Annotated in this window: 197 protein-coding genes, 13 pseudogenes and 1 riboswitch (1 of these 211 cut by a window edge); of the genes and pseudogenes, 118 read left to right on the top strand and 92 right to left on the bottom strand. The window is 69.6% G+C overall.

All coding sequences use genetic code 11. The features are described from left to right. A protein-coding gene (locus G3I56_RS12740) for an adenosine deaminase (protein ID WP_164409036.1) crosses the window boundary here: on the top strand, positions 1-587 show its 3' portion. Its footprint begins 484 nt before the window's first position; only the last 587 of its 1,071 coding nucleotides appear in the window; its start codon lies beyond the left edge, outside the window; its stop codon occupies positions 585-587. On the opposite strand, the gene G3I56_RS12735 is transcribed toward G3I56_RS12740, so the two are convergent. Beyond that, positions 569-1,084, bottom strand: a complete 516-nt coding sequence (locus G3I56_RS12735; protein WP_164409035.1) for a DinB family protein — start codon at positions 1,082-1,084, stop codon at positions 569-571. The two genes, G3I56_RS12740 and G3I56_RS12735, sit on opposite strands and share 19 nt — an antisense overlap. Positions 1,085-1,138: 54 nt before the next feature. Continuing rightward, positions 1,139-2,026: a LysR family transcriptional regulator gene (locus G3I56_RS12730; RefSeq protein WP_164409034.1), complete on the bottom strand. Its 888-nt coding sequence runs from the start codon at positions 2,024-2,026 to the stop codon at positions 1,139-1,141. 119 nt (positions 2,027-2,145) lie between these two features. On the opposite strand from G3I56_RS12730, the gene mgrA reads away from it, so the two are divergent. Continuing rightward, a complete protein-coding gene (gene mgrA, locus G3I56_RS12725; protein ID WP_164409033.1) occupies positions 2,146-3,138 on the top strand; it encodes an L-glyceraldehyde 3-phosphate reductase in 993 nt (330 codons plus the stop codon). Between the two features lie 26 nt (positions 3,139-3,164). Here mgrA and G3I56_RS12720 read toward each other — a convergent pair whose 3' ends face one another. Beyond that, positions 3,165-3,461 (bottom strand): DUF1905 domain-containing protein, encoded by a 297-nt coding sequence (locus G3I56_RS12720; protein WP_164409032.1) that lies wholly within the window; start codon positions 3,459-3,461, stop codon positions 3,165-3,167. Positions 3,462-3,792: 331 nt separating this feature from the next. Between G3I56_RS12720 and G3I56_RS12715 the strand changes: the two genes are divergently transcribed. From G3I56_RS12715 to G3I56_RS12700, 4 genes are all read left to right on the top strand, one after another. Next, positions 3,793-4,203, top strand: coding sequence for a hypothetical protein (locus G3I56_RS12715; protein ID WP_164409031.1), 411 nt, complete (start codon positions 3,793-3,795; stop codon positions 4,201-4,203). Between the two features lie 68 nt (positions 4,204-4,271). Beyond that, positions 4,272-6,614, top strand: a complete 2,343-nt coding sequence (locus G3I56_RS12710) for an FHA domain-containing protein (protein ID WP_164409030.1) — start codon at positions 4,272-4,274, stop codon at positions 6,612-6,614. Positions 6,615-6,628: 14 nt separating this feature from the next. After that, positions 6,629-7,246, top strand: coding sequence for a hypothetical protein (locus G3I56_RS12705; RefSeq protein ID WP_164409029.1), 618 nt, complete (start codon positions 6,629-6,631; stop codon positions 7,244-7,246). Further along, a complete protein-coding gene (locus G3I56_RS12700) occupies positions 7,246-8,262 on the top strand; it encodes a serine/threonine-protein kinase (protein ID WP_164409028.1) in 1,017 nt (338 codons plus the stop codon). The genes G3I56_RS12705 and G3I56_RS12700 overlap by 1 nt, the downstream gene beginning before the upstream one ends. Before the next feature lie 27 nt (positions 8,263-8,289). On the opposite strand, the gene G3I56_RS12695 is transcribed toward G3I56_RS12700, so the two are convergent. Then, positions 8,290-8,703, bottom strand: a complete 414-nt coding sequence (locus G3I56_RS12695; RefSeq protein WP_164409027.1) for a nuclear transport factor 2 family protein — start codon at positions 8,701-8,703, stop codon at positions 8,290-8,292. Positions 8,704-8,736: 33 nt separating this feature from the next. Beyond that, positions 8,737-9,996 carry a streptophobe family protein gene (locus G3I56_RS12690; RefSeq protein ID WP_164409166.1) on the bottom strand — a complete coding sequence of 420 codons (1,260 nt, stop codon included), beginning with the start codon at positions 9,994-9,996 and terminating at the stop codon, positions 8,737-8,739. A gap of 191 nt (positions 9,997-10,187) precedes the next feature. Between G3I56_RS12690 and G3I56_RS12685 the strand changes: the two genes are divergently transcribed. Next, positions 10,188-11,495, top strand: coding sequence for a DUF6777 domain-containing protein (locus G3I56_RS12685; protein ID WP_343239930.1), 1,308 nt, complete (start codon positions 10,188-10,190; stop codon positions 11,493-11,495). A 106-nt stretch (positions 11,496-11,601) separates the two neighbouring features. After that, a complete protein-coding gene (locus tag G3I56_RS12680; RefSeq protein ID WP_164409026.1) occupies positions 11,602-12,063 on the top strand; it encodes an ATP-binding protein in 462 nt (153 codons plus the stop codon). Positions 12,064-12,150: 87 nt separating this feature from the next. Here G3I56_RS12680 and G3I56_RS12675 read toward each other — a convergent pair whose 3' ends face one another. Both G3I56_RS12675 and G3I56_RS12670 read right to left on the bottom strand, forming a co-directional pair. After that, positions 12,151-13,035: an RNA polymerase sigma factor SigF gene (locus G3I56_RS12675; RefSeq protein WP_164409025.1), complete on the bottom strand. Its 885-nt coding sequence runs from the start codon at positions 13,033-13,035 to the stop codon at positions 12,151-12,153. Between the two features lie 292 nt (positions 13,036-13,327). Further along, positions 13,328-14,104, bottom strand: coding sequence for a class I SAM-dependent methyltransferase (locus G3I56_RS12670; protein WP_164409024.1), 777 nt, complete (start codon positions 14,102-14,104; stop codon positions 13,328-13,330). Positions 14,105-14,209: 105 nt separating this feature from the next. Between G3I56_RS12670 and G3I56_RS12665 the strand changes: the two genes are divergently transcribed. Continuing rightward, positions 14,210-14,617, top strand: a complete 408-nt coding sequence (locus G3I56_RS12665) for a helix-turn-helix transcriptional regulator (RefSeq protein WP_164409023.1) — start codon at positions 14,210-14,212, stop codon at positions 14,615-14,617. Positions 14,618-14,636: 19 nt separating this feature from the next. On the opposite strand, the gene G3I56_RS12660 is transcribed toward G3I56_RS12665, so the two are convergent. From G3I56_RS12660 to G3I56_RS12650, 3 genes are all read right to left on the bottom strand, one after another. Continuing rightward, positions 14,637-15,239, bottom strand: coding sequence for an ATP-dependent Clp protease proteolytic subunit (locus tag G3I56_RS12660; RefSeq protein ID WP_164409022.1), 603 nt, complete (start codon positions 15,237-15,239; stop codon positions 14,637-14,639). Position 15,240: 1 nt separating this feature from the next. Then, positions 15,241-15,897 (bottom strand): ATP-dependent Clp protease proteolytic subunit, encoded by a 657-nt coding sequence (locus G3I56_RS12655; RefSeq protein ID WP_164409021.1) that lies wholly within the window; start codon positions 15,895-15,897, stop codon positions 15,241-15,243. 190 nt (positions 15,898-16,087) lie between these two features. Next, complete coding sequence (locus G3I56_RS12650) at positions 16,088-18,787, bottom strand: cellulosome protein (RefSeq protein ID WP_164409020.1); 2,700 nt, start codon at positions 18,785-18,787, stop codon at positions 16,088-16,090. A gap of 215 nt (positions 18,788-19,002) precedes the next feature. On the opposite strand from G3I56_RS12650, the gene G3I56_RS12645 reads away from it, so the two are divergent. The 9 genes from G3I56_RS12645 to G3I56_RS12605 all read left to right on the top strand — a co-directional run bounded on the left by G3I56_RS12645 (position 19,003) and on the right by G3I56_RS12605 (position 30,601). Beyond that, entirely contained in the window at positions 19,003-20,022 is a 1,020-nt protein-coding gene (locus G3I56_RS12645; RefSeq protein WP_164409019.1) for a LacI family DNA-binding transcriptional regulator, read from the top strand. A gap of 131 nt (positions 20,023-20,153) precedes the next feature. Continuing rightward, a complete protein-coding gene (locus G3I56_RS12640; RefSeq protein WP_164409018.1) occupies positions 20,154-20,903 on the top strand; it encodes a hypothetical protein in 750 nt (249 codons plus the stop codon). A gap of 185 nt (positions 20,904-21,088) precedes the next feature. Then, the gene (locus G3I56_RS12635) at positions 21,089-21,496 is read left to right on the top strand and encodes a YciI family protein (RefSeq protein WP_164409017.1); all 408 of its coding nucleotides are present in this window, start codon (positions 21,089-21,091) and stop codon (positions 21,494-21,496) included. A gap of 8 nt (positions 21,497-21,504) precedes the next feature. Continuing rightward, positions 21,505-22,650 carry a DUF6596 domain-containing protein gene (locus G3I56_RS12630; RefSeq protein ID WP_164409164.1) on the top strand — a complete coding sequence of 382 codons (1,146 nt, stop codon included), beginning with the start codon at positions 21,505-21,507 and terminating at the stop codon, positions 22,648-22,650. Between the two features lie 223 nt (positions 22,651-22,873). After that, positions 22,874-24,532: a catalase gene (locus tag G3I56_RS12625; RefSeq protein WP_164409016.1), complete on the top strand. Its 1,659-nt coding sequence runs from the start codon at positions 22,874-22,876 to the stop codon at positions 24,530-24,532. Between the two features lie 167 nt (positions 24,533-24,699). Continuing rightward, a complete protein-coding gene (locus G3I56_RS12620; RefSeq protein WP_164409015.1) occupies positions 24,700-25,155 on the top strand; it encodes a DUF4383 domain-containing protein in 456 nt (151 codons plus the stop codon). Positions 25,156-25,382: 227 nt separating this feature from the next. After that, positions 25,383-26,570, top strand: coding sequence for a glutamate--cysteine ligase (locus G3I56_RS12615; RefSeq protein WP_164409163.1), 1,188 nt, complete (start codon positions 25,383-25,385; stop codon positions 26,568-26,570). A 72-nt stretch (positions 26,571-26,642) separates the two neighbouring features. Then, positions 26,643-28,427 carry an N-acetylglutaminylglutamine amidotransferase gene (locus tag G3I56_RS12610; protein WP_164409014.1) on the top strand — a complete coding sequence of 595 codons (1,785 nt, stop codon included), beginning with the start codon at positions 26,643-26,645 and terminating at the stop codon, positions 28,425-28,427. Then, positions 28,400-30,601: an alpha/beta fold hydrolase gene (locus G3I56_RS12605; protein WP_164409013.1), complete on the top strand. Its 2,202-nt coding sequence runs from the start codon at positions 28,400-28,402 to the stop codon at positions 30,599-30,601. Before G3I56_RS12610 ends, G3I56_RS12605 begins: the two co-directional genes overlap by 28 nt. Before the next feature lie 56 nt (positions 30,602-30,657). Here the strand turns inward: G3I56_RS12605 and G3I56_RS43760 are convergent. From G3I56_RS43760 to G3I56_RS12585, 4 genes and pseudogenes are all read right to left on the bottom strand, one after another. Further along, positions 30,658-31,020, bottom strand: a pseudogene (locus G3I56_RS43760) (Tat pathway signal sequence domain protein); the annotation flags it as partial. 58 nt (positions 31,021-31,078) lie between these two features. Then, positions 31,079-31,255 carry a hypothetical protein gene (locus G3I56_RS12595; RefSeq protein WP_164409012.1) on the bottom strand — a complete coding sequence of 59 codons (177 nt, stop codon included), beginning with the start codon at positions 31,253-31,255 and terminating at the stop codon, positions 31,079-31,081. Positions 31,256-31,336: 81 nt separating this feature from the next. After that, a complete protein-coding gene (locus G3I56_RS12590; RefSeq protein ID WP_164409011.1) occupies positions 31,337-32,068 on the bottom strand; it encodes a DUF6250 domain-containing protein in 732 nt (243 codons plus the stop codon). A 386-nt stretch (positions 32,069-32,454) separates the two neighbouring features. After that, complete coding sequence (locus G3I56_RS12585) at positions 32,455-32,988, bottom strand: TerD family protein (protein ID WP_164409009.1); 534 nt, start codon at positions 32,986-32,988, stop codon at positions 32,455-32,457. 188 nt (positions 32,989-33,176) lie between these two features. On the opposite strand from G3I56_RS12585, the gene G3I56_RS12580 reads away from it, so the two are divergent. Continuing rightward, positions 33,177-33,350, top strand: coding sequence for a hypothetical protein (locus G3I56_RS12580; RefSeq protein WP_164409007.1), 174 nt, complete (start codon positions 33,177-33,179; stop codon positions 33,348-33,350). Between the two features lie 165 nt (positions 33,351-33,515). Here the strand turns inward: G3I56_RS12580 and G3I56_RS12575 are convergent. After that, a pseudogene (locus tag G3I56_RS12575) lies at positions 33,516-33,689 on the bottom strand (sodium-independent anion transporter); the annotation flags it as partial. A 135-nt stretch (positions 33,690-33,824) separates the two neighbouring features. On the opposite strand from G3I56_RS12575, the gene G3I56_RS12570 reads away from it, so the two are divergent. The 4 genes from G3I56_RS12570 to G3I56_RS12555 all read left to right on the top strand — a co-directional run bounded on the left by G3I56_RS12570 (position 33,825) and on the right by G3I56_RS12555 (position 37,469). Beyond that, a complete protein-coding gene (locus G3I56_RS12570; protein ID WP_164409006.1) occupies positions 33,825-34,229 on the top strand; it encodes a MerR family transcriptional regulator in 405 nt (134 codons plus the stop codon). A 222-nt stretch (positions 34,230-34,451) separates the two neighbouring features. Next, entirely contained in the window at positions 34,452-35,657 is a 1,206-nt protein-coding gene (locus G3I56_RS12565) for a beta-propeller fold lactonase family protein (RefSeq protein ID WP_164409005.1), read from the top strand. Between the two features lie 338 nt (positions 35,658-35,995). After that, the gene (locus tag G3I56_RS12560) at positions 35,996-36,427 is read left to right on the top strand and encodes an NfeD family protein (RefSeq protein WP_164409004.1); all 432 of its coding nucleotides are present in this window, start codon (positions 35,996-35,998) and stop codon (positions 36,425-36,427) included. A 4-nt stretch (positions 36,428-36,431) separates the two neighbouring features. Beyond that, positions 36,432-37,469: an SPFH domain-containing protein gene (locus G3I56_RS12555; protein ID WP_164409003.1), complete on the top strand. Its 1,038-nt coding sequence runs from the start codon at positions 36,432-36,434 to the stop codon at positions 37,467-37,469. A gap of 692 nt (positions 37,470-38,161) precedes the next feature. On the opposite strand, the gene G3I56_RS12550 is transcribed toward G3I56_RS12555, so the two are convergent. The 8 genes from G3I56_RS12550 to G3I56_RS45015 all read right to left on the bottom strand — a co-directional run bounded on the left by G3I56_RS12550 (position 38,162) and on the right by G3I56_RS45015 (position 46,103). Continuing rightward, complete coding sequence (locus G3I56_RS12550; RefSeq protein ID WP_164409002.1) at positions 38,162-38,575, bottom strand: hypothetical protein; 414 nt, start codon at positions 38,573-38,575, stop codon at positions 38,162-38,164. Next, positions 38,572-39,612, bottom strand: coding sequence for an LLM class flavin-dependent oxidoreductase (locus tag G3I56_RS12545; RefSeq protein WP_164409001.1), 1,041 nt, complete (start codon positions 39,610-39,612; stop codon positions 38,572-38,574). The genes G3I56_RS12550 and G3I56_RS12545 overlap by 4 nt, the downstream gene beginning before the upstream one ends. A 75-nt stretch (positions 39,613-39,687) precedes the next feature. Further along, the gene (locus G3I56_RS12540; RefSeq protein WP_164409000.1) at positions 39,688-40,512 is read right to left on the bottom strand and encodes a DUF1684 domain-containing protein; all 825 of its coding nucleotides are present in this window, start codon (positions 40,510-40,512) and stop codon (positions 39,688-39,690) included. After that, complete coding sequence (locus G3I56_RS12535; RefSeq protein WP_239134843.1) at positions 40,509-42,260, bottom strand: ABC transporter ATP-binding protein; 1,752 nt, start codon at positions 42,258-42,260, stop codon at positions 40,509-40,511. The genes G3I56_RS12540 and G3I56_RS12535 overlap by 4 nt, the downstream gene beginning before the upstream one ends. Then, complete coding sequence (locus tag G3I56_RS12530; protein ID WP_164408997.1) at positions 42,257-43,183, bottom strand: ABC transporter permease; 927 nt, start codon at positions 43,181-43,183, stop codon at positions 42,257-42,259. Before G3I56_RS12530 ends, G3I56_RS12535 begins: the two co-directional genes overlap by 4 nt. Continuing rightward, on the bottom strand, positions 43,180-44,139 hold the full coding sequence (locus G3I56_RS12525; RefSeq protein ID WP_164408996.1) for an ABC transporter permease: 960 nt from the start codon (positions 44,137-44,139) through the stop codon (positions 43,180-43,182). Before G3I56_RS12525 ends, G3I56_RS12530 begins: the two co-directional genes overlap by 4 nt. Before the next feature lie 3 nt (positions 44,140-44,142). Beyond that, positions 44,143-45,768: an ABC transporter substrate-binding protein gene (locus G3I56_RS12520; RefSeq protein WP_164408995.1), complete on the bottom strand. Its 1,626-nt coding sequence runs from the start codon at positions 45,766-45,768 to the stop codon at positions 44,143-44,145. 212 nt (positions 45,769-45,980) lie between these two features. After that, positions 45,981-46,103, bottom strand: a complete 123-nt coding sequence (locus G3I56_RS45015; protein WP_343239929.1) for a putative leader peptide — start codon at positions 46,101-46,103, stop codon at positions 45,981-45,983. 28 nt (positions 46,104-46,131) lie between these two features. After that, a riboswitch (SAM riboswitch) is annotated at positions 46,132-46,241 on the bottom strand. Positions 46,242-46,607: 366 nt separating this feature from the next. Here G3I56_RS45015 and G3I56_RS44690 point away from each other — a divergent pair. The 7 genes and pseudogenes from G3I56_RS44690 (at position 46,608) to G3I56_RS12490 (ending at position 52,378) form a co-directional block, all read left to right on the top strand. Beyond that, positions 46,608-46,742, top strand: coding sequence for a hypothetical protein (locus G3I56_RS44690; RefSeq protein WP_275406694.1), 135 nt, complete (start codon positions 46,608-46,610; stop codon positions 46,740-46,742). A 303-nt stretch (positions 46,743-47,045) separates the two neighbouring features. Beyond that, on the top strand, positions 47,046-47,963 hold the full coding sequence (locus G3I56_RS12515; protein ID WP_239134865.1) for an amino acid ABC transporter permease: 918 nt from the start codon (positions 47,046-47,048) through the stop codon (positions 47,961-47,963). After that, complete coding sequence (locus G3I56_RS12510) at positions 47,960-48,745, top strand: amino acid ABC transporter ATP-binding protein (RefSeq protein ID WP_164408993.1); 786 nt, start codon at positions 47,960-47,962, stop codon at positions 48,743-48,745. Before G3I56_RS12515 ends, G3I56_RS12510 begins: the two co-directional genes overlap by 4 nt. 94 nt (positions 48,746-48,839) lie before the next feature. After that, positions 48,840-49,865, top strand: a complete 1,026-nt coding sequence (locus tag G3I56_RS12505) for a transporter substrate-binding domain-containing protein (protein ID WP_164408992.1) — start codon at positions 48,840-48,842, stop codon at positions 49,863-49,865. Positions 49,866-49,987: 122 nt separating this feature from the next. After that, the gene (locus G3I56_RS12500; protein WP_164408991.1) at positions 49,988-50,752 is read left to right on the top strand and encodes a GNAT family N-acetyltransferase; all 765 of its coding nucleotides are present in this window, start codon (positions 49,988-49,990) and stop codon (positions 50,750-50,752) included. A 72-nt stretch (positions 50,753-50,824) separates the two neighbouring features. Then, positions 50,825-51,236: pseudogene (locus G3I56_RS12495) on the top strand (LLM class flavin-dependent oxidoreductase); the annotation flags it as partial. Positions 51,237-51,250: 14 nt separating this feature from the next. Beyond that, positions 51,251-52,378 (top strand): LLM class flavin-dependent oxidoreductase, encoded by a 1,128-nt coding sequence (locus G3I56_RS12490; RefSeq protein ID WP_164408990.1) that lies wholly within the window; start codon positions 51,251-51,253, stop codon positions 52,376-52,378. Between the two features lie 16 nt (positions 52,379-52,394). On the opposite strand, the pseudogene G3I56_RS43755 reads toward G3I56_RS12490, so the two are convergent. Then, positions 52,395-52,535: pseudogene (locus tag G3I56_RS43755) on the bottom strand (homoserine O-acetyltransferase); the annotation flags it as partial. Here G3I56_RS43755 and G3I56_RS12480 point away from each other — a divergent pair. Next, a pseudogene (locus G3I56_RS12480) lies at positions 52,484-52,993 on the top strand (hypothetical protein); the annotation flags it as partial. The pseudogenes G3I56_RS43755 and G3I56_RS12480 sit on opposite strands and share 52 nt — an antisense overlap. A gap of 168 nt (positions 52,994-53,161) precedes the next feature. Here the strand turns inward: G3I56_RS12480 and G3I56_RS12475 are convergent. Beyond that, positions 53,162-54,508: a jacalin-like lectin gene (locus G3I56_RS12475; RefSeq protein ID WP_164408989.1), complete on the bottom strand. Its 1,347-nt coding sequence runs from the start codon at positions 54,506-54,508 to the stop codon at positions 53,162-53,164. Positions 54,509-55,053: 545 nt separating this feature from the next. Here G3I56_RS12475 and G3I56_RS12470 point away from each other — a divergent pair. Beyond that, positions 55,054-55,492, top strand: a pseudogene (locus tag G3I56_RS12470) (substrate-binding domain-containing protein). A 57-nt stretch (positions 55,493-55,549) separates the two neighbouring features. On the opposite strand, the gene G3I56_RS12465 reads toward G3I56_RS12470, so the two are convergent. Next, on the bottom strand, positions 55,550-57,316 hold the full coding sequence (locus G3I56_RS12465; RefSeq protein ID WP_164408988.1) for a cellulase family glycosylhydrolase: 1,767 nt from the start codon (positions 57,314-57,316) through the stop codon (positions 55,550-55,552). Between the two features lie 148 nt (positions 57,317-57,464). Between G3I56_RS12465 and G3I56_RS12460 the strand changes: the two genes are divergently transcribed. Further along, on the top strand, positions 57,465-58,670 hold the full coding sequence (locus G3I56_RS12460) for an RNA-guided endonuclease TnpB family protein (protein ID WP_164408987.1): 1,206 nt from the start codon (positions 57,465-57,467) through the stop codon (positions 58,668-58,670). 125 nt (positions 58,671-58,795) lie between these two features. Here the strand turns inward: G3I56_RS12460 and G3I56_RS12455 are convergent, their stop codons facing one another. After that, positions 58,796-60,304 (bottom strand): glycoside hydrolase family 43 protein, encoded by a 1,509-nt coding sequence (locus tag G3I56_RS12455; RefSeq protein WP_164408986.1) that lies wholly within the window; start codon positions 60,302-60,304, stop codon positions 58,796-58,798. Between the two features lie 906 nt (positions 60,305-61,210). Between G3I56_RS12455 and G3I56_RS12450 the strand changes: the two are divergent. After that, positions 61,211-61,612: pseudogene (locus G3I56_RS12450) on the top strand (RNA-guided endonuclease TnpB family protein); the annotation flags it as partial. Between the two features lie 431 nt (positions 61,613-62,043). Continuing rightward, a complete protein-coding gene (locus G3I56_RS12445; RefSeq protein WP_164408985.1) occupies positions 62,044-64,737 on the top strand; it encodes an RICIN domain-containing protein in 2,694 nt (897 codons plus the stop codon). Between the two features lie 116 nt (positions 64,738-64,853). Here G3I56_RS12445 and G3I56_RS12440 read toward each other — a convergent pair whose 3' ends face one another. Beyond that, complete coding sequence (locus G3I56_RS12440) at positions 64,854-68,060, bottom strand: family 78 glycoside hydrolase catalytic domain (RefSeq protein WP_164408984.1); 3,207 nt, start codon at positions 68,058-68,060, stop codon at positions 64,854-64,856. Between the two features lie 142 nt (positions 68,061-68,202). Between G3I56_RS12440 and G3I56_RS12435 the strand changes: the two genes are divergently transcribed. The 4 genes from G3I56_RS12435 (at position 68,203) to G3I56_RS12420 (ending at position 71,971) form a co-directional block, all read left to right on the top strand. Next, complete coding sequence (locus G3I56_RS12435; RefSeq protein WP_164408983.1) at positions 68,203-68,514, top strand: DUF6228 family protein; 312 nt, start codon at positions 68,203-68,205, stop codon at positions 68,512-68,514. After that, a complete protein-coding gene (locus G3I56_RS12430; RefSeq protein WP_343239928.1) occupies positions 68,511-68,987 on the top strand; it encodes a hypothetical protein in 477 nt (158 codons plus the stop codon). Before G3I56_RS12435 ends, G3I56_RS12430 begins: the two co-directional genes overlap by 4 nt. Positions 68,988-69,146: 159 nt before the next feature. Next, complete coding sequence (locus G3I56_RS12425) at positions 69,147-71,324, top strand: TerD family protein (RefSeq protein WP_164408982.1); 2,178 nt, start codon at positions 69,147-69,149, stop codon at positions 71,322-71,324. Between the two features lie 470 nt (positions 71,325-71,794). Next, positions 71,795-71,971 (top strand): hypothetical protein, encoded by a 177-nt coding sequence (locus G3I56_RS12420; RefSeq protein ID WP_164408981.1) that lies wholly within the window; start codon positions 71,795-71,797, stop codon positions 71,969-71,971. Between the two features lie 44 nt (positions 71,972-72,015). Here G3I56_RS12420 and G3I56_RS12415 read toward each other — a convergent pair whose 3' ends face one another. Then, positions 72,016-72,669: a hypothetical protein gene (locus tag G3I56_RS12415; RefSeq protein ID WP_164408980.1), complete on the bottom strand. Its 654-nt coding sequence runs from the start codon at positions 72,667-72,669 to the stop codon at positions 72,016-72,018. An 852-nt stretch (positions 72,670-73,521) separates the two neighbouring features. On the opposite strand from G3I56_RS12415, the gene G3I56_RS12405 reads away from it, so the two are divergent. After that, positions 73,522-73,734 carry a hypothetical protein gene (locus G3I56_RS12405; RefSeq protein ID WP_164408978.1) on the top strand — a complete coding sequence of 71 codons (213 nt, stop codon included), beginning with the start codon at positions 73,522-73,524 and terminating at the stop codon, positions 73,732-73,734. A 171-nt stretch (positions 73,735-73,905) separates the two neighbouring features. On the opposite strand, the gene G3I56_RS12400 is transcribed toward G3I56_RS12405, so the two are convergent. Continuing rightward, entirely contained in the window at positions 73,906-75,624 is a 1,719-nt protein-coding gene (locus G3I56_RS12400) for a SpoIIE family protein phosphatase (protein ID WP_164408977.1), read from the bottom strand. A 292-nt stretch (positions 75,625-75,916) separates the two neighbouring features. Continuing rightward, positions 75,917-76,249 carry a hypothetical protein gene (locus tag G3I56_RS12395; RefSeq protein WP_164408976.1) on the bottom strand — a complete coding sequence of 111 codons (333 nt, stop codon included), beginning with the start codon at positions 76,247-76,249 and terminating at the stop codon, positions 75,917-75,919. Between the two features lie 108 nt (positions 76,250-76,357). Between G3I56_RS12395 and G3I56_RS12390 the strand changes: the two genes are divergently transcribed. The 3 genes from G3I56_RS12390 (at position 76,358) to G3I56_RS12380 (ending at position 79,530) form a co-directional block, all read left to right on the top strand. After that, positions 76,358-77,338 (top strand): pyridoxal-phosphate dependent enzyme, encoded by a 981-nt coding sequence (locus G3I56_RS12390; protein WP_164408975.1) that lies wholly within the window; start codon positions 76,358-76,360, stop codon positions 77,336-77,338. A 378-nt stretch (positions 77,339-77,716) separates the two neighbouring features. Next, on the top strand, positions 77,717-78,868 hold the full coding sequence (locus G3I56_RS12385) for a sensor histidine kinase (protein WP_164408974.1): 1,152 nt from the start codon (positions 77,717-77,719) through the stop codon (positions 78,866-78,868). Beyond that, positions 78,865-79,530 (top strand): response regulator transcription factor, encoded by a 666-nt coding sequence (locus tag G3I56_RS12380; RefSeq protein WP_164408973.1) that lies wholly within the window; start codon positions 78,865-78,867, stop codon positions 79,528-79,530. Before G3I56_RS12385 ends, G3I56_RS12380 begins: the two co-directional genes overlap by 4 nt. Before the next feature lie 298 nt (positions 79,531-79,828). Here G3I56_RS12380 and G3I56_RS12375 read toward each other — a convergent pair whose 3' ends face one another. Together G3I56_RS12375 and G3I56_RS12370 are read right to left on the bottom strand one after the other, a co-directional pair. Next, positions 79,829-79,990, bottom strand: a complete 162-nt coding sequence (locus tag G3I56_RS12375) for a DUF805 domain-containing protein (protein ID WP_164408972.1) — start codon at positions 79,988-79,990, stop codon at positions 79,829-79,831. Between the two features lie 96 nt (positions 79,991-80,086). Then, positions 80,087-80,419, bottom strand: coding sequence for a hypothetical protein (locus G3I56_RS12370; protein WP_203689734.1), 333 nt, complete (start codon positions 80,417-80,419; stop codon positions 80,087-80,089). A 348-nt stretch (positions 80,420-80,767) separates the two neighbouring features. Here G3I56_RS12370 and G3I56_RS12365 point away from each other — a divergent pair, with 348 nt between their 5' ends. From G3I56_RS12365 to G3I56_RS12325, 9 genes and pseudogenes are all read left to right on the top strand, one after another. Then, positions 80,768-81,094: a gas vesicle protein gene (locus G3I56_RS12365; RefSeq protein WP_164408971.1), complete on the top strand. Its 327-nt coding sequence runs from the start codon at positions 80,768-80,770 to the stop codon at positions 81,092-81,094. A gap of 214 nt (positions 81,095-81,308) precedes the next feature. Next, positions 81,309-81,530, top strand: a pseudogene (gene gvpJ, locus G3I56_RS12360) (gas vesicle protein GvpJ); the annotation flags it as partial. 687 nt (positions 81,531-82,217) lie between these two features. Then, positions 82,218-82,931: a GvpL/GvpF family gas vesicle protein gene (locus G3I56_RS12355; RefSeq protein WP_164408970.1), complete on the top strand. Its 714-nt coding sequence runs from the start codon at positions 82,218-82,220 to the stop codon at positions 82,929-82,931. Between the two features lie 70 nt (positions 82,932-83,001). Further along, complete coding sequence (locus G3I56_RS12350; protein ID WP_164408969.1) at positions 83,002-83,289, top strand: gas vesicle protein GvpG; 288 nt, start codon at positions 83,002-83,004, stop codon at positions 83,287-83,289. Further along, positions 83,286-83,651 (top strand): gas vesicle protein, encoded by a 366-nt coding sequence (locus tag G3I56_RS12345; RefSeq protein ID WP_343239927.1) that lies wholly within the window; start codon positions 83,286-83,288, stop codon positions 83,649-83,651. The genes G3I56_RS12350 and G3I56_RS12345 overlap by 4 nt, the downstream gene beginning before the upstream one ends. Next, the gene (locus tag G3I56_RS12340; protein WP_164408968.1) at positions 83,641-84,486 is read left to right on the top strand and encodes a GvpL/GvpF family gas vesicle protein; all 846 of its coding nucleotides are present in this window, start codon (positions 83,641-83,643) and stop codon (positions 84,484-84,486) included. The genes G3I56_RS12345 and G3I56_RS12340 overlap by 11 nt, the downstream gene beginning before the upstream one ends. Further along, positions 84,483-84,668, top strand: coding sequence for a gas vesicle protein (locus tag G3I56_RS43745; protein ID WP_164408967.1), 186 nt, complete (start codon positions 84,483-84,485; stop codon positions 84,666-84,668). The genes G3I56_RS12340 and G3I56_RS43745 overlap by 4 nt, the downstream gene beginning before the upstream one ends. Beyond that, positions 84,665-85,006, top strand: coding sequence for a gas vesicle protein K (locus G3I56_RS43740; RefSeq protein WP_164408966.1), 342 nt, complete (start codon positions 84,665-84,667; stop codon positions 85,004-85,006). Before G3I56_RS43745 ends, G3I56_RS43740 begins: the two co-directional genes overlap by 4 nt. 42 nt (positions 85,007-85,048) lie before the next feature. Continuing rightward, on the top strand, positions 85,049-85,258 hold the full coding sequence (locus G3I56_RS12325; RefSeq protein WP_239134842.1) for a hypothetical protein: 210 nt from the start codon (positions 85,049-85,051) through the stop codon (positions 85,256-85,258). 134 nt (positions 85,259-85,392) lie between these two features. Here G3I56_RS12325 and G3I56_RS12320 read toward each other — a convergent pair whose 3' ends face one another. Next, positions 85,393-86,229, bottom strand: a complete 837-nt coding sequence (locus tag G3I56_RS12320) for a hypothetical protein (protein WP_164408965.1) — start codon at positions 86,227-86,229, stop codon at positions 85,393-85,395. Between the two features lie 166 nt (positions 86,230-86,395). Here G3I56_RS12320 and G3I56_RS12315 point away from each other — a divergent pair, with 166 nt between their 5' ends. From G3I56_RS12315 to G3I56_RS12305, 3 genes are all read left to right on the top strand, one after another. Next, positions 86,396-86,638: a DUF6411 family protein gene (locus G3I56_RS12315; RefSeq protein WP_164408964.1), complete on the top strand. Its 243-nt coding sequence runs from the start codon at positions 86,396-86,398 to the stop codon at positions 86,636-86,638. A gap of 136 nt (positions 86,639-86,774) precedes the next feature. Continuing rightward, positions 86,775-87,731, top strand: a complete 957-nt coding sequence (ppk2, locus tag G3I56_RS12310; protein WP_164408963.1) for a polyphosphate kinase 2 — start codon at positions 86,775-86,777, stop codon at positions 87,729-87,731. A 360-nt stretch (positions 87,732-88,091) separates the two neighbouring features. After that, positions 88,092-89,726, top strand: a complete 1,635-nt coding sequence (locus G3I56_RS12305) for an alpha/beta hydrolase (protein ID WP_164408962.1) — start codon at positions 88,092-88,094, stop codon at positions 89,724-89,726. 89 nt (positions 89,727-89,815) lie between these two features. Here the strand turns inward: G3I56_RS12305 and G3I56_RS12300 are convergent, their stop codons facing one another. Both G3I56_RS12300 and G3I56_RS12295 read right to left on the bottom strand, forming a co-directional pair. Next, on the bottom strand, positions 89,816-90,187 hold the full coding sequence (locus G3I56_RS12300; protein WP_164408961.1) for a metalloregulator ArsR/SmtB family transcription factor: 372 nt from the start codon (positions 90,185-90,187) through the stop codon (positions 89,816-89,818). A gap of 199 nt (positions 90,188-90,386) precedes the next feature. Then, complete coding sequence (locus G3I56_RS12295; protein WP_164409160.1) at positions 90,387-90,761, bottom strand: hypothetical protein; 375 nt, start codon at positions 90,759-90,761, stop codon at positions 90,387-90,389. A gap of 482 nt (positions 90,762-91,243) precedes the next feature. On the opposite strand from G3I56_RS12295, the gene G3I56_RS43175 reads away from it, so the two are divergent. From G3I56_RS43175 to G3I56_RS12280, 4 genes are all read left to right on the top strand, one after another. Next, positions 91,244-91,414 (top strand): hypothetical protein, encoded by a 171-nt coding sequence (locus G3I56_RS43175; protein WP_203689731.1) that lies wholly within the window; start codon positions 91,244-91,246, stop codon positions 91,412-91,414. Between the two features lie 451 nt (positions 91,415-91,865). Further along, positions 91,866-92,150: a polyprenyl synthetase gene (locus tag G3I56_RS12290; RefSeq protein ID WP_164408960.1), complete on the top strand. Its 285-nt coding sequence runs from the start codon at positions 91,866-91,868 to the stop codon at positions 92,148-92,150. Further along, the gene (locus tag G3I56_RS12285) at positions 92,143-93,195 is read left to right on the top strand and encodes a polyprenyl synthetase family protein (RefSeq protein ID WP_343239926.1); all 1,053 of its coding nucleotides are present in this window, start codon (positions 92,143-92,145) and stop codon (positions 93,193-93,195) included. Before G3I56_RS12290 ends, G3I56_RS12285 begins: the two co-directional genes overlap by 8 nt. A gap of 26 nt (positions 93,196-93,221) precedes the next feature. Beyond that, a complete protein-coding gene (locus G3I56_RS12280; RefSeq protein WP_164408958.1) occupies positions 93,222-94,385 on the top strand; it encodes an oxygenase MpaB family protein in 1,164 nt (387 codons plus the stop codon). A gap of 173 nt (positions 94,386-94,558) precedes the next feature. On the opposite strand, the gene G3I56_RS12275 is transcribed toward G3I56_RS12280, so the two are convergent. Then, positions 94,559-95,248 (bottom strand): condensation domain-containing protein, encoded by a 690-nt coding sequence (locus G3I56_RS12275; RefSeq protein WP_164408957.1) that lies wholly within the window; start codon positions 95,246-95,248, stop codon positions 94,559-94,561. Positions 95,249-95,713: 465 nt separating this feature from the next. Between G3I56_RS12275 and G3I56_RS12270 the strand changes: the two genes are divergently transcribed. Together G3I56_RS12270 and G3I56_RS12265 are read left to right on the top strand one after the other, a co-directional pair. Beyond that, positions 95,714-96,892 (top strand): PP2C family protein-serine/threonine phosphatase, encoded by a 1,179-nt coding sequence (locus G3I56_RS12270; RefSeq protein WP_164408956.1) that lies wholly within the window; start codon positions 95,714-95,716, stop codon positions 96,890-96,892. A 442-nt stretch (positions 96,893-97,334) separates the two neighbouring features. Then, entirely contained in the window at positions 97,335-98,147 is an 813-nt protein-coding gene (locus G3I56_RS12265; RefSeq protein ID WP_164408955.1) for an acyl carrier protein, read from the top strand. Positions 98,148-98,612: 465 nt separating this feature from the next. Here G3I56_RS12265 and G3I56_RS12260 read toward each other — a convergent pair whose 3' ends face one another. Further along, the gene (locus tag G3I56_RS12260; protein ID WP_164408954.1) at positions 98,613-99,044 is read right to left on the bottom strand and encodes an ankyrin repeat domain-containing protein; all 432 of its coding nucleotides are present in this window, start codon (positions 99,042-99,044) and stop codon (positions 98,613-98,615) included. Positions 99,045-99,418: 374 nt separating this feature from the next. Here G3I56_RS12260 and G3I56_RS12255 point away from each other — a divergent pair, with 374 nt between their 5' ends. After that, positions 99,419-100,318: a helix-turn-helix transcriptional regulator gene (locus tag G3I56_RS12255; protein ID WP_164408953.1), complete on the top strand. Its 900-nt coding sequence runs from the start codon at positions 99,419-99,421 to the stop codon at positions 100,316-100,318. A 129-nt stretch (positions 100,319-100,447) separates the two neighbouring features. Next, entirely contained in the window at positions 100,448-101,419 is a 972-nt protein-coding gene (locus G3I56_RS12250; protein WP_164408952.1) for a hypothetical protein, read from the top strand. A gap of 82 nt (positions 101,420-101,501) precedes the next feature. On the opposite strand, the gene G3I56_RS12245 is transcribed toward G3I56_RS12250, so the two are convergent. The 6 genes from G3I56_RS12245 to G3I56_RS43735 all read right to left on the bottom strand — a co-directional run bounded on the left by G3I56_RS12245 (position 101,502) and on the right by G3I56_RS43735 (position 106,718). Next, on the bottom strand, positions 101,502-103,145 hold the full coding sequence (locus G3I56_RS12245; RefSeq protein ID WP_164409159.1) for a phospholipid carrier-dependent glycosyltransferase: 1,644 nt from the start codon (positions 103,143-103,145) through the stop codon (positions 101,502-101,504). A 140-nt stretch (positions 103,146-103,285) separates the two neighbouring features. Then, entirely contained in the window at positions 103,286-103,726 is a 441-nt protein-coding gene (locus tag G3I56_RS12240) for a hypothetical protein (protein ID WP_164408951.1), read from the bottom strand. A gap of 11 nt (positions 103,727-103,737) precedes the next feature. Next, positions 103,738-104,244 (bottom strand): SigE family RNA polymerase sigma factor, encoded by a 507-nt coding sequence (locus G3I56_RS12235; protein ID WP_164409158.1) that lies wholly within the window; start codon positions 104,242-104,244, stop codon positions 103,738-103,740. A gap of 260 nt (positions 104,245-104,504) precedes the next feature. Next, positions 104,505-105,002 carry a hypothetical protein gene (locus G3I56_RS12230; protein WP_164408950.1) on the bottom strand — a complete coding sequence of 166 codons (498 nt, stop codon included), beginning with the start codon at positions 105,000-105,002 and terminating at the stop codon, positions 104,505-104,507. A gap of 143 nt (positions 105,003-105,145) precedes the next feature. Then, a complete protein-coding gene (locus tag G3I56_RS12225) occupies positions 105,146-106,183 on the bottom strand; it encodes a helix-turn-helix domain-containing protein (RefSeq protein ID WP_239134841.1) in 1,038 nt (345 codons plus the stop codon). Positions 106,184-106,346: 163 nt separating this feature from the next. Next, positions 106,347-106,718 (bottom strand): STAS domain-containing protein, encoded by a 372-nt coding sequence (locus G3I56_RS43735; protein ID WP_343239925.1) that lies wholly within the window; start codon positions 106,716-106,718, stop codon positions 106,347-106,349. A gap of 223 nt (positions 106,719-106,941) precedes the next feature. Between G3I56_RS43735 and G3I56_RS12215 the strand changes: the two genes are divergently transcribed. Both G3I56_RS12215 and G3I56_RS12210 read left to right on the top strand, forming a co-directional pair. Then, positions 106,942-107,361, top strand: coding sequence for an ATP-binding protein (locus tag G3I56_RS12215; RefSeq protein WP_203689728.1), 420 nt, complete (start codon positions 106,942-106,944; stop codon positions 107,359-107,361). 112 nt (positions 107,362-107,473) lie between these two features. Then, positions 107,474-107,767 (top strand): hypothetical protein, encoded by a 294-nt coding sequence (locus G3I56_RS12210; RefSeq protein WP_164408947.1) that lies wholly within the window; start codon positions 107,474-107,476, stop codon positions 107,765-107,767. A 228-nt stretch (positions 107,768-107,995) separates the two neighbouring features. Here G3I56_RS12210 and G3I56_RS12205 read toward each other — a convergent pair whose 3' ends face one another. The 3 genes from G3I56_RS12205 to G3I56_RS12195 form a co-directional block, all read right to left on the bottom strand. Further along, positions 107,996-109,285 (bottom strand): alginate lyase family protein, encoded by a 1,290-nt coding sequence (locus G3I56_RS12205; protein WP_164408946.1) that lies wholly within the window; start codon positions 109,283-109,285, stop codon positions 107,996-107,998. 48 nt (positions 109,286-109,333) lie between these two features. Further along, on the bottom strand, positions 109,334-111,004 hold the full coding sequence (locus G3I56_RS12200) for a glycosyl hydrolase family 28-related protein (protein WP_164408945.1): 1,671 nt from the start codon (positions 111,002-111,004) through the stop codon (positions 109,334-109,336). Between the two features lie 201 nt (positions 111,005-111,205). Further along, a complete protein-coding gene (locus tag G3I56_RS12195; RefSeq protein ID WP_164408944.1) occupies positions 111,206-112,255 on the bottom strand; it encodes a LacI family DNA-binding transcriptional regulator in 1,050 nt (349 codons plus the stop codon). A gap of 96 nt (positions 112,256-112,351) precedes the next feature. Here G3I56_RS12195 and G3I56_RS12190 point away from each other — a divergent pair, with 96 nt between their 5' ends. From G3I56_RS12190 to G3I56_RS12165, 6 genes are all read left to right on the top strand, one after another. Next, entirely contained in the window at positions 112,352-113,647 is a 1,296-nt protein-coding gene (locus G3I56_RS12190) for an extracellular solute-binding protein (protein WP_164408943.1), read from the top strand. Continuing rightward, on the top strand, positions 113,644-114,588 hold the full coding sequence (locus G3I56_RS12185) for a sugar ABC transporter permease (protein WP_164408942.1): 945 nt from the start codon (positions 113,644-113,646) through the stop codon (positions 114,586-114,588). Before G3I56_RS12190 ends, G3I56_RS12185 begins: the two co-directional genes overlap by 4 nt. Before the next feature lie 8 nt (positions 114,589-114,596). Continuing rightward, a complete protein-coding gene (locus G3I56_RS12180) occupies positions 114,597-115,463 on the top strand; it encodes a carbohydrate ABC transporter permease (protein WP_164408941.1) in 867 nt (288 codons plus the stop codon). Next, the gene (locus G3I56_RS12175) at positions 115,463-117,253 is read left to right on the top strand and encodes a DUF2264 domain-containing protein (RefSeq protein ID WP_239134840.1); all 1,791 of its coding nucleotides are present in this window, start codon (positions 115,463-115,465) and stop codon (positions 117,251-117,253) included. Before G3I56_RS12180 ends, G3I56_RS12175 begins: the two co-directional genes overlap by 1 nt. After that, positions 117,250-119,907 carry a discoidin domain-containing protein gene (locus tag G3I56_RS12170; protein WP_164408940.1) on the top strand — a complete coding sequence of 886 codons (2,658 nt, stop codon included), beginning with the start codon at positions 117,250-117,252 and terminating at the stop codon, positions 119,905-119,907. The genes G3I56_RS12175 and G3I56_RS12170 overlap by 4 nt, the downstream gene beginning before the upstream one ends. Positions 119,908-120,247: 340 nt before the next feature. After that, the gene (locus tag G3I56_RS12165; RefSeq protein WP_164408939.1) at positions 120,248-121,183 is read left to right on the top strand and encodes a nitrilase-related carbon-nitrogen hydrolase; all 936 of its coding nucleotides are present in this window, start codon (positions 120,248-120,250) and stop codon (positions 121,181-121,183) included. A 100-nt stretch (positions 121,184-121,283) separates the two neighbouring features. Here the strand turns inward: G3I56_RS12165 and G3I56_RS12160 are convergent, their stop codons facing one another. The 4 genes and pseudogenes from G3I56_RS12160 to G3I56_RS12145 all read right to left on the bottom strand — a co-directional run. After that, entirely contained in the window at positions 121,284-122,063 is a 780-nt protein-coding gene (locus tag G3I56_RS12160) for a DUF1963 domain-containing protein (protein WP_203689726.1), read from the bottom strand. Between the two features lie 252 nt (positions 122,064-122,315). Then, positions 122,316-122,795, bottom strand: coding sequence for a hypothetical protein (locus G3I56_RS12155; protein ID WP_239134839.1), 480 nt, complete (start codon positions 122,793-122,795; stop codon positions 122,316-122,318). A 213-nt stretch (positions 122,796-123,008) separates the two neighbouring features. Further along, positions 123,009-123,611 carry a DUF4328 domain-containing protein gene (locus tag G3I56_RS12150; protein ID WP_164408937.1) on the bottom strand — a complete coding sequence of 201 codons (603 nt, stop codon included), beginning with the start codon at positions 123,609-123,611 and terminating at the stop codon, positions 123,009-123,011. A gap of 207 nt (positions 123,612-123,818) precedes the next feature. Next, positions 123,819-124,025, bottom strand: a pseudogene (locus G3I56_RS12145) (RNA polymerase subunit sigma-24); the annotation flags it as partial. A gap of 479 nt (positions 124,026-124,504) precedes the next feature. Between G3I56_RS12145 and G3I56_RS12140 the strand changes: the two are divergent. The 5 genes and pseudogenes from G3I56_RS12140 to G3I56_RS12120 form a co-directional block, all read left to right on the top strand. After that, the gene (locus G3I56_RS12140; RefSeq protein ID WP_164408936.1) at positions 124,505-128,767 is read left to right on the top strand and encodes a HAMP domain-containing protein; all 4,263 of its coding nucleotides are present in this window, start codon (positions 124,505-124,507) and stop codon (positions 128,765-128,767) included. 76 nt (positions 128,768-128,843) lie between these two features. Then, positions 128,844-131,378 (top strand): SpoIIE family protein phosphatase, encoded by a 2,535-nt coding sequence (locus G3I56_RS12135; RefSeq protein WP_164408935.1) that lies wholly within the window; start codon positions 128,844-128,846, stop codon positions 131,376-131,378. Positions 131,379-131,500: 122 nt separating this feature from the next. Continuing rightward, positions 131,501-131,917, top strand: coding sequence for an ATP-binding protein (locus tag G3I56_RS12130; RefSeq protein ID WP_343239924.1), 417 nt, complete (start codon positions 131,501-131,503; stop codon positions 131,915-131,917). Positions 131,918-131,993: 76 nt separating this feature from the next. Continuing rightward, positions 131,994-132,514: pseudogene (locus G3I56_RS45010) on the top strand (DUF4158 domain-containing protein); the annotation flags it as partial. After that, positions 132,512-132,811: pseudogene (locus G3I56_RS12120) on the top strand (MerR family DNA-binding protein); the annotation flags it as partial. The pseudogenes G3I56_RS45010 and G3I56_RS12120, both read left to right, overlap by 3 nt. Positions 132,812-133,016: 205 nt before the next feature. On the opposite strand, the gene G3I56_RS12115 reads toward G3I56_RS12120, so the two are convergent. Continuing rightward, positions 133,017-133,922, bottom strand: a complete 906-nt coding sequence (locus G3I56_RS12115) for an NADP-dependent oxidoreductase (RefSeq protein ID WP_164408934.1) — start codon at positions 133,920-133,922, stop codon at positions 133,017-133,019. Between the two features lie 279 nt (positions 133,923-134,201). On the opposite strand from G3I56_RS12115, the gene G3I56_RS12110 reads away from it, so the two are divergent. The 3 genes from G3I56_RS12110 (at position 134,202) to G3I56_RS12100 (ending at position 136,670) form a co-directional block, all read left to right on the top strand. Beyond that, positions 134,202-134,576, top strand: coding sequence for a helix-turn-helix domain-containing protein (locus G3I56_RS12110; RefSeq protein ID WP_164408933.1), 375 nt, complete (start codon positions 134,202-134,204; stop codon positions 134,574-134,576). A gap of 237 nt (positions 134,577-134,813) precedes the next feature. Then, entirely contained in the window at positions 134,814-135,131 is a 318-nt protein-coding gene (locus tag G3I56_RS12105; protein ID WP_239134838.1) for a resolvase, read from the top strand. Positions 135,132-135,518: 387 nt separating this feature from the next. Then, positions 135,519-136,670, top strand: coding sequence for an acyl-CoA dehydrogenase family protein (locus tag G3I56_RS12100; protein ID WP_164408932.1), 1,152 nt, complete (start codon positions 135,519-135,521; stop codon positions 136,668-136,670). Positions 136,671-136,697: 27 nt separating this feature from the next. Here G3I56_RS12100 and G3I56_RS12095 read toward each other — a convergent pair whose 3' ends face one another. From G3I56_RS12095 to G3I56_RS12070, 6 genes are all read right to left on the bottom strand, one after another. Beyond that, entirely contained in the window at positions 136,698-137,252 is a 555-nt protein-coding gene (locus G3I56_RS12095; protein WP_239134837.1) for a PaaI family thioesterase, read from the bottom strand. Between the two features lie 21 nt (positions 137,253-137,273). Further along, on the bottom strand, positions 137,274-138,248 hold the full coding sequence (locus G3I56_RS12090) for an LLM class flavin-dependent oxidoreductase (protein WP_164408931.1): 975 nt from the start codon (positions 138,246-138,248) through the stop codon (positions 137,274-137,276). Then, positions 138,245-140,707 carry a GNAT family N-acetyltransferase gene (locus G3I56_RS12085; protein ID WP_164408930.1) on the bottom strand — a complete coding sequence of 821 codons (2,463 nt, stop codon included), beginning with the start codon at positions 140,705-140,707 and terminating at the stop codon, positions 138,245-138,247. The genes G3I56_RS12090 and G3I56_RS12085 overlap by 4 nt, the downstream gene beginning before the upstream one ends. Positions 140,708-140,733: 26 nt before the next feature. Further along, positions 140,734-141,813: an amidohydrolase family protein gene (locus G3I56_RS12080; protein ID WP_164408929.1), complete on the bottom strand. Its 1,080-nt coding sequence runs from the start codon at positions 141,811-141,813 to the stop codon at positions 140,734-140,736. An 84-nt stretch (positions 141,814-141,897) separates the two neighbouring features. Continuing rightward, positions 141,898-142,860 carry an electron transfer flavoprotein subunit alpha/FixB family protein gene (locus G3I56_RS12075; RefSeq protein WP_164408928.1) on the bottom strand — a complete coding sequence of 321 codons (963 nt, stop codon included), beginning with the start codon at positions 142,858-142,860 and terminating at the stop codon, positions 141,898-141,900. A gap of 76 nt (positions 142,861-142,936) precedes the next feature. Continuing rightward, on the bottom strand, positions 142,937-143,722 hold the full coding sequence (locus G3I56_RS12070) for an electron transfer flavoprotein subunit beta/FixA family protein (protein ID WP_164408927.1): 786 nt from the start codon (positions 143,720-143,722) through the stop codon (positions 142,937-142,939). Between the two features lie 154 nt (positions 143,723-143,876). Between G3I56_RS12070 and G3I56_RS12065 the strand changes: the two genes are divergently transcribed. The 7 genes from G3I56_RS12065 to G3I56_RS12035 are packed head-to-tail and all read left to right on the top strand — an operon-like array spanning position 143,877 to position 150,820. After that, positions 143,877-145,202 carry a phenylacetate--CoA ligase family protein gene (locus G3I56_RS12065; protein WP_164408926.1) on the top strand — a complete coding sequence of 442 codons (1,326 nt, stop codon included), beginning with the start codon at positions 143,877-143,879 and terminating at the stop codon, positions 145,200-145,202. Next, positions 145,202-145,912 carry a hypothetical protein gene (locus tag G3I56_RS12060; RefSeq protein ID WP_164408925.1) on the top strand — a complete coding sequence of 237 codons (711 nt, stop codon included), beginning with the start codon at positions 145,202-145,204 and terminating at the stop codon, positions 145,910-145,912. The genes G3I56_RS12065 and G3I56_RS12060 overlap by 1 nt, the downstream gene beginning before the upstream one ends. A 34-nt stretch (positions 145,913-145,946) precedes the next feature. Further along, positions 145,947-146,858 carry an SDR family oxidoreductase gene (locus tag G3I56_RS12055; RefSeq protein ID WP_164408924.1) on the top strand — a complete coding sequence of 304 codons (912 nt, stop codon included), beginning with the start codon at positions 145,947-145,949 and terminating at the stop codon, positions 146,856-146,858. Position 146,859: 1 nt separating this feature from the next. Beyond that, a complete protein-coding gene (locus G3I56_RS12050; protein WP_164408923.1) occupies positions 146,860-147,330 on the top strand; it encodes an OB-fold domain-containing protein in 471 nt (156 codons plus the stop codon). Continuing rightward, the gene (locus G3I56_RS12045) at positions 147,327-148,475 is read left to right on the top strand and encodes a thiolase family protein (protein ID WP_164408922.1); all 1,149 of its coding nucleotides are present in this window, start codon (positions 147,327-147,329) and stop codon (positions 148,473-148,475) included. The genes G3I56_RS12050 and G3I56_RS12045 overlap by 4 nt, the downstream gene beginning before the upstream one ends. Positions 148,476-148,487: 12 nt before the next feature. Next, entirely contained in the window at positions 148,488-149,708 is a 1,221-nt protein-coding gene (locus tag G3I56_RS12040) for an acyl-CoA dehydrogenase family protein (protein ID WP_164408921.1), read from the top strand. Then, a complete protein-coding gene (locus G3I56_RS12035) occupies positions 149,705-150,820 on the top strand; it encodes an acyl-CoA dehydrogenase family protein (RefSeq protein WP_164408920.1) in 1,116 nt (371 codons plus the stop codon). Before G3I56_RS12040 ends, G3I56_RS12035 begins: the two co-directional genes overlap by 4 nt. A gap of 66 nt (positions 150,821-150,886) precedes the next feature. Here the strand turns inward: G3I56_RS12035 and G3I56_RS12030 are convergent, their stop codons facing one another. Genes G3I56_RS12030 through G3I56_RS12005 form a run of 6 tightly spaced genes read right to left on the bottom strand, consistent with a single transcriptional unit; the run spans position 150,887 to position 156,243 of the window. Next, positions 150,887-152,044 carry an acyl-CoA dehydrogenase family protein gene (locus G3I56_RS12030; protein ID WP_164408919.1) on the bottom strand — a complete coding sequence of 386 codons (1,158 nt, stop codon included), beginning with the start codon at positions 152,042-152,044 and terminating at the stop codon, positions 150,887-150,889. Between the two features lie 31 nt (positions 152,045-152,075). Further along, complete coding sequence (locus tag G3I56_RS12025; RefSeq protein WP_164408918.1) at positions 152,076-152,588, bottom strand: DoxX family protein; 513 nt, start codon at positions 152,586-152,588, stop codon at positions 152,076-152,078. Next, entirely contained in the window at positions 152,585-153,496 is a 912-nt protein-coding gene (locus G3I56_RS12020) for an SDR family NAD(P)-dependent oxidoreductase (RefSeq protein WP_164408917.1), read from the bottom strand. Before G3I56_RS12020 ends, G3I56_RS12025 begins: the two co-directional genes overlap by 4 nt. Positions 153,497-153,509: 13 nt before the next feature. Then, positions 153,510-154,676: a CoA transferase gene (locus tag G3I56_RS12015; protein WP_164408916.1), complete on the bottom strand. Its 1,167-nt coding sequence runs from the start codon at positions 154,674-154,676 to the stop codon at positions 153,510-153,512. A gap of 30 nt (positions 154,677-154,706) precedes the next feature. Further along, a complete protein-coding gene (locus G3I56_RS12010; RefSeq protein ID WP_164408915.1) occupies positions 154,707-155,486 on the bottom strand; it encodes an enoyl-CoA hydratase/isomerase family protein in 780 nt (259 codons plus the stop codon). 1 nt (position 155,487) lies between these two features. Continuing rightward, positions 155,488-156,243 (bottom strand): glucose 1-dehydrogenase, encoded by a 756-nt coding sequence (locus G3I56_RS12005; RefSeq protein ID WP_164408914.1) that lies wholly within the window; start codon positions 156,241-156,243, stop codon positions 155,488-155,490. A 93-nt stretch (positions 156,244-156,336) separates the two neighbouring features. Here G3I56_RS12005 and G3I56_RS12000 point away from each other — a divergent pair, with 93 nt between their 5' ends. The 6 genes from G3I56_RS12000 to G3I56_RS11975 all read left to right on the top strand — a co-directional run bounded on the left by G3I56_RS12000 (position 156,337) and on the right by G3I56_RS11975 (position 163,038). Continuing rightward, positions 156,337-157,479: an acyl-CoA dehydrogenase family protein gene (locus G3I56_RS12000; RefSeq protein ID WP_164408913.1), complete on the top strand. Its 1,143-nt coding sequence runs from the start codon at positions 156,337-156,339 to the stop codon at positions 157,477-157,479. 79 nt (positions 157,480-157,558) lie between these two features. Further along, positions 157,559-159,049, top strand: coding sequence for an aldehyde dehydrogenase family protein (locus G3I56_RS11995; protein ID WP_164408912.1), 1,491 nt, complete (start codon positions 157,559-157,561; stop codon positions 159,047-159,049). 87 nt (positions 159,050-159,136) lie between these two features. Continuing rightward, complete coding sequence (locus G3I56_RS11990) at positions 159,137-160,720, top strand: AMP-binding protein (RefSeq protein ID WP_164408911.1); 1,584 nt, start codon at positions 159,137-159,139, stop codon at positions 160,718-160,720. Positions 160,721-160,724: 4 nt separating this feature from the next. Then, on the top strand, positions 160,725-161,876 hold the full coding sequence (locus G3I56_RS11985) for a thiolase family protein (RefSeq protein WP_164408910.1): 1,152 nt from the start codon (positions 160,725-160,727) through the stop codon (positions 161,874-161,876). Continuing rightward, entirely contained in the window at positions 161,873-162,274 is a 402-nt protein-coding gene (locus tag G3I56_RS11980) for an OB-fold domain-containing protein (protein ID WP_164408909.1), read from the top strand. The genes G3I56_RS11985 and G3I56_RS11980 overlap by 4 nt, the downstream gene beginning before the upstream one ends. A gap of 5 nt (positions 162,275-162,279) precedes the next feature. Beyond that, positions 162,280-163,038, top strand: a complete 759-nt coding sequence (locus G3I56_RS11975; RefSeq protein ID WP_164408908.1) for an FCD domain-containing protein — start codon at positions 162,280-162,282, stop codon at positions 163,036-163,038. Between the two features lie 27 nt (positions 163,039-163,065). Here the strand turns inward: G3I56_RS11975 and pepN are convergent, their stop codons facing one another. From pepN to G3I56_RS11955, 4 genes are all read right to left on the bottom strand, one after another. Beyond that, on the bottom strand, positions 163,066-165,504 hold the full coding sequence (pepN, locus tag G3I56_RS11970) for an aminopeptidase N (protein WP_164408907.1): 2,439 nt from the start codon (positions 165,502-165,504) through the stop codon (positions 163,066-163,068). Positions 165,505-165,641: 137 nt separating this feature from the next. Continuing rightward, positions 165,642-166,664: a TIGR03617 family F420-dependent LLM class oxidoreductase gene (locus G3I56_RS11965; protein ID WP_164408906.1), complete on the bottom strand. Its 1,023-nt coding sequence runs from the start codon at positions 166,662-166,664 to the stop codon at positions 165,642-165,644. A gap of 19 nt (positions 166,665-166,683) precedes the next feature. Beyond that, a complete protein-coding gene (locus G3I56_RS11960; protein WP_164408905.1) occupies positions 166,684-167,808 on the bottom strand; it encodes an acyl-CoA dehydrogenase family protein in 1,125 nt (374 codons plus the stop codon). 3 nt (positions 167,809-167,811) lie between these two features. Continuing rightward, positions 167,812-168,597, bottom strand: a complete 786-nt coding sequence (locus tag G3I56_RS11955; protein ID WP_239134836.1) for an enoyl-CoA hydratase/isomerase family protein — start codon at positions 168,595-168,597, stop codon at positions 167,812-167,814. 123 nt (positions 168,598-168,720) lie between these two features. Here G3I56_RS11955 and G3I56_RS11950 point away from each other — a divergent pair, with 123 nt between their 5' ends. Both G3I56_RS11950 and G3I56_RS11945 read left to right on the top strand, forming a co-directional pair. Beyond that, positions 168,721-169,587 (top strand): crotonase/enoyl-CoA hydratase family protein, encoded by an 867-nt coding sequence (locus G3I56_RS11950; protein WP_164408903.1) that lies wholly within the window; start codon positions 168,721-168,723, stop codon positions 169,585-169,587. A gap of 108 nt (positions 169,588-169,695) precedes the next feature. Beyond that, on the top strand, positions 169,696-171,111 hold the full coding sequence (locus G3I56_RS11945; protein WP_164408902.1) for a family 1 glycosylhydrolase: 1,416 nt from the start codon (positions 169,696-169,698) through the stop codon (positions 171,109-171,111). Here the strand turns inward: G3I56_RS11945 and G3I56_RS11940 are convergent. Together G3I56_RS11940 and G3I56_RS11935 are read right to left on the bottom strand one after the other, a co-directional pair. Then, a complete protein-coding gene (locus tag G3I56_RS11940) occupies positions 171,090-171,590 on the bottom strand; it encodes a MaoC/PaaZ C-terminal domain-containing protein (protein ID WP_164408901.1) in 501 nt (166 codons plus the stop codon). The genes G3I56_RS11945 and G3I56_RS11940 overlap by 22 nt on opposite strands. Positions 171,591-171,663: 73 nt before the next feature. After that, the gene (locus tag G3I56_RS11935; protein WP_164408900.1) at positions 171,664-172,485 is read right to left on the bottom strand and encodes an enoyl-CoA hydratase/isomerase family protein; all 822 of its coding nucleotides are present in this window, start codon (positions 172,483-172,485) and stop codon (positions 171,664-171,666) included. 139 nt (positions 172,486-172,624) lie between these two features. Between G3I56_RS11935 and G3I56_RS11930 the strand changes: the two genes are divergently transcribed. From G3I56_RS11930 to G3I56_RS11915, 4 genes and pseudogenes are all read left to right on the top strand, one after another. Then, positions 172,625-173,746: an acyl-CoA dehydrogenase family protein gene (locus G3I56_RS11930; RefSeq protein WP_164408899.1), complete on the top strand. Its 1,122-nt coding sequence runs from the start codon at positions 172,625-172,627 to the stop codon at positions 173,744-173,746. Positions 173,747-173,783: 37 nt separating this feature from the next. Further along, positions 173,784-174,962 (top strand): acyl-CoA dehydrogenase family protein, encoded by a 1,179-nt coding sequence (locus G3I56_RS11925; protein ID WP_164408898.1) that lies wholly within the window; start codon positions 173,784-173,786, stop codon positions 174,960-174,962. Continuing rightward, entirely contained in the window at positions 174,959-175,474 is a 516-nt protein-coding gene (locus tag G3I56_RS11920; protein WP_164408897.1) for a nuclear transport factor 2 family protein, read from the top strand. Before G3I56_RS11925 ends, G3I56_RS11920 begins: the two co-directional genes overlap by 4 nt. Further along, positions 175,474-176,142: pseudogene (locus G3I56_RS11915) on the top strand (SDR family oxidoreductase); the annotation flags it as partial. The gene G3I56_RS11920 and the pseudogene G3I56_RS11915, both read left to right, overlap by 1 nt. A 66-nt stretch (positions 176,143-176,208) precedes the next feature. Here the strand turns inward: G3I56_RS11915 and G3I56_RS11910 are convergent. Beyond that, positions 176,209-177,426, bottom strand: a complete 1,218-nt coding sequence (locus G3I56_RS11910) for a CoA transferase (protein WP_164408896.1) — start codon at positions 177,424-177,426, stop codon at positions 176,209-176,211. Positions 177,427-177,573: 147 nt separating this feature from the next. Here G3I56_RS11910 and G3I56_RS11905 point away from each other — a divergent pair, with 147 nt between their 5' ends. From G3I56_RS11905 to G3I56_RS11880, 6 genes are read left to right on the top strand one after another with little or no spacing between them, the layout of a single operon-like run. Then, on the top strand, positions 177,574-178,065 hold the full coding sequence (locus G3I56_RS11905; RefSeq protein ID WP_164408895.1) for a PaaI family thioesterase: 492 nt from the start codon (positions 177,574-177,576) through the stop codon (positions 178,063-178,065). A 4-nt stretch (positions 178,066-178,069) separates the two neighbouring features. Further along, positions 178,070-178,960 (top strand): enoyl-CoA hydratase-related protein, encoded by an 891-nt coding sequence (locus tag G3I56_RS11900; RefSeq protein WP_203689724.1) that lies wholly within the window; start codon positions 178,070-178,072, stop codon positions 178,958-178,960. A gap of 21 nt (positions 178,961-178,981) precedes the next feature. Then, a complete protein-coding gene (locus G3I56_RS11895) occupies positions 178,982-179,437 on the top strand; it encodes a MaoC family dehydratase N-terminal domain-containing protein (protein ID WP_164408894.1) in 456 nt (151 codons plus the stop codon). After that, entirely contained in the window at positions 179,434-179,856 is a 423-nt protein-coding gene (locus tag G3I56_RS11890; protein WP_164408893.1) for a MaoC/PaaZ C-terminal domain-containing protein, read from the top strand. The genes G3I56_RS11895 and G3I56_RS11890 overlap by 4 nt, the downstream gene beginning before the upstream one ends. A gap of 4 nt (positions 179,857-179,860) precedes the next feature. Further along, entirely contained in the window at positions 179,861-181,324 is a 1,464-nt protein-coding gene (locus G3I56_RS11885) for a class I adenylate-forming enzyme family protein (protein WP_164408892.1), read from the top strand. Then, complete coding sequence (locus tag G3I56_RS11880) at positions 181,317-182,423, top strand: serine hydrolase domain-containing protein (protein WP_164408891.1); 1,107 nt, start codon at positions 181,317-181,319, stop codon at positions 182,421-182,423. Before G3I56_RS11885 ends, G3I56_RS11880 begins: the two co-directional genes overlap by 8 nt. Before the next feature lie 30 nt (positions 182,424-182,453). Here the strand turns inward: G3I56_RS11880 and G3I56_RS11875 are convergent, their stop codons facing one another. Beyond that, entirely contained in the window at positions 182,454-183,635 is a 1,182-nt protein-coding gene (locus tag G3I56_RS11875) for an amidohydrolase family protein (RefSeq protein ID WP_164408890.1), read from the bottom strand. A gap of 104 nt (positions 183,636-183,739) precedes the next feature. Next, on the bottom strand, positions 183,740-184,543 hold the full coding sequence (locus tag G3I56_RS11870) for an FCD domain-containing protein (RefSeq protein WP_164408889.1): 804 nt from the start codon (positions 184,541-184,543) through the stop codon (positions 183,740-183,742). A 189-nt stretch (positions 184,544-184,732) separates the two neighbouring features. Here G3I56_RS11870 and G3I56_RS11865 point away from each other — a divergent pair, with 189 nt between their 5' ends. Together G3I56_RS11865 and G3I56_RS11860 are read left to right on the top strand one after the other, a co-directional pair. After that, the gene (locus G3I56_RS11865) at positions 184,733-185,560 is read left to right on the top strand and encodes an enoyl-CoA hydratase-related protein (protein ID WP_164408888.1); all 828 of its coding nucleotides are present in this window, start codon (positions 184,733-184,735) and stop codon (positions 185,558-185,560) included. After that, positions 185,557-186,138 (top strand): DUF2889 domain-containing protein, encoded by a 582-nt coding sequence (locus tag G3I56_RS11860; RefSeq protein WP_164408887.1) that lies wholly within the window; start codon positions 185,557-185,559, stop codon positions 186,136-186,138. The genes G3I56_RS11865 and G3I56_RS11860 overlap by 4 nt, the downstream gene beginning before the upstream one ends. A gap of 328 nt (positions 186,139-186,466) precedes the next feature. On the opposite strand, the gene G3I56_RS11855 is transcribed toward G3I56_RS11860, so the two are convergent. Then, positions 186,467-187,219: a DeoR/GlpR family DNA-binding transcription regulator gene (locus tag G3I56_RS11855; protein ID WP_164408886.1), complete on the bottom strand. Its 753-nt coding sequence runs from the start codon at positions 187,217-187,219 to the stop codon at positions 186,467-186,469. Positions 187,220-187,579: 360 nt separating this feature from the next. Between G3I56_RS11855 and G3I56_RS11850 the strand changes: the two genes are divergently transcribed. Genes G3I56_RS11850 through G3I56_RS11840 form a run of 3 tightly spaced genes read left to right on the top strand, consistent with a single transcriptional unit; the run spans position 187,580 to position 190,747 of the window. After that, positions 187,580-188,857 (top strand): extracellular solute-binding protein, encoded by a 1,278-nt coding sequence (locus G3I56_RS11850; protein ID WP_164408885.1) that lies wholly within the window; start codon positions 187,580-187,582, stop codon positions 188,855-188,857. 1 nt (position 188,858) lies between these two features. Further along, a complete protein-coding gene (locus tag G3I56_RS11845; RefSeq protein WP_203689723.1) occupies positions 188,859-189,917 on the top strand; it encodes a sugar ABC transporter permease in 1,059 nt (352 codons plus the stop codon). 5 nt (positions 189,918-189,922) lie between these two features. Further along, positions 189,923-190,747, top strand: coding sequence for a carbohydrate ABC transporter permease (locus tag G3I56_RS11840; protein ID WP_164409149.1), 825 nt, complete (start codon positions 189,923-189,925; stop codon positions 190,745-190,747). 37 nt (positions 190,748-190,784) lie between these two features. Here G3I56_RS11840 and G3I56_RS45005 read toward each other — a convergent pair whose 3' ends face one another. Then, on the bottom strand, positions 190,785-192,002 hold the full coding sequence (locus G3I56_RS45005) for an acyl-CoA dehydrogenase family protein (protein ID WP_164408884.1): 1,218 nt from the start codon (positions 192,000-192,002) through the stop codon (positions 190,785-190,787). Between the two features lie 113 nt (positions 192,003-192,115). Here G3I56_RS45005 and fabG point away from each other — a divergent pair, with 113 nt between their 5' ends. The 5 genes from fabG to G3I56_RS11810 are packed head-to-tail and all read left to right on the top strand — an operon-like array spanning position 192,116 to position 197,628. Next, positions 192,116-192,862, top strand: coding sequence for a 3-oxoacyl-ACP reductase FabG (gene fabG / locus G3I56_RS11830; protein ID WP_164408883.1), 747 nt, complete (start codon positions 192,116-192,118; stop codon positions 192,860-192,862). Positions 192,863-192,884: 22 nt separating this feature from the next. Continuing rightward, on the top strand, positions 192,885-194,135 hold the full coding sequence (locus G3I56_RS11825; protein ID WP_203689722.1) for an acetyl-CoA C-acetyltransferase: 1,251 nt from the start codon (positions 192,885-192,887) through the stop codon (positions 194,133-194,135). Between the two features lies 1 nt (position 194,136). Beyond that, the gene (locus tag G3I56_RS11820; protein WP_164408882.1) at positions 194,137-195,612 is read left to right on the top strand and encodes an OB-fold domain-containing protein; all 1,476 of its coding nucleotides are present in this window, start codon (positions 194,137-194,139) and stop codon (positions 195,610-195,612) included. Beyond that, the gene (locus G3I56_RS11815; protein ID WP_164408881.1) at positions 195,609-196,817 is read left to right on the top strand and encodes an acetyl-CoA acetyltransferase; all 1,209 of its coding nucleotides are present in this window, start codon (positions 195,609-195,611) and stop codon (positions 196,815-196,817) included. The genes G3I56_RS11820 and G3I56_RS11815 overlap by 4 nt, the downstream gene beginning before the upstream one ends. Positions 196,818-196,833: 16 nt before the next feature. Beyond that, a complete protein-coding gene (locus G3I56_RS11810; protein ID WP_164408880.1) occupies positions 196,834-197,628 on the top strand; it encodes a glucose 1-dehydrogenase in 795 nt (264 codons plus the stop codon). Between the two features lie 51 nt (positions 197,629-197,679). Here G3I56_RS11810 and G3I56_RS11805 read toward each other — a convergent pair whose 3' ends face one another. Next, entirely contained in the window at positions 197,680-200,379 is a 2,700-nt protein-coding gene (locus G3I56_RS11805) for a branched-chain amino acid ABC transporter permease/ATP-binding protein (protein ID WP_164408879.1), read from the bottom strand. Positions 200,380-200,530: 151 nt separating this feature from the next. Between G3I56_RS11805 and G3I56_RS11800 the strand changes: the two genes are divergently transcribed. Then, positions 200,531-201,772: an ABC transporter substrate-binding protein gene (locus tag G3I56_RS11800; RefSeq protein WP_164408878.1), complete on the top strand. Its 1,242-nt coding sequence runs from the start codon at positions 200,531-200,533 to the stop codon at positions 201,770-201,772. Between the two features lie 47 nt (positions 201,773-201,819). Beyond that, the gene (locus tag G3I56_RS11795; RefSeq protein ID WP_343239923.1) at positions 201,820-202,581 is read left to right on the top strand and encodes an ABC transporter ATP-binding protein; all 762 of its coding nucleotides are present in this window, start codon (positions 201,820-201,822) and stop codon (positions 202,579-202,581) included. 88 nt (positions 202,582-202,669) lie between these two features. Here the strand turns inward: G3I56_RS11795 and G3I56_RS11790 are convergent, their stop codons facing one another. The 12 genes from G3I56_RS11790 to G3I56_RS11740 form a co-directional block, all read right to left on the bottom strand. Further along, positions 202,670-204,190 (bottom strand): MFS transporter, encoded by a 1,521-nt coding sequence (locus G3I56_RS11790; RefSeq protein ID WP_343239922.1) that lies wholly within the window; start codon positions 204,188-204,190, stop codon positions 202,670-202,672. Between the two features lie 126 nt (positions 204,191-204,316). Further along, a complete protein-coding gene (locus tag G3I56_RS11785; RefSeq protein ID WP_164408877.1) occupies positions 204,317-207,436 on the bottom strand; it encodes an alpha-N-acetylglucosaminidase TIM-barrel domain-containing protein in 3,120 nt (1,039 codons plus the stop codon). 20 nt (positions 207,437-207,456) lie between these two features. After that, a complete protein-coding gene (locus G3I56_RS11780; RefSeq protein WP_164408876.1) occupies positions 207,457-208,398 on the bottom strand; it encodes a beta-glucosidase in 942 nt (313 codons plus the stop codon). After that, positions 208,395-209,327, bottom strand: coding sequence for a hypothetical protein (locus G3I56_RS11775; protein WP_239134835.1), 933 nt, complete (start codon positions 209,325-209,327; stop codon positions 208,395-208,397). The genes G3I56_RS11780 and G3I56_RS11775 overlap by 4 nt, the downstream gene beginning before the upstream one ends. Before the next feature lie 14 nt (positions 209,328-209,341). Beyond that, complete coding sequence (locus tag G3I56_RS11770) at positions 209,342-210,772, bottom strand: alpha-L-fucosidase (RefSeq protein ID WP_164408875.1); 1,431 nt, start codon at positions 210,770-210,772, stop codon at positions 209,342-209,344. A 43-nt stretch (positions 210,773-210,815) separates the two neighbouring features. Next, positions 210,816-211,115, bottom strand: coding sequence for a DUF1349 domain-containing protein (locus tag G3I56_RS43730; RefSeq protein ID WP_239134834.1), 300 nt, complete (start codon positions 211,113-211,115; stop codon positions 210,816-210,818). Positions 211,116-211,150: 35 nt separating this feature from the next. Beyond that, on the bottom strand, positions 211,151-212,905 hold the full coding sequence (locus G3I56_RS43725; RefSeq protein ID WP_343239921.1) for a GDSL-type esterase/lipase family protein: 1,755 nt from the start codon (positions 212,903-212,905) through the stop codon (positions 211,151-211,153). 41 nt (positions 212,906-212,946) lie between these two features. Next, positions 212,947-216,600 (bottom strand): beta-galactosidase, encoded by a 3,654-nt coding sequence (locus G3I56_RS11760; protein WP_239134833.1) that lies wholly within the window; start codon positions 216,598-216,600, stop codon positions 212,947-212,949. Continuing rightward, positions 216,597-218,465 (bottom strand): DUF4091 domain-containing protein, encoded by a 1,869-nt coding sequence (locus tag G3I56_RS11755; protein WP_164408874.1) that lies wholly within the window; start codon positions 218,463-218,465, stop codon positions 216,597-216,599. Before G3I56_RS11755 ends, G3I56_RS11760 begins: the two co-directional genes overlap by 4 nt. Before the next feature lie 42 nt (positions 218,466-218,507). Continuing rightward, on the bottom strand, positions 218,508-221,483 hold the full coding sequence (locus G3I56_RS11750) for a TIM-barrel domain-containing protein (RefSeq protein WP_164409144.1): 2,976 nt from the start codon (positions 221,481-221,483) through the stop codon (positions 218,508-218,510). A gap of 1,120 nt (positions 221,484-222,603) precedes the next feature. Further along, positions 222,604-223,392 (bottom strand): DeoR/GlpR family DNA-binding transcription regulator, encoded by a 789-nt coding sequence (locus G3I56_RS11745; RefSeq protein WP_164408873.1) that lies wholly within the window; start codon positions 223,390-223,392, stop codon positions 222,604-222,606. Between the two features lie 109 nt (positions 223,393-223,501). Further along, the gene (locus G3I56_RS11740) at positions 223,502-223,651 is read right to left on the bottom strand and encodes a hypothetical protein (RefSeq protein ID WP_164408872.1); all 150 of its coding nucleotides are present in this window, start codon (positions 223,649-223,651) and stop codon (positions 223,502-223,504) included. 346 nt (positions 223,652-223,997) lie between these two features. Between G3I56_RS11740 and G3I56_RS11735 the strand changes: the two genes are divergently transcribed. Next, the gene (locus G3I56_RS11735) at positions 223,998-224,282 is read left to right on the top strand and encodes a hypothetical protein (RefSeq protein WP_164408871.1); all 285 of its coding nucleotides are present in this window, start codon (positions 223,998-224,000) and stop codon (positions 224,280-224,282) included. 306 nt (positions 224,283-224,588) lie between these two features. Here the strand turns inward: G3I56_RS11735 and G3I56_RS11730 are convergent, their stop codons facing one another. The 3 genes from G3I56_RS11730 to G3I56_RS11720 form a co-directional block, all read right to left on the bottom strand. After that, a complete protein-coding gene (locus tag G3I56_RS11730; protein ID WP_164408870.1) occupies positions 224,589-225,272 on the bottom strand; it encodes a response regulator transcription factor in 684 nt (227 codons plus the stop codon). Positions 225,273-225,324: 52 nt separating this feature from the next. Next, on the bottom strand, positions 225,325-226,527 hold the full coding sequence (locus tag G3I56_RS11725; protein ID WP_164408869.1) for a sensor histidine kinase: 1,203 nt from the start codon (positions 226,525-226,527) through the stop codon (positions 225,325-225,327). 292 nt (positions 226,528-226,819) lie between these two features. Then, positions 226,820-228,022: a sensor histidine kinase gene (locus G3I56_RS11720; RefSeq protein WP_203689721.1), complete on the bottom strand. Its 1,203-nt coding sequence runs from the start codon at positions 228,020-228,022 to the stop codon at positions 226,820-226,822. 583 nt (positions 228,023-228,605) lie between these two features. Between G3I56_RS11720 and G3I56_RS11715 the strand changes: the two genes are divergently transcribed. Further along, positions 228,606-229,439: a DUF1206 domain-containing protein gene (locus G3I56_RS11715; protein ID WP_164408867.1), complete on the top strand. Its 834-nt coding sequence runs from the start codon at positions 228,606-228,608 to the stop codon at positions 229,437-229,439. Between the two features lie 787 nt (positions 229,440-230,226). On the opposite strand, the pseudogene G3I56_RS11710 reads toward G3I56_RS11715, so the two are convergent. Beyond that, a pseudogene (locus tag G3I56_RS11710) lies at positions 230,227-230,580 on the bottom strand (ATP-binding protein); the annotation flags it as partial. Positions 230,581-230,686: the final 106 nt, after the last annotated feature.

Raw genomic sequence — 230,686 nt, 5'->3', positions numbered from 1 at the left:
CCGCCGATCTGGCTGTCGCCTTCCGGGACGCGGGTGTCGTCGGCTTCGACATCGCGGGCGCCGAGGACGGCTTCCCGCCCGCCGACCACCTCGCCGCCTTCGAGCACCTGCGCAGGGCGAGCGTGCCGTTCACCATCCACGCCGGTGAGGCGCACGGTCTGCCCAGCATCCACCAGGCGCTCCAGGTCTGCGGCGCCCAGCGCATCGGCCACGGCGTCCGCATCACCGACGACATCGTGGACGGCAAGGTCGGCCGTCTCGCGGGCTGGGTGCGCGACCGCCGGATCGCCCTGGAGATGTGCCCGACCTCCAACCTCCAGACGGGTGCGGCCAAGTCGATCGCCGAGCACCCCATCACCGCCCTGCGCGACCTGGGCTTCCGGGTCACCCTCAACACCGACAACCGGCTGGTCTCCGGCACGACGATGACCCGCGAGATGTCCCTGCTGGTCGAGGAGGCCGGCTGGACGGTCGAGGACCTGCGCACGGTCACCGTGAACGCGGTCAAGAGCGCGTTCATCCCGTTCGACGAGCGCAAGGCACTCATCGAGGACGTGGTCCTGCCGGGCTACGCCTCGGCGCTCTGAAGCAGTCCCCGAAGATAGGCGGCCTGGCCTACGTGCTGAAGATCGTCGGCCAGGACACTGACCAGCCGTACGCCGAGAGTGACCGGCGGGTCCCAGCGCTCGTCGACGACGCGCTCGAAGTCGCCCGCGGTCAGGCCCCGCAGGAACTTGAGGCTCTGCGCGTGCACCGCGTCGTAGTAGCCGAGCAGCAGGTCGCCCGACTCCACCCGCACCCGGGCGACCTGCCGCGCGCTGTGGCCGTAACCGATGTCGTTGGGCTCCAGTCCCAGCCCGAACCGTTTCTCCCAGCCCTCGCTCAGCCAGACCTGGTCGAAGCCGGCCGCCCCGGCGACATGGTCGTCCTGGACCCGGGTGAGATGCCAGACCAGCCAGGCGATGGAGTTGGCGTCGGGTGCGGGCCGGGTATTGAGGTCGTCCGGTGACAGACCGTCCAGGGCGTTGTGGACCTCTTCCTGGATCCGGCCGTACGCGTCGATGAGAACGTCCTTGGCATCCATGCCATCCACCATAGGCACCGCGTTGCTCATGGCATCAGGAACAGGACACGGGCATCAACCCTGCCGCTCTGGCCGCTCCAGCAGCTCCATCAGGGCCCGGGCCGCCGGACTCGTTGCCTGCGGCGGCGGCAGCATCGCGACCGTCTCGTACACCGTCTCGCCGGTGCCCTTCACGGGCAGCGCGGTGAGCGCGGCGCGCTTGTGCGCGAAGTGCCGGGGCACCACCGCGACGCCGAGCCCCTCCCCGACCAGGTCCAGGAGACTGTGCACGTCGTTGACCTCCAGCGCCACGGTCCGCCGTACGCACGCGGCGGCGAACACCCCGTCCGTGATCCGGCGCGGCCCCCAGTCCGGATGGAAGTCGACGAACGCCTCACCGCCCAGCTCCTCCGGCGTCACCGCGCCCGCGAGGGCGAGCGGATGGCTCGGATGGCACAGCACGGTCATGGGCTCACTGCTGAGGGGTACGGAGCGCAGCTGGTCGGAGTCCCCACGGGTGCGGATGGCGAAGGCCAGGTCGAGCCGCCCGGCGGCGACCTCGTCCGCGATCGCCTCGGAACCCGCCTGACGCAGCCGGATCTCCACATCGGGATGCAGCCGCCGGAACGCGGCGAGCAGCCCGGCGACATCGACCCCTCCGATGCACTGCTCCGCGCCCAGCGAGAGCGTCCCGCGCAGCACGCCCTGTACGGCGGCCACGGCGTCGTGCGCCGCCCGCACCCCTGCCAGGATGCGCTCGGCCTCGCCCAGCAGCGCCCGCCCCGCCTCGGTGAGCGTCACCCGGCGGGTGGTACGCACGAACAGCGGAGTCTGCAGCTCCCGCTCCAGCGCGCGGATCGAGGCCGACAGGCCCGACTGGGACACCATCAGCCGTTCGGCGGCCCGGGTGAAGTGCTGGTCCTCCGCGACCGCGACGAAGTGCTGGAGGTGGCGTAGTTCCATGATTGAGAAGCCTATCCGCTGAATTCCATCGGATTCTCCTGTTGGACCACTGCCCGCCTCCGGGGGAAGAGTAGGACCAGACTGATCACATCCGCCGTGCCAACCCTTCTGGAGTCGCGTTGTACACCGCACACACCGACCGTTACGCGGACATGCCCTACCGGCGCACCGGACGCAGCGGCCTGAAGCTCCCCGCGCTGTCGCTCGGCCTGTGGCACAACTTCGGCCCCGACCGTCCGGTCGACACCCAGCGGGCCATCCTGCGCCGCGCCTTCGACCTCGGTGTCACCCACTTCGACCTGGCCAACAACTACGGCCCGCCGCCCGGGGCCGCCGAGTCCGCGCTGGGTGAAGCCCTCAAGGCCGACTTCGCCCCGTACCGCGACGAACTGGTGATCTCCACCAAGGCGGGCTACCTCATGTGGCCGGGCCCGTACGGCGAATGGGGCTCGCGCAAGTACCTGCTCTCCTCCCTCGACCAGAGCCTGACCCGGATGGGCCTGGACCACGTCGACATCTTCTACTCGCACCGCCCGGACCCGGAGACTCCGCTGGAGGAGACGATGGGCGCCCTTCACACGGCGGTGCAGCAGGGCAAGGCCCTCTACGTCGGCATCTCCAACTACTCCGCCGAGCAGACCCGGGAGGCCGCCCGCATCCTGGCCGAGCTGGGCACCCCGCTCCTGATCCACCAGCCCCGCTACTCGATGCTCGACCGCCGTCCGGAGGACGAGGGTCTGCTGGACGCGCTGGACGAGCTCCAGGTCGGCTCGATCGTCTTCTCCCCGCTGGAGCAGGGCCTGCTCACCGGCCGCTACCTCGACGGCATCCCGGCGGACTCGCGAGCGGCGAGCGACAGCCCCTTCCTCAACTCCGACCGCATCACCGATGACCTCGTGCAGCAGCTGCGCGCCCTCGACGACATCGCCAAGTCCCGCGGCCAGAGCCTGGCCCAGCTGGCCCTGGCCTGGGTCCTGCGCGGCGGCCGGGTGACCTCCGCCCTGGTCGGTGCGAGCAGCCCGCGGCAGCTGGAGGACAGTGTCGCGGCCATCAACAACCTGGAGTTCTCCGACGAGGAACTGGCACGGATCGACGCGGTCATCAAGGCCTGATCTCTTTCCGATCTTTCCTCGTCCCGTTATGAACGGAGCCGCTCCGTCAGCCGTACTGTCACGGTGTCACCTTCATTCTTTCCGATGGCTTTCCGGATCTCGGCCTTCACGGGAAGTTTGTGGGTGCCGTCGCCCAGCGCCATGAACGAGCTGCGGAAAGGGTGCCCGTCCATCGTCCCGCCGACCTTGACCAGGCCGCGGGTACCGAAGAACGTGGCGGATTCCGGCCAGACCAGGTAGGTCCAGCCCCCGGGTTCCGGGCTTTTGCGCAGTACGGCTGTGAATTCGGCGTCGATCATGTCGACTTTTTCGCTGGTGGCCATGGGGCCCTCCATTTCCAGTGGTCTTCGCTAAAGAGACCACTGGGAAGCGGAAAACTCATCGCGAATCCCGCGATCATCGCGAATATCCGGGGATCTGCCGACGGGAAGAGAGGTCGTCCCGTCGGATTCCGGTCCATACCTGCCAGGAATATGCCAGGAGAATGCCTGGAAACTGGCTGGAAAGGCATGGTGACAGAGTGTCAATAGTGAAGATACTCAAGTGGTAGAACACTGCACCACTGAGTGACCATCGAGTGACCAGCACCAACGCGTACAGCGAGCGAGTCGCAGGGAAAGTGAGGCACGGCCGGCAGGTGATCGGGGGAAGATCGTGCACGACGAGTTCCTTTGCCATGTCACGGCGTACGGAGTCTGTGCGGGCCGGCGTATCGGCGTACCGCTGGGTACCTACCGCGCACCCACCCTGGCGCTGGCCCTGTGGTGGTTGCGGGACCGCGCGAACTGGATCGCCGAACGGCTCGATCCGCAGCCCGACGAACCGTACTTCCCCCCGAACTCGCTCATCCCGGTGCCCGCCACCGTGCCCGATGTGCCCGGCCTGCTGCGCACCTGGTCCATGGACCCGTATCAACAGGAGCTGGTCGCCAACGAGTTGGCGGCCGGAAGGCTTGTCCGGATCGCCACGTACGACGAGACCGCCGAGTACGAACTGCTCGCCGAGTCCGTGGACGCGCTGCGGATGCAGCGGACCAACCCGGCACTGGTCGTACCGGTCGCCTGACCGCCGAGACCTCCGGCGTCACGCGGCTGGCCGGGCGTACATGCGGACGAATCGCTAGAATTCTGGGCATGGTAGACCGCTCGGTCGTGCCGACCGCGCCCGAACTCGTCCTGGAGACGGAGACGGGTTCCACGGTGATGAGTCCGGGCCACGACTATCACGTCGGACGCGACCCGCTCAGCGAGATCGTCATCGACGACGCCCGGGTCTCGTGGCATCACGCGGTGCTGCGGCCCGAGGCCGACCACTGGACGGTCGAGGACGAGAACAGCACCAACGGCACATATGCCGATGGCTTGCGCATCCACGAACGGGACATCGGACCTGGCAGCGTCCTCTGCTTCGGCAGCCCCGCCGACGGGCCGCGAGCCGTTCTCGTCAGCCCGCCCCCGCCGGTCCGGGAACGCCCCTCGGCGGTCTCCATGCCTGCCCTGACCGGCACCTTCCGGCAGCCCACCACCGTTCGGCCACTGTCCGCCCGTACCGTCCGCATCGGCCGCGGCGCCGACAACGACCTGGTCGTCGACGACCTCGTCGTCTCCCGACGGCACGCCGAACTGCGCGCCCACCCGGACGGGACGTACGAGATCGTCGACCTCGGCAGCCACAACGGCACGTTCCTCAACGGCGCGCCCGTCGCCCGGGCGATCGTCACTCCCGGTGACATCGTCGGCGTCGGCCACTCCGCCTTCTGCCTGGTCGGCGACCAGCTTCAGGAGTACGTCGACACCGGCGAGGTGTCCCTCGACGTCCAGGACCTCACCGTCGCCGTCGACCACGGCCGCAAGACGCTCCTGGAGGGCGTGTCCTTCCCGGTGGGGGAGAAGTGCCTGCTCGCGGTCGTCGGACCCAGCGGCGCGGGCAAGTCCACCCTCCTCAACGCCCTGACCGGCCTGCGCCCCGCCGACCACGGCACGGTGCTGTACGACGGCCGCGACCTCTACCGCGACTACGCCGAACTGCGCCAGCGCATCGGCCTGGTCCCGCAGGACGACATCCTGCACGCCCAGCTGACCGTGCGCGGAGCCCTCACCTACGCCGCCGAACTGCGCTTCCCGCAGGACACCGCGAAAGCGGAACGACGGGCCCGCGTCGACGAGGTGGTGCGCGAACTCGGCCTGGAACAGCGCCTCCACCAGCCCGTCCACAGCCTCTCCGGCGGACAGCGCAAGCGGGTCAGCGTGGCCCTGGAACTGCTCACCAAGCCGTCGCTGCTCTTCCTCGACGAACCGACCTCGGGCCTCGATCCGGGGATGGACCGCTCCGTGATGCACATGCTGCGCGGCCTCGCCGACGACGGCCGGACCGTCATCGTCGTCACCCACAGCGTGCTCAGCCTCGACGTCTGCGACCGGCTGCTCGTACTCGCGCCGGGCGGCAAGGTCGCCTACTACGGGCCGCCCGAGGACACCCTCGCCTTCTTCGGGTACGAGCAGTGGCCCGAGGCGTTCGAGGCCTTCGAACGCGACCAGGAACGGGACTGGGCCGGGGAGTACCGCGCCTCACCGTTCCACGGGCAGTACATCGTCAACTCGTCCGCCCAGCCCCGGCTGCCGAGGTCGGGCCCGGTCGATGCTGCCCCGCCCCCGCCCAAGCCGCAGAACTGGGGCGCCCAGCTGAGCACCCTGGTCCGTCGCTACACGGCCGCGTTGAGCGCCGACCGCACCTTCCTCGCCATCATGATCGCGCTGCCGTTCGTGATGGGCGCGATGGCCCGGGCGCTGGCCGGCAGCAGGCTCACCCAGGAGACGGCGATGAACGCGCTGCTCATCCTGTGCGTCGGCGGCGTCCTGACCGGTGCGGCCAACGCCGTGCGCGAACTGGTGAAGGAACGCGTGATCTACCAGCGTGAACGGGCCGTCGGGCTGTCCAGATCGGCATATCTGATGTCGAAGGTCGTGGTCCTCGGCGCGATCACCGTCGCCCAGGCCGTCGTGCTGACCCTCGTCGCCCTGCTCGGCGTCGACCTCAACACACCTGGCGGAAAAGGCGTGTTGATGCCACCCCTCGTGGAGATCACGGTCGCCGTCGCGCTGCTCTCCTTCACGGCGATGATGCTCGGCCTGCTGGTCTCGGCGCTCGTCCGAAAGGAGGAGGTGACGATGCCGCTGCTCGTGCTGCTGGCCATCGTCCAAGTGGTGTTCTGCGGGGCCCTGCTGAAACTCGACGGTGTCCCCGGCATCGAGCAGCTCTCCTGGCTGATCCCTTCGCGGTGGGCGCTCGGCGCGATGGCGGGCACGATCGGACTGTCGCGGATCGTCCCCGGCGAACTGACCGCCGACCCGCTGTTCGAACACTCGGCCGGGGTCTGGCTGCTCAACGCGGGCATGCTGGTCGTGCTGTCGGTGGTCTTCGGGTACGTGGTCCTCCGGCTGCTGCGGCGGCACGAACCCGCTGTCATGCGGAAGTAGCGGGGGTGGGTGAGATGACGTCCCCCGAATACCGGAGCTCCGGATACCAGATCTCCGGATTCCGTCCCACGCACGTCGTCCCGCAGGACGGCCTGGCCGCCTGGGAGGCGCCCGACCCGTCCCGGCCCACCGTGCCCCTCGACGCGCTGCTGCCGGTCGAACTGGTCGAACGGCGCGGCGACTGGGGGCATGTCCGGTGCGCGAACGGCTGGTCCGCCTGGGTCGACGGACGGCTCCTGGTCGCCGTACCGCAGGACCCGCCCGCCGCCGGCGCCCCGCTCGCCCGCACCGCCGACCCACGCCCCCTGCTGGCCCGCGCCGAACAGGCGCTGGCCCGCTACCGCGGCGCCGTGGAGGAGCTGACCGGGGGCGCGCTCGACCGGGAGTCGTTCCGGGGCCGTACGCACGGACAGCGGATCGGGATCGTCGTCGACGGCGAGTCCGTGTGGCTCTACGACGCCGAGCACGAGCGCTGGGTGTACACCGACGGAACCCGGCTGAGCACGTACGCCGCAGACCGGGAACCCGCCGCCCCCGCGCGGGAGCCGACCCAGGTGGTGCCGGACCTGGGTCACGCGCCCACCCAGGTCGTCAGAGACGTCGGCGGTGGCATGGGTAGCGGTGGCGGCTGATGGGGCGTGACCCGGACCACGACACGCGGTCGCACGCGGGACGGCCCTCCGACCTGCTCGGGAGGCAGATCGCCGGCTACCGCGTCGAGGAGGAGATCGGCCGAGGCGGCATGGCAGTCGTCTACCGGGCCAGGGACCTGCGGCTCGACCGGACCGTCGCCCTGAAGCTTCTCGCCCCGGAACTCGCCCGCAACGACACCTTCCGTAGGCGCTTCACCCATGAGTCACGGGTGGCCGCCGCGATCGACCATCCGCACATCGTCCCGGTCTTCGAGGCCGACGAGACGGACGGCATCCTCTACATCGCCATGAGGTACGTCGAAGGCAGTGACCTGCGTCATCTCCTCGACCGAAAGGGCCCGTTGCCGCTCCCCGCCGCCCTCCGCATCGCCGCCCAGGTCGCCTCGGCGCTCGACGCCGCCCACGAGCACGGCCTGGTCCACCGGGACGTCAAACCCGGCAACATCCTGGTCGCCCGGGGTACCGACACCGACCATCCCGAGCACGTCTACCTCACCGACTTCGGTCTGACGAAGAAGTCGCTGTCGCTCACCGGCTTCACGACCGTCGGCCAGTTCGTCGGCACCCTCGACTACGTGTCGCCCGAGCAGATCTCGGGGCGCCCGGTCGACGGCCGCTGCGACGTCTACGGCTTCGCGTGCGTCGTCCACGAGATCCTGGCGGGCCACCCGCCCTTCCAACGCGACGACGACATGGCCCTGTTGTGGGCCCACCAGTACGACCAGCCGCCGCCGCTGACCGAGCAGTGCCCCGAACTCCCGGCCGCCGTCGACCCTGTGTTCGCGAAGGCGCTCGCCAAGAGCCCCGACGACCGCTACGACTCCTGCCTCGACTTCGTCGCCGCCCTCCGCACGGCCTCGACAGGACCCGTGCACGCGGATCACGCGCCCACACAGGTGGTCCGACTGCCCGAGACCGCCGAGGAGCGACCACCTGGGCCGCCGGCCTGGGCACGCCCGGTGTTCACCCGGCAGGGCCACCGGCGGTCGGGGTAACCGGACTTCGGGCGGATGCGGCAGGCCTCAACCCTGTCCCAGCCCGCCCAGCGGCACGCGCCGCGCGGACACCTTCCGGTAGGAGATCCGCCAGCCCCCGTCGACCCGCACCACGGTGTCGTCGTACGTCACCGAGCCGCAGGTGCCGTCCGCCATGACGCCCAGCCCTTTGGAACGGGCGCGGACCCGGCCGCCGTGCTCCTCCGTGACGACCACGTTCGTGACGTGGTGGGAAACAGGATTCGCCGGGCCGCGGGCCAGCGCCGCGTCCGTGAGTGCGGCGAGGCCGGTGACAACGTCCTGACCGAAGGCGGAGAGGTCGTACACCACGTCCGGGGTGAACACCTCCGCCGTGCGGTCGAGGTGTCCTTCGTCGACGAGGTGACCGTGCAGCGCGATCAACTCCGTGACGGCCAGCCGGTCTTCGACAGTCAACGCCATGGAGCCACACTCCCACGGCCGCCGGAACCCCTGCTAACGGTTTTCGACCTCGCCCCGCCGGTGCACGCGCCGGGCCAGCAGCGCGCCCAGAAACCCGGTGACCAGCCCCCACAGCAGCGCGAGGCCGAGCACGCCCCACAGCTGCGGGCGTAGGAGCAGGCTGCCGGAGAGGTTGCCGCCGAGGTCGCCGATGCCGAGCACGGAGAGGCCGTAGTGGGCGGAGATCCGGCCGAGCAGGCAGATCATCAGGACTGTCAGCGCGAGCGCGACCGCCATGTGCACGGCGTGCTGCCAGGCCCGCATCCGGGCCGGTGAACGCGCCGCCATCAGGAACGCGGCGGCCAGCAGCAGCACCGCGTCGACGGCCACCAGCCACCACACCCTCCCGTCGAAGCCGGAGAGGGTGTCCAGGTTGAGCGTGGCGGTGTCCGGGGTGCGCAGCACCTCGTCGAGGACGTGCGGCATCGGCAGCCCGAAGGGGCCGTCTACGCGCCCTTCCCAGGTTGCGCCCAAGCCGGTGGTGAGGGCGAGCCAGACCAGGTTCGGCATGCCCAGCAGGACCAGCGCGAGTGACTGCGCGGGCTGTCCGCGCGTCACCGCCACCACGAGCCCGATCACGGTCCCCAGGGCCACGAAGGCGAGCAGCAGCACGACCATGGCGTACGCGGCCGGACGTACCGACTCCTGGAAGCGCAGCAGACGCGCCGGCAGCGGGGCCCCGCGCGAGACCAGCAGGGCCAGCGTCAGTACGCCCGCCAGCCACAGCAGGCCGGCGAGGAGCGTCTGCGGTACGTCGGTCGTGAAGCCGATCCTTGGTGAGGCGCCGAATACGTCACCGATGTCGGCGAGCGTTCCGTCGCCCAGCGAGACCGCGAAGGTCTGGCGGGCCGCGAACGTCAGACCGCCCAGGCCCAGCACCCACAGGACGGCGATGCGCGCGGCCCAGCCGGCCAGCTCGGGAGCCCCGGCGACGGCCCGGTGCCGCAGCGGGCGCAGGAAACCCGCACCGGTCACCAGCGCCCCGACCAGCGTCACCGACAGCGGCATCACGGTCAGGCCGCCCGCTGTCTCGGCGAGGTCTCCGGCGTCGCCCGTGAGTTCGACGGTGCCGCCGACAGCAGTCACGACGGTGGCCGCGACGACCCGGGGGAACGCGCCGTCCGGCAGATCACCCGCACCCGCCGCCCACAGCCCCAGCCCGGCGGTCAGCACCATGGCACCCAGTCCGGTCAGTACCGCGGCCAGGGCCTGTACCCAGCCGTGCCGGGAGACGGTCCGCTCCTCGGCGAGCATCGGCACTGGAGCGGGGGTTCGCGTGCTCACCCTGCCACGCTAAGCAGCTCTCGGGCGGTGCGCCTGTCGGGAGGAACGAAGGCGTCCGCTTGCGGGCGACCCGGGACCAGGGCGCACAATGGGAACGTTGTGGAAGAAAGCGGCACAAATCAGTGCGAGTGCCGCAGGAGCCCACGTCGGAAGAAGAGCCCGTGAGCGTCGAACAGCCGTCCTCCGGCCGCCCCACAGGACCGCCCTCCGGCCCCTTGTCGGGCCCCTCCCAGCCACCCGCGGGACCACCGTCCCAGCCGCCCGCCGACGGCGGAGGCGGGGACGGCGGGGGAGGCGGCGGTGGTGGAGGCGTCGGGGCCGGGCCCGGAACCGGGCCGGAACCTGGGCGCGACCGGCCCTGGTGGAGGTCGGTGCCCCGCATCGCGGTGCTGGTCACCTCGGTCGTGGCCGCCGTGGCCCTGATCGTCGTCCTCACCCGATCCGAGAGCACCACGGACCAGGCGAGCGGCGAGGTCTTCCTCCAGGCCGCGGACAAGTCGGGCCCCGACCCCTTCACCGAGTCCACGGCCAAGGACAGCTCCGCCCCGCCGGTCACGACTCCCACCGCCACGCTCTCGGCGACAGCCACCTCGAACGCCGTACGGGGCGTGGACGGCGGCTCGCCCGGTCTGTACGGCGGCACCCGCAAGGTCGCCAGCTGTGACGTGGAGAAGCAGATCCGGGTCCTTGGGACGGCCCCCGCGAAGAACGGGGCGTTCGCCTCGGTCCTCGGCCTCCAGCCCGCCGGGGTCCCCGCCTACCTGCGCTCACTCACTCCCGTACAACTGCGCATGGACACCCGCGTCACCAACCACGGCTACCGCGACGCCGCCGCCACCAGCTACCAGGCCGTCCTCCAGACCGGCACGGCCGTCCTCGTCGACGACCGCGGCCGGCCGCGCGTGCGCTGCGCCTGCGGCAACCCGCTCACCGACCCGGTACGACAGCAGAGCGCCCCGCGCCCGAAGGGCGACGCGTGGCCCACGTACCGCTCTTCGAACGTGGTCGTCGTGGCGCCCGCCACCACCGTCATCAACATCTTCGTCGTCTACGACCCCGAGCGCGGCGACTGGTTCCACCGTCACCAGGGTGACACGGGCAGGCACGACCAGAAGACCGATCCGCCGGTCGACCGGCCGTCCCCGTCGGTGAGTTCGTCGGCGCCCTCGGCAGCGTCCTCGGAGCCGACATCCGCGTCGCCCGGCCTGCTGCCGCCGCCTCAGTCACCGCTGCCCTGCGTGTTCTCACCCGGCACCTCGACCGGGCCACCGGCCTCGCCCGTGTCACCGGCCACGCCTGGCACCTCCAGTCCGTCGGCCACGCCCTGCCCGCCGACATCGAGCGCGCCCCCCTCCTCGCCCCCGGCCGTCCAGCCACCGTCCTCGGCACCCGCGTCACCTCAGTCGCCGCCCGACGACAGCCTCTCCGAGGCGACGCCCCAGCCGGCGTTCAGCTCGCCGTCCTCCTGAGGTCCGGGGGAGGCGCGGGGGGCAGGGGACTGCGGAGCGCGGCTCGGGGTACGAGCAGTGGTGCGACCGGGTCCGGCCGGACCCCGGCGCACCCGGAGAGCACCACATGATCGAACATCTGGGCGGAGCAGTGATGCCGACTGGTTTCGGTGTCCCCGCCGAACCGTTGCGCCGCGCGACGCACTTCACCGGCGAGCCGGGCTGCATCGCGGAGGCACGAGCCTTCGCCGAGAACTTCATCGAGCAACTGCGAAAGGACCTGTGCGCTCCGACGGACCAGCGTGTCGACGGTGAACTGGTTCTGGTGGTGAGCGAGTTGGTGACCAACGCGGACCGGCACAGTCACGGCCCGTACGTCCTCGATCTGGAGGGCTCGGACACCTCGGTGACGGTGTCCGTGTACGACAGCAGTGCCGCGCTGCCCCTGCGCTACCCCCGGGACCCGGAACGGATCGGGCGGCACGGACTGGAGATCGTTCACGCACTCGCGTCGGAGGTGACCGCCCGCCGGGTGCCGGTCGGCAAGTACGTCCGGGCCGTGCTGCCGCTCAACCGGACCGGCCGGTGACCGGAGAGGCCAGTGACCGGACCGACCGGTGGGCCGAGACCAGACCTACTGGTCTCGGCCCACCGGTCGGTCCGGTCAACCGGCGGGTCAGGCGTAGTCCAGCTCGCCGAGCATGCCCTCGCGCAGCTGCGTGATGATGCGCTTGATCAGGCGCGAGACATGCATCTGCGAGCAGCCGAGCAGCTCACCGATCTCCGCCTGGGTCGATTCCTCGACGAAGCGCAGATGGATGATCTCCCGGTCCCGGTCGCTGAGTTCGGCGAGCAGCGGCGCGAGCGACTGGAAGTCCTCGACCAGCCGCATCCCGTGCTCCTCGACCCCGATGAAGTCGGCCAGCACAGCCTCGCCGTCGTCGGCCCCGTCACCGGTCAACGCGGCGTCGAGGGAGGCGGAGTTGTAACCGTTGGAGGCGATCTGGCCCTCGACCACCTGTTGCTCGGACAGGTTCATCAGCGTGGCGAGTTCGGCGACCGTCGGATCGCGGTCCAGCCTGCTCGACAGTTCCTCGCGGGCCTTGGCCAGCTCGACGCGCAGCTCCTGGAGGCGGCGCGGGACGTGCACGGCCCATGTCGTGTCGCGGAAGAACCGCTTGATCTCCCCGACGATGTACGGTACCGCGAACGACGTGAACTCCACCTCGCGGGACAGCTCGAACCGGTCGATGGCCTTGATCAGGCCGATCATCCCGACCTGGACGATGTCCTCCATGTCGTCGCCGCGACCCCGGAAACGCCCCGCGGCGAATCGCACGAGCGACATGTTCATCTCAATGAGGGTGTTGCGCGCGTACTGGTGCTCGTGCGTGCCCTCTTCGAGTTCGTTCATACGCCTGAAGAACTGGCGGGACAGCTCCCGCGCGTCACGAGGGGCCACCTTTCGCGGTTCCAGGATTCCGGGCAGGGCGTCACCCGTCCTGGCTCCGGCGGTGTCCACTGCGACCTCTGCCTTCGACCGGATCATGGCGGTGTCCATTACCTGTTACCTCTCCCACGAAAAAATTGAGCTGCGAGCTACGAGCTACGGACGATGGAACGGTTCCTGACTGCGTGTACCCGGTCCGGCTCGGGCCATGCAACAAATATTGCTCTCTGCAAGAGATCGGTGGACGCGAGGTGCGGAAAGCCCGCCGACCGCAGGGGCTGACCTGGCGGTAAGGATCGAGGGGCCGGTCGCGGTGCTGACGTAGATACCATGGGACAACTGCTGTCTACTCTGCTCCGATGATCAGCGTAGTGATGTCGGCGGGGAGAGCTTTGTGACCGGCTCAGGGGACCCGAGTGGCCATGATCAGCTCATACAGGTAGCGCTTGGTGATCCGGCCGTCGTACCGCGTCTCGATCAGGTCCCGGATGCCGGTGAGCAGGCCGTGGCGCGAGGGTGCGTCCAGCGCGCGGTGGTTGGAGTAGGTGAGCAGGACGTCGATGTACTCGTCGACGGAGTACGCGATGTCCTGGGCATGGCGCCGGACCGTGACCCCGTCGAAGTGCTCGGACCGGTCCAACTCCCCGGTGTCCGTCGACGTGTCGGCCTCGTCGACGTGCCGCAGTCTGGGCGGCGTGGCCGGGTCCCACTGCTCGTAGCACCGTTGTACGCGTTCGAAGAAGTCGACGGTACCGCCCTTGACATGGTGCGTGGTGACGAGCGCGAGCAGCCCGCCCGGCCGGAGTGCCTGAGCGATCCTGGGCAGCCGTACCGCCGGGTCGAGCCAGTGGAACGCGGTCGCGCAGGCGGCCAGATCGAACGGTTCGGGCGGCAGCGGCCAGTGCTCGAAGTCGGCGACCGTCACCTCCGCCGACGGAAACGCCCGCAGGTTGTGCCGGGTCACGGCCGCGAGGGACGGGCCCAGCTCGACGGCCGTGAGCCGGCATCCCGTTGCGGCCAGCGGGACGCTGAGCTGGCCCGTACCCGGGGCGATCTCCAGGACGCGGCTGCCCGGGCCGAGGCCGGCCGCGCGGGCCAGGTCGTCCACCAGGGCCCGGGGATAGCGGGGGCGGGCCCGGTCGTACAGTTCCGCCGCCTCGTCGAATGTGTCACGCAGCATGTTCGCCCCTCGAACTGTTCACTCTGTTCTGCCTGCTGTGGTGATTCCACCCAGGGCAGAATGCCGACCCCTTCCCTCCGAAGCGACGGCTTTTAGGCTGAGGGGGTGAGCAATCAAGCGCCCAACGAGGCCCGCGTGATCCCGCTGCGTCCCAGGACCGCGCCCGCACCGGCTCCCGCCGTCCCGGTGACCCCGGAGCGGCCCGCGCCCAGGGAACCGCTCTTCCGCGACCTGGTCGGCGACGTCCTGCGCCGCGAACGGCTCGCCCAGGAACGCACCCTCAAGGATGTGGCGGACTCGGCCAGGATCTCCATGCCGTACCTGTCCGAGCTGGAGCGGGGCCGCAAGGAAGCCTCCTCGGAGGTCCTCGCGGCAGCCGCCGGGGCACTCGGCCTGGGCCTGGGAGACCTGCTGTCCCTGGCTCAGAGCGAGCTGACGCGGCACGCCCGAAGCCGTACCCGCGCGCGTACGACGACCTCCGCGCCGTACAACGGGCTCTGCCTGGTCGCCTAGCAGGCCGGATCCGGGCCTGTCACACGCCGGTGAGGCGTCGGCTCACCACCTCGTCGGCCAGGCCGTACGCCACCGCCTCCGCGGCGGTGAACACCTTGTCGCGGTCCATGTCCGCGCGCAGTGTCGTCACGTCGTGGTGCGTGTGGCGGGAGAGCACCTCCTCGACCTGCGCGCGGATGCGGACCATCTCCCTGGCCTGGACGGCCAGGTCCGAGACCATGCCCCGGTGACCGCTGCTCGCCGGCTGGCCCAGCAGCACCCGCGCGTGTTCGAGGACGAACCGGCGCCCGGGATCACCCCCGGCCAGCAGCACCGCCGCCGTCGAGGCCGCCTGGCCGACGCAGAACGTCGAGATCGGCGCCTGTACGTAGGTCATGGTGTCGTAGATCGCCATGAGCGAAGTGAACGAGCCGCCGGGCGAGTTGATGTAGATCGCGATCTCCTGCTCCGGTGACGACGACTCCAGATGCAGGAGTTGCGCGATCACGACGTTGGCCACCCCGTCGTCGATCTCGGTGCCGAGGAAGATGATCCGCTCGGACAGCAGCCGGCTGAACACGTCGTACGACCGCTCGCCCTGCGGGGTGCGCTCGACGACGTTCGGAATCGTGTAAGTCCCCATGTCAGAGCCCCATCCGTCGTCGTGAGGCGGCGGGGCGTACGTCGGCCAGCGAGCCGACGACCTGGTCAACCATGCCGTACTCCTTGGCCTGTTCAGCCGTGAACCAGCGGTCGCGGTCGCCGTCCCGCGAGATGGTTTCCTCGCTCTGACCGGTGTGCTGGGCGGTGATCCGCTCGACGGTCCGCTTCGTGAACTCCAGGTTCTCCGCCTGGATCTCGATGTCGGAGGTGGTGCCGCCGATGCCGGCCGAGGGCTGGTGCATCATGATCCGCGCGTTCGGCAGCGCGTACCGCTTGCCCGGCGTGCCCACGCTGAGCAGGAACTGGCCCATGCTGGCCGCGAATCCCATGGTGAGCGTGGACACGTCGTTCGGGATCAGCTGCATGGTGTCGTAGATGGCGAGGCCCGCCGTCACCGAGCCGCCGGGGCTGTTGATGTACAGGCTGATGTCGGTGCGCGGGTCCTCCGCGGACAGCAGGAGCAGCTGGGCGCAGATCCGGTTCGCCGACACCTCGTCGACCTGCGTACCGAGGAACACGATGCGCTGGCCGAGCAGTTGGGCGGCGAGATGGTCGTCGAACCGGGAGGGCGGGGTCTCGCCCTCCTCGGCTCGGGGCAGCAGCGCCGGCCAGGGACCGGCGGAGGTGAGCAGGGACATCGGGGCTCCTCGTCGAGTCGTCGAGTCGTCGAGTCGTTGAGTCGTGGGTGGTGGGTCGTGGATCTCGTGCGGCGGATGGCTCCGCGCTTCCCACTCTCGGTCCGACTCGACGCGGGCGGCCGGTTTCTCGGCCCGCAGCAGATTCGCTGACGGCAGAGGGCCCGGGCCGAGGAAGGCCCGGGCCGGGCTGTCATGCCGGCCGCATCTCCGCGAGGGGAGTGACGGCAACGCGGTCGATGACCGGTGCGTACGGGGATCGCTGGTCGTACTGGTTGTAGGTGTCGCCGTTGAAGTCGGGCAGTTCCTCGGCGGTGAAGGTGAGCCGGTTGGTGCCCTTCTTCAGGGTGAGGGGGACGGTCAGTTCCCAGAAGTTGTTGAAGTGGAAGGTCGTCGGGAACAGCACCCGGCGGGCCGGTCCGCCATTGACGGAAAGGTCGGCGTGCCGGGCGATCGGGTCGGGGTTGTAGTGCGTGGCGGGCGGCTGTTCGGCGTTGGAGTAGCGGATGGTCACGGCGTGCCTACCTGCTCTGTCGGCGACGACGTCGACGGTGAGGGCGTTGGCCCGGCCGTCGCCGATGTCGGTGACCGCCCTGCCGCCCGAGGCGAAGGTGTAGGCGTCGGTCACCTTGGCGGCGCCGGTCAGCCGGCCGTCCTCCGCCTGGTAGACCTTGGTCGTCAGGGTGCCGCTGGACCGGGTGACCCGCAGCCGGTCGAGGAGCAGCGTTCGTGAGACACCGGTGACGGTGATCTTGTTGATGCCGCCGGACAGGAACACCCGCACCCGGTCGCTGCCCTTCCTGTCACCCCCGGCCTTGGGTACGTCGAGTTTCTCGCCGTTGAGGGAGAGACTGGCCCGGCCGCCGCCCAAGTGGTCGACGTACACGGTTGATTCGCCGTCGGCGGGGGAGTGGACCCAGAAGGTCGCGGAGTCACCCTTGGCCAGCGGCACCGCGCCGGGACCCGAGGCGCCGGGGCGGGTGTAGACGGGCCGCGTCCCGGCGAGGGTGGCGTACTCGGCCTCGTAGACCGCCGGTGCCGTCACGTGCGCGTCCCTCAGTGACAGGTCGACCTTGTCGATGATGGCGTCGCCCTTGGTGACACCCAGGTCGGGGTCCTTGGCGGCCAGTGTGATGCGGTGCTTTCCGGCGGTGAGCTTCACCGTGGTGTCGGTGTGGCCCCAGACCACCCACTTGTAACCGAGCGGCAGGCTGAGTTCCTGCGGATCGGCGCCGTCGACACGCAGAAAGACGTTGGTGGGGCCCTGCTCCTTCACCAGGTCGTACAGGTTGTAGGAGTTGGCGAACACGCTCAGGTCGTACGTGCCGTCCTGCGGGACGTCCACGTCGAAGCCGAGGACCCCGTCCGAACCGGTGCGCAGGCCGCCGACGTTGTAGGTCCCCGAGGTGGCGAACCCGCCGACGTTGGAGGGCGTGCCCTCGGGGCCGTTCTTCGAGTAACCGCCGCCCGTGTAGGTGGCGTTCTCCGCCTCGTACGTCCTGCGCCAGCTCACCGAGGGCTCGGCCGGCAACGCGCCGTGGCCGCCGGGGGAGAGGATGATCTGGTAGGCGGACATCTCGTTCATGCCCGTCATGGGCAGGGTGACGGCGCCGTCCGCACCGACCGCCAGCTCCCGGTCGGCCAGTCGCAGAGGCTGGGCCGAGTCGCCGACCTGCCCGGTCCAGGGGATCTCCTGCACGGTGGCGTGCACGGCCTTGCCGAACAGCGCGGGGTCGATGTTCCGGAAGACGACGTCCGCGTCACCGCCCTTGCCGCCGAAGATCGCCCGGGACTGCTTCTTGTCCTCGTCGAGGGTGGCGACGCCCTGGAGGGTGTACTGCTGGTTGGGACGCGGGGCGGTCACCTCGACCGTGTGACCGGACATCTGCCCGTAGGCGTTGAACAGCCACCACTGGCCGTTGCCCTTGTTGGCCTCCACCGCCGAGTCGTTGAGGTTGCCGTCGATGTTCCAGTACGCGAGGTCCGCGTCGATCTTCGACTCCTCGATCGCGGAGACCCACTGCACGACCTGACCGGGCACGGAGAGGTGGTAGTTGTGGCCGTACTCGTTCACGTTGACCGGCAGCGGGCCGACCCCGACGTCCTTCTCCATCTGCCGGTACTTCGCCACGTTGGTGCGGACCGCGGCGGGCGACGACAGCTCGTGCCAGGTCATCACGTCCGGCACGACGTCATTGGCCTTGGCGTACTGCAGGAAACCCCTGACCTGGTCGTAGAGGACGCTGGTGTTGGGGCCCGCGATACGGGCGTCCGGGTCGAGGCCCTTGATGAGGTGGTAGACCTCCTTCCAGGCCGAGAAGTAGTACTGCGGGTCGTTCAGCCAGGAGACCTTGTTGTAGCTCCACTCGCCGGTGCCGAACATGTTCCCTTCGGGCTCGTTGAAGGGGACGTAGACGACATGGTCCTTGTACGTGTTGTCCAGGGTCAGGACCTGCTGGACCTGCTTCCTGATCTTCTCCTTGAAGTCGGCGAGCCGCGCCGGACCGTCCGAACCCGGCCACTGGTAGGGGAAACCGCGGTAGATGTCGGTCATGTAGACGTAGACGTCCTTGCCGCCCGAGTCCACGAACGGCGGCAGCATCTCCAGGGCGTCCGCGCCCGGGTGCTGGGGCCCGTCCTGCGCCTTCGTCGACACCGTACGGACGTGCATGCCCTCCAGGATGTTGCGGCTGGGCACGCCGTCGCCGTAGACGCCGTAGAGCGAGCCGGAGGCGCCGCCGTGGAAGGCGCCGGTGTCGGTGCCGAGATCGATGGTGAGCTGTTCGGGTTCCGCCGCGCGGGCCGTGCCGCCGGTGGCGGGTACGGCGAGCAGGGCGGCGAGGGCGGTGACGGCGGTGGCGCCGGCTGTGGTTCTGCTGCGGGTGCGTCGCACTGAGGCTCCGTGAGGTGATCCGTCAGGGAAGTGTCGAACCGGTTCGAAGAATGCGTGCCGGAAGCTAGCACCGCCCCAAAGCGGTGAGCAATAGGGTGAGCAATACCCTCAACGCGGATAGGGCGACATGGGTGCGTAGTCTGTGCCGGCCATTGACATCGGCCGGCTCCGCTCCTAACTTGCCTGCACGCGAACCGGTTCGACGAAGGAGTGGCGTGAACATCGGTGAGATCGCGAAGCGGGCCGGTGTCTCGCGGAGCACCGTGTCCTACGCGCTGAGCGGCAAACGCTCCGTGTCGGAGGAGACCAGGCGCAGGATCCAGCAGGTGATCGACGAGCTGGGCTACCGGCCCAACGCGAGTGCGCGCGCCCTGGCCAACGGCCGGACCAGCACCATCGGTCTGGTCTTCCCGCCGGCCGGGAACCACTACACCGGCATGCAGCTCGACTTCATCGGCAGCGTGGTGGAGGCCGCGGCGACGTACGACTACGACGTGCTGCTCTCCCCGAGCGGTGTGGACAGCGACCGCTCGTTCCAGCGGCTGCTGGGCGAGCGGCGGGTCGACGGCGCGATCCTCATGGAGATCAGGCTCCAGGACGACCGGGTCGACCACCTGGGCGAGGAGAACTTCCCCGCCGTCTGCATCGGCCGCACGGCACGCTCGGACCGGGACTGGTGGGTCGGTCTCGACCACACCGCACTGGCTGCGGCCTGCGTCAACCATCTCGCCGACCTGGGACACCGCCGGATCGCCTTCGTCAACCGGCCCGAGCACCTGCTGCGGGCAGGCTACGAGTCGGCGCACCGTGGCCTCGACGGGTTCACCAAGGCCGCCGCCGAGCGCGGGCTCACCGTACGGACGTACTGCTGCGGCGACGACGCTCCCGCCGGGCAGGAGTGCCTGGAGCGAATTCTCCGCGAGGACCCGGACACCACGGCGCTGGTCACCCTGAACGAGGCCGCGCTCGGCGGCCTCTATCGCGGCCTGGCCGTGGCGGGACGCCATGTGCCGCGCGACTTCTCCGTCACCGGGGTCGTGGCGGGCCGCTGGGCGGAGACCGTGACCCCGCAGCTGACCGCGGCGGACGTACCGGCCGAGCAGTTGGGCCGGCTCGCCGTCGAACTGCTCGTCGAGCGGCTCGACCACCCTGACGCGGTGCCACGCCACCACCTCTTCGCACCGCCCATCTCCCTGCGTGCCAGCACCGGGCCGGCGCCCACGGCCAACGGCTGACAGCTCGTCCCTCCACGCCTTGAGGGCACTCGTGCTTTGAGTCCTCCGGCGGTGAAGAGACGCGGTGACGAGGTCAGACGGTGATGGATGTGAGGGCCGCCCACAGGGAGGGCCGCCCACAGGAGGGGCGAGTGCTCGATTCGGCCGTCGGCCTGCCAGCGGTCGAGGCGCTCGCGCTGCCGGCGCCCGAGCCGGGCCACTGGGTCGGGATGTTCATGGGCGGTGTCGACGGCGACGACCGCTTCCGTCAGCGGGCGTACGGACTCGGGCAGGCCGGCCAGTTGGTGGAAGGCGAAGCTGGTCGGCAGCACCCAGCGGGTGGCGGTGACGAGCTCGGCGCTGTTGTGGATCATCGCTGTCGTGAGGCCGAACGACTCGGCGAAGCGGAGATCGCCGCCGCTCTCGCATCCGATGAGGGCAGCACGCGGCGGCGCGGGCCAGGGCCGGGCCCCCGGCTCGCCGTCCACACGCAGGGGATGCGTGCCCAGCAGGAGGTCCTTGGCCGACAACGGGTGATGGCCGCGCACCGGTTCGGCCAGGCCGGCGGTTCCCTGACCGCAGCACAGGTGGAGCGCCCCGTCCTCGCTCTGACCGCCCTCGACCGGCGCGCCGCTCACATGCCCGACGTACGGGAGTCTGCGGGCCCCCTTGCGGAGCACCGCGCTCAGCCAGTCCCGGTCCAGGTCGGTGCGGCGCAACGCCTCCGCGGGGGTGGCGACGGACGGCACGACGGCGCCCGCGTCGAGGCGCCGCTGCACGAAGGACAGCAGCTCCGGGTCCGATCCGGGCGGTCCCAGGACGGAGCCGAGCGGAGAGTCGGCCCGGAAACCGGGGATCCGGGGATCGAGCGCGTACCCGCCCCGGCGACCAGGTACTGCTGATCGCCGACCCCGCCCGCCCCGGTGCGTACCTCTACGCCGGGGACGGCGTCAACCCGTGACCTCGACATCGTCGTACGGAGAAAAACAAGAAGAATCCGAGCGGCGATGTCGAGAACCCGTGCCTGGCTCCGTCCCCGTGGTGAAGGCGACCACAATGGGTCGTTCCAGCACCGAGGAGAACCACGATGGCCAAGTACCTGCTGCTCAAGCACTACCGCGGTGCCCCGGCTCCGGTCAACTGCGTCCCCATGGACCAGTGGACGCCGCAGGAGATCTCGGACCACATGCAGTACATGACCGACTTCGCCGCCCGGCTCGAGAAGACCGGCGAGTTCGTCGACGCCCAGGGGCTCGCCCCCGAGGGAACCTTCGTCCAGTACGACGGTGAGGGCCGCCCGCCGATCACCGACGGCCCGTTCGCCGAGACCAAGGATCTCATCGCGGGCTGGATGGTGATCGACGTCGACAGCTACGAGCGCGCCGTCGAGCTGGCCGGAGAGCTGTCGGCCGCCCCCGGGGCGGGTGGGAAGCCGATCCACGAGTGGCTGGAGCTGCGCCCGATCATGGCCGCGCCGCCCACCATCACGGAGTGACCCCTGAGATGAACGAGGCACTGCTCCGGAGCCTCACGCCGAGCGTGCTCGCCGTCCTCGTCCGCCGCGGAGCCGACTTCGCGGCGGCGGAGGACGCAGTCCAGGACGCGCTGGTCGAGGCGGTCCGCGTCTGGCCGGCCGACCCGCCGCGGGACGCCAAGGGCTGGCTGGTCACCGTGGCGTGGCGCCGGTTTCTCGATGCCACCCGCGCCGACACCGCCCGCCGCCGGCGTGAGGACCGCCTCGACGAGGAACCGGCGCCCGGAACCACGCCCGCGACGGACGACACCCTCCAGCTCTACTTCCTGTGCGCCCACCCGTCACTGACACCCTCGTCCGCGGTCGCGCTCACGCTGCGTGCCGTCGGCGGGCTGACCACCCGCCAGATCGCCCAGGCCTACCTGGTGCCCGAGGCGACCATGGCCCAGCGCATCAGCCGGGCCAAGCGCACCGTCTCCGGCATACGGTTCGACCAGCCCGGCGACGTCGCCACCGTCCTGCGCGTCCTCTACCTGGTCTTCAACGAGGGCTACTCCGGCGACGTCGACCTCGCCGCCGAGGCCATCCGGCTCACCCGGCAGCTCGCCGCTCAGGTCGACCACCCCGAGGTGGCGGGGCTCCTCGCCCTCATGCTGCTCCATCACGCCCGGCGTGCGGCCCGTACCGCGCCCGACGGGAGCCTGGTGCCGCTCGCCGAGCAGGACCGCGGCCGATGGGACACCGCGTCGATCGCCGAGGGCGTCAAGATCCTGCAGGCGGCCCTCGCCCGCGACCGGCTGGGCGAGTTCCAGGCCCAGGCCGCCATCGCCGCCCTCCACGCCGATGCCCTCACCGCCGAGGAGACCGACTGGGTACAGATCGTCGAGTGGTACGACGAACTCGCACGTCTGACCGACAGTCCCGTCGTCCGCCTCAACCGCGCGGTGGCCGTCGGCGAGGCCGACGGACCGCGCGCCGGCCTGGCGGCACTCGCGGCGCTCGACAACTCTCTGCCCCGCCACACCGCGGTGGCGGCGTACCTCCACGAGCGCGACGGCGACCTGCCGACAGCGGCACGGCTCTACGCCGAAGCGGCCCGGAAGGCACCCAACCTCGCCGAACGCGACCACCTGACCCGCCAGGTCGCCCGGCTCAACGCCTGCCGGAGCCGCTGAAGGGGCATCGCCCCGCTGATGCTCGTTCCTGTCGGATCCCGTAACTGTTCGCAGGGCACTGACACCTGCATCAGTTCATTACTTCGAGTCACATCGGTGGCCGTCACCGCTGGACGTTCCGCATGAGATCACCGATCGAGGTGACTCCGCGGTGCTCTCGGGTACCCGTCAGCCCCACCCCCTACCGGCGAACGTGGGGACGAGCCAGAAGGAGCCCATGATCATGACGGACGTGTCCAGCACCGGCCCAGCTCACGGTGACGACCGGAAGGCGCTCACCAATCGGCAGGGCCACCCGGTCCACGACAACCAGAACCAGCGCACGGTCGGCGCCCGGGGCCCCGCCACCCTGGAGAACTACCAGTTCCTGGAGAAGATCAGCCACTTCGACCGGGAGCGCATCCCGGAGCGTGTCGTGCACGCGCGCGGCGTCCTGGCGTACGGCTATTTCGAGGCCTACGGCAGCTGGGGCGACGAGCCGATCAACCGGTACACGCGCGCCAAGCTCTTCCAGGAGCCGGGCAGGCGCACCGATCTGGCCGTCCGCTTCTCCACCGTGATCGGGGGCCGGGACTCCTCCGAGGCCGCACGTGACCCCCGGGGTTTCGCGGTGAAGTTCTACACGGAGGACGGCAACTGGGACCTGGTCGGCAACAACCTGGGCGTCTTCTTCATCCGTGACGCGATCAAGTTCCCGGACGTCATCCACGCCCTCAAGCCCGACCCGGTGACCTTCGAGCAACAGCCGCGGCGCATCTTCGACTTCATGTCGCAGACGCCCGAGGCGATGCACATGCTGGTCAACCTGTTCAGCCCGCGCGGTATCCCGGCGGACTACCGCCACATGCAGGGCTTCGGCGTCAACACCTACAAGTGGGTCAACGACGAGGGCCGCACCGTGCTGGTGAAGTACCACTGGCTGCCCAAGCAGGGCGTGCGCAGCATGACCGAGGAGGACGCCGCGAACGTCCAGGCCGAGACGCTCGGCCATGCGACCAAGGACCTCTACGAGGCGGTGGCCCGCGGCGACTTCCCGGAGTGGGAACTCGCCGTACAGATGATGGACGATGACGATCACCCGGAGCTGGACTTCGACCCGCTCGACGACACCAAGACATGGCCGGAGCAGGAGTTCCCGCCCCGGCCGGTCGGCCGGATGGTGCTCGACCGCATGCCTGAGAACTTCTTCGCGGAGAACGAGCAGATCTCCTTCGGAACCGGTGTGCTCGTCGACGGCCTGGACTTCTCCGACGACAAGATGCTGGTCGGCCGCACCTTCTCCTACAGCGACACCCAGCGCTACCGGGTAGGACCCAACTACCTCCAACTGCCCGTCAACCAGGCCAAGAACGCCGAGGTGCACACCAACCAGCGCGACGGTCAGATGGCCTACCACCAGGACGGCGGAGGCGAGAACCCGAGTGTCAACTACGAGCCGTCGATCACCGGCGGGCTGCGCGAGGCACAGCACCCCACGCACGACGAACAGGGCCCCGAGATCCACGGCAGGCTGACACGCAAGCGCATCCCCCGCACCAACGACTACCTGCAGGCCGGTCAGCGGTATCTGCTGATGGAGGAGTGGGAGCGCGACGACCTGGTCAGGAATCTCACCGCAGCACTCACGCAGTGCGACCGGTCGGTACAGGAACGCATGGTGTGGCACTTCCTGCTCGCCGAGAACGACCTCGGCCGCCGGATCGGCGAGGGTCTGGGCATCAGCGGGAAAGACGTGGCGGACCTGGAGCCACTGGCGGGCCAGGACCTGACCGACGAGGACCGCAGGCGGCTCGCCACCCTGGGCGAGAATCCGCCGCGTGACGTCGAGGGCCTCACCATGACGCACTGCGTACCCGACGAACGGCACGTCGTGACCCGGTAGGTCCCGGGGGAGTCGGTCGCGCTCGCAGCGATGGAGCAGACGGTGTCGGACAACTTCTGGACACCTGCCCGGAGTTGTCCGACACCGCCGGGGTTGCGTGCTGGTCCCGGGGTACCCGGCACGCAACGGCGCCCACCGGGGCACCCCGAGAGAAGGTCCGGGCTCATATGACCACGCACGCGCGTACTTCGAGCACTTCCCGATCTCCCGTACAACAGGCCTCACTGCTGGTGGGCGTGGTGTTCCTGCTGGTGGGGATCCTCGGATTCGTCCCAGGGATCACCACGGACTACGACACGATGAAGTTCGCCTCGCACGAATCCGGCGCCCAACTGCTCGGGATCTTCCAGGTCTCCGTCCTGCACAACCTCGTCCACCTGGCCTTCGGCGTGGCGGGGGTGGCCATGGCACGCACCGCTTCCGGGGCGTGCACGTACCTGCTGGCCGGCGGTGCCCTCTATCTGCTGCTCTGGCTGTACGGCCTGTTCGTCGGCCACGACAGCGCGGCCAACTTCGTGCCGCTGAACACGGCCGACAACAGGCTCCACTTCGTCCTCGCCCTCGGCATGATCGCCCTGGGCGCGCTGTTCACCCGCGCCCGCTCCACAGCCGGTGAAAGCTGACCGCCATGGATTCCAGGATGACAGGTCCCCGCTGGGTGCGGTGATCAACAATGGGCTGGGCCGAGCTCCTGCTCGCCCCGTCCGCCTCGCCCGATCTGTACGAGATGCGGTCGTGCGCTCATCTGCGAGGATGGCAGGCCGAAGGTCCAAATTTGAGCTTATCCGTCGGCGTCCGGGGAACCCGGTGCTTGTCACAGCCGTCGCGTCCTCAAGGAGTGACCGTGAGTATGCGCATCGGAGTGGAAGAAGAGTTCCACGTTCTGGAGGTGGAGAGCGGCCTGCTCGTGCCACGTGCCGATCAGGTCCTGCGACGGCTTCCCCAGCAGACCTTCACCAGTGAGCTGCACCGCTCCATCGTGGAGTCGAACAGCGGAGTGCACGCGTCGCTGCACGACCTGTACACCGACCTCGCCAGGACGCGACGGCGGCTCGACGAGGCCGCCACCTCGCTGGGCCTCGCCGCGGTGGCCGCGGGCACCGCGCCCCTCGCCCCACCCTCCACCGGGCGGCCCACCGCGGACGCCCGCTATCACCACATGGTCGAGGAATACCGTCAGGTCGCCGACGAGCAGCTCATCTGCGGCGCCCAGGTCCACGTGGACATCCCCGACCGCGACACGGCGGTACGGGTGATGTGCGAGGTCTCGCCCTGGCTGCCCGTGCTCCTGGCGCTGTCCGCCAGCTCACCGTTCTGGCAGGGCTCCGACACCGGCTACGCCAGCTGGCGCACGATGCTCTGGCAGCGCTGGCCCACCGCCGGCCCGATCGGCTGCTTCCCGAGCGCGGCCGAGTACGACGCCTCGGTACGTGACCTGGTCCGGGCCGGGATCATCACCGACGCCGGGATGATCTATTACGACATACGCCCCTCCGACCATCTGTCGACCCTGGAACTGCGGATCTGCGACGCCTGCCCTCGTACGGAGACTGTCGTCCTCATCGCCGGACTGTTCCGCGCACTGGTGACCGAGGCCCTCGAACGGCTGGGGCAGGACGACGCGCCGCCCTGTCAGGGCCGACACGAGTGGCTGCGCGGCGCCGCCTGGCGGGCCGCCCGATCCGGTCTCGAGGGCACCCTCGTGGACCCCGGGACGCTCAAGGAAGCGCCCGCGCCGCAGGTCGTGCGCAAACTGCTCGCCCGACTGCGCCCCGCGCTCGAGTCCCACGGCGACTGGAGCAGCGTCAGGGTGCTGGCGGACGAGGCCCTCGCCGAGGGCAGCGCGGCCGAGCGCATCCGCCGTACGGCGAGGGAAGAGGATCTGCTGGCCTGCGTCGACCTGTTGATCGCCGAGACGCGCGGCGAACGCAGAAACCACAGATCGACCTCGCTCGGCCCCGTCGGCCTGCCGTACTCCGGCGCGGACGCGGCAGGCCCGCCGTTCGGCTCCGGCGCGCAGGAGGCCATCGGCCGCTGACGTGGCGGAGAACGTCATGAAGCCGGCCGGCCTGGCCCGGGGGTGTATCCGCCGTCGTGAAGGAGGTAGGCCATGTGCGGCCTGACTGGGGAGATCCGCTTCGACGGCCGGCGACCCGACCTCGCCGCCGTCGAGCGTATGAGCGACCGGCTTGCCGCCCGTGGCCCCGACGGCCAGGGAACGTGGACGCGGGGCGCGGTCGCGCTGGGGCATCGCCGCCTGAAGATCATCGACCTGTCGGAACTCGGAGCACAGCCGATGACCGATGCCCGGGGCGGGATCACCGGTGTCTTCAACGGCTGCGTCTACAACTACCAGGAGCTGCGCGAGGAGCTCCAGGCCCTGGGCCACCGCTTCGAGTCGACGTCGGACACCGAGGTGGTGCTGAAGGGCTACCAGCAGTGGGGAACCGCCTGCGTCGAGCGCTTCTACGGCATGTTCGCCTTCGCTCTCGTCGAACACCGCACCGGCCGGGTGGTGCTGGGCCGCGACCGGCTCGGGATCAAGCCGCTGTACCTGGCGCGGACGCCGGGCCGGCTGCGGTTCGCCTCCACGCTGCCGGCCCTGCTCGCCGCCGGGGACGTCGACACCTCCCTCGATCCGGTGGCTCTCCACCAGTACCTGAGCTGGCACGCCACGGTGCCGGCGCCGCGCACCGTTCTCAACGGCGTCCGCAAGCTCCCGCCGGCCACCGTGCGTGTCGTCGAACCGGACGGCACCCAGCGCGACCACTGCTACTGGCAGCCGTCCTACACCCGGCGTCCCGAGTACGCCGGCATGGCCCCGGCTGAATGGCGCGACGCGGTGCTGGAGGCGCTGCGTACCGGCGTACGCCGTCGGATGGTGTCCGACGTGCCGGTGGGTGTCCTGCTCTCCGGCGGACTGGACTCCAGCCTGGTCGTCGCGTTGCTGGCCGACGAGGGCCAGCGCGACCTGCGGACGTTCAGCGTCGGGTTCGAGGCGGAAGGGGGAGAGGCGGGGGACGAGTTCGCGTACTCGGACCGGGTCGCCCGGGAGTTCCGCACCGACCACCACCGGCTGATGATCCCCTCCGGCCGGGTGTCGGCGGCCCTGGACGGAGCCGTCGCGGCGATGAGCGAGCCGATGACCAGCCACGACGCGGTCGCCTTCTACCTCCTGTCCGAGCAGGTGGCGAAGGAGGTGAAGGTCGTACAGAGCGGCCAGGGCGCGGACGAGGTGTTCGCCGGCTACCACTGGTACCCGGAGCTGGCGGAGGTCACCCGTGAGGAGGAGCCGGACCGGTACGCCGAGACGTACTTCGACCGCCCGCACGCCGACCTCAGCCGCATCCTCCAGCCCCAGATGCTCCCCGACGACGACGTCGCAGGCCGCTTCGTCAGGGACCACATGGCCGTGCCCGGGGCGGAGACGGCCCTGGACGCGGCCCTCCGGCTGGACACCCACGTCATGCTCGTCGACGACCCCGTCAAGCGCGTCGACAACATGACCATGGCCTGGGGCCTGGAGGCACGGGTGCCGTTCCTCGACCACGAACTGGTGGAACTGGCCGCGGCCTGCCCGCCGGAGCTCAAACTGGCCGACGGCGGCAAGGGCGTACTGAAGGAGGCCGGCCGGAAGCTCCTGCCCCGGGAGATCGTCGACCGCCCCAAGGGCTACTTCCCCGTCCCGGCCATCAAGCACATGGCGGGCCCCGTCCTGGACCGGGTGCGTGAGGCACTCGACGCACCCGAGGCGAAGAAGCGCGGCGTGTTCCAGGAGTCGTACGTGGCGGAACTCCTGGCGGCGCCCGACGAGCACCGGACCAAGCGCGGGGCCAACGCCCTGTGGCAGGTGGCGCTGCTGGAGACATGGCTGCAGACGCACGGAATCAAGTGACCCACGAGGCGGGCACTCCGGCGCCGGAGGCAGCGGCGACCGCCCGGCCGTCGGCCGCGGCCCACCCCGGGGCGCCCGGCCTCGCGGCACTGGCTCCCCTGCTGTCGGACGCCCGGCCGGCGGGCGTGCAGGAGCCCGACTGCGCCGCCGCTCCCGTCCCGGTGCCGTTGCCCGGGGCGGGGGGCCCGCGGGACGCCGTGACGCGGCTGCACGCGCACGGCTGTTGGTATCCCTCCGCCTCCGCCGACGGCACCGAGGCGGCCTTCATCTGTGACCGGGGCGGTGTCCCGCAGTTGTGGGCCGGGCCGGTGGACGGTTCCGAGGTGCGGCTGCTCGACTCCTCCCCGGACCCCGTCAAGGAGGTGTCCTGGTCACCGGACGGCCGCTGGATCGCGTACACCACCGCGCCCGGCGGCGGCGAGCACACACGGGTGCTGTGCGTACGGCCCGACGGCACCGGACGCCGCATCCTGGCCGGAGCCGACCCGGGAAGCTCCGCCTACCTGGGGTGCTGGACGCACGACGGGTCGGCCGTCGCCGTCACCGCGACCGCCCACGCGCACCTGGATCCCGTCGGTGCCCCGCTCCCGACCGACTGGGCCGACCGGGACGGCCGCGCGACGCTGCTGGGCGGGGCCCGGTACGACTCCGGGCAGCGGACGGCACCGGCGCCGGTCGACCTCAGGGCACCGGAGGCGCCGGCTGTCCGGCCCGGCGGCGGGCTGTCGGCGTATCTGATCGACCCCGACGGTCTGGCGTCACCGGTGCTTCTCGCCACGGAGACGCATGCCGCCACCCTGCGCGTGTGCGACCTCAGCCGCGACGGAACGCTCGCGTTGCTGCGCCGGGGGCCGCGTGGGCGGCGCGAGGCGGTCGTACAGCGCACGGTCGACTCGGTGACGACGTGCACGATGCCGGTCGCCGACGGGGATCCGTGGATCGGCCGGTTCTCCCCGGACGGGCTGACGCTCTGGCTGCGCAGCGACGCCGACCGGGAGTACGCGGCGCTGTTCGCGGTCACTCTCGACGCCGACGGCGGGCCACGCGAGAGGACGGTCGTGCTCCAGCGCGACGACCAGGAACTGGAACTGCTGGCGATGGCCCACGACGGTCGCACGGCCGCGCTGGTGTGGAACGCGCAGGGCGCCGGGGAGCTCGAACTCGTCGAGACCTCCCCGGCGCACCACGCCCCGGACAGCGCGGGACCGCCGAGGCCCGTCTCCCTGCCGCACGAGGTCGTCACACGGGTGGTGGCCGCCGGCCCGGGCCGCATGCTGCTCGCGCTGTCCGGCTCGCAACGCCGCCCGGGGGTGTGGTGGGCCCACGAGGGAGTCTCCCTGCTGCGCACCCCATGGTCATCCCGCGACCAGGACGCGGTACTGCCGGGCCGCCCACCCGTGCGCCCCGTGCCCCTGCGCCTCGCGGCACGGGACGGGCTGCCCCTGAGCGGCTGGTACTACAGGGCGCCGGGACGAGCCCCTGGAGATCCGGCCCCCTGCGTGATCCATCTGCACGGCGGCCCCGAGGAACAGGAACGCCCCGTCTTCAACCCGCTCTACCACGAGCTGCTCGGACGAGGCCTGGACGTCTTCGCCCCCGACGTCCGCGGCTCCTCGGGACACGGCAGGTCCTTCGTCGACGCCGACCTGGGCACCGGCCGCTTCGCCGCGATGGACGACGTCGCGGACTGCATCGCCCACGCGGTGACGGCGGGCCCCGCCGACCCGACCCGGCTGGCGGTCATGGGGCGCTCGTACGGCGGCTATCTGACGTTCGCCTCCCTCGTGCGGCATCCGGAACTCTTCCGCACCGGGGTCGCCGTCTGCGGTATGTCCGACCTCCTGACCTTCTTCGCCGGTACGGAGCCATGGATCGCGGAGTCTGCCATGTACAAGTACGGCCATCCGGAGCACGATCGCGCGCTGCTGCACGCCCTCTCTCCGATGAGCCGCGTCGACGCGCTGCGGGTTCCGCTGCTCGCCGTCCACGGTGAGCACGACACCAACGTGCCGCCGGGGGAGTCCGAACAGTTCGTACGGGCCGCCCGGGAACGCGGCATCCCCGCCGAACTCCTCACCCTGCGGGACGAGGGCCACGACTTCCTGCGCGTGGACAGCCGGCGGCTTTTTCGCAGGGCCGCCGCCGACTGGCTGGAACGGCACCTCAGGGGCTGACCCTGCGCGTCGAGCGCGGTGGCACCGGTCGTACCGCCCCTTGCACCAGCCCTGGTTCAGTTCGGCGTGTCACCGACCAGGGCGAGGTTCTCGATGGCCGCGAGACCGTACAGCGCGGTGGAGTTGGTGCTGATCCAGGGAGCGTCGGTGCCGGCGTTGAGCACGGTGGGGCCGTCGATCCTCGTGGTCGCCCATGAGGTGCTCGCGTCCGGATAGCCGTCGCCCACGCTGAACTTGTTTCAGGCCCGGGTGGCCGGCGCGGCCTCGCCCGTCCGGCTCGCCGCGTACGCGTCCAGCCGGGAGTGACCCTGGACCAGGCTCACCTTGAAACTCGCGCCGTAGCGTGCCTTCTGTTCGGCGGAGGTGGCGTTGAAGTAGCGGCAGTAGTCCAGCCAGGCGGCCCGGAAGCCCGGGATGTCGCTCTCGTCCGGTGCGAAGTCAGCCGGGCGGTGGCGCCGACCGCGCGGGTGGTCCATCTCAGGGTGCCGTCGGCCAGTGGGCGCTGGGCCAGGACTGGACGGGGACCGCCGTCGCGTCGGCGGCGGTGAGGGCGAAGGCCCGGTCGGCGTGGAGCGTGCCCTGGTGCCAGGCCACGCCGAATGTGGTGCCGGGGGCCTCGGCGGGGTTGCCGCCCTCCGACCAGGTGAGCTTCACCGGGTCGGCGACGAGTGCACAGGAGAGCGGGGGCGCCGCGACGGCTGCCGCTGCCGCCTTGAGGGCGTGCTGCGTGAAAGCTCAGCCACGCTGACCGCCTTCGATGCGCCACACGCGGAAGTCGGTGATGTGGAAGTGACTCCAGGTGGTGCGGAAGGCGAACCAGCCGCTGGTGTACGGGTCCTCGTCGGTGTAGTCGAAGACCAGCTCGCCGTTGTCCCAGTACTGGATGTGCTTGCCATCGGAGACCAGCCGGACGCGGTTGGGCTCGTTCGCGGTGAGCAGCGGCGAGGTGTAGTCGTAGATCAGCGGCCGGGAGCCCGCCACGCCGACGTAACGGCGAAGCCGGGTGGTGGTGTTGGAGTTCGCGCCAAGGCCCGCGTAGTACGTGGTGAGCTGGTCGTAGTCGGCAAGGGCGCCGCTGCGGGCTGTGCTGAACAGGTTCTCCGGGGATTTCGGATCCCGGGCGTTCCAGAAGGAGTTGAGGTCACTGACCCGGTCGTTGGCGCCGCCCGCCGAGACCGGGGTCGCCGTGAAGTCGATCTCGTAGCGGCCCGCGAACGGCCGCTTGAACCACACCGAGGCCCCGGCGGGCACGTCGACGTCCAGCACGCCGTGCTTCGCTGTGACGCTGCCGCCCTTCTCCAGCTCGGCCGCCCACTGGCCGGTGCCGTGCCGGAAGTCGTCGCGGGCCAGTAACTGGCGGTGGTGGTGCGGGCCTTGACCACTCGGTGCGGCGTGGGCACCGGTGGACAGGGCGGTGGTGAACGCGGCTGCGAGACTCACCACGACGGTGGCCCAGGTGTGGCGCATCAGAAGCTCCCTTTCTGTGGACGGCCAGAAGCGTATGGAATCCAGCCCTTCCAATCAGCAAATGCCACAGAAGCGAAAAGAAGCCTTCACAATCATCGTGCGGCGTCACTCGGGCGGGCAGGCCTTTGAGTACCCGTCGTCGTACGCGAACGCCGGGACCTCGCCCAAGCCCGCGATCAACCTCCGTAACGCCGTATATGCAACGGAGCGCGAACTCTTCGAAATCGCGCTGCAGCGGCCCCGACTTGGTCTCCCGCCTTCGATGCGTACGGCGTCGACGGGCGGATGCAGGACCTTCTGAGCGTCCTGGCCCGTGAGAACGACCAGAAGGGCTCATCGCAGTGGGTCGCCGTGCAGAAGGAAGTGTGATTGTTGCAGCAGCACGGTCAAGGTTGTGGGACGCTGCCCATCTCCGCGCTGAAGAGGGCGGGGTCGCTGTCGAATCCCCGGACCATCTCGCGAAATGCCCAACCTTCGGAGGCATTCCGGGTGAACTCCGCGAACGTCGCGGCAGTTGATCCGGAGAGCTGTGCGAAGTCGTCCTTCAGTAGTTGCCTGTACCCCTCGACGACCAGTACTCCGGCGTTCGACAGGTCGCCGAATGTCTTGGGGCCGCTGTTCTGATGGATCGCCACGCCTACGACCACTCGTGCGAAGGAGGAAGCGAGGCGATCGAGCTCCAGGGTCATCGCTTCGACGTAGCCGAGGCCTTGACCGGTCTGGCTGTGCCGGCTCATGTTGATGGTGCCGTCCGGTGAGCGGCTGTCGAAGTGGACGATGTACACAGGCCGCCCGTAGGGGGCGTCCGCCGAGTAGGTGGCGGCGATGATGTCGAGATGGTGGGGTGGCTGGTTCCAGGGGCTCGGGTCCCACTTGAGCCGTACCTCTGCCTTCCCCACACCCTGGCTGTCACTGTTCACTGGGTAAATGCCTCTCCCCTCCGAGCTGCTGCGGGATGATCCCCCACTTGGTCAAGTATGGCTCTGGGGAATCCTGTTGAAGCCTTGTGCGGCTGACTCCTTCGGCGGACGGGTGCGTTTCTCTCCGAACAGCGCACTCGTCACTGCGGCGGTTGCCAGGACTCCTCACCCGGGCAACCGTCCCGGTGATGCCGGTCGGTGCCGTCCGCGCGACCGTTCGCGGGCTGCTGACGGGCCAGGTGCTGAGGATGGCCACGGACGGGGCGGCCATGCGCTGGGGCCTGTGCCTGTCCGCCAGCCTCGGCGGCGGTGTCCCGGCCGTTCTGACCTGGGGCCCGGTGGCGGGAGTCACGCTGCCGTGACGCTGCGGGTGGCCGTGATACGCACGGAGAGCGCCGATGCCACGGCTTCCGCCCAGGACCCTGCCCGGCTGTAGCAGTGCTGCCTGGTCCTTGACCGACCGGGCACCGCTTCTGCGTCCTTGGCCCTCCGGGCGGCAGGCGGGCGCACGACGGCGTCGGACGTGGTCAGTGGCTGCCGGTGAGTTCGCCGCTGAGCGTCTTGTGGATCCGGGCGCTGGGTTCGTTCAGGCCGATGATCTCGACGGTCCTGCCGCGCTGGGCGTACTTGGTCTCGATGGCGTCCAGGGCGGCGACGGAAGAGGCGTCCCAGATGTGGGCGGCGGAGTCGCTGATGACCACGAAGCTGGTCGACGAGATCACCGACACCCAATGACTGGCGCGTTCCTGATGGTGCTGCACGGGACGGCGTCCCGCACCACGGGAACGGGCACGGCAGGCAGCCGGCCCGAGTGAGAGACGAGGAAGGCACCCCGCGTGAGCAGCGAGCACATGCAGATCGGCGAGGTCGCCACCCGAACCGAGCTGTCACTGCGCACCATCCGGCACTACGAGGACACCGGCCTCGTCATCCCCTCCGCCCGCTCCCAGGGCGGCTTCCGCCTCTACACCGAGGCCGACGTCGCCCGCCTGATGGTCATCCGCCGTATGAAGCCGCTCGGTTTCACCCTCGACGAGATGCGCGCCCTGCTCGACACCACCGACCGCCTCGACTCCGGCGAGGAACTACCGCCCGTAGACCGTGAGCAACTGCTGGAGCGCATACGCGGGTTCGAGCAGGCCGCCCAGCAGCGGGTCGCCGATCTGCGTACGCAGCTGGCCCGGGCGGAGGAGTTCGCGACCACGCTCGCGGAACGCCTGACGAGGACTCCCGCGTCCTGAGCAGTCCCGGATCCCTGTTCCTCTCGGGTCCTCAGGCTGTGGGACGCAGCCTCGTCGCCGGGAGAACCGACAGTGGCAGCCTGTGGACGGTGTGCCGGGCGGGCAGACCTTACGAGAGCCTGACGTGGTGGTGAAACCCCTCGTGGCCCGCTCGTCCCGCAGGTAACTCTGGTGCTGCGCGCCGCCGTTCCGTGGTGGCGGCGAAGGTCCTAGGAGCAATGCATGAGCAGGCACACCAGGCGCAGGTCATCGCTACAGGTGCGGCTGACCGTCGCCGGAGCAGGGATCCTCGCCGCGGTGGCGGCCGTCACCACGGTGAACTTCGCCTCCGCCGGGGAACCGCAGCGGTCCGGGCGCACGGCCAAGGCCGGCCACGCGGTCTTCGTACAGGGCAACGAACTCGCAGGTAACACCATCCACGCCTTCGAGCGCGGTGACGACGGCGCGCTGAGTCCTGCGGGCAGCTACGCGACCGGCGGCAAAGGAGGGGACCAGGTCGACGCGCCCACCGACTCGCTCGCGTCCCAGGGCTCCCTCGTCTACGACGACAGGTCGGGCTCACTGCTTGCGGTCAATGCGGGCAGCGGCACCGTGACCTCGTTCCGGGTCCAGGGGCAGAAGCTGACGAGCCGCCAAGTCATCTCCTCCGGCGGGGACTTTCCCGCATCGATCGCCGTCTCCGGCACGCTGGCGTACGTCATGAACGCGGGCGGGGAAGGCAGCGTCCAGGGATTCCGGATCACCGCGAAGGGCCTGGTGGCGTTGAGCGGTTCCCATCGCTCGCTCGGACTGGACAACGAGAAGGTGCCGCTGTTCAGCAGCTCGCCCGGGCAGGTCGCGTTCACGCCGGACGGGCGTGCGCTGGTCGTCACCACCAAGTCGGCGAACACCGTCGAGGTCTTCCCGATGCGGCGCGACGGACGCCCCGCCCATCGGCCGGTGGTCAACGACTCGGCGGGCGGAGTACCGTTCGCGATCACCTTCGACAAGGGCGGCCGGATGCTGGTGGCCGAGGCCGAGAAATCGACGGTGAGCACGTACAAGGTGCACGCCGACGGAACCCTCAAGGTCGTCCAACGGCCCCTGGCCAACGGCCAGAACACGCTGTGCTGGCTGGAGCGGGCCGGCGACTTCTTCTACGGCGGCAACACCGGCAACTCCACCGTCACCGGCTACCGCACCGACCGGCACGGAAGGCTCGCGCTCAGCAACGACGTCGGTATCGCCACCCCGCCCTCGGCCATGTCGCAAGGCGTGATCGACCTGGCGGTGACCAGGGACGAGAAGTTCCTGTACGTGCAGAACGCCGTCTCCGGTACGGTCGACGGCTTCCGCGTCGGCAGGAACGGCTCGCTCACCAAGGTCACCACCGTCACAGGACTGCCCTCCTTCGCCGAGTCCGGCATGGAGGGCATCGTCGCGGTGTAAGGAAGCGGCCACCGCGGCCCGACGCCCCGGACATCCTTGTCCGGGGCGTCACGCGTGTGAGCGGTCGTGCTGACGGTGTCCGGCGGCGTGGAGTCGGACGAAGGAGGCGGACCCAGACGGCCCCAGCTCTTCGCGCTGCGGAATTCGCGCGGACCTTCTCCCTGCGGGTAAAATTGCCGTAAAGGCATGAAGTGGCTCGCTCGGGGCGCATATTGCACAAGTGCATCACCGGTTGTCGGCAGATTTCCTTTCCCCAGGGGTATCGCGGCTGTCTCGTATCGAGGTGCAATGGTAGGAGTCAGGCCCTTCGCGCCCGCACCGGTCAGAAGAGGCACGCAATGGATCCATGGCTGATCTGGTTGATCGTCGCAGCCGTGTTGGCTGTGGCGGAGATCTTCACCCTTACTGCCGCGCTCGGACTGCTGAGTGCGGCCGCGTTGGTCGCGGCGGGGTCCGCAGCGGCCGGGCTGCCGCTGCCCTTGCAGTTCTTTGTGTTCACGATCGTTTCCACAGTCACCGTGCTGTTCGTGCGCCCCGTTGCGCTGCGCCACGTGCTCCGGCCCCAGGTGGAGCGATTCGGTGTGGACGCGCTGGTCGGCAAGGCTGCCTACGTCGTATCGGAGGTGACGGGCCTGGGCGGCAGGGTCCGTATCGACGGTGAGGAGTGGACGGCCCGCGCCTACGACGAGACGCTGGTGATTCCACCAGGAAAGACCGTCGACGTCATGGAGATCAGCGGCGCCACCGCGATCGTCTACCCCCGGGACTGAAGCCATGGAAACCTCAGCGTTCCTCATCACCGGCCTCGTCGTCGCGCTGATCGCGGTTTTCACCGTGGTGCGGGCGGTCCGTATCGTGCCCCAGGCCCGCGCTCGCAATGTCGAGCGGCTCGGCCGCTACTACCGGACTCTGGATCCCGGCCTCAGCCTCGTCATCCCTTTCATCGACCGGGTTCATCCGGTGATCGATCTGCGGGAACAGGTCGTTTCCTTCAAACCGCAACCGGTCATCACCGAGGACAACCTGGTCGTTGAGATCGACACCGTGCTCTATTTCCAGGTGACCGACCCGCGAGCGGCTTTCTACGAGATCGCGAATTTCCTTCAGGCGGTCGAACAACTCACCGTGACCACCTTGCGCAACGTCGTGGGATCCATGGATCTGGAAAAGACCCTCACCTCACGGGACACCATCAACAGCCAGCTCCGTGGCGTGCTGGACGAGGCCACCGGGAAGTGGGGGCTGAGGGTCAACCGGGTGGAGATCAAGGCCATCGACCCGCCGCAGTCCATCAAGGACGCGATGCAGAAGCAGATGCGAGCCGAGCGGGACAAGCGGGCCGCGATTCTCGGGGCCGAGGGGCAGCGCCAGTCCCAGATCCTCACCGCCGAAGGCGACAAACAGGCCGCCGTCCTGCGCGCGGAGGGTAACCGTACCGCTGCGATCCTCCAGGCCGAGGGCCAGTCCCGGGCCATCGACGAGGTGTTCCAGGCCGTACATCGCAACGACCCCGACCCCAAGCTGCTCGCCTACCAGTACCTTCAGACGCTGCCCCAGCTCGCGCAGGGCTCGGGCAACAACTTCTGGGTGATCCCCAGCGAGATCACCTCCGCACTCCAGGGCATGTCCCGCGCCTTCACCGAGGTGCTGCCCCAGTCGCCGGCCACCCGCGAGAAACCTTCGGACGACATGGTCACCCAGGCCGCCAACGACAAGGCCCAGGCCGCCGAAGCCGCTGCCGAGGCCCTCGCCGAAGCAGCAAAGGCCGAGCGCGTCACCCCCGATACCCTCCCGTCCCACCCGCCTCGCTGACGGCGGTCGGTCGGGGCTGGAGTCGCGCTGATTGCCCGAGCCCGGCCGACGGAGGCGAGTTCCGCATGCGTGCGGCTACGAGTTTCGTCTACATGCATCGCAGCGTCTGCCATGGCTCCGGCCTACCTGGCCAGGTGTCGGATTCGGTCGGCGAGCGGCGCTTCGAGGCCTGCGGTCCCCAAGGGGGAACCGTGCTCGCCGTCGCGGGCCCGGGAGCGGGGTGAGCCGCCCCTGACACGCGTCCGGCATCGGCATCGGAATCGGCACGACGGGGTGGTCAGGGCAGGTCGAAGCGGTGGCGGGGAGCGGACCAGTCCGCTGCCGCCGTCACCGCCCGTTCGACGTCCTCGTCGAGGAGCAGCCGCGTAGAGGTCGGTGCGGCTCGGTACGACGGCGACGGCCATGCCCTGCACGTCGTTCCCGCCCTCTTGCAGCCGGGCGAACCGCCAGGCCCGCGCCGGTATGTCCTCCGGCGCGCTGTGCGGGTAACGCCGCCGGGTGAGCCGCGCGGTGGGCTCGCCCCGCTCACTGACCGGTACGGCCCGTGTACTCGTCCAGCGTGACAGCGGAAGCGACAGCGTGGGCTCCTGCACGATGAAATCGGCCGTCGTCAGGCCCCGTACGGGCTCCCCGCCGTGCGTCGCCACCGGGAGGTCGAGCAGCAGACGGCCGTCGCCGGGCAGCAGGTCGCCCTACCACGCGCCGAAGACGACCGTGTGTCCGCGCCGCATCAGATAGCCGTCGCCGGCGTCGGCGAGTGTGCGCGGGCGATTGGTGTGCGGGGTGTCGCAGAAGTACTGCACAGCCCGCTTGTTGCCCCGGTTGCCCCAGTCGAAGAACAGGCGACGCCGCCCGCCGCCGACCGGCCGGAGGATTTCGACGTCCCCGCTGAACCGCACCCTGCCCGTGCTGTCGCGCGGTGCGAGTGCGAGGTCGGTGATCGAGTCGTGGGCGGGTGCGTCCGGATCGACCGAGTAGTGGGCCGTGGCGGTGATCACTTCGTATGCCCCGCTCCCGGCGAAGCGATGACCGTCGGCGAACGGCTCACGGGAGTGGATCTCCAGCCGCACCGGTGACTCCTGCGGCTCGTGCGGAGCGTGGCTCATCGGCCCGCTCCGTGCAGCGGTGCAGAGTCGGGCCGCCAGCCCAACTCGGGGGCGATCAGGTGCCGTACGTCGTGCAGGATCTGTTCGTAGTCGGACCGGTGAAACTCGTAGGGCAGCTCAAGGCGCAGCTCCGGGACGGCCGCGACCACGGGATCCGCGGCCAGTTGCTCCAGGATCTGGTCCGCCGTCCCGACCACGTCCGGGGCGAACAGGATCCGCTTCGGGCCCTGTGGCGCCAGGGTTCGCGCGTGCCGACTCGCCGCGTACTCCCGGTAGCGGGCGCGGGTGGACGCGTCCGCGCTGTCGAAGGGCACGATCACCCGACCCAGCGCCACCCGTGTCGGAGGCTCCCCGGAGAGGGCGCGCCGGTACTCGGAGAGCAGGGCGAACTGGGCCGTGGTGAAGTCGTCGGTGCCTTGGCCGGTGACGATGTTGCCGCTGAGCAGGTTCAGGCCGTGCTCACCGGCCCACCGGACCGAACGCAGACTGCCGCCGCCGTACCAGACCCGGTCCACCAGGCCGGGGTTGTGCGGCTGCAGGCGTGGCCGCTGGGTGTTGCCGGGTGACTGGATCACCGTGTCCGGGCCGCCGAGGTAGTCGCCGCGCAGATGGTCGATCAGGCGGGCGATCCTGCCGTACGACAGGTCGAAGCCGCGCCAGTCCCCGTCGTACACCAGGTCGCCGAGGAGTTCGGCGTGCGGCATGCCGGTGCTGAGCCCGACCTGGAGCCGGCCTCGGGACAGGACATCGGCCAGCGCAAGGTCCTCGGCGAGCCGGAACGGGCTCTCGTACCCGATCGGGATGACGGCGGTCCCCAGCTCGACCCGCTCGGTGCGCTGACCGGCCGCGGCGAGGAAGACCGCGGCCGAGCCGACACCGTGTTCGAGATGGCGTTGCCGGATCCACGCGCCGTCGAAGCCGAGCCGTTCGCCGTACTCGAACAGCTGTAGCGTCTCCTCCAGTCCCGTGTACGGGTCGTCGTCGGCGAAGTTGCCCGGGGTGAGAAAGGCCAGCGAACTGATCGCGGGGGTGCTCATACGGCGTTCTTCCGTCCTGGTCCGGTCCTGGTCGGGTCGGGGTCGTCTGGGGGTCGTCCTGGTGGCGCCGGGTGTTCAGGACCCGCCGCGCTCGCGCGGGAGCTTCTCTCCGGCCTCGATCGCCACGGGCAGCCGGTTCTCGGCCGGCGGCAGCGGGCAGGTGGCCAGGTCGGTGTAGGCGCAGGGCAGGTTGGTCGCCCGGTTGAAGTCCAGGACGACCGTGCCGTCGGCGGCGGGCGCACCGAGGGAGAGAGCCCGGTTGGCCGCGTAGGTGGTGACCCCGGAGGTTGCGTCGGTGAACAGCACCAGCAGACTGCCTGGGCCGTGCCCGGGGAACGCCGTCAGGGCCAGCGGACGTCCGTCCAGCTCGAACTCGACCCGGCCCGGTGCGTCGTACACGTGCTCGAGGCCCTCGACCGCAGCGCCCACGGTCGTCGGTCGCGGCTCGTCGAAGGCCGTGTAACGGCCGGTCACCGACCAGCGGGGCTGCGGGGCGTAGGCGGGCGTGCCGGTGAACGCGGTGCGCAGCGGATTGTCCGGGTGCCGGGGACGGACGATGTCGTGTCCGCCGCGCTTGGCCACCTCAATCACGGCGTCACCCCAGACCGCGTTGACCCCGCCGCGCTCCGGGATCACCCCGAAGCGGTGCTCGCCGTGCACGGGAGTGCCGTCGACGACCAGTTCCTCACCGTCGCCGAGGACCACGACGACCCCGTCGGCGCCGGTCGACCAGGCGCCCGGAGCGTCCGGGAAGCGCTGCGGCTCGTCGGCGAGCCAGTGCAGGCCGGTGACGGCGAGGAACCCGTGCGGGTCGGCGAGCCGTGTCTCCTGCCCGGTGTGCCACTCCTGCCAGTCGTGGGTGAAGGCGGACAGGTCTGCGGTGGTGTCCTGAACGGTCATGCGTTTTCCTTCTCTGCCTCTTCGAGTGTTTCTTCCAGCGGTTCGGCCTCGGCCGTGGTGTGACGGCCGCCGGGAATCGCCGCGAGCAACTCGCGGGTGTAGTCGTGGCGCGGGCGGGTGAAGAGCTCCTCGGCGGTCCCCGTCTCGACGACCCGGCCTGAGCGCATCACGGCGACGTGGTGCGCGATCTGGCGTACGACGGCCAGGTCGTGCGAGATGAACAGGTACGCCACTCCGGTGTCGGCCTGCAGTTCGGCGAGCAGTTCGAGTACCTGGGACTGGACGGACACGTCGAGCGCGGACACCGGTTCGTCGCACACCACCAGGTCGGGGGAGAGCGCCAGGGCGCGGGCGATCGCGACGCGCTGCCGTTGGCCGCCGGACAGCTCCGCCGGGCGGCGCTCCAGCGTCGACTTGGGCAGCGCGACCCGTTCGAGCAGTTCACCCGCCCGGGCGAGCCGCGAGACACGGTCACCGACCTTGAACGCGCGCAGCGGCTCGGTGATCACCTCGCCGATGGCGAACCGGGGATCCAGTGAGGCGTACGGGTTCTGGTAGACGAGCTGGGCCCGGCGGCGCAACTGCCGTGCCTGCGCCCCGCCTGCGGTCGTGATGTCGGCGCCGTCGAAGACGATGCGGCCGGAGGTCGCGTCGGTCAGCCGGAGCACCAGACGGGCGGTGGTCGACTTCCCGGAACCGGACTCGCCGACCAGGGCCAGCGTGCGGCCCCGGTGGAGGGTGAAGCTGACGTCGTCGACGGCGCGCAGCGTGCGGGCCGAGCCCGCGGTGCGGGGGAGCCGGAACTCCTTGACCGCGTTGCGCACCTCGACCAGCGGCGCGGCTTCGGCAACGGAGGTGGCCGCGAGCGGGAGCGGGACCCGGGGGCGTGCGGTGGCCAGGCTCGGGGCGCTCGCCAGCAGCCGTCGGGTGTACTCGTGCTGCGGATCGCCGAGGATGGCACGGGTCGGACCGGCCTCGACGACCCGTCCCTCGGACATGACGACGATCCGCTGCGCCCGGTCGGCGGCGACGCCGAGATCGTGCGTCACCAGCAGCACCGCCGTGCCCAACTCCTCGGCGAGGTGCTGGAGATGGTCGAGGATGACCCGCTGCACGGTGACGTCCAGCGCGCTCGTCGGCTCGTCCGCGATGATCAGCTTGGGCCTGCCCGCGATGGCGACGGCGATCAGGGCGCGTTGCTGCATCCCCCCGGACAGTTCGTGCGGGTACTGCCGGGCACGGGTGGCGGCGTCGGGCAGCCCGGCCCGGTCCAGGATCGCGATCGCGTCCGCCGGGGCGGAGCGGCGGGTCGCCAGCCCGTGGATGCGCAGCACCTCGGCGACCTGTTCGCCGATGCGTTTGACCGGGTTGAGCGACACCGTGGGGTCCTGGGGCACCAGGCCGATCTGCGCACCGCGTACGGTTCGCAGCTCCTGCTCCGACAGCGCGGCGAGGTCGTGCCGCCCGAAGCGGACCGTCCCGGCGTCGATTCCGCCGTTCGCCGCCAGGAGCCGGACGATCGCGTGCGCGGTCGTGCTCTTGCCGGATCCGGACTCGCCGACCACCGCGGTCACCTGGCCCGGCCACACGTCGAGGTCGACGCCCCGAACGGCCGGTACGGTGCCGCCGCGGGTGCGGTACGACACCGTCAGGCCCCGTACCTCCAGCAGGGGTTCCGGTGTGTTCGTCACGTTGCCACCCGTTCCGGGGTCGTTGGGCGTGAGGTCGGTCGCCGTGGGGCCGGTCATCGCTGTCGGGACCATTCGCCGTCCAGCGCTCGCGCGATGCGGTTGGTGGCCAGCACGGTCGCGGCGATCGCCAGACCGGGCAGTGCGGTGAGCCACCAGGCGTTGCCCAGATAGTTGCGCCCGTCGGCGATCAGCGTGCCCCACTCCGGCGCCGGCGGCGGTGCCCCGTAGCCGAGGAAACTCAGCGACGACACGGCCAGGACGGAGGTGCCGAAGTCGAGGGTGGCCAGGACCATCACCGGGCCCGCAGCGTTGGGCAGTACATGCCGGCCGAGGACCGAGTACCAGCGGGACCCGCACGAGCGGGATGCCTCGACGAAGACCGCCTGCCGCACCCGCAGCACCTCCGCGCGCGTCACCCGGGCGAAGGCGGCGACGCTGGCGGCCCCGACCGCGACCGCGACCTTCACAGTCCCGTAGCCCAGGGCGGTGACCAGCGCCAGGGACAGGAACAGCGCCGGGATCGACAGCAGTACGTCGACGAAGCGCATCAGCACGTCGTCGACCCAGCGGCCGACGAACCCGGCGACCAGCCCGATGAGACCGCCGACCACGAAGGCGACCGCCACCGCTATCAGAGTGGCCTTCAACGACAACTGGGCACCGTGCACCACCCGCGAGAACAGATCGCGTCCCAGTTCGTCGGTGCCGAACCAGTGTGTGCCGCTGGGGCTGCTGAAGTTCTGCGACGGCACCCCGCGCAACGGGTCCTGCGAGGTGAACAGACCCGGCCAGAAAGCGGCCAGCACCACGAGGACCACCACGAGAACCGACACCAGCAGGCCGGGCCGGCGCACGAGGAACCGCAGGACGCGCCGCGGTTCGAGACCTCGCCCGGTCTTCGGGCCGATGCCGGGTTCGACCGGACGCGGCAGGCCGAGCGCGGCGCCGGTGGCGACATCGTCGACGAGGGGCTGGGTCATGCGAATCTCCCCTTGCTGCCGGAGGCCACGACGATCCGCGGGTCGAGGAGCGGATAGACGAGGTCGACGATCAGATTGGCCAGTACGAAGATGAGCGCCCCGAACACCACGACCCCCTGGACCAGCGGGAGGTCCTGGGCCGTGACCGCGGCGGCCGTCACCCGGCCCAGGCCGTCGCGGGAGAACACGGTCTCGACGACCACCGAACCGGCGATCAGCTGCCCGGCCAGCAGTCCTACGACCGTCAGCGCCGGCAGTGACGCGTTGCGCAGCGCGTGCCGCAGATGAATACGCCAGGGTCCGGCGCCCTTGGCCCGCGCGGTCTCCACATAGGCCTGATCGAGGGCTGTGAGCAGGCTCTTGGCCAGTACCTGTGCGACCAGCGCGCCGGTCGGGATCGCCAGCGTCAGTGCCGGCAGGACCAGGCCCCGCAACCCGTCGTTGCCGAACGCAGGGAACCAGCGCAGCCGGAAGGAGAACAGCTCGACGAGCAGCAGCCCCACCCAGAAGGTCGGCACCGACACACCCAACGGCGGCAACGACAGCAGCAGTTGCCGCAGCCACCGCCGCGAGGTGTAGGTCGCCAGCACCGCGAGACCGCCGCCGAGGAGCACCGCGAGCAACAGCGCCGTACCGGTCAGGGCCAGGGTCTGCGGCAGCGCGTCGCCCAGGGCCGAGGTCACCGGACGGCCGGTGGAGACCGAGTCGCCGAAGTCCCCGCGCACAGCCTTGCCGAGATAGTCGGCGTACTGCACCAGCACCGGCTTGTCGAAGCCGTACTCGTGCCGGAGCCTGGCGAGCTGCGCGGGATCGACCTGCCCGGAGTCCGCCCCGGCGCCGGCCATCGCCGACACCGGGTCACCGGGCAGGAGGTCCAGCACCAGGAACGAGACCGTGTAGGCCGCCCACAGCACCCCGAGCGCCTGCGCGACGCGCTTGATCACATACCGGCGCATGCGCTAGCCGATCCAGGTGTCGTGCAGCTGGATCCGGCTGGAGGCCTCGAAGTCGAGGTCGTGCACCTTCTTCGCCACCCCGAGTTGGGTCTGCAGCTCCACCACGGGCACCACATAGGCGTTCCGCACGATCAACTGCTGTGCCTGGGCGACCAGTTGCTCACGCTTGGCCGCGTCGACGGTCGCCGCCTGCTGGGTCAGCAGGGAGTCGAGCGGGCTCGTCGGCAGGTGGTAGAAGTTGGCCAGCTTCGTGGAGAACTGGCTGCGCAGGATGTCCGGGTCGGCGCGGGTGATGTTGCCCCACACGGCGTCGAAGTCACCGGCCTGCAGCGTGGTGGCGAACTGGGTGATCTGCCGTTCCTTGAGCACGATCTCAATGCCGACGTCCTTCAGTTGCTGCTGAACCAGCTCCAGCGCGGGCTGGTTCGTGGCCGCGTTGGCGAACCATGTGACGTCGAGGCTCAGCCTGGTGCCGTTCTTCGTCCGGATGCCGTCACTGCCCGCCTTCCAACCGGCCGCATCCAGCAGGGACTTCGCCCTCGCCGCGTCAAAGGAGAGATCCGAACCGAGGCTCGTGTAGTCCGGGGTGGTGTGCGCGAGGATGCTGGTGGCCGGCTGGGTGCCGGTCGGGAACACGGCGTCGACGATCTGCTGCCGGTCGATGGCGAACAGGATCGCCTGACGCACCTTCACGTCCTTCAGTACGGGACGGGAGTTGTTCAGTCCCAGGTTGAACACGTTGCCCGGGTTGGCTCGCCGCAGCAGGTTCACCTGGCCGCCCTTGAGCGCCGCTTCGTTGGCCTTGGCGACGCTGCTGATCGCGTCGACCTGCCCGGACTGCAGACTGCCGGTGCGCACCCCGGCCTCGGGTACGACCTTGAACACCACCTTGTCGAGGTAGGCCTCGCCTTCCTTGCTCCACAGCGAGGAACCCCAGGCGTACTTGGTGCGCTTGGCCAGGGTGATCGACTGGTTCTGCACATACTGCTTCAGCGTGAACGGGCCGCTGCCGACGATTCCCTCGCTGCACTTCTGCTGCGGGGACTTCTTCGCGCTCGCCGAGGACTCGATGCCCAGCGAGAACGTCGAAGTCGCCTGCAGGAACTGCGCGTTGGGCTGCGCGAACTTCACCCGCACGGTGAGCGGGTCGACCACGGTCGTGCTCTCCAAGCCGCTCAGGTATCCCTGGGCGAGGGTGCCCAGGGCGCCGAGCTTCGGTACCGCGTCGAAGTTGTCCTTGACCGCCTGCGCCGTCAGCGGTGTCCCATCGCTGAAGGTGACGCCCGATCTCAGGTGGAAGGTGAAGGTCGTCGCGTCCGAGCTGACGTCCCAGCTCTTGGCCAGCCACGGCACGATCTTGCCGGTCTTCGAATCCTGGTCGGTCAGGGAGTCGACGATCTGGCGCAGCGAGTAGATGGTCTCGTTGCTGGCGACCTGCTGGGGATCGACGCAGCCGGAGTCGGAACCCACCGCGAAGGTCAGTGTGCCGCCGGACGTCGCCCGGCCGCTGTCGTTGCTCGAACTGCTGCCGCTGCCGGACGAGCACGCGGTCAGCAGCACGCTGGTGCTGAGGAGTGCGGTCAACGCGGCCCATCGGGGGCCGGGGCGGGAATCCGGATGCGCAGTCACGGAAAGGTTTCTCCTACTCGAAAGCCGGCACGCACGGGTGCGTGCGGACCAATGGAGATGCGTGGACGGAGCCGCGCCCAGGAAACGGCGACACCGCGAGAAGAGGCCAAGGGACCAAGAGGCCATGAAGGGAAAGGGGGGAAGGAGGTCCGCTGCGGGTTCGAACCCGGAGGTGCCGACGGTGAATGCCGACAGTCAGCTGTGGGACGTGGTCAGCCGCGACACAGACAACTGGAGATGCGCTGCAGGTCGATGTGACGTCGCCGGGAGAACCGGGAAAGAGCCGCCACGGCAGCGCTGGAGGGGCTGGAGACGCTGCTGTGCCGCACGCTCATTCCTCCATGTCCGGGCCCCCGCGACGGGGCCACGCGCTTGCCGGGTCGGCGACCCGGCCGGGCTTTCACCTGGAGCACCCCACCGCGTCGGAGGGTTGCCGGTCAGCTAGCCAGGGCTTGATGCTGACACTCGATGCCAGTTGAAAGTTACCGATCGCCGCCGCAATTCGTCAATGTCATGAGGTGGCCGGACCGCGCGCGGCGGCGAATCCCATGTGCTGAGATGCGGCTCCGTGCCGTACTCGGTCGAGTTCCGGTGCCTGCCCGCCGTCGGCACGGCGCTCACGACCTGGGCCGTCAGGACATCACCCTGTACGACGGGTCGCCGGAGGAGTGGTTCCAGGATCCCTCCCGGCCGCTCGCGCAGACCCCATGACGTGGTCAGGGCTGCCGAATTGGCCGTCTCACCTGATGGTCACTCGCATTGACATCCCTTGTCGGGACATGCCTAACTTGCGGCGCAGACCAAGATGCCTCAGGGCCGGAGAAGTGATGGTGACAGCGATGTACGCAGCTGACGGGACGACCGCACTGCGGCGCCTCGGCCGCGTCCTGCTGTGCACGGACCGCTCCGTCGACCTGCTGCGCGTCAACAGCGCGCTCTGTACGGCCACTTGCCGCACCCTCTGTCGAGGCTGACGGCTTTCTGAGGCTCTGTTTCTGAATCTCCGAGTCTCGGACTTTCTCTGACGACCACCGTGTTCGCGGTGTGCCCTCTCCCTGCCCAGCTCCCGTTCCGCGTGTACCCCGTGCGTCGTCTCGTGCCGAGCCGCTCCCGGGCGGCGCGGTGCTGCCGCCCTCCGCGGTCCTGGGTGTCCGAAACCGCTGGAGCCCTCCATGAGCGAAACTCCCGGCGTCGCTGTGTCCTCCGGATCAGCGCCGCCCACCGAGGCGATACCTCGCCCAGACACCCCAGACACCCATGAGGTCCCCTCCGCACCGATGCCCCTGGCCGCGCAGCGAGTCCTCCCGATCCGGCGTCCCGGCCGATGGATCCTCACAGCCGCCGTCCTCGTGCTGGTCGCCCAGATCGCCCACGGGCTGGCGACCAACCCCTTCTACCAGTGGGACCGGTTCCAGTACTGGTTCCTGCGCCCGACGATCCTCGACGGTCTGCTCATCACCCTCGAAGTGACGCTCTACAGCGCGGTGTTGGGCCTGCTCGGCGGCATCTTCCTCGCTCTGGCACGGCTTTCCAGGAGCCCCGTACTGCGCGCCGTGAGCTGGATCTACGTCTGGCTGTTCCGCTCGGTTCCGCTCATCGTCGTCCTGCTCTTCCTCTACAACTTCAGCGCGCTGTACCAGACGCTGAGCCTGGGCGTCCCCTTCGGCCCGGCGTTCTTCACCTTCGACGAGTCGCGGCTCGCCACCGACATGGTCGTCGCCGTCGTCGGCCTCAGCCTCAACGAGGCCGCCTACGCGGCGGAGGTCGTCCGCGGCGGCATCCTCTCCGTCGACCAGGGCCAGCACGAGGCCGCCTCCGCCCTCGGCCTGCCGAAGCGCTACCAGTTCGCGAAGATCGTCTTCCCGCAGGCGCTGCGCTCCATCACCCCGAACTACGTCAACCAGCTGATCGGCCTGATCAAGGGCACCTCGCTGGTCTTCTACGTGTCCCTGCTCGACCTCTTCGGCAGCGTGCAGAGCATGGGCAGCACCTACCCAGGCGACATCGTGCCGCTGTTGCTGGTCGCCACCGTCTGGTACCTGATCCTCACCAGCGTCGTGTCCGTCATCCAGTTCTACGTCGAGCGGTACTACGCCCGGGGCGCCACCCGCACCCTGCCGCCGACGCCGTTGCAGACGCTGCGGACCGGGGTCACCGACCTCCGGGCCCGCATCCGCAAGGAGGCCGCCGTATGACCGCCGGGACGCTCGACGACACGGCAGCCACCGTCGAGGTGCACGACGTGCACAAGTGGTACGGCACCCACCGGGTGCTGAACGGCGTGGACCTGACCGTGCGGCCCGGCGAGGTCACCGTGATCCTCGGCCCGTCCGGCTCGGGCAAGTCCACCCTGCTCAGGGTGATCAACCACCTGGAGAAGCCCGAGATCGGCCATGTCAGCGTCAACGGCGAGCTGATCGGCGTACGCAGGCATGGTGACCGCCTGAAGGAGCTCAGCGAGCGGGTGATCCTCACCCAGCGCAGCCGTATCGGCTTCGTCTTCCAGAACTTCAATCTCTTCCCGCACCTGACCGTGCTGGACAACGTGGCCGCGGCTCCGGTGGCGACCGGGAAGCTCGGCAAGGCGCAGGCCGTCGCGCTCGCCCGTGAACTCCTGGACCGCGTCGGCCTGGCCGACAAGGTGGCCGCCTACCCACGGCAGTTGTCGGGCGGCCAGCAGCAGCGCGTGGCCATCGCCCGCGCCCTCGCCCTGCGCCCCGGAGTCATCCTCTTCGACGAGCCGACCTCCGCCCTCGACCCCGAACTGGTCGGCGAGGTACAGGCCGTCATCAAGGATCTGGCCGGGAGCGGCACCACCCTTGTCATCGTCACCCACGAGATCGGCTTCGCCCGTGAGATCGCCGACCGGGTGGTCTTCATGGACGGCGGCGTGATCGTCGAACAGGGCTCGCCCGCCGAGGTGTTGGACCACCCGAAACAGGAGCGGACCAGGGACTTCCTGAGCAAGGTCCTCTGATCCGCAGGGCGTTCCTCCCCGAGCTCGCGGTCAACCCGGACCGCCCCCCCCACACACACTCACCGCACAACCGACAAGGAAATCAAGGACAACCATGCGCACCCTCAGCCTCCGCAGCAGATTCCACCGTGGCGTCATCGCGTCCGCAGTCGTCGCCTCTCTCGCTGCGGGACTCGCCGCGTGCGGCGGCGACAGCGACGCCGCTACCAAGACCGACAGCGCGCCTGCCGGGACGGTCACCGTCGGGGCCCTCTCCAACGGCGCTGCCAAGGAGACCCAGTTGAAGGTCACCGAGGTGAAGTCGATCAGTGCCGAGCTGCCGAAGGCGGTCGCCGAGAGCGGCAAGCTGGTCATCGGTGTCGGCGCGCTGCCTGCCGGGTTCCCGCCGCTGGCGTACGTGGGCGACGACCAGAAGACCCTCACCGGTGCCGAGCCCGACCTCGGCCGGCTGGTCGCCGCGGTGCTCGGCCTGAAGCCGGAGGTGAAGAACTCGACCTGGGACAACCTGTTCGTCGGGATCGACAGCGGCAAGGTCGATGTGGCGTTCTCCAACGTCACCGACACCGAGGAGCGCAAGAAGAAGTACGAGTTCGCCTCCTACCGGCAGGACAACCTCGCCTTCGAGGTGCTGAACAAGAGCACCTGGAACTTCGACGGCAACTACGAGAACCTCGCCGGCCAGACCGTCTCGGTGGGCGCCGGCACCAACCAGGAGAAGATCCTGCTGGAGTGGAAGGGGAAGCTGGAGAAGGAGGGCAAGAAGCTCACCGTCAAGTACTTCCAGGACAACAACAGCCTCTACCTGGCGTTGTCCAGCGGGAAGATCGACGCCTACTTCGGTCCCAACCCCGGTATCGCCTACCACGTCACCCAGGTCGCCAAGACGCCCAACCCGACCCGCAACGCGGGCAAGTTCTCCGGGGCGGGAGCGACTCTCCAGGGTCTCATCGCGGCCACCGCTAAGAAGGACAGCGGGCTGGCCAAGCCGGTCGCGGACGCGATCAACCAGCTGATCAAGGACGGCCAGTACGCCAAGTGGCTTGCCGCCTGGAACCTCTCCAACGAGGCCGTCACCACCTCCCAGGTCAACCCGCCCGGGCTGCCGCTCGACAACTCCTGACCTGTCCTTCCGCCACCCGTCACAGGGACTCCGCCGTGCCACGGCGGAGTCCCGGCCGCGCCCGACCGCGTTCAAGACGCGCACTCCAGACACGCGTTCCAGATACGGAGACTCGCACCGACATGTCCACCAGCGTCCACCACGCCACGTCCCCGAGCCCGACGGAACCGCACATCCTGGACAACGCAGCCTGGGCCGCGCTGTCGGGCCCGCACGCCCATCTCGCCGAGCGCAACGGCCGGGCCGCCCGCTACCCGACCGACGTATCCCCGTTCGCCGCGCTGGAGGACCCCGCCGACCCCCACGCCTGGGAAGACCTGGCCGCACTGGTGGGACCCGGCAACGTCACCCCGGTCACCGCGGTCCAGACAGTCCCCGACGGCTGGGAGATCGAGCAGTTCGGTGAGGGCGTCCAGCTCGTCGACACCGCCCTGTACGCCGAACCCGCACCCGAGGCCGTACGGCTCGGGCCCGCCGACGTAACCGAGATGCTCGACCTTGTCGCCCTCACCAAGCCCGGCCCCTTCCTGCCCCGGACCGTCGAACTCGGCACCTACCTCGGAATCCGGGAGCACGGACGGCTGATCGCCCTGTCCGGCGAACGCCTGCACCCACCGGGCTGGACCGAGATCAGCGCCGTCTGCACCCATCCCGACCACCGCGGCCGGGGCCTGGCCACCCGACTGGTCCGCGCGGTCGCGGCAGGTATCAGGGAACGCGGCGAAACCCCTTTCCTCCACGCGGCGGCCGACAACACCAACGCGATCCGGCTCTACGAGTCGATCGGGTTCACCCTGCGCCGCCGTACGCGGTTCGCGCTGGTGCGCACGCCGGGTGGCGACGAGCAGGAAGAGCGGGAAGCCGGACAGCCGGAAGAAAGGGCTTAGCCGTGCGGTTGTGCCTGCTGACCCGTGATTGGCAGTGCTGCGGGGCCCGCGAGCGCCAGGCCGACAAGAAACGGCGCGGGGACGGCGGGCCTGTACACGGCCCGCACCTCCCAGGAAGCGATCGACGCCTACCGGCCCGTGTTCGAGGGGAACCTGGAATTCCAGAAACGGCTGGGCCTGGAGCCGGTGTTCGCGACCCTGGAAGACTTCGTGGAACGCAGCTCTGCCCTGATCGGCAGCCCCCCAGCAGATCATCGAGAAGGTGCACCGCTACCACGAACAGTTCGGGCACACCGTGCTGCATCTGCACGCGGACGCAGGAGGACTGACGGACCGTCAGCATCGGGGCTCCCTCGAACTCTTTCAGTCGGACATCGCGCCGGTGCTGCGCGGCGAGATCCCCGACCCGCCGTTTACATGGGGCCCGGTCCTCGCAGAGCCTGAGACCAGCCCCGTTCCCGCCGACCACCGAGCCGACCACTGAGGAGTCCTCCATCCATGTCCGACATCCCCCTCGGCGTCCTCGACCTGGTCCCGATCTCGTCCGGCTCCACCGCCACCGAGGCGCTGCGCAACTCCATCGACCTGGCCCGCCAGGCCGAGAGTTTCGGGTACGCCCGTTACTGGTACGCCGAGCACCACCTCAACCCGGGTGTCGCCGGCACCTCGCCCGCAGTCGTCCTCGCCCTGACCGCGTCCGCGACCTCGACCATCCGGCTCGGCTCCGGTGCCGTACAACTCGGGCACCGCACCGCCCTGTCCACGGTCGAGGAGTTCGGCCTGATCGACGCGCTGCACCCCGGACGCCTCGACCTGGGCCTCGGCCGCTCCGGCGGACGCCCGCCCGGCGGACCCGCCACCCCAGTACCGAACGCGACCCAGGTGGTTGATGGTCACACCCCCAACGGCCTGCGCATCCCGCCCCGGTTCTCCTTCGAGCATCTGCTCGGCTCACCGCGCGTCGCCCTCCAGCGCAAGCTGCTCCTGCTGCCGAGCGCCGAGTCGCAGGACTACGGTGAGCAGATCGACGACGTCCTCGCGCTGCTGGCGGGCACGTATCGCTCGGCGGACGGCGTCGAGGCCCATGTCGTGCCTGGCGAGGGTGCCGACGTCGAGATCTGGATCCTGGGCAGCAGCGGCGGCGAGAGCGCCAAGGTCGCGGGCCGCAACGGTCTGCGGTTCGCGGCGAACTACCACGTCAGTCCGGCTTCGGTGCTGGAGGCCGCGGAGGGATACCGCGCCGCGTTCCAGTCCTCCGATGTCCTGGACAAGCCGTACGTCAGCGTTTCCGCGGACGTCGTGGTCGCCGAGGACGACGAGACCGCCCGCGAACTCGCCACCGGCTACGGCCTCTGGGTGCGCAGCATCCGTAGCGCCGAGGGCGCGATCCAGTTCCCCACGCCCGATGAGGCGCGCGCCCACGTATGGTCCGACGCGGACCGGGCCCTGGTCCACGACCGCATCGACACCCAGTTCGTCGGCTCCCCGGGCCGGGTCGCCGACAGGCTGGAACAACTCCAGGAGGCCACCGGCGCCGACGAGTTGCTGATCACCACGATCACCCACGGCCACGCGGACCGGGTGCGGTCCTACGAGTTGCTGGCCGAGGAGTGGCGCAAGAGGTGAGGCCCCGGTGGCGTCACGGGGTGGGGTGACCGGGTTCGGCCGGTCCGGAGACATGGCTGTCCCCGGTGAGCGCGTGGAGCACCAGTACGGCATTGGAGCGGTCCGGTGCCGGCCGCCCCCGGGTCTCGAACGCCAGCCGCGCTCCAAGCAGTTCACCAAGTGGTCCCTGTCCGCGTGCTGGCAACTGGGCGCGAGCCCCACGTACGCGGTGCTGTCCACTCTGCTGGGCCAGTTGCGGGCCGAGCACGGCTGGCCGGAGCAGGCTGTGTCGGCGGGGATCCCCAACTCCTGCAGGCTTCCGTGCTGTTGCGGATCGACCGGCTGCCCCACCCTGACAGCGGTGGCGATCCGCACGCGGGCGCCGAGGTCTACGCCCGATTCCGTGCCGAACCGGAACGCTCCTACGCCACCACCCGCCGCGCCGCCGACTACACTCACCACCTCGGCTGCACCGTCAAGCCCCTCACCCTCACCCGCGCCTGCACGGCCGCCACCGGAGAACCCGTCAAGCACGTCATCGACGGCCGTGTCGCCCCGGAGGCCCGACAGCTGCTCGCCCGCAGCGATGAACCGGTCGCGACCATCGCCCGCCGCCTCGGCTTTCTCGAAGCCACCGACTTCGGCAAGTTCTTCACCCGCCACACCGGGGTCACCCCGGGCGCCTTCGTCAGGCGCATCAGAGCCAGCAGTGAAGGGGGCGTCATCCGGTGGGCCCGTAAGCGTGGTTGCGAAAGCGGCGACGGCCCTGAGGCCGCCGCCGCGTGTTCGGTGCGGTGGAGCAGGTCAGCGCTTCGTGTAGATGAAACCGAGCTTGTCGATCTCGTCACCGGAGCGTCCATGGAACCCGGCGAGCTGCCACCCCGACGGCGCGGTGCGTGTCACGCAGTCGGACGTGGTGCTGCCGCCGGCCAGGGTGCGGCCGAGGTTCGTGGCGAACTTGGCATAGAAGATCCGGGTGTGGCCGTCCTTCTCCGCCTGGCACAGTTGGGCGGAGGTGACGTATTCGCCGCTGCCCAGCGTCAGGGACGACGCCGTGCCACCGGTGCCGCCGTGGGTCAGGGTCTTGCCGTTGTCGAGGGTCAGGGCGACGCTGTCGACGCGAGAGCCGCTGCGCAGTGTGAGGCTGACAGGGCGGGCGCCCGCCGGTACGGCGTCCATGTCGTTGTAGTACTCGCCGTGCGGGCCGCCGTACTGGTCGCTGAGCTGGAAGGCGGCATTGCGCGACCAGGAGAAACCGACCGCGACCGGGTCGTGGTCGGAGAGCATCAGGCCGCCATCCGTGAGGAACTTGGCGTGCTCGTTGTTGTAGGACGTGGCGTTGAGCGAGACGAGTCTGCTGCCCCGGTACAGGACCTTGTCGACGATCTCGCAGGTGTTGGGGACGGTGGTCCCGGTCTGGTCGCAGACCAGGGCGTCGGCGCCCTTGGCGGGCGGGGTGCCGCCGCGGATCAGCTGGACCCAGGCGTCGGTCAGCCCGTTGGCGGCGCCGAACTCGGCGATGGTGTCCGCGGAGCGCGTGTAGCGGGTGTTGGTGTCACCCATGACGACGACCGCGTTGCCGACGGAGTGGGTCTTGATGAACGCGGTCAGCTGGTTGAGGTTGTCGGCGCGTGAGGCCAGGTCGCCGTCGTTGGTGCCGGCGTTGGTGTGCAGGTTGTAGAAGTCGACGTAGACGCCCTCGGCGAGGCGCTCACGCATGAAGGTGAAGCCCTTGGGCGTCAGGCAGTCGCCGGAGTCCCACTGACAGGAGTTCCAGTGCACCCGCTCGAAGTCGTCCCCGTCGTAGGGGAGTTTGGACAGGGTGTTGAGGCCGCTGCCGAAGGCGGCACCGCCGCTGGTGGGCGTGCGGTAGGCGTGCGCCGTGTCCGCGGCGTAGAGGTTGGCGTGGTAGTTGAAGTCCTCCTCGACGTGCACGATGTCGTACGGCGCGATGCGCTGGCCGATGGCCGTGGTGCTGGTGTCGCGCGGTGTGGACGCGCTGGAGAGTATCGAGGGCAGGCCCGCGACGTTGTAGGTGAGGGTGCTGAAGGACCCGGAGGCCGGGTCCGCTGCCGCTGCTGGGGACGCGGTCGCGGCGAACCCGCCGCAGGTGACGGCCGCGGCCGTGAGGCAGGTGAGAAGACGGCGCATGAAGCGGAACTCCTGTGAAGTGGGGAGTGGCAGCCGGAACCTACCGCCGGTAACGCGCTTCTGTCGCCCGGTCGGGCGGGGGAGATCGAAACTTGACCGAGTGGTCTGGGCCAGGAGCCTCCGGGGTGGTGCCAACGGAGGGGTTTGACCCCCTCGGAAGACGTTCGGACGGTCGGACGGTCGCAGGATCGGTGACCACTTGCTCAAGGTTCCTGGCGAAGTTCACGAGCGTGGGTGAAGGGTCGTCGAGGGCGGCCTCGTCGGCATGTTCACCCGGTGGAGCCTGGCACCGGTCCGTCCGTTCGGCCGGACCCGATGATGCTCGTACGGATCTTCAGTCCGGGGAACATGTGACTCCTTACGGCGCGAAAGTGTCGTTGTTGACCGAGGTGGTGAATGTGTCTCTCAGGAAAACGAGCAGACTCTTTATTGCCTGCTCAGAACGTGTTTGTGGGGTGTCGATCGGCTCTTCTCCGGGCGTGCGAAAGCCAGTTGTATGCTTTCGTGACTCCTGGGGGTGTCGAAGCCTGCGGTCTCGATAGCGGGTGGTCACCATCGCGTACATCGCCGAGTCCGCCGGCGTCTCGGTGCCCACCGTGTCGAAGGTGCTCAACAGCCGGTCCGGAGTGTCGGACGAGACGCGGGCCCGCATCGAGGAGCTGATCCACCGGTACGGCTACCGCAAGCCGCCGAAGAACCGCAGCAAACTCGTGGAGCTCGTCTTCCGCGAGATGGAGAGCATGTGGGCCGTGGAGATCATCCGCGGCGTCGAAGGACCTGAGCGTGGTGGGCTTCGACGACGTACCGGCCGTCGCCTGGGTGGACCCGCCCCTGACCACCGTCCACCAGCCCCTGGCGGAGATGGCGGTGGCCGCCACCGAACTGGCACTGGCACTGGGGCGCGGCGAGGACGTGCCCCAGGTGGGCGTGGAGATCGCCACCACCCTCACCATCCGCGAGAGCACGGCCCCACCGAAGAGCTGACTGGAGCGGGGGAGAACCCCGGGCCCCGGGTGGGCACCCGGGGCGAGGGGCTGTCCGTCAGCCGACGATGCCGGTCACCGAACCTCCGGACTTCGTCACGCGGTACGTCACGGTGGCACCGCTCCAGAAATGGAAGACGAGCATCGCCTGCACGTTGTCCCGCAGTGAGTTGACGAACTTCGAGGTGAGCAGGAGAGCGTTGCCCGGGTAGTCGGGGGAGAAGGCCTCGTTGAACTCCTGGTACGGAGTCCAGTTCGTCGGGCCGGCATTGCTGCCGTCGGCGTACGTGGCCTCCATGGTCGCCAGCAGGTCACCGCGGAACTGGGTGGGGATGGTGACACCGTTGGTGTTGCCGGTCGCATTGGAGAGGGCCGGCCTGTCGTACGTGGTCACGTGGATCTTCCAGGGCAGGCCCCGGTTGAACCGGGCCTCGACGGTCGCGTTGACCCCGTAGGCGCGGTTGCCGGCCAGCCGGGTGAGTGCGGTGGCCGTGAGCGTGAGCTGGTTGCCGGAGACGGTGTAGTCCCGGCCCTGGGTGAGCATGGTGTTGCCCCGCCAAAGCCCCTGGAAGCCACCGCCGTTCGGGTTCAGGGTGAGCGTCCCGGCGGTGATCGGGCTCGACTTCGCCAGGAAGATCCGGTCCGAGGAGGCCGTTCCCGAGCGGGTGGTCCAACTCGACTTGATCTGGTTGATGATGGCGGGGTCGCGCCACTGGAACGTGGTGCGGTTCAGGAAGTTGAAGGCGTCCCACAGCGCCGTGGTCACTCCGGCCGTGCGGGCTTCGTAGCCGAACTGCTCGAAGTACTTCAGCGCCTCGCCGAGTTCGACACGGGCAGGGTGGTTGTAGTCGGGGTAGTTCAGCAAGCCGTACTCACCCAGGTAGACGGGGATGCCCTTGGAGGTGAGGGTGTTGCGGATCCGGGTGAAGGTGTCGGTCATGTCCTTCTGCGCGGTGGCGTCGAACTTCGTGCCGCCGGCGACGTTCACGCTGAACGGGTACCAGCCGTAGAAGTGCACGGTGGCCACGAGGTTCGGGTCGTTCAGCGACTTCATCCCGCTGACCAGAGCGTCCAGGAATTCCTGGCCGGCATTGGTGTGCAGGGTGGGCAGCATGAGCAGCCGGGTCGAGTTGTTGCCGCCGGACTGGCGCACGACGGTGTGGAAGGCGCTGTTCAGTTCGCTGTTGTACTGGATTCCCTGGGCGTCGGTGGTGTTGTTGAACTGCGGCTCGTTGTTGCTCTCGAAGAGCAACGCCTGCGGGGAGTCACGGAACTTGGCCGCGATCTGGGTCCAGGTGGCCTTGAAGCGGGCCAGGACGTTGTCGTGGTCGGTGGGCATGGTGGCGAGCCATTGCCATGAATCGTGATGGACGTTGAGAACGACGTGGAGGCCGTCGGCCAGCGCCCAGTCGACCACCTGCTTGACGCGGTTCATCCATGTCGCGTCGATCGTGTAGGGAGCGGTGGAGGACTGGTGGCCGCTCCAGGTGACGGGGATCCGGACACTCCGGAAGCCCTGGGCCTTGATGGTGTCGAACAGGGCCTTGGTGGTCAGGGGGTTGCCCCACGAGGTCTCGTCGGGGATGGCGTCGAGGGTGTTGCCCAGGTTCCAGCTGGGCTGCATCGCGGCCACCGTGTCCATCGGGGCGGCGGCGAGCTTGACCAGCGGGAGCCCTGCGCGGGACGCGTCGTTGTGGCTCGGTACGGCGAACGCGGTGGTGCTGGTCAGCCCGATCGCGGCGACCAGTGCCAGGAGGAGGCCGAACAGACGGCCGGGGCCGCGACCGCGGCGCGGGCACCGGGTGGGGTGTTGCGTTCCCTTCATCAGATCTCCTTCGTGGATACCCCCGGCTTCAGCCGGGGGAGGAAACGAAGCTCCTGCGGAGCAGGGCAGCGGGCTGGGTTTCGCCGCCAGGGCGGATCGCAGTGCTCCGGCCCGCAGGTTTGGTCTTAAGTCGTGGCCGCGCTAGTTTGTGAGCGTGACCACGAGCCATGTGAAGCGGGCGTTCAAGTACCGCTTCTGTCCGACCGATGCGCAGGCAGCCGAGCTGTCGCGCACGTTCGGCTGCGTGCGGAAGGTCTACAACCTGGCGCTCGCCGCCCGTAGTGAGGCGTGGGCGCAGCGTCAGGAGCGGGTCAACTACAACGCCACGTCGGCGATGCTGACCGGGTGGAAGAAGACCGAGGAGCTGGCCTACCTCTGCGAGGTGTCGTCGGTTCCGTTGCAGCAGGCGCTCCGGCACTTGCAGGGGGCGTTCACCAACTTTTTCGGCAGGCGGGCCAGGTACCCGACGTTCAAGAGCCGGAAGAAGTCGCGGAAGTCCGCCGAGTACACCACCAGCGGCTTCCGTTTCCGTGACGGCAGGCTGACTCTCGCGAAGATGGCCGATCCGCTGGACATCGTGTGGTCCCGGCCCCTCCCCGAGGGCGTAGCACCGTCCACCGTGACCGTGTCCCAGGACGCGGCCGGACGCTGGTTCGTCTCGATGCTGTGCGACGACAGGCCGGCCATGCCCGGGCCGGTCAGCACGGGCGTTGGTATCGACGCCGGGATCACCAGCCTGGTGACACTCTCCACCGGGGAGAAGGTCACCAACCCGAAGTTCGAGCGCAAGGACCGTGCCCGGCTCGCCAAGGCTCAGCGTGACCTTGCCCGCAAGGCCAAGGGTGACGGGAGCAACCGGGCCAAGGCCCGGCGCAAGGCCGCCAAGGTCCATGCCCGGATCTCCGACCGGCGCCGGGACTTCCTGCACAAGCTGACCACCCGACTCGTTCGTGAGAACCAAACGATCGTGATCGAGGACCTGACCGTACGCAACATGGTCAAGAACCACTCGCTCGCCCGAGCCGTCTCGGACGCGAGCTGGACCGAGATGCGGTCCATGCTGGAGTACAAGGCAGGCTGGTACGGGCGTGAGGTGATCGCCGTGGACCGGTGGTTCCCCTCGTCCAAGCTGTGCTCCCACTGCGGCACCTTGCAGGGCAGGATGCCGTTGAACGTCCGTACCTGGAGGTGCGACAACTGCGGGACGACCCACGACCGGGACGTCAACGCGGCGAAGAACATTCTGGCCGAGGGGCTCTCGGTGTCTGTCTGTGGAGCTGGTGTAAGACCTCAACGGAGTTCTCCGGGCGGGCGGTCTGCGACGAAGCAGAAAACCCCACGGCGCGAGCCGTAGGAATCCCCCTCCGAAAGGAGGGGGAGGATGTCAACTTTGATCCTTCTCTGTTGACCGAGCGGGGTCCGCTCGTGGGTGTGGGGGGATGGCGCGGTACGTGGCCGATGGGGGCACGCGGCGTCGGCTCAGGGGGTGAGCGCCTCGTACTCGAACCAGTCGAAGTGGACCGTCCCGGACGCGGCGTACATGCCGATGACCCGGCCGGTGAAGCCGCCGGCCACCTCGGTCGACAGATAGCGGCCGTCGAGGGCGCCGAGTTCGCTGAACGTGCCGTCCGGTTCCTCGATGCCGAGCGTGAGGTTGTCGGGCCCGGTGCGTGCGTCCCGGGGAGGAGTGGTGGTCACGCGGACGCCGAGGACCACGGGCCCGGCGGGTACGGACCGGGATCCCATGACGGTGCGCAGTGGTCCGATACGGCTGAGGACTCGCACCTCTCCTTCGGATGCCTCGATCTCGTAGTGGTGCTCCTCGTCCAGACGTACGGCGAGACCGCCGCGGCCTTCCGCCGGGTCGACCCGGGTGCGCACCTCGCACGTCAGGTGCTGCTGGCGGCGGCCGACGAACACGACGTCCAACTCGTCGAGGGAGCCGCCCCGGGCGCGCAGCGTCAGCCAGCCGGACCGTTCCTTGGTGGTGCAGTGTTCCGCCGGACGGTCGCGTACGGAGATCCACTGAGGCCGCAGTTCGCTGAGGTCGAAGTCGTCCCGAGCCGCCTCGGCGGGGCCGGGGACGAGCGGCCAGGAGGGCGCGGGCAGTTCGGGTGTCACCTCGCCGACGACGGGCCACCCGTCCACCCACTCGACCGGCGCCAGGAAGGTCTCCCGGCCCAGCACGTGCCAGCCCGGGCTTCCACCGCCCGGCCGGACGCCCAGGAACACCATCCACCATGAGCCGTCGGGCCGCTGGACCAGGTCCGCGTGGCCGGTGTTCTGGATGGGGTGGTCGGTGCCGCGGTGGGTGAGAATCGGATTGTCAGGGCACGGCTCGAACGGTCCCGTGGGCTTACGTCCACGGGCGATCGAGACGCCGTGGCAGCGCTCGGTGCCACCTTCGGCGATGAGCAGGTACCAGTAGTCGCCGATCCGGTACAGGTGCGGTGCTTCCGGAGCCTTGGCGCCGGGGGCACCGGACCACAGCTGGTGCGGCGGTCCGAACGTCTCCCCGGTGTACGGGTCGATGCGGACCTGCGAGACCCCGGCGATCGTGCACCAGCACGTGCCGTCCTCGTCCCAGGCGAGGTCCGGATCGATGCCGGGGACCTCGGGCAGGTGGACCGGGTCGGACCAGGGCCCGGCGGGGTCGGTGGCGTTGAACAGCATGTTGCCGCCGCCCTCGGTCACATTGGTGACGATCAGCCAGAAGCGGCCGTCGTGGTGGCGCAGGGTGGGGGCGTAGATGCCGCCGGACGACGGTGTGCCTGTCAGGCGGAGCTGGCTCGGCCGGTCGAGGGCGTTGCCGATCTGCGTCCAGTGCAGCAGGTCGCGGCTGTGGAAGACGGGGATGCCGGGAAAGTACTCGAAGCTGGAGCAGACGATGTAGTAGTCGTCGCCCACCCGGCAGATGCTGGGGTCGGGGTGGAAGCCGGGGATGACGGGGTTGGGGAAGGTGGCGTCCGCCTGCTGCGTGTCTGACACTCGGTCAAGTCCTCTCGTGGGTGCGGTAGTCGCGCTCTGGTCCGGTGGTGAGTGGGCTCTCAGGACGCCTCGGGCACCGTGCGGTGGGGCAGAACACCTCGGCCTGTGCGGCCAAGCCGCCGAGCCGAGGAGGTGGGGAGGCGTGGCAGGGGGAGGACCGCGGTGGCCTCGGTGCCGGGGCGGCGCCAGACCGTGAGGTGCGTGGTGTCCGGCGCGCGCGGGGCCAGGGCGAGCCAGGGGGTCGCCCCGGGCCGGCAGAGGTGGCCTCCCCGTCGTTGCGCAGGAGCACCTCGGCGCGGAGCACGGGTACTCCGTCCGGCGAGCGGGGGGTCGCCTCCGCGGCGAGCCCGGTCCCGGGGTCGTGGAGTTCGACGCCGAGGAGGTGCCCGTCGGCGTCGCGGGTCACTCGGTGTCTGCGATCCCGCAGCCGTCCGCCGAGGGACGTGTCGATGAGGCGTCCGCCCGGCCAGGCGCGGCTGTGGCCTGCTGCCGTCACCTTCACCAGGGGCAGCGAAGGACACGAACGCCGCTCGGGGGATTCCGGTCGCTGTGCGCGTGGATCGCGTCACGTTGCTCGCGGTAGGCGGCGATCACCACGTCGGCAGAGTACGGGGGTCGTCGCGGCGACCCCTGCCAAGGCGGCGGCTCCGCCGACGAAGCTTCTGCGGTTGTACTCATTGGTCATGGCGGCTGCCCTTTTCCTTCCGAGTGTCGAAGCGCTTCACCTGGCGGCGAACGTTAGTGACATGTTTCTCGCGTAACAAGAGGGGTGAAAGCCAAGAAACTTTCTTCTCTTCGTGACATTGACAGCCTGCTGGGCCGGTGGCAGCGTCGAAGCGCTTCAACAATCCGCACCCAGCCTGTTCAGGGGTCTGCCTCGCGGGTTCTCCGTCCCTGTCCGCCGCCGAAGCGATCGGTGTGGAGGACCTGGCGGTCAACGGACTTGCGCGCACCAGGCTCGCCAAGAGCGTGCACGACGCGGGCTGGGCGCAGTTCGTGGCCGTGCTGGAGTACAAGGCGGCCAGGTACGGGCGCACCCTGGTGAAGATCGGCAGGTTCGAGCCGACCTCCCAGACCTGTTCGGCGTGCGGCGTCAAGGACGGCCCCGTACCCCTGAACATCGGGGAGTGGATCTGCGCCGCCTGCGGCACGGTCCACGACCGTGACCGCAATGCCGCGAAGAACGTGAAAACGGCCGCCGGAGTGGCGGTGACAGCCTGTGGAGCGCAGGTCGGACCAGGACTCGTCCCGGCGCAGCGCGACGAAGCAGGAAGCCACGGATTCCCGACCGGACCCCGCGCCGCGTAGCGGCACAGCAACGGACGAGAAGGCCAGAATCCCCGGGCTTCAGCCCGAGGAGCAAGTCAAACGTGGACAACGGTGACCGTCGCCGGACGCGACCGCGCCCGGAGACGGCATCCACGACCTACAGCTGACTCTGCACGGCGACTTCCGCCTCTCTTCCTCCTCCTCGTGCAGTCCGCACGAGGAGCAAAATGAGTACTACTTATATTCTCCTGCGGCGCCTCGGGCTATCGGCTGTCACTTGCGTAGAGAGTGTTTGCGGCCAGGGCTAAATCAATCAGGAATTATCATAAAAGGTGCATATGCTCGTCGTTCTGTGCGTCACGCATGTTACGTCAGTGAAAAAGATTCATGCCCATCGTCTTGACGTACCCGGTGTTCTGGGCCGATAAATGCAACTCATAACCCATTGAGGCTGCAGGAGGACACCGCGGATGAGACCCCTACGCATCGGTGCGGGGCTGAGCAAGGCGCTTGCGGCGGCGGTTGTCGTCTGTGCGACAGTGCTGCCCGCCCAGACCGCGCACGCGGCCACGACGAACTTCTACGTCGACCCCGTCAACGGCAGTGACGGCAACTCGGGCACCAGCACGGCCGGCGCCTTCAAGACCATCCAGGCCGCCCAGTCCGCAGTCCGGGGCGCCAACACGAACATGTCCGACGACATCGTCGTGAACCTGCGCGGCGGCACCTACGCCCTCACCAGCCCGATCACGTTCGGCACGGCCGACTCGGGGACGAACGGCCACACGGTGATCTACCAGGCGTACAACGGTGAGACTCCCGTGATCAGCGGCGGCAAGGCGATCAGCGGCTGGACCGCCGCCGCCAACGGGGAGTACAAGGCGTCCGTCGGCAGCCTCGACTTCCGGCAGTTGTACGTCAACGGCACTCGCGCCACCCGGGCGCGCTACCCCGACATCGGCTCGGACTTCCAGCTGCAGGGCAGCGACAAGACCAACAAGCTGCTCAAGGTCCGCAGCTCGCAGATCTCCAACTGGAACAACTTCAGCCGCACCGAGATGTTGCTGGAGACACAGTGGGGCGAGAGCTACCTGCGGCTCAAGTCGTTCACCTCCAGCGGCGGCGTGGCCAACGTGTCGATCCAGGACCACGAGGCGGGCATACTCTTCCCGCGCCCCTACCCCGTGCTGTCCAACGGCTCCGCCCTGCACTTCGAGAACGCCCACGAGTTTCTCAACGAACCGGGCGAGTTCTACGTCGACAAGGACGCGCAGACCGCCTACTACAAGCCGCGCCCCGGCGAGAACATGTCCACGGCCGCCGTCCAGGCACCCACGGTGGAGACACTCTTCGACGTCAAGGGCGGCAGCCTCGACGCCCCGGCTCACGACCTGCGCTTCTCCGGCCTCACCTTCGCACAGACGACCTGGACGGAGGCGTCCACGAACGGCCTCCTCAACGCTCAGGGCGGGCTCTACAACCTCTCGGCCGACCCTTCCAACAACCAGTACGTCGACCGCCCCCCGGCCGGGGTCCAGGTCGCGGACGCGGACCGGGTGTCCTTCACGGGCAACACGTTCAGGCAGATGGGGGCCAGCGCCCTCGATCTGGACCACGGCGTCCACAACAGTACGGCGACCGGCAACCTCGTCCACGATGTCGCGGGCAACGGGATCATGGTGGGGAAGTTCTCGGACCCGACCGTGGAGTACCACACCGTCTACAACCCTCCGTCCTCCCCGGCCGGGGAGGACCCCCGTGAGGTCGTCAAGAACGTCACGGTCAACAACAACCTGATCACCCGCGTCGGTCAGGACTATCTGGGGACCGTCGGCATCAACGCCGGCTTCGTCAACAGCACCACGATCAACCACAACGACATCACCGACGCCCCCTGGGCCGGTATCTCCCTCGGCTGGGGCTGGCAGTCGGCGGCCAACGCGCTGGGCGCCAACACGGTCCGGTACAACCGCTTGGGCAACGTACTGAACCGGCTCTGCGACACCGCCGGCATCTACCACCTGTCGAACGACCCCGGCACAGTGATCAGCAACAACTACATACACGACGTGGTGCGTACGCCGACCGCGTGCGGGTCCGCGGTGTCCGGTCTCTACATGGACGAGGGGTCAAACAACATGACCCTCTCGAACAACGTGCTGTCGCGCACCGACGGTTTCATCAACCAGAACCGCAACGGCTCCAACATGACCCTTTCCGGCAACGCGACGTCCGGCACTGCGGTGATCAAGGCCTCGGGACTGGAACCCGCGTACCAGGGACTGGCCGCCAAGCTCAACCTCGCGTACAACAGGCCGGCATCCGCCTCCTCGGTCTACGGCTCCGGCTGGGAGGCGTCCCGTGCCGACGACAACGACCCGGCTACCGGATGGTCTCCCACCGGGAGCGACTCCTCCGCGTGGTGGCAGGTCGACCTGGGGCAGGCCTACCAGCTCGGGCAGTTCTCCCTGACGACTCGCCAGGACATCGATCAGCCCGAGACGCGCGGTCAGTTCGAGATCAGGGGCTCCAACGACCCCTCGTTCGCCTCCTACACCGTGCTGGGACGCCAGGGTGCCGCCACCCTGCCGACGGCCTCGACGTTCACGGGTGACATCGACGCCCGCCAGCAGTTCCGCTACGTGCGGGTCGCGAAAACGGACGGCGCGTACTTCTTCATCGCCGACTTCGGTGTACAGCAGACCGGCGGCGCCGTGGAGGACGCGGCCGGGGCGCCGAACGTCAACCCGTCGACCTACTACACGATCAAGAACGTCAACAGCGGGCAACTGGCCGACGTGAACCAGAACTCCACTGCGGACGGTGCGAGTGTGATCCAGTGGCCGAGCACCGGCGGCACCAACCAGCAGTGGAACATCGTGCCGGTGAGCGGACAGCTGTACAAGATCGTCAACAGGAACAGCGGCAAGGTCCTGGACATGGAGAACGCGAGCCACTACCGAGGGACGGCGCTGAAGCAGTACACCTACGGCGGCGGCAGCAACCAGTTGTGGTACTTCGAGCAGGTCAGCGGCGGGTACGTCATCCGCAACTTCGAGTCCAGGCAGGCGCTGGAGGTCGGCAACGACTCGACGGCCAACGGCGCGGCCATCGACCAGTGGATGGCGCTGAACCAGCCCAACCAGACGTGGACGATCCAGTGACGGAGTGACTCCGACTGTGGGGCACTGCGGGGCCGGGAAGCAATCGCTTCCCGGCCCCGCAGTGCCCTGCCGGGAGGAACTCCCGGAACCTCGGGCCGGAACACGGAGCCCCGCCGTCAGGACGTCCCGCGCTCGACCTTCGTCGTGCCGGAGCCGACGGGCCCGATCCGCAGCACCGTACCGGTGAGGTCGGTGATGAACCTGACAGGTACGCGTCCCTGTCCGCCGGGCGCCGTCGCCGTCACCCGGTACTTCGACGGGTGGGCGTCGCCGATCTCCACCTCCAGCACCGCGGTGGAGTTGGGCGGCACCGTCACCCGGGTCGTGTGGGCGTCGGCCGACCGGTGCACGGCGACCTTGACGGGGCCGCGCACGGACGGCACCGTGCCCGTCACCTCGGTCAGGGCGCCGGTCCTGGGACGGATCAGGAACTCCGCCGCTCCGGGGGCGGAGACGCGGACTCCGAGCACGTGCCGGGGGATCACGTTGGCCGGAGCCGAGGCCCAGGCGTGCGAGAACGTCGTGTTGGACTTCAGCGCGGGATCCCAGGCCTCGGTGACGATGGTGGCCTTCAACTCGTCGAGCATGTGCAGCCACGAGTTGGTCGCCGTGGAGGTGAGCAGCGCGAGTGCGGCGTCGGCGCGGCCGAGTCGGAAGAGGGCGTCGAGGAGGAACTGAGCCCCGTACACGCTCACCCGCATCCCGCCTGCCGCGAGTGTGTCCCCGAGCCGGGTGCGCGCCTCGGCGTCGAGGGAGTCCGCGACGCCGAACGCGACCGGGAAGGCGGTGGCGTGCTGGGCGCTGTGCGTGGTGCCCTCGCCGTCGAGGAACCGGCCGCCCGCGCTGTCGAGCAGGGTGGCGCGCATGGCGGTGGCGAGGGTGTCGGCGCGTACGCGCAGGGCTGTCGCGTCGTCGTCCTTGCCGAGCGCCGCGGCACAGTTGGCCAGGGCGTCGAAGGCCGCGTACTGGAAGGCGTTGACGACGGTGTTGACGTTCGTGAAGACGTAGCCGTCGCGGCTGGCGGTCGGCCAGTCGACGAGGTCCCCCAGGTCCTGGCTGCTGCTGCCGGGCGCCTTGCGGACCAGGCCCTGGGAGTCCAGATAGGCGGTGAGGTTCTTCGCGGCGAGCAGGTCGTAGTCCTTGGCGAGCTGCCGGTCGTCGCCGGTGGCCAGGTAGTCCTCCCAGGCGGACAGTGCGCACATCAGCCTGTACTCGGTGGGCCAGGTGCCCTTGCGGACCAGGTAGTCGTTGGACCAGCGGGCCAGGGCGAAGGAGCGCTGGACGCCGTACTCGGAGAGCTGGTTGATCAGCGCGTCGCCCTCGTAGGGGCCGCGTTCCCGGGTCGGGGTGTCGGTGTAGAGATCGCCCCGGGTGGCCTCGATCGAGTACCGGCACAACTCCCAGACCCGGTCGAGGTCCGGGTCGGAGCTGCTGAAGGAGGAGTCGCTGTCGTCCCAGTCGAGGCGCCAGGCACGCCCGGTGACGACGGCACCTGACAGGTCGAGCGTCGTGCGCAGTTCGGCCCAGCGGAAACCGCGGTAACCCCAGTGCTCGAAGGACTGGCCGCCGTCGCGCAGGGTCCACACCTCGCGGTAGGTGTTGGTGGCGCGCAGCTGATATTTGACGGTGCCGTCGGAGTTGAGTTCCTCGCCGAGTCTGACCTCGACGGTGTCGCCCGCGCTACCGGTGACCCCCAGGGCCAGCCCGCCGACGATCTCCCGGCCGAGGTCCACCAGCCAGCGGCCGTCGGCGACCTTGGTGACGGAGGCAGGGATGACATCGTGCAGCCGCGGCGGCTCGATCGGCGCCGGGACGAGACCGCTGATCGCGGTGCGGACGACGGGAGTGTCCCAGTCGCCGTCGTCGAAGCCGGGTGCGGTCCAGCCGACGGGTTCCCGCCGCAGGTCCCAGTACTCCTGGGGGACGGTGTAGTAGCTGCTGCCCGCACTGCCCTTCGCAGGCAGCAACCCGGCCTGGCGGCGCGCCTTCCAGTGGTCACCCGAGGCGACGGTGGACCGGCTGCCGTCGGTGTACGTGACCTCCAGCTGGGCCAGGAACTTCTGCTGCGAGGTGGTCCAGCACAGCGCGGCGAGCGCGTTCGGCCCGCCGTCGCCCCGCAGGGTCGAGGTGATGTCGAAGGCCTGGTACGCGGTCCCGGTGCCGGAACGCACCGAGGCGTGTCCGACCACGGTGCCGTTGCTCCACACCTTGGCAACGTACTGCCGGGCGGGGTCCGGGGAGGTGGCCGCGACGTAGAGGACGGCGGCGGCCAACTCCTTGCCCGCTGTGGTGGCGTACTCGTGGCGCAGCAGCGCCCAGGTGTCGTCGGCCCCGTAGGAGGACAGCGAGGCGGCGCCGGTGGGGAAGGTCAGCGTGCCGCCGGAGACCGTGCCGACGGAGAAGGCGCCCTTGTCGGAGGCGAAGTCGTCGTCGAGGAGGACGGTTGCGTCGGCGGCGGTGAACGTGATCCGGTCGTAGACCTGTGACTCGGTCAGGCCGTTGCGCAGGCCGATGTTGCCGGAGGCGTAGCGGGCGTCGGTGGTGATGTCGACGACGGTGCCGTTCACGGTCGTGGTGAAGGTGGAGCCCGCCATGGTGACAGCGAGGTCGACCCAGTCCCCGACGGTGACGGCGAACGGCAGCCGGACCTCGCCGAGAACGGTGTACGTGCCGTTCACGCAGACGTGCTTGCGCAGGACTCCGGGGCTGCCGGCGCGCAGCTGCCACATGTAGTTGTTGGAGGTGTTCGCGGCACGGAACCACACCCCGGCGGCCACGGCGGTGATCCTCAGCCGGGCGGCGAAGGCGCCGTCGCTCATGACCGGCCCGGCCGGCGCCCAGATCGGCTCGGCCTCCCACTGCCCATCCACCGAGGTGGCGAGCAGGGCGGGCTCCGACCACGCGGAGCGCCTGTCGCCCCAGCTGGCGACCCGCCACCAGTAAGCGGTACGGGGCTGCAGTGGCGGCCCGCCGTACGGTACGGCGGTCGAGTCGGCGGACTTGCGCCTGCCCGAGTCCCAGACGAGCCGCTCATCGCCGAAACCGTCCGGAGCGGCGGCCAGTTGCAGCTGGTAGGCGCGCTGGAGGGTGCCGGCGCAGAAGTCGGGCACCTGCCAGCTGAACCGGGGGTTCTGCCCGGCGCTCGTGGCGAGTGCCTGGGGGAGCAGATCGGTCAGCGTCCCGGTCGGCACGGGTGGCCTGCCGGAAGTCTTGGCGGCGCCCGGCCCGTCGGCCGCGAGTGCCGGAGGCCCGGTCAGCACTACCGAGGCGGCCGTGGTGCCACCGAGTTGGAGAAGTCTTCGACGCGACAGGTCCCAGGACATTGGTGCACCCTCGGCTGGTGAAAGGTTTCAATGTGATTGCCCGGAGGTTAAGGTTCCGCCTTCGGCCAGTCAATGCCTTCAACGGCTGTGGTTTCGCTGTGAATTGAAACGATTTAAAGCGGTGTTGGCTAGAGTTCCACTCATGACCTCCCTGTCCGACGAGACCGATCGCAAGCCCCGCGTGTCGATCCGCTGCCGGCGCGACACGTCTGTCGGCGTGCAGTTCAGCGACCGGTTCGGCGGCGAACGGAACCGGCGGACCGCCGACCGGGACCTGACGGTGTCAGCCGCTCTCCGGCCGGGCGGCCACGTCGGGCCGACCTGGACCTCGCGGCCCTGGCCGCATGCCGTCGGCGCCTGGTGTGCCTCGGCGACCGCCAGGCCGGCGGCAGGTGAGCAGATGACTTCCCTGGCGGCCGACGGCCGGTACCCCAGGGCCGGGGAGCAGGGGTGACTGTCGGCATGCGCATCACCTGGACACCGGTGGCACATGGGTGGGCCGACTGCGTCGTCGAGGATGACCGGGCGAAGGTCGAACTGACCGCGTCCTACATCAGTGCCGCGCCCGAGGAGTTCCTGACGGCGGTGGCCCGGCTCGTCGCGGGCGAGACGGAGACCCGCGCCCAGTTCGAAGCCGAACCGACCGCCTACCGGTGGATCTTCCACCGTGACGGCGAGGACATCTGGATCCGCGTACTGGAACTGCCCGACGGCAGGGGACACGACACCGCCGGAACCGGGATCTGGTCGAGTCGGCTCGACATCGGCGTGCTCGCGCGCACCGTGATCCGCTGCTTCGACGAGGTCGCGTGGGCGCACGGCGAAAGCGGCTACCGCGGCAAGTGGGGTGCGGACTTCCCCCGGACGGAACTCGAAGCCCTCAGACGTCTCTGGCGCACTCACCGGCATACCCAGGACACGTGGTGAGGGCAGTGCAGTGCCCGCTGATGGGGCGGCAGTGGCGTCTTTGGCCAGGCTCAAGGACGGATGTGCTGAACGGCGTAGCGTGAGCCGACGCGCCCAGCCGGGGGTGGCGGGCAGAAAACTCCTGTGCGCCGGTTCGCACACCTCTGCGATCATCCCCGAATGGCGCACAGTCTCGAATCGCTGGTCATCCGGCACACCCATCGCCTCTCCGCTCCCAAGGGCTCCGCCGGCGAAGGAGCCACCGCCGCGCGGCAGTTCGACGCTGCGCTGACATCCGTGGGCTTCAAGCTCTCGGCGGAGCTGCTCGAGCGGCTGTCAGGGCTGTCCGAGGCCGCGGTCGTGCACACCGCCAAGCGGACGCTGCGCACCGTGAGCGAGATGGTGGGCGACCACGTCCGGCACAACTCGTACTTCATCGACTTCCCGGCGAACGTGCCGGCCACCGAAGAGTTCTGGACGCGGTGCGTGGCGAAGGCGCTCGGCGACGACAAGTCGCGTGAGAACGTGCTGACCCAGCTTGCCCACGGGGTGCTGGACCTGCTCAGCCTCCCGACGTACGGCCGCTACCAGCACACCTACGAGGAGATGCTCGCGGCGCAGGACGAGCTGATCGCCTCGGCGGGCGACCGGGTGACCGTCCTGCACCTCGGGCGGGACCTGGAGGGCGAACTCACGGACCTGTACCTGGCGTTGGCGGGCAGCAGGACACCGCTGGGCGAGGACCACCTGCGCGACCTCAGGACCCTCGCCGAGCAGTGCGCGCTCGGTCCCCAGCCGGAGTCGATCCCCGTCCGGGAGAATCGGGCGGTCGTCAACGAGGCCCGTCTCGCCGTCGGAGCCGACCTTCTGCTGGACACCGTCACGGATGTGCTGCGGCTTGCCTGCGCGCTGTCGGGCGGTGACGTGACGCTGCAGGAGCCGACCCGGTTCCGGGCACTCTCGAGGCCTGCCCGCCGTGCGCTGCTCGCGGGCCTCGACGCGGTGGTCGCGGCGAACCCCGCGAAGCTGGCCGATGTGCACGCGCACCGTGAACCCTTCAAGCGGCTCGGTGAGCGTCTCCACCCGCACGAGTACCCGCGCTGGCCGCACGCCGCGGACGTGTTCGCCGTGGCGCGGGGAGAGAAGGAGGCGCGGTCCTTCGACAGCCGTGTCGAGAAGCTGCTCGACGAGTTCGACGTACTCGGTGCGGTGCGGCTGCTGAAGGCCGCTCCCGGCAAGCTGTTCCGCGCCCTGGACCTCCTGCTGCGTATCGCCGCCGACCAGGAGGAGCGGGACGCGGTGGTGGCCGCCGCGGTGCAGGTCGCTCCCGAGGTCTCCGGCCGGGTCGTCCTCTCGGTCCGTGAGCACTTCCACAACCGGGGCCGGGAGACCGACCAGCCCCGCATCTTCGTCAACCGCCGAGGTCGCGCCTGGGTCTCAGCCGACCACCGGCCGCCCCTGCCGGCCCCGGACCGCGACCGTCTGATCGCCGCCCTCGACACCGAGACGCGCCGTCGGCTCCCTACGGCGGGCCGACTGTTGATCGACCCCGACGTCCTTGACGTGGCGCTCCCGCTCAGCGGCAGGGCGACCGCGTCCGGGCTCGGCGTACTGCCGCGAGGTTCGGTCTCGTCGGTCGACGGCGAACGACTGCGCTTCTTCGTGTACTGGAAGGAGACCGCGGCGCGGACCGACTACGACCTCTCGGCGCTGCTCCTCCACGCCGACTACAGCACCGACTCCTGGCTCTCCTACACGTCGCTCACGGCTGTCGGTGGCCGGCACTCGGGCGATGTCACCGAGGCACCCGACGGGGCCTCGGAGTTCATCGACCTGTCCCTGGACCGAGTGCGCAGCACGTTCATCGTTCCGCAGGTCAACATCTACGCGGGGGAAGGCTTCGAGGAGGTAGAGGAGTCCTTCCTCGGTTTCATGCTGCGCGACGGTGAGCAGAAGGGCCGGCCGTTCGAGCCACGCACGGTGCGGATGAAGTCGGAGCTGCGCGGCACGGGGCGAGTCGCGCTGCCGCTGGCCTTCCGGCGCGAGGACGACGGCCGGTGGCGTGCGAAGTGGCTGCACCTGTATCTGAAGGGCATCTCGTCGGCCAACCGGGTCGAGGAGAACCAGGTGTCGGTGGCCAAGCTGGTGCGCGCCGTGGTCGAGCGCGAGCAGTTGACGGTGGGGTACCTGATCGACCTGATCTCCAGCGGCACCACGGCGGTGGACGTGGACCTGTGGGACGGCGCGCAGGTCCCGGACGAGCCTGTGACGTACATCGGTCTCGAACGTCCCGAGGGGCTGCACCCGGACTCCCGGATCATCACCCTTGAAAATCTGCGCGACTTGATCCCGGCCTGAGTGCTAGCGTTGCACTTGGCGAGGCCATGAAAGGGCTTCCTTCTCATTCACTCTCAATGAACCCAAGTCCTTTCGCTTTCCTCGCCCTTGAACTTGCCTGGGAGGCGCCCACGTGGCGCCTCCCAGGTTTTGTGTGTCCCCTCGTCCTCCCCGCGTGTCAGGCCCTCGGGTGCGTTCTGCGTGACCGAACAGCAAGACGGTGCTGGTGTCCCGGTGGGTGGTGGCCGCCTGAGCAGGAAGACGCCGCCTTCAGGGCTTCGCAGCTCAGCACATCCCCTGAAAGGAACTACACCTGCCGGAGGTCCCGTCCGCGTCCGAGCGCCAGGACCAACACGAGTGGCGCCCCCTGGGCCGGCCCTCGGGGGTGGTCCTCCCATGCCTCGCCGCAGCTGTAGGCCGTCATGCCGAGCAGGTCGAGGGCCCCGTTGGCCAACTCGTTCGCAGTAGGCGGTCACCTCGTACGACCGGGCATGGTCGAGCCGGACGAGGTTCAGGCCGCGATCCCGCGCGAGATCGCCGAAGCCGTCACCTACTTCATCTCTACCCAGGTGCGAGCCTGGGTTGGTCAGCGCCAGGCAGTCCGCGCCGCCAGTCAACGACGGACGGCACCGCTGCACAACAACTCACCGCGCTGGATACGCCGTTGACCGGCTGCGGATTCACGGCGCGCCCATGGATGGTGCCTTGGTGATCAGCTCACCTCGGCCTGGTCGTCGGCGGCCGGGGCTGCTGCCGCCGGGGCCTGGGCGTCGGTGGTGGTGTAGTAGACGGAGCTGCCCTGCTTGGTGCGCTGGGCATGGCTCTTGGCGACGAGCCCTTCGACCGTGGTGCGTACGACGGTGGTTTTGATGTTGCGGTCGGGGTGCGCCTGGCCGAGTGCGGTGGCGATTTCGGCTGCGGAGCGGGGTTCGCTCTGATCGGTCAGGTGTCGGCGGATCAGTTCGACGAGAGTGGGCTGGGTCGTCTTCGCGGCCGTCGCCTTTGCTGCGGCCTCGGGCTTCTTGGCAGCGGGCTTCTTGACTGCCTCGGTGTCTTGTGCAGTGGCGGTCTTCTTCGCCCGCACCCGCTTGCCGGCACCGGACTGCGGGGTGGCCTTCTGCCGAGGCACTGAGGGTGTTGCGTCCGCTTCGGGGGCGGGCTGAGTCGCGGTGTCGGTGACGCCGAGTGCGTTTCGCATGTTCGTCAGCACGGTGTGGTCGTGTTGCAGAGCGCGCAGTTGTTCCTGCAGTGCGTCGATCTCCGCGCCGATGCGGTCCTGCTCCTTGGCGTTGCGCTCAAGGTCGTTGCCCACCTGCGCCATGTATTGCGATGTCAGTTCGGTGGTGGGTGTCTTGCTGTCAGGCATGATGCTGACCTTTCCTCGGGGCTACTCGGGGCTGGTCCGCGAGCTGTGAAGCAACTCGCGGAGCGGGCACCTGGGCTGGGCTGTGGTTCCGCAGGGCTTGATCGAGTCCTGTGCGGGTCGCACCTGGTGCAGGCTGTCCCCGGTGTAGAGATAGTACGGGCGGGCGGAGCCGCTTGTTCGGCGGAGTTCTGGTCGGGTCCGGGGATCGTGGAGCCGGCGGCCTGCCAGGAGGCCAGGGTCATGCCGGTGGGAGAGCGCGCCGCGTGCCGACGCAGACGGTGGGTGACCGCGTCGCGGCTGGTGACCTGACCAAGACAAGTGAGCCCCTGAACCGGCCTGTTCACGGACCAGCGCCGTCTTGCCCGCGACTACGACTGGTCAGCACACTCACTGGCGAAGCCGTCCCGAACCGGCGCGGAACCCAACCATGAACCTGACCCGGGACCCAGCACGGGTCAAGGACCGATCGCCGCGATGTCGACCGACCCACCGGATCCTCAACCCTGGCCCTCCGGGAACAGCTTGCTGGGCATGCGACCGAACGTGAGCCAGTCGTCGGCGGTGCCAGTCATCTCCCTGTTGCCCAAAGGGAAGGTGGGCAGGGTGCTCCACTGACCATTGGGACCGTCCGCCGGCCAGACTGTTCGTTGGACCGGTGCGGTTGTAGTTGGTGAACCGGTGTCGCTGGGCGGCCGGGACCTCGAATCCGGTGTCCACCATGCCGAGCGGTTCGAACAACCGCTCCGCCATGAATTCGGGCAAGTTCGGCCATCCACAGGTCCGGCTCCGGGCAGCTCCGCGGCTCGCGGCCGTCCTTCTGCACCGGGAACAACCAGCTGCACCGTCGGCAGCGTGCCGCGGGACGTGAAGCCTTACCCCGCACGGGATGCGAGCAGGATCAAGACGGTGATCGACCGGTTCGCCGGGACCACGTCGCCGACCGCGCCCGGGGGTGAGCGGACCGCGCTCGGCCCCGCCGGCTCCAACAACCACTGGTCGATCAGGTCGTTGAGGACGATCGAAGCGATCCTGAAGATCGAACCCCTGGCCGTCGGGGCGCCGTAGACCTCTGCGCAACCGACGGTCGCGACCTCGACGCGGTCTCCGCGAACCACCAGGCCCACGTCAACAAGCAACCGGCAGACCACCCGCGCGGCCAAAACTCATCGGATCGGTGACAGAAGGAGTCGGCTGGGCGAAGCCGCTGACGTGGCCGCCAAGGGTGCACGGGAGGCGTCACGTCCGGGTGGGTACCCGCAAGGCGAGGAGGGCGACGTCGTCGTCGTTGGCAAGGGGGCGGACCCGTTGCAGCAACTGATCGGTGAAGGACGCCAGTGGACGGTGGGCGAGGGCGGCGGCGTGCTGGCGCAGCCGGTGCAGGCCCTCGTCGAGGGTGTGGCCGGGCTCTTCGATCAGGCCGTCGGTGTACAGCAGGAGGGTGGAGCCGGGCGGCAGCAGGACGCTGGCGTCGGTGCGGGGCTTGTTGGATCCGGTGCCCAGCAGAATGCCGTGTCCGTTGGTGAGATAGTCGGCCAGGCCGTCGTGGCTGATCAACAGCGGCGGCGGGTGGCCGGCGTTGGTCCAGGACAGCTTCCATTGGCCGTCGTGGGTCTCTTCGAGCCGGGCGAGGATCATGGTGGCCATGGCGACGTCGGTGATGTGCAGGACCGCCTCGTCGAGGCGTTCGACGATCTGGCTGGGGGGCTGTCGCAAGGCCCAGGCGTAGGCGCGGAGCATGTTGCGCACCTGCGCCATGCCGGCCGCGGCCTCCAGGTCGTGGCCGACGACGTCGCCGATGGCCAGCGCGGTGGCGCCGTCGGCCAGGGAGAAGGCGTCGTACCAGTCGCCCCCGACCTGTGACGCGTCGGGCGCGGGCAGGTAGCGGACCGTCATCTGCAACCCGGGCACGTGTGGCATCTGGGGCAGCAGGTGGTTCTGCATGGTCTCGGCGACCTTGCGCTGGCGCTGGTAGAGGCGCGCGTTGTCCAGGGCGAGGCCGGCGCGGCGGGCGATGTCCTCGATCAGGGGGAGATCGGGCGTGCCGAAGTCTCCCGGCTGCTTGGCGCGGCCCAGGGTCAGTGCTCCGAGGACCGCACGGGTGCTGCGGATGGGGGCGATGGCCGCTGAGTGAATGCCCGTGGCGTCGAACAGGCGGCGCTGTTCGACCGCGATGCCGGAATCCGGTGGCCCCTGGTAGGTCTGCGGGCCGGCCAGAGTCGAAGCGACCCCGCGCAGGGCCCGGGACAAGGGCATCGGGGACTCCTCGGGGATCGGTGGCATCGGTCCCTGCAGCTCCTCGTGGTGCACCAGGTCCTCACCGTCCATCTCGGCGACGACAGTACGCCACACCTCGTCGCGCTCCGTGATCAGGTCGATGATGGCCCAGTCCGCCAGTCGGGGCACCACCAGGGCCACCAGCCGCCGCAGTGCCTCTTCGGCATCGAGAGTGGAGGTCAGTTGTGTGGTGGTCGCGGCCAGCAGGGTGAGGCGTTCGAGTTCTGGCAGGAGTGTGGTCGCCGGCTGCGGGGCAGAGTCGGGTCCCCGCAGATGCCGGGGTTGGAAGAGGACGAGCGTGCTGGGTTCATGGTCAGCGAGGTCGAAGGGAGTTATCAGCCACGAGATGGGCAGCAGGGAGCCGTCCCCGCGTACGAAGTAGTCTTCGTCGGCCTGAGCGGTGCGTCCCGCGTGGAAAGCCTGCCGCATACGGCATTGGGTCCGGGGCAACGGGTGGCCGTGGGCGTCCCGGTGCAGTAGGTCGTGCGCGTCATGGCCGAGAAGATCTCCGGCCGGCCGGTCCAGAAACCGCTCGGTGCGGGTGTTGACGGCCAGGATGCGGCCTTGCTCGTCGACGAGGTAGGCCCCGGTCTTGATGGCTTCCAGTGTCTCGGTGAGTCCGGCTGCACGCGTCGCCAGGGTTCGTTTCCCGTGGTTCTCCGTATGCTCTGGGCCTTCCATGCGCTGATCTCCCTAGTTGACTTGCGGCACGCTCGCTTGACGGTCTCTGCCTTTCCGACTGCCCCGGTGTCGGCGAATTCAGCCTCGATCCGGCTTGCGGATGGCTGACCTGCGCCCACGGCCGGAGCTCGGCGGCCAGCCTGCCTGCACCGCGGGACCTCGCGGCCACCACCCAGGTCGTCCTGCCATTCACCACTTCAATCGGGAGTCGCCTGCTGCCGTTCCTGCCCGACACAGCCGGTCTGCGAGTGCAGGCACTGCACCCCGATGACGCGGCCATGCGAACCAGCGGTCAGTCACCGATGAACCACAGGTAGCTGCCCGGCGTCGCCACACACGCTTCAAGAAGCTCGGCAAGGTCAAGCAGGGCCGCCTTCTCCTCCTTGCCGGTGCACCGCTGTTGCAGAGCGTCGACTTCCTGACGGGCGACCTGGGCTTCCTGCTCGTTGAACAGAGTGTCGCCGTAGGGGTCCACCCAGCCCAGCTTGCCCGAATTGTGCCGGTCGAGTGTCCTCAGCGCCTTCGCCAACGCTTCACCGTGCTCGTAGGAGTGTCGCAGCAAGGTCTCCCGGGACCTCGCCCTGCGCGTGGGCCGCTCCGCGTGCAGCTCCAGTTCAATCCCCATGACCCCTCTTTCGGCCTCGGACACCGAAGTTTCGCAGAGCGCGAACGTACACCTGTCCGCAGTCGGTGCGGAGGGGGAACAACGCCGGTGCGGCTACGCTGCGGTGTCATGCAGGAGACGCGCCTCGACACTGCTCGGATCCGGGCGGCACGCCGGGTGGTCGATCCGGTCTTTCTCGACACTCCGCTGTACCGCTGCGAGGCGTTGGAGCCCGACCTCGGGTGCACGGTGAGCATCAAGCTCGAAACGGCGAACCCGGTCCGCAGCTTCAAGGCCCGAGGCACCGAGGTGGTCGCGAGTCGGCTCGCCGACAACGGCGCACGAGCAGCGGTGTGCGCCAGCGCGGGCAATCTTGGCCAGGCCCTCGCCTGGTCCGGTCGCGGCCGAGGGCTCGACGTGACCGTCGTGGCATCCCGCTTCGCGACTGTGGCCAAGCTCGATCGTATCCGCGCGTTGGACGCCAGGTTGGAACTGGTGGACGGTGACCATGAGTTGGCGCGCGAGCGGGCGTCGACCATCGCGCGGCACGAAGGCATTCGGCTGGTCGAGGACAGCCTGGACATCGAGACCTGCGAGGGCGCGGCGACCATCGGCCTGGAACTGGTGGACGCAGTACCGTCGTTCGACGCTGTCCTCATCGCTCTCGGCGGCGGGGCGCTGGCCACTGGTGTGGGCCATGTGCTGAAGGCCTTGGCGCCGGAAGTCGAGGTGATCTGCGTCCAGCCGCTGGGCGCACCGGCGATGACACACTCGTGGCGCCGCCGATGTGTCGTCACCACCGACTCGACCGACACCATCGCTGACGGCGTGGCCGGCAGGCGTCCGATCCCGGCCGTCCTGGACGACCTGCTCCTGGTCGCCGACGATGCCGTCCTGGTCCAGGAGTCGTCGATCATGGCCGGCATGCGAATGCTCCTCGACCACGCCGGCCTTGTCGTCGAACCGTCGGCCGCGCTCGGCATCGCGGCCATCCGCGAAGACCGTGACCGCTTCGCTGGCCGACATGTAGTGACCATCGTGTGCGGCAGCAACGTCGACGTGGACGCCTATCACCGCTGGGTCGGCGCGACACCCGGCCACAGGCCCTGACGATAGCCCGGCGGTCCCGTTTGTCCGTCCGCAGGCAGCTCATGTGCCGTGCGTGGCGAAATCGCCGCAATGACGGCCGCGAGAAGCGCGTTCACAAGGGATCGAATCGGGCCACGTTCCAAGACAGTTCTCGACACAGGACCTCCTTCTCTCAAGACATCGCAGGGGTCCGGGAGACCTCGACAGTGGCCGACGGCCGATGGCTGACGGCCGACGGACTTCGTGATCCCAGAACGTACGGTTCGCGGTGAACGAACTGCGTCCCATGCCAGGTTGAACTCCATGCAGACCGGTGCGGTACCCGCGAGGATCCTGCAACTTCTGTAGTAGCGCGGAAGTTTGACGTCCCGTCGGTTCGATCGGCCTTACGCTGCTGCGATGCGGATCCGCCCTCTTGCCGTCGACGCGCTGATCGTGGCGGCGCTGACCGGTGTGGCCCTGCTTCTGGGGCCGGAGGCCTCGCGTCAGGGGCAGAATCCGCTCGACGCGACCGCCTACGCGCTGGTGGTCCTGGTTCACCTGCCGCTTGTGCTCCGCGGCCGGGCCCCTGTCGTGGTCTGGTGCCTGGTGCACGCACTGTGGCTGCTGTACATCACGGCCGGTTACTGGCCTGTGGTATGCAGCTTCGGCCCCATGCTGGCCGTCTACACCGTCGCCTCCCAGCGAGCGGCACGCGTCTCCGTCCCCTGCGCCGCGCTGATGGGCGCGGTCTGGATCTACGCGGGCGCGGTCAACCACACCGACTCCTGGGCGTCCGTCGCCGCACAGGCGGTGGTCTACCCAGCGATGCTGTGGCGGTTCGGCGTCGTCGCCCGCCGCTCGACCGAGCTGGCCCGGGAGCTGCGCCAGGAACAGGCAGACCGGGCCCGGCGCGAGGTGGCCGAGGAACGGGGTCGGATCGCCCGTGAACTGCACGACGTGGTCGCCCACCACATGTCCGTGATCTCCGTACAGGCCGGTCTCGCCCGGTTCGTCTTCGACACCGACCGCCACACCACGCGTACCGCGCTCGACACCATCGAGGCCACCGGCAAGGAGGCCCTCGACGAGCTGCGCCGCATGCTCCTGCTGCTGCGCGCCGCCGATGACGGTGCCCCCGCCGGCCCGATGCCGGGCCTGGCCCGCCTCGGCGAGATGACCGAGCGCGTACGCACCGCCGGGGTCCCGGTCACCCTCACCGTCGAGGGCATCGAGCGCCCGCTGGCCCCCGGCGTGGACCTGTGCGCGTACCGGGTGGCGCAGGAGGCACTCACCAACGTCCTCAAGCACGCGCCCGGCGCGAGCGCTCGGGTACGGCTCAGGTACGAACCGCACCAGGTGACTGTTTCGGTCACCGACGACGGCAAGGGGGTGATTCCAGCCAGAGTACGAACCGGCGGCGGACACGGCTTGCCCGGCATGCGCGAGCGGGCCAAGCTCTACGGCGGGCAGATCGACACCGGCCCGCAGGACCAGGGGGGCTTTGCCGTGCGGCTCATCCTGCCGACCTCCGCACGGGCCGCACAACAGGGGGACGACACCACCACATGACCACCGTGCTCGTCGTGGACGACCAGTTCCTCATCCGGGCCGGCCTGGTGGGGCTGCTGCGCGCGGCGCCCGGCATCGAGGTCGTCGGCGAGGCGAGCGACGGCGCGGAAAGCGTGAAGCTGGCCGCAGAGACCACCCCCGAGGTGATCCTGATGGACGTCCGCATGCCCGGCATGAACGGCATCGAGGCCACCGAACGCATCCTCGCCGGGGCCGGCGACCCCCCGCCCCGGATACTGATACTGACCACCTTCGACCTCGACGAGTACGTGTACGGCGCACTGCGCGCCGGAGCCAGCGGATTCCTCCTGAAGGACTCCGGCCCCGAACGGCTGCTCGCCGCCGTGACCGCCGTCGCAGGCGGAGACGCGCTCTTCGCCCCCAGCGTCACCCGCCGTCTGGTGGAGGCCTACGCCCGCCAGACCGCCTGCGAACAGCCCCCCGACCTGGACACGTTGACCGCCCGCGAACGGGAGGTCCTGAAACTGATCGCAGGCGGCCTGTCCAACCTGGAGATCGCTGACCGCCTCTACATCAGTGAGGCGACCGTCAAGACCCACCTCAACCGCACGATGACCAAACTCGACCTGGACAGCCGGGCGCAGGCCGTGGTGATCGCGTACGAATCAGGACTGGTGACCCCGGGCGGACAGATGCGCTAAGGTTGATCTTGCGCTGGTCGCCGCAACTCCGGGTGGCTGGTTGTGCGTCGGTGGTCCAAGGAAAGACGCCCCGCTTCCTGCGGGGAGATGCAGGTGCAAGGCCTGCCCGGCGCTCGATCAAAAGGCCCGTCCGTACACCGGACGGGCCTTTGTTCTTCCCTGGGCGCCACAACAGGACATGCCGGCCGCGGAGTTCGCTCCGCTGCCGACCGTGGGAGCCGCCCTGCCGCGCACCGTCGGGCGGCTGCTGATCTCCCGTACGACGGGCGGCCCGGCGGCGGTTGTACCTGTGGCCGACTCAGCCGACGGGGTGGCCGACGGGCTTGGGGGATGGGCCGTACCGGTTGGCGCCTGAGGTGCCGTCCACCGTCATGCCCACGAGAAAGATGATGGGGCCGACGACCGGGAACAGAGCGGTGAGGCACGTGCGTACCGCGTCGGCGAACGGTATGTCGGTCACTGGGGGATCCTTCCGCCCGGGACTCTGATAGGGCAATCCGTTTCTCCCGCGGCCGGCGCGGCACCAAAAATGGAAAGGCCGCTCCGATTCTTTGGGTCAGGGCTCGGTTCGGCACACCGGCCGGTACGGAGCGTCCGGTACGTACGTGCGCCACACGGCTCGGCTCGGTCCGGCCCCGCCTGCACGGGCGCACACCCGGGCCAGGGCATGGCTGGGCGCTGTGTCGTACCGCTGGAGGGGCACATGGGCACTGCCCGCGTACAGGGTGGTGCCGCCGGCGCCGAACGCGAGTGTGCGTATGGTCTCGCCGGGAGTGGTGAGTGGTCCGCCGAGCGGCTCCTCAAGAGAGAGTCGGCCGAGCAGCCGGCGGAGAAGAAGAGAAGTCACCGGCGCTGGCCGGCGCCGCTGCTGAGCCTGGGCCTGGCTCAAGCTCCTGGCTCCTCTCCTCCTGCTGGCCTCCCCGGGCACCGCCTCCGCGCAGCCGTGGTGCTTCCGCGTCCGGACCAAGGGTTTGCTGGCGCGTGGACGTGGCCGGATTGTCCTTCGGTGGGCCCCTGTGGGTGCAGTTGGTGCGAGTGGCGGGTGGGGTCGCGAAAATTCGTGTGCTTAATGTGGCGGACTTGTGGGTACCGCGTGGACATGACGTGTTGAGATCATGTGTACAACGCTTGGTGAGTCGGAGCATGTCGGACGTGGCGCTCGGGGGACGCGCGAAAGGCCTGCTGACCCGTTGTCACCGGGTGCACGTACTTTCCAGTTGGACGGACCGGACGAACTATGAGCACGAGCGACTTACCCGACCCGGCGTCACACTCGGCGCCCACGCCCCCCGCCGCCGGGACCCCGGTGGTCGGTGCCGTGGGCGCGATGCGCAACGCGCGCGCCCAACTCGCCGAACTCCTGGGCCGTACACCGGAGTCGGTATCGGCCATCAGCCGTGACGGGACGGGCTGGCAGGTCGACGTCGAGGTTGTGGAGCTGGAGCGCATCCCCGATTCCACCAGCGTCCTCGCTGTCTACCGAGTGAGACTGGACGCCGACGGTCTTCTTCTGGGCTACGCCCGCAGCCGCCGCTACACCCGAGGCCAGGTCGACCGGCAGTGACGGCGTGTGAGACGGCTCGCGCAGTGACCGACATACCGGTCCGTCGTCTCCTTTCGCGTGACGGGGACCCCTGGGCACGACTGCCTGGACCGCTGCCGCAGTGTCCAGGTCTGCCGCGCCCATTCCTCCGACCCGGTTGCGCCGGTCCGGGAGCTCACCGCCGGCGCCCGCCCCGTACACCCTCGCCCCCACCTCATGAGAGGGAACCTCACCGATGACCGTGCTGACCCAGACCGCCGCTCCCCGCGCCCAGAAGACCGACGGAGGCCTCTACGACATCCTTGACCTGATCCTTGACCGCGGCCTCGTGATCGATGTCTTCATCCGGGTGTCGGTGATCGGCATCGAGGTCCTGCGTATCGACATCCGCATTGTCATCGCCAGCGTCGACACCTACCTGCGCTTCGCGGCGGCGACCAACCGCCTCGACCTGGAGAACCGCGGTACTCCCGTGGTGGCGGCGCCCGCGGTGTTCGCGCCGGGCCTGCCCACTGCCGTGGCATCCGGAGGTCAGGTGGTCGGTACGCCGAGCTTCGCGGCAGCTCCTGCTCCCGGCGGTGTCGTCACGCAGGGGCAGCCGGTCACCGCCTGGCCGTCCGGCACCGGTGCGGCGGTCCCGGTCGTCGGGAACCTGGGACAGACGGTAGGACAGACGGTGGGGCAGGCACTCGGTACGGTCGGACAGACGGTCGGTGGCGTCGTGGGCGCCCTCACTCCGACGGTCGGGGGGCTGGTCGGCGGTGTGGCGCCGACGGTCGGGGGGCTGGTCGGCGGTGTGGCGCCGACGGTCGGGGGGCTGGTCGGCGGTGTGGCGCCGACGGTCGGGGGGCTGGTCGGCACGGTGGGGCAGACGGCCGGCACGGTGGTGGGGGCCGTCGCCCCGGCAGCGGCGACCGGGATGAGCACTGTGGTCCCGGCGGCCGGACTCGCGGTCCCCGTGGCGAATCCCGTGGTGTACGGCGCCGCCGAGATCGGTGCCGTGGAGCAGACGACGGCGCCCGCCGCGCAGGAAGGTGTCGACGCCTCGGGTACGACCGCGGCCGGACCCGAGCAGGCTCCCACCACCGCACGCGGCAGGACCCGGGGCGGCGGCAAGGGACAACAGGGCGGGGAGGTCTGACGAATGCCGCTCTACCTGTATGCGGTCACGGACGCGGACCATCCGCTGCCCGTCGACGGTGCCACCGGAATCGGGGCCTCGCCCGCACCCCTGAGGGCGGTGCGCGCCGCCCGGGTGGCCGCCGTCGTCAGCGAGGCACCGGCACAACTACGCGCCAAACGACGAGATCTGATCGCCCATCAGAACGTGCTGTTGATGCTCGGGGCCGCAGGCGCCGTGCTACCCCTGCGCTTCGGCACACTCGCCCCCGACGACGGCGCGGTGCGCCGCGCGCTGGCGGACCAGGAGTCGTTGTTCACCGAGCGGCTCCGAGAGGTCGGGGATCGCGTCGAATTCAATGTCAAGGCCCTGCAGGACGAGGACACCGCCCTGCGCGATGTCCTGCGGGACAGTGCGGAAGCCCGACGCCTGAGCGCCCTCACGCGGGACGGCGCAGGCTCGCACGACGACCAGGTGGCCCTCGGTACGGTCGTCGCAGCCGGGGTCGAGGCACTGCAGGCGCAGCACGCCCTGGACATCACCCGCCGACTGGAGCCGCTGGCTCACCGCACCGCCGCCGGTGATCCGACGGGTGAGGTGTTCCTGAACCTGAGCCTGCTGATCGAACGCGGACGGGCCGACGCGTTCGCCGCGTCCGTGGGCCAGATCGCCGAGAGCCTCGGGCACGGGCTGGAACTCCGGGTGACCGGACCTCTTCCGCCCTACAGCTTTGTCTGACCGTGTAACCGCGTAGCCGCACCTCTCCCCACCACCACCGACACCTCCCGACCGGAAGGAGACCGCCGTAATGGGTCTGCTGAGTGGCCTGCTCGGACTGCCACTGGCTCCGCTGCGCGGGGTCGGCTGGGTGCTGGAACAGGTGGTGCAGGAAGCGGAGCGGCAGTACGCCGACCCGGCCCCCATCCACCGTGAGCTGGCCGAACTGGAGACTGATCTGCTGGCCGGCCGTATCACCGAGGAGGAGTTCAGCCTTCGGGAGGACGAACTCCTGGATCGTCTGGAACAGATCACGACCGGCAGCGGCGAGGATTCGGCCGGCTCCGACGGTCCGGCACTACAGGAAGGTCCTCAGTGACCGACGCTCTCACGCGGCGGTCAGGCGCCTTGTCGCCCCAACCGGGCGGCGCAGGCAATCTGGCCGACATTCTGGAACGCGTCCTCGACAAAGGGGTCGTGATCGCAGGGGACATCAAGATCAACCTGCTCGACATCGAACTCCTCACCATCAAACTGCGGTTGCTCGTCGTCTCCGTCGACACCGCGCGCGAGATGGGCATCGACTGGTGGGAGCACGACCCGACGCTGTCCTCCCGCGCCGTACGTCCCGCCCCGTCACCCGACCCCGCCCGCACAGCGGAACTCGCCGCCGAGAACGCACGCCTTCGTGCCGAACTCCAGTCGCTCAACGCCCGGTTGAAGGAACCCGATGATCTCTGAGCACGACACCGCGCCTCCGGCAGACCTCACCGACGCGGTCTACGCGTACGCGGTACTGCTGCGGAACGAGGCGGCCGAGCTGGCCGTCCGAGACCTGAGCGGCGTCGACGGGCTCCCGGTACGGATCCTGCGCGGTGCCGGCACAGCCGCAGTCGTCAGCGACGTACCCGCCGAAGCCTTCACCGAAGAGGCCATCGCGCAGCGGCTCGACGACATCAACGACCTGGAACGCCTGGCCCGCGACCATCACCAGGTGATCGCCGCCCTGGCCGCCCGAACGGCGGTACTACCCCTCCGGCTGGCCACGGTGTACATCGACGACGGCAGCCTGCTGCGACGTCTGCACGCCGACGCCGGCCACTTCCGTAGCACCTTGAACCGGCTGGAGGGCCACGACGAATGGGGCGTCAAGATCTACGCCCACCCGCCGACCGCCACCCCGTCCCCGGGAGACCGGCCACGCTCCGGGCGTGACTACCTTCGTGCGCGCCGCACAAGCCGGGACGGCCACGACCTGGCCCTTCGGACGGCCGCCGACCTCGGCGCACGGGTGGACCGTATGCTCGCGGAAGCGAACCTGGCCAGTGACGTACGGCACCATCGTCCCCAGCCGGCCACCCTGTCCGCGAAACCGGGGGAGAACGTCGTCAACGCGGCCTACCTCGTCCCGCGAAAGCACACGCGGAGCTTCCAGGACCGCGTGGAAGTGCTCGCCGCCGGGACTGCCGGCGTCCGACTTGAGATCACCGGACCCTGGGCCCCGTACTCCTTCGCCTCGCCCCCACCGGAACAGGCCGAAACGACGGACCCCGCGATCCCGCAGACAACGCCGTGACGGCCGGTGGCCTGCCCCACGCGGAGGTCGCTCTGGTCGATCTCCTCGACCGGCTCCTCGCCGGCGGTGTCGTCATCACGGGAGACCTCAGCCTCTGCATCGCCGACGTGGAACTGGTCCGCATCTCCCTGCGTGCCCTGCTCACCTCGGTCGAGGCGGCCTCGGAAGGAATCCTGACGTGACATCACACGGCGAGCCCGGACCCGGGACGGCACCCCACCCCGGAGAGTCCGCGGCCCGACGCCTCGACCTGGACAAGGACACGGTCGAACGCGACCTCGTCCGACTGGTGCTCACCGTCGTGGAGTTGCTGCGACAGCTCATGGAACGGCAGGCCATCCGCCGGGTCGAAAAGAACGACCTGACCGAGGAACAGGAGGAACGCATCGGCATGACGCTCATGATCCTCGACGACCGCATGACCGAACTGCGCGAGCGCTACGGACTGAGCCCCGAAGACCTGAACCTCGACCTCGGCCCACTCGGCCCCCTCCTGCCGCGACAGGAGGGGCACTACTGAGTGTACGAAAGGTCACCGGCTGGCACCCGTCACCCCGCGACTTTGAGCGAGGCAGAGCGCGCCGACCCGAGGGACGTCCTGGCCGGCTGCCCCGAATGGGACACCGGTGCCGAAAATGTCCGCTACTTCGGTGAGGCCCTCGCCATCCGCCTCGGCTCCACGCTCCCCGCCTGGATCAATGCCGTCGATGCCAGCCGACTGCCCGCCTCACCAACGTCGCACTCCATCTGCTCAGGGATCTCGACACGGTGACCGCCGGATTCACCCTGCACCGGAGTTCCGGTGGCACCGCAGGCGGAGTGAACCGATCAAGTCGACCTGCACGCCGGAACCATCACCGCCTGCGCACCTGCCGGCGTCAGTCGAGGTGACCGGCGGTGTGCCGCTCAGGTGCGGGGTGAGACGCCCAGGAACCGGTGGATGGAGGTTGTCATGCTGGCGACGAAGGTGTCACGGGTCGGGTCGTCGACACGGTCCAGGGACAGGTAGGGGTTGAGGTCTTCCAGCTCGACCAGGAGAAGGTCGCCCTCCTGGGTACGGCAGGCGTCCACGCGCTGGATGCCGTGATCGAGGGTGTTCCAGTCGATGAAGCGGCGGGCGAAACCGAGATCGGCTTCCGTGGGCTGGTAGGGCTCAAGGACCCAGCGCCGGTCGGGGTCGGGGGCGTGGAGGGCGTACTGGAAGGCGTCGTCGACGTAGTAGAACGACACCTCATAGCGGAAGTCGATGCGGGGCTGAACCAGGATGTCGCCGTAGTGGAGGCCGTCCAGCTGGTCGCGGGAGACGAAGCTGAGGCCGATGGAGTCCGCCCCTGCCTTCGGCTTGACCACGTACTGGTCGGTCCCGGGCAGCGCGCCGAGGTCCTGGGGCCGGTCGACGGTGGGGATGACAGGGTATCCGGCTGCGGTCAGGTCCAGCAGGTACTGCTTGCCGGCCATATCGGCCCGGCCGGACAGCGGGTTGTAGACCCGGGTGCCACGCGCTGCGGCCTGGTCCCGGAAAGCGTCGTACTCCTTCTGGTAGTGCAGCACAGGGCCGCTGTTGCGGACCACAACCGCGTCAAAGGCGTCCATGAGAGCGGCGGCATCCAGCGGGTGGCACAAAGCGATCTCGAAGTCGTTCCGCAGCCGCGACGACAGGAAGATGTCCTCGTCGCAGTAACGCCGCCCCCGGGCCTGGTAGGCGAGATCGGTCACGAACAGAACGCTGGGGCGGCCGGGCACGGGGCATCTCCTGGGTCGGTGGCCACCAACCTACCTGCGCCGCCGAACACTGCCCCCTGCGATTCGGGGAACACCGCTGCGGCAGAAGCCGCCAAGGGCGCCAGACACATAGAGGGATCGTGACGGGGCACTCGTTGTTCTCCCGACCAGAACGAGGAGCTGACTCATGATCATCGCCGCAGTCATCGGAGTATGTGTGGTCCTGGCCGTGCTGGCCTTCTTCGTCCCGCGCTTCTCCCGCCATCCCGAACGCGGCACGCAGCGTACGCTCGGCGTCGGCGCGCGGGCCGGCGGCAAGGCGCCCGGCATCCTGGGCCGGATCTTCAGTAAGCCGTTCCACACGAGTTCCCGCGCCGTGGGCCGCAGCGGCTCGGCCGGTCGTCGCACCCGCCGCCGCATGCCCTTCTGACCTCGCCGAGGCCATGCCGATCGGCGCGACTGTCCGGGGCAGGTGAAGTCTCCATGGCTGGAGCCGGATCCTGCCCGGACAGCCGAAGGGCGCATACACCAGTACTCAGCACACAGGCTCATCGGGGAGTGGTGTCATGAACGGTGAACAGGCCGACAGGCTGTTGGACGGGCTGACCGTGGACACCAGCCGAGAAGAGCGACCGATCCTGCTGGACGGGGCCGGCCGCCCCCTCAAGAGCTGGCGCGAGAACCACCCCTACGGCCGCAAGGTCGGCCGCGTCGAGTACGAGCGGGTCAAGCGCGTCCTGCAGATCGAGCTGCTCAAACTCCAGCGGTGGGTCAAGGACACCGGCGCACGCGTGATCGTCGTGTGTGAAGGGCGGGACGCGGCGGGCAAGGGCGGCACCATCCAACGCCTCACCGAGCGCCTCAACCCCCGCGGCGCACGGGTTGTGGCCCTGGACAAGCCCACCGAGCAGGAGTCGGGGCAGTGGTACTTCCAGCGGTACGTCCAACATCTGCCGACAGCCGGAGAGATCGTCTTCTTCGACCGCTCCTGGTACAACCGGGCCGGTGTGGAGCGTGTGATGGGCTACTGCTCGAAGGACCAGTACGAGCTGTTCCTCGAGCAGTGCCCGGCCTTCGAGCGGATGCTCGTCGACGACGGCATCCTGCTGGTCAAGTTCTGGTTCTCCGTGTCCCGCGCCGAGCAGCGCACCCGATTCGCCATCCGGCAGGTCGACCCGGTGCGCCAGTGGAAACTGTCGCCCACCGACCTGGCCTCGCTCGACCAGTGGGACGACTACACCGGGGCCAAGGTCGACATGTTCCGCGCCACCGACACCGAACGCGCCCCGTGGACCGTCGTCAAGAGCAACGACAAACGCCGTGCCAGGCTGGAAGCCATGCGCAGCCTGTTGTCCCGCATCGACTACACCAGCAAGGATCCCGAGGCGGTCGGCACCCCCGACCCGCTCATCGTCGGCGCCGCCAACACCCTCCTGGAGCCCGGCGAGGAGGACACCGTTCTCTCGCCCACTCCTCTGGCCGTTCGCACCAGCGGGCCTGGCAGCCACCCCGAATCCACCTGACGCTCCGACCGAGGCGGTCGTCCGGCTGTACGGTTCTGCCGACGGACTGCGCGGTCTTGTAGTGGTGGGACCACGAGCACCCGGACCTGCCGCGCAAGGTCGCGCGCAGTGTTGGCAGTTCGCGGTCCCGAGGTGACAGCAGGCCGCCGTTGACCAGGGTGGCAGCGGGTAGAGGGCGACAACGGTTCGACCCGGGGGTGTGCGTCGCCTCATGTCATGTGTTGCCTCCAGTGGGGTGGAAGGCGAAGAAAATTTGATCGGCGTGGCACCGTTCTCGCTTCTTTTCCGTCTGTTCAGATAGCCGAACTCACGCTGCACAGTGAGCGCTTGGCGAAATGCTGACCCACGGGGAAGGAAAGCATGACCACTCCACGACGCAAACCGAGATACTCCGGACGGCTCGCAGCCGTCGGAGTCGCGCTGACCGCACTCATGGCTGCCGTGACGGGCACGGCGACCCAGGTTGCGGCTTCGTCGAAGCCGTCCGAGAAGCCGCCCGTGCCGTCGCTCGCCTGGACCGACTGCCAGGGCGGCTTCGAGTGTGCGAACGCCGACGTTCCGCTCGACTACCGCAAGCCGCACGGCAAGACCATCACTCTCGCGGTGGTCCGTAAGCAGGCCGCGGATCAGACGAAGCGCAAGGGCACCCTGTTCATGCAGCCGGGAGGGCCCGGCAACTCCGGTGTGGACTTCGTGCGGAACAACTACGCGGACCTGCCCGCCGCACTGCGCGACTCCTTCGACGTCTTCGGCTACGACGTCCGCGGCGTCGGCCGCAGTTCGCCGCTGACCTGCTTCGACGACGCGAGGTACACGCGAGCCGTCACGGAGGCGAAGGGCGTGCCCGGCCCGGACGCCTTCGAGCCGGCGCTGCGCCAGGCCGCCGAATTCGACCAGGCCTGCGTGGACAACACGGGCGAGCTGCTGCCCTACATCGGCACCGAATACGTCGCCCGGGACATCGACCTGCTGCGGGAGGCGCTCGGGGAGAAGCAACTCACTTACTACGGGCGGTCGTTCGGGTCGTACATCGGCACTGTCTACGCTGCCATGTTCCCGAAGCGGGTGCGAGCCCTGGCCCTCGACGGCGCGTACGACCCGGTGCACTACGCCAACCGCCCCTACGCCTACGACCGGCCGCAGTACCTGGCGCTGGACGGCGCGATGGGCCGCTTCCTGGACTGGTGCGCCGCCGATCAGGCCACCTGCGGGTTCGGCGACGGCAACCCGCGCGCGGCCTTCGAGAAGCTGAAGACAGACCTGGACGCCAACCCCGTCCCGACAGCGAACGGCGGCCGGGCCAACGGCTACACACTGGTCTACCGGCTGATGTTCAACATCAACGAGGGCAAGGTCATCTGGCCCGAGTTCGGCGCGGCACTGCGCAAGGCCCAGCTGCGGGACAACACGTCCTTCCTGCTGAGGCCACCGTCCCCGGCCAGCTTCGACTTCCTGGGCCCGAACGTGGCTGTCGAGTGCGTCGACCGGGAGTACCCGCGCGACCTGCGTCTGCTGAAGCGGAACGTCACGGCCTTCGCGAAGGCGGCGCCGCTGCTCGGCCCGGCGATGGCGTACGGACCTCCCACGTACGACCACCAGCACGCCACCGCCTGCGTCCAGTGGCCCGGCGAGCACGTCAGCCGCTACGACGGCTCCTACCGGGCGAAGGGCTCGGCACCGATCCTCGTCCTCGGAACCACCGGCGACCCGGACACCCCGTACCAGGACGCGGTGGCGCTGTCCCGGCAGCTCGACAATGCCTCGCTGCTCACCTTCCAGGCAGAGGGGCACACGGCGTTCGGGCGCAGTGCCTGCGCGACGGACGCGGTCATCAACTACCTGGTGGACCGTAAGATCCCGGCCTCGGGCACGACTTGTGCGGACGAGACGCAGCCGCCCTCCTCCACACCGAAGACGGCCCCGCCTGGTACGACGCTCAGTGAACTCCGTAACGGCGTCGACGAGCGCGTCGAGCGCATCGGCTCGGTGAGCTGACGTTCCCGACCCCGACCCCGAGGCGCCGGCCTGTCAGGACCGGCGCCTCGGGCTTTGTCGCCGGCCGCGCAGCTACAGGGCCCAGGGAATCAGGAGCGTCGGTCGGATCCGCCCGGGGTGAGGGCCGGCAAGGGGTCTGCCTGCTGGAGTTCGGCGAGCAACTCGCCCTGGCCGGTGATCAGTTCGGTCAGGATCCGGCGAGCCGCGCGCAGGAGTTCGGCCACATCGCCGCCGGCCAGGGCGTAGCTGACGGTGGAGCCCTCCCGGATGGACACCACGATCCCCGAGCGGCGCAGTACGGCCAGTTGCTGGGAGAGGTTGGACGGTTCGATCTCGATCTCGCCGAGCAGGTCGCGCACGGGGACGGGGCCGTTCTGTAGGAGTTCCAGGACCCGGATGCGTACCGGGTGGCCGAGCATCCGGAAGAACTCGGCCTTGGCCTGGTAGAGGGGGACCTGCATGGTGAATCGCTCGCTCCCTGCCGCATTCGACTGGCTGCATCCGGGCTCGGTGGCCCTGTGCGTGCCACCGCAGGCGGTCCTGCGGACCGATCCTCGTGCATCCGGCCTCGCACGCCCACGGGATTGAGCTGATCCGGATGTGCCCAGTTGAAGAAATCTTCAAGTCGTGGGCGTGCGAGGCCATGGAGAACGCGGCGTTCTACACGTCCAGTTGGCCTTCGACACTCTTGAGCTGGTGGCGGGCCATCGCGAGGTTCGACTTCTTCGCGTCGAGCACGAGGTAGAGGAACAATCCGTTGCCGCCGCGGCCCTTGAGCGGCCGGAGGATGTGGTACTGGCCGGCGAGTGTGATCAGGATGTCCTCGATCTCACCCTTGAGCCCGAGGTGTTCCATGGTGCGGGTCTTGGCCCGGATCACGTCCGTGTTGCCCGCCGCCGCGACGGTGAGGTCGAGGTCCTTGCTACCTCCGAGAGTGCCCAGCGCCATACCGCTGGTGTAGTCGACCAGAGCGGTTCCCAACGAGCCCTCGATCGAGGCCATGATCTCCTTGAGGCAAATCTCCACATTGCTGATACCGGCATCTCCTTATGGTCACTGCGAGGCTCGGGTGTCGCCTTCCTCGTCAATGTCCCGGACCTTACGTAGGGTCGGCGGCCGGCAACCTTGTTGTTCCTGTACTGGCCGAGTGGGCCTACGAAAAGTCGGGTGATGCTATATCCGCGACCTCCCATGCTCGGCGAATGACCGACAGTGTGAGCCTTGATCGCCTCTAATCCGTCGGCCGCAGGCAGTGGTTGAAACAGCTGCCATCAGGTCAGACCGGGGCAAGGTCACCGTGCGTTCCTTGGGTTGAACTGCCCCTTCGACAGGGAGACTTGCACGATGTCCTGCTGTCCGCCCGGAGTACTCACCCGCGGCGGATGAGCGCCCCGGCCGGACGGGCATGAGTTCACGACCCTCGACGGGCTGCGCCACGAGAACGGACACCATCGTCAGAGGTCTACGAAGGAAATACAGGGGCACACGGTTCTCACCTATTCGAGAGGAACCGCTCCATGCTTGGTATAGCTGCGGCAGTACTGTTTTTCATCGCGTTCCTGATCAACGCCGCCGACATCGCGACGAACGATGTCTTCGCTTCCACGAACGTCATGCTCCTCGGCCTGATGCTTCTCGCCCTGCACGTCGCGGGAATCGGGAACGGCTGGTCCGGCCGCAGGCGCTGACACAGTCAGAACCCGGGGTGGGGTGAGGCCATGACGACGCCTCACCCCACCCCTATGTCCCATACAGGTCCTGCGCGCGCTTTGGCCCTCTGGCCGAGCACGGCAGGTGAACGAAGGCCGTGCGTTGCTCAGCCGGATCGGCGCCCGCACCACACCGGAGGCGGGACTCGGCGTGGACAGCAGGACTGTGCGCAGAACTGCAGACAGGTCCCGTCGTTCAGCCGCCACTCCAGGCGAGCACAGCTCCCCAGGATGGGATGCACCTGTCCCGTACAGGTGCATCCTCCAGCCTGTCGGGATCTTTGAAGAAGATCACTCGATGGTGCATTAGGGCTGCCTGGAGTGCGTTTGATGGCCAGACTCGAAGCGCGTCGTGCCGAACGCCGCAACGCGCTGCTCTGTGCCGGCAGGCCGGAGCCGTGGCGGGTCCTGCCGTGCTGGGAGACAAGCTGTGACACACCATGACGGTCGCAAGCCGGGCCTGACCGAGGACACGGTGGCCCTGATGGCCGACCTTGCCGATCTGGCGGTATGCGGGTTGAGCAGCGCGCTGGGAAGTGTCAGTGGCTTGCTGCGCCGCGCGGATCTGGGGGACCTGCTGGCTGACGGTCAGGAGGAGACCAAGGCGCGGGGCCGTCTCCTCCTGGACCGGCATGGGGCTTCACCGCCGGCTCACCTGGAGGTGCTCGCCCGTACCGTCACCGCCCGGAGTCAGGGGGAGAACGGCGGTGAGTGAACGGGACGAGCACGTCTTGCTGAAGCAGCGTGTCGACCAGGTCCTCAGCGCGTTCGTCACCGCGGAAGCACAGGCGCTGGCCGACATCGATGTCTGTCTGGCGCCGGTCGCGGAACAGCTTCATGCCGCGACCGGGCACGGCAAGCGGCTCAGGGCGGCGTTCTGCTACTGGGGCTGGCGTGGGGCCGGCCAGCCCGACAGTGAGGCGCTCGTACGGGCTGCCGGCGCGATCGAGCTGGTGCATGCGGCTGCTGTCGTGCACGACGATCTGATCGACCACAGCCGCACCCGGCACGGCCGGCCCACCGGGCACATCGCCCTGCGCGAGATCCTCACCGGTCATGCGCGGCCCAAGGCCGACGCCCGGGCCCTGGCCATGCTGGTGGGTGACCTGCTGATGTCAATGGCCGGGCAGCTGTTCGCCACCTCTGGCCTGCCCGGCGCCTTCCTGAGCAGGGCCCGGCCGCTGTGGGCGGTTCTGGCCCGTGAACTGGTGGCCGGAGAGTGCCTGGAAGTCCTGCGCACGGGAGCCGAGCCGGACCCGGACGCGTCGGTGAAGGTGATCCGCTACAAGACCGCCAAATACACCGTCGAACACCCTTTGCAGATCGGCGGCCTGCTCGCCGGTGCCTCACCGCGCCTGCTGCAGGCGTACAGCGAGTACGGCCTCCCCCTGGGTGAGGCGTTCCAGCTGCGCGACGACCTGCTGGGCCTGTTCGGCGATCCTGAGCAGACGGGCAAGGACCCGGCCGACGACCTGGCCGGGAACCGGCCCACCGCCCTGATGGCTCATGCCCTGACCTGCGCCACCAAGGCGGAACACGCCGAGCTGCACCACCTCCTCGGGCAGGCGGGCCTCAGCGAGGACCAGGTGGAACGGGTGCGGGAGATCACCCACCGCACCGGCGCCGTCGCCCGAGTCGAAGACATGATCACCGCTCGGCTGCGTGAAGCACACGACGCCCTGGCCGACGCCGATCTGACAGCCGAAGCGCGGCGCGCACTGTCGGCCCTGGTGACCGTCTCGGCGGCCCGCACGCACTGACCGGCCACCCCCACCGGAGGAGCACCATGACCTACACCCGAACGTCCATGGACGACCTGCGCACCGAAGGTGACGAACTCGCCGACGCCACCGTGGCGACACTGTTCGAGCGCGGAGAGGTCGGTAAGTTCAACACACTGATGCGCTACGTCTCCACTGTCGGACAGGACCTTCCCGAAGGGCTGCCCGACATCGCCCGCGAGTACCTGAACGCCACCAGCACGCCCCCGGCCTGGGTGGACTGGGGTGAGATGGAGAAGGCGCGGCTGTTCTTCATCGACAACAACGTGCACATCTCCACCGCACTGTCGTTCGCATCGATGCCCGCCTGCTACGTGCTGCCCCATGTGGCCAAGCTGCTGTCGTCCACCCATTCGCTGAAGTACCCCTCCAAGCGGATGGCGGAGACGGGCCAGTTCACCGTGTACCTCATGCAGCCCGACGCGTTCGAAGCCGGCAGCCGTTTCATCCCCGCAGCCCAGAAGGTGCGGTTGCTGCATGCCTCCATCCGCCACCACCTCAAGCGCGAGGACCGCTGGGACACCGCCGCCCTGGGCACGCCGATCTGCCAGGAGGACATGATCGGCGGGCAGATGATGTTCTCCATCCAGGTCCTCGACGCACTGCACCGGCTTGGCATTCACATGAGCGACGAGGGCGCCGAGGCCTACTACTACGCCTGGCGGGTGGTGGGCGCCGTCCTCGGCGTCGACCAGGAACATGTTCCCAAGGATCTGCAGGCAGCTCGCCAGTTCTCCGACCTGTACATGACCCGGCACATGGGCCCCAGCGAGGAAGGCGCCCAGCTCACCCGCCAGCTCATCGACCTCTACGAGGAAGTCGTGCCCGGCACCTTCTTCGACCCGATCGTTTCCGCCCTGATCCGCTATCTGATCGGCGACACCTGCGCCGACTGGCTGCAAGTGCCCCGCACCACCTGGGACACCGTCGTCAAGGCCGCTCCCGCCCTGCTGGGGGTGCTGGAAACCATTGAGGACCGCTCACCCCTGGCGGGCTGGGCCCTGGACCGACTCGGCCACCTGACCAGTGTCCTGGAACTGTCCTCCCTCACTCGTGGCCGCGTCATGCACTACGCCATCCCTGAACAGCTCAAGAGGGACTTCGGAGTCAGCACCGGCATCCCGCCCAAGAGCCGCTGGACCCCGCCGCCGGCGACCATCAGCCAGTAGCGACCACCAGCGGTCCGGGTGTGAGGCCGGGCTCGCTGTCACGTGTCCCTGGGACCGACCGGTCGGGACTTATTCGAAACGCGGCACGCGCACACCGTGGGATTCACCCAGCAGGTGAAATTGGTGCCGCGCGTCAGAAAAGGCGTGACGGTCGAGGGAGTCGTCTTGGCCACTCACGTTCCGGTAGTCCCGGTCGTTTCGGGAGAACCGTCCACAGAATCGTCCACGGAGCCGGTCTTCGCCCTCTTCCATGCCTCGCGGGCGCAGCAGCGGTCTGCGCGCAGCGGCTGCTCGGCCGGCACGAGGCGCTTCGCACCCGGTTCGCCCTGGGCGACGGGGAGCGTGCCCCGCCAGAAGGCCCGGTCGGCATCCCGGGCGTCGGAGGCGAGGCAGGCCTCCTCCTCGGCCACGATCTCCCGCCACGGCGCCGCGCCGGACGGCGGCACGGGTTCGCCGCTCATCAGCGCGGAGTAGTGCGCCGCGACCCGGCGGGCGATGAGGGTGCCGCTCACGCCGTCGGTGACGATGTGGAGGTAGCCCTGCATCCAGCAGAAGGACTCGGGCCCCGTGTGCACCAGCAACTGCCGGTGCACATCACCGGTCGCCGGGTCCATCGGCTGGTCCAGCTCGGCCCGTATGCGTGCCTCGGCGGCGGCGAGCGGGTCGGGGGCGCCGCTCACGTCGACGGTCTCCAGCCGGAACGGCGGCCGACCGGCCGGCCGCTGCCGCACCACACCGTCCGCCTCCGCGAAGCACATGCCGAGCGCCTCGGTCTCCGCCAGCATCCGGCGCAGCGCCTCCTTGGAGGAGTCCCGGGTCCACGGCTCCGCGGATTTCCAGGTCCTCGCCGACGGCGTAGGCACGGCGCAGAGGGCCCAGTTGCTGGGCGAACCAGACGCCGGCCTGCGCTGAGACCAGGGGCAGCGACCCCGCGGTCTTCAGCGGGCATGGGGTGGGTCTCCTCGGGTTCGTTCGACGACGACGCGAGAATCACCTGCCGTGATGTCCAACGGCCCTGAAAGTCCCAAGAATTCCCCTCTTGGCAGGGGGCGGGCCGGTCCCGAGCGTTCTCAGTCACGGGCACCCGTGACAACGCGTAGGCGCGGACCATGCCACCGTCGCGAGCCGCTGCCGAAGGTGATCCGCACCCCGCGACGGCACGTCTGCCTTGTGGGCGGGTGCCCCGCCCGGCTGCCCGAGGACACCGCCTGACGGACCAGGGACCCCCCCGTACCGACCTGGCCGGCTCTCTGACCAGGCAAAATCAACGAAGCAGGTGATGTTGCGCAGACTCGGGGAAGAAGGGCGGCAGCAGACAGGAGGTTGTCGTGACGGGTGAAGATCTGGAACTGGGCGAGTTGCTGGCCGCTGCGGAAGCGGCCCCGCCCGGTGAGTCCGTCGACGTGGTGGCACACGACCTGCAGAAGCGGTTCGGTGCCGAACGGGTGTCTTTCCTGTTCGTCGACCTGATCGGCCAGCGGCTGATTCGGCTCGCCGCGGCCGGCGACGAGGCCCTCGACGATGCCGGGCCGATCGCTCTGCGGGGAAGCGTCTACGACGCCGTTCTGCGGAGCCAGCGCCAGCACGTGGAACCGGACGGTCAGGGCGGGCGAAACGTCATCACGCCGGTCACCAACCGCGGTGACTGCATCGGTGTTCTGGAGGTGACTCTCCAGTCGGCCGACGACACCGTACTGCGCCAAGTCCGCAACGCCGCACACGCGTTGGCCTACATCATCGTCACCGACCGCCGTTTCACCGACCTGTACCACCTGGGCCGGCGTACCACCAAGCCCAGCCTGGCGGCCGAGATCCAGCATCAGTTGCTTCCCTCGGCACCCTGCTGCGAGGCGGAGCAGTTCACGCTGGCCGCCGGACTGGTCCCGGCCGACGACATCGGTGGCGACACCTACGACTACACGCTCGACCGCGACACCCTGCACCTGTCGATCACCGACGCCATGGGCCACGACACGGACTCCGCCCTGCTGGCCACCTTGCTGGTCGGCGCGCTGCGGCGGGCCCGCCGCAGCGGCTGCGACGCACTGAAGCAGGCCCGGCAGGCCCACGAGGCCCTGTTGCGCCACAGCCGTGGCCTGGCCACCGGACAGTTGCTGTGCGTCGACCTCGACACTGGCCTGTGCGAACTGGTCAACGCCGGCCATCCCCGGCCACTGCGGCTGCGCGGCGACGCCGTCGAAGAGCTGGAACTCGCCGTCAACCTGCCCTTCGGCGTGTCGGCACCCAGCTCCTACCGCCTGCAGGAACTGCAGCTGCGTCCGGGAGACCGCCTGGTCCTGCTCACCGACGGAATGCAGGAGCGCGGTGCAGCGGCCGTCGACCTGGCCGCGGTCGTTCACGACACCCGCGCGCTGCACCCGCGCGAAGCCGTCCGGAGCCTGACCGCCGCGGTGCTCGAAGCCTGTCACGGCAGCCTCAAGGACGACGCCACGGTCCTGATCCTGGACTGGCACGGCAATCGCAGGAGACCGGACGAAACGACGTAGTCCTGAACCACGTTGAGGTGAGGGCGACCCGGCGGGAGGTGGACCGGTCCCGGAACGGTTCACTGTTCGCCGACCGGAGATTGTCGGCCCAAGAACTTTTCGAATGCCGCTGACTGCTCGGCGTTCATGTATCCCTGGCGCGTGCACATGGCTTCCTTCGTGAGCCACGCCGCCAGGCGACCACCAGGTCCCCGACGCCGTCCCCATGGACGTCGGCGCCACGGTCGGCTCGGGGCCCGCCGCCGGTACGCCGCCGCTCACCGGCAGAGCAATGCGACCCGCACGAAGCGGTCTCCTGCTACAGCCGTGTAACAGCGGACGCACAGGTACAACTCTCTTCCCGCCCCGCCGGTCGAACCCGGTGTGTCGCACACCTGCGTCGCGGCGGAACCGGTGCCGCTCGGCGCAACTCCTCTAGTCCCGAACGAACTTGGAGTTGACCGTGCCTGAGAAGTCCCTGTCGAAGCGTCTCGCCACCACCGCCGCGCTCCTGCTCGCCGCAGGCGCCCTCGCCGTGCCCACCGCCTCCGCGAAGTCCTCCGACGCCGCGCCGGTCCGTGACTACGTGCTGAAGGTGAGCACCAACCCGACCAGCACCGACTACAACAACCGCCACGTCGACGTCACCGGCACGGTCACCAAGGCCGACGGCACCCCGGCGCCCAACATCCCCGTCACCATCCAGGAGGTCGTCCGCTTCACCACCTGGAATCCGTGGAGCGACCCGATCGACCCCACGTACTACGAACCGCGCGACCTGGGTAAGCCGGTCACCGACGCCAAGGGGAAGTTCACCATCCGCAACGTCAACATCGATCACGAGGGCGGCAGCAGCCTGCTCAACGTCCAGCGCAAGGTGGACATCACGGCCTACTACGACGAGGACGGCAACCCCAACACCCCGCAGGACGGCTACTACACGGATACCACCGTGGCGACCAAGGCCAAGGCCAGCACGCTCAGTTACACGGTCAACAAGAGGAAGGTGAAGAAGGGCACCATCCTCACCGTCCAGGGCAAGGTCACTGTCCCCAGGGGCGTCGAGCGCGCGGGCAACGAGGTCTTCCTGCAGACCTACTGGGAGGGCGAGTACCGCGTAAAGACGACCACCGAGGACGACGGCTTCTTCGTGATGTCGGTGCGTGTGCGGGACTACGACGACAGGTTCGTGCTGCGCACGGCTCCCAGGGACCTCTACGTGGCGGGCACGACCAAGCGACTCCCGATCATCAACCTCTCGCTCCCTCGCAAGTAGCTCTCCGGACGGCGAGGCATCGGCACAGTGGGCCATAGCCCCTGGCAGAGGGGCCCGTGGGCCCCGGCGACGGGTCACCCCCGCACGAGCGGAGGTGACCCTGCCCATGACCACTGTGGCAGCGACGCGGTTGTCTCCTGCATCCCGGCCGGGGCATTTTCGACAGCCGTCGGTGGACCTTGGACAGGTTCCTGTGCCCATGAACGCCACGCAGCCGCGGGGTTCGGCCTCGGACTCCGCCATGGCGGAAGGCTCGCTTGTCCAGGGAGGCCATGTCGACCGCAACGCCCGGTGAATCGCCCCTTGTTGCTGCCGCAGATCTGGGCGCAGGCCCGTACTCGGTGTAGGCACGGCTTCGCGACGCCGGGCCCGTACACCCCGTCACCGGAACGGACGGGCTTCCTGCTGGAGATCAGTGCAGGGTCGTCGGTGTCGGTCCACAGGTTTCCGTTGGATCGCCGAGCGCTACGTGGTTTCCTCGTGCGGAGCAGCTCCCGCCGCGAGGAGCAGCTCGGCAGTTTCCGGATAAGGGCCGCGTACAGCCCAGTCGAGAGGCGAGTGGCCCGCACCCTGGTCCTCGCGGAGGTTCGGGTCGGCGCCGTGAGCCAGCAACTCGCGCACGGTTTCGGTATGACCCCAGCTTGCGGCTGCGCACAAGGGCGTGCCTTCCGCGCCGTGTCCGCTTTCGGTGTCGGGCGATGCGCCGGCCGTCAGGAGCAGGCGAGCGATGTCGGCGACTCCTTGTACGGATGCGGCGTACAAAGGCGTGGTGCCCTCGGAATTCGCTGCCCCTGGGTGGGCTCCAGTTCGCAGAAGCGTTCTGACGCGCGAGGTGTCTCCCAACATGGCAGCCACAACGAGGTTTTTGGAGAGTTTCTTGCGCCGACGCTGGTTCATGGCTGCCGAGGTTAGCCGCCCGGCACGTGGTGGCGCTGGTCATGACCACTCGTCGACAACGGCGACCAGTGCGCTTGCCCCGTGGCGGACGGCGGGCTCGTCGAATCCCGTCGTCACGGCTCGGCGTCGAGACCGCTCGGAGGTTCCTTCTGATGGCCGGCCCTGCCTTCTTCGTGATGCCGCCGGCTGCGTTCGTCAGCGGTACGGAGTTGCCGTGGGGGCCCTTCCTGGAAGTTGCCGCGTCCCGTGCTTCACCAGGCACACCCCGGAACGTGGCTCATCCCGGAAACCGGGACCGGGCTGAGCAAGACCCTGAGGATCCCTACCCCAGCGGGGTGAGGCGCGGATCGTCTGCGGTACGCATACTCGGTTCCATGAACAAGCAGGGGCATCTCGCCGACTTCCTCCAGGCACGCCGTAGCCAACTGCGTCCCGAAGACGTCGGGTTGGAGACCTACGGTGAACGACGCAGGGTGCCCGGCCTGCGCCGGGAGGAGCTCGCCATGCTCGCGGGCATCAGCGCGCCCTACTACACCCGCCTCGAGCAGGGCCAGTCACGCAACGCCTCGCGCGAGGTACTCGACGCCGTGGCGAGGGCCCTGCGACTGGACGAGTCCGAGCGCGCCCATCTGCACACTCTGGCCCGTACGCCGAGAAGGTCCAGGGCTGCCGACCGTCCGCCTGTCGAAGGCGTCACCCCGGCAACGAGCGCCTTGCTGGCGGCCCTTGAGGGCACACCCGCTGTCGTCGTCGGCCGTCGTAGCGATGTCCTGGCCTGGAACCGGCCGGGACACGGACTGTTCGCGGGTCATCTCGACTGGGACAGTCCCGACGAACCGGGCCGACGGCCGAACATGGCCAGACTGGTGTTCCTCGACACGCACACCCGTGACCTGTACACCGACTGGCCTGCCAAGGCCCGGGCGCTGGTGGGCAATCTGCGTCTGACGGCGGGCCGCTTCCCGGACGATCCGCTGCTTGCCGGACTGGTCGGTGAACTGACCATGCGCAGCCCGGAGTTCGCCACGATGTGGGCCGACCACCGGATCCTGGCCTGCGATGTCGCCGAGTACGAGATGCGCCACCCGCTGGTCGGGACACTGGCTGTCACCCAGCAGACACTGCAGAGCCCGCAAGGATCGGGACCGTCCCTGGTGGTGGCTACGGCCGTCCCAGGTTCCCCGTCCGCGTCGGCCCTGACCCTGCTCGCCCACACCACCGCACCACAGGAATCGACCCGTCCGCGCCCCGGCGCCGTAACTCGCACCCCTTGACCTGAGCCCCTCTCACCGGACGCTCCAGCTCTCGGCCGGTCGCCGGAACGATCACGGCGACTCCCGAATCACCTCACGCCCACGGCACCGCACTGCGGCTGCCGCATGCCCGAAAACAACGAAGGAACCATGTCCAAGCGAAGCATTGAACTCATCATGTCGGCAGTTGTGGTGGTCGCGGCCACCCTCACAGCGGCCGTGCCCGCCAACGCGACGTCCGCCGGAGGGACACTGACGGATGTACGGGTCGCCACCCACTTCGACCTGTCCGCCGGTCAGATGCCGGAGAACATCACTCTGTTGCCCGACGGCACGGCCGCCGTCACTTTCGCCGCCAGCCGGCAGGTGGCTCAGGTAACCCCCCGAGGCACCACCCGCGTCCTGGCGACTCTGCCCGCACCCGCCGACGGGGGCATCAACACACCGGTCCTCGGCTTTCCGCTGGCCACCGGTATCGTCCACACCTCGGACGGCACCGTGTACGTGCTGTACGCGACCGGCACCGCCGACCTGACGGGGTTGTGGAGGCTGCGCTCCGGACAGGCGCCGCAGCGCATAGCCGCACTGCCCGCCGCCGGCCTGCCCAACGGGCTCGCACTGGACGAGCGCGGCGAACAGCTCTACATCACCGACTCGGTAGTCGGCACCGTATGGACCGTCCCCGTCACCGGCGGCACACCCCGTGCGTGGTCCACCGCTCCCGAACTCGCCTCGACCGGCTTCCTCGGAGCGAACGGCGCGAAGGTGCACGGCGGCGCGCTGTGGGTGACCAACCTGGACCAGGGCACCGTCCTGCGCATTCCGATCCGTGCGGGAAACCGCGCGGGAGCACCGCGGATCAAGGCATCGGGCCTGACCGGTATCGATGACTTCGCCTTCACCGGCCGCGGAGACGAGATCCTCGCCACGCTCAACGGCCCCAACACGGTCGTACGCGTCCGGCCCGACGGCACGGCCACGACCGTCCTGGACGCCACCGACGGACTTCAGAACCCCACCTCCGTCGCGCTGCGAGGTCGCGACGTGTACGTACTCAGTGCCGCCTACACCACGGCCACCGACCCCAATCTCCTGCGCGCACGCCTGCGTGGCCACCGGTAGGACCGGGCCCGATACGAATACGGGGACTTCGTCCTGACGGCATGCCCGTGTGCGACCCGCGTCGGAGAGCGTTCGGACGAGCTCAGATCCAGGTGTCGAGCCACATGCGGGTGTGCCAGCCGGAATACGGAATCGTCAGTCCGGTGTAGATGGGGAAGAAGTAGACGAAGTTCCAGGTGATGAGGAGCACCAGCGTGCCCGCGGCCACCGCACCCCGTGTTCGGCGTGCGGCGTCCGCGCCCGGCGGTCCCAGCAGTGCGCCCAGCATCGTCGCCACGGCCAGGCACAGGTACGGCACGAAGACGACGGCGTAGAAGGAGAAGATCGTCCGGTCCTGGTACAGGAACCAGGGAAGATAACCGGCACCCACTCCGCACAGGACGGCGCCCGCGCGCCAGTCGCGGCGCAGCGCCCAGCGGAAGAGCAGATACACCAGCGCGCAGCATGCCGACCACCACAGCAGCGGCGTACCCAGGGCGAGGACCGCCTGTGAGCAGTCGGCCGCCGTGTGGCAGCCGTCCGTACCGGGTTCCGGTGACTGGTAGTCGAACAGCACAGGGCGGCCTAGGACCAGCCAACTCCACGGGTTCGACTCGTACTTGTGCGGGATGTGCAGTCCTACGTTGAACTGGTAGACGCTGTACTCGTAGTGCCACAGGCTGCGCAGTGGGGCCGGGATCCACGACCAGGTGCCACCACGGCCGTCCGCCCAGTGGCGCCCGTATCCGTCGTCGGACAGGAACCAGCCCGTCCACGTCACCAGGTACGTCACCACGGCCACCGGAACGAGGGACACCACTGCCCAGCCGAAATCCGCGCGCAGCATCGCACGGTACGGGTGGCGTGCCCCCGCGACGCGGCGGGCGCCGACGTCCCACAGCACGGTCAGGACGAGGAAGAACGCCAGGAAGTACAGGCCGTTCCATTTGGTCGAGGCCGCCAGGCCCAGGAAGAAACCGGCCGCGAGCCGCCAGGGGCGCGTTCCCGTCCGGGCACGCTCGCCGGTTTCCTGGTCGGGGCGCGCGTGGCCGTCGTCGTCCATCGGTAGGGCTGCCGCAAGCTGGGCCCGCGCACGGTCCCGGTCGACGAGCAGGCAGCCGAACGCGGCCAGGACGAAGAACATGACGACGATGTCGAGCAGAGCGGTGCGGCTCATCACGTAGTGCAGACCGTCCACCGCCATCAACGCTCCGGCCAGGCAGCCCAGGGCCGTAGACCGGAACAGACGCCGTCCTGCGCGGCACAGCATCAGCACCGACAGCGTGCCCAGGACCGCCGTCATGAAGCGCCAGCCGAACGGGTCGAGGCCGAACATCCACTCGCCGACGGCGATCACCCACTTGCCCGTCGGTGGATGCGCGACGTAGGCCCCTGTGTGGGAGAGCGGGATCACCTGCGGGTCGGCCAGGATCTGCGGGTCGGCGACCTTCCTGTCCGGCCACGTCCCCTCGTAGCCGAGCCGCAGCAGGGACCAGGCGTCCTTGGCGTAGTACGTCTCGTCGAACACGACATCGCGCGGGCTGCCCAGGCGCCAGAAGCGCGGCAGCCCGGCAAGGAGTGCCACCAGCAGCGGCCAGCCCCACCCCGACCAGCGCGCGAGCCTGCCCACCGCCACCGGCGACAGACCGAGCACGTGCCACAGGCCTGGCCCCGGTTCGGCGAACGGTGGCACCAGCAGGTCGCGAGTGGACGTCCGAGGCTGTCCTACGTGCCCGAAGAGGCGCAGTCGCCGCTCCCAGGAGGTCGGCCCGGGATTGCCCGCCTCGCGCGGCTCGTCGGCGAGCGCGGTCGTGTTCTCACGGGTCACGTGGTCGTCTTTCAACTCGTCGAGAACGAAAACGGTGACGGTTGTACCTGGTCAATGCGCTAGCGGGCCGGTGACGTCCAGGTCGGCAGGTGGACCGGATCGAGGCCTGAGGGGCGGTACGGCATCGGCACCGGCTTGGTGGCTGACGTGCGGGTCGGCATCGGCACCGGCCTGGTGGCCGACGTGCGGGTCGGCATCGGCACCTCCTGAGCGGTGGAGGCGGGGCGGGCCGTCGACGGCATCGGAACCGACTCGGCAGAGGTGACGGGGCGGGGCTGTGGGCCGGTGGGTCCGCCCTGGGCGAAGGAGTTGGGCAGGACCGTCAGCCCGACTCCGAGTGCGGCAAGGGCCAGCACGGAACCGGTGACGGTCCACACCGTCCGGGCCTCTCGGCGGGCGCGAACGCCGGCTTGAAGCCGACGTCGGTGCCGGTCCTCGTAGGGCGAGTCCTCCTGGCTGTCACGCATCATCCGTGCCAGCTCCTGCTCGAAGTGGTCCATGGTTCTCTCTTTCACTCCACCGGCTCGGCTGTCTCCGCCAGGAGCAGCCGCAACCGTGCTACGCCGCGTGCCGTGAGCGAACGAGCGGTACCCACCGGACACCCCAGCACCTCCGCGACGTGCCGCTCGGGCAGGTCCTGGTAGAAGCGCAGTACCACCGCGGCCCGCTGCCGCGCGGGCAGCAACGCCAACATCGCCTCCAGTCGGGTCCGTTCGTCCACGGCGGCGTTCTCGTCCCGCACCACCGGCGGGTCGGGCAGCTGGTCCATGGGCTGTTCGCCCCACCAGCGGCGCCGCGACGAGCGGGCCGCAGCACGGGCCAGGACCCTGCGCACGTATGCCTCGGGCGCCTGGTCGGCCACCCTCGGCCAGGCGAACCACAGCTTGACGAGCGCCTCCTGCAGGAGATCCTCGGCGCGGTGCCGGTCTCCGCCGGTGAGCAGCCGCGCCAGGTGCAGCAACGCCGACCACCGAGCCGCGACGAAGCGGTCGAACTCGTCGGTCCGCAACTGCCCCATCACCGTCGTCCCTTGCTTCAGCACGCCCCTACACCTGCAATAAAGACACTGGCCCCCACCCCGCTATGCACCCAGGGCATGTGGTCTGGCTCACATCGGATGATCGAGCCGCACATGGCCGGTACCGCCGTGCCGGACCGTCCGATGCCGCCGACGGCAAACGCCATGCCGCCTCTCCGGTCCGACGGTGTCCAGTTGGACGTGCGAAGGCTCCGGCGCCGCTTCCCCGCGGCGGCACCGGAGCCTTCGTCATCGTGCGGTCAGCAGTTGCGGATGGACCAGACGGGCGTCCAGTTGTAGTCGTGGATGCCGGAGTCCGGGGTGAACGACTTCAGTACGTTGCCGCTCTGGCCGTAGAAGTACGAGGTCACACCGCCGGTCTGATGGTCGTAGTAGTTACCCGTGCCGTCCCAGCTGGACAGGTAGTACCTGTTACAGGAGTAGAAGAAGAAGATCTTGTAGTCGGACGTGGTCGGGTCCCAGACGACGGCGCAGAGGTTGCCGCTGGCGCAGGTGTAGGAGGTGCTCGGCGGCTTGTGCTCCGTGCGGACGGACGGAGACGACGTGGGCGTGCTGACGGCTGCGGACCTGGCGGATACCGCCGAGGCGCCGGAAGGTGCCGGCGGCAGGATCAGTACCCGCCCGCCCGGACCGTGGCCCGCGGGCACCGTCGCCTGGGCCGGCGCAGCGGCGAACACGGCTGCCAGCAGGCAGACCAGGGCGCCGACAGCGGCGAGCACGGAGCGTTTGCTGGGCATGGTGTGGTTCCCCTTCAGGATGCGGCATACAGGGCTCGCGGGTCCTGGTGCGGCCCCGCACGACCAGGCTGTCGGCCGCTGCCACACCGTCACCACACCTTGAAGGCCTGCCTTAATCGAACCTGCGCGTCAGCCGTCAGCCGTCAGCGGCCGGGCGGGGTGCTGGGGATGCCGGCGAGCAGGGCCAGGCCGGTGGGCGTGATGGTGTGCACCATGTACTTGTTCCGGCGCATGCTCAGCAGCAGGCCAGCTCGGCGCAGGACCGCCGTGTGCTGGCTCGCCGCCGCCGCGGAGATCCCGAACCGCTGTGCGAGTTCACCCGTCGTACGGCCGGTCACGACATCCTCCAGGATCGCCGCCCTGGTCCGCCCGAGCAGCGCGCCCAGTTCCGCGCCCTGTCCGTCCGCCTCTCGCGCCCTCGCCCAGCCGGGGGTGTGCTGGATCGGGTGGACCAGGACCGGTGTCAGGTCGGCCCGCAGTTCCGCGAGCATGACGGGTCGGTGGTGGCAGAAAAAGGAGGGCTGGAGCAGCAGTCCACGCCCATCGAGCCGCACGTCGCGGTCGACCGGGTAGTCGGCCACGAGGACGGGTGGCCGCCAGCGCAGCAGGGGAGCGAAGCTCGCGAGGAGCCCGTCGGCGCCACCGTCGAGGACCGCCCGGGTGCGTACGGCGACGTCGGCGTCCACCTGCGCCCGGATGTGCGGCCAGTGCGGCGCGAGTGCCCGCCGGTGGTAGACGTGCAGGGCGGAGCCGAGGCGACGCAGCGCGTCCGGCTGGCCGTCGGCCAGCGCGCGGGTCGTGGCCGGTAGCGGGGAGGATCGCTCGGTGGAGGAGGCCAGACTGGCCAGATCCTCGCGCAGGACCGTCCTGGGCGTGCTCAGGACCTTGTCGATCGCGTTGTCCAGGGCAGGGGAGCCGCTCAGGGCGGGGGTGAGGAAGTCGGGCGCGTAGCCGCGTGACGGCATCAGCCCGGCGAGCAGCGCGTCGACCGGGCCCCGCCCGGGCCGGACGAGCCGTCGCCACTCCCCGTACACGAGGGTGCTCGCCTCGGTGGCCAGAACCTGCACGCTGTTGGTGAGTTCCCACAGCGGGTCGGGGGCGGCGGCGACGCGGACGCGTGCGAGGTCTTCGGCGGTGAAGTGCACCCGCAGCATGGGCAGTCTCCGACGTCGGTCGGTCATCGGTGGGCGGGCCGTGCCCCACGACAGTGACGCAGCTCCACGGGTCCGGGCAAGACGGCATCCGGTCACCCGGACCCCACGGGTTTCACCGGCCCCGCGGCGGCTCACCAGGCGCGGGACCCTGCCGTTCGGCGGGGCTCGCCGGACCGGCCGAGTGAAACGGTCAGGCGTTGAGGGCCTGCTCGACGGTGGGGTGGCACGGGATGAAGGCGTCGACGCCGACCAGCGTCAGGACACGCAGGACGGATTCCTGGGCGCCGGCGATGCGCAGCCATCCCTGCACGTCGCTCACCTGCTGGTAGGCCGCGACGAAGACGTTGATGCCGCTGGAGTCCATGAAGGTCACACCGCTGACTTCCACCACGATCCGCTGCGGCGCCACCGAGCCGTCCTCGAGCAGCAGGGCCTCGCTGAGGATGTCCTTGACGTCGTGGTCGATCTCACCCCGCACGGTCACGACACGGACGCCGCCGTCGACCACTTCGCACTCGACGGAGAGCCGGTCGGGCAGGCGGGACTTCTGGTTGTCGGCCACCGTCTCCTCAACTGCGCTAGGGCTTCCCGGGCAAGGTGTAGGTGGATGATTCTGCCCCACCGCCGTGGTGGGATGCACACTGGTTGGCGGTGCCGGACGAAACTCCCCGGGGCATGCATGATGCCGTCGCGGGTAGTTGCGTGAGTGAAGGGGGGAGTGAGGGCGACACGTGGGATCCCATGCCGACGTTGACGGTTGTACCGGGCCGAGGAACGAGCACCTGATGCGTGCCGGTTTCGCCCTGGACGGAGAGAGCGGCTGCATCGCCGACGCCCGCCACCACGCCATCGCCTTCCTCGACCAGGCCAGCACCGACCATCACCTGCCGGTGTCCGAGCGCGCGAAGGATCTCACCCAGCTGGTGGTCAGCGAGCTGGTCACCAACGCCCTCAAGTACGCCCCCGGCCCCGTCCTGATGGAACTGCGCATCAACGCCCACGCCGTGGACGTCGTCGTATGGGACAGCGAGCCCACCGCGCCCGCAGCCCGGGCCGCCGATCCCGACAGGATCGGCCAGCACGGACTGGAGATCGTCAAGGCCGTCACCGAGGACCTCTTCACCGAGCGGGAACCGGTCGGCAAACGCATCACCGCCCGCGTCGCCCTGTCCGACCCGTCCAGCGGCGACACCGCCGGCTGCTGAGCCGAACAGCGCTGTGGCACAGCGCCCGATCGAAGTGGGCAAGCGGCCGGCAACGCCTCACAAAGTTCGCCGGGGGCTGGTACAGGGCGCGTATCGGGGTACCTGCGTCGGCATGGCACCGGAAACTGATCACGCCGAGTCCGTACGAGCCCTGCGGCAACTGCGCCGAATGCGCCTTTTCTATGCCGCGGGCGCCGCCTTGTGGGCCGTTTCGTCTGCGCTGGTGGGATGGGACGATCCCGGAAGCCGACAGATGTGGGTGTCGGTGCTCTTCCTGGTGGTCTTCACCGGGCTGTTGTCCGTGACGTCCCTGTGGCTGTGGCGTCAGCAGGCCGCCCGGACCGTTGATCCCGCGCACCACGCCGCTCCGCGCAGGACCGCCTGGCATCGTCAGGCCAACGCCTGAGAGCGCGGGAACCCGGACACACAGCGAGGGCTTTCGCGCCCGGACGGATCGACCCCGGACGTGTTCGAGAAGTCCGCAGGCCGTGATCACGTCAGCCGACGTGATCACGGCCTGCGGACTTCTCGACCTGCCGATGTCTCCCGGGCGATCGACCTGTCGATGGTCCGACCGTCTGACGGTCGGCACCCGTTCGAGGCTCGGACGGCCCCCAGGTCGGGGAGCTGCCGGTCAGCCCGCGATGGAGTCCAGCTGTTCCGCCGCCGGGCGCAGGGCCCACAGGTCGCCGCCCGGCGGCTCCTCCAGGAGTGAAACAGCTCGCCGCGCCCCTGCATCACCGGCATCGGCGGCGGCGTGGACGATGTCGTCCGCCGCGTACCGGAGGAATCCGAGCTCCCGGTGCGGCCAGGCAACGGCGCCCGTGGCGGCTGGCAGCAGGTAGTCGACCGCCTTGAACAGACTCTGTCCGTCCGGGCCTCGGTACGCCCAGAGGTTCACGCCGACGTGCCGGCCAACGGCCGCGAGCCGGGTGTGGGCGACCAGGGCGAAGGTCGAGTAGTGCCAGCTCCTGGTCCGCGCCAGCTCCTGTGGCTGGCTGCCGTCGGAGGCGATCTGCGGTGCGATGCGCGTACTCCGGACGTTCAGGACGGTTCGACGGGCCAGGTCCTTGTCGCCGGTCGCGTAGGCGAGTGCGGCGAGCTGCATGTCGTAGAAGGTGCCGTGGTTGTTGGTCGCGGCGGCCTCCTCCTTGCCGAAGCCGCTGTTCCTGAGCCAGTCGAGGAAGTCGCTGTTCCACCTCGCCATGGCGGCCCGGTCTTTCCCGGTCCAGCCCGGGGCGCCGGTGTCCAGCAGGGCGAGCGCGTCGAGGACGCTGGTGAAGGACTGCGAGAAGTCGATGATGCCGATGGCACGGCCGTCGTACTTGCAGGGAATGAACTGCGCGTGGTTCAGGTTCGGGTTCATCCTCGTGGCCGGGTCGAGGAACCAGGTGCGCAGCACCTGCCCGGCCTTCTCGGCGTACCGCCTTTGGCCCGTGTAGTACCAGGCGAGGGAGAGGTCGTACGCGGCGTCGAAGGTCTTCTCGACGTCCTGGCGGTCGGTGCCGGTGTCGACCTCGGGGTTGCGCTCGCCGTCGCGTTGCACGTACGGGCAGCCCCAGGGGTTGTCGGTGGTCGGGGGCTTAGAGGGCCACCAGTAGGGAGCCTGGCTGAGGTAGTCGTGGACATCGCCGCCGGGCGCGGGCCGCGGCTTGTCGACGACCGTCCAGGGGCCCTGGCCCAGCCATTTGTCGGCGCGGACCGTCAACGCCTGCACGGCTCGGCGCAGTTGACGGTCGCCGCGATCCACGCGTCGCTTGGTCTGCTGGAGCCGGGCGCCGTCCAGTACGGCGGTGTGCGGGACCTCGGGTGTGGCCCCCGCCGGCACCCGCGCCGAGGCGGTGGGGACGGCGGCGCCGACGGCGAACGCGGCGAAGGCCACCAGGAGGACGCCCAGTCGTGACACTGAGGGGAAGGCGCTCATCGATCCACTCCGTTCAGGTAGGTGAACGTGCGGGTGGTGACGCGTGGGCTACAGCGAGCGCTGTGCCGTGTGCAGATTCCGCGGCCGTACCGCGTGCGGGCTGCCGTACAGCTCCAGGCGGGTGTGCAGGTCACCGGTGAAGTCGGGTACGTCGATCTGGTCGAACTCCCCGACCTCGCCGATGCCGACGGTGGCGGAGTACGGTGCCAGGCCGTCGATCCTGACCAGTCCCGCGCGGGCGTTGGTGACGCGGATGTTCCAGTGGGTGAAGCGGGCGCCGAACAGGGGGCCGGCGCTGGCGTCACCGCCGTGGCGGCCGTTGTTGTTCAGGGTGATGTCGGTGCGGACGTTGGCGAAGGGCAGCCCGCGGTGGCTGTCGAAGGTGCCCATCCGCATGTCGCCGCGCGACCAGACGTTGTACGAGGACAGCCCCTCGACGTTGATGCCGTGCAGTTGGGTGTTCGAGGGGGCGGGGACGGTGCGCTCCTCGATCGTGAAGTCCTCGACGAGGTTGTCGTGCGAGCCTTCGCGGCAGAAGTAGGGGTGGTGGGAGCCGCGGCCAGTGACACGTGTCCGCCGTAGGGTGCACGCGGAGGCGGACACGAGGCCGAAGCCGTTGTCGACGTGGCGGACCGTCACGTCGTCCACCCAGCAGTCGTACGCGCACTGCAGGACGACCCCGTTGTGTCCCTTGTCCAGCAGATGCGGCTGCTGCGGGGTCTCCGGCGCCTCAAGAGTCAGTCCTTCGACCCCGGAGCCCGTCAACTCCTTTATGTGCGTAGTCAGTTGAGGATTCCACTCCGGGCGTACGTCGAGGGGGAGCGGACGTTCGAGAGTGACCTTGCGGCCCCGGACCCGGGCGATGCGGACGGGCCACTCGTAGGGGACGTACGAGGTCAGCTTCGTCTTGTCGTCCCAGAAGTAGGCCTCCGGCCCCGGTCCGCCGCCGCACATGTGCTCCAGGAGAGTGTGGTCCGCGTCGTCGGCCAGGCGGAGGAGGACGAGGGCGCCGGGGCGCAGTGACGACGGGTCTGCCACCGTGATTGTCCAGGAGCCCTGCCGGGCCGGGGCGACCGCCGTGAGTGGGCGCCACTCGTCGCGCCGGTTGCCCGTCCAGCCCTCGAAGGGCCATGCCTTCACCCTGATCGCGGCGACGAGCGAGGTCCAACGGGCCCTGGGGGCCAGCCAGATCAGGCCGCCCGCCCAGGACCAGCCCGACTTGTCGCCGCCGTAGCGGGAGCCGTACGGGCCGATCAGTTCGGTGAGGTTCTTCGTCGCGTACAGGGTCGTGCGGCCGCTGCCCGCGCCCTTGAGGATCACGTTCGACTGGTCCAGACGGATCACGTCGTCGATGCGGAAGGTGCCGGGCGGGATGGTGACCGTGCCACCGCCGGCCCTGCCGGCAGCGGCGATGGCACGGTTGATCGCGGGGGCGGAGTCGGTCGCGCCGTCCGCCACGGCTCCGAAGGCGCGTATGTCGGCGACAGCGGGGCGGCGGGGGAGGCGGGCCGCCCCACCGCGGCAACCTGCCCGGCCGATGTACGGGATCTGCGGGTGCGTGAAGGGTGTGCGGGTGAACTCCCGCCACAGGAGTGGGGTGCCGGCCGGTCGTGTTCCCGAGCCGGCTGTCGCCGCCGCGGTGCCGGTACCTGCGGTTATGGCGATGGCGATGGCGCTGCCGAGGGCGGTGCGCCTGGTCGTACCGGTAGACATGCTCATGACATTTTGATCACCGGTGACTGCTGCGTGTACATCTCTCATGTCCGTTCGCCCTTTCCATGGTCTTTCATGGATGTGAACGATGTTCAGATGTGTGCCGAGCGGTGAGCATGCCATGACACGCGTGAGGGCGAAAGGGCTAGCGCGGCCTTTATTGGTGTGGACCTTTGAGGGAGCTGCCTTCCTGCCGGGTCGGGCGGCTCAAGGTGCCGGAGGGGGGCCGCTGCTCTCCCGCACCACCAGCTCGGTCGCCACTTCCACGCGTGTCGTTTCCGGCTGCTCCCCGGACAGCAGTCGCAGCACCATCCGGGCCGCGAGTGCTGTCATGTCGGCCAGCGGGGTGCGGACCGTCGTCAGGCGTGGGGTGACCCAGTCCGCGAAGGGCAGGTCGTCGAAGCCGACCACGCTGACGTCGGCCGGGATGCGCAGGCCCAGTTCGGCGGCGGCCCGGTAGGTGCCCAGCGCCTGGTGGTCGCTGCCGGCGAAGATCGCCGTCGGGCGGTCGGGCAACGACAGGATTTCCAGGGCGTGCTGGTACGCGAGGCCGTGAGTGAAGTCGCCGTAGCGCACCAGCTCGGGATCGAAGGGCAGGTCGGCCTCCGCCAGGGCTGAGCGGTAGCCGTCGACCCGCGCCCGCGAGGTGAGCCGGCGCTCCGGGCCGCTGATGATCGCGATGCGCCGGTGGCCCAGCTCGACGAGGTGGCGGGTCGCGGCCAGTCCGCCTGGCCAGTTGGTCGCGCCCACCCACGGCGTGCCCGGCGCGGGTTCGTCGATCGGCATCACCAGCGCGTAGGGGATGCCGAGCCGGCTCAGCTCCTCGTGCTGCTCGGGTGTCAGTTCGGGCACCACGAGAATCGCTCCGCGTGTGGAGCGGGTGGCCAGCGAGTCCAGCCACTGACGGGCGCGTCTGGTCCGGCCGTGGGTGGAGGAGACCACCAGCCCCATGCCCGCGTCGTGCAGGACGTCCTCCGCGCCCCGGATCAGCTCGACCGCCCAGGGGCTGTCCAGTTCGTTGATGACGAAGTCGATCAGTCCGCCGGCCGGCGCGGTGGTGGCCGCCGGGTGATGCTTCGCCAGATAGCCGTGTTGTTCCAGCAGTCGCTGCACCTTGGCCCGCGTCTCTGCAGAGACATCGGATCTGTCGTGCAGCACCTTGGAGACTGTGGACACCGAAACGCCTGCCTGATCGGCTATTGCGGCCAGAGTGCGCCGTCTTTCCTGACCGGATCCCGTCTGAACCGTTGACGTCATCGGATGAATCTCCTACGTTGCCGGCGATCGAGTTTTGCGAAAACTATCGCAATCCTGGTTCTCGAAGTAGGGCTCACGGCGAAAAGGTGGTTACCCATGAAGAGATGGCGCGCGGCTTCTCTGGCCGCGGCTGCGGCTCTGGTGCTCTCCGGATGCGGAGGAACCGGTGGTGGCGGAGGTTCGGGTGACGGGAAGGGCGAGTTACTGGTCTGGGTGGACAACACCCGTATGCCCGCGGCCCAGCAGTACGAGAAGGCCCACCCCGACCTGAAGATGCGCATCGTCACCATCCCGCCCGACGCCGGCTATGTGCCCACCAAGATCTCGCTCGCGAACCGCACCAGGAGCGGCTGGCCCGACGTCGTCTTCCTGGCCAACCCGGCCGAGGCGGCGACGCTCGCGAGCGAGAAGTTCGGCTACGCGGCCCCGCTCGACGGCCTCGTCCCGAAGACCGTCCGCGACGGCTTCACTCCCGGCTCCCTCGAGACCTGCACCTTCGGCGGCAAGACGTACTGCCTGCGCAACGACATCGCCCCCACCGTCCTGTGGTACGACGCCAAGCTGATGAAGCGATACGGCTACCAGGTCCCGAAGACGTGGGCCGAGTACCAGCGGACCGGTCTGAAGGCGGCCGAGGAGCACCCCGGCACCATCGTCGGAGCCGTCAACGGCAAATACGGCGCCGGTATCTACTTCGGCAGCAGCGGCTGCCCCACCCGCGACACCCTCAGCCTCACCGAAGTCCACATCGACCTCGGCAGGCCGGACTGCACCCGGGTCGCCGACCTGCTCCAGCCGCTCGCCCGCGCGAAGGCCGTCACCACGGTCCTGCCCATCGACCCGGGCTTCGCGAAGTTCGGCAAGGGCGACAAGATCCTGATGCTGCCGGCCCCCGCCTGGTTCGGTGACTTCATGTTCGGGCCCGCCTTCAAGGTGCCGGGGGGCCGGATCGCCGCCGCACCCATGCCCACCTGGCCCGGCGAGAGCAAGCCGTACGCGGGACAGGTCGGCGGCGGAGCGTTCCTCGTCTCCGCGCACGCCGACGGGCGTACCAGGCAGGCCGCGGACCTGGTGCGCCGGCTGACCACCGACGTGAACCTCCAGGCGAAGCAGCCCACCTACCCCGCCTTCACGGCAGCCGCGAAGAAGTGGGGCGAGGCCGAGTCGAAGGACCCGTACTACGCCTCCGATCCGATGCCCGCCCTCAGCGCGGCGGCGAACGCGCTGCGCCCCGGCTTCGGCGCGGTCCGCTTCGAGGCCGACTGGCAGAGCAGCTTCAACGACACGTTCGTCAAGGCGGTCGACTCCGGTGGCAACCTCCGCAGTTCCCTGGGGAGTTGGCAGGACAAACTGGAGGCGGCGGCCAAGACCAGCGGGTACACGGTCGGATGAAGACACTCACGCCAACCCGCCCGTCCGCGGTCGCCGTCACGCGGCAGGTGACATCCCGCCGCCGTCGCCGACCGGGCCGTACCGTCGCCGTCTGGATCCTCGTCGGCCCCTACACGGTGTTCCTCGCGGTCTTCGGGCTCGCGCCCGCCGGATACGCCCTGTGGACCTCGTTCGTCGACAACGGCTCCTTCTCCGGCGGGCGCGACTGGGCGGCGGTCCTCCAGGACTACCGGCTCGGCGACGCTGCCGCCCATGTGGCGACGTATCTGCTGCTGTGGCTGCCGATCCTGCTGCTGGTCGTCCTGTCCCTCGCCTTCACCCTGCACGCCCGCCCCGGCCGCACGACGAGCGTGCTCCAGCTCGTCTACTACCTGCCCGGCGCGGTCACCGGATCGGCCGCGGCCCTGCTGTGGCTGTTCATGGTCAGCCCGGACAGCAGCCCGTTCTCCCCCCTGCTCGGGCTGATGGACGTCAAGAGCGCCACGGACGCGCTGTCCGGCGGCAGCGTCATCGCCGTCCTCACCGTGATGGGCGTCGCCGTGCACGCCGGCGGCTGGATCGTGGTCCTCTACGGGGCGCTCAACGCGCTCCCGAAGGACGTCCTGGAGGCCGCGCAGGTCGACGGCGCCTCGGCCTGGCGGACCATGTGGCACGTCAAGCTGCCGATGGTCCGCACGTACGTCGCCTTTGTGCTGATCTCCAGTTTCGCCGCCGGCAGCCAGGTGTTCGTCGAGCCCACCGTGCTGTCCAACGGCGCCCCCGGCCAGATCAGCCCCACCTGGTCCGTCAACCAGCTCGCCTACGTCTACGCCACCCAGGACGGCGACTTCGGCAAGGCCGCCGCGCTGTCGCTGGCCATGCTCTCGGTCGGCGTGCTGGCCGCCTGGATCGTGATCACCCGTACTCGTATGTACGCCACCGACTCCTCCGACTCCCGGTGAGTGAGGCGATGACCGCTCTGTCACGCGGCGCCCGCGTCCTGTTCCTGCTCGGCGCGGCCGTCTTCTTCGGACTGCCCCTGCTCTGGCTGCTGCTGGCACCCACCCGCACGGCCGACGACCTGACCACCGGCTCACCGCTCGGCTTCGGCTCGCTGGGCAACGTGGGCGACGCCTGGTCGCACCTGACGTCGTACAACGACGGCGAGATCACCCTGTGGATCGGCAACTCGATCGTTTACGCGGCGGCCAGTGTGGCCCTCGCCCTGGTGCTGTGCGTGCCGGCGGGCTACGCGCTCGCCAAGCACGACTTCGCCGGCCGCCGGGCACTGCTCACCCTGTCGATCGTGACGATGATCCTGCCCCCGGCCGCGCTGGTGCTCCCGCTGTATCTGGAGATGTCGGCGATCAACCTCACCGGCACCGTCTGGTCGGTGATCCTGCCGCTGTCCTTCTACCCCTTCGGCGTCTACCTCGCCTTCCTGCACTTCCAGGCCAACCTGCCCGACAGCCTGCTGGACGCCGCACGCGTCGACGGGGCGAGCGAACTGCGGCTGTTCTGGTCGGTCGCGGTGCCACTGGCCCGCCCCGCCATCGCGCTGATCGCCTTCTTCGGCTTCGTCCGCTGCTGGACCGACTTCTTCCTGCCCTTCGTGATGCTCTCCGACGACCGCACCTTCACCCTCCAGCTCGGACTGATGTCCCTGCTGCAGTCCACCGGCGCGGTCAACAACTCCAGCGGCTTCGCCGACCTCGACATCCACCAGCCGGAGGCGGCCCTGGCCGGGCTCGTGGCCTGCGCGCCGCTGCTCATCGGATTCGTCCTCGCCCAGCGCTTCCTGCGCACCGGGCTGCTGGCCGGGGCGGAGAAGGGCTGATGGACGGAGAGAGGCTGATGGACGACCCGCGTACCGAACTCGCGGGCAGGTTGGTGGAGTTGCTCGCACCCGTGGCGTCCCGCTTCAGTGCGGGCCGGGCGCGCGTACGGCTCGGCGTGAACACCGCGATCCACGACGACACGGCCGCCGAACTGGAGTCGTTCGCCCGCCCGTTGTGGGGACTCGCGCCTCTCGCGGCGGGCGGACAGGCCGTTCCGCACGCCGAGTTGTGGGCCGAGGGTCTCGCCCACGGCAGCGATCCCGCGCATCCCGAGTACTGGGGCGAGCCGGTCGACCACGACCAGCGCATCGTCGAGATGGCCGCCATCGGCTTCGCGCTCGCCCTCGCCCCCGAGCGGTGGTGGGACCCGCTGAGCGGCCCCGAACGCGACCGGCTCGCACGCTGGCTGCTCAGCGCGCTGCCCCGGGAGACCACCGACAACAACTGGCTCTTCTTCCCGGTGCTGGTCAGCCTGGGCCTCGACCGGGTGGGGGTGCCCTACGACCGCTCGCTGATCACCGCCCGCCTCGACCGGCTGGAGAGCTTCTGGCTCGGCGACGGCTGGTACGCGGACGGCCCCACCGAACGGCGCGACTACTACGTCCCGTGGGCGATGCACTTCTACGGTCTGCTGTACGACTCGCTCACGGGTGGCGACCGCTTCAAGGAACGGGCTGCCCGGTTCGCCGGCGACTTCCGCCACTGGTTCGCCGACGACGGCGCCGCCGTCCCGTACGGCCGCAGTCTCACCTACCGCTGGGCGCAGGCCGCGTTCTGGGGCGCACTGCCGTACGCGGGCGTCGACGTACTGCCGTGGGGCGAGGTCAAGGGCTATCTGCTGCGGCATCTGCGCTGGTGGCGCGAGCGGCCGGTGACCGGACCCGACGGACTGCTGTCCATCGGGTACGGCTATCCGCAGCCCGCGCTGGCCGAGCAGTACAACGCGCCGGGCTCGCCCTACTGGTCACTCAAGGCGTATCTGCCGCTCGCACTGCCGGCCCAGCACGCGTTCTGGACCGCCAAGGAGGAGCCCCCGCCCGACCTGCCCGCCGTCGGCGCCCAGCCGCACGCCGGGGCGGTGCTGATGCGCGCGGCCGGCGACGTCACCCTGCTCGCCGGGCGCCAGCACCACCCGTGGGTGCGCCACGGAGCCGAGAAGTACGCCAAGTTCGCCTACTCGACCCGCTTCGGCTTCAGCCTGCCGAACGGCGCACTCGGCCTCGAACAGGGCGCGTACGACTCGATGCTGGCGCTGAGCGACGACGGCGGGGCGCACTACCGGGTACGCGAGGAGCCGGCCGATCCCCAGGTCACGACGGACACGGTCCGCAGTACCTGGCATCCCTGGCCCGACGTGGAGATCACCACCTGGCTGACGGCCGCCCCGCCCTGGCATGTGCGCACCCACCACATCCGCACCGCCCGCGTTCTGCACACCGCCGAGGGCGGCTTCGCCGTCGACCGGGACGAGGGCACCGACCGTGAGAGCGGACCGGGACACGCACGGGTGACGGCACCCGCGGGACTCACCGGACTGCGAGACCTCGACGGTCGGCGCGACGGAGAGATCGTCGACTGCCTCCCTGGCACGAACGTCCTCGCACGCCGCACCGCACTGCCCGTACTCGTGGCCCAACTGGCTCCAGGCGAGCACTGGTTGAGCTGTGCCGTGCTCGGCGCCCCCGGCGGACCCGAAGTCGAGACGGCCTGGCAGGAACCCCCGACCACGGCACACCCACAGCCGCACCCAACGACCACCGCACATCCGACGACTGGAGACAGGGCATGAGACTTCGACATCTGTCCGTACTGGCCGCCGTGACCGCATTGCTGGCCTCCCCGGTCCAGGCGCAAGCGGCGCAGTCCGGCCACACGTACCACGTCGCCCCCAGAGGCAGCGACCGCGCGCACGGCACGCAGGCAAGCCCTCTGCGCACCATCGGCGCCTGCCTCGAAAGAGTCCGCCCCGGCGACACCTGCCTGATCCACCACGGCACCTACCGTGAGCAGCTCACCCCTCCCTCCGGAGCCGAGGGCGCCCCGATCACGATCGCCGCGTACGGCGACGGGCCGGTGACCGTCGACGGAACGGAGCGGCTCACCGGCTGGAAGGACGCCGGCGGCGGACTGATCGCCACCGCCACCGACCTGCCGCCCGACCCGGACTTCAACGCGGTGTTCCTGGACGACGCCCGTGCCGCCGAAGGCCGTTGGCCCAACTCCGGCGCCGATCCGCTCAACACCACCTGGGCCGAGGCCGACACCACCTCCACCGACCAGCACATCGACGACACCGACCTGCCCGACGCGGGCTGGACCGGCGCCACCGTGCACCTGTGGGCGGGCTCCAACCCCTGGGCCCAGCAGACCGGCACGGTCACCGCCGCGTCAGCGGGCAAACTGGACTTCAAGGGCGGCAACTACCGCTGCCCGCCCCTGTGCATGGGCAACCAGACCTACCGCAACTACTACCTCGTCGGGTCGAGGGCCGCCCTCGACCAGCCGGGGGAGTGGTACTACGACAAGACCGCGCACCGCCTGTACCTCGTCCCCCCGAAGGGTGGCATCGCCGGCCACACGGTGACCGCCAAGCACCGGCTGTGGGGCGTGGACCTCGGCGCCAGCTCGTACGTCACCGTGCGCGGCCTGAACCTGTGGGGAACCTCCCTGCGAACGGGCAAGTCCAGTAAGGGAGTTGTGGTCGACGGGCTGCGCGCCACGTACATCTCCGAGTTCTCCACGCTGCCCATGCCACCGGACAGCGACCTCGCGGTCGAGCCGTTCGAAGGCAACATCGTCGCCTCCCGTATCCTCGACTCGGGCGTGCAGATCCTCGGCACCGGCAACACCCTGAAGAACAGCGAGATCGCGCAGTCGGCCGGCGACGGAGTCCTGGTTCGCGGCACCGGCAACACCGTCACCAACAACCACATCCACGACGTCGGCTGGATGGGCAGCTACACCCCCGGCATCGAGATCAACGGCAACGGTCACACGGTCACCCACAACACCGTCCGGCGCACCGGACGAGCGGCCATCGACACCGCCTGGCAGCTCAACGGCACCGAGTTCCACGACAACCGCATCGCCTACAACGACATCTCCGAGGCGATGCGCACCTCCCGCGACGGCTCCCCCTTCTACGTGTGCTGCAGCCTGAACGGCTCCGGCACCTCCATCGACCACAACACCGCGCACGACGCCGACGGCCAGAACGGCTACTACGTCGACAACTACTCCCACCACTTCCGGCTGCATCACAACGTCGCCTGGAACACCGGAAGCCGGGGCGTCTACTTCAACGGTCACACCGGCCCCAGCATCGCCAACGAGGACCACAACTCCAGCTACGGCGTGGGCATCAACGTCGCCTCGGTCGCTCTCGGCGGCGCGACGGACGCCTCCGGCTCGTACTTCAGCAACATCGTCGGACCCAAGCCGGTCACCGCCACGCAGACCGGAAACCCGCTGCCGGTCGTCCGCTCCAACCTGATCAGCACCAGTCCCGGCTACACGGACGCCGTCAACGGCGAGCTGTGGATGACGCCCGGTTCGCCCGCCGTCGACGCGGGCGAGGTGGTCGACGGCATCACGACCGACGTCCTGGGCACGGCTCCCGACCAGGGCGCCTACGAGTACGGCGCTCCCGTCTGGTCGACCGGCTGCGCGCTGCCCGGCTGCGTCCAGCGGGTTCGCCACGGCAACTGGACCGCCACCGCGAGCGACGGCACCTCCGCCTCCGCCACCGTCGACGGCGACATCAACACCCGCTGGACGGGCACCGCCCCGCAGGCCGTGGGCCAGTCCCTGACCGTCGACCTCGGTGAGAGCAAGACCTTCGGCCGACTCTCCCTCGACGCGGGCCGCGACACCAGCGGGCAGCCGTACGGCTTCACGGTCTCCGTGAGCCGCGACGGCACACACTGGGGTGAACCGCTCGCCAGGGTCTCCGGCCGGTCTTTCACCCAGGACGCGGTGTTCCCGCACCGGACAACCGCCCGCTATGCGCGCATCACGCTCACCGCGAACGGGCCGACGCCCTGGGTCGTCAACGACATCAGGCTGTACGGCGACGGGCCCGACGCCGCCTCGACGCTCCAGGCCGAACAGGCCACCTCCGTACGGGGAACGGAACGCGGCACGGCGGCCACCGGCGTCCTCGGCTCGGGTGACAGGCTGGGCTTCGGCACGGTGAACATCCGTGGCAGGCAACTCACCGTACGTCTCGCCTCCACCTGCGCACAGGGCTGCTCGCTCGAGTTGCGCCTGGACTCACCGGACGGCCCGGTGGCCGCGGTGGTAGCCCTCACGGACACCGGCGGCGAATGGCGGGAGCAGTCCGTGGCTCTGCGACGCGAGGTCACCGGCACCCACGACCTGTACATCGTGGCGAAGGGCGGGTCCCGGGTCACCGCACTCGACTGGCTGACGATCCGCCCCTGACCGATACCTCCGTCTCCGTCTCCGTCTACGGTCACCTCCGCAGTCTGCTCACCTCGTCCGAGCCTCCTTCCCGCGTGGGGAACGGACAGGGCTGTCGGCGCCCGGCTGGTGGCCGGGCGCCGACAGCCCTGTCGGTCCGGTCGCATGGATGTCCAGGTCCTGACCAACTCCTTCGGGCGGCGGCTGCGGGTCTCGCCCGCCTGTCCTGGCACGATCTCGGGCGGGCGCCGTTGTTGCTTCGTCCGCCACCCGTGGGAGGCCGTCGTACCCGATTTGCCGAGGCGTCGTTACTGATGAGGCGGCGGCCGACGGGGTCGCCAGACATAGAAGGCCTCAGCTGATGAAGCAGCCGATTCGCGTCGTTTTCCGTACCGCTCTCGAGCGAGCTCCAGCTGCCGGGCAGGGTCTGAGGATCGCCCTGTACCAGGGGCAGGGTGCGGTGGGCAGCGAGCAGGCCGTCGGTAAGAACCTTGAGCGCCTGGACGAGGTGGCGGCCCTGGCCGCCGCCTACGGGGCTCAGGTGTGTGTCTTCCCGGAGAAGTACACCACCGGCTACGCGATCGACGCTCAGCAGTGTCGGCAGTTGGCAGAGCACTCCCAGGGCCCTTCTGTCGAGCAGGCCCGGCTGGCGGCGAAGGAGAACAACCTGGCGGTGGTGCTGCCCTATCCGGAGCGGGACGGCGAGAGGTTCTACGACGCGATCTCGCTGATCGCAGCGGACGGCCAGGTGACAGCGAACTACCGCAAGACCCACCTCTACGGGGCGGCCGAGCGCCGCAACTACTCCGCCGGGGAGGAACTGCCGCCGGTCGTGGACATCAACGGCATCAAGGTGGGGGTCCTGAACTGCTACGAGTGCGAGTTCCCACCGCTCTACCAGTACCTCGCCGAACAGGGCGCGAAGGTCGTGCTCGGACCGACGGCCGCCGACTTCCACTTCCGGCTCGCCGACGGCCGCATGACCCAGGTCCCCTACCAGGACGCCACCCGGCACATCATTCCCGCCATGGCCGGCATCTGGCGCCTGTTCATCGCCTATGCCAACCGCCGCGGCTGGGAACAGGTCCCGGCAGGTGCCTGGCAGTACCGCGGCAACTCCGGCATCTGGGGACCCGACGGCGAACCGCTCATCGCCGCGACCCCTGAGGACCGCCAGGAAGACTGCCTGCTGATCGCAGACTGCGTCCCCGCCTCCGTGCCGCCCTTCAGCCCTGAAGGCAACCACCTCACGGACAACCGTCTCACCCTGAACACGCAACTGCGCCAGACAGTGTGACGGAACGCCCGCTGCCCGCAGCCGGACATGGGCGTACTACAGGGAGGACGACAGCACCCTCAGAATCGCCCTGCACCGGCCATAGGGTCGAGGAGCAAGCTCAGTACTGCTGCTCGTACCGGAGGTCGGCATACCGTCTGGAGGCGATGTCCTCCCGGGTGCCAACGATCAGGTTCATGGTGAATACGTTGTGGTCGATCGCCTGTCCGGCCATTTGCGCGAAGAGTACGAGATCGCCCTCATCCGGTGGCATGTCCCACGGGTCGGAGAATCCGCCGACCTGTACGCAGACGCCGGGGCGATGTCCGCCGGAGGCCATGTCGAGGACGGCTTCCTCGAAGCTGTCCAGTGCGTCCTCGTCGCCGTCGCCGTCCAGGAACGCGCGGGTCTGTGGACCTTCTTGCCTGTCGCTGTCGAAGGTCAGCCCGGCCACGGGATACAGGGTGCGTGCTTCATAGACCCTGACCTGGTTGGTCTCACCGTGGAATTCGTACGTCGCGGAGCGCTCCGTGGTGCGGGTTCCGGCAGGGATGTGGAGCAGCATGGACGACTCTGGCGGGTACTCGATCCCGGTGAAGAACAACAAGTGGCCATCGGCGGGCAGTTCGATGTCCAGGACGTCGTGGGGCAGGGCCGCGCAGTCGACGCTCAGCACGAGCGGCTCTCTCCCCTCAGGCCAGTCCACCCCGTCCGGCAGGGCGGGGAGCCCGCCCGTTCGTGCGGCGGGGCGGGCGTTCTCCCGCAGGGACGGAGGCATCTCCTCGAGCGGCACCAGGTAGAGGCACGGCCGGGACCGGGCCACCAACTCCTGTGCGACAGGGCCAGGAACGCCGTACTCGGCAGCTGCCTCGTGGACGAACCGCTCGTCGATCGATGTCATGCCCGCGATCGTGCCATGGGCCACTGACATGTCACCGGATCCCCGGATCGTCCAATGCGGCCGCCCTCGACTTCGCCGCCCGTTTCGTGCCCGCTGCGGAACCGCGAACCGCCTCCTCGGAAAGGCTGTGTGCGTGATCCCAGTCCCACGATTTCAGCGCCTGGCATCCGCGCCTGAACGCGATCTCGGCAGGTTGATCGACAGATGGCGGAAAGGAGCCAGGAGTATCCACAGCCCCTCACCCATACACGCTCAGAGTGACCGGTATGTCCGGTCGGGATCGGAGGACGCCATCTCTGCGAACTCCGAGAAGTCCATGTTGGCGATCGACAGATTCGCGTGCACGTCGTGGACACCGGCCGGGACGGTCCGGAATTCGCGAGGTGGCGGAGAACCGATGATCACCTGGTAGGGCAACGGGTCGAGGTCTTCGTCTTCATCATCGGCGATGTCGAGGGCCAACAGCGCACGATGGGGAGACTGCATTGTGACCCGGTCGGCGACGAACACCACGCTCAGGTTTTCGTCCCGCCTCGCCTGGTCGAGGACCTCGTCGGGCGTGAGACCGGACCACGCAGGATCGTCGACGAGGTGAACGGAGGCTTCGTACTCGCCATCGTCTCCCCATGCCTGTGCCAGTTCCGCCGCTACCGCCTGCCATGCGGTTTCGTTGTCGTAGTCGGTCCTGACGACCAGAGCGTCGAACTCGCCACGTCCGACAATCTCAGGCATCGATTTCATGCTTCCCCTCCCACAGTGCCCGGCACGGGTTCGACTGTCTCATGAGCCACTGACAGTGCCTTCGGACGTCCTGCCGCAGCCAGCAGTCCGACAAGTCCGGAAGCGGCGAAGAACGTAAGTCCCAGCGGCCAGCGGGGACTGCCCATTCAGCTCGTTGATCGCCCGAAACGGCGCTCGCCCAAGATCCCCGACAGCGTCGGGCACTCACGCCTGCGCGAGAGGTGCGACCGGAACGGTGGCGCCGAGCGCGGCGTTCTGCAATGCCGTGACGCGTTCGATGACGAGCCCGAGCAGCACGGCCGCCGCGACCATGAGCACCTCCGCCACCACGAGGAAAGCCATCGACCCCGGGGCTACCAGGCCCGCCACCAGGAGCACGAGCGAGTGCGCGACCCAGGCGCCCCACCACAGGTTCACCAGTGTCGTGTCTCGCTTCTGCTCCCACGACGCGGAGCTCGCGCGCCCGATGTCGAGGACGATCTGGCGGGGGACGAAGAAGTTGACCACAGGAATGAACCACGCGCCGATCGTCCAGCCCCGACTCGGGATCGACGCCTGGGGGGACAGCTCCTGGGCATTACGCCGGGCCCGGGCGAGCCACACGAGGAACAGCACGATGGCGAGAGTCATCAGGTAGACGAAGATCATGGAGTTGAAACCCGACCTGTGCGGGGACGCATCCGAGTTGTGCAGGTACTGATCCCGGACCGCGACCGCACGGAACGCGTCCGCCACGGCCGCAGCCGCTATCGCTGCCTGCGCCGAGCGAGCAAGGAGCCAGGGAGTTCTGCGGGCGGTACTCGTCATCGTCCTCGGCCTGTCTCGGAGGCGTATGCAACCGCAGCGAACGCCGGGGCGGAGTGATCATAGAACCTGCCCGCTGTACGTGTGTACGACTTTTGGGTCCTCAGGCGCGTGATGAGCGTTCCCGACGGCAGATCGCCGCCAGTCAGAGCCTCGTCCCTGGAGACAACTCCCGGGCTCCGGGCTGCTGGTGGGAGAAGTGGCGGCTCCCTGCCTCCCCACATCGTGTGCCGTGCCGGCGGCGACGGCCCGGAGCTTGTCCGGGTTGCCCACGTTGTGGATGGCGGTGATGTGGCCGTCGGCGTCGAAGCCGACCGCGAAGGTGACGGTGGCGATCACCCCGTCCGGGGCGCTGAACAGGATGCCCGGGCCGTCGTTGATCTCCACGAGCTCCGCGCACATGTCGGCGGGCGCGACGTCATCTGGGACCGAGTGGTCGTCGCCGGCCCTGACGAGGACGCGGAAGAGGACGGCGACTCGGCCACACGGCTGAAGGTCCTGAGGCACCGGCGGTCGCAGCCGTGTGCAGCCCTGAAGAGCTGTCCCTGAAGCGCTTTCGAGCGGTCCCTGGGGGAACGCGCGGAAAGGGCCCTCGCGGTCTGGACGGGGTGCCTAGGGTGTCCTCGCGGGCAGCGCGGGGCCGGTGGAGCCCAACTGTTCCGAGTGCCCCGTGTTCGGCCATGTAATCCACCGGGGTACGGGTCTTTCAGGGCGGCCGAGATCTCCGCGCGAGGCTTTGGCTGTCCGACGGCAACTGCGTTAACCTTCACCGGATTTTCTCATCCGGCCGATCAGTGAACTGCGGAATCTCGGTCGGTGAGCGGGTCTTTTACGGGCCCGGCGCGGGTTCCGAGTCCTCGGGGTGAGGGCTCTTGGGGAGCGGAACGAGGGTGCGCATGAGCAGCAAGACGATCGAGGCCGTCGACCGGGCCCCGGGCGAGCAGGAGCTACGGCAGCTCCTGGCCGGACTGACCGCGGTACGGGACGGTGACTTCGGCACCCGGCTGCCGTCCGACGGCGAGGGCCTGCTCGGCGACATCGCCACGGTTTTCAACGGCATGGTCGACCAACTGTCCGTGTTCACCTCCGAAGTGACGCGGGTGGCGCGCGAGGTGGGCACCGAGGGCACGCTCGGCGGCCAGGCCGAGGTGCCGGGGGTCTCGGGCACCTGGGCCGATCTGACCGACTCGGTCAACGCCATGGCGGGCAATCTCACCACTCAGGTGCGCGACATCGCGCAGGTGGCGACCGCGGTCGCCAAGGGTGATCTGTCGCAGAAGATCGATGTCCCCGCGCGTGGCGAGATCCTGCAGCTGAAAGAGACCGTCAACACGATGGTCGACCAGCTCTCCGCGTTCGCCGACGAGGTCACCCGCGTCGCGCGCGAGGTCGGCAGCGAAGGACGGCTCGGCGGGCAGGCCCAGGTGCCCGGCGTCGGCGGCGTCTGGCGCGACCTGACCGACTCGGTCAACTTCATGGCGGGCAACCTCACCTCCCAGGTCCGCAATGTCGCCCAGGTGACCACGGCGGTCGCTCAGGGCGATCTGTCGCAGAAGATCACGGTGGATGCTCGTGGTGAGATTCTGGAGTTGAAGAACACCATCAATACGATGGTGGATCAGTTGTCCGGTTTCGCGGACGAGGTCACCCGCGTCGCGCGCGAGGTCGGCACCGAGGGACGGCTGGGCGGACAGGCGGATGTCAAGGGCGTGAAGGGCACCTGGCGCGACCTGACGGACTCCGTGAACTTCATGGGGGGCAACCTCACCGCGCAGGTCCGCAATGTCGCTCAGGTGGCCACGGCGGTCGCTCAGGGCGATCTGTCGCAGAAGATCACGGTGGATGCTCGTGGTGAGATTCTGGAGTTGAAGAACACCATCAATACGATGGTGGATCAGTTGTCCGGTTTCGCGGACGAGGTCACCCGCGTCGCGCGCGAGGTCGGCACGGAGGGCAATCTGGGCGGACAGGCGATCGTCCGGGGCGCGTCGGGGACCTGGAAGGACCTGACGGACAACGTCAACGTGATGGCGTCGAACCTGACCGGCCAGGTCCGCTCGATCGCCCAGGTCGCCACGGCCGTCGCGCGCGGCGACCTGTCCCAGAAGATCACGGTCGAGGCCAAGGGCGAGGTCGCGGCCCTGGCGGACGTCATCAACACGATGGTCGACACGCTCTCCGCGTTCGCCGACGAGGTCACCCGTGTCGCCCGCGAGGTCGGCACCGAGGGACGCCTCGGGGGCCAGGCTCACGTGCCGAACGTCGCGGGCACGTGGAAGGACCTGACCGACAACGTCAACTCGATGGCCAACAACCTCACCGGCCAGGTCCGCAACATCGCCCTGGTGACGACGGCGGTGGCCAACGGCGACCTGTCGAAGAAGATCGACGTCGATGCCCGGGGCGAGATCCTGGAGCTGAAGACCACCATCAACACCATGGTCGACCAGCTGTCCTCGTTCGCCGCCGAGGTCACTCGTGTCGCGCGCGAGGTCGGCAGCGAGGGCCGGCTCGGCGGACAGGCGGAGGTCGAGGGCGTCGAGGGCACCTGGAAACGGCTGACGGAGAACGTCAACGGACTCGCCGGGAACCTCACCCGCCAGGTCCGCGCGATCGCCGAGGTGACCAGCGCCGTCGCTGAGGGGGACCTGACCCGCTCGATCACCGTGGAGGCGTCGGGCGAGGTCGCCGACCTCAAGGACAACATCAACTCCATGGTGGAGTCCCTGCGGGAGACCACACGGGCCAACCAGGAGCAGGACTGGCTGAAGACCAACCTCGCCCGGATCTCCGCCCTGATGCAGGGCCACCGTGACCTGCCCGTCGTCGCCGAGCTCATCATGGATGAGCTGGCGCCGCTGGCTTCGGCGCAGTACGGCGCCTTCTACCTCGCCGAGGACACCCCGCGCGGTCACGAGCTGCGGCTGGTGGGCTCGTACGGCTATCCCGACGACGCCGACCGGCCCGAGCGCATCCCCGTCGGACGCTCGCTGGTCGGGCAGGCCGCGCGCAACCGCCGCCCCATCAGCGTGGAGGAGCTGCCGCCGGGCTACGTGACCATCTCCTCCGGTCTCGGGCAGGCTGTGCCGAGCGCTCTGGTGGTGCTGCCCATCGTGGTCGAGGACCAGGTCCTCGGTGTCATCGAGCTGGGCTCCGTCACCGCTTTCACCCAGATCCACCAGGACTTCCTCGCCCAGTTGATGCCGAGCATCGGCGTCAACCTCAACACCATCGTGGCCAACGCGCGCACCGACGAACTGCTGGGGGAGTCCCAGCGACTCACCGCCGAACTCCAGGCACGGTCGGAGGAGTTGCAGGTGCAGCAGGACGAACTCCAGCGCTCCAACGCCGAACTGGAGGAGAAGGCCTCTCTGCTGGCATCGCAGAACAGCGACATCGAGGCCAAGAACCTGGAGATCGAGCAGGCGCGGCAGGAGCTGGAGACGCGCGCGCAGCAGTTGGCGCTGGCGTCGAAGTACAAGTCGGAGTTCCTGGCGAACATGAGCCACGAACTGCGCACTCCGCTCAACAGCCTGCTGATCCTGGCCCAGTTGCTGGCACAGAACCCCTCGCGCAACCTCACGCCCAAGCAGGTCGAGTACGCGGGCATCATCCACTCGGCGGGCTCGGACCTGTTGCAGCTGATCAACGACATCCTGGACCTGTCCAAGGTCGAGGCGGGCAAGATGGACGTCACTCCCGAGCGTGTCCCGCTGCGCAAGCTGCTGGAGTACGTCGAGGCGACGTTCCGGCCGATGACGACGCAGAAGAGTCTGGACTTCACGGTGGCGACCGCCCCGGGCACGCCCGCCGACCTGCTCACGGACGACTCCCGGCTGCGCCAGATCCTGCGCAATCTCCTGTCGAACGCGGTGAAGTTCACCGAACAGGGCGGTGTGGCCCTGCGTATCGAACCCGCGGCGGACCGGGAGGTGCCCATGGGCGTTCTCCGTGGCGGTGCCGTAGTGGCCTTCAGGGTGAAGGACTCCGGTATCGGCATCCCCCAGCAGCAGCTGGAGACGATCTTCGGAGCCTTTCAGCAGGCGGACGGCACCACCAGCCGCAAGTACGGCGGCACCGGTCTGGGCCTGTCGATCACCCGGGAGATCGCCCATCTGCTGGGCGGCGCCGTCACGGTGGACAGCACGCCCGGCCGGGGCAGTACCTTCACCCTCTACCTCCCTGTGGCACGCGCCGACTTCGAGGAGGTGCTCGTCGGCGGCGGCTCGCCGACGGAGCATCCCCAGCGCACCGGCCGGGAGCTCCCGCCGACCTCCCGGCCGGACGCTTCCCCCGGAGCACCCGAACAGCGTCGACGCCGCCTGCTCGTCGTCGAGGACCGCCCGCGCGGACTGCTGACCCTCGTCGCCGAACGCGCGGTCGCGGACCTCGCGCCCGACGACCGGCTCGGGGCGGTCGACATCATCACGGCGATCGGGGCGCAGGAGGCGGCGAGCACGCTGGCCGCCGAGCCCTGCCACTGCGTGGTCCTGGAACTCGGCATGCCCGACGACGCGGGCGCGCGTCTGCTGGCGGCCATAGAGGGCGACTCGGCGCTGGCCAGCGTGCCCGTACTGGTGCACACCGGTCATCGCGTGGACCTGGCGCACGAGCGGACGTTGCGCTCCCGTGCGGACGGACGCCCGCTGGACTTCCTCTCCAGCCTGGACGAACTGCGCGAACGGATCACTCTGCACCTGTCCGCCGAGGAGCCGGGGGACGTGCTGTCACTGGTCCGTGCCGACGAGTCCCAGCGCCCGGCCGCGCAGGTCGTCGACGACACCTTCCTCGGCCGTACGGTGCTCGTGGTCGACGACGACGCGCGCAACCTCTTCGCGCTGAGCGGGATGCTGGAGCTGCACGGCTTCCACGTCCTGCACGCCGACAACGGACGCAAGGGCATCGAGATGCTGCTCGCCCATCCGGACATCTCGGTGGTCCTGATGGACGTGATGATGCCGGAGATGGACGGCTACAGCGCGACCGCCGAGATCCGGTCGATGCCCCAGTACGCCGATCTGCCCATCATCGCCGTCACCGCGAAGGCCATGCCCGGCGACCAGGAGAAGAGCCTCGCGTCGGGCGCGAACGACTACGTCACCAAGCCGGTCGACACCAACGACCTCATCGGCCGTGTCCGGCGCTGGTTGTCCGTATGACGGGGAGTCACGCCGCCGCGCGTACCAGCCGACCGTGTGGTGTCCCTGCACGCCCGAGCCGAGGAACAGACAAACCGTGAACAACCTCCATCCGCCGGCCGAGCCGCAGGACGCCGGGGCCTCGACGGGTGAGTCGCCCGCCGAGGATCCGACGGCGGACATCGACCTGCCGCCCGACAACCGACGGGACTTCATGCCCGTCGCCGGTACGAACGAGGAGGACGAGAAGGACGAGGAAGGCAGGGAGGAAGACCGGCAGGGGCAGCCTTCCCCCGTCGGCAGACTCGCGGCGACCGTGGAGCGATTGCGCCGCGAGGTGCAGATGGCCCAGGCGCAAGCGGACGGGCGTGCCCTGATCGAGCTGGCCAAGGGCATCCTCGTCGAGCGGCTCGGGTGCGGGCCGTCACAGGCGGCACGGCAGCTCGCCGAGCTGACCGGGCAAGCGGGGGCGACACCCCTCGAATTCGCCGTCGAGGTCATCAACCAGGCCGCGCGTGACCGGCTCTCCGACGTGACGACCGCCTTCCTCGCGACCACGGCGGACCACAGCGACACCACCGCCCCGCCGGGGAAGGGCTCGTCCTTCGCCGTACGGCTGCGGACCGCCGAGAGCGGCGCGCTGGCCGCCAACGACACCCAGGCCGTGGCGGACTCCCTGCTGGAACACGCTCTGACGCCGCTCGGCGCGGAAGCCGTGGCCATCTGGGTGCTGGGTGCCGACGGCTCCCTCACCCTGGCGGGCAGCGCCGGATTCCCGGCCGCGGAGGCGGCACGCTGGCGGTATGTGCCGCCGGGCGTGGTGACCGTGGCCCGTCGCGGGCTCGGCGAGCGGACGGGCCAGTGGATCGGCTGCCTGTCGGAGACCGGCCTGCCCTCCATCGGCGGGTACCACCACCCCGACGGCGGCCGAGTCGCCGTACCCGCGGGCACCGGCGGCCGGATCCACGGAGTGCTGGAAATCGTCTGGCCCACGCCGCTGGGAGTCCAGCCGCCGCAGATCGTCCGGCAGGTCGAGGCCCTGGCCGAGCTGTGCGCGCACACGCTGGAGACCTACGCCCCGCACCACCCCGACGGCGATGGGCGGCCCGGGATCCGGCCGGACGTCGCCGAACTGATGGACCTGGCCGACGGGCTCCACGACCCGGCTCTGGTGCTCGTTCCGCACCTGGACACCACCGGGGAGCTGGTCGACTTCCGTATCCATCACGTCAACACCCGCTTCCTCGACCCGGCCGGCCGGCCGCGAAGCGCCGTCAACGGAGCCCTGCTCCTGGAGACGTATCCGATGGCCGCCGGTGAGAGCGAGCTGTTCGAGCAGATCGAACGTGTCTATGCCACGGGCGAGCCGTTCCGTGCCCGCCGCATGCGGCTCACGGCCCTGGTGGGCGACGTCCCGCTGGCCGCGGTCGCGGACGTCAGCGCCAGCCGGAACGGCGGCAGCGTCCTCCTCGTCTGGCGCATGGAGGACGAGACCGCACGGCTGGCGAATCTCCTGCAGCACGCCCAGCGACTCGGCCGCATCGGCGGTTTCGAGGAGAACCTCCTCACCGGCGAGATCACCTGGAACGGCCAGCTCTTCAGCCTCTACGGCAAGCCCTCCGCCAGCGGCCCGGTCCCGCTGGAGGATCTGCCCGCCCACGCCCACCCCGACGACGCTGTCGCCATCGGCAGGTTTCTACGCACCCTGCTGCACCACCGTCGCCCGGCGTCCGCGGCCTTCCGGCTCCAGCGGCCCGACGGCGTGACCCGGCACATCCGCGTGGTGGCCGAACCGGTCCTCGACTCCGACGGCCGGCTGTCCGTCGTCCGGGGCGCCTACCAGGACATCTCCGCGCACCACTGGACGGAGGTCGCCCTCGCCGCCACCCGCGACCAACTTGCCCACTCCGAGCAGCAGGCGAGCGAACGCAACCGGCTCACCCTCCAGCTCCAGCACGCGATCATGCCGCCGTCGCAGGCCCCGTTGGAGGCCCCCGGACTGCGCGTGGCCGTCCGCTACCGACCGGCGGAGACCCAGCACCTGGTCGGCGGCGACTGGTACGACGCGGTCGTGCTCCCGTCCGGGCTGGTGCTGCTCTGTGTGGGAGACGTCGCCGGACACGGCATAGAGGCGGCCACCAGCATGGTCGTCCTGCGCAACGCGCTGCGCGGTCTCGCGGTGACAGGCGCCGGGCCGGGCCAGTTGCTGTCCTGGCTCAACATGGTCGCCCACCATCTGACCGGCGTCGTCACGGCCACGGCGGTCTGCGGCCTGTACGACCCCGACCGCCACACCCTGCGCTGGGCCAGGGCCGGCCATCTGCCGCCCGTCCTGGTACGCGGCAACGAAGCGACGGCACTGCCCTTGATCGCAGGCCTGCTGCTCGGTGCCCTGCCCGAGGCGACGTTCGAGGAACACGAGGTCCAACTGGCCGTCGACGACACCCTGCTGATGTACACGGACGGCCTGATCGAACGCCGTGACCGGTCCGTGGAGGAGTCGCTGGCCCAGCTGCTGTTGGCGGCGAGTACGGTACCGCCCACGCTCGACCAGCAGTTGGACCGTCTGCTCACCTACAGCAAGTCCGACACGGACGACGACACCTGCATCGTGGGCGTCCGGGTGACCTAGGCGCTCCTTCGGCGGAGAGACCCGGGAGGAATCGGTCGCCGGAACGTCTGCGATCGAGGCCGGTGGGCACACGATCTGAAAGAGGTGTACGAGTTTCGGTTCGGACGGCAGGAGGGGAAGTCGTGGCGATCAAGGCGATGGGCTGGGCACACCCGTTTCCCGTGTCGGGCGGCGTGCGCGCCGGCCGGCGGTGGACGCGAAGGCAGTTGGAGTCCCTTGCCTGGACCGCTGCCGAGCCCGAGACGGTGGACGCTGTCGTCCTGACAGTGTCCGAACTGCTCACCAACGCACATGTCCACGCGCACAGCGACGCGCAGCTGATCCTCACCTGGGACGGCGACTGTCTCCACGTGAGCGTCCATGACGAGGACCCGACACTGCCGCGCCAGCGCGACCCGCAGGCGGGGGAGACCTCCGGCCGCGGAGTGGGGATCGTACGGATGCTCGCTGACGAGTTGCAGGTGAAGTGTCAGCGGCACGGCAAGACGGTGTCGGCGTGCTTCCGCCCGGCGGGTGCTGCCCGGCCGGACGACAGCTGAGCGGTGACCCCGTGCAGGTCGCGTCGTCCCGTGCCGGCCGAAACGCCCCGCACGGCGTCACTCCGGGCGGTCGTGGCTCTCGGACGTCTCGTTCGTGAAGCGGTACACCGAGCGTCCGAAGGCCGCGTACGAGCACGCGTGGGAGATCCCGGACGCGTACGAGAATCACGAGTACGACGACCCGGAGTGGGGTCGGAAGTTCCGGACGTTCCCGCACGGGCGGGCGCGGACGCGCATTCGGAGGGGCCGAAGGCTCTGTTCGACTACGCGGTGGGCCGGCTGCGGAAGCAACGTGTGCTGCTGCCCGGGGTGTCAGTGCCGGCGTGGCAGGTGTCCGAGGCCCGCGAGATCGCGGACAGGCGACTGCACACCACGGTCACCAGGGCGGCCTGGCGGGCGGACCGGTCGCTGCCCGCCGACCTGGTGGCGTTGCTGTAGACCCCGGAGGGCAGGCGGTACTCGTATCTGGAGACCTGCCGCCGGCCGCCGACGAAGACCATCGGTACGGCGCTGAAGCGGGCGCTGGAGCGGGTGGATGAGATCGCCGTGTACCGGCTGGGGCGGGTGAAGCTGGACAAGCTCCCGCCGAACCGGCTCACCGCCGAGCGCAGCGGCAGCGGCCAGCGCCACTACACGGAGAGCGCCGTCGACCGGATTCACCTCATCCGCCAGCTGTACGCCGCCGGACTGAGCAGCAAGTCCATCGCCGAACTGACGCCCTGCGCCATCGACGGCAAGGCCACCCCCGAGCTCCTCCGACGCCTGGCCGCGTAACGCGAGCACCTCGACCGGCGCATCGCAGACCTCGCCCACGCCCGCGACCGACTCAGCTCCGTCATCGACGGTGCCTCGTCCAACATGCGCACCGGTGCCCCCTGCCAGCGGGACGCGTAAGCACAGAGCTGCGTCGACTCCTGTCGGCAAGGGTCGTTCGCCGACGCTTTCGGGCCCGGCCTCGACTGCTGATCCGGGGCGTCCCGTATCGCGTTTCCGTCGGACCCGTGCATCCGGCAGCGGCAGGCGTCCGGCGCTGAGCAGTCAGCGCCGGCCCACCGAGATCATCGCTTGGCGGGCCGGCGTATCTGTGCCGTGCCCCGCTTCAGATGCGGATCACGATCTTTCCGCGTGTGCGTCCGCGTTCGGCGTGCGCGTGGGCGTCGGCGATCCGCTCCAGGGGGTAGGTCTGTTCGATACGGGGTGTGTAGCGGCCTTGCCGGCCCAGTTCCGCGGCTGCGGACAGGAGGGTGGAGTCGTTCTCCGCGTTGACCACATGCGTGCCCAGGCGCTGCCCGCCCGCATGGTCGGCGACCGTCGCGACGCGTGTCGGGTCGCCCGTGATCGCGACGAGGTCGTCCAGGGAGCCGGAGGCCGCGGTGTCGAGCGCGATGTCGACGCCGTGCGGAACGAGAGCGGAGAGGCGCTGCGCGAGGCCGGGGCCGTAGGTGGTGGGAATGGCGCCGAGAGCGGTGAGGAACTCGTGGTTGCGTTCGCTGGCTGTCCCGATCACGGTGGCACCTCGTGCCACAGCGATCGGGACAGCCGCGCCGCCCACGCCTCCGGCGGCGCCCTCGACGAGAAGGGTGCGCCCCGCCAGGGTGCCGAGCGCGTTCAGGCCACGTATCGCGGTCACGGATGCGAGGCCGGCGCCCGCGGCCTGCTCATCGGTCCACGTGTCGGGGGCGTGGGCCCAGGCTGAGAGGATGACCAGCTCTGCGGTTGCGCCGGTGACACCGCCCAGCCCGAAGACGCGGTCGCCGATGCTCACTCCCTGCACTCCGTCACCGATTTCGTCGACCACGCCGGCGGCGTCGCGCCCGGGGATGGCGGGTAGTTCCAGGGGAATCAGTTGATGCAGGGTGCCGGCGCGCATCTTCCAGTCGATGGGATTGACGCCGGCCGCCGTGACGCGGACACGGATCTCACCAGGTCCGGGGTGGGGGTCGGGGGCCTGCTCGATCACCAGGCTCTCCGCTCCGCCGTATTCATGGAAGCGGGCTGCACGCATAATGTCCTGCCTTACCTTTATGGATCGAAATGATGGTGTTGATTCGACGCCCGTAACCGCAGATCTGACGTTGACTTGAGGTGTGGCAAGCCGACTGCTTCCCGGCCGGAGGAGGATGGGCGCGGATCGGTGAGGTTGTCGAGCAGTCGGGCAGCCACCCGCCCCGACAGCCACGATCCTGCCCATCGTCGGAATACCTCCCGTTGAGTCGATGCTTCGGAAGATATCCAGAAGGTCGGTAACCAGCTGGATACCAAGACCTGAGACGGGAGACCCTCAATGACGCAACGGCCGCCGCTGCCATCCGACTTGTTCGACGAGCTGTGCCCGTCCCCGCTGCTGCCTTTCCGCTTCGGTGACAAATGGGCATCCATGGTCCTCCGCTGCCTGGACGACGGCCCGCGCAGATACTCCGAACTCCGCGTACCACTGAGTCGCGTCACCCCGAAGGCGCTCACCCAGTCGCTCCGCGGCTTGGAGCGGAACGGGTTCGTGTCACGCACCGTGCACGCCGACCCGAAACTGCGGGTGGAGTACGCGCTGACACCGCTGGGCCGCAGCACGCTGGAGCCGCTGGCCGCCGCGTGCCAATGGGCGACCGAGCACTGGGACGAGCTACTCGACGCCCGCGAGGGCGGCATCTCCATCGGCTGACTCGAACCTGCGCTGACGCGTGCCGCACCGGACGAGCCGCACCTCTGCGTTGACTCGGGGAATCGCCGACAGCGGTGTCCGCGGCACCGGGGAGTTGCTGTCCACCGTGAGGTTCATGGCGCAGACCCTCGCCGCCGGGAGCTTCAGCGTGACCTCCAGCGCGAGCTGACTTACGACGGGCTGAGGGCGGCCGAGGCCACGGGCAGCAAGGGCGGTCGCCGCCCGGCCGTCGCCGACGTGCTGCCCGACCACGCAGCCATTGAGGAGGAGGCCGCCGTCCCGGAGCTGCCGTTCACCCTCGACATGCCGTGCAAGGTCGCCGACTTCCTCCGCACCACCGAGCTGGGGCCCGCCGAGCGCGCCGCGCTGGATCAAGGGGCGACCGTACGGCGCGGCCAGGGCTACACCCTGCGCGTCAGCGCCGTCCCCGCCGTGCACCGCCGGCACCTCGCCCGCTGCCAGCTGCTCGACGGTGGCCAAAGCGTCCCCGCAGTCCCGGCCCAGCGCAAGGCCCGTCGCGAGTACGGGAACCCGGTCAGCGCTCTGATGCCCTGACCGTGATCGGTCGAATCGCCAACCGCTGTACCGATGTTCCCCGAGGCCGGTAGCTCGCTGGGCGGTCGGCCCGGATGGACAGCCGTGGCTCGGAACCCGCTCAGGTTCACCGGTTGAGAGCGTGCCGCAGGCGGTGTCCGTCGGCCGGGGACGTCGCGGAGACCGAGGTGGACGGCCGCCGTGTGCCGTCGCCACTGGGGCGATCATCCGGGCCTTCATTGCCCGCGTCCGTGCTCTCGCATGCCACCGACTGTGCGGGGCCGACCGTCACCGCGCCGTCAAAGGAACGTCACGGGCGCTGCGCGAGAACAGGTGGACGCCCTGCCTCTATCCGCTAGCATAGAATAATTAGATAGATGAATAGGCTGATGCTGGCGAGGAGTGGCCGTGGACTTCGGGCTGACCGACGAGCAGGACCTGTTGCGCGCGACGGCACGGCAGTTCGTCGCCGACGTGTGCCCGGCCGAGAAGGCCAAGCAGTGGGACGAGGAGAGTGCCGTACCGCCCGAACTGTTTCGCGGAATGTCCGAACTGGGTTGGTTCTCGCTGCCGTTCGGTGAGGACGAGGGCGGCGACGGCGGTGGACCGCTCGAACTCATCCTGATCGCCGAGGAGCTGGGGCGGGCCAGCTTCGACGTCGCCATGTGCTACATCGGAGTGCTCATCCCCGGGATCACGGTATTCCGCTGGGGCAGCGAGGCGCAGCGCGACTTCATCCGGGACCAGGTCATGTCGGGGCGCCACCGGCTCGCCGTCGCCCTCAGCGAGCCGGACAGCGGGTCCGACGCCGCGGCGCTGCGTACCACCGCCGAGGACCGCGGGGACCACTTCCTCGTCCGCGGACAGAAGGCGTGGTGCACGGGAGCCGGACTCCCGGACACGACCATCGCCACCTACGTGCGCACGGGGCCGCGCGAGCCCAAGCACGGCGGCATCAGTCTGCTGCTCGTCGATCCGTCGACGGAGGGCATCGAGGTGCGCCGGACGCCGACACTGGCCCGGCACATCCTGGGCACCAACGAGGTGTTCTTCAACGATGCCCTGGTGGCGAAGGAGAACCTCGTGGGCCCGCGCGACGAGGGCTGGAAGGTGATGCTCTCCAACATCGAACTGGAGAAGGTGATCATCAGCGGCGGCTATCTGGGGGCCGCTCAGGCCACACTCGACGAGATGCTCGAGTACTCCCGTACGCGGCACGCCTTCGGCCGTCCGATCGGCAACTTCCAGGCACTGGCCCACGCCATGGCCGACCTGCAGACCGAGATCGACTCCGCCCGGCTGCTCGCCTATCGCGCCGCCTGGCTGCTCGCCCAGGGCAAGCCGTGCACACGGGAGGGATCGATGGCGAAGCTCAAGGGGTCGGAGACGTACGTGGCCGCCGCCCGGCTCGGGATGCAGGTCTGTGCGGGGCACGGATTCTCGACGGAGAGCGTGATGAGCTTCCGCTACCGCGAGTCGATCGTCGCCACCATCTCCGGGGGGACCAGTCAGATCCAGCGCAACGGGATCGCCCGGAGCATGGGGCTGCGCTCCTACTGATCCGACGCGCTTACTGACCAGGCGTTCCTACTGAGCTTCGGTGTCCTCGACCTGCCCGGCCAGCCACTTCGCGTGCCTCGCGTAGTGGCTCTGGTCGCGGGTCACCCAGATCCCGGAGGCACGGGCCAGTACGGCCCCGCCCTGTGCGAGCGTCATCTCGCCCGCGATGTACCAGCGCGAGCCCTCCCGCCGGTCGGCCCACACCCGCAGCTCCAGCGGCCGTTCCACCGGCACCGGCTTCAGGAAGCTCACCGTCAGCTCGGCCGTCACGCTCATCACGCCGTGCAGCAGCGGGAGATGGCCGAGGCAGTCGTCCAGGACGGCCGCCGTCCAGCCGCCGTGCGCGACATCGGGCCCGCCCTCGTGGGAGCGCGGGCAACTCAGCTCGAACCATGCCACGCCGCCTTCGTCGAGGCGTTCGCGCTCCACCCCCAGTCGGCACGCCCCGAGGACGCGGCACCCGCCGCAGAGGGTCACGCCCCCGGCGGTCCGGGGCGGCTCCGGCATGCCCGTCCCCGCCCAGTGCCCGTTCGGCGCCGTCACTCCGGCCACTCCGGTCTCGCCGGTTCCCGTGCTCGACATGCCGTGCTCCTCGTTCTCTGTTCAGGCGTCGGCGAGCAGCGGACGCAACTTCCCCGCGATCAGCTGCACTTGGCGGGCGATCATCTCCTCGGGCATGCCGGCCAGGGAGGCCCACAGGAACACGCCCTCGACGGGCAGCCCACTCACGTACTCCCTGATGGCGTCCGCGACGGTCTGCGGGGTGCCGTAGAGGAACTGGCCGACGCCGGTCGCCTCCAGACCGCGCTCCCGCCACTTCTCGGGGTCGATTGGGCGGGGCACCGGCTGGTCCGTGCCTTCCACCATGTAACGGCGGTAGCTGTCCCACTGGTACGACAGATGCTTGCGGACCAGCGGCCAGTCGCCGTCGGGGTCCTCGCTGACGAACGTGGTGAACGAACCCTGCATCCGGGCCGTCGACACGTCGTACCCGCTCTCCGCGAGTCCCTCCCGGTACGGATCGAGGAGCGCGGGATTGACGGACAGCAGTCCGGTCCCGAGCCGCCCTGCCCGCCGGGCGCCCTGCGGGCCCTGGTAGCCGAGCCAGATCGGCAGCGGGTCCTGGACCGGGCCCGGGGTGACCAGGGATTCGGCCCACAGGCCGCGGATCTCCCGTACCCGCTGGTCGGTCGTGGTGTAGCGCTTGGTGAGGTCGCCCCCGTACAGCCGGTATTCCGGGACCCGGTAACCGGTGCCGAGCCCCAGGTCGAGCCGGCCGTCGCTGATGATGTCCACGATCGCGGCCTGTTCGGCGATCTCGGGGGCCGCGTGCAACGGAGCGGGGATGACGGCGGTGCCCAGACGCACCCGGCGGGTGCGGGCCGCCGCCGCGGCGGCCATGGTCAGGGGTTGAGGGAGATAGCCGTCCTCGAAGCCGTGGTGTTCGGAGAACCAGACCGAGTCGAGGCCCAGTTGGTCCGCCTCCTCGCACATCTCCAGGGTGAACCCGTACAGCCGCGACCAACTCTGCCGCCAGGGCGGGGGATTGCGCAGGTCGAAGTAGATGCCGACTCTCACGAGCGGCCACCTCCCTTGGTGTTGTCGGCCAGTCGGACCGTCGCGTGGGCGACGGCCACTCCGTCGCCCGGCGGCAGCAGCCGTACCGGACGCAGGTCAAGCGCCTCGATCTCGGGCAGGTCCTCGACCATCGCCGAGATCCGCAGGACGGTCTCCTCGAGTGCCGCCAGATCCACTCCCGGGCCGCCCGCACGGCCGTCCAGCAGCGGGGCCGCCCACAGGGAGCGGACCATCTCCCGGGCGTCGCGGTCGCTGAGCGGGGTGACGCGGTGGGCGACGTCCGCCATGAGGTCGGCGTAGTCCCCGGTGAGGCCGAAGGCGACCACCGGGCCGAAGACCGGATCGGCGCGGACGGAGAGGAACGCGTCCGGGCCGGGGCGCGGATCGGTGTGCGGGTCGGTGCCGCGTACGGCGATTCCGTACGAGTCGAGAAGTTCGGCGGCGACCGCAGCCGGGACCGGGCCGGGAGCGCCGGCGGCGATCAGCGACCGGGCGCGCTCGGCGTCGATGCCCGCGAGGTCCGGGATGACGCCCGCGGGGGTACTGCGCCAGGTCTGGTACGCCGCCGCGTGTCCGAGCGAGACGGCAGCAGCCTCGGGGAACGTGTACGTCGGCACCACCAGGTCGCCCCGGTGCAGGAGATCGGCGACGCCCGCGCCGCCCAGAAAACTGGCCAGCACCGGTTTGTCGGGCCGGGCCGCCGCCGCGTCGAGGATCGCCGACGCCACCTCGTCGGGTTTGTCGGCCAGCGGCGGCATGAACAGCACGACGGCCGCGTCGATGTCGTCGTCGGCCAGGACCGCGTCCAATGCCTGCCGGTAGTGCGCGGCGGTGGCCGTCGGGGTCAGGTCGACCGGGTTGGCGACGTCGGCGCGGGGTGCCAGGGCCGTACGGAGTGTCCGTCGCGTGCGCTCGGCGAGCGCGGGTACGCGCAGACCGCTCGCCGCGCATGCTCCGACCGTGAGTGCCGCGGGGCCGCCCGCGTTGGTGATCACCGCGACCCGGTTGCCGGGCGGGGGCGGCTGGTGCGCGAGCAGCAGGGCGACGTCGAACAGCTCCTGGAGACCGCGGGTGCGGATCACGCCGGACTGGGCGAACAGTGAGCTCACCGCGGAGTCCGCGTGGCCCGGATGGACGGCGACGATCGGCTTGCGTGGGGCGATCCGGCGGGCGACACGGGCGAACCGGCGTGGATTGCCGAAGGTCTCGACGTGCAGCAGGATCACCGAGGTCCCCGGATCCTCCTCCCACCACTGGAGCAGGTCGTTGGTGGACACGTCCACGGCGTGACCCACCGACACGAAGCCGGAGAAACCGAGCCGCAGCCGCTTGGCGAAGTCCAGCACGGCGAGGCCGAGTGGTCCGGACTGGCTGGACATCGCGACCCGGCCGGGCATCGGCAGGGCGGGCGAGAAGGTCGCGGCCAGCCGTGCGGCGGGCGTGGTGTTGACCACGCCCATGCAGTTCGGGCCCACCAGCCGCATCCCGGAGGCGCGGGCGAAGCGGGACAGCTCCAGCTCGGTCGCCCGCCCGTCGACTCCGGTTTCACCGAAGCCGGTCGAGACGACGACCACCGCCTTGACGCCGGCGTCCGCACACTCCCGTACGACATCGGGCACCGCCCCCGCCCGTACGGCCACCAGCGCCAGGTCCGGCGGCTCGGGCAGGTCCCGGACGCTCGCGTACGCCCGTACCCCCGCGATCTGTTCCGCGTGTGGGTTGACCGGGAACACGCTGCCGCCGAAGCCGCCCCGCAGCAGGTTGGCCACGATCTCGTGGCCGATCGTCAGCGGGTCGCGGTTGGCGCCGATCACAGCTACCGACCGGGGTTCGAGCAAGGGCCTGAGCGACCGCCGTACGGCCGTGTGCTCGCGGCGCTCGGCCCGGGCCACTGCCTGGGCCTGCGGGTCGATGGCGATCTCGAAGTGGATGATCTGACCGGGCGGCCCGGTCTCGATCCGGTACCCGGAACTGAGGAACACATTGATCATCCGGGTGTTGTCGGCGAGCACGTCGGCCTCCAGCACCCGGATGCCCCGCGCGCGGGCGGCAGCGGCGATGTGCTCCAGGAGAAGCCGGCCGAAGCCCTCGCTCTGGTGGTCGTCCCGGATGGTGAAGGTGACCTCGGCGTGCTCCGGTTCCTCCGGGTCGCGCACGTAGCGCACCAGACCGGCGATCTCGTCACCGGCCAGCGCGACGAGCGCCAGCTCGTTGAGGTAGTCCACGTGCGCGCCGCGCCGGATGACGTCGTCGCGGGCGCGGACCACCGGGCCGAGCGAGCGGTAGGCCAGGGTGGCCCGGGACAGGCCACCGACGAACGAGACCAGTCGGTCGGCGTCCTCGGGCCGGATGGGCCGGACGAATGTCGACCGCCCGGTCCTGACGAGGCCGGGCCGTTCCAGGTCCTCGGGGTACGTGTCCCCGGGGGCCGGGTCTTCGGAGTGCGGGGGAGTGGTCACCGGAGTTCCGCCGTCGGCGTCGCCGCTCAGACGGCCGCCTCCTGGGGAGTCTGCTCCGGCAGGCCGAAGAGCTCGTTGAAGGTGCCGCGCGTGACCCGGTCGCGGATCTCGTCGGACACACCGTCGAACAGCTCGTGGAGCGTGGCCTGGGTGTGGCCGTAGGTGCCCTCCAGGTGCGGGTAGTCGTCGCCCCACATCACGTTGCGGTAGCCGGTCGCCTCGACGATCTCCACCGAGCTCTTGTCGTGCTGGAAGGACGCGTACACCTGCTGCCGGATGATCTCGCTGGGCAGCCGGCTCAGCTTCGGCCGGACGAACATGCCGTGCTGGCGGTAGGCCTCGTCCATCCGGTCGCCGATGGCCGGCATCCAGCCCGCGCCGCCCTCCGCGATGAGGATCCTCAGATCCGGGTGACGGTCCAGGGCACCGCCCGCGACCATGTGGGACACGACGCGCATGCCCGGGTAGGTCGTCTCCATGTAGTTGACGACCGCGCCGCCGGGACCCCGGAAGACGACGTTCTGGCCACCCGTGCCGATGTGGAAGCCGAGGACCATGCCCGCCCGCTCGGCCGCGGTCCACAGTGGCTCCCAGCGGTCGAGCGCGTACTCCTCGCCCTCCCGTGTCGAACACGGCAGGAAGATCGTCTTGAAGCCCAGTTCCGCCGCCCGCTCCAGCTCGGCGACCGCGTCACCGACATCGGCCGTCGAGACGCAGGCGGTCGTGATGACCCGCTTGTTCTTGCTGAGGATCTCCTCGTGCGCCCAGTCGTTCCAGGCGCGGACGGTCTCGCGGGCGAGCTCGCGGTCGGTGATCGAGACGAGCCAGAAACCCATGGAGGGGAAGGCCAGTTGGGACCAGACGCCCTCCTGGTCGAGGTCCTTGAGGCGCACCTTCAGGTCCCAGGCGCCCGGCGGACGCATGGCGTCCATGAAGTCGCCGAGCTGGCGGTCGATGCGCTCCCCGTCGATGTAGAGCATCTCGTACTTCTCGCCGCGCTCACTGCGTGGGGCCCGGGCGCCGAGCCGTGCGGGCAGCCGCTCGGTCCACACGTCGGCGGGCTCCATCACATGGGAGTCTCCCGAGTTGACCCAGATCTTCGACATGACGCTCCTTCGGGTCAATGCATGTAATCAGTTAGCGATTTTAGTTGTATGGGTGGCGGAAGGGAAGGCCGGTCAGCTGTGGGATCAGCTCCGGCGCCGCTCGATCTCGTCCACCAGCTGGGGCAGGACTGCGAAAAGGTCCCCGACGACGCCGTGGTCGGCGAGCTCGAAGATGGGGGCGTCGGGGTCCTTGTTGACGGCGACGATGGTCCTGGACGTCTGCATGCCCGCCCGGTGCTGGATCGCACCGGAGATACCGGCGGCGAGGTAGAGCTGCGGGGAGACCTGTGTTCCCGTCTGGCCGACCTGGTGGCTGTGCGGGTACCAGCCCGCGTCCACGGCGGCACGGGACGCCCCCACGGCCCCGCCCAGGGCGTCGGCGACGCGCTCGACGAGGGCGAAGTTCTCGGCCCCGTTCACGCCCCGGCCGCCGGAGACCACGATGTCCGCCTCGGGCAGCTCGGGACGGTCGCTGCGCTCCCGCCGCGTGCGGGACAGGATCCGGACGCCGGCGGAGGCCGGAGCGAAGACGATGTCCTGCTTGTCGATGACGGGCTCCGCGGGGGCGGCCTCGGGGGCGGTGGCGTTCGGCTTGACCGTGATCACCGGCACGCCTCGGGTGACATGCGCGGTGACCTGGTGCGTGGCCGCGAACGCGGACTGCTCGGTCACCGGGCCGCCCGGCCCGGCGATGATGTCGACGGCGTCGGTGATCAGCCCGGAGTCGAGGCGGAGCGCGACCCGTGCGGCGATCTCGTTGCCGTCCGGGCCGGACGGCAGCAGGATCGCCGCCGGGCCGGTGCGCCCGGCGATCTGGGTGAGGGCGTCGACAGTGGGGGTGACGAGGTACTCGTCGACCTCGGGGGCGTCCACGACGTAGATCCTCCGCGCGCCGAAGCGGCCGAGGGTCTCGGTCGCGGCTCCCGCGTCCGGCCCCAGGAAGACGGCCGAGGGATCGCCCAACCGGCATGCCAGGGTGAGCAGTTCGAGGGTCGGCTTGCGTACGACGCCGTCGGTGTGGTCGACGAGGACGAGGATTTCGGCCACGGTGGTGCACTCCTCTTGCCGGGAAACGGGACAGGAACAGGTGGGGGCGGCGGGTCGGAAACGGGTCAGGAGAGGGTCAGATGAACTTCTTGGCGGTGAGGAACGCGGCCAGTCCCGCGCCGCCCGCACCCTCGTCGACGACGATTTCGCCCTTGGTGCGCGGCGGGCGCCTGGTCGCGGTGTCCACGGCCGATCGTGCGCCGGCCCGGCCGACGTGTGGCGCGTCGATCCCCAGGTCTGCGAGGTCGAGGGTCTCCAGCGGCTTCTTCTTCGCGGCCATGATCCCTTTGAAGGACGGGTAACGGGCGTCCCCGGAGCGGTCGGTCACCGACACGACAGCCGGAAGGGCGCCCTCGATCCGTACGGTCGCGCCGTCACCCTCGCGGCGGCCGGTCACCGTTCCGTTCTCGACCGTGAGTTCTTCGAGGTGGGTGACGCCCCGGACGCCGAGCCGCTCTGCCAGCAGCGCCGGTACGACGCCCATGGTCCCGTCGGTCGAGGCCATCCCGCACAGGACGAGGTCGAAGCCGTGCCGCTCGATGGCCCTGGCCAGGACGAGTGACGTTCCGAACGCGTCGCTGCCCGCGATGTCGTCGTCGTTGACGTGGATCGCCGAGTCGCCGCCCATGGCCAGTGCCTTGCGCAGCGCGTCCTTGGCGTGGTCGGGTCCGACGGTGAGATAGCTGATCTCGGTGTCGGCGTCGGTGTCCGACTCGGCGATCCGCAGGGCCTGTTCGACCGCGTACTCGTCGAGTTCGGACAGCAGTGAGTCGACCGACGCGCGGTCGGTGGTGCCGTCCTGGGCGAAGGCGCGGTCCGCCGTGGCGTCGGGCACGTGCTTCACACAGACAATGATCTTCACGGCGCCCTCCAGGGCCTTCCAGTTGGTTGAATGAGTGCTAATAGTTAACTATATGGATCGATGGATCGCGAGGTCTGGCCTTGAATCCGTCGAATTGGTTGACTGATTGACCTGATAGTTGGAAGATCTGGGCACCGAGCCGCGAGGAGGCGCCATGGTGGGTGACACGGACACCGACGACAGGTACTTCGAGCCCCAGGTGGAGACCATGCCCCGCGAACAACTGCGGGCGCGGCAGGAGGAACGCATCCTGGAGCTCGTCGAGTACGCCTACGGCAACTCGGCCTTCTACCGCGAACTCTGGGACGCCCACGGGGCGCACCCGCGCGACATCAGGACCCTGGAGGACTTCCGGGAACGGGTGCCGTTCATCACCAAGGACATGGTGCGCGCCTACCGGGCCCGCACGGGCGATCCCTTCGGCGGGATGCTCTGCGTCCCGGTCGAGGAACTGACCTCGGTCTCCTCCAGTTCGGGCACCACCGGCGACCCGGAGTTCTTCGCCGAGATCTGGCAGGACGCCCCACCCCTGGTGACCGCGCAGGTGCGTGACCTCTGGGAGCTGGGTCTGCGCCCGGGGGACCGGGTGCTGAGCCCGCCCGGCACGTTCCGCAACCTCATGGACCCCGGATATCAGGCGCTGGGCGCCGTGGTCATCGAGGTGGACACCTGGATGGGGAAGATGCAGGAGGTCGTCGACGCCCTGCGCACCTACCGTCCCGCCTACCTGCAGATGATGTATCCGCAGATGGTGGAGCTGGAGCACCTGGCCGAGCGGACCGATCTGAGGGAGGCGTTCTCCTCCCTCAAGGGCGCCTCCTGCGCCGGGCAGCCGCTCAGCCGGAAGATGCGCGAGCGGATCCGCGACGACTGGGGCATCGACGTCTACGAGTACACCAGCGCCGCCGACACCGGCACCGCCTGGGAGTGCCGTGAGCACGACGGCTTCCACCTCTGGGAGGACACCGTCTTCGCCGAGTGCGTCGAGGTCGAGGAAGACGGCGGATGGCGCGACGCCCCGGAGGGCGACCTCGGTGAACTGGTCGCCACCGACCTGGACAACAGGGCGGCACCCCTGATCCGTTACCGCAGCGAGGACCTCGTCCGCCTCTCCGGGGACACCTGCGGCTGCGGACGTACACACGCCCGGATGTGGGTGGCCGGCCGACGCGGCGACGAGACGCTGGTCCAGGGGCGTTCCGTGGTCCTGCGGGACATCTGGCAGGCGGTGGAGGACCAGCCGGAGACCGTGGCCGGGGTGTTCCAGATCGTCCGGGGCGGCCGTGAGGTCGACGAACTGCGGCTGCGCGTCGGCTACGACCCCGCACTCACCGGCGACGTCGACGCTCTGGCCGGACGGCTGAGCGAGGCCGTGCGCGAGCGGACCGGGGTCAAACCGGTGCTCGACATGCGCACCGAGGAGGACCTGTTGAAGACCATGACCAGCGTCGCCAAGTTCCCCCGGGTGGTGAAGAACTGATGGCCCGCGCCGACACCCTGGCCCGCGCCAGGAAGCTCGACCGCCCCGAACTCGCCTACCTCGTGCGCTTCCCCGGCGCCGACGGCATGACCGACATGGAGCTGACCTGGGCGGAACTCGCCCGGGACACCGAGTGGGTCACCGAACGCCTGCGGGAGCACGGCCTCACCGCCGGCCACGGGGCGCTGCTGACGACCTCGGGCTTCGAGGGCTTCTGGGGGCACGCGGTGATCGGCGCCCTGCGCACGCTGAAGGTGACGTACGGCATCGCGGAGGCGATGGGCTGGGACCACCGCCGTACTGCCGTGTTCCACCGTGAGCTCGACCCGCACGCGGTCATAGGTCTGTCCGCCGAGACCCTGGAGGGGCTGGCCGGCAGCGCCGACATCGGCGAACTGTTCAGGTCGACGTCCGTCGTCCTGGCCCGGCCCGCCGCCGTACCGCTGCTGCGCGGAGCGGGTGTGTCCGCCGCCCTGATCTCGACCGTGGGGCCGGCCCTCGCGCTGGAGTGCCCGGAGCGGGCCGGCGCGCACGTCAACGCCGCCGAATGGCGGGTCGGCGAGCGGGACGGTCAACTGTCCGTGGCAGCTGGGGAGGGGCGCGGCTCGCCGCTGCCCGAGACGCCACTCGGTATTGCGGGCCGTGTCGTCGCCGGCCGGTGCGGCTGCGGCAGCGCGGACCCCCGGGTGCTGCTCGCCGAAGCGAACTGACCGCCATCAACAAGGAGTCAACGAGGAGTTGAGGATGTCCGAAGGAGTGGTCGACGGCCGCGTAGTGGTTGTCACCGGCGCCGGCAACGGGATCGGCCGGGCGCACGCCCTGGCGTTCGCCGCGCACGGCGCCAAGGTCGTGGTGAACGACCTGGGCGGCTCGCGCGACGGGGCGGGTGCCTCGGCCGGACCCGCCCAGAGCGTGGTGGACGAGATCGTCGCGGCCGGCGGCGAGGCCGTGGCCAACACGGACGACATCTCCACCTGGGAGGGCGCGGCTCACCTCGTCCAGCAGGCCGTGGAGACGTACGGCGGCCTGGACGTACTGGTCAACAACGCAGGCATCCTGCGCGACCGGATGATCGTGTCGATGACCGAGCAGGACTGGGACAGCGTGCTCGCCGTCCACCTCAAGGGCGGCTTCGCCACCCTGCACCACGCCGCCGCGTACTGGCGGGAGCGTGCCAAGTCCGGTCACGACAACGACGCCCGGGTCATCAACACGACCTCTCCGTCCGGCGTCTTCGGTAACCCCGGACAGTCCAACTACGGATCCGCCAAGGCCGGCGTCGCGAGCCTCACCCTCATCGCCGCCGCCGAACTCGCCCGCTACGGCGTGACGGTGAACGCCATCGCGCCGACGGCGCTCACCCGGCTGACCGAGGACATCGAGATGATGAAGCGGGCCGCCGAGGCCCAGGACCTCACCCCCGAGGCCATCTCACCGCTCGTGGTGTGGCTCGGCTCGGCCGCCTCGCGCGAGGTCACCGGCCGGGTGTTCGGCGTCGTCGGCAACCGGATCACCGTACTGGAGGGCTGGGTCAACGGCCCCGGCACGAGCGCCGAGTCGCGGTGGACACCGGAGGAGCTGTCCACCGTCGTCCCGAACCTGGTGGCCAAGGCGGCTCCGAACGCGGACGCGCTGGGCGAGCGGAAGGGCGCGTGACATGACGATCGCTCAGAAACCGGTGGCCGACGGACTGTTCACCTGGCCCGCCGACCCGTCCTCACCCCCGCGTCTCATCGGCTCCGAGTGCGCGGACTGCGGCCTGGTGAGCTTCCCGGCCGCCCCGGACTGCGTCAGGTGCGCGAGTACGGAGTCGAAGGAACGGCTGTTGTCCGAGCGCGGCACGCTGTGGACGTACACGACCCAGAACTTCCGGCCGCCGTCCCCGCCGTACGACGGGCCGGTGGCCTTCGAGCCCTACACGGTCGGATACATCGAGCTTCCGGGTGAGTTGCTGGTCGAGGCCCGCCTCACCGAGCCCGACCCGGACCGGCTCCGCATCGGACAGGCTATGCGGCTCACCCTCGTGCCCTACACCGTGCTCGACGACGGGACCGAGGTCATGACGTTCGCGTTCGCCCCGACCGAGGAATCCGAGGAGTCCGCCCAGTCGGAGGAGGAGTCAGCATGACCGAGGCCGTCATCATCGGCGTGGGGCTCCACCCCTTCGGCCGGTTCGGGGCAAAGCCCGCGCTGGACATGGGCGCGGACGCGGTACGTCTCGCACTCGCCGACGCGGGCGTCAACTGGCCGCAGATCCGGGGCGGTTACATCGGCAGCTACGAGGTCGCCAACCCCGACGCCATCGTCGGCAGGCTCGGCCTCACCGGCATACCCCTGCGCGGAGTCTTCAACGGCTGTGCCACAGCAGGCACCGCCGTCGCGCTGGCCGCCCGCGCGATCGAGACCGGCGAGCACGACCTGACGATCGCGATCGGCCTCGACAAGCACCCGCGCGGCGCGTTCGCCGCCGATCCGTCCGTGGCCGGCATCCCGTCCTGGTACGGGCAGACCGGGCTCTTCCTCACCACCCACTTCTTCGGCATGAAGATCAACCGCTATATGCACGACCACGGCATCTCCCACGAGACACTCGCCCGCGTTGCCTCGAAGAACTTCCGCAACGCGGCCGGGAACGACAAGGCCTGGCGCCGTACACCGATGTCACCCGAGGAGGTTCTTGCCTCCCCGGTCCTGAACCACCCCCTGCGCCAGTTCATGTACTGCGGCCCGAACGAGGGCGCGGCGGCCGTCGTGATGTGCCGCGCCGACCAGGCCCACAAGTACACGTCGACCCCCGTGCGCGTCCGGGCCACCGCCCTGCGCAGCCGCAGGCTCGGCGCCTTCGAGGTGCAGAGCCCGTCGTTCCCGGTGGGGGACGTCGTCGAGAGTCCGACGGTGGACGCCTTCAAGGTGGCCTACGACATCGCGGGCATCGGCCCGGAGGACGTCGACGTCGCGCAGCTCCAGGACACCGACGCCGGGTCGGAGATCATCCACATGGCGGAGAGCGGTCTCTGCAAGGACGGTGAGCAGGAGCGCCTGATCGCCGAGGGAGCCACCGAGATCGGCGGCCGGCTCCCGGTCAACACCGACGGCGGCCTGCTGGGCAACGGGGAACCGATCGGCGCCTCCGGGCTACGGCAGATCCACGAGATCGTGCTCCAGCTGCGGGGTACGGCGGGCACACGCCAGATCCCCGGCACGCCCCGCGTCGGCCTCACCCACCTGTACGGCGCGCCCGGCGCGTCGGCGGTGACGATCCTCTCGACCTGAGGGAACAGGCTCATGGACCAGGACACGCAGGACTTCGCCGCCGAGGTGCGCCGATTCCTCGACGCACATGTGACGAAGGCCCCCGACCGCACGGCCCGCACCTGGGGCGAGGGCGACGACTCGATGGCGTACTTCAGCAGCCTTCCGCCGGAGAAGGAACAGGAGTTCGTGCGGCGGGCGCGGGAGTGGCAGCGCATCCGGCACGAGAACGGCTTCGGCTGGATCACCGGACCGGTGGAGTACGGCGGCCGGGGCCTGACCCCCGTCCACGACCTGCTCTACGACGCCATCGAGTCGGAGTACGACGTCGCCGACACCGGAGTGCTCGGTGTGATCGGCCTCGGCATGATCGGCCCGACCATCCTGACCCACGCCCAACCCCACATCAGGGAGCGCTGGTTGCCCGCGATGTACCGGGGGGACGCCATCGCCTGCCAGTTGTTCAGCGAGCCCGGGGCCGGTTCCGACCTGGCGAGCGTGGCGACGAAGGCCGTGCGGGAGGGCGACGACTGGGTGCTGAACGGGCAGAAGGTGTGGACCTCGGTCGCCCAGCACAGCCAGATCGGCCTCGCGCTGACCCGCACGAACCCGGACGCGCCCAAGCACCGTGGCATCACCGCCTTCCTGGTCCCCATGGACGCCCCCGGCGTCGAGGTCCGGCCCCTGCGGCAGATGACCGGCGGCGCCGACTTCAACGAGGTCTTCCTCACCGACGTACGCATCCCCGACGACCACCGCCTCGGCGAGGTCGACGGCGGCTGGACGGTCGCCCTGACCACCCTGATGAACGAGCGTGCCACGGTGGGCAGCGAGGGCGCGGGCCCGGTGGCCGCCGCCCTGTCCCCGGACCACCTCTCCGCACTCATGCGCGCCACCTGGACCTGGGACGACCGCGCCCTGCGCGCCCGTCTCGCCGAACTCCTCGTGGACGCCATGGCCACCGAACACCTCAACGCCCGTGCCCTGCGCAAGCTCCGCGCGGGAACGTCGCCGGGCCCCGAGATGTCCGTCTCCAAGCTGATGTACGGCCAGAACCTCACCCGAGCGGCGCACTTCGTGTCCGACGTGCTCGGGCCCCGGATCATCGCCGACACCGGCAGGTGGGGCACGTACGCCTGGACCGAACTGCTCCTGGCCACCCCGGCGTTGCGGATCCTCGGCGGCACGGAGGAGATCATGAAGAACATCCTCGCGGAACGTGTCCTCGGCCTGCCCAAGGAGGCGCGGTCATGACCGCGGAAGAGCGTGAACTGCTCGAACTGCGTGCCTCCGTAAGGGAGTTCATGGAGGCCAAGTCGCCCGAGGAAGCCGTGCGCAAGCTCATGGAGAGCGAGCCGCGCTTCGACCCGGCGGTGTGGGCGCAGGTGGCCGACCAACTGCGCCTGCCGGGCCTGGCGATCCCGGAGGAGTACGGCGGCGACGGTTTCGGACCGGTCGAACTGGGCGTCGTACTGGAGGAGATGGGCCGTGCGCTGCTGTGTGCGCCGTTCTTCGCCACCGTGGTCCTGGCGGCCCAGGCGCTGTTGGCCTCGGGCGACGGTGAGGCCTGCGCACGGCATCTCCCCGGCATCGCGGCCGGGCGGACCACGGCCGCCCTCGCCGTGGCCGAGGACAACGGCTCCTGGGACCCAGCCCTGGTCTCGACGCGTGCTGTGCCGGACGGGGACGGCGGGTGGAAACTGCGTGGCCGCAAGTCGTTCGTCATCGACGGTACGACGGCCGACCTGATCCTCGTCGTCGCCCGTACCGTCGCCGGCCCCGCACTCTTCACCGTGGACCGGGAAGCCACCGGGCTCGCGGCAGAACCGATGGAGACCCTGGACGCCACCCGGGCGATGGCCCGGCTGACGTTCGACGCCGTGTCGGCGACACTCGTCGGCGCGGACGGGGCGGGCGGCCGGATCATGGTCAAGGTCCTGGACATCGCCACGGTGGGACTGGCCGCCGAACAGGCGGGCGGCGCGCGCCGGTGCCTGGAGACGAGTGCCGAATACGCCCGCGTCCGGCACCAGTTCGGCCGGCCGATCGGCTCCTTCCAGGCGGTCAAGCACAAGTGCGCCGACATGCTCGTCCAGGTGGAACTGGCGGAGGCCGCGTCGAGAGAGGCAGCGCGGCTGGCAGCCGAGGGCGCCGCCGGGTTCCCGGTCGCCGCGGCGGTGGCGCATGCGTGCTGCTCTCGGGCGTACATGTTCGCCGCCATGGAGAACATCCAGGTCCACGGCGGCATCGGCTTCACCTGGGAGCACCCGGCCCATCTGTACTTCCGGCGCGCCAAGTCCTCGCAACTGCTGTTCGGGGGCCCGGCCGTGTACCACGAGCGACTGCTGGACCGGCTCGGTATCTGACCTGACGGCCGCAGACGGCAAGGAGGACCCCGGGGAGAATCCCGGGGTCCTCCTTGCCGTGCCCGTTCAGCCGCGCGCCGCCTCTCCGAGCAGTGCTTTCGCGATGATCACCTGCTGTATCTGGCTGGTGCCCTCGTAGATGCGGAACAGGCGGGCGTCGCGGTAGAAGCGCTCGACGGCGACTCCGCGCATATAGCCCGCGCCGCCGTGGATCTGCACCGCGCGGTCCGCGACCCGCCACACCATCTCGCTGGCGAAGTACTTCGTGCAGGACGGTCCGACCTTCGTGTCCGAACCGGCGTCGAAGGCGCGGGCGGCCTCCAGGACCGTGGCGCGGCCGGCGTAGTAGTCGGTCATCGAGTCGGCGATCAGGCCCTGGACGAGCTGGAAGGAGCCGATGAGTTTCCCGGACTGCTTGCGGGTGCTCGCGTACACGACCGACTCGTCCACCAGACGCTCGGCCATGCCGACCATCAGCGCGGAGATATGGACCCGTCCGTGTGCGATGCAACCCATCGCCGTGGAGAAGCCCCGGTTGAGACCGGCCTCGCCGCCGACGAGGGCGGAGACCGGCACGCGTACGTCGTCGAAGTACACGTCCGCGGTCCAGGCGCCGAACTGGCCCATCTTGTGGTCCTTGGGAGCCACGGTGAGACCCGGGGTGCCGGCCGGGACCAGGAAGGTGGAGATACCGCGCGTGCGCGGGGCGTCCGGGTCGGTGCGGGCGAAGACCATGAAGACGTCCGCGAGCGGGGCGTTGGTGATGTACCGCTTGGCGCCGTTGATCACCCAGGTGTCCCCCTCCCGGTGTGCCCGCGTGGTCAGCGTCGAGGGATCGGAACCGGCGTCCGGCTCGGTGAGCGCGAACGACGCCAGCACCTCACCGGAGGCGATCCGGGGCAGCCACGAGGCCTTCTGCTCCTGCGTGCCGCCGACCATGAGGACATGTCCGGCGATGCCGTTGTTGGTGCCGAACATCGACCGTAGCGACGGGGTCGTGTAGCCCAGTTCGAACATCAACTGGGCCTCTTCGTACATCGACAGACCGAGGCCGCCGTACTCCTCGGGCAACGCGAAGCCGAACAGGCCCATCTTCTTCGCCGCCTCGCGGATGTCCGGCGGCATCTCGTCCTTCTCGTCGATCTCCGCTTCCAGCGGCATGACGCGTTCCCGGACGAAGCGCCGGACCTCCGAAAGCACCGCTGCGAAGTCCTCCGCGTCCATGTGGTCTCCCTTGCCCGTCACTTGTCGCCCATCAGTCGTCTGTCTCGTTCGGCTTCTCGTCGGGCCGATAGCACACCGCCAGCAGCGCCGCCGCGCTCACCGTGCCGAGGCCCGCTGCCAGCAATGCGGGCCCCGCGCCCGCTCGTTGGCGCCCCAGCAGTCCGTCGAGCGAGTACCGGCCGTTGCCCAGCGCCGCCAGCGCGACGGCCGCGCCGCCCACGACACCGGCGTACTCCCAGCCGCCCTTGAAGACGAAGAAGCCCTTGCCGCGATGGTCGGTGCGGGCCGCCACGGTCATGAGTCCGACGGCCGCCGCCGCCGGCAGGGGGCCCGCCGCGCCGAGGGTGATGCCCACGCCCGCAGCCAGTTCGGTGCCGGCCGCCATACGGGCGTGCACCTCGGCCGGCTTGAGACCGAGCGCCTCGAACCAGCCCGTCGTGCCCGTGAGGCCGCCCGGTCCGGCGACCTTGTTCCAGCCGTGCGCGACGAGCATCGGGCCGAGTGTCGCGCGCAGCAACAGGGCCGCGACGTCGTGGCCCTTCACTGGCCGACTCCCGTGGCCCGGCCTGCGGGAGCCACGCCGTACAACTGCGGTACGGCGTCGACGAGTTCGTCGTACGTGAGGGCCTGGCCGGACTCGCTGGGGTGGACGCCCGCGACGGTCCAGCCCTGCAGCCGGTTCAGCCGGTTGCCCTCGATGCGCAGGACCTGGCCGGTCAGCCACGCCGAGCTGTCGGAGGCCAGGTAGACCACGACACCGGAGGCGTTTGCGGGATCGCGCGGATCGAAGCCGTCGACGGCCTGGAGCGAGGCGCCGACGTCGAGCCCGTCCGTCATCCGGGTGGCCGCGATCGGCGATATGGCGTTCGCGGTGACGCCGTACCGGCGCATCTCCAGGGCGGTGAGGACGGTGAGTGCGGCTGTCCCGGCCTTCGCGGCACCGTAGTTGGACTGTCCCTGGTTGCCGAACAGGCCGGTCCCGGACGTCGTGTTGATCACGCGGCCGGCGACCCGCTCACCCCGCTTCGACGTCGCTCGCCAGTACGCGCACGCATGCCGGGTGAGCGCGAACGTGCCCTTCAGATGCACCGCGATCACGGCGTCGAACTCGGCCTCGCTCATCGAGAACAGCATCCGGTCGCGCACGATGCCCGCGTTGTTCACGACGATGTCGAGACGGCCGAACTCCGCGACGGTGTCCGTCACCATCGCCTCGGTCGCCGCCCAGTCCGTCACCGAGGCGTGGTTGGCGACCGCTCGGCCGCCGAGCTTGGTGATCTCGGTGACCACGTCGTCGGCGGGGGAGTCGCCCGTGCTCTCGCCGTGTATGCCCGAGCCGAGGTCGTTCACGACCACGGTCGCGCCCGCCTCGGCGAGTGCCAGACAGTGCGCCCGGCCGAGCCCTCTGCCACCACCGGTGACGATGGCGACCTTGTCGTCGAGGATTCCCACGTCCTGCCTCCTGTTATGGGGATGTCCGGTCGAGTTCGCGGAGTACGTCGTCGGTGTGCTCGCCGAGGGTCGGCGCTCCGGTGCGCGGCTTGTCGTCGGCTCCCCAGAAACTGACGGGAGTCGCGACCGCCCGCAGCGGCGGAGCGTCACCCATGCCGGGCTGTTCGACGAACGCCCCGACGGCCTCCGCCTGCGGATCGGCCGCCACTTCTGCCAAAGTCTGTACGGGCGCCCACCACACGCCTTCGGCGTCGAACCGTGCCGCCCACTCGTCCAGCGTCCGCTGGGCGAACTCCTCGTCGAACTCGGCGATCAGCTCGCGTACATGCCCGCGCCGGGCCTTGCCGGTCGCGAACCGCTCGTCCGTCGCCAGGTCCTCGCGGCCGAGTGCCTTGACGACACCGGGCCAGTGCCGGTTGCCCTCCAGGCCGACGAGCCAGAACCAGCGCTCGTCGGCGGCCCGGTAGCTGTTGTAGAGCGGGGACTCGTGTTCGGTGCGGTGACGGGTACGGCCACGTTTGCCGAAGTAGTTCTGCAGGGCGAGGTCGTTGCCGTTGGCGTACGTCCCGGAACGCAGCAGGGACACGTCGACCACACCGCCCTCGCCGGTGCGTTCCCGGCGCAGCAGCGCGGCCAGCACCCCCGCCACCAGGTTGGCCGCGGCAGTACGGTCGCCGAGGCCGGGCCGGATGCCGGGCGGTGGTTCACCGGCCGGGTTGAGCATGGCGGCGATGCCGGGGCGGGCCCAGAAGGCGGAGACGTCGTACCCTGCCCGGTCGCGCTCGGCGCCCGTCCAGCCGTAGCCGGTCAACGTGCCGACGACCAGGCGGGGATGGCGGGCGCGCAGCTCGTCCGGTGCCAGACCCAGCCGCTCAAGGGCGCCGGGGCGCAGATTGGTGACGAACACGTCGGCGCGCGCCAACAGCCGTTCCAGTACGTCCTTGCCGTCCGCCGAGCGCAGGTCGAGGACGATCCCTCGCTTGCCCCGGTTGTCGGTCTCGAACGGGGGTGCGCTGTCGATGTCCTGACCGACGTGCTTGAGCGTGTACCGGTTGGGATCCCCGGTCGGCGCCTCCACCTTCACCACGTCAGCGCCCCAGTCCGCGAGCATGGTGGCCGCGGCCGGAGCCGCCACCCACATGCCCAGCTCCACGACGGCAATGCCTTCCAACGGCCGCACGGCCCACCTCCATGTCTGTCGGGACGCCTGCTACACGCCGCGGAAGTCGCCCGGGCGGCGCTCACGGAAAGCCTTGAGCCCCTCGGCCCGGTCCTCGGTGGAGAAGAGCACCGAGACGGTCTCGCGCTCGTACGCGATCGCCGCCTCCAGGTCCATGCCGAGCCCGTAGTCGATCAGCCGCTTGCCCGAGGCGAGCGCGAGCGGAGCCCCGGCCGCCAGCGCGCCGGCGAGTGTCTCGGCTGTGCTCAACGCCTCACCGGGCTCGGCCAGTTCATTGACCAGTCCGAACGCGTGAGCCCGCTCCGCGTCGATCGGCTCGCCGGTGAGAATCATCTGCTTGGCGATCGCCGGCGGTACGAGGCGCGGCAGCCGCTGCGTGCCACCCGCGCCCGGCAGCACGCCGAGCTTCATCTCGGGCAGGCCGAGCCGTGCGCCCCGCTCCGCGACCCGCAGGTCACAGGCGAGCGCCAGCTCCAGACCGCCGCCGAAGGCGAACCCGTGGACGGCCGCCACCGAGGGCTTCGGGAACTCCTCCAGGAGCGCGAACCCCTCCGTCAGACGCCCCACGAAGGCACGGAACTGCCCCGGTGCGGTGAACGACTCGATCTCCCCGAGGTCGGCACCGGCCGAGAAGGCCCGTCCGGCGCCGGTCACGACCAGGGCGCGCACGTCGTCGTTGTCGCGGACGTCGTTCAGCGCCTCGGTGAGCCGCTCCACGGTCTCGGAGCCGATGGCATTGAGCTGCCTAGGCCGGTCCAGGGTCAACACGGCGATTCTGTCGCGGAGTTCGACCCGCAGCACGGTGCTCACCTCAGACCATCGTGAGGCCGCCGCTGACCGAGAGCGTCTGCCCGGTCATGTAGGCGGCGTCGTCGGACGCGAGGAAGGCGACCACACCGGCGATCTCCGCCGGCTGGGCGACGCGGCGCAGCGGGATCGCCCGCACGGTCGCGTCGTACATCTTCTGGCTGTACTCGGCGACCTGCCCGAGCAGCGCGGTCTCGGTCGGCCCCGGGCAGACGCTGTTCACGGTGATGCCGTGCCGGGCGACCTCGCGGGCCAGGGCCTTGCCGAAGGCGATGACGCCGCCCTTGGTCGCGGAGTACACGACCTCGCCGGACGAGCCGACCCGGCCCGCGTCCGAGGCGATGTGGACGATCCGGCCTCCGCCGCGCTCGATCATCGAGTCGAGCACGGCCCGGGTCACCGTGATCGTGCCGCGCAGATTGACGGCGATGATCCGGTCCCAGGTGTCCTCGGTGCTGTCGACGAAGCGGCCCAGGACGTCGACGGCCGCGTTGTTGACCAGGACGTCCACGGGACCGAGCTCGGCGCTCACCCGCTCCACGGCGGCCCGAACGGCCGCGCCGTCCGAGATGTCAGCGCCGACTCCGATGGCTCGCACTCCGTACCGCTCGGCGAGCCGGGCCGCGACTTTCCCGGCGGCCTCGGCGTCCAGGTCGCAGACCGCGACCGAGGCTCCGGCGGCGGCCCGCGCGGCGGCGATCGCCTCGCCGATGCCGCGTCCCGCTCCGGTGACGAGTGCCACCTTGTCCCGTACGCTCACGCGCCCTCCCTCGCAGCCTCGCCCAGCCTTCGATACAGCGCTATCGTATAACTACTTCAGCTTAATAAGCGAGATGCCTGAGTGGAGTCGAGCATGCGCCGTACGATCTTCACCGCGGAACACGACCTCTTCCGCGAGACCGCCCGCGCCTACTACCTGCGAGAATGCGCCCCGCACGCCGAGGAGTGGGAGCGGGACGGGCAGGTGAGCCGCGATGCCTGGGCGGCGGCGGGCAAGGCCGGGCTCATCGGCTGGCAGTTCCCCGAGGAGTACGGCGGTCAGGGGATCTGGGACTTCCGCTACAACGCGATCATGGCGGAGGAGATGGCCGCCACCAGCTCGGTCGGCATCGGGCTCGGGCTGCAGAACGACGTCATTCCGCCCTATCTGGCGTCCCTCACCACCCCCGAGCAGAAGGCCCGTTGGCTGCCCGGAGTGATCAGTGGCGAGACGATCTGTGCGCTCGCGCTGTCGGAGCCCTCCGCCGGATCCGATCTCAAGGGCATCCGCACCACCGCCCGGCGGGACGGCGACGAGTGGGTGATCGATGGCTCCAAGACCTTCATCACCAACGGAATCCTGGCCGACCTGGTCATCGTCGCCTGCAAGACCGACCCGGACGCCGGCCACCGGGGCATCAGCCTGATCGTCGTCGAGCGCGGCGCCGAGGGCTTCGAGCGGGGACGCAAGCTCGACAAGGTCGGGATGAAGGCCCAGGACACCGCCGAGCTCTTCTTCCACGAGGTCCGTGTCCCCGCCGAGAACCTCATCGGCCAGGAGGGGCGCGGTTTCTACCACATGATGGGCAACCTGCCGACGGAGCGCCTCGCCATCGCGGTCTCCGCGCTGGCGGCGGCCGAGCGCGCCTACGAGCTGGCGCTGGAGTACGCCAGGACCCGTACCGCTTTCGGGCAGCCGATCGGCCAGTTCCAGGCCAACAGGTTCGCTCTCGCCGACATCAGGGCGAAGCTGAACGCCGCCCGGGTCTACATCGACGGCTGCATCATGGCCCTGTTCCAGGGCGAGTTGACGGCCGAGGAGGCGGCGGCGGCCAAGTACTGGACCTCGGAGACCGGCTGGGAGGTCATCGACCGCTGTATGCAGCTCTTCGGTGGCTACGGCTACGTCAACGAGTACGAGATCGCGCGCATCTGGCGCGACAGCCGGGTGCAGCGGGTGTTCGGCGGGACCTCCGAGATCATGCAGGAGATCATCGGCCGGTCCCTGGGCCTGTGACGGGCATTGATTGGTTCGGCTAAATAGGTTATCTATTTAAGCTGTACGGATGTGATGGCAGTGGGGTCCGGGAGGCACCGTGGTCACGGTCGATGTGAAGCTGCACCAGGACAGAGCCGAGCACGACCTGCCGCAGCCCCGGCTGGTCATCGGCGGCAAGGACGTGACCGATACGAGCGGCGGACTCTACGAGCACCGCAACCCCGCGACCGGCCTGATCCAGGCGCACATCCCGCTCGCCGGGCCCACCGAGGTGGACCAGGCTGTGGCAGCGGCCCGCCAGGCCTTCGAGGTGTGGGGCACCATGCGCCCCGCCGAGCGCCGTCGACTGCTCACCCGCTTCGCCCAGCTCCTCCGCGACCACATCCCCGACTTCGCGGCGATCTGCCCGCTGGAGAACGGCGTCTGCATCGGCGGCTGGGCCGAGAACGTCGGACCGCACGTCGCCGAGTGGACCGAGTACTACGCGGGCTGGGCCGACAAGATCGAGGGCATGGTCGGCGCGGCCCACAGCCCGCACGAGAACGTCGAGTACACGATCGCCGAGCCGTACGGCGTCATCGGCCACATCATCACCTGGAACTCGCCCGCCCTGTCGCTGGCGATGAAGGTCCCGCCGTCTCTCGCCGCCGGGAACACGGTGGTCATCAAACCGGCCGAGTCCACGCCGTTCTCCGCGCTGCTCTTCGCCGACCTGGCGCGCGAGGCGGGCATCCCCGAGGGTGTCGTCAACGTCGTGACCGGACTCGGGGACGCCGGATCAGCCCTGGTGACCCATCCCGGCGTCGACAAGATCTCCTTCACCGGCGGTCCCGCCGCCGCGCGCCGCATCATGGCCGTCGCGGCACTGAGTCTCAAGCCCGTCGTGTTCGAGCTGGGCGGCAAGTCCGCCAACCTGCTCTTCGCCGACACCGACCTGGACACCGTCGTCCCGTACTGCGCGGCCTTCGCCATGAGCAACACCGGGCAGGGCTGCGCACTGCCCACACGGCTGCTGGCCGAGCGCCCGATCTACGACGAGGTCGTCACGCGAGTCGCCGGGGTGGTGGCCCACCTGCCGGTCGGCGACCCGCTCGACCCGGCGACGTACATCGGCCCTCTCATCAACGAAGCCGCCCGCGACCGGGTCCAGGGCGTGATCGACAAGGCGGTCGAGGGCGGTGCGGGACGTCTCGTGTACGGCGGTGAACACATCGACTCCGACGGCTACTTCGTCTCGCCGACCGTCTTCGCGGACGTCGACAACCGCAGCGATCTCGCCCAGCAGGAGATCTTCGGCCCGGTCCTGGCCATCACCCCGTTCGACACGGAGGACGAGGCCGTCGCCCTCGCCAACGACACCGAGTACGGCCTGTCCGCGTACATCCAGTCCCGTGACATCGCACGCGTCAACCGCCTGGTGCCGCGACTGAAGGCCGGGACGGTCTACGTCAACCCCGGGCCGAATCCGATCACCTCACCTGCCACGCCCTTCGGTGGTGTCGGGATGAGCGGGTTCGGACGGGAGGGCGGCAAGGCCGGCCTGGACGAGTTCATCAGCGTCAAGGGTGTCGGCATCGGCCGCGTCTGACCCTCACCTCCGAAGCCCTGCCGGAGTCCGACCGGAGTCCGGTCGACGCCCTCCCAAAGCCCTCCCGAAGCCTTTGGAGTCAAGAGCATGCATCCCGCCCGTCGCCTGACGTTCGGCGACCTCATCCGTGAGCACCGCAGGTCCTTCCCCGACCGTGTTGCCCTCGTCGACGGCGAAGTCCGGCTGACCTGGCCGCAGTTGGACGAGCGCACCAACCGGCTCGCCCATGCCCTCACGGACGCGGGCGTCGGAACCGGCGACCGCGTCCTGTGGCTGGGCCAGAACTCCTTCCGGATCTGGGAGCTGCTCGGCGCCGCAGCGAAGATCGGCGCCATGGTCTGCCCCGGCTACTGGCGCTGGGCCGCCCCCGAAATGGCCTTCGCAGTCGAGGACTTCAACCCCAAGGTCATCGTCTGGCAGGACGAGGAGATCGGCGACACGGTCGCCAAGGCCCGGGCCGAACTGGGCAGTGACCAGAGGGCGTTGTGGCTGCGACACGACACCGGGGGAGAGACCTCCGACTCGTACGAGGCCTTCCTGGCCTCCGGCGCACCCGAGGACCCTGCCAGAGCCGACGTCGACCCGGACTCTGCCCTCCTGGTCATCTACACCGCCGCGATCACCGGACGGCAGTCCGGCTCGATGCTCTCCCACCGCAACCTGCTCGCCATGGGTGCGAGCGCCGCCTGGATGGGCGACATCGGCACGGAGACCTCCTTCCTCGGCGCCGGGCCGATGTTCCACATCGGCAACTACCAGTTCTGGGGCGTCCCCGCCTTCGTCCACGGCGGCAAGAACGTGATCGTCCGCCGCGTCGTCGCCGAGGAACTGCTCCCGCTGCTGGCAGCGGAACAGTGCACCCACGCCTATCTGATGCCGCCGACCATCGCCCAACTCGTCGCCCTCAACAGGGAAGCGGGCCACGACCTGTCCCACCTGCGCGCGAGTGTCGCCGCCCCCCTGTGGCAGGGCACGGTGCCCACCGACACCAGCCGCTTCACCCGCAACGGCGGCGGCGAGGGCCGCGGCTACGGGCAGACCGAGGTGACCGGGTTCGCCGTGACCGGCGCCTACGGAGGCAGCGGCGCCGGTAACGCCGGGCGCCCGGGGCCCTTCACCGCCGTACGCGTCCTCGACAGCACCGGCGAGGAATGTGCGGTCGGCGAGGCCGGTGAGATCTGCGTCCGGGGCGACCTCGTGCACCTCGGCTACTGGAACCGGCCCGAGATCAACGAGAAGCGCTTCCGGTTCGGCTGGTGGCACACCACCGACCTCGGGCGGCGCGAGAGCGACGGCACGATCAGCTTCCTCGGGACGACCACGCGCATGCTCAAGTCTGCCGCCGAGAACATCTTCCCCGCCGAGGTGGAGAACTGCATCGAGTCGCACCCGGCGGTGAAGGAGGCCGCTGTGATCGGCGTGCCCAACGAGCGCTGGGCCCAGGACGTCAAGGCCGTCGTCGTGCTGCGGGCAGGCGTCGAGCCGGTCACGGCCGAGGACGTCATCGAGCACTGCCGGGCGCGGATCGCCTCGTACAAGAAGCCGAAGACGGTGGAGTTCGTAGAAGCGCTGCCCCGCACCAAGGACTTCGCCAAGGACTACACGGCGCTCGACGAGCGCTTCGGCGGTGGTGGCTATCCCGGCGGCGACACGCTCGGCGCGGGACGGTGACGCCGTGAACGGCCGCCGACCCGTGATCGTCGGTGTCCACGCCACCGAGCAGGCGCTCACGCTCCCCGACCGTGACGCCATGGACCTCGCCCTCGAAGCGGTGAGCGGCGCGATCGCCGACGCCGGACTCACCCCGGCGGACATCGACGGCGCCCAGGTCGACTGGCCCGGCCCGGGCGGCGTTCCCGGCGAGGGCAGCTCATGGGCGCGCATGCTCGGCCGCGACCTGCGCTGGACCAGCGACTCGATGCTCGACAACGCGGGCTCCCGGGGACTGCTGAAGGCGGCTGCCGCGATCAGCGCCGGATACGCGGACACCGTCGTCGTCGGCGGCTGCAAACTGGTCTCGCGCGGAGCCGGCCCGGTCGGCGCCGGAGTGCCCCTGGAGTTCGCGGACGTCTGGGGCAGCTATGTCGTCGCCCAGTTCGCACTGGTCGCCGCACGGCACATGCACGAGTACGGGACGACCTCCCGCCAGCTCGCGGAGGTCGCCGCCACGATCCGCAACAACGGCACCTCCAACCCGGAGGCGATGATGTACGGCCGCGGCCCGTACACCGCCGACGACGTGCTCGCCTCCCGCATGGTGGCCACACCGTTCCACCTGCTGGACTGCTGCATCGTCGGCGAGGGCGGCGCGGCCCTTGTCGTGACCACCGCCGAACGCGCCCGGGACCTCCCGCACCCGCCCGTCGCCGTACTCGGCGGCGGCATGGAGTACCACCAGGCCGCGTACGCCAACCCGGCGCTGCACCGTGAGGTCGGGCAACTCGGCCGCGAGGCCGCGACCCGCGCCTACGCCATGGCCGGCGTCGGCCCGCACGACGTGGATGTCTTCTCCCTCTACGACCCCAACTCCTTCGAGATCATCCGGCAGTTGGAGACTCTCGGGTTGTGCGGGGAAGGGGAGGGCGGACCGCTGGCGGCGAGCGGTGCCATCGCCGTCGGCGGCAAGCATCCCGTCAATCCGGACGGCGGCTGTCTCGCGTACGCGTGGAACGGGACCCAGCAGATGACGCTCAAGGTCGTCGAGGCGGTACGGCAGTTGCGCGGCACCGCCGTGCACCAGGTCGAGGGCGCGGAGCTGGCCGTCGTCGGCAACGCCGGATCCGGGGCACAGCACTACGAGATGAGCCTGCTCGGGAGGATGCGATGAGCCGACCCGTACCCGCCCCCACCGAGCTGTCCCGGCCCTTCTGGGACGCGGCCCGGCGCGGCAACCTGGTCGTCCCGTACTGCCCGACCTGCGACCTGCGCTTCTTCGTGCCCGAGCCCGCCTGCCCCGGATGCATGTCGAGGGACTGGCGCTATGTGCCGAGCGCGGGCCGGGGAACCGTCTACTCGGTGACCGTGGTCCACCGTGCGCCGGGCCCCGGGTTCGACACGCCTTTCGCGCTGGCGGTGATCGATCTGGACGACGGAGCCACTCTGCTCTCCCACGTCGACGCGGGTGAACCGGACAGCGTGGCCATCGGCCTGCGGGTCCGAGTGGACTTCCGGACGCTCACCGACGAGATCACACTGCCGTACTTCGTACCGGACGCGGGCGACTGAAGGAGATGGACGCCGTGGCGAACACACCGGTACGGGTCCCCAAGATGGCCGAGCTGGTGGCGGCACAGCTGCGCCGCAAGATCGTACGAGGGGAACTGGCCGAGGGGGAGGCGCTGCCGGCCGAGACCGCGCTGATGGCGGAGTTCGCCGTGTCCCGGCCGACACTGCGCGAGGCGTTCCGCGTCCTGGAGTCGGAGTCGCTGATCAGCGTGCGCAGGGGCGCCCGGGGCGGGGCGCGGGTGCAGACCCCGGAAGGCACGGTCGCGGCCCGCTACGCAGGAGTGGTCCTCGAATACCGGGGCACGACCCTCAAGGACGTGTACGACGCCCGCACGGTGATCGAGGCACCGTGCGCCGGTCTGCTGGCCCGGCGGCGCACGGACGAGGACCTGGAGCGGCTGCGGGCAGCCGTCGCCGAGGCCGAGGCGCTCATGGACGACCCGTCGGCGTTCATCCGCGCCCACATGGAGTTCCACGCCCTCGTCGTCGAACTGGCCGGCAACGAGACGCTCAGCGTCCTCAACGGCATGGTCCGGCACATCATCGACCAGGCGAACTGGTCCCACGTCGACCTCGACGCCGGCAGCCCCGAGAACATACGGGCCAACCGCCGGGGTTTCCGCGCACACGGCGCACTCGTCGACCTGGTGGCCGCGCGCCGGACCGAGGCCGCCGAGGAACTCTGGCGCCTCCACCTCCAGGAGGCCGAGGACTACCTGCTGCAGAACAGGTCCATGACCACCGTCCTGGACCTGCTCGGCTGAGCCGATGCCTCGTCCCTCGGCTGCCGGTCAGGAGCTCCGGGTGCGGGCGCGGAGCATGCGGCTGACCGCGTCCGAGCGTTCCAGCAACGTGGTGCGGACCACCGGGGCCGCCTCCTGGGACACCTTCTGGGCCGTCTCGACGTACGTCTGGTCGATGGCGTGCGGTGGGAAGAGGTGCTTGGCGTACACCATCGCCTGGATCATTCCGCCCCGGTCCAGTTGGGCGATCAACCCCAGGTATTCCTGTGCGTAGGGCGCCAGCAGGGTGTCCTGGGCAGGGCGCCAGAAGGCCGCCGCCACCTGGTGCACCCAGCTGACGGGGACGGCGCGGTCCACGGCCAGCCGCTGCCAGACCTCCGCCTTCGCCGCGGGGTCGGGCAGAGCGGCCCGTACGGTGAGGGCGCGGACCCAGGCGTCCGGGTCCGGGTCGCTCTCGAGCAGTCCGGCGGCCTCGGCCGATACATCCCCGCCCAGTTCCGCCTCACGGACCAGCGCACGCCAGCGCAGATCCACGTCATCGCCCGCCTGTTCACGGAGCCAGGCCAGGTCGTCCGCGTCCGTCGCGGTGCGGGCCAGACCGCGCAGCGCGACCTGACGGCGGCCGGGATCCGCGGCGAGACCCCGGCAGACCGTCGCCACCGCGGCCGTCAGACCGGCGCGTTCGGCGGGCGGCGCCCACAGTTCGGCGATGTTCCCGGCGAGGTTCAGATACGGCTCGATGACGGCGTCGGACGTCTCCGCCGCCAGGACCGCGGTCATGCACCGCCCGGCTTCAGCCGCGGTGGCCTCGTGGGTCGTCAGCATGTCCCACACAGTGGCCGCCGCCGCGCCCCGCGAGATGGCCGTGGGCAGCTCCGCGGCCGCACGCAGCAGCGCGTCCCTGGTCGTGGGATCCGGCCGGGTCGTGGCGAAGGTCAGGTCGTCGTCGTTCACCAGCAGGAGGTCCGCCGTCGGCGGGAGGCCGACGACCGGGGTGCGGGCCTGTGTCACCTCGACCCGCACCAGGGCGCTGCGTTCCAGCGCCTCGCCGTTCCTGTCGTACGCCCCCACCGCCAGCACCTGCGGACGGGGCGTGCCGACCGCCACCAGTGTGACCGACTCGCCGTCACGCTCCAGCAGGAAGCGGTCGGTGCCCGCAGTCTCCAGCCAGGCCGTCCGCCAGGCGTCCAGGTCGCGCCCACTGGCCTCGGAGAGCGCCACGATCAGGTCCTGGAGCGTGGTGTTGCCCCATGCGTGGCGGGCGAAGTAGGCGGCCATGCCGGCCCTGAAACTCTCCTCGCCGACGTACGTCATGAGCTGCTGGAGGACGGAGGCGCCCTTGGGGTAGGTGATGTTGTCGAAGATCGACGCGGCCTGGGCGACATCGTGGATGGGCTGGTGGATCGGGTGGGAGACAGGGCCCTGGTCGGACAGGTACGCCGTGAGCTTGTTGCCCACGAGATGGCCCGCCCAGGCGTCGGTGTACCGCGTGGCGCGCTCGGCCGCCCAGTGGCAGGCGAACTCCGCGAACGCCTCGTTCAGCCAGAGGTCGTCCCACCAGCGCATCGTGACGATGTTGCCGAACCACATGTGCGCCATCTCGTGCAGCAGCACCTTGGCGAACAGCTCGCGCTCGGCGGGCGTCGGTACGGGCCGCCGCAGGTAGGCGTCCGACCAGGTCACGCAGCCGTAGTTCTCCATCGCCCCGCCGAACTCGGGCATGAACACCTGGTCGTACCGGCGCTGCGGGAACGGCATCACGAAGACCTCGCCGTAGAAGGCGAGGCCCTGGCGGGTGAGGGTGAAGATCTCGTCGGCGTCGCGGTCGAGGACCTCGGCCAGCGAACGGCGGGCGTACAGGCCGAGGTCGTGCCCGTCGGCCTCGCGGCGGATCTCGTGGAAGGGGCCCGCGTTGACGACGGTGTTGTACACCGACAGGGGCGGGGTGTCCGGGAAGGTCCAGCGGCGGGCCGAGTCCAGCTCCTCGATGTGCGCGTCGCCGGAGTTGCTGGTGACGGTCCACGCGGTCGGGGCCGTGACGGTGAAGGCGTGCGGGGCCTTCAGGTCGGGCTGGTCGAAGCACGCCCACACGAACCGGGCCTCGTCCGGTTCGAAGCTCATCCACACGTAGACCTCGCCGTCCGCGGGGTCGATCGCCTTGTGCACGCCCTCGCCCGTGGCCGTGTCGGCCTGGACGCTCTCCACACGCAGCACATTGTGCTCGGCCAGGCCGGGCAGGTGGATACGGCCGCCCTCTCCGGTGGAGGCGAGGGCGACGCCGTTCAGCGTGGCGCTGTGGATATCGGCCGCGCAGTCCACGAAGGTCTCCGCGCCCGGCTCACGACACGTGAACGTCACCGTGGACACGCACCGGACCTCCGGCCCTTCGGACAGACGGGTGAGGTCGATGTCCACGTCGTACCGCTCGACCGCCAACAGCCCGGCCCGGCGTTCGGCTTCGGTACGGGTCAGGCTTCGGATCCCCATGCGTGGTCCTTCCTCGGCGGACGTCGGATGTCAGCGTACGACGGAGATCGCCGAGGAACGCAGGCAATTCACAAGGCCGTTGAGCCCGCATGGGCTTGTATGAGGCTGTAGGGGCCCGCATGAGGCCGCACGCGGAATCAGCTGTCGCGCAGCTCCCGCACGATCGGCTCCCACACCTCGGCGTCGATCTCGTACGCGGTGTAGAAGGACACCCGGTCGACCAGTGACCCGTACCTGCGCCGGATCTCGCCCGCGACCTGGTCCGGCTCCGCCACCACCGCGAAGGTGTGCAGCACCTCGTCGTCGACGAGTCCGCTCATCGCCTCCCACTTGTCCTCGCGCCGGGAGGTCGACAACGCGTGCAGTTCGTCGCCGAGTTCACCCCAGCCGTGCAGCTCCAGCACCCCGCGATAGGCGGGCGTACTGCCGTAGAAGGCGATCTGGGCACGGGTGCCGTCGATCGCGCGGATCATCTCCTCCTCCGTGCGTCCGGTCGCGGTCAGGAGGAGATGGGAAACGGAGAAGTCGCCGCGCGTGCGGCCGGAGGCGGTCAGTCCCGCCTCGACGGTCGGCAGGGTCACCTCCCGCAGGTACCTCTCGGTGGTGAAGCCGTGCGCGAGGAGCCCGTCGGCGACCTCGCCCGCCACCCGGGTCATCGCCGCCCCGACCGCGGCCACGAACACCTTGGGCGCGCCGCCGGGGGCGGGCGGGGGAGAGAAGAACGGGGACATCAGCGTGTGCGAGTAGAAGTCGCCCCGGAAGTTGAGCCTCTCGCCCTCGTTCCAGGCCGCCCAGATGGCGTGCAGCGCGCTCACGTACTCCCGCATACGGGCCGCGGGCCGACTCCACGGCATGTCGAAGCGCCGCTCGATGTGCGGTTTGATCTGACTGCCGAGGCCGAGCGAGAACCGTCCCTCGGCGTAGGTCTGCAAGTCGTGTGCGGTGTAAGCGAGTTGCATGGGGGAGCGGGCGAAGGCCACCGCGATGGCCGTGCCGACCTCCAGACGTTCGGTGTGCTCGGCCGCGAGCATCAGCGGGAGGAAGGGGTCGTGCTTGGACTCCGACGCCCACAGGCCGTCGTAGCCGGCCTTCTCGTGGTGCCGTGCCTCCTCGACCACCTCGGCGGTGCCCCAGACACTGAGCTTGCCGTCGATCTTCATGCCGCTCCTTCTCCCGCGCTCATGCCGATGCCATGCCGATGCGTCGCGCCAGCAGTTCTCGGTGATGTGCCGGATCACCGAACAGCAGTTGTGATGTCTTGGCCCGCTTCAGATACAGGTGGGCCGGGTGCTCCCAGGTGAAGCCGATACCGCCGTGGACCTGGATGTTCTGCTCCGTCGCCTGCACGCAGGCGTCGGAGCAGAACGCCTTGGCCAGGCTCGCGGCGGCGGGCAGTTCCGGGTCCTCGTTCTCGGCTGCGAGCAGTGCGTAGTGGGCGCCGGCGCGCGCCGACTCCACCTCCAGCAGGACATCGGCCAGCAGGTGCTTCATGGCCTGGAAGGAGCCGATCGGCCGCCCGAACTGGTGCCGCACCTTGGCGTACTCGACCGCCATGTCGAGCGTCCGGGAGGCCACACCGACCTGCTCGGCGGCGAGTGCCACCGCGGCCCGGTCGACTACCTCGGCCACCAGGTCCCAGCCGCCGGTGTGCGTGCGCAGCCGGTTGGCCGGCACGTTGTGGTAGTCGAGGCGTGCCTGCCTGCGGGTCGGGTCCATCGTGGGCAGCGGTTCACGGGTCAGGCCGGCCGCGTCGCCGTCCACGCAGAAGACGCCGATGCCGTCGTCGGTACGGGCGACGGTGAGGACGACATCGGCGGTGGCGCCGTCGAGGACGAACATCTTGTGCCCGGTCAGCAGCCAACTCCCGTTGCTTTCCCGGGCGGTGAGGTGGACCCCCGCCGCGTCCCAGCGGGCGGATTCCTCGGTGAGGGCGAGCGTTCCGACGAGTTCGCCGGAGGCGAGGCCCGGCAACAGGCTTTTGCGCGCGTCCTCGTCGGCGCTGCGCAGCAGCGTGGTCGTCGCGAGCACGGCCGAGGACAGGAACGGCGCGCACAGCAGCGCGCGGCCCATCTCCTCCATGACCACGCCCACTTCGACGGGCCCGTACCCGGCACCGCCGTACTCCTCCGGAACGGCCAGCCCCTGAAGACCCAGCTCCGAGCCCATCCTGCGCCACAGCGCCGGGTCGAAGCCCCCAGGGGTCTCCATCAGCCGCCGCACCTCGCTCTCCGGCGAGGTGTCCGCCAGGAACGCCCTTACCGTGCGCCCCAGTTCCTTCTGCTCCTCACTGAACGCGAAGTCCACGCCTCAGCCCTCCCCACCGGCTCGGCGGCTCTCGCGGGACGCGATGATCTTCTCGACGAGGGCGATGTGGTCCGGTGAGCGCATGCTGTCCCGTTCGGCGAGCAGGGCGGGTTCAAGCACCGTCGCCAGCGCCTGCTCCAGATGCAGGTTCACCACGCGCTTGGTCTCGCGCAGTGCCTGGGCGGGCAGGGCGGCCAGCCGTCCGGCGAGGTTCATGGCCTCGTCCAGGAGCTTGTCCTTCGGTACGGCGCGATTGGCGATGCCCAGCCGGACCGCCTCCTCGGCGCTCACCCGGTCACCGAGGAACAGCAGTTCCTTCGCCCGCGTCAGACCGACCAGCAGGGGCAGCACGAGAGCCCCGCCGTCGCCCGCGACGAGCCCGACCTGGACGTGCGGATCGGCCACGTAGGCGTCGTCGGCGATCAGTACGAGGTCGCTGAGCAGGGCCAGGCTGCAGCCGAGGCCGACGGCGGGGCCGTTCACGGCAGCGATCACCGGCAGTGGGCAGTGGAGCATGCCGGTGATGATCCGCCGGGCCTCGTCGACGTTCTGCTGCCGGAAGGCACGGTCGCGCTGGACCCGGTTCATGATGTCGAAGTTGCCCCCCGCGCTGAACGCCCGGCCGCGCCCGGTGAGCACGACCACCCGCGCCCCGGGATCGTCGGCGACCTCCTCCCACACCGACGCGAGACCGGAGTGCAGCTCCTCGCTCATCGAGTTCAGCTGGTCGGGCCGGTTGAGCTCGATCAGCCGGACCGGTCCACGGGACGTCACCACCAGATCCGCCATGTCCACTCCCATCGCCGCAGCCCAGAAAGAGTCAGTAGAGTTGAATGGTATAACTAATTAAGCTTGCGGGGAACGCTTACGGGAAGCCGCTCGCGGATGCGGCGAGACTGACGGAGGGCACGTATGCCGGAGCAGGAGTACGAGACCGTGCGGGCCGAGTTGGCGGACCGGATCCTCACCGTCACACTGAACCGGCCCGAGAAGCTGAACGCCTTCAACCCCAGGATGATGGCCGACCTGCTCGACGTCCTGGACGCGGCAGACGTCGACGACGAGGTACGGGTGATCGTGGTGACCGGTGCCGGGCGCGGGTTCTGCGCGGGGGCCGACGTCAGCTCCGGCGGCTCGTCCTTCGACCATCGCAAGGCGGGGGAGTGGCACCGGGACACCGGTGGCCGGGTCGCGCTGCGGATCTTCTCCTCCACCAAACCGGTCATCGCGGCGGTCAACGGCCCGGCGGCGGGTGTCGGGGCCAGCATGACCCTGCCCATGGATATCCGGCTGGCATCGACCTCGGCGAAGTTCGGCTTCGTCTTCGCGCGCCGCGGCATCGTGCCGGAGTCCGCGGCGAGCTGGTTCCTACCGCGTGCCGTGGGCATCCAGCGGGCCATGGAATGGGTGGCGACCGGCCGTGTCTTCGGCCCCGACGAGGCGCTGGCAGCCGGACTGGTCCGCTCCGTCCACCCGCCGGAGGAGCTGCTGCCGGCCGCGTACACGCTCGCCAGGGAGATCGCCGAGAACACCTCGGCGATCTCGGTCGCCCTCTCCCGTCAGATGATGTGGCGGATGCTCGGCGAGCCCCACCCGATGACCGCACACCGCCTCGACTCGCGGATCATGAGCCAGATCGGCGGTGGCCCCGACCCCGTGGAGGGCGTCGAGTCGTTCCTCGCCAAGAGGCCGCCCGCCTTCCCGGGCCGGGTCAGCGAGAACATGCCGCCCCTCTATCCCTGGTGGCAGGAGGAGGAGTTCCGGCCGCTGGGGTCGTAGGTGAGGAGATCTGGCCGAAACATTGTCGTAGTTTCCGCGAAGTGTTAGCGTCCGGTCGGCGGGCATTCAGTTGAATGCGCTAAACCATTTCACCGCTGGGCGGTAACCATGAGCGATGGTTTCCTGCACGAATCCCTCCGTGGTGTCGACTGGGGGGTCGCCACCGCTGACACCGTAGCGGCTCCGCTGCCGCCCCCGCCCGAGCGCGGCGGGCACTTCCGGCAGTGGACCGACGACCTCCGGCAGCTGACCGGCGTGACCGCGAACACGCGCCGCATGGTCGCCGGATGGCCGCAGCTCCAGCCGGACGGCCCCGCCGACTGGGACCAGGCTGCCCTGGACCGCTGCGACCGGGCTCTCGACTCCCTGCTCGCGCACGGGACGCGCCCGAGCCTCACCCTCTTCGACCGCTCACTGCCGCCATGGCTGGACGCGGCAGGGGGCTGGCTCGCCCGCGACACAGCTGAGCGCTTCGCCGAGTACGCCGCCGAGTTGGGCCGGCGCTTCGGCGACCGGGTGGAGCGCTGGATCACCTCGACCGATCTGGCCGGTCCCACACTCGCCGACCACGTGGCCGGAATGTACTCACCGGGCCGGGGCACCGGCCGGGCCGGACTGCCCGCCGTCCACCACATCCTGCTCGCCAACGCTCTCGCGACCCAGGCCATCAGGGCCGTCGGCGCAGGCGGCCGGATCGGCACCACGGTCACCCTCGTCGGCGGCTACGCGGCCACCGACGACCCCTATGACCGCCTCGCCCTGGAACGCCTGGAGAGCTGGACCAACCGCCTCTTCCTCGACCCCCTGCTGCTCGGCGAGCACATGGTGACCGAGGACGACGTCTCACCGGTGGAGGCCATCGGCTGCGTACGCCCGGGCGATCTGGAGACCATCGCCACCGCCCAGGACCTGCTCTGCCTGTCCTGGCACACCCCGTTCCGCGTCACTGCCCCGGAGAACCTGCCCCGCGTGCTGCCGACCGCGCACTGCCAGAGCGCCCTCAACGAGGTCAACCGCCTCCTCGTGGGCCTCGGCTTCGCGATCGTCCCCTTCGAGGACGTGCAGACCACCGCCTTCGGCTGGCCGATCATCCCCGAAGGCCTCGCCGACGCAGTCGCCGGCCTGTACGAGCTGTACGGGGAACTGCTGCCACCGCTGTCCGTCGTGGACAACGGCATGGGCGATCTGGACCTGGTCGACGACACCGGACACAGCGACGACACCCGGCGCCGGGCCCTGCTGCGCGCCCGCCTCTCCTGGCTGGCGGGACTCGTCGCGGCCGGTGTGGACGTCTGCGGCTACGAGTACTGGTCGGTCCTCGACAACCTGGAGGCCAAATTCCGCTACACCCGCCTCTACGCGATGGCGGTCCCGGACCACGAACCCGCGCCGCGCCCCCCGATCCCCGCCGACTGGCTGCACCGGGGCGTCTTCGCCGACGCGGCCGTACCCGAAGCGGGCCGCGCGGCCGGGCTGCGGCTGGTGCCGGCCGAGCCGCGGGCTCAGGGAGCCGGAGCCTCGTAGTCCTTGCCGCGGATCAGCCGGACCGGGGTGTAGACGAGCACGTCCTCGTCCCGCTGGTTGCGTACGGTGATCCGGCTGGTCACCACGCCCCGGCCGGGCTTGCTGGAGGGGCGCGATCCCGTGGTCTCGACGACGGCGTACAGGGTGTCGCCGACGTACACCGGCCCCTGGACCGTGAGTTCCATGTGCAGGAAGGCAAGGCCCGTGCCGTGCAGCACGTTCGTCTGCAGGACGAGACCTTCGGCGAGGCAGTACGTCAGCGCCCCCGGGACCAGTCGCCCGCTGTAGCCGCCGTCCGCGGCGTGCGAGGCGTCCCAGAAGAGGGGCTCGTTGAAGCCGCCCCAGGTGACGAAGTTGACGAGATCGGTCTCCGTGACGGTACGGCGGGCGGTCCGGAAGACCTGGCCCACCGGCATCTCCTCGTAGGTCAACCCCCTTACCAGTGGGGGTACTTCGGTGGCGGTCTGCTGCGGCGCCATGTTCGGTTCCTCTCGTACGGCGGTCACGGATGGTCCCAACTGTGCGCAGGTATTCGCAGTTGGTCGTACGTAGCTACAGGTCGAGCGGGTGCTTGTCGGCCACGCCCGCGAAGTCCGGGGCGCGCTTTTCGCGGTGAGCCGCCAGCCCCTCGACGACCTCATGTCCCCCGAACCCGAAGAACTCCAGCCCGAGCGAGGCCTCGAAGAGCGGCTGCGCGGTGCGGTACCAGTGGTTGAGGGACCGCTTGGTCCAGCTGATGGCGCTGGTCGGCCCGGCCGCCAGGGCGGTCGCCACCCGCAGGGCTTCGGTGTGTACGTTCTCGTCGTCCACGCACTTCGAGACCAGCCCGATCCGCTCGGCCTCCTCGCCGGTGAGCGTCTCGCAGGTGAGCAGGTAGTACTTGGCCTTGGCCATGCCGCACAGCAGCGGCCAGCAGATGGCGGCATGGTCACCGGCTGCGACCCCGAGACGGGTGTGCCCGTCGACGATCTTCGCCGTGCGGGCGGCGATGGAGATGTCCGCCAGTATGCCGATGACCAGCCCCGCGCCCACCGCCGGGCCATGGATCGCGGAGACCACCGGCTTGGAACAGTTGATCACGCCGTAGACCATGTCCCGGGCCTCGCGCATCACCCGGGCGCGCACCGTGTAGTCCTCGGTCATGGCCTCGATGGAGTCGAAGGTGCCGCCGGCCGAGAACGCCCGGCCCGCCCCCTGGACCACCACCGCACGGGTGTGCTCGTCCCGGTCGACGACCGGCCAGATGTCGGCCAGCTCGCCGTGCGTCCGTGGATCCACGGCGTTGAGGTTCGGGGCGTCGAGCACGATCCGGAGCACGCCGGGCGCGGGCCGCTCGAAGGTCAGGCTCGTGAACGGGGCGTAGAGATCGGTCACGTCGCGCTCCTGGTGCATTCAGTGCGGATACTATAATTATCTAACGGTATCGAAGGGTGGGCGGCAAGCAGGCCGCACGTGACATGGCACCGAGAAACGCGGCACCGAGGAACACTGCACCGAGGACGGGAAGCTCGGCATGGATCTCACCTTCAGCGAGGAACAGGACGAACTGCGCAAGGTCGTACGGTCGTTCCTCGCCAAGCACTCCGACGAGGCGGCGGTGCGCCGCCTCGCCGCCGACCCGCGGGGCCACGACCCTGTCGTCTGGCGGCGGATGGCCGGCGAGCTCGGACTGCAGGGGCTCGCCGTGCCGGAGGAGTACGGCGGCTCCGGCTTCGGCTACGCCGACCTGGGCATCGTCTTCGAGGAGACGGGCCGCGCGCTGCTGTGCGGGCCGTACTTCGCCACCGTCGCGCTGGCCGCCGAGGCACTGCTGCGCTGCGACGACGAGGCCGCCCGCACCGATCTCCTGCCGGGCATCGCCTCGGGTGAAACCGTGGCCACGCTCGCACTCACCGAGGACGGCGGTCGTTGGGACGAACAGGGCGTCCGGCTCACCGCAGGCGAGACGCCGGACGGGTGGCAGCTGACCGGCGCGAAGACATACGTCCCGGACGGACACCTCGCCGACCTGCTACTGGTCGCCGCCCGCACCGCCTCCGGCATCAGCCTCTTCGCAGTCACTGCCGCCGACGCGCAGGGCCTCAGCCGCACCGCCCTCCCCACTCTCGACGAGACCCGCAAACAGGCCAGGGTGGAGTTCGCGGACACCCCGGCCCGTCTACTGGGCACCGAGGGCGCGGCATGGCCGAGCCTCGAACGCACCCTTGCCACGGCCTCCGTCCTGCTGGCCGCCGAACAGGTCGGGGGAGCCTCGGCCGCCCTGGACGCAGCCGTGGAGTACGCGAAGATCCGCGAGCAGTACGGGCGTCCCATCGGCTCGTTCCAGGGGATCAAGCACAAGTGCGCCGACATGCTCATGGAGATCGAGTCCGCCCGCTCGGCCGCGTACGGCGGACTGTGGGCCCTGGACGGCGGCGACGAGACGGAGATCGCGATCACGGCGGCCCTCGCGCAGACCTTCTGCTCGGAGACGTTCACCAGGGTGGCCGGCGACAACATCCAGGTCCACGGCGGGATCGGCTTCACCTGGGAGCACCCCGCGCACCTGTACCTCAAGCGTGCCAAGAGCTGCGAAGTGCTGCTCGGTCCACCGTCGTACCACCGGGAACTGCTCGCCGCCCGACTCGGCATCTGAGACCCCACGGAGAACGGGGAGAGAGGGAGAAGCAGACATGGAGCTGGACTTCGGGCCCGCGGTACGCGACTTCCGCGACGAACTGCGGGACTGGCTCGCCGCACACCTCGTGGGGGAGTTCGCCGAGCATCGGGGCGTGGGCGGACCCACCGACGGCGAGGCCTGGGAGGTCCGCCTGGCCTGGGACCGCGAGCTGTCCGCCGGGCGGTGGCTGGGCGTCGGCTGGCCGCAGGAGTACGGGGGCCGGGGGCTCGGACTCCTTGAGGAGATCGTCTTCGAGTACGAGTACGCCCGCGCGAACGCCCCCTACCGCGCGACCGTCAACGCCCTCGACCTGCTCGGCCCGATGCTGCTCAAGATGGGCAGCGAGGCACAGCGGAAACGCTTCCTGCCACCGATCCTCGCCGTCGAGGAGATGTGGGGCCAGGGCTTCAGCGAGCCGGGCGCGGGCTCCGACCTCGCTTCGATACGCACCCGCGCCGAACGGGACGGCGACCAGTGGGTGGTCAGCGGACAGAAGGTGTGGACCTCGTTCGGCGTCCACGCCGACTGGCTGTACGTCCTCACCCGGACCGACCCCGAATCCGTCCGCCACAAGGGCCTGACCCTGCTCCTCCTGCCCACGGACCAGCCGGGCGTCGAGATCCGGCCCATCCGCAACCTCGCCGGCCAGGACGAGTTCGCCGAGGTGTTCCTCTCCGACGCGCGCACCGGAGCCGACATGGCGGTGGGCGAGGTCGGCCAGGGCTGGCGCACCGCGATGGCCACCCTCGGTATCGAACGCGGCACCACGCTCCTGCCCCAGCAACTCACCTTCGAGCGGGAGGCCGACGCGCTGATCGACCTGGCTCGCGAACGGGGCGCGCTCGACGACCCCATGCTGCGCCGCCGGATCGTGGACGCCTGGATCTCCGTACGCATCATGCGCAACACCAACCTGCGGACCCTCGCCGAACTGACCACCGGCCGGACCCCGGGCGCGCAGGCCACGACCGCGAAGCTGTACGCCTCGACCCGGCACCAGAAACTCGGCCACCTGGCCATGGAGTTGGCGGGGCCCGCAGGCCAGATCGTCGGCGAGGACTACGGCCTGGACACCCGGCAGCGGTCCTTCCTGCTCTCCCTCGCGGAGACGATCTACGGCGGGTCGAGCGAGATCCAGCGCAACATCATCGGCGAACAGCTCCTCGGCCTGCCGAAGGAACCCCGCCCATGACGCCGCCGATCGAGGAGCGCATCGAGCGCATCGAGTCGCAGCTGGCGATCCAGCAACTGCCCATCCGCTACGCGCTCGCCGTCGACGCCCGGGACCTGGACGCCTGGGTCGGGTGCTTTCGCCCCGACGTGGACATGGGCCGACACGGTCGCGGCCGACAGGTCCTGCGCCGGCACATCGATCCCCTGGTCCGAGGCTTCCACCGCTCCGTCCACCAGATCTGCGGCCACCGTATCGAGTTCACCGGCCGTGACACGGCGACCGGCGCGGTCTACTGCCGGGCCGAGCACGAGGTGGGGGACCGGTGGATCGTGATGGCGATCTGCTACCGGGACGACTACGCGCGCGTGGACGGCGAGTGGTACTTCTCGCGGCGCCGTGAGCAGCACTGGTACGCGGCGGATGTGACGGAGCGCCCCCAGGCGGTGGGCTTCAACGGCTGGGAGGGATCCGGAGAGCCGGCGCTGCCCGACGCCTTCCCTTCCTGGGAGTCCTTCTGGAAGGAGACGTGATGACACACGTGATGACACGGTTGTCCGGGAAGACGGCGCTGGTCACCGGGGGAGGGCAGGGTGTGGGGCGCGGTATCGCGCTCGCACTGGCCGCCGAGGGCGCGTCCGTGGTGATCACCGGCCGCACCGAGAACAAACTGAAGGCCACGGCCGGCGAGATCACCGGGCGTGGCGGACGGGCACACATCGTCGTCGGGGACGTGGGGGAGCGGGCCGACGTCGACCGCATGGTCGCCGAGACGGTACGGGAGTTCGGCGGCCTGGACGTACTTGTCAACAACGCGCAGTCCTCCGTGCAGCGCCGGCTGGAGCAGACGTCGTACGACGACGTCGAACTCACCTACCGCAGCGGCCCGTTGGCCGCGTTCCACACGATGCAGGCGGCCCTGCCGTACCTGAAGGCGAGCCGGGGGAGTGTCGTGAACCTCGGCTCGTCGGCCGCGGTGCAGGGCGAGGTGAGTTTCGCGGCGTACGCGATGGCCAAGGAGGCCGTCCGGGGGCTGACGAGGGTGGCCGCGCGGGAGTGGGGGGCGTACGGGATCCGCGTGAACGTCGTCTGCCCGGCGGCGCTGAGTCCGGCGGCGGAGGCGTACTTCGCCGATCACCCGGAGAAGGCGGCGAGCGTGCTCGCGGGTATTCCGCTGGGGCGGATGGGTGATCCGGAGGCGGACATCGGCCGTGCGGTGGCCGCGCTCGTCAGCGACGACATGGCGTATCTGACGGGGGCGAGAAACTCACACCACCCCTCGACCCCGAAGCCCCGTCAACTGCTCCTCCGTCACCCCGGCCAACCCGAGAAGGACCTCGGCCGTGTGCTCACCCAGCGCGGGCGGCGCGGCATAACCCCCAACGGGAGTCGCCGCGAACCGAATCGGATTCGCCAGCATCGGCAGCCGCCCCGACACCGGATCCTCGACCTCGACCAGCATCCCCCGATGCCGTATCTGCGGGTCGGCGAAAACCTCGGGCAGCTCGTTGAACGGGCCCGCGGGAACGTCGTGTTCGTCCAGCACGGCGAGCCATTCGTCCCGCGTCCGGGTCCGCATGACAGCCGCCAGCACCGGCAGAATCTCCTCGCGGTGCGTGATCCGCGCGGAGGTCGTGGCGAACCGCGGATCCTGCAGCAGATCGGTGCGACCGGCCGCCGCACAGAACGCGGCGAACTGCTTGTCGTTCCCCGCGACAAGGAAGAGCGGCTTGTCCGCGCACTGGAACGCCTGGGACGGAACCCCGCCGTACCCACCGTTGCCGCGCCGCTCCGGAACCTCCCCGGAGACCAGGTAGTTCATCGCGAAGTGCGACAGCGAGGCCAGACCGCAGTCCAGCAGGGACAGGTCGATGTACTGGCCCTCGCCGGTGGCGTCCCGGTGCCGCAGGGCCGCGAGCACGGCCGTGGAGGCGTAGAGCCCCGTGAGGATGTCGACCATGCTGACGCCGACCTTCATCGGTTCCTCGGGATGCCCGGAGACGCTCATCATCCCGGACATGGCCTGGAAGATGCCGTCATAGCCGGGGCGTGCGGCGTACGGCCCGGTCTGGCCGAAGCCGGTCACCGACAGGTACACCAGCCTCGGGTTGAGCTCCCGCAGGCTCTCCTGGTCCAGCCCGTACTTCGCCAGTGTTCCCGCCCGGAAGTTCTCGACCACAACGTCCGACCGGGCGGCGAGCGCGCGGATCAGTTCCTGCCCCTCGGCGGTGGCGTGATTGACCGTGACCGACCGCTTGTTGCGGTTGCAGGCGAGGTAGAAGGCGGCGGTGTCCGTGCGGTCGCCCTCGCCCTCGGGCCCGGGCGCGAAGGGCGGACCGTACGTCCGTGAGTCGTCCCCGGTTCCGGGGCGCTCGACCTTGATCACCTCGGCGCCCAGGTCGGCCAGCATCTGGGTGGCCAGCGGCGCGGCGAGGATGCGGGACAGATCGAGGACACGGATCCCGGCCAGTGCGGTCGACGGCATCGAGGCGCCTCTCTGTGCAACTAACAGTGGAATGAGTTAGATAAATAATACATCTACCGCTCCTCTCCGGTCCGTATGATTGCCCGAACTAGCTGATTCATGTAACTATATCGATCGGCTGACAGGCCGAGACCGGAGGGCGTGCTGATGACCGTCGCGGCGAGACCCCTCACCGACCAGGAGCAGCGTGAACGCAGGAAGTGGTTCAGGGCTCGCTGGGAGCGCGGGGTCGCCTTCAACCGCCTCTGCCGCATCCGTGTGACGCGCTGGGACCCGGACGCCGTCGAGATCGAACTCCCCTATGCGGAGACCCTCTCCGCGCACGAGGGCGTCTTCCACGGCGGAGTCATCTCGGCGCTCATCGACACCGCGGGCGCCGGCGCCGTGATCGCAGGGCACGACTTCACGAAGGGGAGTCTGCTCAGCACCGTGTCGATGTCGGTGCAGTACCTGGCCCCCGCCCGAGGCCGCGAGGCCGTCGCCTACGCACGCTGTGTACGGCGTGGGGGCAGGCTGCACTTCGCCGATGTCGACGTGATGACCGACGGCCGCATCTGCGCGCGGGGGCAGGTGGTGGTGACCATCTCCGGGGAGCGGCCGGGCGTCGGCGACCCCATCGAACCGCTGGACGAGGAGTGACGTGATGCCCGAGGAGCCCGTGGTCCCTCCGCAGGACCTGGATCCGGACCCGGACCCGGACCTGGATCTGGATCTGGTGCTGTACGAGGTCGACGAGGACGGTGTCGCCACCGTCACCCTGAACCGGCCCGAGCGCAAGAACGCCTGGAGCCTCCCCATGGAGCGTCGCTTCTTCGCGCTCCTCGACGAGGCCGCGCACGATCCGGCCGTCCGTGTCGTGATCGTCACGGCTGCGGGCCGGGCCTTCTGCCCCGGAATGGACGTCCAGCGCCTGGAGCAGAACGCCCAGCCCGGCCAGTCCCTCAACCTCCAGGCCCGCGTGCCCATGTACAGCAGGCGCGACATGCCCAAGCCGATGATCGCCGCCGTGAACGGCGCCTGCGCGGGCATCGGCCTGGTCCAGGCGCTCATCTGCGACATCCGATTCGCCGCCCGCGGGGCCCGCTTCACCACCGCCTTCACCCGCCGCGGCCTGGCCGGCGAGTACAACCTCCCGTACGTGCTGCCGCGCGTCATCGGCCTGGAGAACGCGCTCGACCTGCTGCTGTCCGGCCGTGTCTTCGACGCCGACGAGGCGAAGGACCTCGGCCTGGTCAGCCGCGTCGTCGAACCGGAGGACCTGCTCGACACCGCCCGCGCCTACGCCCGGGACATCGCCCGCAACTGTTCCCCGCGCGCCATGGCCGTCGTACGCCACCAGGTGTACGGCGATCTCGACCGCACCTTCACCGACGCCCTCGCCCGCTCCTACTCCGCCATGGAGTTCTTCGCGGGCTCCCCGGACTTCCGTGAGGGCGTGGCGAGCTTCGTGGAGAAGCGGGAGCCGAAGTTCGAGGGACTCCCGCCGGACTTCGACCCGGACGAGGCCACCCGCGACGCGTTCCTGCCGTACTGACCGACCGAGGAGCACACGAACATGACAGGGCAGCCGTTCCCCGTAGAGGCCGGGCACATCATGATGTTCGCCCGCGCCATCGGCGACGAGAACTCCGCCTACCAGGGTGAGACCGCGCTCGCACCGCCCACCTTCACCATGGCGAGCGCCCATTACGACCCCGACTACCACCTGCGGCCCAAGCCCGGTGAGGAGTGGTTCGGGTCCGGCGCGGGCCCCGGCGAGATGGCCGAGGGCGCCGGCGGGCTGCACGCCGAGCAGCACTTCGAGTACCACCGCCCGGTCCGCGCCGGCGAGACCCTCTACGCGCACAGCGTCCTCGGCCGCAGCTGGGAGAAGCAGGGCCGCAGCGGCCGTCTGCTCTTCAGCGAGCGCATCACCGAGTACCGGGACGCGGACGGCGAACCGGTCGTCAGCGCCAAGACCGTCGCGGTCGTACCCGAGGGTCCCGCCACCCGCAAGGAGGACGCCCGATGAGCCTGAGCACGGACGACATCAAGATGGGCGAGACCCGCGAGAGCTTCCTCGTCGACGACCTCAAGCGCACCCGGATCGTCCAGTACGCGGGCGCGTCCGGGGACTTCAACCCGCTGCACACCGACGAGCGGTTCGCCGTCGACGCCGCCGGATATCCCGGAGTCTTCGCCCACGGGATGCTGACGATGGGCATGACCGGCCGGGTCCTGACCGACTGGGTCGGGACCGAATCCCTGCTCCGCTTCGGCGTGCGCTTCAAGGCCCAGGTCTGGCCCGGCGACACCCTCACCACCACGGCCACCGTCGAGTCGATCGAGGAGACACCGGGCGGCCCGGTCGCACACTTCTCGCTGCGCACCCTCAACCAGGACGGCGCCGAGGTGGTCACCGGCACCGCAGCGGCCCGCCTGGAGCCCTGAGCGGATGGCCGCCACGCAGGAACGGGCGCAGGCGGCCACCTGGACCGCCATGGTGAGCCGCGCCTACGACCATGCCCGCCCCGCCGTCCGGTTCGGCGACCTGACCTGGACCGGACGTGAACTCCTCGACCGGGCGGCCGGTGCCGCCGACTGGCTGGACACGCTCGGCCTCGAACCAGGCACACCGGTTCCCGCGTTGGCCGCCACCTCCGCCGACGCGCTCGCGCTGGTGATCGGCGGTGCCGGGTCCGCGCATCCGCTCGCGCCGCTAGGCGTCCGGATGACCGCGCACGAGATCGCGGCGGTGGTACGGGCCACGAGCTCCGAAGTCCTGTTGGCGCAGCCGGAGTTCGCCGACCTCGGCAGGCAGGTCGCCGCACTGTCCGGCCGACGGGTGGCCATCGTCCCCGAACCGCACAACAGCACACGGGAGTTGACCGCCGCACCCGATCAACTCGCGGCGGTCCTCCACACCTCCGGGACCACCGGCCTGCCCAAACCCGTCTCCATGACCCAACAACGCCTGGCCGCCCGGGCGCGCGTCAACGGGCGGCTGTGCGCGCTCGACCCCGACAGCTTCTACGGCGGCAGCGCGCCCTTCCACCACATCGCCGGCCTCGGCAACATCGCTGTCGCCCTGGCTGCGGGCGCGCTGGTCACCGGACTGCCCCGCTTCACCGTGGACGGCTGGACCCTGCTGCGGGACCTCGGCACCACGCACACCAGCATGGTCCCGGCGATGCTGGAGACCCTGCTGGCCGCCGGACAGGCCCGTCACGAAACCCTGCGCACCCTCCAGTACGGCGGCGCACCCGTCCGCCCCGGCACCCTGCGCCGGACGTACGAGGCGATGCCCGGCGTCCGCATGCTCAACATGTTCGGCCAGACCGAGGGCTCGCCGATCAGTGTGCTCACCCCCGAGGACCACCGGGAGGCGGTCGCGGGACGCGCCGAGCTGCTGCGGTCGGTGGGGCGCCCCGCCCCCGGGGTCGAGGTCAGGGTCCACGGTGCGGGCCCGGACGGCATCGGTGAGATCCAGGCCCGCGCCGACCATTTCTTCAGGATCGACGCCGAAGGCTGGCTGCACAGCGGCGACCTGGGGCGGGAGGCGGAGGACGGCTATCTCTACCTCCTCGGCCGGCACAGCGACATGATCATCCGGGGTGGCGAGAACGTCCACCCGCTGGAGGTCGAGACGCTCCTCGCAGCCCACCCCGGCGTGGCGGACGTGGCGGTGACCGGTGTTCCGGACGAGCGGCTCGGCCAGACCGTCGTCGCCTTCGTCGTGCCGGCCGACCCCGCCGCTCCACCCCGGCCGGAGGCGCTCCGGCACTACACCCGCGCCCGGCTGTCCGGGTTCAAGGTCCCCGTCCGCTGGTGGTTCGTGGACGGCCTGCCGCGCAACGCGAACGGCAAGGTCCTACGCCGCCGGCTTCGGGAACCGTACGAAGGAGGAACAAGTGCCTGACCACGTCGACGAAGTGGACCCGCGGCGACTCGACGTCCTCCTGCGCCGGATCCGCCGGGAGGTCGAACACGGCCCCCTGCCGTCCGCGCAGGTCGCCGTCGCGAGGGGCGGCCGGCTGCTGGCTTTCGAGACCTACGGTGACGCCGGGCCCGACACCCGGTACGTACTGCAGTCCGTCGGACGGTCGATCGTCGCGGGCGTGGTGTGGAAGCTGATCGGTGAGGGGCTCCTGGACATCGGCGAGCAAGTCGCCGCGATCATCCCGGAGTTCGCGCCGAACGGGAAGGAAGCGGTGACGGTCGAACAGGTGCTCACCCACACCGCCGGGTTCCCCTTCGCGCCCCTCGGCCACCCCAAGATGCTGGACCGCGAGCAGCGACTCGCCGCGTTCGGCCGCTGGCGGCTGGACTACCCGCCGGGCAGCCGCTTCCAGTACCACCTCACCTCGGCCGCCTGGCTGATCGCCGAGATCGTCGAGCGCCGCACGGGCCTGGCCTTCGCCGACTATCTGCACGAGAAGGTCGCGGGGCCGCTGGGACTGTCCTCGATCGAACTCGGGGTGCCGGTGGACCGTCAGGCGGGCAGCGTCGCCCCGATGCTCGCCACCGACCGCACCAGCGACGGGCAGGAACCCGACCCGTGGGGGCCTTGGTACCTGTCGGACCCAGAGGTCCTGGCGGCCGGCGAGCCCAGCCACGCCCTGGTCGCCACCGCCGCCGACGTCGCGCTCTACTTCCAGGCGCTGGAGCACTCGGGCCTGTGGAAGCCGGGCGCGGTGGCGGAGGGCACCCGGATCCGGTTCACGGACCAGCCGTACGGCGAGCAGATCTACGGCGGTGGCGGCGAACGCCGTACCAGCATGGGGCTGTTCGTCACCGTGGCCGGCCCCGACGCGGGCAGCAACCTGCCGTCCACCGGTTCACCCGCGCTCTTCGGCAGCGCCGGAGCCGCCTACCAACTGGGTTTCATGGACCCGGAGTCGGGCCTGTCCTTCGCCTGCCTGAGCAACGGTTACCCGCTCGCCGGCTACGACCACTCCGTGCGCGGGACGGCCCTGCTCACCGACATCGCGAACCTGGCGGCGGGCCTGGTCCACTGACCGGGCCCGCCGCCAGGCGGGGTGCGACGCTCAGCGGCTGATCAACTGCTGAGCGTTGTTGAACATGATGTCGTCCTGGACGGACTCGTCGAGCTCCGAGATGAGCTTGCGGAAGTCGGCCGGGTTGGCCAGGCCCTCCGCGTGCGGGAAGTCGGAGCCCATGACGATGGACTCGTGGTGGCCGAGGCGCTTGACGAGGGCCACGGTGTCGTCCTCGGGGTAGGGCACCACGCGGACGTGCTTGCGGAAGACCTGGCTGGGACGCTCGTCCAACTGCCCGCCGATCCAGGGGCCGTTGCGGCCCATGCCCCGGCTCTTGTCCATGTGGCGCACGAAGTGCGGCACCCACTCGGCGCCGAACTCGGACACCAGGACGTTGATGTCGGGGAAGCGGCCGAAGAGGTTGTCGAAGATCAGCGCGGACAGCGTCTCCTCGACAGGCCGCTGGCCGTAGGTGTTCTGCCACTGCCAGGCCGACATCCGGAAGTGGATGGGGTTGGGGTCGAAGCCCCAGGACGGCGCCACCTGCGAGTTGTAGTAGAACTCGCTGATGTGGTAACAGACGCTCGCCTTGGCCTCGTTGACCAGTTTCCAGAACGGGTCGAAGTAGGGGTCGCCCGGTGAGCGGCCGTACACGGGTCCCGTGGGCAGCAGGATGAAGCGGGCGCCCTGCTCCAGGACGTACTCCAACTCCTTGACCGCGCTGGGCAGATCGCGCAGCGAGAGCAGTGCGGGGGCGTAGATGCGGCCCTGGTGGTCGAAGCCCCACACCTCGTTCATGTAGCGGTTGAACGAGTGGTAGTTGGCGTAGAGCGGCTCGACGCCCTTCACGTACTCCTCGGCGACCAGTGCCCAGCCGCCCGGATACATGATCGTCTGGTCCAGGCCCTGCTCGTCCATGACCCGCAGCCGGGCGTCACGGTTCTGGTACGACTCGTGCATCGGCTCGAACTGGTAGGTCTCGTCCGGATTGCCCGAGGCCATCGCCTTGAGCATCTCCTTCAGCGAGCCGGGACGGTAGACCTGCCCGAACTCCGGTTCCAGGCATACGACGATGCGGTCCCCGGCGAGGATCACCTCGCGCCCGTCCGGCAGCGTCACCGGCGCGACTGCCGTGCCGAGAAACTCCTTCGGGAGGTAGCGGGTGAAGGAGTCCCGCTCCTCGTACATGTGCTGGTCGCAGTCGAAGATGCGCTTGCGCTGTTCGGCCATGGCCGTCGCCTCCGGACCCCAGGATCTATTCAGTACGCCTCCTATAATTATCTAACTGTTTCCAGGAGGCAAGGGGTAGCCAGGAATGATGACGGGACCGCTGGTCAGTCGATGAGTTCGAGGACCGTCTTGGGTCCGGCGGCGTTGACGACGTCGTCGGCGCCGGCGATGTGCCGCTGCCAGAGCTTCTCGGCCTCGTCCGCCTTGCCGGACTCGATCAGGCCGACGAGGCGCACGTGCGCCCGGTGTCCCTTGACGGCCTGGGCCTTCTGGGCCTTGGCGTCGGTGGCGCCCACGGTGTACGCGGCGTTGGCCCGGTCGATGATGTTGCGGAGCATGCTGCACAGCAGGATCAGGGTCTGGTTGCCGGTGAGCTCGATCAGGAGCGCGTGGAAGGCGTCCTGTGCGTCGACCAGGGCGAGCGGGTCGTCCAGTGCGGCCTTCTCGGCCGCCACGGCGTCACGCAGTCGAGTGATGTCGTCCGCCGTGTGCTTGGTGGCGAGCTGACGGGCGCAGGGCGGCTCGATGAGGGCCGCCGCGCCGTAGACGTCGCCCAGGGTGGCGCCGCGGTACTCGAGGATCAGGCCGGCGTAGCGGGCCGCGACGTCGGAGTCCGGCGCGCTCACCCGGGCTCCGCCGTGGGCGCCGCGGCGCACCGTGATGAGGGACTCCGACTCCAGTACGCGGAACGCCTCGCGCAGGGTGGGCCGCGAGATGCCGAACTGCTCCATCAGGCCCGACTCCGGCGGCAGCGCGTCACCGGGGTTGATCTCGCCCCGTACGATCTGGCGGCGCAGGTGCGCGGCGACCAGTTCGGCGGTCTTCGGGACTCGCACCTGGCGTCCGACGCGGTGGCGGGACTGGGCGGGCGCGGTCGCCGCTTCTGCTGCACGGGCTGCCTCGGCCACGATGAGCACTCCTTCTCCGGGATATAGCCAAATGAATCGTCTTAGTGTATCGAGGGTACCAGGTCAAGGGTTGGATGATCTTCCCTTCGAGGCGGCCGATCTGGTGCCCCAGGCGTCCTTGGTATATAGATGATTCATCTATCTATAAAGCTTGGCTGTGAGGCCAACAGGCCTGTGGGAGCGACCTCGATGACCGAGAATCCGACCCCGGTGATCCTCACCGAGCTCACCGACGACGGAGTCATGCTGCTCACTCTGAACCGGCCCGAGCGGCACAACGCCTGGACGCTGGAGATGGAGCTGCTCTACAACGAGCTGTTCGACCGGGCGGAGAAGGACCCACGGGTCCGGGCCGTGGTGCTCACCGGCGCTGGACGCGGCTTCTGCCCGGGGATGGACATGAGCGTGCTGGACGGGGCGTCGTCCGGAGCCCGTCCGTGGCCGACGGACCAGCTGCCTCCGCGTACGCGTCCCATGTTCTTCCCGAAGCCCGTCGTGGCGGCCGTCAACGGGGCGTGCGCGGGCATCGGGTTCAACCAGGCGCTGATGTGCGATGTCCGGTTCGCCGTGCCGGGCGCCAAGTTCGCCGCCGCCTTCAGCGCGCGCGGCCTGGTGGCCGAGGACGGCGTGTCCTGGCTCCTGCCCCGGCTGGTCGGCTACGGCAACGCCGCCGATCTGCTGCTCTCGTCGCGCCGGATCACCGGGACGGAGGCCCTGTCGATGGGCCTGGTCAACCGCCTGGTCGAGCCGGAGGACCTGCTGCCCGCGGCCCTCGCGTACGCGACCGAACTGGCTCGCTCGGCCAGCCCGTACGCGATCTCCCTCATCAAGCGGCAGCTCGCCGACGACCAGGCGAGAACCTTCACCGACAGCCGCGACCACGCTGCCGCCCTCCTGGCCACGGCAAAGCGCGCCCCGGACTACCGCGAGGGCGTACTCAGCTTCATCGAGCGCCGACAGCCCGCGTTCGCCGGGCTGGGCGAGGCCCTGCCGAAGCTGGAGGAGTCCTCGTCATGACCCGCACCGAACTCCCGCTGCACCGCCGCACCGTCACCGTCAACGCCTACGCGGAGGAAGGCGGCGACGAGATCTCGGTCGAGGCGGAGCTGTGCGACGAGCGGCCGTGGGCGAAGCCGTCGGTCGCCGTGGTGCACCGGATGGTGCTGGCGGTGCGCGTGCGCCTCCCGGACATGGTGATCGTGGCCGCCGACGCGGACATGCGGAGCTTTCCGCACGCCGAGTGCCCGCTCATCACGCCGGTCTTCGACGGTCTCGTCGGGCTCTGCGTGGCCGCCGGGTACAACCGGGCGATCCAGGAACGGTTCCGGGGCATCTCCGGGTGCACCCACCTGTACGAACTGGCACGCGTGCTCGGCCCCGCGGTCGTCCAGGCGTCTCTCTCCGCCTACGTACGACGCAGGGACGGTGGTGACCCCACCGTCGGCCCGAGCCCCACCGCGGGCGTGCTGAACAGCTGCCACATCTGGGCACCGGACGGGGTGGGCCTGCGCAAACTCGACGCGGGCTGGCGCCCGGGAACAGGGCCGCGTCCGGTCCCGCCGCTGGAGGTCCTCGAACGTCAGCGGCCAAGGTAGGCGAGGTCGGGGAAGCGCTGCTGGGGGTGTCCAGCAGGCACTTGGCGGCGGCGTACGAGTCGATCAGCGGGCGGATGGCCAAAGCCCTGAAGGCGTGCGCGCGATCGCGATCGCTGGCGGTGGCGGCCGGCGGCCGACGGGCAAGGATGCCCGGCCGCCTGGTCCGCCGGGAACTCGTGGATGTCGGCAGCCGGGAGGCGTGCGGGTCGTACGGGGTCACGTCGGTGACGCGCCGGACGTCCGGCCGCCGCGCCCTTCGCCGTGGCCGCCCAGCAGCGCGCGGTAGGCCGGCCGGACCCGGAAGCGCCCGCCGTCCAGGACCGTGAGCTCACACTTCGACCACCTCGACTCCCGCTTCACGCAGTCGATCGCAGGTCTTCTCGTCCCCCGGGGCGTTGGTCACCACGATGTCGAGTTCCTCCGGGCCGCACACCCGGGCCATTCCGGTGCCGGGGAACTTGCCCGCGTCCGCGACCAGGACGACCTGGGCGCTGGCCGCGATCATCGCCCGCTTGACGGGCACCTCGACGGCGGTGGTGTCCAGCACCTGACCGTCGGGGCGGATTCCGCTGGTGCCGAGGAACAGCCGGTCGGCGTGGACCTGACGCAGATTGTCCTCGGTGAGGAATCCGACCAGCGAACGGTAGTCGCGCCGCACCACGCCGCCCAGCAGGATCAACTGCACGTCCTTGTCGTCCTGGAGCTCCTCGTAGACGGCCAGGTTGCTGGTGATCACGGTCAGGGACCGGCCGTGCAGATGGCGGGCCACCCGATGGGCGGTGGTGCCAATGTCGAGCAGCACGGCCTCGCCGTCCCTGACGAGGTTTGCGCACCAGGCGGCCAGGGCGTCCTTCGCCTCGACCCGTTCGCCGGCCACGTCGGCGAACGGGTCGTCCTCGCCCACGACGGGGGCGGCACCTCCGTAGACCCTCTTGAGCAGTCCCTCGTCCTCGAGTTGCGCGAGGTCGCGCCTGGTCGTGGCCTCACTCGCCCCGACCTTCCCGGCCAGGGCGACCACCGACGTGGGCCCGTCCGTGCGCAGGACGCGCAGGATCAGCTGATGTCTTCGGTCAGGGAGCATGCGGCAGACCATACTCGCGAACTCTCCAAACTCAAGCAAAGTCGCGCATGAATGTCTCGATACTCGCTTGACCCTTGTCAAACTCGCGCACCGGGTGCACTCTCTTGCGTAATTCAGAGCCCAGGTCCGGACCCCACTCCGGTCGGCCGAAGCGGATGAACGGCATATTCCGCCGTCACGGACGCGTCGGCACCGTCTGAGAGGACCGGGTCGCACGACCCCGGGTGGCTGAAGGGTTCCCACCTACGCCGATGCTCTTCAGCCACCCGGCCTCCTGCCGCGCCCCTCCGCGGCCCACTCCTCACAGGTCCTGCCGGACATGTCGAACTCGCCGAACCCACCGAAATCCAGGAGAAGAACGTGGACCTTTCCCGCAGACGGTTCCTTCAGGCCGCCGTACTGACGGCCGCCGCTGCCGGAGCCACCGCAGCGTGCGGCGGCGGCTCCGGATCGAGCGGCAGCAAGGACAGCAAGGACCTGGCCCTCTGGTACTGGTCGGGCGGCCTGAGCGACAAGGTCGTCGCGGATGCCAAGACCCACTTCTCGGACATCACCCTCAAGACCTCCGAGGTCGGCGGCGACTTCAAGACCAAGCTGCTGACCGGTCTGCGGGCCGCCCAGTCCGCCCCGGACATCACAGGCATCAAGGGCGAGGACATCGCCTCCTTCCTGCCCAACGCGGACCGCTTCATCGACCTGAAGACCGTCGGCGCGGACAAACTGGTCCCGCAGTACCTGTCGTGGAAGCTGAAGCAGGCCACCACGCAGGACGGCAAGCTCATCGGCTTCCCGATCGACATCGGCCCGTGCGCCACGTTCTACCGCGAGGACCTCTTCGCGCAGGCGGGCCTGCCCACCGACCCGGCCAAGGTCTCCGCCGAACTGTCCACCTGGGACGACTACTTCAAGGCCGGCGTCGAACTGCACAAGGCGATACCGAAGACTTTTCTGATCAACAACATCGGCTCGGTGTTCTCGATGATCATCGGGCAGGGCACCCAGCGGTTCATCGACGAGGACAACAAGTTCATCGGAGACCAGGACCACATCCGCACCGCCTGGACCACCGCCGTGAAGCCCTACACCCTCGGCATCGACGCCAAGATCAACGACAACACCTGGAACGCCGCGATCAGCAACGGAGCCCTGGGCACCGAGATCGGGGCCGCCTGGCACGCGCTGGACATCAGCAACGCGGCCCCGGGCACCAAGGGCAACTGGCGGGTGGCGAGCCTGCCGGGAGGGCCGTCCAACCTCGGCGGGTCCTTCCTGGCGATCCCCGCGACCAGCGGCAACCCCGAAGAGGCCTTCAAAATCATCAGCTGGATCCTCAGCCCGGAGAACCAGGCCCGCGGCTTCACCGATGCCGCCCTGTTCCCGACCGCCCCGGCCGCGTACAAACTGCCCGCGCTGACCGGCGGGGACGCCTTCTTCGGCGGCCAGAAGACCATCGAGATCTTCGGTCCGGCGGCCGAGAGGATCCCCACGGCCTACGAGGCACCGGCCGACTCGGCGGTCTCCGCGCCCTTCTTCAGCGAGCTGACCAGCATCGAGGCCAAGGGCAAGGACCCCGACGAGGCCTGGAAGGACGCGGTGAGCCAGGCCAAGCAGATCGCCGAGCGTCAGGGAGTGAAGTGACATGTCGTCAACCCCGGTAGCCGGCCCGGCGCCCACCGGACCGGCCTCCGGATCCGATACCGGCCGCGTCGGCCGACCGGCTCCGGACCGCCTGCGCGGCGGTCCGGGCCGGCCCGGCCGCCGGATCCGGCCGGTGTCGGCCGGGACCAGGCCCGGGTCGCGACGGCGGGTCGCCAGGCACTGGCCGCAGTACCTGGCCATCTCGCCGTACTACCTGATCTTCTCGGTCTTCATGCTCTTCCCGGTGCTCTACACCGTGTTCCTCGCGTTCCAGAAGTGGGACGGTATCGGGGACATGCAGTTCGTCGGGTTCCAGCAGTTCCGCTTCCTGTGGGACGACCCGATCTTCTGGCTGTCCGTGCGCAACACCCTCGTCATCTGGGTGCTGTCGACCGTGCCCATGCTCTGCCTCGCGCTGGTGCTCGCGGTGCTGGTGAACTCCACCAAGCGCTTCACGGCTTTCTACCGGGTCGCCCTGTTCATCCCGAGCATCACGTCGCTGGTGGCCATCGCGATCTTCTTCGGCGCGATCTTCAGCAACAACTTCGGTCTGATCAACGCCATCCTCACATCGCTGCACGTGTCGGCCGTGCCCTGGTTGAGCAACGAGTGGACGATCAAGCTGGTGATCGCCGCGCTGATGACCTGGCAGTGGACCGGCTACAACGCGATCATCTATCTCGCCGGCCTCCAGGCGATCCCCTCGGAGGTCTACGAGGCGGCTCGGATGGACGGGGCCGGCCCGGCCCGGATCTTCTTCTCCATCACGATCCCGCTGCTGCGGCCCATCATCCTGTTCACCGTGGTGGTCTCCACCGTCACCGGTCTGCAGAGCTTCACCGAACCCCAGGTGCTGTTCGGCAGCGAGGCGGCCACCAACCCCAACTCCGGCGGCCCGGGCCAGGCCGGTCTGACCACGCTGCTGTACTTCTACCACCAGGCCTTCGACAACAACGACTTCGGCTACGGCGCCGCCATCGTCTGGGCCTTCTTCCTGGTGATCCTGCTCATCGTCCTCGTCAACTGGCGTCTGGTGCAGCGTAAGGAGCGACGGCCGTGAACGGCATGAACCGCAAGCGCGTCCGTGGGCTGAGCGTCCATGTGATCCTGATGCTCGGCGTGGTCATCTCGGTGTTCCCGTTCTACTGGATCGTCGTCATGGCGACGAACACCTCGCAGGACATCTACAGCTACCCGCCGAAGCTGTGGTTCGGCGGCAACCTGCTGACCAACATCCAGCACCTGTTCGACAAGATGGACTTCTTCGGGTCACTGTTCAACACGGTGATCGTCGCGGTCGGCACGACGGTACTGGTGCTGTTCTTCGACTCGCTGGCTGCCTTCGCCTTCGCCAAGTACGACTTCCCCGGCAAGAAGTTCTTCTTCGGCGTGCTGCTGTCGATGTACCTTCTGCCGACCCAGCTGGCGATCATCCCGCAGTACGAGATCATGGTGCAGCTCGGCTGGCTGGGCACCCTCAAGGCGCTCATCGTGCCGGCCGCCGCGAACGCCTTCGGCATCTTCTGGATGCGCCAGTACACCACCACCAGCGTCCCCGACGAACTGCTGGACGCCGCCCGTATCGAGGGCGCCGGCTTCTTCCGGCTGTACTGGCACGTGGTGCTGCCGTGCGTCCGCCCGGCCCTGGCGTTCCTCGGCATCTACACCTTCATCGCCGCCTGGAACGACTACATCCTGCCGTTGGTGATGCTGGTCAACCCGGACCGCCTCACCCTCCAGGTGGCGCTGGCCCAGCTGTACGCCGGTCACTCCACCGACTACAGCATGGTGATGTCCGGGGTGCTGCTGTCGGTCATCCCGCTGGTGCTGGTGTTCACCTTCTTCGCCCGCGGGTTCATCGCCGACGCCACCAAGGGGGCCCTGCGCTGACGGCGGCAAGGCGTGTCCGGCGGCCGACGGCCGGTGATCAGGGTCGCGGCTCGCGCGGCAGCCCCAGCACCTTCTCCGCGAGAATGTTCCGCTGCACCTGCGAGGTCCCCGCGTAGATCGTGCCCGAGCGGGCGATCAGATACGTCGTCGACCAGGACGCCGAGGAGTTCGCGGCGCCCGGGTCGTCGGCGCGGTAGGTGCGCAGAGGCGGCCGGCCCACCGGTACCTGGCCGTGCAGGCCCATGATGTCCATCGCCAGGTCGGTGACCTTGGTGTGGTACTCGCTCCAGTACAACTTGGCGATCGACGACTCGGGGCCCGGCTCGGCGCCCTTGAGCCAGCCGGTGAGGATCCGGTAGCCGAGATAGCGCATGATCTCGACCTTGGACCAGCACCAGGCGATCCGCTGGCGGATCACCGGGTCGGTGTCCTTGCCGTACAGGCGGGCCAGCTCGACGAGACGTTCCACCTCCGCCTTGAAGAGGACAGGATTCGTCGCCGCCTCCTCCCCGCGCTCGACCCCCAGCAGGCTCTGGGCGACGGTCCAGCCGTTGTCGACGCTGCCGACGACGAGATCGGCGCGGGTCCGGGCGCCGCTGAGGAACACCTCGTTGAAGTGCAGCTGCCCGCTCATCATGCGGAACGGCCGCACCTCGACGCCCGGCTGGTCGAGCGGGACGAGGAGGAAGGAGATACCGCGGTGCCTGGACGCGTCCCGGTCGGTGCGGGCCAGGACGAAGATCCAGTCGCTGTGGTGGGCACCGGACGTCCACACCTTCTGGCCGTCGATCACCCACTCGTCGCCCTCCCGTACGGCGCGGGTCGTGAGCGACGCCAGGTCCGAGCCGGCGTCCGGCTCCGAGTACCCCTGGCACCAGGTGTCCTCGCCGCTGAGGATGCGGGGGAGGAAGTGGGCCTTCTGCTCCTCCGTGCCCCAGCGCAGCAGCGTGTTCGCCAGCATCTTCACGCCGAAGGTGTCCTGCGGCAGCCCGAACGGCACACCGGCCAGGGCGAGTTCCTCCATCAGGACGACCTGGTGGAGCTTGGACAGGCCGCGTCCGCCGTACTGCTCGGGCCAGGTGAGGGAGAGATACCCGCGCTCGGCGAGCAGTCGGCGCCAGTCCCGGGCGAAGGCCCAGGCTGGTTCCTCGGCCAGGGCGCCGATGCCCTGCCAGTCCGGCGGCAGCGTCTCGGCGAGGAACTCCCTGACCTCGGTACGGAACGCCTCGGCCTCCGGGGGATAGCTGATGTCCACCTGGCGTCACTCCTCGTCCGGCCCCGCTCGCACAGCTCATCGCTGTATTGATTGTTTCAGCATAATAGGTTATCTATTTGAGAGGAATAGCGTCGAGCCAGGGGCGGGCTGACATGGGACTGCTGGACGGCCGCAACGCGGTGATCACCGGCGGCGCACAGGGCATCGGCTTCGAGATCGCCGGAGTACTCGGCGCCGAGGGCGCGTCCGTCGTCCTGGGCGACATCAACGAGGACGCGGTGGCAGAGGCCGCCGAACGCCTGGTCAAGCACGGCGTGGCCGCCACCTCGCTGCGCTGCGACGTCACAGACGAGGACGAGGTCGCCGCCCTCGTCGCGCACTGCACCGACACCTTCGGACCCGTCGGTGTCATGGTCAACAACGCCGGGATCACCCGGGACGCGACCCTGCGCAAGATGGCCCTCGCCGATTTCCGTGCCGTCGTCGACGTCCATCTCACCGGCGCCTGGAACGGCACCCGGTACGCCGCCGAGGCGATGCGCGCGCACGGACATGGCGGCAGCATCGTCAACATCTCCTCCATCGCCGGCAAGGTCGGCAACTTCGGCCAGACGAACTACAGCGCCGCCAAGGCCGGACTCGTCGGCCTCACCAAGGCCTCCGCCAAGGAGCTCGCGAAGGCGGGCATCCGCGTCAACGCCGTACAGCCCGGCCTGATCCGCACCGCCATGACCGAGGCGATGCCCCCGGCCGCCTGGGACGCCAAGCTCGCGGAGATCCCCATGGGCCGCGCCGGCGAACCCGCCGAGGTCGCCAATGTCGTCCTCTTCCTCGCCTCCGACCTGGCCGGTTACGTCACCGGAGCCGTGGTCGAGGTGACCGGCGGCCGGTACATGTGACCACTCACGAAAGGCATGCCTGATGCCCGCCCTCCTGCGTGACGCGGTGATCTGCGAACCCGTGCGTACACCTGTCGGTGGCTACGGAGGCGTCTTCCGCGATGTGCCGGCGACCGAGCTCGCCGCCACGGTCGTACGCGCCGTACTGGACCGCACCGGCATACCGCCCGCCGCTGTCGACGACATCCTCCTGGGCCAGTGCTACCCCAACGGCGAGGCCCCCGCCATCGGCCGCGTCGCCGCCCTGGACGCCGGACTGCCCGTGGAGGTTCCGGGACTCCAGATCGATCGCCGCTGCGGCTCCGGACTCCAGGCGATCATCACCGCGGCGATGCAGGTGCAGACCGGCGCGAGCGACCTCGTCCTGGCCGGGGGCGTCGAGTCCATGAGCCAGGCCGAGTTCTACACGACCGACGTGCGCTGGGGAGTGCGAGGCGCCGGCACCACGCTGCACGACCGGCTGGCCCGTGGCCGCGTCACGTCCGGCGGGGTCAACCACCCGGTCGCCGGGGGCATGTTGGAGACCGCCGAGAACCTGCGGCGCGCGTACGGCATCCCCCGCGAGGAACAGGACCGACTCGCCCTGCGCTCGCACGAGAAGGCCCTCGCGGCGCAACGGGAGGGCCGGTTCGCCGACGAGATCGTGCCCGTCACCGTGCGTACGCGGAAGGGCGAGACGGTCATCGACACCGACGAACACCCGCGCTCAGACTCCTCGTTGGAGAAGCTGGGAAGGCTGCGCCCCGTCCTCGGCCGCCACGACCCCGACGCGACCGTCACGGCGGGCAACGCCAGCGGACAGAACGACGGCGCCGCTCTCTGCATCGTGACCCACCCCGAGCGCGCCGCCGAACTCGGCCTGCGCCCGCTGGGCCGCCTGGTCTCCTGGGCCGTCGTCGGCGTGCCGCCCGAGACGATGGGTATCGGGCCGGTGCCCGCCACCGCCAGGGCCCTGGAACGGGCCGGGCTGAAACTCGCCGACATCGACCTGATCGAACTCAACGAGGCCTTCGCCGCCCAGGTACTGGCCTGCACCCGCGAATGGGGCCTGACCGAGACCGACTTCGAGCGGTTCAACGTCAACGGTTCCGGCATCTCGCTCGGTCACCCCGTCGGCGCCACCGGAGGTCGCATCCTCGCCACCCTGCTGCGCGAACTGGACCGCCGCCAGGCCCGCTACGGCCTGGAGACCATGTGCCTCGGCGGCGGCCAGGGCCTGGCCGCCGTCTTCGAACGGCCGACCGACCTCACGAACACCCCTGGAGGACGCTGACATGGCCGGACTGATCGCCTACGGGGCCTACGTGCCGTACCACCGCCTCGCCCGCGCGGACGTGGCCGCCGTACTCGGCACCGGAGGGGGCAAGGGGACCCGCGCGGTCGCGGGCTACGACGAGGACACCACCTCCCTCGCCGTCGAGGCGTCCCGCGTCGCCCTGGCCCGCGACGGCCTGCGCGCCCGCATCGGCCAGCTCTTCCTGGCCACCGCCGCACCGGCCTACCTCGACAAGACGAACGCGACCGCCGTCCACGCGGCGCTGGGCCTCGACGAGCACGTCCTCGCCGCCGACATGGCCGGTTCGGTCCGCTCCGTCCTCGGCGCGCTGGTCACCGCCGCCCGCTCGCCGGTCCCGACGCTCGCGGTCCTGTCCGACCTGCGCACCGGCCTGCCCGGCGGCGCCGACGAGACCGCAGGCGGCGACGGCGCGGCGGCCTTCGCCTTCGGCGGACACCGCAACGGAGCCCCCGTCATCGCCGAACTGCTCGCCCACGACACGGTCAGCGACGAACTCCTCGACCGCTGGCGCCTCCCCGGCGCACCCACCTCCCGCGTCTGGGAGGAGCGCTTCGCCGAGGAGATCTACGTGTCCCTGGCCGACAAGGCGCTCACCGCCGCCCTCGACCACGCTGCCCTCGACATCGGAGCGATCGACCACTTCGTCGTCTCGGGCCTGCACGCACGCGCTTGCGCGACGGTACGGCGTACAGCGGGCGTACGACCCGAGGCGGCGACCCCGGACCTCGCCGCGGCGATCGGCAACGCCGGCACCGCCCAGCCCGGCCTGCTCCTCGCCGACGTCCTCGACCGTGCCCGCCCCGGCGAGGTCATCGCGCTGGTCGTCCTCGGTGACGGCGCCGGAGTCCTCCTCCTGCGCGCCACCGACGCGCTCCCGGCACACCGCAGCACCCGCCCGGTCGCCGCACAGATCGCCGAGGGCAGTGCCCCCATCCCGTACGCCACCTACCTCACCTGGCGCGGCCTCCTCGACCGCGAACCACCCCGCCGCCCGGACCCCGAGCCGCCCTACGCCCCGCCCGCACACCGCCGTACCGCCTGGAAGTACGGCTTCGTCGCCTCCCGTTGCGAGAAGTGCGGCACCCGGCATCTGCCGCCCGACCGGGTGTGCACCTCCTGCCGGAGTGTCGACGCCATGGCCGACGAGCCGATGGAACACGTACGCGGCACGGTCGCCACGTTCACGGTGGACCGGCTGGCCCACACACCGAGTCCGCCGATGCTCGTCGTGGTCGTCGACTACGACGGCGGCGGCCGGTTCCGCTGCCAGCTCACCGACGCGACGGAGGCGGACGCCGTCATCGGCGCCCGGGTGGAGATGACGTTCCGCCGCACGGTCACCGCCGCCGGGATCCACAACTACTTCTGGAAGGCCCGGCCGGTACGCACGGGCGAGCCCGATGAGACCGACGACATTGACAACACCGACGACACCGAGGAGACACGCGGATGAGCTCGCACGGAATCCGGGACCGGGTCGCGATCGTCGGCATGGGCTGCACGTCCTTCGGCGAGCACTGGACCCGCTCGGCGGACGATCTCCTGATCGACGCCGTCGGTGAGGCGGTCACCTCGGCCGGCGTCACCCTCGACGACATCGACGCGTTCTGGTTCGGCACCCAGGCCTCCGGCGTGTCCGGGCTGACCCTGAGCCGGGCGCTCCACCTGCCCAACAAGCCGGTCACTCGCGTCGAGAACATGTGCGCGACCGGCTCCGAGGCCCTGCGCAACGCCTGCTACGCCGTCGCCTCCGGCGCGTACGACATGGCCATGGCGGTCGGCGTGGAGAAGCTCAAGGACTCCGGCATGTCCGGGCTGTCCGGCACCGCCATCCCGGGCGCGGGCGACGACAGCCGCGGTGAGATCACCGCCCCCGCCAACTTCTCCCTCCTCGCCCCCGCCTACGCCGCCAAGTACGGCCTGGCAGAGGAGGAGTTGAAGGACGTCATCACCCGCATCGCCTGGAAGAACCACGTCAACGGCGCCCGCAACCCCCGCGCCCAGTTCCGCAAGGAAGTGCCGCTGGAACGCATCCGGTCCGCCCCGATCATCGCGGGCATGCTCGGCGTGTTCGACTGCTCGGGTGTCTCGGACGGCTCGGCGGCGGCGATCGTCGTACGCGCCGAGGACGCCTACAGGTACACCGACAAGCCGATCTTCGTGAAGGCGCTGTCCTTCGTCGCCGGTCCGGCGGACGGACTCCTCGACCCGGCCTACGACTTCACGACCTTCCCCGAGGTCGTCGCGTCCGCCCAGGAGGCCTACCGGCAGGCGGGCATCACCGACCCGCGCGCCGAACTCGCCCTCGCCGAGGTGCACGACTGCTTCACGCCGACCGAGTTGGTGCTGATGGAGGACCTGGGCTTCTCCGAGCGCGGACAGGGCTGGAAGGACGTCACCAGCGGAGCGTTCGACCTGGACGGCTCACTGCCGGTCAACCCGGACGGCGGCCTGAAGGCCTTCGGCCACCCCATCGGCGCCTCGGGCCTGCGCATGATGTTCGAGGCCTGGCTCCAACTGCGCGGCGAGGCGCCACCCGAGCGGACGGCCAGATCCGTGACAGAGGGGCGCTCGCTCGCCCTCACGCACAACCTTGGCGGCGGACCTGGCGAATGCGTCTCCTTCGTGTCCGTTGTCGGCAGCCGACTCACCGACTAAGAAAGGCGATTCGGTCATGGGACGACTCGAAGACAAGGTAGCGATCGTCACCGGCGCCGCGTCCGGCATCGGTGCGGCCACCGCCCGCCGCCTGGCGGCAGAGGGCGCGCACACGGTGGTCGCCGACCTGAACCTCGACGGCGCCAAGGCGGTGACGGAGGAGATCCGCGCCGCCGGGGGCTCCGCGACGGCGGTCCCGGTCGACCTGGGTGACGTGGCGAGCGTACGGGCCATGGTGGCCACGGCCGTCGACACATACGGCGGCCTCGACGTCCTGCACAACAACGCGGCGGCCACCCACCTGGCCGCCCGCCTGGACCTCGCCGTCCTGGAGGCCGACCCGGCGGTCTGGGACGACACGATGCGCATCAACCTACGGGGGACCATGGTCGCCATCCAGGCCGCCGTACCGCACATGATCGCGCGGGGCGGTGGCTCGATCGTCAACACGTCGTCCGGGGCCGGCCTCGCGGGCGATCTGCGCAACCCGGCGTACGGCGCCTCCAAGGCCGCCCTCATCAACCTCACGCAGTACGTGGCCACCCAGTACGGCAAACAGGGCGTGCGCTGCAACGCCATCGCACCGGGGTTCATCGTCACGCCGGCCAGCTCCGGCTCGGCGCACGGGGCGATCCGGGAGGCGATGCTGCGCCATCACCTCACACCGCGCCTGGGACGCCCGGAGGACGTCGCCTCGGCGGTCGTCTTCCTCGCCTCCGACGAGTCCGCCTTCATCACCGGGCACACCCTGCGCGTGGACGGCGGACTGCTGTCACATCAGCCGTACGTCGCGGATCTGCGGGACGCCTGAAGAAGCGAGGCCGGAGGCGCTTCCCGTACGGGAAGCGCCTCCGGCCTCGCTTCAGACCGCTGTCTCCGGCTCCAGGTCGCCGAGGTAGGCTGCCCGGACCGCCGGATCCTGGCGCACCTCCTCCGGCGTACCGGCGCAGATCCGGCGGCCGAAGTCCAGGACGACGACCTGGTCGCAGACGCTCATCACCATGTCGACGTCGTGCTCGACGAGCAGCACCCCCATGCCCCATTCCTCGGCGAGCCGCCGAACCAGGTGAGCCAGCTCCCGCGTCTCGTCGTCGGACAGCCCCGCCGCCGGTTCGTCGAGGAGCAGTACGGACGGCGAGGCAGCCACCGCGCGGGCGATGGCCAGCAGCCGCCGCTCCCCGTACGACAGGTCGCCCACCGGCCGGTCCAGACTCTCCTGGAGGCCGAACTCCCTTACGGCGACCAGTACATGGGCGGGCAGTGGACGGCTGCCGGGGCGGATCAGGTCCGTGAGGTACGTCCACCGGCCGGGCCGGTCGCAGGCCGCGTACAGGTTGTCCAGGACGGTCATGTCCTCGAACAGCTCCAGCGACTGGAAGGACCGGCTGAGTCCGGCGGCGGCCCGGCGGTGCACCGGCAGGCGGGTCGCGTCGCGGTCGCCGAGGCGTACGCTGCCGGACGCGGCCCTGGTGAACCCGGTGACGGCGTCGATCGCGGAGGTCTTGCCGGCGCCGTTGGGCCCGATGAGACCGACGACCCGGCCCGGCTCCACGTCCAGCGACAACCCGTCGACGGCGACGACACCGCCGTAACGCACGGTCAGATCCCGTATGTGGAGGGGGAGTGGCGGCGCGCGGCGCACCGTTTCCGACGCCTCCCCGCGCACGGTCTCCGGCGCGCTCGCGACGCGCCTGGCGGACAGCCTGTGTTGCACGCCCGCCGCCTGTCTGCCGAGTTCTCTGCCGATACCGTCCTGGTTGCCCACCAGTGTCAGCACCAGGATGATCCCGCCGATCAGCGGCATCCACTCGCTCAGTCCGGGCAGCACCAGGTCCCCGAACCGGGCACCCACCGTGCCCGCCGCGAAGGTCGCGCCGAACAGCGGGCCGACGAGGAAGCCGACCCCGCCGATGACCGCGAGCCCGAGCGCGGTGATGGACTCGAAGCTGGCGAAGTCGGAGAAGACCACCGAGGTCGAGCGGAAACCGGTGAGGACCCCGGCGAGCGCGGCGATGGCGGCGGAGAGGCCGAAGGCGTAGAGCTTGGCGGCGCGGACGTCGATGCCGAGGGCGGCGGCGGCACGCTCGTTCGCCCGTACGGCGATCAGACGGCGGCCGGACCGGCTGCGCCGCACGTTGGCGACCACGAGGGTGGCGGCGACGAACATCACGAGCACCACGGTGGCGTACCGCTGCGGATGGTCGACCCCCGAGATGCTGATCCCGAAGAGGGTCTGCTTGCCCACGGCGATGCCGTCGCTGCCGGGGGTCGTCGACAGGTCGGTGTTCTGGAAGACCATCGCCTCCAGGGTGGTGCCGAGCCCGAGCGTGATGATCGCGAGGTTGACGCCACGGGTGCGGACCGCCGGGAGCGCGAACAGCAGGCCGATCGGCACCGTGCCCAACACGCCTGCCAGCAGGGCGAGTTCGAAGGGCCAGCCCCAGTCGGCCGCCGCGTGCCCGGCGATGAAGGCGCCGGTCCCGGCGAGGGCGTAGGCGGCGAGGGAGACCTGTCCCGCGTAGCCGGTGACCACGACGATCGACAGGATGATCAACGCCATCACCAGGGTGGTGGTGATCGCGTCGGCCCACAGCGGAGTCGACAGGCTCACCAGCAGCAGCCCCAAGGCGACGGCGAGAGCCAGCGGCACCGGGCGGACCCGGCCGGAGCCCAGGGCGGGCAGCCGGTCCAGGAACGTGCCGCGCAACGGCAGTGCCTTGCCACGCGCGACCAGCACCAGCGCGATGAAGAGGAACGGCACCGACGAGGCGAGCCCGGTGACGTCGGAGCCGAAGCGGGTCAGTTCGGACTGGACGACGCCGATGACGAGACCACCCGCCAGGGTGACGGGGAACGAGGAGAACCTGCCGACCAGGGCGGCGGCGAGAGCGCTCAGCAGCAGGGTGGTCAGCCCGGTCACCGACAGCCCGATGACCGGCACGATCAGGATGCCCGTGAGCCCCGCGAGCGCCGAGCCCAGCGCCCAGTTGCCGGTGGCGATCAGGTCCGGGGACCAGCCGAGCGAGGCGGCGGCGCCCTCGTTCTCCGCGACCGCGGTGGTGCCCAGACCGAACAGGGTGTGCTTGTAGAGGAGATGGAGGACGGCGGTCACGACGACCGCGATGGCGAGCAGCCAGACGCGGTCCTCGGTCACCGTCGCCCCGGCGATCGTCAGCAGCCGGGTCGGAAGCTTGCCGGGCACGAGCTGCAGGCTGTCGCCGTAGCGCTTGACGGCGATCGCGGTGAGCACGATGAACACCGCCAGGGTGCCGACGAGCCGGGCCAGCGTGGACGCACGGCGCAGCGGGCGGAGCACCAGCAGATGGGTGAGCACTCCCAGCAGCGCGGAGGCGAGCACCCCGCAGGCCATGGCCGGCCAGTACGGCACACCGTGCCGGCCGGCCAGCTCCCACTGGACGTAGGCGCCGGCCATCCCGATCGAGCCGTGCGCGAAGTTGAGGACGCCGGACCCTCGGTAGACCAGCACGATGCCGTGCGCGGTGAGCGTGTAGAGCGCGCCCAGACCCAGGCCGAGCAGGGCGAACCTGAGGATGTCGTCCATCGGGGAACCTCCCAGGGGCAGTACGGGACAGCAGACAGGGCAACGGACGAGACAGCACATTCAGTTAAATAATTGTGCCGAGAGTACTTCACTAACTCGAAAACGCACCCCATGCTGTTCGCATCTCGACGACGAGCACCGCGGAGGAACCATGAACGACTCACGCCGACGCAGAACAGCCGCAGCGAGCTGTCTCGCGGTGACCGGAGTCCTGCTCGCAGCGGGCTGCGGGGGAGAGGCCGCCGGCAGCTCCACGGAGAGCACCTCCCTGAAGGGCGCACCGGTCAAGGTGATGGTCTGGACACCGGAGGACACCCAGGGCAGCGCACAGCCCGGGGTCCGCCTCACCGCCCAGGCCTACGAGAAGTGGATCAACGCCAACGGCGGCATCAAGGGCGGCCCGCTCAAGGTCCTCACCTGCAACGAGAAGAACGACCCCGACGAGGCCGAGAAGTGCGCCCAGCAGGCGGTCGCCGAGAAGGTGGTCGCGGTCGTCGGCTCGTACAGCCTCGCGGGCGACCGCTACATGCCCATCCTGCAGAAGGCCGGCATCCCCTACCTCGGCGGGACCGGCGTCTCAGCCGCGGAGTTCTCCAACCCGCTGTCGTTCCCGGTGAACGGCGGCACCCCGGTCGTGTTCGCGGCACACGGGCAGCAGTTGGTGCAGGAGGGGTGCAAGAAGATCTCCGGCGTACGCTACGACGTCGCCGCCGCGGCGATCGTCTCGCAGTTCCTCACCCTCGGTGCGGTCTCCGCCGGAGGGACACCGCCCAAGGACCTCAAGGTGCCGGTCACCTCGACCGACCTCGCGCCGCAGGTCGCCGCGGCGACCAAGGGCAGCGACTGCGTGGACGTCATCCTGGGCACGCACTCTGACCTGTTCGTGACGTCGTACGTCCAGTCCGGCGCGAAGACGAAGCTCGGCAGCGTCGTCGGCAATCTCACCCCGCAGCTGGCCGAGAGCACCGGCGGTGCGAACAGCCCGCTGGAGGGCTCCGCGATCACCGGCTACTACCCGTCGACCTCCGACCCCGCCTGGAAGGACTTCCTCGCAGCCATCAAGGGCAACAAGGACATCGACCCCACCAACGGCGCCAACGGCACGACCTGGGTGGCGTTCAAGGTCTTCACCGAGGCGGTCAAGAAGCTCCCGGACATCTCGGCCAAGGCACTGGTGCGGGAACTCGACACCACCACGGGCATCGACACCGGCGGTCTGACCCCGCCGTTGACCTGGAGTGCGTCGACCGCTCTGCCCATCAAGGGCCTCGACCGCATCCACAACGCCACGGCCACCGAACTGACCATCCGCGACGGCAAGATCGAGTGGGCCAAGCCCGGATCGACCTTCGTCGACGTCCGGAAGATGCTGACAGCCATGTCGTCCGGCTGATCCGGCTGATCCTGTTGACCGAGCTCATCCGGCTGAGGAGATAGCCCGTGCACGACATCGACGTGCCCCTGATCGAGACCCGCGCCCTGTCTGCCGGATACGGCACCCGGCCCGTCGTACGAGACCTCGACATACAGGTTCGTCCCGGTGAGGTCGTCGCCCTGCTCGGCCCCAACGGCGCGGGCAAGACCACGACACTCAGGGCGCTGTCCGGCGACCTGGCCCCGATGAGCGGAGAGGTGAGCTGGCTGGGCACCCCCGGCCACGCGCCTCTGCACCGGCGCGCCCGCGAGGGCCTCGCATACGTCGGTGAACGGGCCGTCTTCACCCGACTCGACACGACCGACAACCTGCGGGTCGGCCGGGTGACGCCGGACCGGGCGATCGAGCTCTTCCCGGAACTCGAGAAACGTCTGAAGGTCGGCGTGGGCATGCTGTCCGGCGGTGAGCAGCAGATGCTGTCGCTGGCCCGCGCCCTGTGCCGGGCCCCCAAGCTGCTCCTCGCGGACGAACTCTCGCTCGGCCTCGCCCCGCTCGTGGTCGACCGTCTCCTGCGCGCCGTCCGGGAGGCGGCCGACCACGGTCTGGGCGCGCTGCTGGTCGAACAGCACGTGCGCAAGGCGCTGGACATCGCGGACCGCGTGTACGTCCTGCACCGAGGCCGCATCACAATGACGGGCACCCCGAAGGAACTGCGCGGAAACCTGGACGCGATCGAGTCCTCGTACCTTGCGGAAGCGACCGGGGAAGGGGCCGGGGAAGGGGCGGGGGAAAGGACCGCAGGAGAGGCAACGTACGCAGCCGACTGAGGCGAACGCCGGGGCAACGGCACGCGAGCGGATCCGATCACTGGTCCTGTCCGGCGGCACCGCAGTCGGCCCACGCCTCGAATCCGTCTCACTCCAACCGCTTCGATTCCGTCGGCATCACGGTGCCGACGGAATACGCGGATCCTCCACGGTCGGCCCGGGCGCGGGTGATGCCCCACCCCACCAGCGCCGCAGCCAGGACCGTGAGCGTGAGGCCGGCCCAGGTGACCGCGTCGCGGAACTCCGTGGTCTGGTGAGTGCTCCAGCTCGATGTGGCGATATCGCCGGTGAAGAGCGCCGCGAGGATGGTCCCGCCGACAGCGATGCCGATTCCGGTGGTGACCTCGCTTGCGGTGTCCACCAGCGCCGCTCCGACGGTGGTGCGGTTGGCCGGGAGGCCGCGCATCACGTTGGTCCCGGCGACGACACCCACAACGCGCATACCGGCGGCGACGAGCACGAGCGCGAGGGCGACCCACACGTACCCGAAGCGGCCCAGCAGCCCGTAGACGGCGAGCCCGCACACAACGGCTCCGGCGCTGAGCCAGGCGGCCTTGTCGAGACCGACGCGCCTGACCAGCGGACCGATGAGAGCACCACCGGCGACGAGCACGACGACCTGCGGCAGCATTCCCATGGCCGCCTGCGCGGGCGTCCAGCCCCAGTCGAGCTGGAGCTGCAGGGTCACGAGATAGCCGAGGCCGGCGGTCGCAAGGCCTGCGGCGGCTTTGAACGCCAGGCCGCTCGACACGAGTGGGCGAGCGACGAGTCCGAGGTCGAGCAGTGGATGGCGGGCAGAACGCTCACGGACGACGAACAGCACTGCCGTAACGACGGCCGCTGCCGTGGTCAGCCATGGGAGAGGCGATGTGGCGCCCGAGTCGACGAACAGCGTCGGTGCGACCAGCGCGAGCACGATCGTGGCCGTGCCGAGCAGGGCACCCGCGCCGTCGATCGGGTCGCGGTGCAGCTCGTCCGCCCTGTCGGCGGGGATGCCGCGTCGAATGCCGATGAACGCGAGTGCGGCGATCGGCACGTTCACCAGCAGCAGCACCTGCCACGGCGCGAACGCGAGTACGAAGCCACCAGCCATGGGCCCTGCCCCGAGTCCGACCAGGCCCACGGTCGAGATCAACGTCGTCGCACGGACGCGGAGCACGTCGTCGTCGAACAGGCGGAACGCCAGGGCGAGAGAACCAGGCGTCGTCATCGCGGCGGCGACGCCCATCGCCGCGCGGATCGCGATGAGCTGCTCCGCTGTGGTGACGAACGCGGTCGCCAGGCTTGCCACGCCCAGCAATACCAGCCCGATCAGCATGACCTTGCGGCGGCCGACCCGGTCGGCCAGCGCGCCGAGGGCCAGCATCAGCCCGCCGAACACGACGGCATACACGCCCGTGACCCACTGCAGCACAGTCGTCGACGCCGACAGCTCGCGGCCGATGGTCGGCAGGGCGACATTGAGGATCGAGTTGTCGAGCATCTCGAACAGAAACACCGCCGACAGCCCTGCGAGGGCTACCCCGGCTTCGCGGAGGGAGTTCGGCGAACCAGGCGTTTCGATCGGGGAGTCGACTTTGTCGACAGCCTCACTACGGCGGACATTCACGCGCACTCCTTCGATGTGAAGAAGTGGCGGCTCGTCCGAACCACGTATGCGCGTGTGGCCCCTGCTCCATCAACCGGCGTCGATGCCCAGCAGTGACCACACGTTTTTACTTCAAGTGCTATGACATTACACCACCGTGAACCCGTCGAACGTGGCGATGCCCCGGGTCCCGGTCCAGCCGTTGGCCGCGGTCATGAAGACCCCGACGTCCTGTACGGCGCCCGCGCCCGCCGGCGTGGCCGTGCCCACCGTCGTCCAGGTGACGCCGTCCCCGCTGACCTCCCCGCGGTACGAGGCGTCGGCCCTGGTCAGCCGCAACCGCACCGGCGCGGTGAAGGAGCCCGACAGCGCGATCGAGTCGAAACGACCGTCACCGTCGGCGTCCCAGCTCAGCGCGCAGCCGTTGGACGGCGTGACCGCCAGGTTCACATAGCCCGCGCTTCCGTGAGTGCCCAGGTCGTTGCGGACGACGAGGCCCGCCCGTGCCCAGCCCCCGGTCGCGTCCTGGGACGTGACCGTCACCTCGGCAACGGCTGCGTCACCGTACGCGCCTGCCCGGTACACCGCGCCGAACTCGTTGGTGGCGCCCCACAGGTCGGCCCCGGCACCCTCGACGGCGATCTCGTCACCGGCCTGGCCGAACACGGCGTCGTTGTAGGAGACCGTGCGGTACGGGTCACCGACCCCGGCCGCTGCCACCAGCCGTACCGGCGCCACCGCCTTCCCGCCGCCCGCGTAGGACGCCGCCGCGACGACCCGGCCGACCAGCTGCGCCGGCGTACTCGCCAGTGAGACCTCGAAGCGAGCGGTGACCGTCTCGCCGGACGCCACCGACACCGTACGCACCGGATCGAGCGGCTTCACCGCCAGGCCCTCGGGGGCGGTGACGGAGAGGGTCACGTCGCGTGCCGCCGCGAAGCCGTTCCTGTTGGTGAAGGTGACCGTCACCGTCGCGGGCCTGCCCTCGGCCACGGCTCCCCGGTCGGCCCCCGCGCTGAGGGCCGCCTGATGGGGAGCGGCGGCGAGCAGGTCACGCACTCGCCGGGCCAGGGCGTACGGGGAGCCGTGGGGCTCGGTCGGGTGCTTCTCGTGCGCGTGCGCCCAGCGGTCCTCCAGGGCGAACCAGTCGATCGTCGCCGGGGCCTCGCCCGTGGCGAGACTCCTGGCGAGCGCTTCGAAGTACGTCCTCCAACGGGTCCGGTACAGGCCGCCGACCAGCCCCGCCCACTCCCGGTTCGCGTAGTCGTGGAGGCCTTCCTCGCTGCTGGCGCGTCCGCCCCAGGTGGTGACGAGGGAGCGGACATCGTATTCCAGGCGGTCCTTCTCGGCCCGGTCGGCACCCCAGGAGCGGGCGTCGGCGAGCCATCGTCCGAGCAGGTGCGGGCCGGAGGCCGCCAGCAGTTCGTCGAGGAGGTCCATCCAGTCCAACCAGGTCCTGGTCAACTTGCCGAACGGGGCCTTCTCCCCGGCGTCGTACGCGGCCTTGATCTGCGGCAGCAGGACACGGCTGCGGTTGGACAGAACCTGCCGGGCCACGTCGACGATGTCGTAGCGGTAGGCCGAACTGTTTCTCAACTCGGCGCGCACAGCGAGAAGTTCGGTGAGCGCGGTGTCGAAGACCGTGGTGTCGTAGCGGTCCTTCTCGGGGCCCCAGGCAGCGGCCTTGTTCGCTGTCAGGCTCGGGCGGGCGCCGAACAGACCGTCGGGCGCCTCGCTCCAGGAATCCGCGCGGGACATGTTGTACGCGGTGTCGCGGATCGTCTGCCAGGCCGCGGCGGCATGCCGGTCGGGGCCGCCGTAGCGGGAGAGGGCGTACGCGGCGAACCAGTCGTCCAGGTCGATGGTGCCGGGCGTCCACGCCAGGTCGGTGAGGAGGGCGAGAGCGGGTGCGTTGTTGTCGGCGGCCTCCGGCATCGCCGCGATACCGGCGAGCGAACTGCCCTCTTTGTCACGCCACTTGGGGTACTGCTCCACCCAGTCCGGGGCGTTGGCGCCCATCGGGGTGTGGCCGCCGAAGTTCCAGATGCTGCCGAAGGCGTAGGGAGTGCCGTCCCAGTCGCTCTCCCGGTCGGTGACCGTGGTGTAGCGGTCCGACAGGCCGTCCACGATCAGCATGCGGCTCTTGTCGACGCCGTCGAGCAGCGCCCTGGACGGGTTGGTCTGCCAGCCGAGGATCGCCCAGACGGCCCCCGGGTGGGCCTTCTGCAGCGCCGCCTCGACGGCCCGCGCGGCCTCGCCCACCGGTACGTCCCCGGGGTTGCCGCCCTCGTGCAGCAGGTCCATCTTGTACATCGTGCTGTCGCCGAACCGCTGCGTCTGGGCCCGGTAGAAGGTGGCGGCCACGTCGTCGAAGGCCGGGGTGCGCGGGTCGAGCCAGTCGGGGCGTTTGAAGGCGCCCCAGTCGCCCTGCGCCACCACTGCCGCGTCCCCGCCGTGCTTGGCGGGGAAGTCGTCCGGGACACTGCCGTAGTAGCCCGGCAAAACCGGAGTCATGCCCAGGTCACGTATCCGGTCGATGATCTTCTCGGCGAGCGCGGCGCGTCGCTCGATGAGCTGCCGGGAGACCGGCCCGCCGAAGCCCGACATGTTCTGCAGCAGCCACCAGGGCTGGTGGGCGGGGGCCGGGATCCAGGCACGCATCTCGGCGTCGGAGTACCCGAAGCGGCGGAACGTGTCGTAGTAGACGGCGTCGCCGCCGATGTAGACGAGGACCCGGTTTATCCCGTGCGCGGCCAGCACATCCAGCTCGTGCTGCCAGGCGTCCCAGTCGCGGTAGGCGCCGGTGTAGCCCTCGTTGGTGTCGTTGAAGGCGAAGCGGTGCGGTACGTCGGCCGTTCCCGTGATCTGCTCGTCGGGCGCGGGGAGTCTGCGTGGCAGGTTCAGCTGCTCGCCGGTCCAGGAGACGGAGGCGTGCGCGGTCCGCCGCAGGTAGGTGTGGAGACCGGTGAGCAGCACGGCGGGGCTGGTGCCCTCCACGGTGATGTGCCCGGCCCGGCCGGTGACCCGGAAGCAGTCGGCGTCTCCGTCGACGGCCCGAAGGGTGACCTGCCGGTGGTGGTCGGGGAGCAGCCGCTTCAGCGCGGCTGCGGCGGAAGCGGTGTGGAACAGGGCGCCGTCGGCCGCGTACGCGCCCTGCGGACGGGCCAGCAGCGCGGCGCCGCCCAGCGCGACCGTACCCGTGAGGACACGTCTGCGGGTGACACCTGTGCTGCCGATGATGCCGAGATCGCCTCGGTCGTCGTGCATGAACGTCCTTCCGGCAGAGCTCAGTTGGTCGTGTTGGGCGTGCTGGTCGTCGTGATCGTCATGGCGAAGACGTGCAGGGCGGGGGTGCCCGCCTGGAGGCCGTCGCTGACTTTGGGCAGGACCAGGGAGCGCAGCTCCTTGCCGGCCGCCAGATCGATGCCGAAGGTGAAGAGACTGACGGGGTTGTCGTCCCGGCCGGTGGCGATGTGGCGGCATGGCAGCACCACCGCGGCGGAGGAACTCGCCCCGTACCAGTCGGGGACGGCGACCGAGAACGCCTGCTCGGTGCCGTCGGCGTAGACGACCTTGCCGTCGCCCTTGCCTTCGCCCCAGGTGCTGGTGCCGAGGAAGGACAGCCGGGAACCGGAGCCGGACATCAGCACACTCTGGCCGGAGGAGACCACGTTGTCCTTGCTCCCGGGCCGGGTGTCCGGCCAGGTGAAAGGCACCCCGTCGTACGTGACCGTGGCGCCCGGGGTCAGGCCCACCGACGCCAACGCCTCGGCGGACAGACTGGAGTTCGAGCCGTCGATGTTCGCGACGGTGAGGGCGTCGTCGGACGCGATCCCCGCGTTGTCGAACGCCCCGGGAAGTGAGCGGGACGGCATCGTGACGGAGGAGCTGGCGCGGGTGCAGTCGGAGCCGTGGCGGTGCACGTCGAAGAGGGCGTGCGCGGTGAACACGATCCGGCCCTCGGCGTCGTCGGCCAGCCGGGTCCGCCAGGTGCGGGTCACCGACCGTCCGGGGGCGAGGGTGCCCAGGTTGCTCGGTTTCCCGGTGTCGTCCACGGCGAGGTAGAGAACGGCGGCGCGCAGCGCGATGCCGGTGGTGTTGGTGAGCGTGGCGGTGAGGGTCACGGCCTTGCCCGGTTCGGGTGCGGGCGGGGTGACGGTGAGCGAGACCGGTGGCGGGAGGAAGTCCTCCTCGGGGCGGTACGCGTTCTTGGTGCCGTGGGTGTTCATGACGCCTCCACGCTGAAGTGGTCGAACACGGCCCGGACCGTCGTGCCGGGAAAGTTGAGGTTCACGGCGCTCGCCACCACGCCGGCGTCCAGCGAGCCGGCCGCGGAGGGCACGGTCACGCTCGCGATCTCGTTCCACGCGAGGCCGTTGTTGGTGCTGCTGTACGCGGTGTAGGTGGTGCCGGCGCGGACCAGCCGCAGCAGAGCGGGGTGGGTGGAGACGCCGCCGCCGGCCCAGGTGTCGAGGTGTCCGTCGCTGTCGCTGTCGGTCATGAACTCCACGCCGTACGACTTGGACATGGTCAGCACCGCGTAGCCGCCCTCCTCCGGCGCGGTGAGGTCGTTGGCGACGGCGATCCCGTACTTGGCGGTGGGGTTGTCGCTCCCCGTGAGACCGACCGTTTTGACCTGCACGACACTCGCTGTGGCGGCGGAACCGGGCAGAAGGATGCCGCCCTTCTCGTCACGGCCGCCCGACAGGTCGCCGCCGCCCGCCCAGATCACCAACTGGCTTCCGTACTGGCCGAATTGGGCGTCGTCGGTGGTGGCGAACGTTCTGTAGGGCTCCCGCACCCCGTTCGCCTCGTAGGGCACGCTGACGGTCTTGGCGGCCCGCGCGCAGTCGGCGCTGCGTCCGTCCACGTCGAAGAGGACGTGCGCGGTGAACGCGACGTCCCCGGCGACGTCGGCCGGCATCGACGTGCGCCAGCTTCGGGTGGTCTTCGCGCCGCGGCGCAGATCACCGAGCGGGATGGTGCGGGTGGCGGTCGTCCTGCCCGGGTCCACCAGGTAGAGGACGGCGCCGCGCAGCGGGAACGGGCAGTCGTTGACGAGGACCGCGGTGGCGGTGACCGCGTCGCCGCCTGTTGGCTCGGCGGGTTCGGTGGTGACGGTGAGAGTGGGACCGAGGGTGTCGGTACGGGTGCTCACGCTCTGCAGGCCGTTCACCGTCGCTCCCAGTCGACGGTGAAGGTGTTGGCGAGCTCGCTGGGCAGCGTCTCGGGGACGCTGATGTGGACCTTGCCGTCGGAACGGGTCCATTTCAGCGACCCGTTGTGGCCGAGCAGCCGGATCCGCGATGTCGCGGACAGGGGGATGTCCGTCGGCACGGAGAGGATGCCGCTGGGGGAACCCAGCACGATGATGTTGAACTTGCCCGGGCTGACGGTGTACCGGATGCCGAGCGGGCTGCCCTCCTCCTCGGCCCGCACCCAGGGCGTCGAGCCGTAGATCGCGGGCCCGTTGATGTCCAGCCAGGCGCCGATGTCCCGCAGCCGCCGCTGCATCACGTCCGGGATCGTGCCGTCCGGCTTCGGTCCGATGTTCAGCAGCAGGTTGCCGTTCTTGCTGGTGACGTCGGCGAGCAGACGGACGAGGAACTCGGAGGTCTTGTAGTCCTCCTCGATCTCGAACTTGTTGTAGCCCCAGGAGTAGCCCATCGTGATGCAGCACTCCCACTTCTGGGGATCCATCGTAGGGTTGGTGCGCTGCTCGTAGGTGGCGAAGTCGAAGTGCGTGTCGAAGCGGTCGTTGACCACGACACCCTTCGGCCTTCTGCGGTTCTTGGCCTGGTTGTAGTAGTGGGAGATGGGCTCCTCGCTACGCCACGGCGGTTCGCCGGGCGGCCGGAACCACTGGCCGTCCGCCCACAGCAGTTCCGGGTCGTAGCGGTCGATGATCTCGTTCAGCTGTTTCAGTTCGTAGTCCCCGATGTAGTCGTCGACCGGCCGGTAGCCGGTCATCGGGACCTCTTCACCGGTGTAGAAGTTCTTCATCGGCCGGCCGAGCGCCGGGTTGAAGTACTCGCCGAGCGAGTAGTACAGGCCGGGCCGTACCTTGCCGCGTCGGCGGGCGGCGGTCATCAGCTCGCCGACCAGGTCGCGTTTCGGGCCGTACTTTCCGGCGTGACGGTCCGTCACCTCGCTGGGCCACAGGGCGAATCCGTCATGGTGCTTGCTGGTCAGGGCGAAGTACTCGGCCCCCGCCTGCTCGAACAGCCGGACCCAGGCGTCCGGGTCGTAGTTCTCGGCGGTGAACTGCGGGATGAAGTCGTCGTAGAGGAAGTCCTGGCCGTAGGTGTCGCGGTGGTACTTCCAGGTGGGGTCGGTGTTGTAGCTCTGGTACCAGAGGTACCACTCGGAGGCCATCTGCCGGGCGGAGCCGGCTGGGACCGAGTAGACGCCCCAGTGGACGAAGATGCCGAACTTGGCGTCCTTGTACCAGCGTGGCACGGGATGCGTGTCGAGGGACGCCCTGGTGGGCTGGTAGTCGGGGATGCCGCCGCTGATCGCCTGGGCGGCACCGGGTGGGGCCAGGAGCACTGCTGAGCCGAGAGCAGTGGCCGTGGTCAGGAAGCGCCTACGGCTGACGTTCACGAAAGGCCTCTCAGTCGATGGTCGCGCAGGGGATCGGTGGTCCTCAGCCGGTGGTCGAGAAGGAGTCGAAGACGGCTGTGGTGTTCTGGCCGGGGTGGTCGAGGTTGACGGCGCTGGCGACCATCCCTGCGTCGAGGCCGCCGTCGGTCGCGGACGGCACGGTCGCGGTCCCGATCCGCTGCCAGGAGGCGCCGTCGGAACTGGCGTACGCGGTACAGGTGGCGCCGTCGCGGGTGAGTCTGAGCCAGGCCGGGTGGTACGAGGAGCCGCCGCCCGCCCAGGTGTCGAGCCGGCCGTCGCCGTCGCTGTCGGTCATGAACTCCACGCCGTACGACTTGGACATGGTCAGCACCGCGTAGCCGCCCTTCTCCGGGGCGGTCAGATCGTTCGCGACGGCGATCCCGGCCTTGGCGGAGGGTCCGCTGCCGGTCTGGCCGACGAGGCGCGCGGTGAGGCCGCCCGAGGCGGGTACGGCGTCCGGCAGGTGGATGGCGGCCAGGCCTTCTCGTCCTTCCAGCCGGCCAGGTCCTGACCACCTGCCCAGATCGCGAACTGGCCGTCGTTCTGGGCGTATTGGGCGTCGGCTGCAGTGGTGAACGTCCGGTACGGGAGCCGGACGGCGGTCGGGACCGGGGTGACGTCGGCGCCCACGCTGTCGGTGTCGTGGCGCGTCCGTCCGGCCTGTCGGTAGGAGGCGCGTACGCCTATGTCGTACGGCCCCCATGCCGCGTCGGAGGCCGGGGTGACGCGCCAGGTGACGCCGGAACTCCCGCCGGGGGCAAGGGAGTCGACGCCCGTCTTCCCCTCCGCCTCGGAGGTCCAGCCGGTCGGCAGGCGCAGCGCCGTCGTGACCCGGGTGACCGCTTTGGGGCCGGTGTTGGTGACGGTCGTGGTGATCTCCGTGGCGCGGCCTGCCGGGAGGCCCGGGTGGTACGGGGTGAGCCGGACGCGGGCCGAGGGGCAGCCGCGGGCGGCACCGAGACCGGCCAGGTCGACCGCGTCGGCGAACGCCTTCATCCCGGTGTCGTTGGGGTGCAGATGGTCACCGGAGTCGAACGCGGCGGCGTAGCGGGTGGGGTCGTCCGGGTCCCGTACCGCCTTGTCGAAGTCGGCGTAGCCGTCGAACACGCCGCCGTCGCGGACGAAGGTGTTGACCTTCTGCCGGTCGGCCTCCTTGGCCTCGGTCCACCAGTCGCCCCAGCCGCGATATGGCACGACGGTCGCGCCGATCACCCGCAGCCCGTGGGCGTGGGCCCGCCGCGCGATCTCCCTCATCCCGTCGATCACCTGGTCACCGGTGGCGCCGCCCCAGCTGAGGTCGTTGACGCCTTCGAAGAGGATCACCGTCCGGGCGCCGGGCTGGGACAGCACATCGCGCTCCAGCCGCTCCGGTGCCGACGGGTTGCCGTCGGTGCCGGCCGTGATGCGGTTGCCGCTGATGCCCGCGTTCAGCACTCCGGCGGGGGTCGTGCAGTCCGACAGCCGGGCCGCCAGATAGTCGGGCCAGCGCCGGTTGGCGCTCGATGTGGAGGAGGCCCCGTCGGTGATGGAGTCACCGAGCGCGACCACTGAGCCCCGCGCAGGCCCGCCCCGCACGTCGACACCGGTGAGGAAGGGGAAGGTGGAGTCGGTCGTGGTGAACGCGTCACCACCGGCATCCCCGGCATGGTCGCCGCCGCCGTCCGGCGTCCAGTAGACGGTCTGGAGGCCCATCCAGTGCTGGCTGACGTGGGTGAGCCGACCGGGGAAGTACAGGCTCACCACCAGGTCACTGCGGGCGGCCACGGGAATCCGCACCCCGTCACTCGCCGCCTGCCCGCCGGCCGGGATCGTCACCTCCCCCTTACCGCCGAACGTCAGCTCGCGCGGGCCGGACACGGACGAGCCGCTCGTGCGCCGGCCCACGGTCGCGTGTCCGATCGTCACCGGCTGGTCGGTGAACGCATTGGTCAGCCGGATCCGGACGCTCGTTCCGCCCGCACTGACGTGCACCGGGATCCGTACGGTCACCTCAGAGGTACCCGGGTCGTACGACGCGTGCTGCGCGGTCGCCCAAGTCCCCGTCCAGCCTTGCTGTTCGGCCCCCGCTTCGGCAGCACCCGCCGGAAGCAGGGCCGCCAGGAGGGCCGCCACGGCCACCGTGGCCCGGGCAGCGAATTTCCCCGGCCGAGGCATCAGGCACCGCCCGTGCAGCTCAACTTGGCGCCGGCCCAGTCGGCGTGGTCCGAGGAGACGTCGCCGTCCCCGTCGACCAGCAGGTCGAGCCAGCGTGCGCGGGTCACGTCCACGTCGATGCGGGTGCCGCCGTCGGAGCCGCGCACCACCGGTGTTGTGGTGAGGGAGCGGCCGTCGGCGATCACCTGGAAGGAGACACTGCCGCTGTCGCCGACCTCGTCGTCCAGCCCGGCGGTCGCGGTGAAGCGGGTGCAGCCGCCGCCGAGATAGACCCGGACCTGGCTGTTCGCGTGGACGCCGAGGCCCTTGGTGTACGTAACCCCGCCGATGCTCAGGGGGCGCCCGTCGCCGGCCGCGGACTCCCCGTTGGAGGTGTCCCTCTCCGCCGGCCCCCAGCCGTTGACCGCCTTGACCAGGGTCAGGTCGCTGAGGAAGGCGTCGGTGGACAGTCCCGGCGGTGGTACCTGCACGGCCCGTATCCCGGTGACGGTGCCCGGACGGCCGGACTGGGTGAGCTTGGCGGTCGCGGACAGCACGGCGTAGTGAACCGGCTCGCCGGGCGGGGTGACGGTGTAGACGGCGGTCACCCTGCCGCCCGGCCGGACCCGGTCGAAACGGATACGGTCGTCGGTGGTCGCGGTCCAGCCGTCCGGGACCGTGAGCGCCAGCTCGGCGTTCCGGGCGGTCGGCGCGTCCTTCGGCACACTGAGCGTGACGGGGACCGTGGCGGCGGTGGAGGTGCTCAGGAACGGTTCGGCTTCGACCTCGACACGGGCGCCGGAGGCCGTCATGGCGTACGTCTTGGCGTCGTACGACGGCGCGGCCACCGTACCGACCTTGATCCCGCCCGCCGAGGCGCCGACGTCGACGAGTTTCACCGACCCCGGGCCCGCACCGGCCTCGGTGGACCACACCGCCAGGGCGACGGTGTTGCTGCCCTGCTCGCGCAGGATCCCCTTGGGGACGACGAATCGTGTCTGGGGTCCGGTGTCCGGCAGACAGCGGCCGATCAGCCAGCCGTTGACGAAGATCTGGGCGCGGTAGCCGGTGCTGCCGCCCGCGGCTTCAGCCAGGTCGAGCGCAATCGCCGTGTCCTGGCCTTTCGGCAGGTCCAGCCGGGCGGAGGTGCGGTACCAGCGCACGCCGGGCCCGCTCTTCCCGGTCTGCCGGGACAGGGAGGTGGATTTCCAGCTGCCGTCGGAGTATCCCGGCAGCGACCAGCCGGCCCGCTCCCCGTACAGCCCGCCGTTGTTGTACGGGCCGCGGGCGGTGTCGACCGGGTTCTCGCCGCCGCGGTTGCCCTGGATCTTCCAGGTGAGGGTGGAGGCCCCGCCGATTACCTCGGCGCCGAGCAGACCGCGCGGCTCCTTGGAGTAGTCGTGGCCCCATTCCTCGTTGTGACCGGCGTTCTCCACGAGGACGGACAGGACGTTGCCCCCGCCGGATCCGGCGGCCTTCAGCGTGTCCGCCGGGATGTCGAAGGTGTGCGCGCCGTTGCCGGAGCTGCCCAGATAGTGGCCGCCCAGCCAGACCGCGTACCGGCCGGTCGCACCCGTCCTGGCGTCGAGTGCGAGCGCGGTCGCGCGGCCGGTCGTCCTGAACCGGCCCCGGTACCAGACGTTGCCGTGGTGGTAGCCGTACTCGTCCATCGCCAGGACGGGCAACGACCCCGCCAGATCCGGGTTGGCGGCGGTGAGGTGGTCGGCGGTGGTCCAGGCGGAGTCGTCGAAGCCGGGGGCGGACTCCGGGGCCTCCTCCTTGTACCTCCACGTCGTCAGCGCGGGCAGCCGGACCGGACGCGGAACCTGGGTGACGGCGACCTTGCTGCCGTTCCAGGTCACCCTCCTGGCGACCGCGATGACCTCGATCTTCTCGGCCTTGGTGGAGTCGCCGGTCAACTTCAGGGTGCCGTGCGCCAGTTCGGCCGTACGGACGAGGGACGGGCCGCGTACGAGGACCGGGCCCCCGGCGGTGTCCTGCCGCCACCAGTGGGCGGTCTCGGCGGTGTCCGCGATCAGCAGCTCCAGGCCGTTCACCAGTACCCGGGCCAGGCCCTTGTGCGTGTAGTTCAGGCGCAGGTCGCCGCGTTCGGCGTCCCAGGTGGTGGTGACATCACCGTCCAGGACGGTGACTTCGGGCCGCTCGGCGTAGCGCAACACGGTCTCCCCGGCCTCGCCCGCCCGCCCGTAGAGCAGCGCCACGTCCCGGTCGCCGATGCGGGCGTGCGTCATGATCTCCGAGGTGGAGTAGACGAGTCGCTGGTCCTCGCTCAAGTCGTAACCGGCCACGAGGAGTTTGGCGTCCCGGCCGTCCACGGTGATGGCCCCCTGCTGCGGCACACGCGGATAGTCACCGTCCGCGCCCTTCAGCGACAGCGTGGTCTCGTCCTTGTCCTTCACCCGGGTGTCGGCATGCCGGACGGTGAAGAACTGGGTGCCGTCGTCGGGGTTGACGCGCCGGTCGATGCGCAGGGCGTCGTCGGACGAGGTCGGCGCCTGGGCCTTGTCGGTGCGCGCGAGCGAGGTCACCGAGTTGACCATGTACCCGAGGCGCTTGAACTCCTGGTACTTGTCGGTCAGTTGGCGGGACTCGTTGATCGGGGCGCCGTAGTCGTACGACGTGTAGACCGCGTTGGGGTCGGCGAGCCAGCCCCAGTTGGTGCCCCCGTACGTCATGTAGAAGGACTGGCCGCTGACCCCGGCGGCGATGTTCATCTTGCTGAACACCCGGGTGAAGTCGGTACCGGTGAGTTTCGCGCAGTCCTGGTAGCCGGTGCCGCCCCAGGGGTCGAAGGCGCCGCCCTGTGCCTCCGGGATGAGCAGCGGGGACTCGGGCTTCCAGTCGTTGACGTATGAATAGTCCGGCAGGTTTTTCCAGACGTCGGGGTCCTTGCAGTCGAAGCCCTGCGGGTAGGCGTCGAAGCCGTAGATGTCGGGGGCGCCCTTGCCGCTCACCCAGTTCTTGTTGGCACCGCCGTCGTTGACGAAGGTCGGCACGTCGATGCCGTCTTCCTTCGCCCAGTCGATGAGGGTCTGCATGTAGTCGGCGTCGTGCCGGCCACCCTGGTACTCGTTCTCGACCTGATAGAGGATCACATTGCCTGTGCCGCGCGTGAGTTGGTGGCGTGCGATGATCGGGTTGATCCGGCTCATCCACTCCCGGGCCGCCTGCATGTACTCCGGCTCGGAGGTGCGGTTCACACCGGCCTGTGTCGACCGCCAGGCGGGCATGCCGCCGCCGGAGACCTCCGCGTTGATGTACGGGCCCGGGCGGGCGATCACATACAGGCCCGCGCGCTCGGCCTCGTCGAGCAGCCGCTCCACATCGCGGATACCGGAGAAGTCGTACGAGCCGGGTTTGGGGGAGTGGTAGCCCCAGTCGAAGTAGAGCGAGACCGCGTTGAATCCGCCCGCCTTGATCTTCTGGAGTATGTCGCGCCACGCGTCGGGGCTGGGCAGCCGGAAGTAGTGGAACTCGGCGCCCCACAGGTAGAGGGGCCTGCCGTCGACCTGCACGGAGTACTGGTCGTAGGTGACGGTGTGCGGGGCGCCGATGGGCTCCGCGTGGACCGGTGCCGCGACGGCATGCATGCTGGTCAGGGGCATGACAGTCAGGGCCGTGGCGAGCAGCAGGGACTTCCACCTCACCTTCATGACGTCAGCCCCTTCACGACCGCCGCGCGCGCGGTCTCGATGTCGCCCACGTCCTTCGTCCGGCCGTCGACGTTCCGCGTCGCGGTGGTGAGGGCCTCGGTCAGTGCGGCGCTGTCGGTGCCGCCGTCCTTCTTCCGCAGTTCGGTGATGAGTTCGTAGTCCTCGATGCCCTCCTTCAGCTGCTCCCAGCGGATGCTGGACATCGGGCCGTCCTTGCCCGGGTAGACCAGGTACTCGTCGCCTTGCGTGAAGATGTGCACCGGCTGCTTGAAGGGGTCGCTGGTCCAGCTGTTGTACGACCAGCGCAGGAAGCCGTCCAGATTCCGCTGGGCGGAGATCCACGGCAGCATCCGCGACTCGACGGCGGGAGAGAACGACAGGGTGTTGGGGTGGGCCGGCGCCCCGTACACGTAGAAGGTCGTGATCTTTCCGGCCTTGCGCCGCTCGGCCACCTTCTCCTTCGTCATCGCGTCGATGCCGCCCCAGTCGACGGACAGGTTGGACGCGACGCCCTCGGTGCTGATCGAACCCGCCACGGAGATACGGTCGTCGAAGACCGGCGCGACCTCGTGGACGAAGTTCTTGACGACCGTCATGGTGTTGACGGGACGCTCGTCGAAGGACAACCAGGTGTCCTCCAGCCAGCCCTTCGCCTTCAGGTGCTTCTCGAAGGCGGGCAGAAACGCTCCCCAGGCCTCCCGCCAGCGGCTGCCGCCCAGATCGACGTTCTCGTAGACGGTCCTGCCGGTGCTGGTGTCGGTGTAGGTGAGGTGCTCCTGGTCCTGGAACGCCAGCATGGAGAAGGCGCCGATGTCGGGCCCGAGACCGGAACGTCTGGCGGTCTGGACGTACTTGTCCAGGCGGCCGAAGTCGAAGACGAACGACTTTCCGTTCCACTTCCAGCCCACCATGCTGGTGTACGGCGTGGCGGTCTGGGACTCCCGGGTGCCGAGCGACCACTGGTGATGCCACGGGTTGTCGACGATGGTGGTGTTGATGACCTTCTGGCCGCGCGAGGCCAGGTCGCGGTTGTACTTCTCGATCAGCTTCCAGTGCTGGTCGGACCAGAGCCTGACGCCGTGGTTCTTGGCGATCGTCTCCGGCTGGGCCCACACGTCGAGGAAGAAGTCGTAGTCCTCGGGGTCGGGCACCCTCGCGTCCGCCACCTCGATGGTCAGCGGATAGCCGGCCTGGGTGCGCCCGTCGGCGTTGACCTTCACCGTGCCTGTGTAGGTGCCAGGCCTGGCCTTCTCGGGGATGTGGAAGGTGAACCACAGCGGCTGCGCGGCGTACGCGGGTACGTCCACGGAGTCCCGCTCCTCGAGCGCGTCGCCGACCACGTCGGGATTTCGGTCGCCGGACACCTCCTTGGCGGAGCTGACCTGGTCGATGGTCGCGGACCAGTCGACCTCGCTCTTGGAACGCTGCACCGGCACGTAACTGACGAACCGGACCTGGGCGTCGGCACCGGACAACTTCGCGCCGCCGGGCCCGGTGAGGTCGCCGACCACGGCCTCGACGTCGTCGAGGTTCCGGCCCGAGGCGATCGCCAGCTGCGCCGAGACCTGCTCGTTGCGGACGGCGGAGAGCCTCAGTTCCTTGGTGTCCTTGCCCTGGATGGCGGTCATCGGGTAGCGCGGGACCCGCTCCTCCGCGGAGCCGGCGAAGGAACCGGTGGGAACCCAGGTGATGGTGTCCCTGGAACCCATGGCGTCGGCGACCTTGACGGTCAACCAGGTGGTGGTGGCCTTGGAGTTGAGGTCGGTGCCGGTGGTCGTCGTACCGGTGACGGCGATCGCGGTGGTGCTCGCGGCCACGACCACGCCCGCGACGAAGCCGGCGACAGCTGAGGACGTACGTGCCATGGGGCTGGGTCCCTCTCTTGGGGATCAGTGGCGCCTGCGGTGTCAGGAGGTGACGGAGAATCCGCTGAAGACGGCTTCGATGTTCTCGCCGGGGTAGTTCACGTTGGCCGCGCTGGCGACCATCCCGGCGTCGCCGGTACCGGTGGCCGACGGCACCTGGGCGGTGCCGACCTGCGACCAGGTCTCGCCGTCCCTGCTGGCGTACGCGGTGTAGGCGGCGCCGTCCCGGGTCAGCCTGAGATACGCCGGGTGGTAGGTGGAGCCACCGCCCGCCCAGGTGTCGAGCCGGCCGTCGCCGTCGCTGTCGGTCATGAACTCCAGGCCGTAACTCTGGGTCATGACCAGCACCGCGTAGCCGCCCTTCTCCGGCGCTGTCAGGTCGTTGGCGAGGGCGATCCCTGCCTTGCCGACCGGCGAGGTGCTGCTCTGGGAGACCAACTGGGCCTGCACGGTGGCCGTTTCCCCGGCTGCGTCGTCGCGGTAGACGAGACCCTTCTCGTCCTTCCAGCCGGACAGGTCCTGGCCACCCGCCCAGATGGCGAACTGGTCGCCGCCTTGGGCGTATTGGGCACCCCCGGAGGTGGTGTCGGCCGTCAGGTAGGGCTCCTGCACACTGCCCGGAGCGGCCTTCACCTGCGTCTGCACGGTGCCGGACACCTTCTGTGACCCGTTGTACGCGTTGTAGGTGGCGGTGCCGGTGAGGTCGTGGCTGCCCCAACGGGCGTCGTCGGCCGGGGTCACCGTCCAGGTGGTGGTGAGGGTGGCGCCGTTCCTGAGGGACTTCGCGGCGGTCGGGCCGGTCGTCGCCTCGGCGCTCCAGCCGTCGGGCACGTCCAGTGCCGCCTTGGCGTTCCTGAGGGTCCGGGTGCTCCAGTTGGTCACCTCAGTCGTCACCTCGAACGGCGTACCGGAGTCGGTGGACGGGGCGTCCGGGCTGATCAGGACGGACGCGGCCGGAGCGTCGTCGCGCTTGAGCGCCTTGACGGCCTTGCCCGCGCCCTTGGCCTTCAGGTTCACGAAGGCCGGGGTGACACCGAGCGGCGCCGCGTACCCCTTGAGGGTCCTGGGGCCGCGGATCACCGTGCCCTGGTTGACGTCGTACCAGGTGCCCGGCGGCAGATGGACGGAGCGGGTGGCGCCGGTGCTCAGCTTGGGCGCGGCCAGTACGGCCGGGCCGAGCATCCACTCATCGGTGACCGTGTAACTCGCCGCGTCCTTCGGGAAGTCGAAGAACAGTGGCCGCATGATCGGATCGCCGGTCTTCAGGGTGCTCTGCACCTGGTCCCAGATGTAGGGGGCGAGCTTCTCGTGCGTCCTGATCGACTGCCGGTAGAGGTCGACCGTCTCCTGGTCGTAGTCCACCTTCTGGCCGGTGGTGGTGTCGAAGGTGCCGACCGGCGACGTCGAGGCGTACATCAGCGGCATCAGCGAGGCGGACTGCGCCCACCGCACCAGTACGTCCTTCGACGGTGCCGGCTGGCCGCCGGAGCCGCCGATCATGTCGGACTCGACGAACGGGTAGCCGATGGTGGAGATGGCCAGGTTCTGGGTGGCGGAGGCGCGCAGGGAGTCCCAGCCGGTGCCCTTGTCGACCTGGCGGGTGACGAAACCGGCCTCGTGGGCCGTCCGGTTCCAGTGCACCCGGATGCCGGCGCCCTGGAGATCGAACTCGTCGGCGAGCTGGGTGCCGAGCTTCTGGTAGTCCGTGGCCTGGTGGCCCTCGCGCGGGGCGCACTTCTCGTCGAAGAATCGGGTGTCGAACTTCAGGCCGTCGATGTCGTACGTGTCCATCAGCTTCTTGAGGTTGCCCTCGTACCAGGCCTTGGCGTCGGAGTTGGCCAGGTCGATGATCCCGGCCTGGCCGTTCCACCAGGTCACTTCACACGGCTTGCTCGTGTCCTTGGCGTCCTTGAGCAGATAGTCGTGGTCGACCGCGTACTGGTAGTTGTCGGAGTCCAGGTTGATCCACAGGGTGACCCAGATACCGAAGTCGAAGCCCATGTCGTGGATCTTCTTGGAGAGGCCCTTGGGATCGGGGAAGGTCTTGGGATCCCAGGTCAGATTGCCGTAGTTCGACTCCCACTTGTCGTCGAGCTGGATGGTGTGCCCGTCCAGACCGTTGTCGTGGAGGTCGGTGGCGTAGTCGAGCAGCTTCTCCTGGTCGACCTTGGTGTAGAACTGCGCCCAGGAGTTCCACAGCGGCTTGGCGAACTGCTCGTACGGGGCGTCGCTCTGAAGCGGTTTGCCGACGATGCCTGTGTAGTCGCGGTAGACCGCCAGCGGCGTCGACTCGACGAACACGGTGGCTTTGTAGGTGTCGGGCGAGTCGATGGTGAAGGTGCCGAGACCGTCCTTGCCCTTGTTGAGCGCCACGTCCATGACGTTGCCGGTGTCGACGCGCAGACCGGTCGACCTGGCGGTGTACCAGAACGGGTCGATCATGTTGTACGACGCCGGGCCGAAGGTCTTGTGGTCGACCTCGCCGGCGTCGAGCGGCCAGGGCTGGTTGACGCCGGGACCGCCCTGCGGGGTCTCCGCCTCGCCGTGGCCGTACCAGTGGCCCGCCGATGACAGGTCGTAGGCGAGGCTCAGCTGCTTCGGTGTGCCGCCGTGGACGTCCCAGTCGAGCTGGTAGCGGTCGGCCCGTGGGGTGATCCGGGCCTCCACCGTGGCACTGTCGAGGGTGCTGTCGGCGGTGACGGTCAGGACGCCGTCCTTCCACGTCCAGCCGGTCACTCCGGTCGCGTGCTGCCAGGTGCCGTCCGCCGCGGTGAAGCGCAGGGCGCCGGTGTCGCCGGAGGCGGTGGCGAGCACGGTTTTCCCGGCGCGGCGTGTGGTCAGGGCGAGTTCGGCGGTGGCCACGTCGAGGGTGTAGCCGGGGGCGTCGGAGGAGGCAGGTACGGAGACCGTGACGCCGTGTGCGCTGCGGGCCACCTTCGGCTCGTCCTTGGCGACGTGGGTGGTGGGGCGGGTGGCGGCCGTTGCCGCGGCAGTGCCGGTGACGGGCGCCATCAGCATGGCGCCGGTCAGGGCGGCAGCGATTAACAGACCGCCGGGACTGCTCAGTCGGGCGTGCACTCGTGTCCTCCTGTCGGACAGGACGGTGACGGTGACTCAGGAGCTGTGAAACGGGGTTCCGATGACATGCGGTCTGCTTGATTCTGCGTGCAGATGCAAGATTCAAGCGATTTCGCTCATGTTCTTGCGGATGCCGCCACCTGTCAACAGGCGGGACATGCGGCTCCTCAAGGGGCAGGGGGGTCCTCGTGGAGCAGCTCTCGTACCTGGTGGCGGTCGGTCCCCGGTCCCGCTGAGAGGCCTCGGCGAGCCCGGAAGCCGTTCGTAACGGACGGGTAAATTTCCTCGAGCGAGGACCATGGAACGGGTCAGATGGCTCGGATTGTCCGGGTCGAGGCCACGTGCCGAGGCGACGGTGGAGGCCGGTCAGGGAGCCCCGGCCGAGTGCCGCCAACTGCCTACCGGTGGGGGCGATCTCGGGCCGGACGGCAGGGTCGCCAGGTCTCGCCTTGCGTGCCTTCAGCGCCGCCTCCTGGGCGATCCCGTACCCCCGGCCCTGTCCCAGGAAGGTGAACTGCTCGGCCCCGGCCGCCCCGGCCGGTAGCGGTTCGTCCAGTTCCGAGTGCCCCTGTTGCGGGAGTTGGCATAGGGCTCGGCGCTATCGGACGGCTGGTGGCGTCGGCCCTTCGCGCGCCCTACGCGCGAATGCAGCTGACCGAGTGGTCGAACTTCGCGCACATCTGGTCGCTCGGCCGACCTGCGCGTCACCGGCCTGCGCGTAGCGGACGTGCTGCTGCTCTCGCTGTACGGCGCAGGAGCGGCGACGCTGCTCGCCCTGGCTGCCGGACTGCCCGCCGCATACTACGCCGCCCGGCATCGCTTCCCAGGGCGGACGCTTTCCTGCTGCTCGTACTTGTCACGCGGATGTTCGCGCCGACCGCGCTGCTGGTCGGCATCTCCGGGAGACGGTCAGCTCCGCGTGTGGATCCTCAACGGGTACTTCGCGAGCCTTCCAAAGAAACCGGAGGAGGCTGCCAGGCTCGACGGCACCGGACTGTCGGGCACCCTCACCCGTGTCGTGTTCGCGCTCGCGATGCCCGGTCGGGACGGGCCTGCGCACTCAGGCGCGGATGACCTCCACGCCGGCTGCCGTGAACGACTTGGTCAGCTCGTCCGAGGCGGCCTTGTCGGTCACCAGGACGTCGATGTCCTCCACCGGGCAGATGCGGGCGAAGGCCCGCCGGTCCAGCTTGGTGGAGTCGGCAACTGCGACGACCTGCTGCGCGCGGTGGGCCAGCGCCCGGTTGATGCTGGCCTCGCCCTCGTGATGGGCGGTGGCCCCGTGGGCCACGTCGATGGCATCGACCCCTATGAACACCTGGTCCAGTGCGATCTCCGCGAGCAGTTCGGTGGCCAGCGGCCCGATCAGCTCGTAGGACGCAGGCCGGGCCACTCCACCGGTCACCACGAGCTTGACGTGGCGCCGCACGACCAACTCGTTTGCGATGTTCAGCGCGTTGGTCACCACGGTGAGCGCCGTCTCCGAGCCACCGGAACCCAGGTCGGCGCGGGTGGCCAGGGCCCGCGCCACCTCGGTGGTCGTGGTGCCGCCGTTCAGCCCCACCACGGCGCCGGCCTTCACGAGTCCTGCGGCGGCGTGCGCGATCCGCTCCTTCTCCGGAGCGTTGCGCGCGGCCTTGTAACGCAGGGGCAGGTCATAGGCGATCGCGTTGAGTGCGGCTCCGCCGTGCGTGCGGGTGACCATCTGCTGGCGGGCCAGCTCGTCGAGGTCGCGCCTGATCGTCGCGGCCGAGACCCCCAACTCCGTGGCGGCCCCCTCTACTTCGATCCGCCCGTCGCGCGTCAGCATCTCCAGCAGCGCGCTCCACCGGGCCTGTGGTGCCGCCATGTCTCACAACTCTCTGTCGATGGTGTGCGCCACACCGTGCGCACCTCCATGAAACCACAGTGTTTGATTGGATTTTTATGGTCGTGAAACAAGCAGAATCCTGCACATCTTAGAAGCCCCTGCTGTTGTTCCGGCTCTCGCATGCCGTGGTGGACAGGCCGCCGGAGCGTTCAACGCGCTCCTTCAGGAGCACGCCGAGGCCGTGCCGCAGGAGGAGCTCCCTTGCGTGGCACAGGCTCTGCGGGGGCGTTCGCGTCATCCATGCAGACCTTTGCGGCAGTTGATGCTTGATCTCCAACCTTGTGAATCGAGCGATCCAGGGAACGCCCACTACTTGGCGCACCCCATGAACTGTCCTCTCTCCAACCGGAACGTCCACCAACTCCACCTGGCTCGCAGCACAGCTACACCCCTGGTGGTACACCAGCAACCACCCTGGTTGCAGGCGCAGTTCAACCCGTGGTTGGGCGAGAGGGGACGGTCCGTCCCACTAGCTTTCCATGTGTCCGGGCAACATCGCCTCGGGCGGGAGACGGCACCACCGCTGGGGGACGGGCTCCCCTGCATTCGGGAACTGAAGGGACATAGGAATGAAGCGACAGCTCATGAGTACGTTCGCCATCCTGACCTTGGCCGGCTCCGGCCTCGCGGTCACGGCGAACAGCGCCTCCGCCGCCGCGTCCGCGCTCACGTGCGCGAAGGTGTTCGACGACGGCAACACACTCGGGTTGAAGTGCACCGGCTCACCCTTCTTCGTGGCCGCGAGGTGCAAGAACGGCACAACTGCACAAGGCGCCGTCGCGGCTTCAGGGACGACGTCCTACGCATACTGCACGAGCTACAACTCCTCACTCGCCAGCCCTCGTGTCTACTCCCCGTATCAGGCGTAGCAACAGTAGGGAAGCGGCCCGCGTGCCGGCCCGTGCGTCGGACGCCGCCCGGCGCTGACGGACGGGGAGGGCCGGAGCTCTGCTGGAGCCCTGGCCAGGGAGAAGGTGAAGTACCCCTTCCCGGCAGCTCGAATGCCGGGAGGGGGTGCTGCCGTAGGCGAGGTCGTTCATGAGACGGCGTCGGGCCCGTGCTTCGATGCGAGAGGATCATCTCCCACTCACCGCGCCAGGCCGTGAGGGCCCCGTCGGAGGTCGCGCTCCTTTGACGCTCCCGGTCGCCTTTGACGGCACGGCGGTTCCCACACCTCAGGTGTGGTCCGTGCCCCCGGCTGCGAGGCCACGGGAGATCAGTCCCGTCTCGTACGCGAAGACGACCGCTTGGGCCCGGCTGTTCAGCGTGAGCTTGCTCATGCAGCGGTGGACGTGTGTCTTGATGGTCGCCGTGCTGAGCACGAGTCGCTGGGCGATGTCGGAGTTGGACATGCCAGCCCCGACCAGCCCGAGGACTTCCAACTCCCTGGGGGTCAGCGTGTCCAGCCCGGGGTGCGGCTCGGGGGCGGCCGGGCGGGGGGTGTAGGCCTCGATGAGTCCTCTGATCACTGGGGCGCTGAACAGCATGTCGCCGGCGTGCACGGTGTCGATGGCGGCGAGCAGCCGGTCCGGCGGAGTGTCTTTGAGCAGGAAGCCGCAGGCGCCGACCTTGAGCGCGCCGTAGACGTACTCGTCGAGGTCGAAGGTGGTCAGGACGAGGATCTTGGGGAGCGGGGACGCAGCCTGGGCCAGGATGCGCTCGGCGGCGGTGATCCCGCTGATGCCCGGCATCCGGATGTCCATCAGAATGACGTCGGGTCTGGTCCGCGTGGCGATCTCGATGGCCTCATGGCCGTCCTGCGCCTCGCCGATGACCTTGATTCCAGGTGCGGCCCGCAGGAGTGCGACAAGCCCCGAGCGGATGAGGAACTGGTCGTCCACGACGAGCACTGTGGGCATGCGTGGTTTCCGCCTTCCTCGTGGCTGCCCGGCCGGGAGCCGAGACGCTTGTTCACCTGGCGCGGGCCACTGGAATGGTCAGTGCGACTTCGAATCCGCCCTGCGGGCCGGGGCCGGCGGTCACCGTCCCGCCGTAGATACCGGCCCGTTCACGCATGCCGATCAAACCATGGCCGACGGGCCCCGCGGTGGTGCCGACGCGAATTGTGTCGTGTCCGTCGTCGGTCACGCGGACGCGGACCGCGGCCTCGTCGTAGTGCACCGTGACGCTCGCCTTGGCCGTCGGCGCGTGCTTCATGACGTTGGTGAGAGCTTCCTGGATCACTCGGTAGACGCACAGGTCGGCGCCCGGCGGCAGCGCGAACGGGGCGCCTGTGATCCGGACGTCGACCGGGACGCCCGCGGCCTCCACGCGCCGGGCCAGTTGGTCCAGCCGCCCGAGACCGGGGGAGGCGCTGCGGTCGCCCGCCCCCTCCTGGGCACGCTCGTTGCCTTCTCTGAGCACGACCAGCATGCGGCGCATCTCCGCCATGGCCTCGTGGGCGCTGCCCTCGATGGTCTCCAGCGCGTCGCGGGCCGTCTTCGGGTCGGAGGTGAAGACGTATCCGGCCAGGCCGGTCTGCACGGAGATCGCAGACACGTGGTGGGCGACCACGTCATGCAGTTCACGGGCGATGCTCATGCGCTCGGCCATGACGGCCCGCTGGGCCTTCTCCTCCTGCTCCAGGCGCAGTTGCTCGCTGAGCACGGCGAGCCGTTCGCCGCGCTCAGCGAGCCGGCAGGACCGGTCGCCGGTCACCCACAGGACGGCGACCGTCACGGTCACGAAGACCACGCTGAGCAGGCCGATCCCGGGCTCGGCGAGCCGCGTACCCCACAGCAGCACGAGCAGCGACCCCGCGGCGCACTTCGCCACGACCCTGCGCGGGCACCGCGCCGCGACGCTGTAGAACGCCAGGCCCAGTCCGGGGACGACGGCCGGGTGGTAGTAGGCCAGGGTCATATAGCACAGCGTGCAGGCCGCCGTGGTGGCGAGCACGGTCAGGGGAGCCCGGCGGCGCACGGCCAGCGGCAGATAGACCAGGACGAGCAGCACGTACGCCCACACATCGGTTTGCCGCCAATAGCCGTGCGAGTTCGGCCAGTTGTGCAGCATCGTGCCCATGATGCCGAGCGACACCACCGAGTAGGCGATGTCGGCCACCTGCGGGAAGGCCTGGCGAACCGTCCCGCCCCACGTGCGCTGCGCGAACATCGTCCGAGCGTAGACGCCAAGCGATCGCTCCACCCCGCTTTCCACCCCAGTTGCACCCCCGGGTTGTAGACCGGCAACCGGTCCGGGCGGGCTCCCGGCATTCGCTGGGCGACTGGGCGGCCTTCCTGGAGCTGTCGACCGTCACGGCGAAGGCTGAAGTGCGCGCTTCACTTGCCGGAGGTCAGCTTGGGCGACTAGTGGTTCCGGATCTCCGCGCAAAGCAACGAGCACTGTGGGCATGCGTGGTGTCGCCTTTCTCTGCGGTTGCCCGGCCGGGAGCCGAGACGCCTGTTCACCTGTCGCGAGGCACTGGAATGGTCAGTGCGACTTCGAATCCGCCCTGCGGGCCGGGGCCGGCGGTCACCGTCCCGCCGTAGATACCGGCCCGCTCGCGCATGCCGATCAAACCGTGGCCAGTGGGCCCCGCGGTGGTGCCGGCGAGAACTGGTTCCTGTCCGTCGTCGGTCACGCGGACGCGGACCGCGGCCTCGTCGTAGTGCACCGTGACGCTCGCGTTCGCCGTCGGCGCGTGCTTCATGACGTTGGTGAGAGCTTCCTGGATCACTCGGTAGACGCACAGGTCGGCGCCCGGCGGCAGCGCGAACGGGGCGCCTGTGATCCGGACGTCGACCGGGACGCCCGCGGCCTCCACGCGCCGGGCCAGCTGGGCCAGCCGCCCGAGTCCCGGGGCCGCGTTGTGGTCTTGTGCCCCTTCCTGGGTGCGCTCGGTCCCTTCTCTGAGCACGACCAGCATGCGGCGCATCTCCGCCATGGCCTCGCGGGCGCTGCCGGCGATGGTGTTCAGTGCCTCGCGGGCCGTCTTCGGGTCGGAGGTGAAGACGTATCCGGCCAGGCCGGTCTGCACGGAGATCACGGACACGTGGTGGGCGATGACGTCGTGCAGTTCACGGGCTATCTTCATGCGCTCGGCCATGACGGCCCGCTGAGCCTTCTCCTCCTGCTCCAGGCGGAGTTGCTCGGTGAGCACCGCGAGCCGCTCGCCGCGCTCCGCGAGCCGGCGCGACCGGTCGCCGGTCACCCAGGCGACGGCGACCATCACGCTCACGAAGGCCACACTGAACGGGCCGTTGTCGGGCTCGGCGAGCCGCGCACCCCACAGCAGCACGAGCAGCGAGCCCGCCGCGCACTTCGCAGCGACCCTGCGCGGGCACTGCGCCGCGACGGTGTAGAGCGCCAGGCCCAGTCCGCTGACAACGACCACGTGGTAGTAAGCCAGGGTGAAGTAACACAGCACGCAGGCCGCCGTGCCGATGAGCACGGTCAGGGGAGCCCGGCGGCGCACGGCCAGTGGAAGATAGACCAGGGCGATCAACACGTAGGCCCATACATCGGTTTGCCGCCAATAGCCGTGCGGGTCGGGCAGGTTGCGCAGCGCGGTGCTCGAGAGCCAGACCGACACCACCGCGTAGACGGTATCTGCCGCCTGCGGGAAGGCCCTGCGAACCGCCGGGCTCCACGTGCGCTGCGCGAACATCGTCCGAGCGTAGGCCCCGAGCGATCGCTCCACCCCGCTTTCCACCCCAACTACAACCCAGGTGGTACACCGACGACCACCCTGGTTGCAGGCGCAGTTCACCCCATGGTTGGGCGGGAAGCAGCGGCTCCTCCAGCTGACTTTCCATGCACCCGGGCAGCAACGCCCGGAAACGCTCTCCGGCAGGCGACAAAGCTCTTGGGCCCCCGCCACGGACTACCGCAGTAGTTGCCCCGAGTACGCACAGGAGGTGCAGGGCCACACCGCCACTTCACATCCCGCGTTTTCGCCGCACCATGGCCCATCGAGCTGCCTGCCGCACCCGCTGCGCGGGGAACGAGGGCGTGGTGCCGTGCGGAATCCCGCTGTGACCGGCACGCCAATGTCATCCACCGAGACAGCGGGCTCGCCGAAGGCGGGCAGGGTGCCGGGACAGCCCACGCCGGTGAGGTCCCGGACGATGACCGATGATCCAGCCAGTCCCGCTCGGCCGTCGCTCGCCGAGTGCGCGCATCAACTTCCCGGCCCCGGGCACTTGGGGCTGTGGGCGCATATCGAGCGCCCGCACCATGGGGAGGACATCGTGACGTCGTCCAACACACAGGGGCGCGGCCGGGCGGCGAAGTCCGCGGCTCGTTCCACGGAGCGCGAGACGCTGACCGCCGCAGGGCGGGCGGGCTTTGTCGCGCGCGGCATCGTGTACGTACTGATCGGGCTGCTGTCCATCCGGATCGCGGTCGGGAGCGGCGGCGGCCAGGCGGACCGGCAGGGCGCGCTGCGCGAGATCGCGACGCAGCCCTTCGGGAAGGCGATGCTGTGGGCCCTGGTGGTCGGCTTCGGGTCCATGGCTCTCTGGCGGGGATCCCGCGCCGTGCTGAGCAGGGGGCCCCGGCGGAAGGCGGGTGCGCGACTCCTCGACGGCGGCCGGGCGGTCTTCTACGCCTCCGTCTGCTGGGCCACGGCGGTGTACGCCGCCGGCGGCGGCCAGGGTTCCAGCAGCAACGAGCAGTCGCAGGACTGGACGGCATCGGCGCTCGAACTTTCGTACGGTCAGGTGTTGGTGGGGGCCGCGGGCTGTCTCCTGATCGGCATCGGCGCGGTACTCGCCGTCCGGGCAGCCATGCGTAGCTTCCTGCGGCAGCTGGACACCGCCGCCATGAGCCGTCGTACGAAGCAGGTCGTCACCGCTCTGGGCGTTGGCGGAGGCGTGGCGCGGGGCATCGTGTTCGCCGCGGCCGGGGTCTTCATCCTGGTGGCAGCCGTCCGCTTCGACCCGGACGAGGCCAAGGGCGTGGACGCGACGCTCCGGAGCTTCGCGCAGACATCGGCGGGACCGTGGCTCCTGGTCGCCGTCGCGATCGGGCTGATCCTCTTCGGCGTCTTCTCCTTCGCTTCGGCCCGCTGGCGTCGGCTGTGAACGCCGCCCCGAGCCGCTGCCAGCGCCGCTCCGGCAACGGCAGCGGGGGCGACAGCCCGCGCCAAGGTGGTCAGGCCACAAGGCCGGGAAGTTGATCCGGAGCCGCCGATGAACGCGCGGGCCACATCGGACAGTTGCCGGTTGTGCGCTCGGGCAGTCGGCTGTTCAAGCGTCCGCCGGGTCCGTAGCTCGCCGTGATCGCATACGGCGATGCGGCCGGCGGACCCGGCTGCATCGCGTGCCGCCTGCTGGTACGGAGCTGCGCACCGTCGTCGCCCGCTCACCGACCGTGGCCTACTGCCCTTGGGCGCGCGGGGCCTCTGCGGGGTGGGGCCGGCAGGTCGACACGGCCACGCTGCCCTGAACGACTCCTGCCGCTGACCGACGGATTCGCCGATCTGCCCCTCCACGACCCCTGCCCGAACAAGCCGGATTCGGTCCGCCGACGCCCACGGCTGCCGTATCGGTCATCCGCCTGGAGCACTGAGTGGTCGAGGAGGTTGCGCGCGAAGACGGCAACGTCGCTGACGACCTGCCAGGCGCACGCGGCCACGTAATTCGCCCGAGGCTCGCCGCAGCCCTGACCGCAACTCGATCACGCCGTGCTCCCATCGGGCAAGGTCTTCCAGGGCATGACGCCAAGAGACGACTGCTGCTGGTTGTGGGCGCGGGTAATTCGCCGCTCCCGAAGTGCACCGTCCACGCGGATCTACTCACATGCGCAGCCCCTGAATCGGTCAGTGACCGGACGCTCACAATAGTGGCGCCGCATCAGTTCCCCGATTCACTACCTGTTGGTGTGTGGGGCTATCGCTGGTAGCTCCACAGTAATGCGGATCCCGCCGGCAGAGCGCGGCGTGAGGGTGAGTGTTCCGTCGTGGGCGTGGGTGATGGTTTTGACGATTGCCAGGCCGAGGCCGACACCTGCGTGGTCGGCGCGTACGCGCTCGGTGCCGCGCTGGAATGCTTCTGTGAGTGTCGAGGCCAGCTCGGGCGTGAGCTTCTCGCCCGTGTTCTCGACAGTGAGCACCACAGTCTTGGGACGGACACTGCTATTGACCCACACGGTGCCCTGTCCGGGCAGGTTGTGAACGATCGCGTTGTGCACGAGATTCGTGGTCAGGGTCCCTTGCATGATCAAGATCTGTCCGGATTCATCCGGTGAGGCCGAGGGCGGTCAGGGATCTGCGACAGTCGCGGGCGGTGTAGCGGAGGGCGGCGGCGATGTTGGTGCGACCGTCCTGACG

It is taken from the genome of Streptomyces sp. SID12488 (genome assembly GCF_010548275.1).
Lineage (GTDB): Bacteria > Actinomycetota > Actinomycetes > Streptomycetales > Streptomycetaceae > Streptomyces.
The sequence above is the reverse complement of the archived record's forward strand: the minus strand, read 5'-3'. Positions and strand labels throughout refer to the sequence as shown.

What these genes read in the sequence shown, in the direction of transcription:
- G3I56_RS12735 (WP_164409035.1), bottom strand. Translation starts at nt 1,084, where the DNA reads ATGGATGCCAAGGACGTTCTCATCGACGCGTACGGCCGGATCCAGGAA.
- G3I56_RS12730 (WP_164409034.1), bottom strand. Translation starts at nt 2,026, where the DNA reads ATGGAACTACGCCACCTCCAGCACTTCGTCGCGGTCGCGGAGGACCAG.
- G3I56_RS12720 (WP_164409032.1), bottom strand. Translation starts at nt 3,461, where the DNA reads ATGGCCACCAGCGAAAAAGTCGACATGATCGACGCCGAATTCACAGCC.
- G3I56_RS12710 (WP_164409030.1), top strand. Translation starts at nt 4,272, where the DNA reads ATGGTAGACCGCTCGGTCGTGCCGACCGCGCCCGAACTCGTCCTGGAG.
- G3I56_RS12705 (WP_164409029.1), top strand. Translation starts at nt 6,629, where the DNA reads ATGACGTCCCCCGAATACCGGAGCTCCGGATACCAGATCTCCGGATTC.
- G3I56_RS12700 (WP_164409028.1), top strand. Translation starts at nt 7,246, where the DNA reads ATGGGGCGTGACCCGGACCACGACACGCGGTCGCACGCGGGACGGCCC.
- G3I56_RS12695 (WP_164409027.1), bottom strand. Translation starts at nt 8,703, where the DNA reads ATGGCGTTGACTGTCGAAGACCGGCTGGCCGTCACGGAGTTGATCGCG.
- G3I56_RS12690 (WP_164409166.1), bottom strand. Translation starts at nt 9,996, where the DNA reads ATGCTCGCCGAGGAGCGGACCGTCTCCCGGCACGGCTGGGTACAGGCC.
- G3I56_RS12680 (WP_164409026.1), top strand. Translation starts at nt 11,602, where the DNA reads ATGATCGAACATCTGGGCGGAGCAGTGATGCCGACTGGTTTCGGTGTC.
- G3I56_RS12675 (WP_164409025.1), bottom strand. Translation starts at nt 13,035, where the DNA reads ATGGACACCGCCATGATCCGGTCGAAGGCAGAGGTCGCAGTGGACACC.
- G3I56_RS12670 (WP_164409024.1), bottom strand. Translation starts at nt 14,104, where the DNA reads ATGCTGCGTGACACATTCGACGAGGCGGCGGAACTGTACGACCGGGCC.
- G3I56_RS12660 (WP_164409022.1), bottom strand. Translation starts at nt 15,239, where the DNA reads ATGGGGACTTACACGATTCCGAACGTCGTCGAGCGCACCCCGCAGGGC.
- G3I56_RS12655 (WP_164409021.1), bottom strand. Translation starts at nt 15,897, where the DNA reads ATGTCCCTGCTCACCTCCGCCGGTCCCTGGCCGGCGCTGCTGCCCCGA.
- G3I56_RS12635 (WP_164409017.1), top strand. Translation starts at nt 21,089, where the DNA reads ATGGCCAAGTACCTGCTGCTCAAGCACTACCGCGGTGCCCCGGCTCCG.
- G3I56_RS12630 (WP_164409164.1), top strand. Translation starts at nt 21,505, where the DNA reads ATGAACGAGGCACTGCTCCGGAGCCTCACGCCGAGCGTGCTCGCCGTC.
- G3I56_RS12625 (WP_164409016.1), top strand. Translation starts at nt 22,874, where the DNA reads ATGACGGACGTGTCCAGCACCGGCCCAGCTCACGGTGACGACCGGAAG.
- G3I56_RS12620 (WP_164409015.1), top strand. Translation starts at nt 24,700, where the DNA reads ATGACCACGCACGCGCGTACTTCGAGCACTTCCCGATCTCCCGTACAA.
- G3I56_RS12615 (WP_164409163.1), top strand. Translation starts at nt 25,383, where the DNA reads ATGCGCATCGGAGTGGAAGAAGAGTTCCACGTTCTGGAGGTGGAGAGC.
- G3I56_RS12610 (WP_164409014.1), top strand. Translation starts at nt 26,643, where the DNA reads ATGTGCGGCCTGACTGGGGAGATCCGCTTCGACGGCCGGCGACCCGAC.
- G3I56_RS12605 (WP_164409013.1), top strand. Translation starts at nt 28,400, where the DNA reads ATGGCTGCAGACGCACGGAATCAAGTGACCCACGAGGCGGGCACTCCG.
- G3I56_RS12590 (WP_164409011.1), bottom strand. Translation starts at nt 32,068, where the DNA reads ATGCGCCACACCTGGGCCACCGTCGTGGTGAGTCTCGCAGCCGCGTTC.
- G3I56_RS12580 (WP_164409007.1), top strand. Translation starts at nt 33,177, where the DNA reads ATGCCGGTCGGTGCCGTCCGCGCGACCGTTCGCGGGCTGCTGACGGGC.
- G3I56_RS12565 (WP_164409005.1), top strand. Translation starts at nt 34,452, where the DNA reads ATGAGCAGGCACACCAGGCGCAGGTCATCGCTACAGGTGCGGCTGACC.
- G3I56_RS12560 (WP_164409004.1), top strand. Translation starts at nt 35,996, where the DNA reads ATGGATCCATGGCTGATCTGGTTGATCGTCGCAGCCGTGTTGGCTGTG.
- G3I56_RS12555 (WP_164409003.1), top strand. Translation starts at nt 36,432, where the DNA reads ATGGAAACCTCAGCGTTCCTCATCACCGGCCTCGTCGTCGCGCTGATC.
- G3I56_RS12550 (WP_164409002.1), bottom strand. Translation starts at nt 38,575, where the DNA reads ATGAGCCACGCTCCGCACGAGCCGCAGGAGTCACCGGTGCGGCTGGAG.
- G3I56_RS12545 (WP_164409001.1), bottom strand. Translation starts at nt 39,612, where the DNA reads ATGAGCACCCCCGCGATCAGTTCGCTGGCCTTTCTCACCCCGGGCAAC.
- G3I56_RS12540 (WP_164409000.1), bottom strand. Translation starts at nt 40,512, where the DNA reads ATGACCGTTCAGGACACCACCGCAGACCTGTCCGCCTTCACCCACGAC.
- G3I56_RS12535 (WP_239134843.1), bottom strand. Translation starts at nt 42,260, where the DNA reads ATGACCGGCCCCACGGCGACCGACCTCACGCCCAACGACCCCGGAACG.
- G3I56_RS12530 (WP_164408997.1), bottom strand. Translation starts at nt 43,183, where the DNA reads ATGACCCAGCCCCTCGTCGACGATGTCGCCACCGGCGCCGCGCTCGGC.
- G3I56_RS12525 (WP_164408996.1), bottom strand. Translation starts at nt 44,139, where the DNA reads ATGCGCCGGTATGTGATCAAGCGCGTCGCGCAGGCGCTCGGGGTGCTG.
- G3I56_RS45015 (WP_343239929.1), bottom strand. Translation starts at nt 46,103, where the DNA reads ATGAGCGTGCGGCACAGCAGCGTCTCCAGCCCCTCCAGCGCTGCCGTG.
- G3I56_RS44690 (WP_275406694.1), top strand. Translation starts at nt 46,608, where the DNA reads ATGTACGCAGCTGACGGGACGACCGCACTGCGGCGCCTCGGCCGCGTC.
- G3I56_RS12515 (WP_239134865.1), top strand. Translation starts at nt 47,046, where the DNA reads ATGCCCCTGGCCGCGCAGCGAGTCCTCCCGATCCGGCGTCCCGGCCGA.
- G3I56_RS12510 (WP_164408993.1), top strand. Translation starts at nt 47,960, where the DNA reads ATGACCGCCGGGACGCTCGACGACACGGCAGCCACCGTCGAGGTGCAC.
- G3I56_RS12505 (WP_164408992.1), top strand. Translation starts at nt 48,840, where the DNA reads ATGCGCACCCTCAGCCTCCGCAGCAGATTCCACCGTGGCGTCATCGCG.
- G3I56_RS12500 (WP_164408991.1), top strand. Translation starts at nt 49,988, where the DNA reads ATGTCCACCAGCGTCCACCACGCCACGTCCCCGAGCCCGACGGAACCG.
- G3I56_RS12490 (WP_164408990.1), top strand. Translation starts at nt 51,251, where the DNA reads ATGTCCGACATCCCCCTCGGCGTCCTCGACCTGGTCCCGATCTCGTCC.
- G3I56_RS12475 (WP_164408989.1), bottom strand. Translation starts at nt 54,508, where the DNA reads ATGCGCCGTCTTCTCACCTGCCTCACGGCCGCGGCCGTCACCTGCGGC.
- G3I56_RS12465 (WP_164408988.1), bottom strand. Translation starts at nt 57,316, where the DNA reads ATGAAGGGAACGCAACACCCCACCCGGTGCCCGCGCCGCGGTCGCGGC.
- G3I56_RS12445 (WP_164408985.1), top strand. Translation starts at nt 62,044, where the DNA reads ATGAGACCCCTACGCATCGGTGCGGGGCTGAGCAAGGCGCTTGCGGCG.
- G3I56_RS12440 (WP_164408984.1), bottom strand. Translation starts at nt 68,060, where the DNA reads ATGTCCTGGGACCTGTCGCGTCGAAGACTTCTCCAACTCGGTGGCACC.
- G3I56_RS12435 (WP_164408983.1), top strand. Translation starts at nt 68,203, where the DNA reads ATGACCTCCCTGTCCGACGAGACCGATCGCAAGCCCCGCGTGTCGATC.
- G3I56_RS12425 (WP_164408982.1), top strand. Translation starts at nt 69,147, where the DNA reads ATGGCGCACAGTCTCGAATCGCTGGTCATCCGGCACACCCATCGCCTC.
- G3I56_RS12420 (WP_164408981.1), top strand. Translation starts at nt 71,795, where the DNA reads ATGGTCGAGCCGGACGAGGTTCAGGCCGCGATCCCGCGCGAGATCGCC.
- G3I56_RS12415 (WP_164408980.1), bottom strand. Translation starts at nt 72,669, where the DNA reads ATGCCTGACAGCAAGACACCCACCACCGAACTGACATCGCAATACATG.
- G3I56_RS12400 (WP_164408977.1), bottom strand. Translation starts at nt 75,624, where the DNA reads ATGGAAGGCCCAGAGCATACGGAGAACCACGGGAAACGAACCCTGGCG.
- G3I56_RS12395 (WP_164408976.1), bottom strand. Translation starts at nt 76,249, where the DNA reads ATGGGGATTGAACTGGAGCTGCACGCGGAGCGGCCCACGCGCAGGGCG.
- G3I56_RS12390 (WP_164408975.1), top strand. Translation starts at nt 76,358, where the DNA reads ATGCAGGAGACGCGCCTCGACACTGCTCGGATCCGGGCGGCACGCCGG.
- G3I56_RS12385 (WP_164408974.1), top strand. Translation starts at nt 77,717, where the DNA reads ATGCGGATCCGCCCTCTTGCCGTCGACGCGCTGATCGTGGCGGCGCTG.
- G3I56_RS12380 (WP_164408973.1), top strand. Translation starts at nt 78,865, where the DNA reads ATGACCACCGTGCTCGTCGTGGACGACCAGTTCCTCATCCGGGCCGGC.
- G3I56_RS12365 (WP_164408971.1), top strand. Translation starts at nt 80,768, where the DNA reads ATGAGCACGAGCGACTTACCCGACCCGGCGTCACACTCGGCGCCCACG.
- G3I56_RS12355 (WP_164408970.1), top strand. Translation starts at nt 82,218, where the DNA reads ATGCCGCTCTACCTGTATGCGGTCACGGACGCGGACCATCCGCTGCCC.
- G3I56_RS12350 (WP_164408969.1), top strand. Translation starts at nt 83,002, where the DNA reads ATGGGTCTGCTGAGTGGCCTGCTCGGACTGCCACTGGCTCCGCTGCGC.
- G3I56_RS12340 (WP_164408968.1), top strand. Translation starts at nt 83,641, where the DNA reads ATGATCTCTGAGCACGACACCGCGCCTCCGGCAGACCTCACCGACGCG.
- G3I56_RS12315 (WP_164408964.1), top strand. Translation starts at nt 86,396, where the DNA reads ATGATCATCGCCGCAGTCATCGGAGTATGTGTGGTCCTGGCCGTGCTG.
- ppk2 (WP_164408963.1), top strand. Translation starts at nt 86,775, where the DNA reads ATGAACGGTGAACAGGCCGACAGGCTGTTGGACGGGCTGACCGTGGAC.
- G3I56_RS12305 (WP_164408962.1), top strand. Translation starts at nt 88,092, where the DNA reads ATGACCACTCCACGACGCAAACCGAGATACTCCGGACGGCTCGCAGCC.
- G3I56_RS12300 (WP_164408961.1), bottom strand. Translation starts at nt 90,187, where the DNA reads ATGCAGGTCCCCCTCTACCAGGCCAAGGCCGAGTTCTTCCGGATGCTC.
- G3I56_RS43175 (WP_203689731.1), top strand. Translation starts at nt 91,244, where the DNA reads ATGCTTGGTATAGCTGCGGCAGTACTGTTTTTCATCGCGTTCCTGATC.
- G3I56_RS12280 (WP_164408958.1), top strand. Translation starts at nt 93,222, where the DNA reads ATGACCTACACCCGAACGTCCATGGACGACCTGCGCACCGAAGGTGAC.
- G3I56_RS12260 (WP_164408954.1), bottom strand. Translation starts at nt 99,044, where the DNA reads ATGAACCAGCGTCGGCGCAAGAAACTCTCCAAAAACCTCGTTGTGGCT.
- G3I56_RS12255 (WP_164408953.1), top strand. Translation starts at nt 99,419, where the DNA reads ATGAACAAGCAGGGGCATCTCGCCGACTTCCTCCAGGCACGCCGTAGC.
- G3I56_RS12250 (WP_164408952.1), top strand. Translation starts at nt 100,448, where the DNA reads ATGTCCAAGCGAAGCATTGAACTCATCATGTCGGCAGTTGTGGTGGTC.
- G3I56_RS12240 (WP_164408951.1), bottom strand. Translation starts at nt 103,726, where the DNA reads ATGGACCACTTCGAGCAGGAGCTGGCACGGATGATGCGTGACAGCCAG.
- G3I56_RS12235 (WP_164409158.1), bottom strand. Translation starts at nt 104,244, where the DNA reads ATGGGGCAGTTGCGGACCGACGAGTTCGACCGCTTCGTCGCGGCTCGG.
- G3I56_RS12230 (WP_164408950.1), bottom strand. Translation starts at nt 105,002, where the DNA reads ATGCCCAGCAAACGCTCCGTGCTCGCCGCTGTCGGCGCCCTGGTCTGC.
- G3I56_RS12225 (WP_239134841.1), bottom strand. Translation starts at nt 106,183, where the DNA reads ATGACCGACCGACGTCGGAGACTGCCCATGCTGCGGGTGCACTTCACC.
- G3I56_RS12215 (WP_203689728.1), top strand. Translation starts at nt 106,942, where the DNA reads ATGCGTGCCGGTTTCGCCCTGGACGGAGAGAGCGGCTGCATCGCCGAC.
- G3I56_RS12210 (WP_164408947.1), top strand. Translation starts at nt 107,474, where the DNA reads ATGGCACCGGAAACTGATCACGCCGAGTCCGTACGAGCCCTGCGGCAA.
- G3I56_RS12205 (WP_164408946.1), bottom strand. Translation starts at nt 109,285, where the DNA reads ATGAGCGCCTTCCCCTCAGTGTCACGACTGGGCGTCCTCCTGGTGGCC.
- G3I56_RS12200 (WP_164408945.1), bottom strand. Translation starts at nt 111,004, where the DNA reads ATGAGCATGTCTACCGGTACGACCAGGCGCACCGCCCTCGGCAGCGCC.
- G3I56_RS12195 (WP_164408944.1), bottom strand. Translation starts at nt 112,255, where the DNA reads ATGACGTCAACGGTTCAGACGGGATCCGGTCAGGAAAGACGGCGCACT.
- G3I56_RS12190 (WP_164408943.1), top strand. Translation starts at nt 112,352, where the DNA reads ATGAAGAGATGGCGCGCGGCTTCTCTGGCCGCGGCTGCGGCTCTGGTG.
- G3I56_RS12185 (WP_164408942.1), top strand. Translation starts at nt 113,644, where the DNA reads ATGAAGACACTCACGCCAACCCGCCCGTCCGCGGTCGCCGTCACGCGG.
- G3I56_RS12180 (WP_164408941.1), top strand. Translation starts at nt 114,597, where the DNA reads ATGACCGCTCTGTCACGCGGCGCCCGCGTCCTGTTCCTGCTCGGCGCG.
- G3I56_RS12175 (WP_239134840.1), top strand. Translation starts at nt 115,463, where the DNA reads ATGGACGGAGAGAGGCTGATGGACGACCCGCGTACCGAACTCGCGGGC.
- G3I56_RS12170 (WP_164408940.1), top strand. Translation starts at nt 117,250, where the DNA reads ATGAGACTTCGACATCTGTCCGTACTGGCCGCCGTGACCGCATTGCTG.
- G3I56_RS12165 (WP_164408939.1), top strand. Translation starts at nt 120,248, where the DNA reads ATGAAGCAGCCGATTCGCGTCGTTTTCCGTACCGCTCTCGAGCGAGCT.
- G3I56_RS12160 (WP_203689726.1), bottom strand. Translation starts at nt 122,063, where the DNA reads ATGACATCGATCGACGAGCGGTTCGTCCACGAGGCAGCTGCCGAGTAC.
- G3I56_RS12155 (WP_239134839.1), bottom strand. Translation starts at nt 122,795, where the DNA reads ATGCCTGAGATTGTCGGACGTGGCGAGTTCGACGCTCTGGTCGTCAGG.
- G3I56_RS12150 (WP_164408937.1), bottom strand. Translation starts at nt 123,611, where the DNA reads ATGACGAGTACCGCCCGCAGAACTCCCTGGCTCCTTGCTCGCTCGGCG.
- G3I56_RS12140 (WP_164408936.1), top strand. Translation starts at nt 124,505, where the DNA reads ATGAGCAGCAAGACGATCGAGGCCGTCGACCGGGCCCCGGGCGAGCAG.
- G3I56_RS12115 (WP_164408934.1), bottom strand. Translation starts at nt 133,922, where the DNA reads ATGCGTGCAGCCCGCTTCCATGAATACGGCGGAGCGGAGAGCCTGGTG.
- G3I56_RS12110 (WP_164408933.1), top strand. Translation starts at nt 134,202, where the DNA reads ATGACGCAACGGCCGCCGCTGCCATCCGACTTGTTCGACGAGCTGTGC.
- G3I56_RS12095 (WP_239134837.1), bottom strand. Translation starts at nt 137,252, where the DNA reads ATGTCGAGCACGGGAACCGGCGAGACCGGAGTGGCCGGAGTGACGGCG.
- G3I56_RS12080 (WP_164408929.1), bottom strand. Translation starts at nt 141,813, where the DNA reads ATGTCGAAGATCTGGGTCAACTCGGGAGACTCCCATGTGATGGAGCCC.
- G3I56_RS12065 (WP_164408926.1), top strand. Translation starts at nt 143,877, where the DNA reads ATGGTGGGTGACACGGACACCGACGACAGGTACTTCGAGCCCCAGGTG.
- G3I56_RS12060 (WP_164408925.1), top strand. Translation starts at nt 145,202, where the DNA reads ATGGCCCGCGCCGACACCCTGGCCCGCGCCAGGAAGCTCGACCGCCCC.
- G3I56_RS12055 (WP_164408924.1), top strand. Translation starts at nt 145,947, where the DNA reads ATGTCCGAAGGAGTGGTCGACGGCCGCGTAGTGGTTGTCACCGGCGCC.
- G3I56_RS12050 (WP_164408923.1), top strand. Translation starts at nt 146,860, where the DNA reads ATGACGATCGCTCAGAAACCGGTGGCCGACGGACTGTTCACCTGGCCC.
- G3I56_RS12045 (WP_164408922.1), top strand. Translation starts at nt 147,327, where the DNA reads ATGACCGAGGCCGTCATCATCGGCGTGGGGCTCCACCCCTTCGGCCGG.
- G3I56_RS12040 (WP_164408921.1), top strand. Translation starts at nt 148,488, where the DNA reads ATGGACCAGGACACGCAGGACTTCGCCGCCGAGGTGCGCCGATTCCTC.
- G3I56_RS12035 (WP_164408920.1), top strand. Translation starts at nt 149,705, where the DNA reads ATGACCGCGGAAGAGCGTGAACTGCTCGAACTGCGTGCCTCCGTAAGG.
- G3I56_RS12030 (WP_164408919.1), bottom strand. Translation starts at nt 152,044, where the DNA reads ATGGACGCGGAGGACTTCGCAGCGGTGCTTTCGGAGGTCCGGCGCTTC.
- G3I56_RS12000 (WP_164408913.1), top strand. Translation starts at nt 156,337, where the DNA reads ATGCGCCGTACGATCTTCACCGCGGAACACGACCTCTTCCGCGAGACC.
- G3I56_RS11990 (WP_164408911.1), top strand. Translation starts at nt 159,137, where the DNA reads ATGCATCCCGCCCGTCGCCTGACGTTCGGCGACCTCATCCGTGAGCAC.
- G3I56_RS11980 (WP_164408909.1), top strand. Translation starts at nt 161,873, where the DNA reads ATGAGCCGACCCGTACCCGCCCCCACCGAGCTGTCCCGGCCCTTCTGG.
- G3I56_RS11975 (WP_164408908.1), top strand. Translation starts at nt 162,280, where the DNA reads ATGGACGCCGTGGCGAACACACCGGTACGGGTCCCCAAGATGGCCGAG.
- pepN (WP_164408907.1), bottom strand. Translation starts at nt 165,504, where the DNA reads ATGGGGATCCGAAGCCTGACCCGTACCGAAGCCGAACGCCGGGCCGGG.
- G3I56_RS11965 (WP_164408906.1), bottom strand. Translation starts at nt 166,664, where the DNA reads ATGAAGATCGACGGCAAGCTCAGTGTCTGGGGCACCGCCGAGGTGGTC.
- G3I56_RS11955 (WP_239134836.1), bottom strand. Translation starts at nt 168,597, where the DNA reads ATGGCGGATCTGGTGGTGACGTCCCGTGGACCGGTCCGGCTGATCGAG.
- G3I56_RS11950 (WP_164408903.1), top strand. Translation starts at nt 168,721, where the DNA reads ATGCCGGAGCAGGAGTACGAGACCGTGCGGGCCGAGTTGGCGGACCGG.
- G3I56_RS11945 (WP_164408902.1), top strand. Translation starts at nt 169,696, where the DNA reads ATGAGCGATGGTTTCCTGCACGAATCCCTCCGTGGTGTCGACTGGGGG.
- G3I56_RS11940 (WP_164408901.1), bottom strand. Translation starts at nt 171,590, where the DNA reads ATGGCGCCGCAGCAGACCGCCACCGAAGTACCCCCACTGGTAAGGGGG.
- G3I56_RS11930 (WP_164408899.1), top strand. Translation starts at nt 172,625, where the DNA reads ATGGATCTCACCTTCAGCGAGGAACAGGACGAACTGCGCAAGGTCGTA.
- G3I56_RS11925 (WP_164408898.1), top strand. Translation starts at nt 173,784, where the DNA reads ATGGAGCTGGACTTCGGGCCCGCGGTACGCGACTTCCGCGACGAACTG.
- G3I56_RS11920 (WP_164408897.1), top strand. Translation starts at nt 174,959, where the DNA reads ATGACGCCGCCGATCGAGGAGCGCATCGAGCGCATCGAGTCGCAGCTG.
- G3I56_RS11910 (WP_164408896.1), bottom strand. Translation starts at nt 177,426, where the DNA reads ATGCCGTCGACCGCACTGGCCGGGATCCGTGTCCTCGATCTGTCCCGC.
- G3I56_RS11905 (WP_164408895.1), top strand. Translation starts at nt 177,574, where the DNA reads ATGACCGTCGCGGCGAGACCCCTCACCGACCAGGAGCAGCGTGAACGC.
- G3I56_RS11900 (WP_203689724.1), top strand. Translation starts at nt 178,070, where the DNA reads ATGCCCGAGGAGCCCGTGGTCCCTCCGCAGGACCTGGATCCGGACCCG.
- G3I56_RS11895 (WP_164408894.1), top strand. Translation starts at nt 178,982, where the DNA reads ATGACAGGGCAGCCGTTCCCCGTAGAGGCCGGGCACATCATGATGTTC.
- G3I56_RS11890 (WP_164408893.1), top strand. Translation starts at nt 179,434, where the DNA reads ATGAGCCTGAGCACGGACGACATCAAGATGGGCGAGACCCGCGAGAGC.
- G3I56_RS11885 (WP_164408892.1), top strand. Translation starts at nt 179,861, where the DNA reads ATGGCCGCCACGCAGGAACGGGCGCAGGCGGCCACCTGGACCGCCATG.
- G3I56_RS11875 (WP_164408890.1), bottom strand. Translation starts at nt 183,635, where the DNA reads ATGGCCGAACAGCGCAAGCGCATCTTCGACTGCGACCAGCACATGTAC.
- G3I56_RS11865 (WP_164408888.1), top strand. Translation starts at nt 184,733, where the DNA reads ATGACCGAGAATCCGACCCCGGTGATCCTCACCGAGCTCACCGACGAC.
- G3I56_RS11860 (WP_164408887.1), top strand. Translation starts at nt 185,557, where the DNA reads ATGACCCGCACCGAACTCCCGCTGCACCGCCGCACCGTCACCGTCAAC.
- G3I56_RS11855 (WP_164408886.1), bottom strand. Translation starts at nt 187,219, where the DNA reads ATGCTCCCTGACCGAAGACATCAGCTGATCCTGCGCGTCCTGCGCACG.
- G3I56_RS11845 (WP_203689723.1), top strand. Translation starts at nt 188,859, where the DNA reads ATGTCGTCAACCCCGGTAGCCGGCCCGGCGCCCACCGGACCGGCCTCC.
- G3I56_RS11840 (WP_164409149.1), top strand. Translation starts at nt 189,923, where the DNA reads ATGAACCGCAAGCGCGTCCGTGGGCTGAGCGTCCATGTGATCCTGATG.
- fabG (WP_164408883.1), top strand. Translation starts at nt 192,116, where the DNA reads ATGGGACTGCTGGACGGCCGCAACGCGGTGATCACCGGCGGCGCACAG.
- G3I56_RS11825 (WP_203689722.1), top strand. Translation starts at nt 192,885, where the DNA reads ATGCCCGCCCTCCTGCGTGACGCGGTGATCTGCGAACCCGTGCGTACA.
- G3I56_RS11820 (WP_164408882.1), top strand. Translation starts at nt 194,137, where the DNA reads ATGGCCGGACTGATCGCCTACGGGGCCTACGTGCCGTACCACCGCCTC.
- G3I56_RS11815 (WP_164408881.1), top strand. Translation starts at nt 195,609, where the DNA reads ATGAGCTCGCACGGAATCCGGGACCGGGTCGCGATCGTCGGCATGGGC.
- G3I56_RS11810 (WP_164408880.1), top strand. Translation starts at nt 196,834, where the DNA reads ATGGGACGACTCGAAGACAAGGTAGCGATCGTCACCGGCGCCGCGTCC.
- G3I56_RS11805 (WP_164408879.1), bottom strand. Translation starts at nt 200,379, where the DNA reads ATGGACGACATCCTCAGGTTCGCCCTGCTCGGCCTGGGTCTGGGCGCG.
- G3I56_RS11800 (WP_164408878.1), top strand. Translation starts at nt 200,531, where the DNA reads ATGAACGACTCACGCCGACGCAGAACAGCCGCAGCGAGCTGTCTCGCG.
- G3I56_RS11785 (WP_164408877.1), bottom strand. Translation starts at nt 207,436, where the DNA reads ATGCACGACGACCGAGGCGATCTCGGCATCATCGGCAGCACAGGTGTC.
- G3I56_RS11780 (WP_164408876.1), bottom strand. Translation starts at nt 208,398, where the DNA reads ATGAACACCCACGGCACCAAGAACGCGTACCGCCCCGAGGAGGACTTC.
- G3I56_RS43730 (WP_239134834.1), bottom strand. Translation starts at nt 211,115, where the DNA reads ATGTCCAAGTCGTACGGCGTGGAGTTCATGACCGACAGCGACGGCGAC.
- G3I56_RS11760 (WP_239134833.1), bottom strand. Translation starts at nt 216,600, where the DNA reads ATGAAGGTGAGGTGGAAGTCCCTGCTGCTCGCCACGGCCCTGACTGTC.
- G3I56_RS11755 (WP_164408874.1), bottom strand. Translation starts at nt 218,465, where the DNA reads ATGGCACGTACGTCCTCAGCTGTCGCCGGCTTCGTCGCGGGCGTGGTC.
- G3I56_RS11750 (WP_164409144.1), bottom strand. Translation starts at nt 221,483, where the DNA reads ATGCTGATGGCGCCCGTCACCGGCACTGCCGCGGCAACGGCCGCCACC.
- G3I56_RS11745 (WP_164408873.1), bottom strand. Translation starts at nt 223,392, where the DNA reads ATGGCGGCACCACAGGCCCGGTGGAGCGCGCTGCTGGAGATGCTGACG.
- G3I56_RS11740 (WP_164408872.1), bottom strand. Translation starts at nt 223,651, where the DNA reads ATGACGCGAACGCCCCCGCAGAGCCTGTGCCACGCAAGGGAGCTCCTC.
- G3I56_RS11735 (WP_164408871.1), top strand. Translation starts at nt 223,998, where the DNA reads ATGAGTACGTTCGCCATCCTGACCTTGGCCGGCTCCGGCCTCGCGGTC.
- G3I56_RS11730 (WP_164408870.1), bottom strand. Translation starts at nt 225,272, where the DNA reads ATGCCCACAGTGCTCGTCGTGGACGACCAGTTCCTCATCCGCTCGGGG.
- G3I56_RS11725 (WP_164408869.1), bottom strand. Translation starts at nt 226,527, where the DNA reads ATGTTCGCGCAGCGCACGTGGGGCGGGACGGTTCGCCAGGCCTTCCCG.
- G3I56_RS11720 (WP_203689721.1), bottom strand. Translation starts at nt 228,022, where the DNA reads ATGTTCGCGCAGCGCACGTGGAGCCCGGCGGTTCGCAGGGCCTTCCCG.